A 230686-nucleotide genomic window follows, 5' to 3' on the forward strand; every position below is an offset into this window, starting at 1 on the left:
AATGTTAGCTTTATTCGAACCAAAATTAGTCCCTTTTATTACCATCTTAGTTCTAATCCCTCCCGAGTCGGGGGTAAAAGAGCTTATTTGAATTGGTTTATTTGGGTCATATTCAGCTACTGTTTCGCTGTTTGTTTTTTTACAAGCGAAAAATAAGGTAATAGTTGCAAGACATGCGAAGATAAGGCGCATGTAAATCCTTGTAAATGGGCGTCCCATTTTTAAGTAATTTTTCATCATACTTTTTGGTTAGAAATTAATTTAGACTGTTCTATATAGCCTAACTGAACAGACAAGGTTAGTTTGTTTTAAAGCATTATCTTACTTTCAGGCTTACCAGGTTTTATTAAAACCCAGCCATCTACAATGTGTAGTTAATACATTGTTCTTCTCTTAATCCGGCAGCTTCCCGGACTGTAGGAATTTATAGTAATGACTGATAAGTGTTGACAAACTGAAACGTCTTAGATCTGCTTACAGTAGTGGAATTAATAGTAGTAGTTGTTTCTTCATATTCAATTATCTTATTTGATTTTAACAAATTAACTATAAAAAAAGCGGTCGTAGTGAGGGGTAATACGGTAATAAATAGGGGTTAAATTGTTATTTTTAGGCCTTTTATGTTGTTTTTCTGTTTTTAGTCAGAAATTAAACTTTGATTTAAAGTTTAATTTCAGAAAAGAAAGATTCAATAATCCATTTTCTTAAAAGGATATTGATTTAACAAATTAACCAGATTGCCTTGCTTTAAAACCCGCTGTAAACAAAAACTCTCCGAACTTTTCTTTACAGAAAGGTTCGGAGAGTGAATTAATTAAGTAAACTGAAGGGTTAATAACCTGGGTTTTGAGTCAACACAGCATCTTTGTTTAGCTGTATTTCACCTAAAGGAATTGGCAATAATAAATTTTTTGTCGTTAAGCCGGTAATTGGTTTTGAAGCATCGTTCGAATTTAAACGAAGTGCACGTTCTACCAAAGTTCCGGTTCTCATTAGGGTCATTCTTCTGTTTTCTTCACCAATTAACTCTCTGGCTCTTTCATCAAGAATAAAATCCTTTGTCATTTCTGAAGCACTAACCTGTGCAGCATTTGCTCTGGTTCTTAACACGTTAATTGTTGTTGCTGCATCTCCTGTTTTACCTTGTGCAACCTGTGCTTCTGCGAGAAGCAAATAAGTTTCACCTAAACGCATCAAGATAAAATCTTTAATCATGGCATAACCAAAAGTATCATTGGGATCAAAAGCGCCCCATTTGGTTGTACTTGGGCAAATATTGATTAACGTATCGGGACCGGTAAAAGGAACTTGTTTTCCAAATTTTGCTGCGTATTTAGGATCGGGGTCGTTGTAATAATATTTTCTACGGATATTGTATTGCGAATTCCGAATATCATTTCCTTTATACAAGCCATAAAGTACCCAATTACTTAGGCGCAACCTGCCAATCGAACGCCCACCTAATGAATCGGCCAAAGCCATTCCCGCGATGTTGTAATAAGCAGCACCCCAAACCCTTCTTTGCTGCGGACTATCGGTAATACCGCCAACAACCGCAGTCGGATTTTCCTGCTCTAACACCCAAATAGCCTCTGTATTGCCCTGAACCCTTCTTTCATTTCCATATTGAAACATGTCTGAATAGTAATCCCCTGGCTGGCCAGTTTTAACACCATAACGGCTTCTGATCAAGCTAAACTTTCCGCTACTGATAATGGCCTGTGCCTGTTGTTCAGCTAAATCAGGTTTCCCGATTCGAAGATAAACTTCAGCCAGAAGCTGCATGGCCATAAACTTATTAGCTCTGCCGTACATTTTCCCCTTGGTGTTTGTTTTTACCGCTTCAATATCAGGAAGATTTGCTGCAGCAAAAAGCAAATCTGCTACGATTAGATTGTTTACATCAGCTATAGGTGCTCTCACAAAATCTGTTTTTGGGCCTGCTAATGCATGTGTAATCAATGGCACGCCACCAAACAAAGTTGCTAAGTTGTTGTAAGCATACGCCCTGAAAAATTTAGCTTCGGCACTTACCAGGCTTTTACCTTTTGCACTTAAACTAGTTACACTTGGATTTTCAATTCCATCTACAATAATGTTAGTTAAGTTTACCATGATGTAGTCTCTATTCCACATGCGGGCTGCACCACCATCAGTAGAAGTTAGCGTAGCGTAATTATAGTATGGAATTTCTACACCTTGCTGGTTATTGGTTGCATTTGCAACATCAGTTCCAACCTGCCAAACGCTTGGCCAGCCCTGCTGATCGGACCAGGAAAAAATTGTACTTGTGTGGTTATATAAACCGATTAACGATGCTTCGAATCCAAGTGAATCCGTAAGCGTTAATGGTGTATATGATGAAAACGGTTTCTCATCTAAAAATGCTTTTTTGCAGGACGAAAACACAACAAAAAGCAATGATAATGAAGCAATTATGGTTATATATTTTTTCATGATGATTGTAAATTAACGTAATGAAACATTTAAACCCAATACGAAAGTTCTTGTTAAAGGATAATTATTTGTCCAATCTGCCGCGAATGCCTGCTGATTAGCTCTGGAATCCCCGGATCCTCTACCATAAGTAGTTTGTTCAGGATCCCAACCTACCCATTTTGTAAAAGTATGCAGGTTACGGCCACTAGCATAAATTGTTAGACCACCTAAATGAAGTTTATCCAATAGATTTTGTGAAAACACATAACTTAAAGTTACATCCTTGATTCTGGTGTAACTTGCGTCTGATGCATAGCCATAACCCAAAGTGTTGTTGTAAGATAATGCTGGCCTGGTTTGGCTCCTATTTTCAGGCGTCCAGTAACCAATTTCAGCAGGCGTATTTCTTCTTCCGGTTTCATCACCATAACCCAGATCAGTATTGTTTCTAGTCATCCCTTGAGCAGTTTGAATGAAAATGCTCAGGTTGATGTTTTTGTAGTGGAAAGTATTGGTTATACCACCGGTCCATTTTGGATCAATTTGACCTAGAATCGTTCTGTCATCAGCAGTAATTTTACCGTCGTTGGTTAAATCAGCAAATTTCAGGCTTCCTGGTTTTGCTGTTGGGTCTTGTTTAGAAACGTCCTCTCCCGTTTGCCAAACGCCAGTCATTTGATAATCATACACTACTCTGATTGGCTTACCTATAAACCATCTGTTCCCTAAATCGTCTTTTCCATCGCCATATAAATCGGTAATTTTATTTTTGTTAGTCGCAAAAACAAACATGGTTTCCCAACGGAAATCTTTACCAGCAATATTTTGTGTATTTAAAGTTAACTCTAAGCCTTTATTTGTTGTCTTACCTATATTTTCTGAAACTTTTGAGTATCCTGTAATAATAGGCAAACTTCTGTCAAGCAATAAACCACTTGTTTTATTTTGGTAAGCTTCAATACTACCATTAATTCTGTTGTTAAGAATTCCGAAATCCAATCCGATATTGGCCGTTTTTGTAGTTTCCCACTGTAATGATATATTTCCTAAGTTATTTGGAATAACACCAATTGTACTTATGCCGTTAAAAGGAGAACGCGAGGATCCTTCAGTTGTAATCGTATTGTAAACACCAACAGCCTCATTACCTGTTTTACCATAAGATATTCTTAATTTCAGATTGCTGAAAACTTTAACGTTTTTCATAAAGTCTTCGTTAATAATGTTCCATCCAATTGCTGCAGAAGGGAAAACCCCATATTTAGTTGTGTTTGCACCAAAAACAGAAGAACCATCTCTACGTGCAGTCAAAGTAAGTAAGTATTTGCTATCGTATGAGTAGAATAACCGGCCCATTTGAGAGTTCAGCCCATATCTATCACGGTTAGATCCACTGGTTTGCGTAGCACCTGCACCAATATTATTTAAACCTAATTCATCATTAATGAAGCCAACCGCACCAGCTGTGGTAGAATTATAGTTACGCTCCTGAGCACTATACAAGGCAGTAAAATCAAAATGGTGTTTTTTAATGTCTTTAGAGTAAGTTAAGATATTTTCGATGGTATAGCTATTTGTAGATGCATTGAAACTACTTGCCGTACCATTTAAATCATTGGCTAAACGGCCGATATAACTTCCTCTTTTTTCAGGGAAGTAAGTGTAACCTGCATTTAAACGAAATTTTAAACCGGTTAAAGCACCGGGAAACTTAACTTCAGCATAACCGTTTCCATTAATATTGGTTGTTCTTCTGATTTGAGTAGTTGTTAAACCTAACAGTGGATTCGTATACAATTGCTCCGGACTCATCGGGTAAATTGTATATGTTCCATTTGTATTATATTCCTGACCATAAGGACTCATCGCTGTTGCTAACAACAAGTTCGCCCTTCCACCGTCGAAGTTATTACTGGTTAAGAATAATGATGTACCTATAGTTAAAAAACTGGTTACATTAACATCCAAGTTAGAACGCAAACCTATACGTTTAAAATCATAACCTTTAATTACACCTTTCTGATTAAGATAATCGCCTGAAATGAAATATTTAACATCCTGTGATCCGCCCGAAATACTAACATTATGATCCTGAATTACACCTTGTTGAGTTGCTTCCTTAACCCAATCGGTTGTGGTACCTGCATTATAAGCAGGAAGCTCTCCGATATTTGGAACAGGTCTTTGTTGTACCTGTCCGGTCTGTTTAAGCATATCAGCATATTTCTGAACGTAATCAGCACCGCTTCCTGGCTGCAAAATATGTGCAATATTATCGATACCTGCATAACCGCTGTAACGAATAACCGGTTTACCGGTTGTACCTCTTTTCGTTGTGATTAAGATAACACCATTTGAGCCATTGGTACCATAAATTGCAGTTGCACTCGCATCTTTTAAAACTTCAACAGATGCGATATCATTCGGATTGATGTCATTTAATGAACCACCGGTTTTGGTCAAAGGTACTCCATCCACAACAACATAAGGCCCGGTACCTGCGCTTATTGAATTCTGACCTCTGATTAATGCATTCGGCTGGCTTCCGGGAACAGATGATGTAGTGCTAACATTTACCCCTGCTACTGCACCTTCAATTGATTGAAGAACATTCGTTACAGGTAGTTGCGACAACCTTGCTTTAGGTACAGAAACAATTGAACCGGTAACATCAGAACGCTTTTGCGTACCATAACCTACTACAATTACATCTTGTAAGTTTTTATCCTTATCCTCTGCAAGGACGATGCTCAGTTGTGTGTCATTAGCTACCAATACTGTATTGGTTACGTAACCTATAAAACTAATTACCAGACTTTGTCCTTTCTGGGCTGATATTTTGAAATTTCCATTGGCATCGCTGGCCACCACCTGAGTAGTTCCCTTAACACTAATAGATGCACCTGGAACGGGATTACCTTTATTATCTTTTACTTTTCCGGAAATTGAGATTTGAGCGATTGTTTGTGCAATTGAATTGTTTGATTTACCTAAGGATAGGATTAAAACAAACAAAAACATTACAGCACACTTAGATGTGTCTAGTAGTTTTCTTTTCATTTTTTAAGATTATTTGGTTAGTTAATAATTGAACCGCGAGAGGAATTCAAAAGTGTAGTCTATCAAAAATATTTCAGTAAATATTTAATCTGACCGGATGTAGAAATTGTGCATGAATAATGAAGGATTGATTGCAACAAAGTAAACATAAAATCCCAGTACAGTGAGGGGTAATACGGTAATAAGTAGGGGCTAAATCGTTACTTTTTGTTAAAATTTAGCTTTTTAACCCCTATTTGGAAAATTTTAAACGTTTAATCAACATTTAATTTCTTAATCGTGTTTAAGATTGGCTGGCCAATTGCCTTTAAAATATTCTGATCTGGTTTAATCAGTTCTAAAACGGAGATATCATTTTTACCTTTTTTTAGCCACTCTTGAGGAATATAAAGTGTTTGCTGTGGACCTATTGCCCAGTATTTACCTAAGTTGTGTCCGTTAACCCATACTACTCCTTTTCCCCAATCGGTCATATCTAAATAAGTATCGGCAACGGTTGATAGCTGAAAGGAACCTTTCTGCAATGTTGGCCCGTTTCCATTAGCTTTTGATGAACCCGTAATGTTAAGACGATCGTTGCCAAAAGGGAAGCCATACATCGACCAGTTTTTAACTTCGGCACCATCAAAAGTAACCTGTTCGGTAATTCCTTTTTTGTTTTCGAGTAAATACTTTCCAAAATTTATCCGGCCCATATTCTCCACAAAAATATCAAGCTGTACCTCTCCTGCCGGAAGATCTAATGCTAATGTATTCTGGTTTAGTCTGCGGTCTAAAATACCTACCCTTTTTTGATTAACAAAAATGAGCGCATAGTCGCGCAATTGTTTAAGCTGCAGTTCGCCTTTTTTACCTCCCTGAATGGTGGTGCGGTATAATACGCAACCATAATCCTGACTAAGATCCTCGAAAGTTAAAGGTGTACTATTTTTTACTGCTTTAGGCAGGGCATTAAATAATGCTATTTTAGTACCCAATTTAAAAGGTGCAATGGCCATGCTGGGCTTTGCAGTTGGAATTGGTGGTAAACTTTGTCCTGCAGGAAGGTATTTTTCGATCACACTTCTGAATGCCCTGAATTTTTCAGTCACATTTCCTGCCTCGTTTAAAGGTGCATCATAATCATAGCTGCTGGTTTGTGGCTCGTAGGGCGAAATATCCTTGTAGTTTGCACCATTCATAAAATCGCGGGTGGTCCCTCCATGAAACATATACATATTAATCGAAATACCTGCTGTTAAAACAGAGTCTAACTTTTGGGTATATTCTGCCGCCGGAATAGTGTGATGAGGGGTTCCCCACCAATCGAACCACGCAGGGTACCACTCTGCAATAAAATATGGCCCTTTGCCATTGTGATTTTCATTTACCAATTGCCTGATTTTTGCTGGATTATCAATGCCGTTTAGTGCTGGTAGCAATCCATCTAAATGTCCATCCTTTACATCTGCTGCAGGGTCGCAGGTATAAAGCAATCCATCAAAACCCGCTTCTGTAAACATTTTCCGGTTGATATCTAAATAGTTTTTATCGGCGGCATAAGAACCATATTCATTCTCCACCTGTACCATAATGATGTTACCACCATGGTTGATCTGCAATGGCGCCAACTGTTTACCAACTTCAATAATATACTTTTTATACTCCTCTAAATATTGCTGTTCGGTACTTCTTACCACCAGACCTTTTTCGGTTTGCAACCAATAAGGATAGCCACCAAACTCCCACTCCGCACAAACGTAAGGGCTTGGTCTTAAAATAACCCATAAACCTTCCTGTTGGGCAATTTTTACAAATTCGGCAATGTTGTTATTACCAGAAAAATCGAATTTTCCTTTTTGCGGTTCGTGCAAATTCCAGAAAACGTAGGTACCAATGGTATTTAAGCCCATTGCTTTGGCCATTTTCATACGGGCTCTCCAGGCTTCTTTTGGTACACGTGGATAGTGCATCTCACCAGAGATAATCTGAAAAGGTTTTCCATCTAATAAAAAGTCTGTTTCTCCCAGCTTGAATGTATGTTTAGCTTGCTGGCTAAAAGCCGATAAGGAGAAACATATCGCCACGAACCATAGTAATTTTGCTTTCATTTTTTTAAAAGTTGTTTTTAAGATGACCCGAATTTTGGGCAAAACGGTTCCCTTTGCATGGTTTTACGCAATCTAATCATCAAGGTTTATATCAAAATTTTGTTTGTTGTTTATTTTTTAAACACGCTCAGATCCCATTCATCTGCCCAGTTTATCGAAATTTTATCCTGCTCAAATTTGATCGGCAACCATAAATAACGGCCATCAATTGCATTTTTTGGCGCCCATTTATCGGCCATAAAAATAAAATCTCCCTTTTTACCTGGTGCTGGCAATACATGGGTACTTTGCCCACCGTAAGTTAGTTTAGCACCTTCGCCCTGGCAAGGATTCCCCATATAAGTCCAGGGTCCCCAGATATTGCTTGCTTTGAACCATCTTGCCGGATTTGGCGCCCAGCCTGTACAGCCTGAACCGACCATATAATAAGTTCCATTTTTCTTGAACAAAGCTGGTGCTTCGGTTTGCTGCCCTACATAAATTCTGATAAATTTCCCGGTATGCCCTAAATAATCTGGGGTTAATTCTGCTAAATGCAAGGTAAAATTCTCTTCAGACGAAAATACATGATAGGCTTTTCCATCATCGTCTACGAAAACGGTCATGTCTCTTGCCATTTGTCCGCCAGGTAAATCCCTGCAGAAAAAGCCATCACTTTTATTGGCTGGTTGCTGGCAGTTTACCATATCTTTTTCGGCTGTGCCTGATGCATAAAAAGGCATTTTACCAGGATTTGGGCGATAACTTTTGATAAAAGTATATGGCCCGGTTGCCCGATCGGCAACAGCTACACCTGACCTGGCTGCTGCATAACCTTTACCCAAAAGTTCTAAGTGAAACCACATTACAAACTTCTTGGTTTTCTTGTTGTACACTACTTTAGGTCTTTCGAGGATACAGCCTTTGGCAATATCACTGGTTAAATCGTTGGAAACTGGCAAGGCAATGCCTTCATCTTTCCAATTGTATAAATCTTTCGATGAATAGCAATGTACACCTACCTGTGCCGTATTTCCTATCTCTCCTTCAATTTTATGTTCTCCAAACCAATAATAAACACCTTTATGCTCTACAATACCGCCGCCATGTGCATTGATATGAACACCCTTATCATCTTTCCAAATTTTACCCGGGGTAAAAGAGGTATAGGTTTGCTGCGCAGAAACAAAACTACTTAAGCCCAAACTAAAGGCGATAAATCCTAAAACAAAACTGATTCTCTTATTCATCATTTTAATTAACTAATTTTTTAATATTATATAGAAGTAATTACCTACATCTTTTTGACTGTATATCAACGTTTTATTTATTTTAAACTGGCACTATGGTCGTTCTCAAAATTCTCGCCGCTCCAGATCTTTTGTGCGCTCCATTTTTCTGCCGGGTTAGCCCAAAAAGGATCTGATGCCGGCAAACCTAAAGGCAAGAAGATATTTGAAGCGATATATGGGCTGCCCTGGTTGTTATAGAAATCACCGAGATTGGGCTGATCGCCATATAAACCTATTGTTAACCATCCATTTTTATAAGTTGATGGGCTCTCTAAAGTTTTTCTGATTACCGCTGTTAAAGCGCAACGTACCTGTGCCGGACTTAACTGTTTAGGCAATGCTTTTCTCCAGGCCATATCAGCCAAATGATGAAATGCAGCTCCACGATAAATGATAGAGCGACCAGTTGCAGGATAAGTGCCATCGGCATTGATTAATCTTTCCTGAATAATGGCATATCGTTCATTACGCTTTTTAATCTTCTCGAACATTTCTTTATAACTGCTCGTTTTAGTACCAATGATATTGGCCAAAGTAGCCAGATAAGGATGAATTACATAACTATTGTAATAATCGAAGGCGAATGATGTTCCATCGGTGTACATTCCATCACCTGTGTACCATTGCTCCATTTGTTGCAGGGCATAATCAACACGCATAGGATCCCAACTGTAACCAAATCTCGCTAAAAAGGCCTCATTCATTGCTGAGAACAGTAACCAGTTAGAAAAAACGGGCTTAAATCTTCTGGTCGTTACAATAGATTGCATCATCAATTCCTGGTTTTTCTTATCCAGGTTTTCCCACAACCAAGGTGCACGTACCAAAGCCAGGGCTACGTAAGAAGCATCTACCAATTGTTGCCCACCGATATCGAAATTCATAAAATCTTTGGCGTTAGAATCTAAGGCATTTTTTAAGCCCTGAATGGCCCACTCCCGGTACTGTTTCCTTAAATCTACTTCTTCAGTCGAACCACCTTCTAACTGCAACCATGGCGCAATACCACTTAACACCCTACCCAAAACCTCTACATATTGTACTTTAATGCGGTGTTCTTTATTATCGATATGAACAGACGTAACTTTTGGCATTGCAATACGCAAACTGTCTTTAGCCAAATTATATAAAACAGGTTTCACCATCTTATCCATTTGCTGCAACCAAAACTGCCTGTCAGTTAGCGCCGCACCTTTGGTATTTTTGGCTTTCTTTTGTGCAAAAACAGATCCACCAGCCAAAATGATCAATAAGGCCGGAATCAAAATATTTTTAAGTCTCATTTTCTCTTTAAAATTTAGTGTTCGTTTGATAAATAGCGGTACATTTCGGTTCCTGCCAATAAAAATGCACCTACACCAAAATTCGCTGTAGAATTTACATCAACCACCTGACCTGGAATGGCTTTCTCTCCGATAGGCTGTACGTACCCCAGTTTACCATTAGGCTGTAATGCAGTTTTAGTTAAATATGACCATGCTTTTTGCGCTGCAGGTAAATAGTTTTTTTCTTTTAAATAACCATTGTTTATCCCCCACAACAAACCATAAGTAAAAAATGCTGTCCCACTGGTTTCAGGTCCTGGCGCGTGTTGCGGATCAAGGATACTCCTGGTCCAATAGCCTTCTGCTTGCTGGCTTTTAACAATTGCTTTGGCCATGTTGCGGTATTTGGTTAGGTATTCATTCCGGTGTGGATCTGTAAGGGGCAGGTCTTTTAGCACTTTCGCCAAACCTGCAAACACCCAGCCATCGCCCCTTGCCCAAAAATCTTTTTTACCATTGGCACTTTTATGTTTTGGATAAACATATTTGGCATCACGGTAATAAAGCTTTGCCTTTTTATCGTACATGATGCTGTTGGCGTACATAAAATATTCGTAGAGTTTATCCAGGTATTTTTGATCGCCAGTTACTTTATAAAGTTTGGTCATTACTGGCATTACCATGTACAAGCCATCTGCCCACCACCAATAATCGCTATTGGATGTACTCATTTCATATTGCATTACCTCTTTTGCCCTGGCAATTTTATATTCTTCGGGTTTTAAGTGGTATAGATCAATATAGGTTTGGAAGCAGATTTGCCAATCGCCAAACAGTACATGTTCATCTGTTTCGCCATACTTATATTTCCAATTGGATTTATCGGTCGATTTTGCGCCCATCCATTTGTTGTATTCGGCCCAATCTTCTGAATATTTTCGGTATGCTTCGTTTTTGGTAACCTCATAAGCCTCCATGTTCCCGGTATGATAAGCTGCATGATCCCAAAAGGCACGCGTTTCGGGTTTATTGTTGCTTTGCCAGTAAATATTTGCCCGGTTAATCATTTCCAGCACTTCTTCTTTTGACAGCTGGCTCTGGGCATTTACCGCTCCGCTGGTTAAGAAAAAGAGTAAGAAAAGCACTTTATATAATTTTGAATTCATTAGTGTATTGGTTTAATGCCGTTTACAGTTGGTTTTACAGGTTTAATGGTTCCATCAGTATTAAATTCCATCTTGTCAATACAAACTTCGCGATTGAAGCCTGCAGCGTCTCCCATTGAAATTCCTTTTGGCCGGGTAAAACGGTGGTAAACCATGTACCATTCGTCTCTGCCATTTACTTTAATCACACTGTTGTGGCCTGTACCATAAATACCCTGAGTTGCATCTTTTGCCAAAATCAGATTGTTTTCAGGGATGGTTATTTTTCCCGTAGGTGAGTCAGAAAAACCATATCTTACCCTGTAGTTCTCGCTTCTGGTATCATCTTCCGACCATAAAAAATAATATTTCCCATTTCTATAAAACACTTCTGTGCCTTCTCTGAAATCATTATTTGGGGTAATAATTTTAATCGCACTGGTATCAATCGAAATCATATCGTCATTTAATGGTGCAACAGCCATGTAGCCATTTCCCCAGTACAAATAACTTTTATTGGTTTTAGGATCGTTAAACACATCCGGATCAATCTCCTGACCACCTTTAATTCCTTTTGGCTTGCTCGCAATTAAAGCCTTTCCACTATCTTTAAATGGTCCTGCCGGATCATCAGCAACAGCAACACCGATCTTCTGTGCCGCTGTGAAATAATAGAAATATTTATACATTCCATTTACTTTCTTTTCGATAATAGTAGGTGCCCAGGCATTCCTTTTTGCCCATGAAACGTCTTTTTCAAGATCTAATATTTTGCCTTCATCTTTCCAGTTAACCAGATCTGTTGATGAAAAAGTTTTAAAATAAGTACCGCTCCAATTGTTAAATCCATCACTGGTTGGATAGATATAATATTTAGAAGTTTTATTGGAATATAAAATCTCAGGATCGGCATAATAGCCTTTTAGCACAGGGTTATTCGCTACTGCAACACTTACCTCGTAGGTTTTAGCTTGCTGACCAGGAATGCTCACCTTAATTTTTACAGGGCCTTTAGAAAAATCCAGTTTTCCTTTTGGCAGGATGCTGATTTGGTTAAAGCTATTAAACTGCGGGTCAAAAGCCTTTAGATTTGTGCCATAATTTACAGGGAGATAAAGTTTTTTGTTCATACTATCCAGCACAATATTATTTGGGTTGATTGCCTTGTTTTTTGCGGTATGTAGCACAGACTCGACTGTATACCACTGTTTAAGCAAACGGCTTAACTCTTGTTGATTAATCGGTAAAATAGTTCCATGCCTTGGATGAAAATCCATTGTAATATCCTGATCTACCACACTAAAATTTGCTAAATCTTTACTTTTAGTAAACTGATAACGGCCTTTCATATATACATCATACATCAGGATATACTCATCACCATGGTTCAGCTTAAAAACACCGGCTCCTTCCACCGCTTCTTTGGTTTGCTGCAGGTATTTATCCTGTAATACATAACCTTCTGTTAATTTATCAGAAACTGCTTTTTTAATGCCATTGCCATTACCTTCTGTTTTAAAAAACAGGTTGTATTTTCCCTTATCGTAAATAATATCTCCATCAATACAAGAGCCATTGGTTGGACTGAAAAAGAGCTGCTTTGGAGTGCTTTCCAGGTCGGTAAAATCCGCATTGGCATAAGCGTAATAAATTTTATCAGGGTCATCGCCATTTTTCATCGACCAATAAACCATATACTTTTTTGCAGTCTTATCGTAAATGGTCTGCGGTGCCCAAACGCGTAGCAGATTTTCGTTGTTCGGGAAACGTTTTTGAATATTAACAACTGCTGATGTCCAATGGATCAGATCATTTGATTTCAACAATACCATGGCCCTGTTCGAGTTCCAGCCATTGGCCGAAACCATATCAGTAGCCACCATGTAAAAGGTTTTGCCATCTTCACCGCGCAAAATATGTGGATCGCGAACGCCACCAGTGCTGCTGATCTTTTCTGAAGAAACGATTGCGTTATTGTTATTTAATGCGCTGTAATGATAACCATCGGTACTTACTGCAAAACGAATGGCTTCTTCTGCTTTCGAATTTCCGGTGAAATAGGTAAATAAGTAAGCTACATTTTCTTTTGATCCGGTTTTTTGATCAAAAGATTTTTTGGGTTGTGCGATTATCTTACCTGATAAACATATCAGTAATAAAAGAATGCCATATTTTATAGGTGAATACTTCATTTTTCGGGTAGTTGTTTTATTTTTTTGATTTCCAATCCAATACCTGGATCTTTGTTGGCGCCTGGTCTGCTTTTCCTTCGCCATCTATTTGGGTAACATTTTGTAAAAATAGGCTCAATATACCTTTAGTTTTCCAAAGTTCAGTATCATACGTAGGTTCCCAATCGCCCATGCTTGTTTTGGTAAGGTCTTTAATTATCCAGTTTTCTGATCCAAGATGATCGTTTAAAGCAATAGATGCCTTGTTTCCGCGTTCGGCATCCCTGAACAATAAACCTGCGGCATAATGTTTTCCATTTGGCCAAACGATAATCTGTGGTCGCGAAATTGGAATCCGCTTGGTCCCCGTGCCACTTAAGCTAAACGTTGTTTTTCTAAAATTCAGGTTACTTACTTTCCAGCTGCTATCTGTTTTAAAGACAAGGTGATACTGAGGCCCGGTTTCATTCGCTCCGCGCCAATAACCAGCAATAAATACTTTACCTTTTGCATCAGCAAACATCGATGTTTGATTAATCAACTCACTTTTCTGTGGAATTTTTACGGTATACTCTGCATTTGTTGCAGTAATGGGAAGCTGATATTTTTCGCCGGTAGATTTTAACCAGGTGATGCCTCCATCGGTTGATTTTGCATAACATAAATCATGATTACTGGCTACATCAGGGCTTTCGCGCCAAACCCACGATAAATGGATGGTTCCAACCTGGTCTACTGCAACCTGCCAATAGGCATTACGCTGTCCTTCACCATCAATCATCCCATCCTGTACCCTTGTCCACTTTTTGGTTTTTAAACTATAATGATTAATCATCAGGTTTCCGTTTCCAGAGCCCCCATCGCGGTAAAAAAACAAAAGATCGCCATTAGCAAGCTTATAAAACTCGGGGTAACTGACTTTATTTTCCTTTGCGGAAAGCATAACTTCTTTATTGCCTAAATTTAATGAACCTGCTGAAACTGATCTGGCATAGTTTAGATTATTGTTATGCTGGCTCCAGGCAATGTGAAGAAAACCATCCCCATCTATCATAATACTGATTGATTTATGGGCATCGGTAGCATCACCTTTATAAGCTGTAATAACTGATGCCCAGCGAGGAGAACCGATTTTTCGTTTGGCCAATACCACATTTTGTTCGTGATCATAATATGCAGCATACTGGCTATCTTTAAAACTAATTAAAGCGTTTTTGCGAAAAATAACTGTATTTACTGAATTGTTCGCCCAACCATTGCTGGCAATAGTACTCAGTTGTGTTTCTTGCGCAACACTTATCAGACTGATGCTGACGAACAGGCAAATTAGAAATATTCTTTTATTGAGGTATTGATACATTATACGGTTATACTGATCGGCATTACATTTGGCAAAGCCGAAGTACCGAAATTTTTAAGCTTTACACAGGGGGTTAAATCATACTTTGCAGGGGGTGTTTTAAGCTAAATGCCTTAAAAACGTAAAATAGCGTAACTTTTATGTTGTAGCATTAACATTATAGTATTTATGAAAACTTTTCCGGTGTTTCTTTATAAACTCTGATGGCGTTAACTTAAACAGCTTTTGAAACTGCTCTCTAAAATATTTACTATCATTTATGCCAACTCTAAATGCAGCTTCATTAATATTTAAATTGGTATTGATTAATAATTCGGCAGCTTTTCTTAACCTGATAAAACGGATAAAACCATTTATCGATTGGCCTGAAGTAGCTTTGATCCTTTTATAGAGATTAGAGTGACTCATTCCAAGATCAGATGCCAGGGTTTTTACATTAAAGCTGTCCTCCATCAAATTTTCTTCGATAATCGTAATGCATTTTTGAAGGAAGCCCTTATCCTCTTGCGAGACTTTATGGGCATCACTCTTCAAGGTTATTTCATTGTAGAAATAAGACTGAAGATTGGTCCTGTTTTTAATAATGCTATTAATCTTGGCTGTAAAAAGCTCTTTATCGAAAGGTTTACCTATAAAATCGTAAGCACCAACTTCAATTCCTTTAAGTTTTACTTCCGGACCAGGGTCACCGGTTAGCAGAATTACCGGAATATGGCTTAGGGCAGAATCGTCTTTAATCGCCTTACAGAGTTCGATACCGTTGAGGCCATCCATGTTTACATCAGATATCACAATATCAGGCAAATATTCTTTACAAAGTTTTAGTCCATCAATACCGTTTTCGGCCTTGTAAATTTTGAAGTTATCCTGAAAAATCTGCTTGATGTAATCTATAATTTCGAGATTATCATCAACAACCAAAATCGAATGTAAATCTGAAATGAGCAATTCGAGGTTGCCTACATTCTCGGTATCATTATTTTCAGCTTCTTCCTCTTGTGCAATAAGCTCATTTACATAGGTTAATTCGTTTTGAAAAACACCGCCCTGTTGCAAATTTGGTTCTCCAACCGGAATATCGATCAAAAATATCGTACCTATTCCCTGGTTGGAGCGGAACGAAATTTTACCCTGATGCAATTCTACAAAATTTTTGGCCAGGTATAGACCAATACCGAAACCCATTTTCAGCGATTCGTTCGACATGACCTTATAAAATTTATCGAATAACTTTTCACCCACATGCGCCGGTATACCCGGACCACTATCGCTCACTTCAATGTGCACACGCATACCAAGGCTTTTAACACTAAATTTTACAAATCCGCCCTTTGGGGTAAATTTTAGCGCATTAGAGAGCAGGTTAAAAAAAACAATTTCGAGTTTGTCTTTATCTGCATAAATATCCAGGTCCTCTTCTTCGCATTCAAATATATACTCGATGTGATTCTGCTTTGCCAAATAATTAAAGCAGAGGAAAATCTCGTTTGTAAATTTGTATAGGTTGATCCTTACAATTTTCAAGGTATCATTTTCACTTTCCGTTTTTCTAAATAGCAATAACTGATCTACCAAGCTTAATAAACGCCTCGAATTTCGGTAAACTACACTTAAATCGTTCTTTTCTTGCCCAGGGTCTTTTTTATGGATAATATCTTTAATCGGATTAACGATGAGGGTTAACGGTGTTCTCAGCTCGTGCGAAATATTGGTAAAGAAATTTAACTTTTTCTCATTCAGGTCCTTTTCACGCTCCATTTTAACATTGGTAAGCTCCACTTCGTGTTTTAATCTTCTCTGACGGTTACGATAGGTTTGAAAAAGATAAAATAAGGAAGATCCTATGATGAGGTAAATGGTATAGGCCCACCAGGTACGGTACCAAGGGGGTAAAATCCGAATGAGGACGATCTTTTCGTTGTTGCTCCAGGCACCTTCGGTATCGGTACTTTTAATGTGCAGTTTATATTCGCCCTCACTTAATCTGGAATAATAAGCTGTACTCAATTTGTTTACATAATTCCAGCCTCTGTCCCAACCCTCCAGGTAATAAGCATACGAAATCTGATCCTGAAAAGAGAATTCTATGGCTGCATAATCGACAGAAATTACCGCAGCACTATATGGGATTTCTATGCGCGCTAAATTAACGATAGAGATATCGTTATAACCTGAATCCTGGTCGAGCGGAATATTATTGATCCTGAAATCTGTCAGCACCATTTTAGGTATCCTTCTGTTTTTCTTTATGCTATCGGGCGAGAACATGTTGAAGCCGCCAATTCCACCAAATAAAAAATCACCATTAGCTAGCTTTAATGCTGCATTATAATTAAACTGATTGCTCTGTAAACCATCAGTAGCATAATAGTTTTTAAAGTTATGGTGTATAACATCAAATTTCGACAGACCGTTATAGGTACTGCACCATAAATTGCCTTGTTTATCCTGAAGGATATTGAGTACCGAATTACCCGGCAATCCATCACTCTGGATATATCGTTTTATTTTTTTGGTTTCGGGATCAAAAAGCAATAAACCTCCACCTTCTGTACCGATCCATATTTGATGATTTAAACCCTCCTGAATGGCCCTGATGGCAAAGTTAATTTTTGTATAATGATGTCTTTTATTGATGGGGTCTATTTCAATCAGATCGGTATAATTCCCAGCCCAAAGCCTGCCTTTCGAATCCTGGAGCAAGCTGTGAATATCCTTTAATTTATGGTCAAAAAGTTCAAATTTATCAGCACTCTTATTGTACCGGTATAATGCGCCACCTTTAGTAGTGCCTACCCAAATATTTTGTTGTTTGTCTTGATAAAGCTTCCAAATATTAATATCATCAATACCTTTAAAAGTATTATAACAGTTATAATGGACAAATTTTCCTGTTGTTTTATTAAAACGGTCTATCCCTCCGCTAAAACTGGCCACCCAAACATTGTGCTCTGAATCATTTAAAATACTGGTAACAAAATTACTGGTTAAGGAGTTTGGATCGCTGGTTTTAGCATAATTAGTAAACATATTTTGCTTTCGGTTCCAAACACTTAAACCACCACCATCAGTTCCGATCCAAATGTTTTTGTGCTCATCTTCACTAAAGGAGAGCACAAAATTGTTAATTAATGAATTTCTATTTAATGGATCATGTTTAATCGTGGTAAACTGCTCACTTTCCGGATCAACGATATTAACCCCGCCACGTAAGGTTGCTATCCACTTTCTAGATTCTCGGTCTTCGTAAACCTGTGCAACAGAATTACTGCTCAGTAAACCTTTTTCTTTTCCTGCAGACAGGTAATTCGTTTTTTGATTTTTTGTGTCGTAAACGGTAATTCCTCCGCCATCGGTCGAAATCCAAAGTTTTTGTTTCCGATCAAACAACAAATTCATAATATTCTCATTACTTAAATGCTGGTTGAACCTGGTCAGGCTACCTTTGGTTTTATCAAACTGAAAAAGTCCGCGTTCTGTTCCAACCCAAAGCATTTGGTTAGTACCTTTGGTAATGCAAGTTATTGAGCGTACTGCAGGAGTTACTAAACGAAGTGTGTTTTTATCATGATCATACCTGCAAAGCCCAACATCTTTTATAAAAAGCCAGAGGGTTTGATTTTCATCAACATATAAAGCTTTTACCGTGAAATCGAAATTTTTACCAAACGGTATCCGTTCTGCTAAACCACTATTCTTTTTAAGCATGAACAGCCCTTTTTCTTCAGTAGCCACATAAACAACTGAAGCTTTACTAATTGCAATTGAATTAATCGCATCACTTACTTCATTTTTTATGCCTTTATCCAGATAAATCAATTGATGAAACTTGGAATCTGCATAATCATAATATGAAATTCCTTTTTGCGTACCTACCCAAACCCTGTTATTCTCATCTCCATTCAATACTGTAATGTGGTTATTCACCAATGAATATTCATCTCCCCACCCATTTCTGAAAACCTTGAAATGATAACCATCGTAACGGTTTAATCCGTCATAAGTACCCATCCACATAAAGCCATAATGATCCAGATACAAGGAATTTACCACATTGTTAGACAGACCACTTTCTACCCCAAGGTATTTAAGTGGAACAGTTAAAGACTGGGCAAAACCAATACCTGCACCCATCCATAAAAATAGCATGAAGCAGGCAGTTTTTTTTTGTATAAGAAACATAGAGAAAACAGTACTGACGTATTATTTGGTATGGAACGAATATACATATTTTCTTAAACTCCATTAGCGGCTATGGTTTAGGATTAAATAGCTAAAAGTGCAATATTTCTACTACATTAACAAAGTATATTAACTTATCTAAATTGAGCATTTTTTAACAAAAAAATCACTTCACATCAGAATGTCCGAGGTGTTTTGTGGGATTTACTTCATCACGAATAAGCTGTTTTAGTTGTTTAATTTCAGGAAAACTTTGCATCTGCTTTCTATCGAAAATTAGTTTCCCGCCAACATGAACCGTAAAAACGCCAGATGTTTCACTCGGCAATAAAGTTACCCCCTTTACCTCGTCTACAAAAGTGGTTAAAATTTCTTGTGCCATGTAAGCTGAACGTAACATCCAGCCACATTTAGGGCAATACGTGATATTAACAAATGGTTTTTCCATAGATCTTTTTTTACAAGGGTACAAAAAATTTGGAGTGATGGAAAATGGAGATATTAGATGAAAACAGATACAATTGAGCATGTATTGATGCATCATTATGTTGAGAATACATTATAAGATGGCAGAAAAAGCCTGATTACCTTCTAAGGAACTAATCCTATTAACTTGAGTTCCATTAATAATGTGGCTTTAGAGCTATTCTTTAAGCATTTTAGCATTAGTGTCGTCACCCTGAATTCATTTCAGGGTCTTAATAACAGAAAAGATGCTGAAATAAATTCAGCATGACGATCGCGTGAGGTAAACGGCTATAAACACTCACTACGATTTAAATATTAATCGAACTCAGGTTATTACGCTTACCTAAATTTTCAAACCTGTCACTAACCTTGATTTGGCCATCCAACAGGAGTTTTGCCAATCGGTTCTGAATCAGCTTAAAGCCTATGCGGAATCAGCATGATAAATTTCATGATTTCTTTTTGTGCTTTTTCCTTTTCTTCCACCAGATGATAAAACCTGTAACCGGTAAACTTGCTGCTACCAAAGCTGCCACAAGAGAAAGAATTTTATTCGGAAGGCCCAAAAGCCTGCCCGTATGCAGATCATAATTGGTGGCTTCTATTAAATCGGCACCGTTAAAATCTTTATACAGTTTGGCCCTGGTCATGCTACCAGTAGCTTCCTCATAAAAAAAGGTATTCTGGTTACGTGCCCAACGGTAAGGATAAATCATTCGTAGTCGCAGTTCGCCTTTACCACGCAACGAAAAACTAGTGGAAATAGCACCAGGGTATTTCTTTTTGGCTTCGGTATAAATTTTATTGTAGCGCATAGGTACCGAATCGAGATGCGTAGGTTTGGCCGAAACGATAGTTTTGCCCTGCCCTAATTTACTCCCTGTAAAAAAGCTGGCCGCATTTTTCACCTCTTTAAATGCAAAATACAAACCGCTCAAAGCGGTAATTAATAGCACAACCGACGCATAAAACCCCAGTACATTATGCAAATCGTAATTCAGTCGTTTAAATGATGCTTTTCGTTTAATGGTTAACGATTGTTTTAATAGGCGCATTTGGCCCGGAAACCAGAGTATCAGTCCCGTTATCAGCATCAGTACAAAAATAACTACCGACCACTCTATGATGAACTTCCCAGTTTTACCTAGCAATAGCGAGGTATGAAGATGCTCTACAACTTCGAGCCAATCTTCGCCTCCTTTTTTAACTAAAGTGGCATCGTAAGGGTTAAAATAGTAAACCTTACCCTTTTTACTACTCAATTCTACCGTTGCATTGGGCAAGGCATCTTCAATTCTGATCAGCCTTAATTCATCTTTCGGCGAAAGTTTTTCGAATCCTGAAATAACTTTATCTAAACCAATAAAAGGCTTCGCCTGATGCTCTACATAGCGGAAATCTTTTTGTGTAAACTCCCTGATTTCTTCCTCAAAGATATACAGCGCACCGGTTACACTAATAATAAATACCACCAGGCCAGTTGCCAGGCCAAGCCAGAGATGAATGTTCCTGATGGTATTTTTAAATTTCCTATTCTTCATTGCCTAAAAAGCGTAGCCTAGTGAGAGGTTAAATCTGCGTCCATTCCCTCTCACATAATTTACATTGCTGCCATAAAACTGGGAAATAGCAGGGTAATAAACTTTATTCAATAAATTTTCTATTCCTAAAGATAGTTTTAATGGTTGTGTAACCTGATATACTGCTGCAACATTAAATAAGTTGAAGGCTTTTACCGGGCCTTCGCCGATTAAATATTTACCGGCAGCATTGGTTTTAAAACGGTCGCGATTTCCTACACGCATCCAGTTTACATCCAAACTTAAGTTTTTAATGCCCGAATACTTAAGATAAACAGTAGTTTTTGAAGGTGGGATCCGCGTTGTGTTTAAATATACATCTTTCTCTCCGTTAAAATTACCGTCATCATCCACATCGCCTTTTCCTTCTACCTGTGCATAATTACCACCGATACTCAACTCCTTTAGTAACTGATAATCAGCCTGGATTTCAAATCCATATACACGCTCGGGAATACGTTGCGAAATATAGGTACCATTCACCTCTAAAAGATTGGCACCAAGTTTAGAAGTGCTGTAATAGTAAGCAGCACTGAAATTCAGTTTACCTACGCTGCTGCTAAAACCCGCTTCGTAATTATTTACGATAATTGGTTTAGTTTCTAACTGAGATAAGGTATTACTTTTTGCTGCCCTTAACACCCTACCCAACTCAAATACCGAGAACGACTGCGCATAACTGATAAAAGGATTAAAAAATTTGAATTTTGAGTAACGCGCTCCGGCATTAAATACCAAAGCGTTGTAGTTTAATTTTCCACCCTGTACCGCTATACTTCCGGCACCGTTCGCACCGGTAGCCAGGGTATTAAAATCGTCTACATCAATGTTAATATTTTCGACCCTTAAACCTCCTTTTATGGTTAAATCATTGATTAAAGTTGCAGAAGCCTGTAAGTAGGGTGCAAAGTTGACCATATTCATATTTGGCACCCATAAACGACCATCAGTTAAACTTTGAGCAGTTTTATCGTTCATTAAATCCAAACCATAGTTCAATTGCATGGGTACCTGTTCGGTAACGTTAAAAGGTGTATTCAGGTTTACCCTTGCACCTTTTTTGGTAGAGGTAATAGCCGATTGGCCGCTGCCGAAAAATGATGCTGAATTAGAATAAATGGTGTAAAAGTCCTGGTAATATACGTTGGCCGTTAAATCAGTTTTACCAAAAATCTGTTGATTGGTATATTGTAAATTAGCATTGTGGTTAAATCTTGTTCCCTCATCTTCACCCAGTCTTGTGCCGTAAATACCAATAGCCGGCGATTGACCGTAGACCCCTTCTTTGGTTAGGTACTTAGAATGTTGCCTGGAGCTGAAATAATTATACATCACCTGCAAGCGCTGTTTAGGCGTAAAGTTATAACCCAATTTTATAAATCCGTTATAAGATCTAGTTTCGCCCAAACCATATTCCGGTGAGATAACCAAGCCCTTAGCATCGCGGAAAACGCCGGTTTTTTCGAACATCCCACTTACCAGGTAATCGAATTTACCTGTTTTACCATAAAGTTGTTGCGAAAAACGGTAGCCAATGGTACTATCGCCTTTCAGGTTCCCTGTAATTCCAGCCTGTGAATAACCTCCGAATGATTTTCCCTGGTCAGCCTTTTTAGTAATATAATTAATTAAACCGCCTTCTGCACCATTACCATAAATAGCGGTGGCACCTTTAATCACTTCAACACGCTCAATCACTGATGGATCTATACTACGGATATCCCTTCCTCCTGCCCTTAAGGGCGTAGATTGTGGAATACCATCGATTAACACCAAAACATTTCTACCACGCAAAGTCTGGCCAGAATTACCCGTTTGATTGGTAGAAAAGCCCAATCCGGGTACACTGTATGAAAGGATATTGGCCAAATTTGGACTGATTGCAGATTGTGTATTCAATTCTTTTGCGGTAAGCACCGTTACTGAAGACGGTGTTTGAGATAGTGATTCTGGCCTTCTGCTTGCCGAAATAATTACATCATTTAGCTCTGAACGCTGCTCTTTTAAAACAAAAGTTACCTGAGTGGTGTCGTTTGCAGTAACCGATACCACTTGTTCGAGTTGATCGTAACCTGTAATCGAAACCTTTATCTGTTGGTTTCCGGCAGGAACAGCTGTTAACTTAAATGCACCTGATTTATCAGAAGTGGTTTTAAGATTCTGTTTTCTAACCTGTATATTGGCAAAAGATATACTATTCCCTAGCGAATCGACAACTTTTCCACTAATTGTTCCCTTTCCTGTTTGTGCAAAGAGGGTGGTTGTGAATAGGAGTATAATAAGAGCAGTGGCAAAAAATTTTAAGTATGGGTATCTCATGAAATTTCTAAGTTTCGGCAAAGCTAACATTATTTAGACTCGTTAAAAATAATAAATCAAAAAAGACAGCTTTTGGATGAAGTACAGCCAGATTACTCAGCCAGACTAAATCAATCTTTGTCGATGTACATATTCAGTAAATTGATTTGATTTAAATAAAATTTCCTTTGATTATCGCCATTATGAAGGCTTTTTAATATCAAAAGCAATTTTACAACGATTGCCAATAGCGTGCCGTTAAGCTTGCTTCGTTATTCGGAATGTGCGACAGCAGGGTATAAATTGATCAGAAAATTTGAGCAAAGGTCTGTCTGTTAATTATTATTATCCTCTCTAATAAACAAACAAGTACAAGATTAGCGCAACTTAAGGCAATTTGCAGAATGATTCCAGGCTTATTAAAAAAATAATTGGACTTATGCGCGACACCAATCGCGTATAATTAAATCGCTGATTAAATTGTAGCATCCTTAAGATTCCAAAAATAACATACAGAAGTTTTGCCAGACTAAATTTCAAAAAAGGAATTATGATGAATCAGATATATAAGTAGCTCAAGTCAAGCGAATTGAGGTTTGCCACCAGAGCGCTATCTTTTTACAAACCTAAGGCAGCCTTCAATTTCACATAGCCCGTTTTACTCACCGGCAACCAAATATCAGACTTTAACAACACCACATAACTATCCTTCTCTTTTAGCTCTATTTTAGTTACCTGAGCCAGATTAATGATGTACGATCGGTGTATGCGGATAAACTGACTCACATCAAGCGTTTGTTCAAAATAAGCCATGGTTTTGTTCTTGTAGAAAGCGCCATCAACTGTACTTAATTTCACATAATCATCATCAGCTTCTAAATAGTTGATATCGGCAACAGGAATAATCTTAATTACACCGTCTTTTTTAACCACTACCCTATTGTTTTGGGCGGGACTTAAAGCTGCAGCATCCAAAACAGCCTCTGTATTTTCTGTTTGATTTAATTTGCCTGGTACCTTTTTAAGAGCAGCATCGAAGCGCGACTTATCAATCGGCTTAAGCAAATAATCTACTGCATTAACTTCAAAAGCTTTAATGGCATATTCATCAAAAGCTGTGGTAAAAATTACCGCAGGTTTGTCTTCCACCAGTTCGAGCATTTCGAAACCACTAATTTTTGGCATCTGTATATCAAGAAAAATTAAATCAGGTTTATGTAAGGTAATGGCTTTTAAACCTTCAAACCCATCACCACATTCTGCTACAATCTCTATTTCTGCATGATCTGAAAGGTAATATTTTACAATATCTCTCGCTAAAGGCTCATCATCAATTAGTATTGTTCTGATCATTTTTTTGTGGAATTTTTAGGGTGGTAATATATAAATTATTTGCCTCAATATCGGTTTGTAATAAATGGGTATTTGCAAATAACAGATATAACCTGCGTTTAATGGCACTTAAACCAAATCCTGTACCGCCGGCAGCTTTCATCTCCGGATCGAAAGGATTTTGTACGCGCAACTGTAATATATTGTATTCTACAGTAACATCAACTTTAATGGTAATGCCTGCAGATGTATTATACAATCCGAATTTAATGGCGTTTTCTACGATAGGTTGCAATAATGTACCGGGCAAACAAAGATTTAAAGTATCTTCAGCAACGTTAACTTCAATGTTTAACCGATGGCTAAACCTTACTTTTTCGATATCGAGATACAGCTGAATATACTCCATTTCTTCCTCCACAGAAACCCATAATTCATCATCGCGTTTTAGGGTACCACGTAAAAAAGAAGCTAATTTTGTAATCATTACCCCCGCCTCTTTTGGATTAACCATGGTAAGTGCAAATACCGAATTTAAACTATTGAAAAGAAAATGCGGCTGTAACTGGTGTCTTAACTTATTTAGCTCAGCCTCTTTGGCTAAACTCTTAGCTGCCGATAGTCTTTCATGTGTTTCTGATTGTTCTTCTAACCTGTACCATAAAATATTAGCTAAGGCACACCAGGCTAAACACATAAAAGAAATTAAGCCCCTAAAGGCAAAAGAGAAATTGTAAAAATCTTTGTATTCTTTATAATCCGCAAAAATATAAAGCACGCTGTATTTAGCGGCATAAATAATTACAAATGTAAGGGCCAGCGTAATAATCAGTACATAAAGAATCCGTTCATTCTTTGGCTGATAATAACCCAGCATATTGCTTAGCCCTATACAAGCCAAGGCCAGCAAAAAGTTATTGGTTAAGCTATCGGTTATTGCTATCCACCAGGAAAAATTAACTACATAATGCAATCCGGCACCACACAATACAGTCCACACGATTGCAATGGTTAACGATACTTTCTGTATTTGCGGAACGGATAAAGGTCTAGTTGTCAAAATGATTTTGATTAGTTAATGATTTATTACGGTGCGCCAGCTTTTCCAGGTATTGTGCAACTGACTTAGGCTCAACAATCCTGGAACTTACTTCTACACCATCGGTAAGTTTTGCAACTTCCGATATTCCACCTACACCTAAAAACTTCCATGTTACTTTATCACCCTGGCAATTATTAAAAGAGGGATTAAAGTGTATGGCATTCAAATTAGCTTTGCTTAAGACTTGCTTTATACCTTCTGCCCGGATTAAACGCGTTTGTTCATTAAATTGGGGCATATGCTTGCCCTCACCACAAATTACCTGATAGATACAATTTACTGCAAACCATTTCATAGGCGATGTTTTATACTAATGTTTAGAAACTTTTAATTTCAATCCCGCCAAATAAAGCCGTCCCATCTAAGATCAATGTTTTTTTCAGCTCTGTAACCGGCATTACATGTGATCTTTTATCTTCAACGCTCCCAAAAAGTGCCGTTACGTTCGATTTTATTGCCCAGTTTTGTGGTACAATTAATTTAATTCCTCCAAAAACTGCCGTTACATCAAGCGATACTGTTTCAGGAAAATCGGCCTGGGTCATTACAATATCGGCACCGCCAAAAACGGCCGTAATATCGCCGCCCTGAAAGTTTTTGGTGTAAACCGTTTGATGGCTACCGCCAAAAATGGCCATTACATCAATAACATCATTATTATTTGCGGTCTTCTGATCGCTGGCCGCATCAAAATCAAAATCGGCTTTGTTTTTATCTTGACGTTTTTTCTTAAAACCAAAAGTATCCTTTGGTCTGATGATTAAAAAACCGCCTACTATCACTAAACCAATACCTAATGCATATTTAGATAGGTCGAGATCTAATCCAGGAATATTACATAAAGTATTGTAAGCACCGATTAAAATCAAAATCAGCCAGGCTATTCCTTTAAAGTTACGACGAACGCCAAGAAATATACCAAGTAAAATTAAAAAATTAGACCAACTGAATATCCACCTCGGAATCGCTAATCCCATATTGTTCAATAAAAATGCAAATCCGATGATGACTATGATGAAACCGCTCCAAACCCTCCCTGAGTTTTTAAGCGGGCTGTTATCGTTATTATTAATATTTTCCATTTGTGCTCGTATTTAATAATTCAAAAATATTGATAAGCACCCGATCATAATATAGGCAACATGCAAGAACTCGGTAAAAGGCGGTAAGTGCCCTTATTTTATCGGTGAAAATTATTTTGTTATTTTGATGGCATGAAATTTCTCCTATTAATGTTTGTTCTTGTTACTTCTACCTGCTTACATGCACAGGAAATGAGTAGCCATTATCAGATCTACGATATAAAAAAACAAAAATTGATATCGATAGACGATATTATTACTGATACGGAGCAGGCAGATGTTTTATTCTTTGGCGAAGACCATAACGATTCTATAGGTCATTATCTGGAAGCGGAGCTTTTTAGAAAACTCCATTCAAAATATCCATTAAAAACGGCGCTATCTTTAGAAATGTTTCATACTGATGTACAACCTGAGTTAGACGAATACCTGGCAGGATTAATATCAGAAAAAAATTTTATTAAAGAAAGCAGGGCCTGGGGAAATTATAAAGATTACAGACCTTTAATTGAGTATGCCAAACAGAACGGGTTAAAAGTTATTGCCGCAAATGCGGCAATACGTTACAGCAATGCTGTTACACTAGGCGGACTTAAGGTTTTAGAAAATTTCCCAAAAAAATCATTCAATTTTTTACCTCCCTTGCCTATTGATACGGCTCAGGGTAGATATTATGAAAAATTTACAGAAACTTTGGGTGGACACAGTATGGGCTCGATGAAAATTTATCAGACCCAAAATTTATGGGATGCAACCATGGCCTGGTCTATTAATAAGTTTATTAAGGCAAACAGGGGCATAAAGGTTTTTCAACTAAACGGGCGTTTCCATAGCGATGAAAAACTGGGGACTTTAGCAAAACTCCAACAATTAAATCCAAAATTAAAAATCCTGAATATTTCATCGTTTTCTGATGAAAGCTTTATCAACCCCAATTGGGAGAAATTTAAAAATCTCGGAGATTATATTATAATAACAGATCCAACGGTAAAAAGGAGTTATTAATCTGAATCAGTTAAAGGATGTTCAGCAGATATTTATCACTTGAGTCCTCACCCCGACGAAAGTACCTAAAAATAAGTTCTTAAAAATAAAAAAGCTCCGCAACCGGGACAAGTCTGCGGAACTTTATTTTTATGCTTTTGCTTTTAGTAAATCCCTGATTTCGGTTAAAAGCACTTCTTCTTTTGTAGGCACAGGTGGTGCGGCAACTGCTACGGCTTCTTCTTTCTTTTTCATTCTGTTAATTGCTTTAACCATAATAAAAACAATTAATGCCAATAGTAAGAAGTTGATCGCAACCGTAATAAAATTACCATATGCAAATATAGCAGCATCTGGAGCAGCTTTTTTGGCATCTGCCAACGATGCTCCCTCCGGGATAAGTTCTGATCCCTTACCCATTGCAAAGTAAATGCTGCTGAAATCTGGTTTACCCACCATAGCAGCAACTACAGGCATTATTAGGTCTTCAATTACACTGGTCACTATCTTACCGAAAGCTCCACCAATAATAACTCCGACTGCTAAATCAAAAGCATTGCCCTTAATGGCAAACTCTTTAAATTCTTTTACGAACCCCATACTTATTTTCGTTTAGTTTTATTTATTTACTAAAGTAGCAAACATTAAACTCAATACAAACGTTTAGCAAATTAATTTTAAAACCAAACATATCGATAGCATTTAGATCAAATCAGCATAATATCTGAAATCTATTGTTTATTTTTGCCGTATTCTTTTCTATTTAATATGCTAAAACAACACCTACAACAAAAATTATTACAAAAGTTATCACCACAACAAATACAGTTTATTAAATTGTTGCAGGTACCAACCGTTGCTTTAGATACCCGTGTAAAAGAAGAACTCGAAGAAAACCCAGCGCTTGAGGATCCAAGCTTAATGACTCAGGATGAGCCAAAGAGCGAATATGATGATCTAAATGATGGACCTGAAGATTACGAACAACCTTCAGAAGATACCAGCATGGATGAATTTAATGTAGATGATTATTTACAGGATGATTCGACCAACGATTACAGCACCAATTACAATAATGGCGACGACGATGAGGAGAAAAAAGAAACGCCAATAGCTATAGAAAGTACATTTTTTGAAAGTTTACAAGAGCAATTAGACCTTATTCCCCTATCCGATCAGGATTTTATTATCGGCAAACAGATTATTGGCAGTTTAGATGATGATGGTTATTTACGCCGTCCTTTGGGCTCCATGATCGATGACCTTGCTTTTTCTCAGAATGTTATTGTTGAGGAAGAGGATGTATTGGAAATGTTAAAACTGATCCAAAGCTTCGATCCTCCGGGCATTGGCGCAAGAGACCTGAAAGAATGTTTACTGATCCAGTTAAAAAGAAAAGATCCGAACAATCCCATTATAGTTAAAGCAATGAATGTTGTAGAAAACTATCTGGATGAGTTTACCCGTAAACACTACGATAAATTAGAAAAAAGTTTAGGTTTAGATAGCGAAGAGCTTAAAGAGGTGGTAAATGAAATTTTACGCTTAAACCCAAAACCAGGTGATGCCAACCAAGTTACGACTAAACAAATGCAGATTATTCCTGATTTCCACATCAGCAATAACGATGGCATATTAATTTTGACTTTAAATTCAAAAAATGCTCCTGAATTAAAAGTAAGCAGGTCTTACCAGGAAATGTTTGAGCATTATGACAAAGCTGCATCGAAAGATAAAAAGCTAAAAGAAGCCGTTCAGTTTGTTAAACAAAAATTAGATTCCGCCCGGTGGTTTATAGATGCGATTAAACAGAGACAACAAACTTTGTTAAAAACGATGAATGCCATTATGCACTATCAATATGAATATTTTTTAACGGCCGATGAGCGTAAAATGCGCCCGATGATCTTAAAAGATATTGCAGATAAAATCGATATGGATATCTCAACCGTATCCAGGGTGGCAAACTCTAAATATGTACAAACCGAATTTGGCACGTTCCTGTTAAAATCTTTCTTCTCAGAAGCTATACAGACCGAAAACGGCGAAGAGGTTTCGAATAAAGAGGTTAAAAAAATATTAGAAGACTGTATTGGCAACGAAGATAAACGCAAACCTTTGGCGGATGAAAAATTAACCGAAATTTTAAAAGAAAGAGGTTATAACATTGCCAGAAGAACGGTTGCAAAATATCGTGAACAAATGAATATTCCGGTAGCAAGGTTAAGGAAAGAACTTTAGTTCAGTTGGCAGTTTTCAATTGTTAGTTTCCAATATAAAGTTTACAGTTACTTATCTAAAGTATAGAATTTTAAATTGCCAACTGACAGTGTTGCGCTCCAAATATAAGTCCACGTTTGCAACGAGGATTAGTGAGATTCGCATTTGTAATGCGATTCAATGATAAATGGCGATAAAATCGCCCTTCTCGTACATCCTCGTTATAACCGAGGACGATGATGAACTACCACATTTTAATATAAGAAGGTACTTTATAGATATTATTCAGTAATAAACCCAACACGATTTCATGGCTGCCGTTGCTTACCTGGTTTAACTGCGAAGTGGTAAAATCGTAAGAATAAGTCAGGTTAACCATTTTCCCTATATTGAAACCTGCCATTGCAGCAAAAGAATCGTCTTTACGATAGCTCCCACCTAACCACATTTTATCTTTAAAAGCCATTTTCAGGTTTACATCAACAGACACAGGTGCTGGCGATACATATTTTACCATTATCGAAGGTATAGCTGAAATCTCATTATCTACAAAGAATTTATATCCTGCAGTAGCAAAATAATGCGGCACTTCTTTACCCAGATTATAGTTATTATCGCCTGTGAAACTTAATTTCTGAGGTAAAATTTGCTGTACAGAAACACCTGCGAACATCCTGGCACCATACAACCATAAACCAATACTCAAATCTGGCTTTACCTGATTAATCAATGCCCTATTCATAATCGGATCTATTGGCGTATCGAAAGTAAGCGCGTTTACATCTAACGAAATACTCGAAATACCTGCTGCCACACCTGCCGAAAGATTAAAATTATTACTTAGCTGTAAATGATAAGCATAGGTAACATTGGCATCCAATCTTTTTATCGGGCCAGTTTTATCTAAAACAGCGGTTACCCCCATTCCATGGTGTGATGGCGAAGACATGTAGTTTTGCATGTAATTCCGGTCCATCGGATTCCCTGTTTGCTCCGGAAAAGAAGTTAGTGCATTACTCCATAGCTGATTATCGCCCAGTGCCCAATTTGCCGATACAAACGAAGTTTGAGGCGCATCGGTAATACCCGACCATTGTTTACGGTAACCGGCTTTAAAATCGAGGTAATTTTCAATTCCTGAGAGCGCCGGATTTAGCAGATACTGATTAAAAATGTATTGCGTATACTGTGGCTTTTGCTGTGCAAATGCGTTAAATGTTGCAAAAAGTGCAAATACAATGATGAGCTTCTTCAATTTATCTGATTATAGTGAGCGGTCCTGTTATTGTTTTTCGTCCGTTACGCGGGTTGATGATATAATAATAAACACCTACGGGAAGCGGTTGATTTTGGTAATTCCCATCAAAAGGAATTTTATATCCAGTGCTAAAAAACACCCTATTTCCACTTCTGTTAAAAATTTCAACAGTAGCATTTGGATAAGATTCTAAATATTTAATAATCCAGGTATCGTTTACATTATCGCCATTTGGCGTAAAGGTATTAGAAGGATTTAAAACCTGCAATACTTTCACCAATACTTTTGAGGTGGTGGCACAACCATCAGGCTCTGTGGTTGCTGTAAGCGTATACTCTGTATCGTTATCTGGTGATGCAATCGGGTTTAATACATCCGTTTTATTCAGGCCTGTAGCAGGCGACCAGTTATATTTCAAATTAATGCCCTTAGCAGTTGCCGGAATTTCAATCTGTCCACCAGCCAAAATGTATATTAATGCACCTGCATCGGCCACGGGAGATGCATACACTTCAATGGTTTTACTGATTGAAGAAGAACAACCATTATCTCCTGTAAATGTATAAGTGATGGTATGTGGGCCAAGTCCGGCGATTTTAGGATTAAAAGTTCCGTCGGCCTTTATACCATCTCCAGCATATTCACCACCACCTCCAGTCACTTCTTCCCCGGCTTTCTGCTTTCCCTGTGTAATAAGCACCGTTCCATCACCTTCGCACACAGCTGACATATCTTCAAATATCAATTGTGGAACTGGTTTTAAGGTAACTGGTTTCTCTACTTTTTCAAAACAGCTTTCACCCGAATAAGCCACCAGTCTGATATTAAAATTTCGATTTGTAGTACCGCCAAAAGTATTATACTGAATCTCTATATCGCTATCATCAGGATAAGGAATGGTTTTATAAATACTGGTTTCATTCGGATAATCCCTATAAATCTCAATTTTTGTAATCTTACCAGCAAAAGTAGTAGATGTATTTTTTATGATTACCTTATCGCTCACACAAACATTATCTTTTATGGTATCAAAATCAGCAGTTTTAACCGCCCCGTTAACAGTGAAGGTGAGTGTTTTTGACATTTCGCAATCATCTCCATTTTTAACAATTAAAGCCACGGTATAATCACCAGTAACAGCAGGCGAAAAAGAACCATCAAAATCAGTTGAGGTTCCTACTAAATTATTATCAAAAGTAAATGTCCAATGAGCGGTTAAACCTGTTGTACTTCCATCTGCATTTTTTGATTTATTTGTAAATTTTGCCACACCATCATCCAAACAAAAATCAGGCAGTTCAAAATCTGCAGATTGTGGATTAATTATGCTTACTATTTTGCTTTTTTCACTAACACATCCTTTATCGCTTTCAGTAGTTAGTGTGATGGTATAAGCACCAGTGGCATTGAACTGGTGGACGGGATGCTGCTCAGTTGAAGGAGTGCTTCCGTCGCCAAAATTCCAGGCCCACTTTACGATAGTTCCAGAATTTTCTATTGTCGATTTTTCAGTTAAAAGAATCGGTTTGCCTACACATAAACCTTTTACATCAAAATCGGATAAAGGTTGAGGGTTAATCACAATTGGAAAGGCCGAGGATGTTTCAGAACATTTTGAATCTGTTGTAGCCGTTAGAACTACGTTATAAGTGCCTGGGCGATCATAAATATGAACAGGATTCTGTTCAGGAGATGTTTTTCCATCTCCAAAATCCCATAACCACTGTGTGATGCTCCTCGAATTTGAATTGGATTTACTTTTATCGGTAAATTGAACACCACTGGATTGGCAACCGGCAGCAGGTAATTCGAATGCGGCAGTAGGCTGATTATCGACCGAAAAATCGATAATCAATTCTTCAGTATTACCACAATTATCAGCATTGGGCTTAGTTGCAACCACTTTAAACTGATAATCGCCTGGATTCGGATAATTCAGGTCGTTTGGATATCGATAGGTATAATAAGTATTAATATCATTAGGCCTGGTAAAAGTCTTTATCGCTACGGGATTTTCATCTATAAAGCGCGCTGCGCCCTGAATTTCCCAATCCAATTTAGTGGCCTGATAGGGCAAATTAATGGTTAAGCTAATTGGCTCTCCTAAACATCCGCTGGTTATAGATTGACCGGTAACACTACTGGTAGGCTGGAAAGTAAAGTTCTGAATATTAGCTCCAGCGAGATAAGCATACGATTCGACAGCACCGTAGCCATACGAAATTGCAGAGAAACCGCCAGCAGCTGATAACCTGTGTTGGGGCTGTGTATTAGTCACGTCAATTATAGCATAGCTAAATACATTATCAATAGCAGTAAAATTATTCACCGGATTACCATCAAGTCTAAATGAGGCTATATCCACTGTTTTAATAATTACATTCAGAAAATACCTGGTGATCTGGGTAGGGACTCCTACAGATCCCAAATCAGAAAAAACCGTAATATTATTTAATGTTTGCTCTACAGGATTAAGAACGGTTATTTCAGGATCTCCCAAATATGGGCCTCCCTGCCTCGTATCGGGTGAATTGTTTGGATTGCAGGTTTGCGAAGTTTGATATTGCGCAACAGAAATGGATTTTGAACCTGAAATTACATTTGCCGTGGAGGAAAAAAATGTAACCACCGCACCCTTGCTGTAAGGATTAGAAAGAGGAGTTCCGTTGGCATTGGTAGTACTCCCATTAACCGTTAATATGGTATTATCATCAGCAACAATTATCCTTATAATATCGGTATTACCATGAAGAGTATTGTAAAAAGGTGCTGTAACAAAATTTTTTCCCCATGCAGCAACCGGAAAAACCTGCTGATACAAGTTATCGCCTCCACTTGGATTACGTCCATTACCTTCATTACAAAATGCAGCCCAGGTATTTCCCGTAAATACCGCTACAGGATTACAGTTTAGGGCTTTAATGTGGCTTCCTGTTAAATCACCAACAGATTGATACTGATAGATATCACCTTTATTTAATTTGATGGTAAATGTGTTATTGGCGGTTCTTCTTCCAGATCTTTCGTTTTGTTTAGGCGTAATTTCTATATCTGTATTGTTAGCTGTTCCTACAATTGTAAATTGCGAAAATCCCTGTTGATTTCCATGGTTTTCATAGCTAAAAGTATAGTATTCTTGTCCAAGTGTGTTTGTTGGCAATACCAAAGTACCGCCCGTACGGGCATTATTAGAAATAATACTATACAATGATATCGCTTTAGTGGTAACTACGTTAATGGCTTTATTGGGTTCTATTAAATTGGAGCTCCCAATTAATATATCATATGTATTTGGATCAATTACGAATGGTAAACAGGTATTTGCCGGAATAGTGGCGCCAACTGGAGATACCAGGATCCCCCCGATATAAACTTTATAGTCAGTAGCTTGATCTGCAGATAAAAACAAGGTTAATCTGGAGTTATTGCCATCAATATGCCCTGCATAAGGGATATAAAAATCTTTCCCCTTATTTGATGTGTTTTGGGCAAAAGAAAAAAACTTTGTAAAAAGCAAAAAAAACAAGACCAATAACCAATGCCTATTCATTACCTATCAGCCTAGTACGAAAACGTTATACATGTTATTTGATATAGACATGCAATATAGCATTAATCAAATCACAAGAAAAAACAATTATTGGAATTTTAACAATTTAAAATTGAAAAGTACCTTTCGTGTAATAAACCCTAAGCGTAGTGTGAAAAAATTTCGCACAAAAACACAAGTGCTCTGAAAAATTCGAAATAAAAAGAATATAAAACCAAAAAGCCACCTTATTACGGTGGCTATATGATAAAAATTCAGTTATTTCCCTGGTCAGACTGGTCGCCGCTACCATATTTCTCTGAAAAATCTTTGGCCTTTTCATCTGCCTCATGATCACTATGCGCTTCAGGTTCCAGATTCTCATCTAAACGATCGTTCCAGTTATCGAGTCCCTTATCAGGATTTTCAGCATTTTCTTTGGTAAAATCTGATTTTGATTTGGCCAGGTCTTGTTTTTGATTTTCCATATTGGTATTTATTTATGGTAAAACAGCGACTATAAAGGAAAGTTTCATTTACAAAAATTATTTAACTGGTGGCTCATTTTTGGCATCCTTAAATTCTTTTACACTCTTCCCTATCCCCCTCATTAATTCGGGTAGTTTCTTGCCACCAAAAATAAGGAGGATAACCACGCCGATTAAAATAATTTCTATTGCAGACATATCGTTATATTTTTCCCAATATACGTGATTTCTTTTAAACCGGATTGTTTGATTACTGGTTTATTGGCCATTAGCAAATTGGTCATTGGTTCGCTAGTCCCCGGCATAGACTCCAAATTGAATTGATTACTTATTCCGGAAAGATCCTGAAACAAGTTCAGGATGACGAAACGAGAGAGAAAGAGAAACAAATTGCACAATATGTAATTTAGAGGACGAAACGAAGAAAATAATCGACGATTAACGCCTAGCCCTAAAACTAAACGAGCAACGCGTTTAAAGTTCTTGTTTTGATTTTTGGTACCGCACCATGGCGCATAAATTCAGCAAAACCTTTTAACTGTTTGATCGACTTGATGGCTTCATAGCCTTCATATGATGTTCTGATTTTGTTCAGCAGCATGGTATCTGTTTTAAACAGGTCACTTTCAACCAATATTCCTTTATTCAAAAATTTCTTGATCAGTTCGGCCATCTTGCCATTGGCATATAAATGAAGCGGTAATTTAAACACCTCATTATTCAACTTCTCAAAAGCTTCATTAATCCAGGCTACTTCAGTTTCTGCATTTACCGCTATTTTCCCATCATTCAAAACAATAGAAGTCAAAAATTCACGTGCACGCTGGCGGGAAATTACCCCACCATGAACACCATCGCGTAAAGTATAATCCAACCGATCGGCGCAGAGCGCTGGCAAGGGCTGTTCTAAAATATCAAAGGTGCCATACAGAATCTGGTTAACATTATATCCATATTTCAACAGCACATCAGGCACTTCCGATTTACATAACACTTCGGCAAAAACCTTTTCATGATAATCTTCGTCTAGATTGTCGAAAACATAATCGCCCACATGAGAAAAAGCAGTATGTGAAATATCGTGTAGCAAGCCTGCAATTTGCTCCAGTTCCGAACCACCAAGCATCCTGATCAACATGGTTACTCCGATGGCATGCTCTAACCGTGAATGGCAGATATCCGGATTGACCAAAAATATAGCACCGCTTTGATGAACCCCACCTAACCTTTTTAAAGCGTCAGTATTTAACAGATCAGAAAACACCATTGGCAGTTCCATTTTGCCATACAAAAAATCGTTCACCTGAATCATATTGCCTTGCATTTATTTAAAAGAATAATCAACAACAAAAATACTAAATAAATTAGCTTTTTGATAAAAAATTACCAACATTAAAACCATTAAAAAACTAAATTAATTAGTCACAAAACCAACTTTCAAATATTTTGAAAGCTATTATTACAATTTCGTGATCAACAAAAAACCAGCAGTAAAAACAACCCGATTAATTAAACGTTATACTTGTAAAAAATAGCGATATGGCAACTGCTGAACAAATTAGAAAAGGGTATTTAGATTATGTTTTAACGAACAATGAAAAACCTAAATCGGTTTATATTTTTGCAAAAAAGATTAAAATTACCGAAGCCGATTTTTATCAGTTTTTCTCTTCTTTCGAAAGCATTGAAAAAACAACCTGGTTCGAACTTACGTTCGAAACGATTACAAAAATCAAAGAGCAGGAAGTTTGGCTCCAGTATACGGCCAGGGAAAAAATGCTTTCTTTCTTTTACAGTTATCTTGAAAATCTGAAGAATGAGCGCAGTTTTGTGATTTATAGCTTAAAAAATCACCGGGGTAAATTTTCTACCCCCGATGTACTTGCTGGCGTAAAACCTATTTTTGAGAACTTTGCACAGGAAATTATTGAAGAGGGTTTAGATAGCGGAGAACTTGCTGAGCGCCGCTTTTTAAGCAAAAGATATAAAGATGCCTTATGGATCCAGTTTGCCTTTATTCTTAATTTCTGGATCAATGATGATAGTGAAGGTTTCGAAAAAAGCGACGAAGCCATAGAAAAAGGTATCAATGTTACTTTCGATCTCTTTCAGCATTCGCCAATTGATAATTTATTGGAATACGGGAAGTTTTTATCCAGAAATGGAAAATTTGCAGAAAAGATGAGGTTTTAAACATTAAATGAAGACACAAAAAAGTATTCCAACTACAAAGGTAGAGCGTTCGGCAAAATTTGTTAAAACAGGCATTCAGATCGGCGGTAATTACATTAAACATTATTCCAAAAAACTGTTTAACCCTGAAATGGACCGGGAACAGCTTAACGAGGATAATGCTACTGACATTTATAAATCACTGAGCGAACTTAAGGGAAGCGCCTTAAAAATTGCACAAATGCTGAGCATGGATAAAAATATCCTGCCAAAATCGTATGTCGATAAGTTTAGCCAGTCGCAATACAATGCTCCCCCGCTTTCAGGCCCATTAATTGTGCGGACTTTCACTAAAAATTTCGGTAAAACACCTGAAAACATTTTCGATAGTTTTAACTTAAATTCAAGCAATGCAGCTTCTATCGGGCAGGTACACCAGGCCATGCTCAATGGCAAAAAATTAGCCATCAAAATTCAATATCCAGGTGTGGGCGATAGTATTTCGTCTGATTTAAAACTGGTAAAACCTTTCGCATTCCGTTTATTGGGCATGTCTGAAAGAGAATTAAATATCTACATAAAAGAAGTTGAGGAACGTTTGCTTGAAGAAACGGATTATGAACTGGAAGTTAAACGTTCTATAGAATTTTCTGAAGCCTGTAAAAACCTTGATCATGTGGTTTTTCCGACATATTATCCTGAATTATCTGGCAAGCGTGTTATTACCATGGATTGGATTGATGGCCAGCACCTAAAGGAATTTTTGCAGACCAATCCTTCTCAGCAACTTCGGAACAAAATCGGCCAGGCCTTGTGGGATTTCTATAACTTTCAGCAACACGAACTGAGGGCTGTGCATGCAGATCCACATCCGGGAAATTTTATGATCACTCCTGATGAAAATTTAGGGGTAATTGATTTTGGCTGTATTAAAGAAATGCCAGATGACTTTTATTACCCGTTTTTCTCCTTAATTTCTACTGATGTCATCAATGATAAAAATAAAACCATAGATGCTTTTAGAAAACTGGATATGATCCATGCAGACGATTCTGCTGAACAGGTTGAGTTTTATTATAAATCATATAGGGAAATGATCAGTCTGTTTGCCAAACCTTATACCAGTAAATCTTTTGATTTTAGTAAACCTGATTTTTTTGAGCAGCTGTATGCTTACGGTGAAAAGATTTCTAAAATGCCAGAATTTAAACAGGCCCGTGGCGTAAAACATTTTATTTATATTAACCGGACTAACTTTGGATTGTACCAGATTTTGCACGAATTAAATGCCACTGTACATACGGATACCTATAAACCCACTCTGGAAAGGTAAAAATATTAGTGGTTATAGGCTGAGAGGCATCGTCATTGCGAGAAGGCTTTTTCAGCCGACGAAGCAATCTTAAAACGATCGCTATTAGCGTAATGGTTTGCTTTTATTAATGCGTTGAAATGGTCTTCGACTACGCTCAGACTGACATAGTAAATGATTTTTATTTAATTTTTAACAGGCGCAGGCTAACTATTTTTCTTTACCACATTAACCATGTGATCGATATCAAATGGTTTTTCGATATAATCGTCGGCTTTGCAATCTTCTGCCTGCTGTGGTAAGTTATTGGATGTTGAGGTGAGTACCGCAGGTACATCTTGCGTTTCAGGGTCAGATTTAAGTTCTTTAATTACCTGCGAACCCTTCTTTTTACCTTTGATGTGATCATCAACAATCACTACATCTGGCTCAATTTCATCTATTTTATCTATAGGATCGGTTGTTAAAGATGCGGTAACATCAAATCCCTCTTCTTCTAATACCTGGTCCATTATATCAAGGATATCTTTATTATCCTGAACAAGTACAACCTTTTTCTTCATAAATAAACAGACTAAATTCTCACTAAAGATAAAAAAAAAGAGCAATCCAAAAATGGATCTTAAAAGATTTTACAAATGCTTGGTAAAGTTTCAGGCTTTCGTCTTGAATTAATGTCTGTTCGTCGAGTATTAACCATCGATTGTATAAAAATGCAACATGGCCTGCAACGTTTTTCATTTCACGGCGTCTTATCATCAAACAAAAACAAAAAAGACTTAAACAGTTAAATAACAATTAATTAACATTTAATTATTAAATAAAAATATTATGAAAACGGCTATCAAAACCCTCATCGCAACTTCATTAACCGCAATTGTTTTATCATCTGCTGTATTTACTACAAGTGTTTATGCTATAGAAAAAGAACCAGATGCCATTATAAAAATATCAGCCTTTAAAAGAATTTCCGTGGCAGGGAATGTAGAAGTAACCATTATCCAGCGAGGTAATGCTGGTATTTCTTATAGCGAAGATAACACAGGCACAGCAAAAGTGATGCAAAATGGGTATAATTTAACAATTACTTCAACCAGTGCCGAAAAAACAAAATTAATCGTTTATGTAAATGATTTTTACAGGATCGAAGCATCTGGAAACGCCATTGTTAAAACCGAAGGAAAACTAACCACCAAATATCTTCAAATCTTTTTAAAAGGAAATGCTCATGCAGATATCAATACTAGCTCAGAAGGTTTATATACTGTAATTTCAGATCATGCAGATTTAAAATTAAGTGGCTCTACCGATATCCATACATTGGTTATGGGTAAATCACAAAAGTTAACCATCGATAGATTTGCTGCTTTAAAAACCAACATCAGTTCGATAGAAACTGATGCTGTTGAAAGAGAAATTGCTGCCATCAACTAATTATAAAAGACACAAATGAAAAAAGGCTTTCTGATTGGAATCGGAAAGCCTTTTTTGTATGGAAATGGACGATGGAATGCACAAAATTAGTGATAGCTAAACCTTAAGCAGCAAATCCGTCCTTCGATCCGATAGCTATCAGATGGAACGCAGTGGAATGGAGAGATCTATCTAAATAAATTTAGCTTCGCTTAGCAATCGTGGTTCTCGACTACATTTCAATTAGTGTTGCAATACCTTTTCAATTTCCTCCTCAATAGATTTAATCTCTTTAGCTTTAAGTTTTTTAGCAGTATCTGTTCTGGTTGTTACTTTATTTTCTGGATACTTTATACCTACCCTTAGAGCTTTTAAGCCTGATACCCCCTGAAGTTCATCCAATTCCAATTGCTCTAAATCGTCGTTTAAATAACCTTGAACCTGCATGTATTTGATATATTCTACATACTCTTTGGCCTCTTCAGGATTAAAGTAAACCATAGAAATTTTATGCGGTTGTGTTAAACGTTCAGTAGTTCCTTTTATCAGCACTTTATCAATCCGTTTTTTAACTACCTCGTAACGGATATTGTAAGCTCCCTCTACATCGAAACGGCGTTCATCGTTCCTGAAACTAATATCAATAGCATTTGAGTGGATAAAAATTAATTGCGTTGTTTCTAATGCACGTGGCATTTCGGCAATTAAACTATTTGATAAACGGGCAATATCAACCATAGAAGTAAGCTGCCACAAGCGGATATTTTTCAGGTAAAGTAAATCAAACGGCTTTTCGGGTGCAATGTCCTGACCAATGTAAATATCGTACTCTACGCCATCTGTTCTAAATTTGGCAAAATAGCAAGGATAAGAAGCCTGCAGCTTTGATTGCGATTTTTCCAGGTATTGGCTTACTTCGGTATTGATCAGCTGCATAGAAACTTCCAGCTGCCTGCGGTTTTCGAATGCAGCTCCGGTTTCGGGCACCACCACTTCGAAATATTTATCAATTACCTCGGCTGTTTTAGGATGATTTCCTTTAATGATAGACAAAAAAGGATAAACTTCAACTTCCAAAAATTCGTTCAGCTGGCTTTCTTCGTTTGATGAAGCAAAATCGCCAATTCGTTTAATCCAGTCTTTACAATTAAAAATCAGCTTATCAATCAGCGCTAAAGAAACATGTTTGCAGATCAGTTTTAAAGTATCAATTAAAGTATTTAACTGTACTCCCATATCATCTTTCAGCGCTCTGTTGCGCTCGATGGTGGAGTTACGGATATCAATAGCACCAAACAGCGGATATAAATGCTTAAAGGTAACGGTCTCAATTTCTTTTAACTTGTGATAACCATTATTCTGCTGAAGGAAATGCCAAACGGCCTCGTTAAATTTCCACTGAACGGAAGGTTGCAAGGCCGTAAATTTATCCATTAAAATTTCGTCCATTTTGGCATTAAACTCTTCAATGCTGTATTGGAAAAGCTGACCGATTAAAGGCATGGCCGGACGTAACCTGGATAATAATTTGTCATCAACTGCTACTTTATCGTTAGAATATACTTCCAGTACGCCTGCTAACTCTTTATTATAGTAAATAGGCAGCACAGAATAAGAACTAACGCCAGCAGCTTTTAAGACCTTTAAAAAGGGATCTTTATCTATCTGATCATCATTAATGGCGCTCACGAAAATAGCCCTTGGGTTTTCCTTGTATTTATCAACCAGCGAATAAAAAACTTCTTCTTCTAAATTGGAAGCTTTTGCCGAATTGATGAGTTTACTTTGCGAAAACTCTTGGTTATCGAATACCAGCTTATTGTTAACCGTTAAAAAAGGCATTAAGCCAAATTCAAGCTTACTGTTACCACTAAGTGTTTTTAGCGCATGTATTACGTGACTATAAGCTTCAGTTTGATAGTTATGATCAGCCAATGCACTACGAATACCTTCTATGGAGTGTTGTAAAGTAACATCGGTAATGGAAATGATGCTAAAGCCTTCAAAATGGAAATTTTTCAAAGGCAGATTTTCGACCAGGAATTCTAATTCTGTTTCTTCCTGAAAATGTTTACCCAGCGCCTCAAAATTCAGCTCAGGCAAATCACCCTTATGCATAATTTCTACAAATTTGGTATCTGTTTGGATATTGTAGTATTGCGTAAGCTTGGTTTCGGGATTGATATGGGCATAAATGATCTCGTTTTTCAGTACCGGGGTAAAATTATAAAAACGGCCTAAAATTACGTTGTAGATAAACTTAAGCTGTTTTTTCTCAACCGGCTCGTTATCTTTCGTTACTTTATTTTTAGGATCGTGATCCTTAAAAAATTTATAAAATGCATTGGTGCTAAAAAAAATCTGATCCGGAATCGGGGTACTTAAAGCCCAAAACAAATCGTCTTCGTTATCCATTAAAGGCGTTAGAATGGTAAAAATTAATTCTAAAGTATCTTTATATTTGGATAATTCTTCTGCACTGATGTTGCCAAGAAGCACATCGTCTTTTTCAATTTTTTGAAGTAAAAACCTGTAAAATTCAGATTTTACCGATTTTTCTGTTTTCAACCTGCCCTTTAGGTATTCCACAAGGGGGCGGAAAGACAGAGATGATTCTACCTGGCAATGTATACATTCGTTTTTATGTATCTGTATTACATTGGTATTCATTGTATAAGTTCTGCTATATGGTAAAAATTATAGTTATCTAATGTGTTACTAATCAATTGCAAAGATAGCTACTACCCTATACAATGTTAGTCTGCTGAACGTAATACTTAGATAAAACATCCATAGTGATGTTACACAAATTTAGTACCTAAAATTCAGTGACACGTACGGATACCAGCCATCGCTGGAGTGTCCCATCACAAATCGCACAACTGTGAGTGATGCCGGAGCGAAATAAACCCCTCCACCAACGCCATGATGCCATATTGTTGAGGTTTCGTCACGTTTCCAAACCCTGCCAACATCATAAAAACCAAGCAAGCCAACTTGTCCGGGTAAAACGTAACTTACCAGATCGCCAAGCTTTGCCCTGAGCTCCAGGTTATTGTAAAACATATGCTCGCCGGCAAACCTGAATTGACGGTAGCCTAACAGATTCCCTTGTCCACCTAAAAATAAAGCCTGGTAAAATGCAGGTTTACCAATGGTTACTCCTCCGCCGAATCGATCGGCCAAAATGAAGTTTTTTCTGCCATCCAGGTTTTTATATAATGCTATACTCGCTGTAAACTGCCCATAAGAGTTAGAATATTTGTTAACGCCTTTGTAGCCCAATAGTTTAAAATCTACGTAACTACCTAAAGTCGGCAATAAATCATTATCGCGGGTATTGTTGGTAAAATTTACGAATGCACCGGCAAACATCTTTTCGTTGCGTACGGTTAAACTATCTGATGAGTGGAGCTGGGAAGCATTTTCGATAAAGCGGCCATCGTTATCTTCCTGATTATATTTATAATACTGAAATGCCGGGCCAACGCTAAAAGTAGATTTAGGACGGCGCCAGCGAATGGCAGCATCTACCTGGTACAGGTTAAAACGTGCGCGGTAATACCTGATATCATCGCCATGTTCATCGAAATGGGTTTCGTTACCAAAACCAAAGAAATTCTGTGTGTTATTTGGTGCGAAGGCATCGGCTTTCAAAACAAAATCGCCTTTACCTAAAGCTTTTAACCACTCACCTTTATAATTAAACCTGAAAGCTTTAGTCGAAAATGAATGCAAAAAGGAAATAGTCTGCGAATTGCCATAAGGTTGCTTTCTAAAACCAGGATTGGTTTGTTTATAGATTAAACCCAATAAAATCCCATCATCCTGATTATAACCAGCATTTAATAACCATGAATTCCGGCGGTACATATCTTTTGGGATATAGCTAAAGTTGGCAGTATCGTTTGAGATAATTTTCCTGATCTTATTGGCATCCTCCCCATTATAAGTTGCCTTATCAGTTCTGCCGTATAATTTAACAGATCCGTTACTGTTTGCAAAATCATAAACTTTAGTGCCCTTTCCACCAATAATCCGCAGCTTAATATTCGAATTTTTGTTGTTTAGGATCAGGCTATCGTTACCGTTGTGCATGTACACCCTGATCTCTTTGGTTACTTTAGGATCAAATTTCCGGTCGAAAAGCTCATCTTTAATATTACCTTCTTTAGAAATTTTATTGATTTTTACACGTAGCCCATCTTTTTCAGCATCGGTAATCTGAATCAGTTCATTCTTATTGGTCACTTCAATATCTACAATGCGGTTAAAGAAATGATAATACTGGTTCATTAATTTTGGCAACGTTGCTATGCGGTTACGCATCTGTGCCAAAAAGGCATCGTGATGTAATGAATAACTAGGTTCAGGAAGTTTTTTCAATGCTTTTTCAAAAACCGCATCGTTATAATTTGCGCAGAAATCTTTTACAATTTTATCAAATTCCTCCTCGTCGATATTGGCTGTCCAGCGGCTGCTGATTTCCCTTCCTTCCCATAAAAACCAATTGATATCTTTTATACCACGCTCATAGCCCTGCATCATCGGTAATAATGACGAAGATTGGGTATAACGTTGCAACAGGCCATCAGATCTGAAAAATACCTGATCGCGATCTCTTGGCACCGGCGAATAAAGCGAACCATCTTTAGTCTTCGTTTCTTTCCAGCGCCACTGGTCTTCATGTCTGTCCCAATCGCCCAACAATACATCAAATGCCCTTGCTTTAACCCAGGCAGGTCCATCTAATTTATTGTCGTTATCTTCGGTTAGTTTTTTATCCATTTTCGGCGAACTGTCTGATTCTCCGGTTGGTTCTCTTTCTTCGAACAAACACAAAGTATTGGCAAATGCCGATTCAAATTCGCCCAAATTATCATCAGGAGAAACCCAGCCAATAATCGGGTTGCTATGTGCAATGCCACCAGCTTTAGCAAGTTCAGGAACTACCAGTGCAGAAAACGGATGCTGTGCAGACATATTATCCTTTATAATATCTTTAGCAAAAGTTTCACGCAATGCTGCAGGCAACAGCACTTCGGGGTATTTCTCTACACTCCGCAGCACATATTCTTTACCATTTTTATCTTCTAAGCGCAAAGACCTCGATTGGTTACCTCCACCACGTTGTGTTGCTTTTAAGCCACCCATCATTTGCGAAACCCGAAGCACAGGTACTTTGGTTTTTGCAGCATATTCTTTACGGTAGTTTTCGCCAAAAATAAAACGATGAAAACGACCAACGCTATCATACTCAGGCTTAATGCGTACAAAAATACTGTCGGCAGTAATTGGTTTGTCTCTATTTCTTGTTTTTTGAGGAATGGTTTCGAACTTTTTAACGTAACTATAAACTTTTTTAACGCTCGTATCCGAATAAATATAATATTCGTAGCGCATATCATTGTTTTTTAACTGATCGGCTACTACATATCCCTGTTGCATTTCATGGAACAAAGAAGTTTTACCTTCCTTATTGGGCGATACTTTTGATCCCGAACCACTGATAATCTGCAATTGTTTTCCTTTAATTAACTGTAAACCATGTTCATGCCCGGCCACATAGGTTACATTCGGATAATCGCCAAATACACCTGTAACCGACTTAATCATATCCTTATAAGCCGGATGGTTTAAATCTTCAGGACTCAACAAGGTAGAACGTAATAACGGATAAACAGAACCTAAACCAGGCAAAGGGATATATAGATTTTTGTTTAAAGATGTTAACGGAAACAGATGGTTCCGTAAGTTAAAATAACCACCATGTGGCCCGTAACTTTGAAAGGGATGGTGCGATGCCAGAAGAATTACTTTATCCTTATTTTCTTCTAATAACTGTTCCATTTTTACCAGCACCTCATCTTTGGTACGGCAGTCGCAATCGCCATCAGGATTAGCTTTATTGTAGGGGAACAGCCACCATTCACTATCGTAAGCAATGATGGTAAGTTTATCGGTTAATTTAATGGCTACGGGATCGGGACAACCGTTATCGGGAATCAGTTTCAGTAAAGGATCGTTCTGTTCCCTAAGGTAATCGCCCTGGGCTTTTATTTTGGCAAGTCCTTTAGGACCGGATTTATCCCAATCGTGGTTGCCGGGAATAAAATAAACCGCAGCGCCCATATTACGCATCGGTTCGAACTGCGAACGCAGAATCTTTTTGGTTTCCTCTTCGTCTATACTTCCCGGCAAGCCCATTCCGGTTGGGTAAATATTATCGCCCAGATATACAACGGTTGTTTTTTTTGGAAGGATCTGCTTTGCAGCGTTTTTTAAATCCTGCATTTGGGCAGGGTTCATTTCGCCTGCGTCGCCAAAAAGAATTACACGGTATTTTACATCATCCTGCGCAAAGGCAATGAAGTTGATTAAAAATAAGATGTTAAAAAGGGTAAATCTTTTAATCATAGACTAAGCGTTTGTATAAAGGTAGTTATTTTAAAATTTATTTTATTTCTCATTAGCATCGTTCCAAAAAAGATCGTCATTGCGAGGAGGAACGACGAAGCAATCTATCATGCTAGTGATCCTTGCTATAAAGATTGCTTCGTCGGCTGAAAAAGCCTTCTCGCAATGACGATCCCTCGGGGAAATTATTTCCATTAAATTCTACTGCCGTTTATATTGATTTTTTATAAATAAATTATCCCCCAGGATGACGACGGCCTAATGATACCAGAATTTACTTCTTCAATTTAAACAGTAAAATATTACCAGCGGCCAGCGTTCCGCCTTCGTTAGAAATGTACAGGTTATTGTCGCGGTCGAAGGCGATACCTTCTGGTTGGTTAAATAACTTCGGATCTAAGGGATATGTTGTTTTAACCTTGAAATCAGCATCGGTAATAACAAGTACCTTGTTTACTGAAGAAAGTATATACCACTCGTTGGTTTTTGGATTTTTTGCCAGTGCAGATGGTCGGAACTTTGATTTTGAGCTTCCGGATGCTTTTTCAATCGCTTTATGCGAGAGGCTAAATTCTCCTGCTGCTGTTAGCGAAGCATCATCAGCAACTTTAAAACCATAAATACTGGAAGCTTTTGCTTTAGAATCGGGTTTGCTATCTTTAGTCAGCACATAAATCATGTTGTTTTTTTCATCTGCCGCCAATCCTTCGTACTCTGCTTTGGGTACAAGATCTTTGGTTTTGGTTACATTAGCGGCTTCTGGCTTGCCTAATTCAGCAATTGGAAAAGTATGCAGTTCGCCATTGCTTTTTAACACAACGAAATAATTTTTGATGATGGTTACATCTTCATAATCGCCTTTGCCGCCAAATTTCGTAAATTTTGACTCTTTATCGCCCAAACCTAAATGAAAGAGGTCGCCATCTTCATCCTGAATGGCAAATACTTCTTTTGGATCGCCATTATGAAATACAATGCCTGAAATTTCGAAAAGATTATGTGGCATGTTGTATTTTACCGGATTGGCCAGATCATAAGGAAAATCTGATTTTGCTGCCCCGCTGGTTGAAGCTGTTGTACTGGTTGAATCGTTTTGTTTATCATCGCGGTTACCGTTTACACACGATACGCTAAAAAAAGCTGAAACGACTAAAAGACCTGAAGCCAAAAAAGTTTTATTGTATTTCATAAGGGTAAAAATTTAATGTTTATGTGCCATGGTCTGTGTCCTCACAGACCACTAGTAAATAAAATCATGTTTAACTAAAGCCATGTGGTCTGTGAGGACACAGACCACGGCGCGTTTTATTCCCTACCGTTTAATCGTCATCTCGACCGTAGCGGAGAGATCTATTGAACACTACTTCTATAGATTTCTCCATTCCGCTGTGCTTCAGTCGAAATGACGACCTATGGTGAGGACACAGACCACGGCCTTATTTATTTTTCAATAATTCGTAAATATCATGTTGCGAGGAAACAAGAACCCCGCCAGTTTTAACAGGAATATTATTCATGTTTTCATCTATACAAACCGCCTGCACGTTATCTTGTTTTTGGATTTCGATAATCGCTCTTATTTCCTGCTTAATCTGCTCGTTATAAATTGGAAAGCAAACTTCAATTCTTCGATAAATATTCCGGTTCATCCAATCGGCAGAACCCAAATAAACGTCATATTTACCTAAGTTGTTAAAAATAAAAACACGTCCGTGCTCTAAATAACGATCTACAATACGGGTAACTTTAATGTTTTCGCTCATCCCCGCTACACCTGGAATCAGGCGGCAAATGCTCCGCACAATCATTTCGATCTTTACCCCTGCTGATGATGCCTCGTACAGTTTATTGATTAAAACCTTCTCTTCCAGGTTGTTCATTTTAATGGTAATACCTGCTGGTTTACCTTGTTTGGCGTGTTCAATTTCCCTGTCGATCAGGTTGAGAAAAACCTGCTGTAAATTAAACTGAGCCACCAATAAGTGATCAAATTTAACTTGGTCTGAGGAAGTAGGTTTAACCCTTTTGGCCAGAAAAATAAACAGTAGCTCTACCTCACGCAGCATTTCTTTATTGGCCGTCATTAAAATATGATCGGTATAAAAAGCAGCTGTGCTTTCATTAAAGTTTCCGGTAGCAAACAAACCAGAATAACGCATTCTGTTACCCACCTGGCGTTTCACTAAAGCTACCTTGGCATGAACTTTTAAAGCGGTAACACTGTAAATAATATCAACGCCAACTTCTTTCATTTTTTTTGCCCACTTAATGTTATTGGCCTCATCAAAACGGGCTTTAAGTTCAACCAAAACGGTAACTTTTTTGCCGTTTTTTGCCGCGCTGATTAAAGCATTTACAATCTTCGAATCGCTGGCTACGCGATATAACGTAACGTAGATTTCCCTAACTTCCGCATCAATAGCGGCTTCGTTAAAAAAGCGCAACACACTATCGTAACTCTGGTAAGGCGTATGTACAATAATATCGTTTTTGTAAATGGCCTCGGTTAACGATCCATCTATCAAATCGGTATTGCAGATTTTTGGCCAGTTTTGGTTGGATAACTTTGGCGAATTTACCGGAAAACCCATAAAATCTTTCAGGTTATGGTACTGCCCGCCTTCCATCCTATTGGCATTTTTTAAATTGAAAAGTTTTTTAAGCAGTTCAAATACATTGGCTGGTATGCCGGGCTGGTGGAGAAAACGGGTAGCCAAACCCGAATCGCGTTTTAGCAATTGTTTTTCCAGCTGTTCTGATAAACTGCCGGAATATTCATCTTTCAGGTCTATTTCAGCATCTCTGGTGATTTTGAAACTATAACATCCCGTCACTTCACCTTGCGGAAAAATACGGTCTAAATGAAAACGCACAATATCATCCAGAAACACCACAAAAGTTTCGTCACCTGATTCGACCTTATAAAAGCGCGGTAACTGGTTGGAAGGGATATTTAAAATAATTACTTCTGCATCTTCTTTATTTTTTAGTGTAATCAGAAAATACAGTTCATTATTGGAAGGAAAAAAATCAGCATCTGCATTAAGGTAAACAGGCTGCAAAAAGGCCATTACCTGGCTTAAAAAATACCGGGTTGTGCTTTTCTGAATCTCTGCAGGGAATGGCTCTCCGTAAATTAAGTTGATCTTATTTTCTTTGAGCAAGGGGATAAGTTGTGATTTAAGTACCTTACCGTAACGCTGCTGCTGACCGGAAATGAGCTGATTGGCAGTATCCAATAAATTATCATCGATCCTGATATCATTATCTTCCTTACTACTCAGTTTCTCTAACGCGAGCAACACAGGCATCCTTACACGATAAAACTCATCAAGGTTAGAGGAAAATATCGACAGAAATTTAATGCGTTCTAAAAGCGGAACGGTACTTCGCTCTGCTTCCATTAAAATACGTTCGTTAAACTTTAACCAACTTAAATCCCTGTTAAAAAAAGAGCTTTCTAAAATCTGTTCCATTAAAGTTTACCGTAAGCTGCGTAAGCAATTACAAATGCCAATACTGCTGCAATTAAACCGAACATAAAAATATTATAGGCCAGGCGGATCAGTTTATACTTTCTGCCCAAAACTACGCCCTGCGAGTATACATCGGTAATTAACGTACCATATAAAAAGTCCTTATCGTTCATCACCTTAATCATCCCGTCGGTATAACTGGGCAAACTCATTTTATAAAAGTTACCGAAAAACAACAGGTTTACCTTTTTCTTATCCATATCTTCCTGGGTAAACTCTCCTTTTGGAATAGATGGACGGGTTGATAAAATAGAAACAACTACGCAGGTTAAACTTACCAGTAGTAAAATAAATGTGGGGATGATCAGGTTGCCATGATCTTCCAACCGCCTTAACAATAAACTCACGATCAGGGAAAGCATAATCGAATTTACGGTGATGAGGATGTGCGCCTTATTGTCGGCCATATCACTCAGTCGCTGGTTATTGGCCGAAGTAATCCTGAACATGGTTTCGATCCCTTTATCTGGCCTGCTGTCTTTATCCTTCTTTTTATCTTTAACAATAACCGGTGCAAAGCTTTTAGGTTCTTCGAGTTCGGTACTGATTACTTCCTGTGCAGTGAGTTTACTTTTCAGTTTTTCGATATTTTTCTGTTTCTGGTCGCTTAACAGCAGATTGGCATAATCGGTATGGTAATGGTGCGATTCCATAAACTGGATATCCTTTTTGCGCCAATCAGATTTACTGATCTCTTTTTTATAAATCAGTTCATTTTCTTTGTGCATTAATTTCCCTTTTGCACGGAAATCGGCCAGTCCTAAATGGAACAAATCTGCGTCGCAAAGGATTTTATCAATTTCACTTTTAGGTTTCTGAGGAATTTTAGTGGCCAATATTGCACTTTTCACCTGATCACGGATTTCCTGGTTTACTTTGTGTTTTGCTAAAAAGTCATCAGCCAGCACTGCTCCTTTTGCTTCGTGGTTTAATGCATCTTCAAAATATCCTGTATCGTGAAACCAGGCTGCAACGGTTACCGTAAAAAAATCCTGTTCGTTTAACTGGTAATGATTGGCAATTTGCTGCGCAGCATTTACTACTTTTTCCGTGTGTTCGAGGTTATGATAAACCAGGCGTGGATCGCTATGGGTATGGAAGTAATCGCCAACATGCTTTTCTACATCTTCCTGCAATTGTTTATAGTTCATGAGCTTATTGATGTTGCGATAATTTGATATGATGAAGGAAATGCATTTTCTTAAAAATCTTTAAAGCTGAAAAATCGGTTTATTTTTATAGTGATAAAATTACGCTATTTTTTTAAAAACAACACTGATCTCCGCTCAACAATAATAATGCCCCGTTTATTTTACAATTAGATTTAAAAATGTGAGGGTTTAGCACTATAACCTCATGAAATCAGGTTTATTCTTGTTAAAAAAAGATTACAATTTGATATAAATAGCGAATTCATTGGCACTGGAAAGCACTACTTTCAATTTACTTTATGGTCGGATATCAGTAGAATTTCAGTTTGATGCCAATAACATCAGTTTGATTAATATTTATTCACACTGACTAATTTTAGGCCGTTAAGTTAGCGCGATCGTCATGCTGAATTTATTTCAGCATCTTTCCTGCTAAATAGACCCTGAAATAAATTTATGGTGCAGCAAATATGACCTGAACTTTTTCCCAGAATAAATAATGAAAAGAAAAAACACCTACTTTTTTTTACTGTCAATGGCAATAGCGCTGAATGGCTTTGCGCAAAAAACGATAGAAATTGCAACAAAAAACAATGTATTAATTTTAGAAACAGATCGTGACAACACTTTATTATCAACCTACCTTGGCAAAAAACTAGACAACGCGGGCGAATACCCAAACATACAGGCATTAGATAAATATAAGCCCGGCTCTGATGATCTTTTAAACAAACGTGAAGCTTACATTGCCTCCGGCTCGCTTAATTTATTAGAACCGGCATTAACCGTAACCCATAACGATGGAAACAAATCGACGGTATTAACATTTTTTGATGTAAAAACCGAACAGCTGGATCAGAACAGAAAATTGACCAGCATTATCCTTAAAGATCTAAAATACAATTTTCAGGTAACCTTAAAATACCTGGCTTATTTTAATGAAAACGTAATTGAGCAGTGGACTGAAATCAGGCATCAGGAGAAAGGCTCAGTAGTGCTCAACAAATATGCTTCAGCAAATCTTACCCTGAGCGGAAAAAAATTCTTCCTTAAAAACCAATATAGCGGTGCTACACGCGAAATGCGATCGGAAGAGCAGCAATTACTGCATGGCATAAAAACCATCGATTCGAAATTGGGAACCAGGACAAACCTGCTTCATTCTTCTTCTTTTATGGTTTCGATAGATCAGCCTGCAACCGAAGACATGGGTGAAGTAATTGCCGGATCGCTGGCATGGACCGGAAACTTTAAGCTGAATTTTGAAACTTTTGACGAGTATTACCTCCGGGTAACTGCCGGGATCAATAATTTTTCGTCGAATTATACTTTAAAGGCTGGCGAAAATTTCGTAACTCCCCGCTTTATTTATACTTACTCGTCGGCAGGAAAGGGTTTAGCCAGCAGGAATTTGCATAATTGGGCCAGAAATTATCAGCTATTAGATGGCAAAGGCGAAAGGTCTACCATTCTAAACAACTGGGAAACCACTTATTTCGATTTTAATGATGAAAAACTAAATGAATTGACAAAGGATACCAAAAAATTAGGTGTTGATGTTTTTTTATTGGATGATGGCTGGTTTGGCAATAAATATCCACGTAATGGCTCTACTGCTGGTTTGGGCGATTGGCAATATAACAGACAAAAATTGAAGAATGGCATTAGTGCTTTAGGTAAAGAGGCCACCGCTAGCGGTGTAAAATTTGGCATCTGGATAGAACCTGAAATGGTAAACCCTAAAAGTGAGCTGTATGAAAACCATCCCGATTGGATGATCAGACAGCCTGAAAGAAAAGAATATTACATGCGCAACCAGTTGGTGCTGGATTTAACCAACCCCAGGGTTCAGGATTTTATTTACAAAACAGTTGATGATATTTTTAAGGAAGTACCGGAAGTTGCCTTCATTAAATGGGATTGTAATTCCCTGATATACAACGCCAACTCCCCTACGTTAAAAAACCAGGATCATTTTTATCTTGAATATATCAGGGGATTAAACAGCGTACTGGATAGGATTAGAAAAAAATACCCTAAAACACCGATGATGCTTTGTGCCGGAGGTGGTTCGAGAGTTGATTATGCTGCACTACAATATTTCACCGAATTTTGGCCCAGCGACAATACCAACCCATACGACCGGATTTTTATTCAGTGGGAATATTCGTATTATTTCCCTGCTATTGCAATAGATAACCACATCACAGATATGGGTAAACAGCCTATTAAATTTAAAACTGATGTGGCCATGATGGGAAAACTCGGTTATGATGTACGTGTAAATGAGTTAAGTAAAGATGATTTGCTTTTTAGCCAGAATGCCGTTAAAACCTATAATAGCTTTAAAGATATTATCTGGCATGGCCAGCAATACCGTCTGCAGGATCCATACGAAAATAAAATAGCTTCAATTGCTTATGTTAATGAGTCAAAAGATCAGGCCATTGTTTTTAATTATTATGTGGCCACCCTTTTTACAAACGGTGTGATATTGCCGATTAAACTAAAAGGATTAGACTCAGTTAAAAGGTATAAAATAGAAGAAATTAATCTATACCCTGGCGTTAAATCGCCGATTGACAGCACCAAAGTTTACTCTGGCGACTTTTTAATGAAAGTAGGTTTTAATCCGGAAGCAAATGCTAACAGAACCAGCGTGGTTTTAAAGATCCAGGCTATATAAATTAGAGATAAATCGCAAAAGATGTCACCCTGGAGGGGTAATTTATTGTATAAATCAATATAAGTGACATGAGGATTTAGTGCATTTGAGATCGTGTGGAATCGTCATTGTGAGAAGGCTTTTTCAGCCAACGAAGCAATCTTTATAGCAAGGCTCACTAGTATGATAGATTGCTTCGTCGTTCCTCCTCGCAATGACGACCTTTCTTTTGAAATCCTGTCAATGGTAGATTTAGAATTTTTCAAATACATCAGAAGGTTGATGACAGATACAAAGGGCGTCATTTCGACCGCAGTGAAGAACCCGAAGGCTCTGTGAAGCAAAATCTTTTAACATAGTTCAAAGATTTCTCCATTTCGCTGCGCTTCAGTCGAAATGACGGCGATTTTTAAATCTGTTAATAGCAGCGTAATTGAAGGGTATTTATTTCGATTTATCAATCTCAAGAAGTCTTCGACTACGCTACCATTCACGTTGTTTTACAAATTATTATTAATCAGGACTTTAATTACTTTAGTATTTCCGCCCAGCTAGGCCATAGCACTATATCCCCGTTCTGCTTAAATCCGGCCTAACAAATTTTTCGGGCTCCATTGACAAAGCCACCCTACTGCCTTCAAAAGAAAACGGCGAAGCCCTCATGAATGCAGCTGAAAGTTATAACCAACAAATGAATAAATTTTCAGCCGGCATTTTTTGTTTTTTCATGTGTGTTTATATTTTTAATGGCATTCAAGCTAGCTTCGCTGGTCTTTTTGATGCCAAAAAGAAAGAGCCCTTCGGCGGCGGCGAGCCGAGGCAAGGCTTTGTCCTGGGACAAAAAAATGTATACGTCATTCATATTGATTTTTATACAATAAATTAACCCTCAGACTGACAACCGCGGCGCTTAAATTCAAGACATTGAGGTAATGCCAGGCAAACTTTGAATCAGGTAATATTCCATACTAAAAAGCAGAGCGCAATTATTGCATTAGCCTGTAATCTTCTTCAGCCTTTTTTACCTGGTCATAAATTGTGGGTTCGTGTTTTTTAATTTTAATTTTCACATATTTGGATGCGGGCATATTACTTTCCGCTACCACATTATTTACTGAAACCAACACATTGGTTTCGGGGAAATAGGTAACGGTATTCTTCTCCGGAATTTCGTAAGCAACAATTACAAACAATGGTGCAATTCGTGTTATTCCATCATCATAATTAAACAGATCAACCTTATCCCCTGCTTTCAGTCCGAGTTTTTCAATATCCTTTTGATTCATAAAAATTACCCGCCGCTCATTTTTGATTCCCCTGTAGCGGTCATCCAACCCATAAATAGTCGTGTTGAACTGATCATGCGTCCTGGTGGTGGCCATCATATACTCGTCTTCCTCAAGCCGATTTGTTGGAATTTCGGTTAGTGTAAAGGGAGCTCTGTCACCAAATTTTTTGGTTATGAATTTCCCTTCCCTGGCAGCGTTTGGCAAATAAAAGCCGCCTTTTTGCCTTACTTTAATATTATAGTTTTCAAAGCCGGGAATGCATTGTGCTATCGCGTCACGAACCGCATCGTAACTATCATGGTAAAGGGGCCAGTTCACAACAGATTTTTCGCCTAGTGTTGCCATCGCCATCTTGCATACAATCTGGGTTTCATTTATCAGGTTTTTAGATACGGCATCCAGCATTCCCTTAGAAGCCTGTACCACACCCATCGAATTTTCAGTGGATATCATCTGTACTTCATCATTCACGATATCCTTATCACTACGGCCGTATGTAGGTAAAATCAATGCTTCATTTCCATGAATTAAATGGCTACGGTTGAGCTTGGTAGATACACATACCAGCAGGTCAAGTTTTCTTACGGCATTGGCGGTATAAGTGGTATCAGGGGTTGCAGATAAAAAATTACCTCCCATGCAGAACAAAAATTTCACCTTGCCCTCTTGCATTGCTTTTATTGTACCTACCACATCATAACCATGCGCTCGCGGCATTTTAAATCCATAGAGATCCTCCAAACGGTCTAATTGCTCATCAGTAGGTTTCTCATCAATCAGCATGGTCCTGTTTCCCTGTACATTACTGTGCCCCCGCACCGGGCAAACACCTGCACCAGGTTTCCCAATACTACCTTTAAGCAGCAGGATATTCACAATTTCCCTAATCATGGCCACGCCGTTGGGTTGTTGTGTTAAGCCCATTCCCCAACAGAAAATAATTCTGTTTTTAAATGCAATCATTTCGGCGGCTTTATGCAAGTCCTCCGTAGATACGCCTGATAAATGGGCTAAATGATCCAGGTTGTAATCTTCCTGTTTAAATTGTTCCAAAAAAGCTTCATAACCGGTAGTCTTATCCTTTATAAACGCCTGATCAAAAACTTTTCCCGGGTGTTGTTTTTCAAACTCCATTAAAAGAATTTCGAGAGCCTTTAACAGAGCCATATCGCCGTTAATCTTTACCGGAAGATACAAATCAGCCAGCTTAACACCTCCGCCTATCATTCCCTTAATAGATTGAGGATCCTCAAAGCCCATCAGGCCAGCTTCGGGCAGCGGATTAATGGCAATAATTTTTGCACCGTTTTTCTTCGCCTTAGCCAGGGCGCTCATCATCCTCGGGGCGTTTGTTCCGGGATTGTGGCCAATTTCAATAATCAGATCCGTTTCATAAAAATCCTCAAGGGTTACCGTTCCTTTACCTATACCAATAGTAGGCCGAAGTGCCGAACCTGAAGTTTCATGGCACATATTGGAGCAATCAGGCATATTGTTCGTTCCAAATTCTTTGGCAAAAAGCTGGTATACAAAAGAAGCTTCATTGCTTGTTCTACCTGAAGTATAAAAGGCAGCCTGATGCGGAGATTGAAGCGCATTGAGGTGCTCGGCAATTTTATTAAAAGCATGATCCCAGCTAATCGGTTCGTAATGGGTTCCGCCCTTTGGCATGTACATGGGTTCGGTAAGCCTGCCAAATTTCCCAATCTGGTAATCATCCAGTTTAGCCAGCTCATATACGGAATGTTGTTTAAAAAAATCTGCTGTTACCCTTTTTGTCGTCGCTTCTTCTGCCAGGGCCTTGGCGCCATTTTCACAATATTCGCCAACCGGCGACCGTTCATCATCAGGATCTGGCCAGGCGCAACTCGGACAATCGAAACCTTTAAACTGGTTCATACTCAGCAGGGCTAAATTTCCCCTAAAAAATGTTTTTTCTTCAACCAGATTTCCCATCGCAGCCATTACCGCATGCATACCTGCTGCCGATTGTGCTACCGTGCTAAGTTTAAGATTTAGGAGTTGGTAAGGGTTTTCTGCTGAAGGTTTTTTTTCACTATTTTCCATGGCTTAGCAATTGAGGTTGGGGTTCGGAAAATTGTCGCTCTGGTCTTCTTCCACGTTGTCCAGGCAGGCAAAGTCTTTTTCTATGAGTATGCTAACGGTACCAGAGGCATCACTAAACCCAACTTTTTCGGTATTTACCAGTTCATTTATCATTTCCAAAGGCATATTCAGCACAATTTTATGATTAGCAAAATCAGCGGTGAGTTTCTCCTCGTTTGTTCTTCTGATGGCGTATTCCAGAGAATGGCTTGCAAATTGGGTAAACTCAGAAAGAAAACCCACCGTACCCAATGTGCTAACGTCTGATTTGGTTAAACGGTATCTGATTGAATTGCCTTTGATTCTAATTTTCATGTGATATAGGGATTAATATGCACTCATTTGTAGTATAAATATTGAACCTGTCTTCCCGAAGAAAGCCCAGAAGGGTTATTCCAAATTCCGAAGCCAGCTCTACAGCGAGGCTGGAGGGTGCACCAATGGCGGCCACTATGGAAATACCTGCCATTGCTGCTTTTTGAATCAGTTCAAAACTAGCCCTGCCGCTTAAAAGTAATATACGTTGGTTTAAAGGGAGCAGATCAACAGCCAGTGCTGCACCGATCAATTTATCTAAAGCATTATGCCGACCAACATCCTCACGGAGCAATAACAGCTCGCCTTCCATCGTAAAAAGGCCTGACGCATGAATGCCCCCTGTTGCTGCAAAATTCTGTTGTGCAGCCCTGAGTTGGTCGGGCAGTGTATACAATACCTCCGGCAGCAAAGTCATTTCCTGCTCATCAGCACACTTAGAATAAGGGCTTACTGTTCTGATAGCTGCTATAGATCCTTTGCCACAAACCCCGCAGCTCGAGGTGGTGTAAAAGTTACGGTCAGATTGTAAAAGATCAGGAATAAAACCTTCGCTTAATTCCACGCCAACGATATTTTCTTTATTAAGTTCGCATGGCATGGTCAAATGGCTTATATTTTTCACCTGATCCTTACCGGGGATAATGCCTTCAGTAAATAAAAAACCAAGTGCGAGTTCTAAATCCTGACCAGGGGTACGCATCGTTACAGAAATATTCTTTTGCACCCTGTCATTTTCCGCACCATATATGATCCTGATTTCCAATGGTTCTTCAACCGAAAGCGTATCAAGTGCCGGCGCGGCAATAACACCTGAAACTTTTCTCACAGGTATTTGCCTGATCGATAACGATGGGACATCTATCATAATGTTAGTAAATCAGAATAAATTAAGAGACTGTCTAAAATTAAATAAAATTTATTTCATATGTCAGTTTGAGCGTAGTCGAATACCATTTCAACGCATTAATAAAACAATCGACTACGCTAGCAATGACAGATCTTATAAGAAAGGTCGTTATTGCGAGGCACGAAGATAACCGAACGATTGAGCTCATGAATACCTTTAAAAACAACTGCAAAAATGAATAATCTTAAAGCACACGCCGGTAGCGATCGTTGTAAGATTGCTTCGTCGGCTGAAAAAGCCTTCTCGCAATGACGATTCCTCGCCGGAACATAGCAATAAAAACGGAGCGGTCATCCAACCAGCTCCGTCTGTCGTCATCCTAAACAAATAGCAAATGCTACCGTTTACTTTTTATTATGTGAACTGTCTTGTTCGATAAAATATTTTGCAAAATACTTTCTCAACCGTCGTTGAAAATAGGTTTTATAAGGCTCTTCATAGGTGTGGCTTTGTCCGGGTAAAACCAGCAGATCAAAATCTTTATTGGCTTTGATTAAAGCATCAACCATTCGGTAAGTATTTGCAGGGTTTACATTCTGGTCAGACTCTCCTGTAACCAGCAACAAATGCCCCTTCAGGTTTTTAGCAAGACTCTGGTTCAGGGCAACAGGCTTGTCAAAACCCTGGTAAGTTTCGCCCCAGGTGCGGTTGTAAATGTTATTGTCATGATTCCCTGAAGAAGAAACCGCAACCTTATAAAAGTCAGGAAAAGTACAGATTGCCGCAGTAGACATCATTCCACCACCGGAATGACCAAAAATGCCCACTTTATTCGAATCTATAAATGAATAACGTGCCGCAAGCTGCTCCAATCCAAATTTATCATCTTCCAGCGCATAATCACGCAAGTTACCATGCCCGAATTTATAATATTGAGCGTTCCGGTAAGGCGAACTTCCGCGATGTCCCATTACTACAACAATAAATCCGACCTGCGCCAGCGAGGTATTGTTGTAACGGTCTGTTACCGTAAATTCATTCCATACGGTTTCGGTAAAAGGGCCGGGATAAACCTGGGAGATAATGGGATATTTTTTATTAGGATCGAAATTAAAAGGTTTCCACATCAGGCCATAAAGATCAGTAATCCCGTCTTTGGCCTTAACAGTAAACATTTCAGGGTGTTTCCAACCGTATGCATAAAGTTTACTGAAATCAGGCTTAAATACCTCCTGAACGTATTTACCTTCCGTGTTTCTTACAATGGTAAGCGGCTCCAGATCTATCCTGGAATAGTAATCTACAAAATAGTTCTTATTTGGCGACATGAAGACTGCATGGGTGGCGTCTTCAGGTGTTAACAGTTGCTGTTTTCCACCATTAAAACCAACTTTATATAAAAAAGCATAATTGGGGTTACGTGCTTTTTCTTTTCCATATCCATAAAAATAAAGCATCCGTTTGGCTGTATCTATGCAAGCAATTTTACCCGCCGTCCAGTTTCCCTGCGTAAGGGCATTCAGTAAATCTCCTTTACGGTTATAATGGTAATACTGCCCCCATCCGCTCCGGTCACTCCACCATATAATATCCTTTCCCTGATTAAGGATCGATACATTGAACAAGTCCGTATTGATAAAAGGTTTACTCACTTCATGAATCACTATACGCAATGCTCCGGTTTTTACATTCACCGCACAAAGTTCCATTTCATCACGGGTTCTCTTCTTCCTTAGTAAAAACACCTCGTCATTGCTATTCTGGTTCCGCAGCACTTCCACTTCCTGATCCGGCCAGCGGTCTATGTTTACTTTTTTCAAAGAAGCTGTAGCGGCATTGCCAATGAAGAACTCAAATTGAGTGACGTACTTGTCGCCAGGTAATTCATAGCTATAGGTATTTAAATAAGGCCTCACTGCGCTACTTATAGAATTAATCACCGTTAAGGTTTGTACCTTCCTGGTATCTTTTCTCAACACGTAGAACGCCTTAGAATCAGGTGTCCAAACCGCGTCTGTTGTTGAATTTACCTTGGAAAACTCGTCTTTATCGTTGATGGAAAAAGAATAGTGTTCCGCACCATCTGTAGACAATGCTTGCGCTACCGTGTCTGCAGATTTTTTAAGGAACAAATTATGGTTTTTAGCATAGAGGAGCCATTGGTTATCCGGCGATAAATTACCTTGCAAATAAACCCGCGGTTTCTGAGCTGCTTTTGGTTCACGTTTAACCAATTTTTTGTTGCTGTAATTATAGTCGTAAACCACACCGTTATAACCTACTTCTACCGTTTGCTCATCTTCAGAAAAAGTAGGCCTGTAGCTTACGGAGGTTTTGCTGGCTTCTCCTTTTGTTAATACCTGTAGCTGATTCGTTATAGACACTTTATCAAACAGTTCGATCTTTGTCTTATGATCCGGATCAACCAGGAAATAGTTGTCTTTTGTCAAGTCAAAACTATTTACCGAGGGCACGTTCTTACCTTCTCCATAAACCGTTTCCACCAGTTCTTCTTCATTGTTTAGCACGTCGTTTTTTTGGACCGTTACCGCACGATAAGGCGTATTAGCTCGTGCTGATGGTCTGTTAGCTATGAACCAGAACTTATTGCTTTTTTTCAGAAAAAAAGGAACAATCTGCACCGACCCGATCTGCTTTTGCAGATTTGGTGCATTAAACCGTTCTGCTGCAGCATAGTCTGGCACCTGGGCCAGCGTAGCCAGTGGAAAAAGTAAAACTAAAAAAAAGACTGACCTATTCATGTTGAGAAGATGTCTGTGTAGAACGGGAAGCATAATCTGCGCAATGTTTGATCAAAAATGGGTTTGTAGAAGTCTTAGCCACTTCAATGGAGATCTCCTTCATATAAGGATAACTGCGATCTTTAGTTGCACAAAAGTTGGTGTAATCGAATACCACTTTTTTATTTTTCTCGGTAAACTTGCCTACATAATCTGCAAGCAATTTGCCTGCTGCCTTTGCATTTTGTTCGCCGGCAGCTATAGCGATATCTGTTAAAATAAGCAATTGCACTTTATCAGGATACCTGCTTTTGCTCACCAGTGTTTTATAACCTTCAAATTCTTCTTTACGGTAAGGATGGTTTTTAAAATAGTAGCCAGCCAAACAATTGCTCGCTAGTCCTTTAAAAACGGCATTGATTTTATCGTCAACGAGTTCTTTTCCGTTAGCAGCTACAAATTCCCGGTAATTGGCAAGCAGGTAATTAAAATTCAGGCTTCCAATATCCGACATATACCTTGCATCGTAGCTTTCGCCAAACAAAAACCAGTTTTCAGGACGTAACCGCTCCTGAGGAGTCATTAATTTAAAATATTCTGCGGCAATGGCAGTGCCCGCCGCTGCTTCTTTTTGCTTAAATTTCTGTTTAATGAGCTCCCGTAACATGGCATGATCGCGGTCGCCCGCTGCATACCTGGCCTCTCTTGTGGCAATTTCATTTTTCGGATTAATACCCACACGGATCTTGGCCATAAACTCGGTCGCAGACATGCCCCCAACAAATTTGTAAATCTGCTTTCCATTCTCATCAAACAACAGGTAGGTCGGAAATGCGCCTACTTCATAGGTTTTGATTGCTGCAGGCCCCTCTCCTTTTTCCATATCCATTTTTACGCTGATGAAGTGACTATTGAAAAAATCGGCTACACTATCTACTGTAAATACTTGCTGATCCATGCCCTTACACGGCCCGCACCATACGGTATAACAATCCACAAAAATCATTCTATGCTGTTCTTTCGTGATATTAAAGGCTTCCTTTAACGAAGCCGTTTTAAAATCAATCGCCCTGTTCTGCCCGTATGTTGAGGTTCCCAAAAGGAGCATCACGCCTAATATTATCCTTTTCATTACTAGCTTGCTTTCTGGTTGATGTTACGTTCAATTTTTTGTTTAATCATTCTATAGCGCTCACGTGTAGCAGCATCCTGGTGTTTTTCTGATAGCTCGCCCAGGTGCTGCAAGGTTCTGATAAAGTACAGATGCAACACTTCGCTGGAATCACTCAAACCACTTGTAATGTTATTTTTTGCGACCGCTGCAGAAAGATCGTACACGAAGTTTGTCTGCATCAGCATCCTGTAATCGTCCACACTTTGCGCAGGGTTAAAATCTTTAAAAACATAGTGGTCCAGGTCGTTGAACAAATCACTCACCGTATATGCCTCCTTACCCAGATCGTACTCCGCCTGCATCAGGTTGTTGAGCACTTCGGGCGTAATAAATTTTCTGAGTGCATCTTGTGTGCTTTTACCCATCTTTATGGTTTCAGACTCTTCGCTGATCTGGTTCATGCGTTTGCTTTGCATCCAGGCTGGCGGGCCATTAAAAAACCAGGAATCCAACAGCGCCATTGCCCGTTGCTGGTCTTTTTTAGTCGGATACACAACACCTACGTCATTGTAGTTTTTAAGTACCGGACGCACAGATTTGCCACCAATGTAGCTCACTACATTATCGGTATACAATTGATAACTGATCTGGAAAGCTTTAGACAACAGTTTAAAGTTCTTCCAGTCCTCGTCCTTATCTTTCATCGCCGATGTGAGTTTTTCTACCTGTGGGTAGAAGGTCTGCACGTTTTTCATTCCGAGGATGGCGGCTTCGAGCTGATCAGAAGAAACATCACCCCTGCGGGTGTACGGATCACTTTTATTTTCTTCAAGAAACAACAATTCCGGATCGGAAATCTTTACAGACGATAGTGCCTTTTTCTCTTCAGCGGTATTTTTGAACGAGCGATAAGCCCAGCCAATCGCCAGTTTGTCGTACGCCGACACCCGGGGCATCAAGTCGGCAACGCTCACCTGATCTTCCGGTTGCACCACAAAGTTAAACTGCGTATCGTCCGTAACAGATGAGGTAAAACCATGCTCCTTAAGCCATGCATCAGACCGAAGTTGCGTAGTGTTGTAGGCCGCACTGCCATGCAGGTTAGGCAGCATACCCAGCAGTTCGCCCAATCCCTGGGCGGCTTTCCACTCCATCATCTCGCCACGTACTTCAGGATTGTAGAGATCCTTCATGATCCGTGGATCTTTAAAGCCACATTTCGCAAAATAAGAAGGGAGCAAATCATTGCTGACATTCACATCAATATTCATTTTTCCGGCAAGAATTTCTCCTGTTCGTGGATCGGTAACCGTGTTTATGACCAGCCCTTTTACAGCATTTCCCCAACGTAACAGTATTTTACCTGCAGATAGCCAATTGTCTTTATCATCTGTGGATACGACCAATGGATTTTTTAATCCTGCCTCACGAAAGGCACCATTCCATTGTTCAACCGCTTTTTTTAAGTAAGGAACAAACAGCGAAGGTGTTGTAGGGTCAATAATGACCATAATTTTTTTTGCCTCCAGGTTCCATTTGGTAATTACTTTTACATTTTCAACACCATAAGGGCTTTTGCCAAAATCGTTGTAATTTACCGTTTTAAAGCCAATCCGTGGATCTGCTTCCCTTACTTTCATAACGGCGTCAGGCAGGCGCTGAATAACCAGGGTAAGTACAAAAGCCGTAGCTTTATCTATTGCTTTACTACCATTATAGCTTGTACCCGGTATGGTTTGTGTTCGCAATACACTAAATACAACTGCATCGTTTGTGGTTTTCACTTCCTGTACACCTGAGCGTGCTGCGTCAGGACTGGTTAAGCCATTTACATCCTTGAACGAGAAAAAATCACCGCCCTCCATCAGCTGCCTGCTGATGTCGATGAGGTAACTCCCTTTTGCCTTTCCAAGGGCAGCAATGGGCATCACAAAACTCACAGGAACCAGGCTTGATTTCTGTACAAGCTCTTCAATACCCTGATTAAAATCTGGCGATACCGCTTCTTTATAAACCTCTCTTGTTACGTTCAGGTTATTGCCTGTGCCTTCGCTAAAGCGGATAACGCCTGAAGATTGAGAAATATTATTTGCATAACCACGGGCCACATCTCCGATGATCAGGATATCTTTATTTAAGTTCGCAGGCGAAATTTCCAGGTAGTATTTAGTCCCATCCTGGTAAACCGGAAATGCACCGGGTGTGATCTTCATGGTATTTTTAAAGAACTTATCAAATGGTTTCGGATCGCCCGAAGGAGCAGTATCTTTTATTTGTGCCTGTGAAGTGCCGGCCGCTAAAAATGCGCAAAGACCAAGCAGAATTGAATATATATATTTCATTGTGGTGATTATTTAGTGAGGTAGGCATCATTTTTTCCGGTGTTCCAGATTTTAATTATATTGGCTATTGAAACAAGATGACTTTTAGAAATAAAGTCCGTTTGTTTTGCAGCACCAGCTTCTGCCTGTTTTGCCGTGAGGTACATGAGCTTTGTCATCGTAAAATCTACATCATTAGGAAAGGTTGCAGGCTTATCTACATGTGCCAAAATCGCATTTAAAAAGGAACGCTGCAGCATCCTGGTGTAGCGGGAAATGGGCTTACCAGTTTCCAGATCCTTAAAGATGTAACGCTGCAGATCGGTAAGAAACTCAGTAGGCGGATACGCTGGATTGGTGGATATGTTGTCCGCATTTCCCAGCTGGAAATACTTTGCCAATATCCTGTTCAACAAGTCGGTATAACCAAGCTCTACCTCTGTTTCAAAGCTTGCATTCGTTTTAGCCATTATATCTTCAGGATACAACCACTTTGGCTCGGTAAACATATAATCATTCAGATAGGCCATGGCCTCTTTTTGTTGCGCGCGACTAACAGGCACATAGCTGTCTTTATTTTCGGTACGCAGTGGATTATCAACTGAAACCCCACCTATGTTTCTCACTACATGTTGCAGGTATTGGTAATAGCGGCCTTTAACTGCGCGGTACATCGACCTTAGGGTAGCATAGTCATCATCGTCGCCCTGTACAGAAGTATTTAAACCAGCCATGATTCTCTTCAGATTTTCGACACCCAGTGCACTTGCCTTCATACTGTTGTCGCCGATATCTTCACTTTGTACCCTGGGGTCATTTTTTTCCTCTTCATCATAATAGAAGAAACGTGGATCTTTTCTTTTTTCCGACACCCAGGCACTGAGGTAATCTGCTACTTGTACGGGTGTTTTGTCTGGCATGTATTTATAACCCCATTCAATGGCATAATCATCATATACGCCAATGAACGGCAGCAGGTCTTTAGGCGTCATATTATCCTGAGGCTGTGCCGCATAATTGTAGCGCATATAGTCCATTATGGATGGGCCAAAACTATTTTTACGTACAAAATCCCTTTTTCGGATACTGTCTACCGCGTAGGAAGAACTGCCGGCAAAATTGTGCCTCAGGCCTAAGGTATGCCCCACTTCATGAGCGATCACATTTTTCATTAACGAGCCCATCAGCTCCTGGCTCATCGGAATCTTAGTTGCCCTGGCATCTGTTGCAGCGCACATAGAGAAATACCAGCGTTGCAGGAGGTCCATAATGTTGTGAAAAACAGCCACATGGGAAGACAAAATCTCACCGGAACGCGGATCTACCACCTGCGGGCCATAGGCATTGGCCATTTCGGAAGGCTTATAAGAAATATAGGAATACCTTGCATCTTCCATGCTGTAATCCTTATCTTCTTCAGGTGTAGGGGCCAACTTGCCGGTGATTGCATTTTTGAAGCCAATTTTTTCAAAGCTTTTACGCCAGGCATTTACACCTTCAATAAAGTAAGGAATGAGATAGGCAGGCGTATTTCGATCAATGTAAAACACGATCGGCTTTGCAGGTTCTACCAGTTCGCCATTTTTGAATTTTTGCAGGTCCTCTGGTTTAGGCTCTATGCGCCACCTGTTGGCAACTGTTAGAAATTCATCTCTTTCCGGGTTAAGGTCATAATTTTTTAATCCTGTTAAAAAATACCCTATCCGTTTATCACCGTAACGGTGTGCCATCGGAACTTCTGGCAGTAAAAACCAGGAGGCGCCAACTTCCCACATGGTGGGATTTGACTCTTGCTTTTTTGGTGCAGTACCCGGGGCGCCTGCTGCTTCCGGCGCTGCCGCACCTTCCGAATAACTTTTGATAGAACGGAAAACAATGTTGTTTTCAAATGCGCTTACACCGAGGATTTTAGACTTCTGCGCTTCGAAACCACCAAGTTTTAAATCTGTAGCGGCTCCTTTTAAGGAGAAAAAATCATTGTCGCCGGCAAACATTGAGGTGATATCGATCACGGAACTCGACTTTCCCGCAGCCACCACATCAAAGGCGAGCAGACTGGGTACCAATCTTGATTTAACGACATTAAAATATAAACCAACAGTATCATTGGCCTGTACAAATTCAGGAATGATCAGATTTAACTTGCCATTAGTTCCTTTGGTAAACCGGATCACTCTGTCGTTTACGGCATCGCCGGCAAAGCCAAAACGCATTGCCGGGTTCCTTTTACGTTGTGCCGAACCACGGATAATGGTGATGCTGGTAAGGATATCCCTACCCAACAGCTGATCGGGAATTTCGATGTAATATTTATCGTCCTGTGCGTAAACATTGAACATCCCTTTATAGGCCTTGGCAGCAGGTTTAATAAAGGTACCGATATCCGGCACCTTTATTTCTGATTGCGCATATGTGCACACTACGGTGCTAAACAATAACACAAGGCCAAGGAACAATTTTCTTATAATAGATTTCATTCGTGTGTTTTTTAAATCTTTTAGAGGCCTCTGGTGGCATTACCAATAAGTTGAAGGTCTACCCCATATTCATTTATAAAGTAATTTCTGACCATGTTATAACGCCTTTTGATCTGACCAGCGGTATCCTTGATTGGGTTTAAAATTCCCGCAGCACTACTATCCGTTATGGCTACCGAGGCGTTAAGCTGAACCGTGGAATAGGTCACCATTGCGGTAATGTAGGCGTTCCAATCGGCCTGGACCGCTGGACCGGAAGGATTTACAATGATCCCTCTACCATAAGCCTGCGTAGTGGTGGTCATGGCTGTATTATAATCGGCACTGTTTGCAAATTCATTTGTAGGTGCGATCAGGCCTCTTGCAAAAATGCTTTGCATAAAAATAAGGTTCGTCTTGTAGATAAAAAGCCTTAGATCTGCTGCAGTCATGGAATTTACGGTAGCATCCCCATAGTTAATTTGGATGTTATCGTAGTTGTAAAAAGCAGGCATCTTCTTTGTCGACTTTACTGAGCTGAATACTGGTGTAAAAATAAAGGCATTCCCTACCGAATCTACCCTTTTGCAAAGCAGTATTTTAACCGGCAGGAATTTTTTAAGAAATTTGTCGGAGTAAAAATTAAACCACTTGGTTTTTATGAGATTGAGTTGAGCTGCAATGTAGACAGGATCTGAAGCTTCCACCTCTGCACCAGCGGTCCAACTTCCTTTTACCTCCAGGGGTTTCTTCCAGCCTGTTGGCGTCCAATAAGCATCTTTTTCGGTAAACTTATACAGCATATAAGTTCCGTATTTTTTATAGTAATCCACAATGGTCTCATCGAACGCGTTGTTTCCCTGCGGCACCTTGTATGTATACGTCTCATCAGCACCAGACGGTGTTAGCGGCTCTTCCGATTTTTTGCATGCATTTAAGGTAAGTATTGTACTAAGCACAAACAGGCTTAAAATATATCGTTTCATTGTATTCAGGTTTAAATAAATGTTCTTTTATCTCGGATTTTGAACAAGGTCAGGATTGTTGGTTATCGCATTGAATGGGATCGGCAAGGCGTATAACAGACTATTTGCCGGAAGTGTATACGCCGTACTCACCCCATCTGCCCCGATATAGTTATGCGTCACCGGAATCGCCCATCTGCGGATATCCTGCCACCTGAAACCATCTTCCAGGGCGAGTTCCCTTCTCCGCTCTTGCTGATAAAAAATAAACAAGGCATTTCCATCCGTGATACTAACCGGAACATAGGCCGTATTCCTGGTATCATAACGATTGATCCTCAAATAATTAATATCAGAAAGTGCCTGAGTACGATCAGCGGTATTGCCTGTTTTGATGAAGCGCCTGATCAGTGCTTCTGCACGGTTCAGGTAAACTTCTGACAATCGAAAACCTTTAGATCCTGAGCCTGCTGTATTAGCAGTTGATTTTGCACTTGCATATGGAAAAGTTCCATTGTTAGAATACTTGGTAAAGTACATCTGATAACGCAAATCCCCATAGTTTGAGGTACCAGGCCCTTGTTCATAAGTAGAAGTCAAATTTGAAGTCACAGCAAATGGCGGTACCGCACCGCCTGTCAGCGACGCAAAGTAGGTAAAGTCTGTTCTTGAATTGCCACCATATGCCCAAAGTACTTCTGTATTGCCGCCATCGTAAATTCCAGTCGATGAAATCGCATTTGTTGCGGTAAAAAATGTACTTAAGGATGTTAAAGTGTTTCGATCTTCAAATGTTTTATTTGCATACTCAATCACTTTATCCAAATCTGTTTCCAAACCCCGCAACAGATAAAACCGTGTTAAACAGGCATTCACAGCTGGGGCTCCAACCCGAAAATTACTCGTTTGAGTGTAATTAGCCTTCAGGAGTTCAGCAGCTTTCAACAGGTCCGTTTCAATTTGATCATAGGTTTGTTTAAGACTTGGGCGCAAGAGCCCGCCATCGCGCACCTGGCTTGATAAGATCAGAGGGATTCCCAGGCTACTCTCCGGATTTACTCCAGGGGCAGTATAAGGCAGGCTATAAAGTGTAACCAATTTGAAATGATAGTAAGCCCTGAGAAACAGGCATTGACCAAGGATAGCATTTTTTGCCTGTTGCGAACCAGAAACTTTGTCGAGGTTATCTATAACAACATTACATCCCTTTATCTTTGAATAATATGTTTCGTACAGATTTGTGCCCTTGGGAATGGTATTGTTGGAATCGAACATTGTTGGGTTAAACGTAAACTGTGGTGTACCGTTAGCGAGAGCAGTTATGTAAGCAGCCACAGGTGTACCATTCGAACTTGACAGTCCATTGCTTTGCACATCATCAGTAAGCATATCCAGGTTATCAAAACTTCCGGCATAGGGATAGGCTTCACTATACATCAAAGCGGCCAGATCGTCGGTAGTCGAGGGTCTCATTTCATCCTGGCTATATTCTGAAAGAAATTTTTTGCAGCTCCCAAATAATGTGGTCAACAAAACCAGGGAAAATATCATAAGTCTTTTCATATCTATTATTATAAACTTAGGTTTAAATTGAGGGTATAGGTTCTTGTTCTGGGCTGCTGTCCAACGGCAACTTCAGGATCTAATCCTTTAAAATCTTTACTGTTAATGGCAAAAACATTACTAACTCCTGCTCCGATAAAAATATTCTTCGATTTCAATCGCTTCACAAGCGATGCTGGCAGTGTGTAACTTAGGTTAATGTTATTGCATCGTAATGTTGATGCACTAACCAGGCGTTCTGTGCTGAAATTATACATATCAAACACCGTAGGTGAAACTCCACCCGCTCCTGCTCTTCCCGGTAAAGTAACAAACGGAACTGAACTGTCGGGTAACGTAGGAACAGTACCCCCGGGATTAGTCGGTGTCCAGCGATCCAGCAACTGACGGGATAAATTTTGATATTCTGTAGGCAGATTGTTAGTCAGGGAGTATAATGGAGTTAGAAATTTTTTACCCCCTACCTGCAGGTAAAAGCTCGAACTTAAGGTCAACATTTTATACCTGAAATTCATGCCTAATCCTGAGATGAAATCGGGATCAAACTTACCTGCATAAGTCATATAAGAGGTAGGATCTTTAGGATCCGCACCCGGATCAACAGACAAGTCGAATTTAGGGTATCCGTTTGTAGGATCTATACCCAGGTACCTGAATGCATAAAATCCCGAGGTAGGTCGGTCGATAACATTTAACGATCCGCTTACAGCTGTTCTCCAATTGACAAGTTGCGGGCTGATTTTGGTGATGGTATTTATATTTTTTGAAGTATTAAACGTTACGTTCCAGGTGAAATTTCTGGTACGTACAGGAACGAAACTTGCTGATATTTCATAACCTTCGTTTTGCATAGCGCCGCCGTTAACAAGCATATTGGTTATTCCATATTCGAGCGGTACCGTGAGGCTAGTGATCAGTTCTCTTCCGCGTTTCTGGTAATATTGGAATGATCCGACTATTTTATTGTTGAAAAGGCTAAAATCTAATCCCAGATTCATACTTGCATTCTGTTCCCAACGCAAATCGCCATAAGGCAAATTGCTAATGGTTAAGAGATTATCGCCTGTATTTGAATCTACGCTGGTTGACAATGAACCGGTTGGGATTTTGACAATTAAATCAGGGCTTACATTTGAAGCCACGTTTCTCTGGTAGCCAAAAGTTCCACTAAGGCTTAGGTTTGAAAGCCAATAAGATTTAACAAACCATTTTTCGTTGGCCATGTTCCACCTTAAACCACCCGCCCAAACCGGGTTAAACTTCTCATTGGTAAACTGACCGAAACGATTGGAACGGTCGTTACGAATACTAAAGTTCATAACGTACCGGTTGTCGTAGCTATAACTTGAGGTAAAATAGAGTCCCATGGTATTGGCAAGGCGATCAGTCACTTTCGGCGTAAACTTATTCGTATAATCACTGATCAAGACGGTATTACCTGCCTGTATGGTGGTTGTTGGCAGCGTAGCGAATGATTTGCCACGATCTCTGAGGTACCCCAGCGTAGTATTGCTATAGCCGACATATTTGGTACTGTTAAGCTCGTGACCAAACATAAGGGCCATGGAATGCTTTTTACCAAACAATTTGCTATAGGACAAACTGTTTCTCAAGCTCCATACATCGCTATTGGCCTGGTTTATATTGTATTCTCCACCAACAGGCAATTTACTTTGTTTATATCCTGCTTCATTAGGTTTAAATGAGCCATAGTTGTTGTAGCGGTATTCGCGTGCAATGTACTCCGATTGTTCCGTAGCGTAAGATTCTCCGACCGTTGCAGTGTTATTGTAGCTGAACAAAGTCTGCACATTCAGTCCTTCAATAACTTTATAGTTTAAATTTATGCTGGTATTGGCAGACAGTACTTTATTGGAATTGCCTGTATTATTGAGTTCGTTAATCATATTGAAGTTGTAACCAGAGGCATTTGGATAAAAACTCAAATCACCATTGGGGTTATATGCCCGTATAGCCCGATTTGTATTTTTAGCATAGTTATAGGTATCAACAATATAAAAGCCATTGGTTAGATTTTTTGATGCTGATAACCTGGCACTGATGCTGAATCTCTCTGATAGCTGAGAGGTAATTGAAAAATTACCGGTAATACCGGTAGCGTCATTTCCCCTTGCTGTACCAACGGACTTGTTGTAACCCAGGGAAGAATAATAGCGCGTATTTGGATTTCCACCAGAGACGCTCACATTTTGACTGGTACTGAATGGAACGCGATAGAGCAAGTCAAACCAATCTGTATTTGCCGTTTCCAAATCTGCTACACGCGCATTAAATTCATCAGCAGTTATGGTTTTCTTATATAGGTACTCATTTAATGCTCCTGCATAGCCAATTGTGCTGTTTACAAAAGTTGAAGTAAGTCCATTGGTAAAAATGTCACGTGAGACCGCTACCCGCTCCTTAGAGCTCATCAGGTTGAGTTTATCAGCGGTTACTTTATCTGTTGCACTAAAATTAGTAGAATAGCTGATGGACATTGGCCCCACTCTCCCTTTTTTTGTAGTAATCACAATTACACCGTTACCTGCCCTGATGCCATATATAGCAGTTGCAGCAGCATCTTTCAATACGGTTATGTCTTCAATGTCCATAGGGTTTAACCAACGGATAGAGTTGCCGACAAAGTTTCTGATCACATCAAAATTGTCAGAAGTGATATCACCGTTCACATTAAGTTCCTGTGCTTTAAAAGGTAGTGGCTCTTCCTGGATCACGCCATCAACCACCCAGATCGGCTCCTGCGAACCGGCTAAAGTTGATGTTCCCCTCACGCGTACGGTTTGTTTTGTACCGATTAAACCGCTGGTATTTGTAACCGCTAAACCAGCAATTTTACCCTGCAAAGCCTGCTCCAACGTACTTACCCCGTTTAAGTACAACTCTTTTGCATTGAGCGTTGCACTTGAGCCCACCATATCACTTCTTTTAAGAACCTGGTAACCAGTATTTACCATTACTTCATCCAGTTCTTTCGCGGCTTCTGTAAGGGTTACATTTAAGTTCTGAAGGGTGTTTACAGCGATCTGTCTGGACTGCATACCGATATAAGAAAAAATCAGCGTGGCTCCTTTTTCATCCGATACTTCAATCCAGTAACGCCCCTCTTTGTCAGTTACTGCCCTTACATTTGTTTCCTTAGATAATACGGTTACGCCTGGCATCGGCCGACCATCCGTGCTGCTTACCTGCCCGGCTATTGAACGGGTTTTCATGGACACTGAAACTGAACTCTGGAGATTTTCCAAAGCTTCCTTCTGCTTCACAACAATAGTCTTATTTTGAATAGAATAACTCAGGGGCTGATCTTTAAAACAAGCTGCCAGGGCATTTTCTAATGGTGCATTTTTTAAATTGATGGTTACAGGTTTTGCTTCGCTGATATGCCTGGAGGTGTATACGAAATCGTATCCCGTTTGTTTTCTGATTTCCTTGAAAACATCAACAATTTTGGCATTACTTTTTGAAATAGTAACAGTTTGTGCTTTACTGCTACCTAACTGAAAGACAAAAATGGCAAACAAAAGCATTGCTGCCTTCATTATAAAGCCCATATTTTGCCCGGAACGACAAGCACGTGGCTTATCGTCCATTGAAATGGATTTTTTCATACATTTGAATGGAATACCATTTGCGGGCGCAATGGTATCCTGGTTGGTTTGGTTGTTTGGTTTAGTTGAATATCAATCTTCATTTATACCGCTCCAAATTTACTTCCGGGGGTGCTTCGTACCACCTCCGGTTCTTTTCAGAACGTGTTTGGGTACAATTTATGGCATTACGATTACCCTCCTTCCTTCAATTTTGAAATGTACTCCACCGGTTTCTTCAAGCGATGAAAGTACATCATGCAAGGGTTTATTTCTGGAGAAGGCCCCACCGAAACTTTCTTTGGTAACCGGCCCATTGTAAACTACTTCTACATTATACCACCTGGCAATATCCTGCATAATCGGTTCTATCCCCATATTGGTAAACTGAAAATTTCCGTTCTTCCAGGCAATGGCCTCTTCTACGTCAACCTTATTCACGTTTATAAGGCCATTTAGGGCAGTTGCCTGCTCGCCGGGAACTAACTTTTTGGTAGTATTGCCATCAACAACCCTTACGCTGCCCTCAAGCAATGTTGTTTTAAGTGATGCTTCGTTGGTGTATGCCCTTACATTAAAATGGGTGCCCAGCACCTCGATAGATTTATTGTTAACGGTGATGATAAAAGGCTTCCGTTGTTTAACACCATGAACAGATGTGTTTACTTTTGCAACCTCAAAGTAAGCCTCGCCCTGTAGCTTCAAACGCCGCTCCGGGTTTGATGAAAAGTTTGCAGCCAGCAAAATACTACTTGATGCATTAAGCCAAACCTTTGTACCATCTGGCAGTTCTACCTGGTAAGTACCTCCGTTTGGTGTTCTAATCTCCATTTCTTTAGTTACCGCACTGGTTTTGTCTAAAGCGATGCCACTTCCATCGATATATTCCAGGTCAGCAGAATCGATCTTTAAACCAAGTTTACTACTACTTAACTGCAAAATTTTACCGTTCGACAGCTTCAAAGTGGCCATATTCGTTCCCGGCAAAATCTCGGTCTTAGTTTTTCCAGGTGCAATGAGCATGCTAAACCAACCAGACTGGTAGGCCAGATAGCCAAAAACCACCATAAGGATGGCTGCTGCGCTTGTAAACCAGATGGGGAAAAGTTTAGATTTTAAAGGTTTTATTTTTTCATCTTCAAGCCCAGCGCTTATTTTGGAATAAAGGCTTTTTTCCAGCTCATCAAAACCGGTATAACCGGTTTCCCGAAGATCGAGCTCTTCATCATTAAAAGAAGAATACCATTGCTCGTAGAAGGCTTTTTCTTCCTGCGTAGCTGTTCCTTTTTGCCACTTATAGGCAATTTCGGATATCGAGTAGGTTTTGTCGCGTTGATTCAATGTTAGCTGGTTTAGCATATAGTCACACCAACAAGGCCTTACCCTACATTGAATTTAAAATAAATTTTAGCCTGTGTTTAAATTTTAAGTAAAATTATCCTGTATGTCCGTCTGAGCATAGTCGAAAACCATTTAAACGCATTAATAAAGCAATCGACTACGCTACCATAAACAGAATCCATTAGTACGGTCGTGGAGTTGCAACTCCAATCGTCATTCCCGCGCAGGCGGGAATCTTAAAGCGCTTGCATTACGATTCCAAAAAAAGGTCGTCATTGCGAGGAGGAACGACGAAGCAATCTATCATGCTAGTGATCCTTGCTATAAAGATTGCTTCGTCGGCTGAAAAAGCCTTCTCGCAATGACGATCCCTCGGGGAAATTTATTTCCATTAAATTCTACTGTCTTTTATATTGATTTTTATGAAATCAATTATTCCTACCATTGACAGGACACCAATAGAAAGGTCGTCATCTCGACTGTAGCGCAGCGAAATGGAGAGATCTATTTAGTTAGATTTTGCTTCGCAGAGCCTTCGGGTTCTCGACTGCGTTGCACTCCGCTCGAAACGATACCTCGAGGGATTTTTACGCGTAGATTAATACTGTCTTTTATATTGATTTTATGAAATAAATTAACCCTCAGGATAACACCAAAAGGCCATTTAACATTTGTTGTAAAAATTTAAACAGACTCTTATTTTGACAGCAGATACAAAATTAATGGCAATCCCGCGCCTAATTTATCCTTCAAAATTTTGAGCGCCCTGGTAATATGCGCTTCAACTGTTTTTTCAGATATATCCAATTCTTCGGCTATTGCTGTATTTGATTTGTAGCCTTCCCTGCTCATTTTGAAAATCAGGCGGCATTTAACCGGAAGCTCATTAATATGTTTATCTAATTCCTGCCTCAGTTCACGTTCCGAAAACCACAGTTCCGTCGTGTCGATCCCCTGTTCCGGAATATCCTCCAGCGAATTTCTTTTCTCTGCATTAAAATATCCCCTGCTTTGTTTGTTAATCACCTGATATTTTGTTGCCGCACTAAAGTAGGTATGGAGGCTATACCTGATCTGCAGATTGGAACGCCGTTTCCAAAGACTTAAAAACACTTCCTGCACCACTTCTTCCGCTTCAGCCTGGTTAGCCAGGCGATGATACGCTACCGAGAATACTTTATCCCAAAACCTACGGTACACTTCGGTAAATGCGCCTTGATCACCATTTTGTAAATGGGAAATTAGCTGGGTATCCGTAAAAGATTCATAGCTACTCATGGCCTTAGGGAAAGTTTTGCCAAATTAAGTTATAAAAGATCAAAAACCAACATCGCTACCTGTTATTTAGGCAAATTAGGATACAGGCAATGGAAAATTTCATCAAATGGTAAAGATATTATATTGATAAATACGAAAATGAGCAAATGCCAGTCCTAAAAAGACTTTTTTTTGATACAATTCCTGCTATTCAATAATTCAATCAATGCTCATGTAAATTTATTTGATAAGGGACTGTTTAAAATCAGATAAAATTAATTCGTATATCAATCTTAGCGCAGTCGAAGACCATTTCAACGCATTAATAAAGCATTTCGACTACGCTATCATTGACGGATCTTATAAGAAAGGTCGTCATTGCGAGAAGGCTTTTTCAGCCGACGAAGCAATCTTACAACGATCGCTACCAGCGTGCGCTTTAAGATTGCTTCGTTCCTCGCAATGACGATTCCTCACCGGAACATAGCAATAGAACCCTCAGTCACTCACATTGATTTTTATACAATAAATTACTCTTCAGCGTGAAAGAAAAATGCCAGGTAACATTTACTGTAAAAATTTAAACAGGCGCTAAACTCACCCAAGCTTAAATAAACCAAACCAACTATTCCCCTAACAAATTTTTATGTTTTACGCCCCAGCTTTCGAGTGCATTAATAATCGGCCTCAATTCCAGGCCAATTTCGGTTAGTTCATATTCCACCCGTGGCGGAACTTCAGCGTAAACGGTTCGCTTAACAATTTTAGCTGCTTCTAATTTACGGAGCTGTAAGGTGAGCATGCGCTCGGTAATGTTTGGTAAATTTTTTCTTAACTCCCCAAATCTGAGTTTACCGTTCATTAACCACGAACAGATCACCAAAGCCCATTGCCCGCCGATAATGTTGGCCGTATAAACTTCTAAACACTCATCAGCTAAAGCTTGTTTGTTAGCGTAGTTGGTTGAGGTTTCCTTGATTTTAGACATACTTACATTTTTTATAGTACCTAACAATTGGTGGCTAATGTACAAATTAAGCGGTTATGCATCTATTTTTGTGCTTTATAATCATCAAAATCTGTAAAAATGAAAACATTAATCGTTGTAACCCATCCCGATATTAAAAGCTCCGTAATCAACAAACGGTGGATTGAAGAATTAAGTAAATACCCCGAGAAATATCTAATCCATCAACTGCATGAGGCCTATCCTGATGGAAAAATTGATGTATTAGCAGAGCAAAAACTGGTTGAACAGCATGATAAAATTGTATTCCAGTTTCCTTATTATTGGTTCAATTGTCCTGCACTTTTAAAAAAATGGATGGATGAAGTTCTCACCCATGGCTGGGCTTATGGTAGCAAAAGCGGTTATAAATTGGCTGACAAGAAAATCGCCCTGGCCATTTCATTGGGCGTTGATGAACACGAACTGCGTCCATCAGAAAAGTATAAATATACCTTAGCAGAATTAACCCGTCCGTTCGAACTTTCCTTCCAATATGTAAAAGCCGATTACCAACCCCTGTTTGCTTATTATGGAATAGACAATAACCCATCGGAAGAGTGGATAGAAGCAAGCGTTCCTTTGTATTTAGATTTTTTAGATTCGTTGTAGCGTAAAAGCCCAGGAGCGCCAATTTTTTACCACCGAGCGCACTGAGTTTTACACAGAGGAACACAGAGCGTAATGGCCTTTAAATACCGAGCTCTGCGTACTTCGTGCCCTTCCTTTGTGACCTTTGTGGTAAAAAGATGTTATTTATTTTTGTTTAACCGCGAAGAGCGCCATTTTTTTTACCACGGAGTGCATTGAGTTATACACAGAGGAACACAGAGAGCAGTATAGCCTTTTTCGCCAAAAAATACCGAAATCTGTGCCCCCACTTTCTTACTCGCAAAATCCAGGCAGCATCAAACCAATTGTCATTCTGAACGCAGTGAAGAATCTTTCAATCAAAAGATCCTTCGTACCTCAGGATGACAAATTCTAAAATAAAATGGCGTACAATTCCTAGCGAGTGCCTTAAACCCCTATCTGCCTATTGGCACCTTTCCCCTGAAAGGGAAAGGACTAAAAAACAAATTATCGCATCCTGCAATAGGCCCCTCGCTATCTGCGCCCTGCTATCCGGCCTAGGAAATGATGGAAGGAGAAAACGTTAAAGCTTTTGCACCTACTCCCAACCTACCACTACCCCGAGGCAGCACGCCCTCCCCGATTTTTCATCGGGGCTTGTGCTGACGACCTCAAAGCTTTGACGAATTTATCCGACATCAGGTCCAAGCCTTGATTTTTTGTTACTTTTGGATCAAGCCAAAAGTAAGAGCCCCTTCGGCGGCGGTGAGCCGAGGCAAGCCCGAGCCTGAGGTAAAAAATAGCGACCGCTTTAAGATTCCCGCATGCGCGAGAATGACGACCGTACTATAGCGAGCGCCTTAAACCCCTATCCGCCTATCGGCACCTTTCCCCTTAAAGGGAAAGGGCTGAAAAACAAATTACTGCACACTGCAATATGCCCCTGCAATACGCTCCTTGCAATCTGCACCTCGCTATCCGGCCTCGCAGATTTTCGTAGGAAAAAGCACGGAAATCTTTGCAGTCCCCCTCATAACCCCACAGCCCAAGGCAGGATCAAAGCGGGAGCGTTGGGAATAAGCAAGGGTGAGAGCCTCGATGCTGCCGCTATCAAGATTTCCGTAGGTTTTTACAAGAATTGCGTAGCAATCTTTTATACCTATAAAAACCAATATAATCACATAAAAAACGGATGCAAGCCTTTCAGTTATGCCTTTTCGTTGTTATTTTTTAATGGCAGGCATGCTTTCGCGGCGCTCAGGTTTGTTACTTTTTCATCAAGGAAAAAGTAAAAGCCCCTCGGTGGCTAACCGAGGCAAGCCCGAGCTAGGGCAAGAAATAGCGAGCGCATTAAGATTCCCGCATGCGCGAGAATGACGACCGTACTATAGCGAGCGCCTTAAACCCCTATCCGCCTATCGGCACCTTTCCCCTGAAAGGGAAAGGACTATAAAACAAATTACCGCACCCTGCAATATGCACTTCGCTATCTGCTCCCTGCTATCCGGCCTAGGAGATGATGGAAGGAGAAAACGTTAAAGCTTTTGCACCTCCTTTCAACCTACCACAGCACAGAGGCAGCACGCCCTCCCCGATCCTTCATCGGGGCTTGTGCTGACGACCTCAAAGCTTTGACGAATTTATCCGACATCAGATCCAAGCCTTGATCTTTTGTTTCTTTTCTATCAAGAGAAAAGAAAGAGCCCCTCGGCGGCGGTGAGCCGAGGAAAGACTGCGCGAAGGGCAAAACCTGCAAATCGTACCCCGCAATAACGACCGTATTGAGTGATACTGCAAACAAAACATCCCCCCTTACCCCCTCTTCACCTCATACCACCTTTCAATCCCCTCAACAAACCCCTCAAAAAAATCCTTATAATACCCTTTTGGCACCTGAACCCTAAAATTTACCCTACTAAAAAACCAAACCAGTTTATAATCCATTTCCGCCTCAAGCAAATACCATAAATACGGTTTAACCCTATCGCAAACTAAAAATAACCCAGGCTTATCGGTATTAAAATGCAGGCTTTTCCCTTTCACTTTAAGCTTCAGCTGCAGTTCGTAATAATCGCCCTCATCTTTTAACAAAAAGCTTAAAACAGGTACCTCCATAGAGAATTCAACCAGTTTCATATCACGCATTACTGGTTTGCCGGTAACATTGCGCATGCCATAAGAGTAGAAGTAATGTGTAAAACGCTGCTGCATCAATAATGGCAAAGCCTTGTTCCATAACTTAAAAAGGGTGAGCTGGTTCGCGTCATTAATCGCATTAGTTTCGGGCAGGTGGCCGTTTGCGCTAAAGCGTATTGCAGCTATCTGTTTCATGGCGAAGCAAATGCTGTTCAGCTCCTCCTGTTGTGGCGAGAGGCTTATACCATCCACATCGTGCGGATTCAACACGAAACGTTTAAAAGATTTTACCGTTTTTAGGTAAGCCGTGGCCGCAAAAACATAAGGAATTAAAAAAGGATAATGATTGGTGTGGAAATTCTGCAGATCGGTATTGGCGAAACAATAGCCAATGCTAACCGGTGCCAACCGTGCCATCTCGTGTTTACCCGACAGCCTTTCACGCGGTACTACCGCCCGTTCCGTAACATCAGGGAAATCATCACCAGGCCTAAACAAACCGCTAAACTTTTTCTTCAATGTAATGGTAAAACTGCCCGGTTTTTTAACCACATCTACATATCCCGAACGCTTGTTATCCAAAGCAAAACATGCCGGCCAGTAATATTCCTTAAAATCGCAGTAACCACTCCGCATCATAGCCCGCAAAGTAAGGTAAGCATAACGCCCAAGGTAGGTTTCATCAGTATCAACACTACAGCTCACCAATAAATGATCGTATTCCACCGCGATGTAAACCCTTGCTTCTTCCCCTCCCAATTTAACATGAACGGTTAACAAACCCTGATCAAAAGAAAGCGATTCTATGGCCAACGGCTCAGGTTTTTTGCCTACACTAAAGGTGCTGTGCAATCCGATAACTATCGGATCGCTAGCGATCTGATCTAGCACCGCTAACTTTAACACCCTGCTCCCCTTTTCAAAAGGCAATTGATAAAACTGCGAAAGCGGTTTCCCTACAATTGTAATTGGTTTAGTCATCATACTCGTATGGTTTTACGAGTCTTGTGGTATAAAGAGACACTATAGCGGGCTCTAAACACCATCTACCGGGCTTCTCACGGCCTTGCCAACGGAATTACAATAGAGCCCATGATGCTATAGTGCGCACTAAATTACGCAAAATATCACCATAGGCATTAATCTATTGTCTCGTTGGCTGTTTATTGTGAGAATTTGGTAGCCGAGACTCTTTATTAATACCTAATTTATGTACGAATATAATAATAAAAGTTTAGATAATCTAAAGTATTCTTTAAATAATCAAATGAAAAATTTAAAAATTGCCAATTAAAATTTCCACTTGGTATGTTTATCAAAAAACGATTAGCGTGAAAAAGAAATCGGAGCTTACAGAACTTGGCAAATACTTAATTTTGAAATCTGCTAACAAAGCAGAAATTTATAGGAAGACGGGTATTACTGAGTCGCGCTTAAGTCTACTAAGCAATGACGCGAGCACTAAGCTTTCTGGAGAAGAACTATACCTGATAGCGCTTGCACTGGATGTTGAGCCTGGCGATATGGCCAAGACGATTTATAAAGGAGTTAAGCTAAATACTATTGCAGAGCAAGAAGCATTAGCAGCTAAAAGCAGGAAACAAAAAAAATAGTTCTTTTCAAAGAAGAACGATCCCGGCTTTGGGTAAATAAGCAAGGAAATACTTTCTCATAATACAATTTTATCTGTTAATTAGTTAATTATAACTCTAATGATTTTAATTGTATCCCCTCTGCTGTTTTCCATTCCAAAGGGCCGCTTGCAGATCTAGCTAATGTTGCTGAAGCCGCGCGAGACGAGGAAGTAAAAACATAGTCTTTAGTAAGTTGGTAAAAAGCACCTACAATTTTTAAAATCCCTTCATTTATCATTTTTTGTCTTTCAAGACGGATACCATCTGCTAAAGACGCCTGCTCTTGAATTATAAATAGCGAATCCTTAAATACAATAAAACCTTCTGTAGAAGGACTACCAATACTATCTGCCCCAGCACCATTGCGACAATAAAACAATTGATTTTTAATTTCCTTACTTTCTATAGTCTCCTCTAGTTCTTCAAATATTTTATGCCCCAAAGAGGAAGTTAACACTTTTATATGGGCTAGAAATTCCTCCAGTTCTGCTTGCTCTGCTTCGGATAATTCTGAACGGGTAGGGATGTTTTGATTGATTGAATATCGACCAGCTTTTAAAGCCAGTTCATGTAAACGGTTCTCCAAATATTTTACACTTGCTTTATTAAGGTATTTATCTTTACTACCAAAGAAGATTACCTCGTTCCAGAAGTCTTTATTTGCAATTTGTTGGATCAAACGATCTACAACTATTTCTGCCTCGCCAATATAAGCGGCATCTTCGTTATTATCTCCTTTACCTATAAGTATATATACGCCTGGTTTTTGAAATTCCAGCCGACTACCATATTCTTTGATCTTAATACGTGGAACTTTTACACCTATACCTGTCCAATTACTCAGTTCCGCTGTAGTTAAGCCATTTGTAGTACCGTTCACTAAAAATAATCTTATGGTTTTTCCGAAAGTATTCATTTAACTAACTTTATTCATCACTTACCCAAACTTATCATTCTCTTCATCGTATCAAAAAATGCCTGATAAAATGCATCATCTTTTGCATACAAACGGTATAAATCCAATTCCTTTTTACGTTGTTGAGACATCACCTCATCTAATATTTTCCTTAACGCTAAATCTTGATTTTGTGAGTCCGTATTGTCTTTCACTTTCATTTCAAAATCTGGATGTGCCATGATGTTCTTACTCAGATTAACAAATTTAATACGCTGATCTTCTGGCGTAGCATCCCAACCCTGGTACCATTTTTCATTAAAACTTTGAATAATTAAATCTAAAGGGTCTTGCTCTTCCTCCTGGCCATGAGCACCTCTCGGATTTGGATTTTGCGGGTCTAATTCTGTTTTACTATCATCTAAACCAATTGCAGTATTAAGCTTAACTCTTTCTAAGCCATAAGTCGATAAATCTACTGAGTTTAAAAGTTCATCATAAGCATCAATATACGGGTCAACAATAATCAGCTTCGGGATTAAGAACTTCAAAAACCAAAACAGTTTTTCCCACTTAATAACCTCATAAGGTAAAATAGCGGCCATTTGTCCATATATTTTCACAAACTGCTTAGCCTTAATCTTAAAATCCGCCTTAGCTTCATCTCCAAGTGCCAAAGTATTATTGAAACGTTCTGCAGCAAAGTCTATAATCGGACTTAATAGCTCCGCATTTACATTCCTAAAATATTTTTCCACAAAATCTTCAACTTCAAACCATTCGTAAACGCCCACTTCATCTAACGATGCTTTTATTTCATGCAGAACATTTACATCTGTTGCCTTACTCAAAGAGGTTGCTGTGTAAAAAGGATCAAATGCTGTTTTTATGTCTTCGGTAGAATTGAAGAAGTCCAGGACAAATAAATCTTCAGTTTTCTTGCCCAGCTTATCTGCCGCCCGGTTTAAACGCGAAAGTGCTTGCACCGCTAAAACGCCCTGCAGTTTTTTATCGACATACATGGCAGTCAACTTTGGCTGATCGAAACCAGTCAGGTATTTATTGGCTACCACTAAGATCTTATATTCATCTTCATCAAACTTATCCCTGGTATCTTTTTCAGGGAAGCCATTAATACCTTCTTCTGTATATTCAATCCCATCTACCGTTTTCTTTCCTGAAAATGCAATGGCTATTTTAAAAGGATTTCCTTTAGCGTTCAGTAGCCGCTTAAGGGAATGATAATAACGGATGGCTGATTCTATACTTTGAGTAATCACCATGCTTTTCGCTTTACCTTTAAGTTTCTTTTGGTTTACAATTTTACTGATAAAATGATCCAGCATCACTTCGGCCTTAACATCAACAGTTTGCTGATGCCGTTCTACAAATGCACGTAATTTTTTCTGCGCTTTAGAAGTATCAAACAAGGGATTGTCTTCAATAGACTTCTCTATTTCATAATAACTTTTATAAGTGGTGTAATTTGCCAATACATCTAAAATAAACCCTTCTTCTATAGCCTGTTTCATAGAATATAGGTGAAAAGGCTCAAAAGTTCCATCAGCTTGTTTTACGCCAAACTTCTCGAGGGTATTATTTTTTGGAGTAGCTGTAAAAGCCAGGTAAGATGCATTTCCACGCATTTTTCTCGACCGCATTACCTCTTCCAGAATTTTATCCTGGGTTTCCTCGATATTCTCTTCTTTGTTATTCCCCATCGCCTGGTTCATGTTGTCAGCAGCAGACCCACTTTGGCTGCTATGTGCTTCATCAATAATCACGGCGAAACGTTTATCGCTTAAATCAGCTATGCCATTAACAATGAAAGGGAATTTCTGGATGGTTGTAATGATAATTTTTTTTCCCTGCTCTAAGCTTTCGCGTAATTCTTTTGAAGAATAAGCTGGTGCAACAATGTTTTTTACTTCCGAGAATTCCTTAATGTTTTCCCGAAGTTGTTTATCCAATAACCTTCTATCTGTAACGACGATTACGGAATCGAACAAAGGATTAGAGATGCCTTTGCTTCCGGGTAAATCTGCACTTTCAGGGTAAACCTCAATCAATTGATAAGCAAGCCATGTAATGGAATTTGACTTACCTGAACCTGCTGAATGCTGTATTAAATAAGTTTGCTTAACTCCCTTTTTACTTGCGTCTGCCAATATCTCTCTTACCACCTTCATTTGGTGGTATCTAGGGAAAAACAGTGTTTTCTTGCTTAAAGCATCAGTATCTTTTCCATCAAATCGAACAAAGTGCTGGAGTATGTTCGCAACACTTTGCCTGGTTAAAACTTCATCCCATAAATAAGAGGTCTTATGACCAAATGGATTTGGTGGATTGCCCTTACCAAAATCATTGCCCAGATTAAAAGGAAGAAAGAAGGTATTGGCACCATCTAATTTAGTGGTCATATACACTTCATCGGTATCTACCACAAAATGCACTACACAGCGCCCAAAGTTTAATAAAGGTTGAGTGATATCTCTTTTAAATTTGTATTGATTCTGCCCATGTACTTTTGCATTCTGCCCTGTCCAATGATTTTTGAGTTCCATTGTTGCGAATGGCAAACCATTAAGAAACAGCACCATGTCTATTTCTTCCCTTGGATTACTCTGAGAATAACGGATTTGACGACTAACGCTAAACTCATTGCTTTCGAAATTATCTTTCACCGCCTGGCTGCTACTGGCCAATGGCAAAACATAAAACAGCGTGAAATGTGCATCATCTACTTCTAAGCCTTTACGTATTAACCTCAGGATGCCATACTTTTTGATCATCCGATCTAAACGCTCCAGGATTTTTAACTTCCAATCACTTTGTTTTTGCAGTTTGGCCAACTCCTCCTGTTGAGTGGTTTCTAAGAAATGCCAGAAACGATTTTCATCTATAGCATACTTTGCATTAAAATCTGAAGCTGAACCTATATAATATTTATTCCCGCCACGATATAACTCCGCTCGCTCCTCAATAGGATTAGCGCCATATTTAGCCCTGATTTCTTCTAAAGTATCGCCAGTTAGCTTTTTTTCTATAGCGGCTTCTAAGGCTTGTTCGTTAGTTTGTGATGGCATTGAAAGATTTAATTAGTTAAGATAAGTTTATAAAGAGCAATATGTGCATATTTTATATCTTGATCTTGCTGGTTATTATTTTTAAAACCTATACTAGCAAAATACATGTTGTTCCCGGATTCATTAAAATAAACTCGCAATTCTTTATCTTTACGAACTCGTAATTCAAAAACATTACATTTTTTCTTATCAGGACTAACATCTTTTATCAAATCTCCATCTGACGAAAAATGTGTAGGTAATTTTCTAAGTTTAGCCTCTTCAAAATGACTAATAATCATTTCTTTTGAGTTCTGAGATAAATTATTAAAATCTTTATGGAACTGGTTTGTGTATTTAGGTTGCTCAAATAATGACAGAAACAGTTCAAATATATTTAAGTTAACTTGATTTCTTTTTGTAATGACTTCGACAATTGCAGTAGTATTAATTTCAGAACCATAAAGATTTGGAACTTTTAAGCTATCATTAGTCGCATTAACTGATATTTCTATAATATCAGTCGCTAATTGTTCAGAAATAGCTGGCGACATTATAAAACCACCATTTTTCCAAACAATTGCTAGATTTAAAGCATCGAATCTTTCACCTTTAATTGTATATCCAAAAGAGGATGTCATTAGTTCTTCAAAATCATCGTCAAAATGAGGTCTTCCTATTGGAAATCTTAAAAATAAAGAATAAGCTAGATTTTTAGTTGATCTATCTTCAATTGAATCAATAGCATCGTGTAAATTGTAACCACCATTGTATTCGCATAAAGATGGTTGTTTATGCGTTACAATGCCTCTTGCTACTTTAATATCCTTTTCCAAGAGTTTATTAAACTCTATAATTGTTGCAGATAGTTTTTCAATGAAAATATGCTTATCAACTGTAGAAGGAATGCAATCATTTAAAAAAAAAGAATGTTCTACGTTCATAAGAGTTTGCTAGAATTCACAGAAAATTGATCAAACATACCTAAAGGCCAGTTCTCAACCCTACCATAATTATCAATACTAACTCTTGATGTTTCTGAATTCTTATCCTTATCTAATTCAAACCAATAAATCTTTACATCAGAATTAAATGATTTTTGGCTATTTTTACAATAGAGTCTTATTCCATCAAACAAATGATCACTATGTGTTTCTACCAATACTTGAACTCCAGCTTCCACACAAAGCGATATTAATTTTGCAATTTCCGTTTGACCTCTTGGGTGCAAATGTGCTTCAGGATTTTCGAGTATTACAATACTATTAGGCGTTAAAGCGCCCAAAAGCAATGCTGTAATCACGGGTAATGAGTAACTTAAGCCGAATCCAACATTTTTTGCCCTATAGCTATTGAAAGTACTATAAGAGCTATCACTTTTTTCTTGTATAAAACTTTCAAAAGTTACATTAGGAGAAATTATACCTAACCATGCTCTTAAATTAAAAAGAAACGTTGATCCTTCAGAATCGGGGTGGATTAAAATGTCTGGAATGATCCTATCCGAAACAATGTCTATGCATTTTAAAATATTTTCACCTCTTTTACCAATTTTACCGTAATTGTTATTAATTGGAAGAGAAGTTTCAGGACCAAATCTGTCAGCACTCACGTGAATAATTTCTGGAAATTTGGCTTTATTCTCATTATTCAATAAAGATTTATTATTGATTATTTCAATGCTGTTACCATCGGTTAAAATACATTTTAAACCTACTCCGTCACGCACAAAAGGATTTTGGCTTTCAGAAATATTGCCATGCCCTTCAAGATAGATTTCATCACCGTTATTAGCTTTTTCTAAAAGTAAAATAGATTGGATAATACTACTTTTCCCACTGCTATTAAGTCCAGTGAGTATTGTTAATTTCCCAAATTCAATCTCCTCTTCTATGAAAGACTTGAAACCAGAAAGTTGAATTGTTTTTATCATGATATGTATTTACTGATAAGGGAAGAGAATTCTTCAAATCTGTTTTTCACAGATGGTGTTTTCATACTATCTCTTGATATAGATAATTGAAAATTATAGTCAGAAATTATTGGTGCATAATCGTTTTGAAAATTTTCTTTATTTTCTAACAAAGAGTTAAATTCATTCTCATTAAGATTTGCTAGTGTTACACCCCAAGTTTCAAAAAGTGCCTTATTAATTGCAGTTCTACGATTCTCTCCATAGCTTTTTCGAAAACTATGTTTATTAAAAAGCTTAAAAGATCTTTTCATTGCAAAATCAAACTTCAATTTAATGTCCTCAAAAGAAAGTATATTAATATCTGAAGCTATAATATTTCCATTTCTAATACTCTTTTGTAATTCTCTAGTATTCAGATTAGGTAAAGAGTTTAGAATAATCATTGTGTCACTCAAATAAGTGTCAATTGACACGGCTCTACGGTATGTTGTAAAGTCTCTTAGTAGGAAAGATAAAAAACGTAAAATGAGTTCTTTATCTTCCATTCGTGTACTCTTTATCGAATATGCTGTAGCTTCTTTAAAAGATTCAAATGAAGATAATTCATTCAACAGTATTGTAGAGGGTCCTAAATAAAGTGCATTTCTAATTTCTTGACTACTGAGGGGCATTCCTCCTGTGTTTAGTCTCTTGAAAATATTACGCCTTACTTCTTCCGGTGTTCCTGGATTTATAACAGTAAATCTAAATTCACTTTCAATTAATCTATTTTGTAAGTTCGTGGGTAATTCATTAAAATTTCTGCCGTTATAAACTTTCCAAAACTCCAAATCTTGTAGTTTAAATCCTCTGCCTCTTTCTGCATCATTACTAGTTTCGAGGTATTTATCTCCCAAAATAAAACTTCTTATTGTGCTAAGTCTTTGTAAGCCATCTACAACGGTGTAGGTGTTTTTTTCATCAGCAGAAACATAAAACATTGGTAAAGGGATCTTAAGTAATAATGACTCAATAAGTTGAGACTTTTTTTCCATTGTCCAAACCTCATTTCTTTGAAAATCTGGATTAAGTATAATCGTACCCTGAGTTAACCTACGCAAAAAAGTTTCCATAGGAACCACTTTCGAATCGATAGAAATTTCCTCCGGATCGAACGGATCCATTTCTTTATAAAATTCCTCTTCATATTCAATTCCCGACTCGGAATTTAGATACTGTTGCTCCTGAGTGTCGTTAGTTGTTTGTTCCATAATGCTAAAATAATAAAATATTATCTAACTAATCCTCACCTTACCCGTTACCACACTATTTATTAAACTTGTCTTATAGTCTTTTAATTTTTCTATCTCTTTTTCTTTTAGGGAAATGACTGTAGAGATTTTGGAATTTGTTTTATTAATATACCCTAAAATTGATTCTCTTTCAATTTTATTATTAGGGAAAGCTACCTTTATATTTATTACATTATCATTACTTAAATTGGCTTGCTTTGTTCCTGAAGGCAACATATACAACTGATTTAAGTACATATCACTATGTAAAATATTTAAAATATAAGAAGCCTCAAACCCATCTTTAACTTCAATTTTTGCAACGCGTTGATTTAAAAGAAAATGTTCTTCTGTATCAATAAGAATTGCAAAACCATAATCCTTTTTACCAAGTGTTCCTGTTAATGACATAAGTATATCATTTTTAGAAACTATCCAATCTTTATGGCTATCCAAACATGATGAATCTACAAATGTTGGCTGTCTATCAAGACACAACTTATTCATATAAGTATTAGCAATCTTTATTATTTGAACACCTTCATCTTTAAACTTCGAGGAATCAAAGGCAAATCCACCTTTTATTCTTACAAAATTCTTCAACTTTTTCACTTCCCAATGCTCAGGTATTTCTCCAATCCATTCTACCCCGCTATCTTTTAATTTAACATTTGGGTTAATACCTTGGGTAACTGCTTTATGAATTAAAATTTGCCTGCGTTCTTTTAATAATTGGATTTGTTTTTGTTTAATGGATATGGCCTGGTCTATTTTGGCTGTTTTGTTATCAAGAAATTTGGCAATTGAGTTTTGCTCAGGAAGCGAAGGAACACCTATTAAAATAGCCTTCATTTCATCGTATCTAGTAGTCCAAAGGTCTGCAACGATTCCATGCCCCATTCGATAATATTCTTCAACAAACATTTGACTTTTTAAGAGGTAGTTACAGTATGCTGGATTAAAATTCTTTGGTTCTATCACTATATTTATTAATGAGACAGAACCATCTCTATCCGAAATACCACTGGATCCTTTTCTATCCGAACGACTATTTATTACAAAATCACCTTTTTTAACTAATTTTCTATTATCTCCATCATTAGATTTGGCTGCATTATCCAATTGTGGCAAAATCCCATTTTTAGTAACTGATAATGGTTCATAATCTTTATCTGAAACTTTTGTGCGTCGTTCTTCAAATCTAGTTCCTAATCTAGTCAATTCCCAACCTTCTGGTATCTCTCCCAACCATTCTACACCAGAATCTTTGTAGGCATCGTATTTCTTCAGCTTAATTTCCATTGTTTTTCTTTTTAAGCTGTTTAGTGCTTTGTTCTAAATGTTGCACAAAATCTTGCTCTACTTTAGAGAGTTCGTTTTTCAGGCTTTCTTTATAGCTGGTGTATTCTTCTTTGGCTTTGTTTAAAGCTTGTTGGTGGCTAACAGTTCCTGAATGAGTTAAAATATCATTACCCGTCATTTGTAAAAAGTCATCAACACGTTGCAGCCAATCTTGCATGTACATGGGTTTGCGGTTTAAGGCCTGTAATTCGGCTACCTCCAAATAGGCCGTTACCATTCGGTTAAGCACATTGAGTTCTTGCTCGTTTAAATAATTTTTAGCTATGGCAATTTCTTGCTGGGTAGGTTGTAAGCCTTTAAAATGGGTTAAGCCTAAAAAAGGTTTGGCTGCGTCAATTCTACTATAAACCACTTCTGCAGCGGTTTGTCCATGTGCTGCCCAATGCATTTTGTTTTGTATGGTTTTAAAAAAGGTTTGCGAGGTTTCGGTATTAGGGTCGTAATCTATACTGGTGGCATACACATCCAATACCTTGCGCCAAAATACCTTTTCAGAAGAACGAATGTCTCTAATGCGCGCCAATAACTCTTCAAAGTAATCGCCACCACCTGCTTGTTTCAGCAGTTCATCGTTCATGGTAAAGCCCTGTACCAAATATTCCCGTAACCGGGCTGTTGCCCATTGCCTAAACTTAGTACCTTGTAAGCTTTTTACCCGATAACCTACCGAGATGATTACATCGAGGTTGTAATAAGTTGTTTCAACTTCCTGGGTTTTATCTGCAATTGCACCATGTAGAGTGGTATGTCGGAATTTCCGACATACCACTTCCTTATCTAGTTCACCTTCTTTAAAAACATTATTAATGTGCTCAGTTATAGTGGTTCTACCCTTGCCAAATAATTCAGCCATTTGTGCTTGAGTAAGCCAAACGGTCTCATTCTCTAAACGGGTTTGTATTTTGGTTTGCCCGTCTTCAGATTGGTATAAGATTAACTCTGAATTCATACTAGGCCAGGTTTAAAATTTCACGAATTAAACCATCACTCTCATTTTCTAGTGCTAAAATATCGGCTGTTACTTCTTCAATGCTACGTAAAGGTTTATGGCGATAGAAATATTTGTTAAAGCTAATTTCGTAACCAATTTTTGTGGCATCAAGGTTAATCCAGGCTTCGCTAACATGAGGTTTAACTTCTCTTAAAAAGTAGCTATTGATATTTTCTTTAAGGGATACGTTTTCGGTATCACGTAAATCGCTTTCGGTTTCATAGGTTTGATACTCGCCTTTTTTATCCGTAGTAAAATAACCGTAATCCTCCAGTTGCCCGGCTGTGCATCCTAAATGGGTTAACAAATCGCTCATTTTGTCGCCACTCAGTTTTACGATGCTTTTCTTTACTTTTTCCGCTTCATCATCGTACCAGCTCACCGCATTTAAAATGGCATTTTTCTCACTTGCAGAAAGTTTAATTTTTTGAGCTTTTAAAACTTCATCAACTTCGTTTACAAAAACATTAAAATCCTGATAAATTTTATCTCCAAATGCCTTCAGTAAAACTTGCGCCGTTTTAAGAATAGCCAATTGCTTTTGCCAGGTAGCTACATTTATTAAGGTTTTTTCTTGCTTCGAATTTAAGTTTAACTCTTGCTTTTCTGCCCAATCCTTAATATCTTTCTCATATTTACTCAAATCCTGGTAAACTTCTTCTCCATAAGTTTCATATACATAAACCATGGCGTCGTTTAAGTTTTTATCGAACCTTAAACCTGCAATCCGCTCTGCGGTGAATTGAGCTTTTAACCGTTTCGGCCTTTCAATGGTTACTTTGTGGAAACCGAAATCGCTGTTATCAAAAACTTGTGCAGCAATACCTTTATCTTCAGCCTTCTCAACTGCTAACATTTCAGTATATACCTTTACAATCTCATTGATGTGTGCTGGTGCAAACTCACAGTTTTTTTGTCCAAGGTTTTTACGTAATTTCTGGTAAAGCTGGCTGGCATCAATCAGTTGCACTTTACCCTTACGTTTTGCTGATTTGTTATTGCTTAAAATCCAGATATACGTGGTTATGCCGGTATTGTAAAACAGGTTGTTTGGCATCTGTACAATGGCTTCTAACCAATCGTTTTCAATGATATACCTGCGGATGTTACTTTCGCCACCACCTGCATCGCCTGTAAATAAACTACTTCCATTATGTACAGAGGCAATCCGGGTTCCGTATTTACTTTTATCTAACGGTTTCATTTTACTTACCATTTCCATTAAGAAAAGCAGTTGCCCGTCTGATGAACGTGGTATCGCGTCGGCATCTTCTTCTTCACCCCAGTAGTTTTTAAGTTTTATACTGAAACGGGAATCAATTACATCTTTACCATCCTTAATATATTTCTGCTCACTTGCCCAACTTTTACCATAAGGTGGATTCGACAACATAAAATCGAACGTTGTTCCTGCAAATTCATCTGTTGATAGCGTTGAGCCTACACGGATGTTTTCAGGATCATTTCCCTTAATCATCATATCTGATTTACAGATGGCATAAGTTTCGTCGTTTATTTCCTTTCCATATAAATAAACGTCACCTTTAGCTTTAATCTCCCCTTCTTCGTCTTTAATAAAGTTTTGAGATTCTGTAAGCATACCACCAGAACCACAAGCAGGATCATAAATGGTCATTACAGGTGGCAGGTTATTTTTAATCGGATCGAAAATAATGTGTGTCATTAAATCAATTACTTCACGCGGGGTGAAGTGTTCTCCTGCTTCTTCGTTATTTTCTTCGTTGAATTTTCTGATTAATTCTTCAAATACATAGCCCATACCTAAGTTAGATAATGGCGGCAACTTCCTGCCATCGGGATCTAGTTTTTGGAATGGTGTTAAATTGATATAAGAAGACGTAAATTTTTCCAACACATCCAGCAATACATCTTTAGTTGCCATGTGCCGTACCTGGCTTTTCAACTTAAACTTCTCTATAATTTCCTTAACGTTATCGCTAAAGCCATTTAAGTAATCTTCAAAGTTAGCTTGTAAAATTTGCTGACTATTTGTTGCGGTGTCGTGCAAACGTTGCAATGTCCACTCACTGGTATTATAAAAAACATAGCCAGATGCTTGACGCAGACCACCTTCATCCCATTCAGTAAAGCCGGCTTCATCTCTTTGAAAGGCTAATTCCTCCAATACTGCTTCTTTTGTTGGCTCCAGTAAAGCATCTAATCTTCGTAAAACCACCATGGGAAGAATTACATCACGGTACTTTCCACGAACGTAAACGTCTCGTAAACAATCGTCTGCAATTGACCAGATAAAAGAAACTAATTTATTATGTACTGCGGTATTCATTATATGATTTTAAGGCTACAAAGTAGCGTTTTTTTAACGATTAAACTGAATATCATCGATAAAACAAGAGTCAAATTTGATAATTTTAGTTGAATAGTCTATACGGTTTCCCCTACCTCTACAAAAATAAATTAACCTATTTTTAATTAAAACCCAAGACTAAAATAACAACAACTCAACCTTCCTCTACCACCCAGCTTAACTTATCCCCTTGCTCCACTACTTCTCTTTCCACTTTAGGCTTCGCCACAAAATCGACAATTACACCATCCTTTACATGCAGGGCGTGAATAATTTTACACGCATAATAACGCCGGTCGGCAAAGCGGGCGGTGCCAGAAAAAAATGAAATGCCCATGGCGAAGATCAAAGCTTTATCGCCCTGGTGGTTCAGGCTTAAGGTTAAGGTTGTTTTCGGAAATTGGCTGTTGTTTAAAGGGATCACCAGGTCATTTACTTCCATAATTTCGTAGCCGCCATGATCATTCAGTTCAAAATGAAAACCCATCACCTGCAACCGGGCTTCGGTAGCCTTAGGATGTGGTTTCAGGAGAGATTTAAGTTCGCACTTAGGCAGAATAAGTTTTACTAATCCATCGGGTTCTATGTGCAAATCGGTTTCGCTAAGCCATAAAGTTCCGAGGGGTTTGTTGCTGTTAAAATCGAAACCCTTAAGCAAAGTGATGTCACTATCAATCAACCTTTTCTCACCTGCCTGTTCGGTTGGGATGGTTTTAAAGATTTCGATAAAACGTTTGTTCAGGCGATTCAGGAGATCGCCATAAGCATAAAGTTTTACGAGCGGTGCAAATGCTTTCCGGATGTAGGCCGCATTTCTGCTGGCCGTGCCAAAATCGCGACTGCTTTTTTTGCTCGCTTCGGTTTGCTGTTTGTGGGCAGCTTTTTGTCTGACAACATCCGTATTTCCGCGTTTGTAAAAAACAAGATCGCCGAGTTGTCCGTTAATTTTGATAATTCCATTCTGGCTAGCCATAATTTTAGTATATTAGGTTAAACAAAAGGGATGATCACTCAATTTAATCAATCTGATTTAAAAATCCCAAAAAAAAATATTCCAAACCCCACCTTCACGCCACATTTACCCCACGTTTAAGCCACCTTCCGGCCGGGCTTGCTTATCCCCAACTGTACACCAACTTAACTATAACTTCGGCTTTGCTTCGGTTGAAATGGAGCTACGGTGAAGGTCGGCGTTATCAAAGGTTTGCATCGATTTCGGTTGGCGGGTTAACATGAGGTAAATAAAAGGTAAAGAGAAACATAGCTAAGGGTTACTTTGGTATATAGCTGTGTGGGAGAAGTCTGGGTAAGGGGCAAAACTTAAAATTATGCATTAACCATTTGTAAGATTGCTTTACCGACAAATCGGTACAGGCTGATTCGCTCTGCCCCCAGCCTCACATCTCAGACCTATCGGATGATGGATTGACCATATAGACGGCTATTTAAAGATCCTTCGCTGCGCTCAGGATGACAAATGTATTCTTACAAAAAGTACCACACCAACATGCCAATACCTGGTGCCTTGGTGGTCATTAAAATCAAGCGATGGTAAGCATTCAAAGCACTGCCCTGATTAAACTAAACCCGATGGAAGTGAGCATCCTGATTCTTCATCAGGATAAAACGGACAGCGGGACTACCGGAACCGACTAGCACAAAACCTGCTTTCCAAAAAATCAACCATATAAGAAATAAAGGGCCATATAAGCTAAGTGCCTAAAATGTTCTTACATTTCTTATATGGTTCAAAAATCAGCTCTGCGCATAACAACCCGTCATCCGACAGCCATTCGATGAAGAATTGATCTTGATTGAAATAACGCTCAGGTTTATTTCTTTTGGGCTAAGCCAACAGAAAGAGCCCCTCGACGGCGGTGAGCCGAGGCAAGCCCGAGTGATGGGAAAAACCTTTAATTGTCATTCTGAACGCAGTGAAGAATCTTTAAATCAAAAGATCCTTCGTACCTCAGGATGACAGAAAACAACAAGGCAAGCCTGGAAAAAGGGCAAGAACAATATTATTTCCTAACCACCCCCAACCCCTCCTAAATTAGGAGGGGAGTGTACCTCATAGTTTCAGAGGAATAATTCTACGGATGCCTGTCTCTGCAATATGCTCCATGCTATCTGCTCCCTGCTATACGGACTGGGAAATGATGGAAGGATCCTTCGACTACGCTCAGGATGACAAAAAACCGAAGGAAAATAAAAGTAGGATGAATTAATCGCGATTGAAATAACGCGATAAATCTGCTGCACTATGCTATCTGCTCCCTGCTATCCGGCCTAGCAGATTTTCGCCGGAAAAAGCACGGAAATCTTTGCAGTTCGCCCTCATGCCCCCACAACCCAAGGCAGGATCAAAGCGGGAGCGGTGGGATAAGTAAGGGTAAGAGCCTCGATGCTGCCGCTATCAAGATTTCCGTAGGTTTTTACAAGGAATTGCGCAGCAATCTTTTATACCGATAAAAACAACATTATCAGATAAAAAACGATGCAAGCCTTGGGTTTTTGTTTCTTTTGGGCCAAGCCAACCTGCGAAGCAAGCTTGAAGGCCTATAAAAACATATACACTACTGAAAAAAGAAAGAGCCCCTCGGCGGCGGTGAGCCGAGGCAAGACAGTGCCTAGGGCAAACATATGGTAAACATTTAAAGATCCTTCGTACCTCAGGATGACAGAAAACAATAAGGCAAGGCAGAGCGATGGCAAGAGTAATATTATCTCATAACAACCCCCAACCCCTCCTAAATTAGGAGGGGAGTGTCCCTCATAGTTTCAGAGGAATAAATCTACGGATGCCTGTTTCTGCTCCGCGCTATCTGCTCCCTGCTATCCGGCCTAGGATATGATGGAAGGAGAAAACGTTAAAGCTTTTGCACCTCCTTTCAACCTACCACAGCCCAGAGGCAGCACGCCCTCCCCGATTTTTCATCGGGGCTTGTGCTGACGACCTCAAAGCTTTGACGAATTTATCCGACATCAGATCCAAGCCTTGATTTTTTGTTACTTTTTCATCAAGGAAAAAGTAAAAGCCCTTCGGTGGCTAACCGAGGCAAGACTGCGCGAAGGAAAAACTTTTTAGGTAGTGAGTAAACACAAATAAGTGCGAAGCACTTACAGATCCTTCGTACCTCAGGATGACAGAAAACAATAAGGCAAGGCAGAGCGATGGCAAGAGTAATATTATCTCATAACCACCCCCAACCCCTCCTAAATCAGGAGGGGAGTTCCCCTCATAGTTTCAGAGGAATAATTCTACGGATGCCTGTCTCTGCACCATGCTATCTGCTCCCTGCTATCCGGCCTAGGATATGATGGAAGGAGAAAACGTTAAAGCTTTAGCACCTCCTTTCAACATACCACAGCCCAGAGGCAGCACGCCCTCCCCGATCCTTCATCGGGGCTTGTGCTGACGACCTCAAAGCTTTGACGAATTTATCCGACATCAGATCCAAGCCTTGATTTTTTGTTACTTTTTCATCAAGGAAAAAGAAAAAGCCCTTCGGTGGCTAACCGAGGCAAGACCGAGCGAAGTGGAAAAACCTTTTAATTGTCATTCTGAACGAAGTGAAGAATCTTTAGATCAAAAGATCCTTCGCTGCGCTCAGGATGACAGCATCAAATAAAAAAGCACCAAGAACCTCGCGTCCTTAGTGCCTAAATTTATACACAAACTTATAAAGTCTTTAAGACCTTATAGGTTTGTGCAAATTAATTCCAGCCGCCACCTAACGAGCGGTACAAACCTACCACAGCATTTAACTGCTCTGTTTTAATGGTGGTTAACTCCAGTTCGCTCTGCAATAAATTGCCTTGCGCCGTAATTACCTCCAGGTAGTTGGCCATACCGCTTTTAAACAACAAACTTGCATTTCTTGAAGCCTGTTGTAAAGTCTGCGCTCTTTTTTCAGCGATACTGTATTGTGCTTTTAACTTCTCTACTTTCGTTAACTCATCAGACACTTCTCCAACCGCATTTAATACCAACTGACGGAACTGGATCACCGATTTCTCGCGGTCGATTTTAGCCAGTTCTAAGGAAGTTTTTAACTGACCTCTCTGAAAAATCGGTTGCGTGATCCCTGCCCCAACCAAACCAAACAACGATGCCGGTACATTAAACCAGTTGCTGGCTTTAAAAGAGTTGATGCCTCCGCTTGCGGTAATCACCAGCGAGGGATATAAACTTGCCTTTGCCACCCCAACCTTTGCATTGGCAATGGTTAAAGCCAGTTCAGCACTTTTAATATCAGGCCTGCGGCTTAACATCGATGAAGGGAAACCTGCGTTTAAATCCTGCGGGATAATCATTTTATCTAAACGGCTTTCGCGGTTAATGGCTTTAGGCAAAGTACCGATCAATACACTTAAAGCATTTTCCTGTAAGGTTACATTCTGCTCTAAACGAGGGATTAACTGTGCCGCATTTAACTGTTGTGCCTGCGCCTGCTGTATCGCTAATGAAGTTACCTGACCAGCATCAAACTGTAAATTGATAATCCTTAAGGTACTGTCGTTCAGTTTTAAATTCTTTTTAGCGATTTCCAATTGTGCATCCAACATTAGCAAATTGTAATAACCTTGCGCCACATTGGCTACTAAACGCGTTTGAACTGCTTTACGTGCCTCTTCTGTCTGCAAAAAACTGGCTAAAGCGCCAGCTTTTTGATTACGGATCTTTCCCCAGATATCAGCTTCCCAAACCACACCCAGATTCGCATTGTAATCTTCGATGTGTGTTGAGCCTGTAAACTGGTTCAGGCTTAAACCATTTAAACTGTTATCAGACGGGCGGCTCGAACTCGCTGCCACCTGCAATTTCAATTCAGGTAAATAACCCAATTTCGATTGTTTAAACAATACTTCAGCGGCATCGATATTTTTCAATGCAATCTGCATATCGTAATTTTTAACCAAAGCTGTATCGATTAAATGCTGAACAGTAAGGTCGTTGATGAAACTCTTCAGGGGCATCGTACCAATGCTTGAAGAATCTTTTGGCAATCCGTTTCTGAACAAGCCTGGTGCTACATTTGGCAAGGCTGTATCTTTCGAAACCGAACATCCGCTCCAGATTAAAGCCAGGAGCAGGATGGTAATAATATTAAACCGTTTCATAAACTACATGATTATTATTTACAGGTTCTCCATGGTGCTGAACAACCTCATTTTTTGATTTTTTTGATATTTTTTCCTGTAAAGCCTGGAAGATGACAAAAAGTACCGGAATGATGAACAAACCTAAAACTACACCCGATACCATCCCTCCTGCTGCACCGATACTGATGGAGTGGTTACCTTGTGCCGATGGACCTGTTGCAATACTCATCGGGAATAAACCGAACACAAAGGCCAGTGAAGTCATAATGATCGGTCTGATCCTTAATCGGGCGGCTTCAATAGCCGAATCAACCAAACTGAGTCCTGCCTTTCGTCGCTGCACGGCAAACTCCACAATCAGGATGGCATTTTTAGCCAGCAACCCGATCAGCATAATCAGTGCTACCTGTACATAAATGTTGTTTTCGATACCAGTTAAACCCAATACCACAAACACACCGAATACACCTGTAGGGATGGAAAGGATTACCGCCAATGGCAGGATATAACTCTCATACTGTGCAGATAACAGGAAGTACACAAATACCAAACAAAGCAGGAAGATCACTGTCGACTGTCCGCCTGAAGAAATTTCCTCACGTGTTTGTCCGGAGAATTCGTAGGCATATCCGGTTGGCAATTGTTCTTTAGCCGTTTCTTCTATCGCTTTAATCGCATCACCAGAACTAAAACCTGGTTTAGGGATCGCATTTACCTCGATAGAGTTGAACAGGTTATAACGCGAAGCCGTTTCAGAGCCATATACACGGGTTAATTTAACCAACGTACTGATGGGCACACTTTCACCTGCCTTGTTTTTAACAAATACACGATCAATACTCGCAGGATCTGTTCTGTCGGCAACATCGGCCTGAACCACTACTCTATAATATTTACCAAAGCGGTTAAAATCTGAGGCCTGCGCCGTACCGAAATACGTCTGCATGGTTTGTAAGATATCTTTTTTGCTTACCCCCAGCTGATCGGCTTTTTCGTCGTTCACATCCAGTTGTAACTGTGGATAATCTGCTTTATAAGAAGTAAAAGCATAAGCAATAGCTGGTTTCGCCATTAACTTAGCGATAAAGTTATTCGCCACACCACTAAATTTATCCAGCCTGCCATTCGTTTTATCCTGTAACATCACGTTCATGGCTTCCACGTTACTAAAACCCGGAACCGTAGGGAAACTGAATACAAAGAAGGTACCGGCAGATATGGCCGCCATTTTGGCCCTTACAATATTCTGGATCTCATCAATATTTTTAACTTCTCCTCTTTCGTCGTTTGGTTTTAACAATAAGAAAATCTGTCCGGCCGATGGACTGTTGGATGCGGTTAAAAAGTTATAACCCGCCAACGACATCACAAATCTTGCTGATGGCATCGCCCTCAACTCTGCTTCAGCCTGTTTTAACATTTTATTGGTATTAGCTAATGATGTTCCCGATGGACTGGCCACAGCGATCGCCACAAAACCCTGATCTTCTGTCGGGATAAAGCCTGTTTTAGTTCGGCTTACCAGGAAAACGGTAACCAGAACAATTAAGGCAAGCCCACCCATACTGATCCATTTATTGCGGATAAGCACTTTCAAACCGCCAACATACCGGTTGGTCATGTAATTAAACCCACCGTTAAAACCTGCATAAAACTTTTCTACAAAACCTTTTTTAGGTGCTTTGTGCCCGCCCTCTGCATGTTTATTCTTTAAAAATAAGGCCGCAAGAGCAGGACTTAAAGTTAAGGCGTTAACAGCCGAGATAATGATGGCGATAGCCATGGTTAAAGCGAACTGTTTGTAGAAGATCCCTGTTGAGCCGGTCATAAAACCAACCGGTAAAAATACTGCCGCCATCACCAGTGTGATTGATATAATGGCCCCGGTAATTTCGCTCATCGCCTGGGTGGTTGCCTCTTTCGGACTAAGTGAAGGGTTTTCTTCCATTTTGGCATGCACCGCTTCTACCACCACAATCGCATCATCTACCACAATACCAATGGCCAGCACCAGTGCGAACAACGTTAAAAGATTAACAGAGAAGCCGAACAGCTGCATGAAAAAGAAGGTACCGATAATCGCCACCGGAACCGCAATAGCCGGAATTAAAGTAGACCTGAAATCCTGAAGGAAGATAAATACCACGATAAATACCAGTAAAAAGGCTTCGATCAAAGTGTGTTCCACCTGATTGATGGATTCGTCCAGATCGGTTTTGGTACGGTAAAACTGGTTGTATTTAATACCTGCAGGGAAATCTTTCGATAGTTTCGCCAACAGTTTATCAATAGCAATCTGGATTTCGTTGGCATTAGAACCTGATAACTGGATTACCCCAATGGTAATCCCATCGTGTCCGTTTAAACGATTTACACTACCATAACTGTATGCACCCAATTCAACACGGGCCACATCTTTTAAACGTAATATAGAACCATCTGAATTAGAACGGATCGCAATATTTTGATATTCCTCTGGTTTGGTCAGTTTACCTTTATATTTAATGATATATTCAAAGGCCTCACTACTTCTTTCCCCAAACCGACCAGGTGCTGCTTCCAGGTTTTTATCCTGAATGGCAGTAATCACTTCGTTAGGTGTAATTTTGTAAGTAGCCAATTGACTTGGGTTTAGCCAGATACGCATGGAATAATCTTTAATCCCACCAAATACACTGGCCGAACCTACCCCCGGAATCCTTTTAAGTTCGGGAATGATATTGATCTGTGCATAGTTATTTACAAAAACGGCATCGTATTTTTTGGGATCTTCTGAGTAAACACCGATAGCCCCAATAAAACTGTTTTGCTGTTTGGTAGTGGTGATACCATATTGTACAACCTCTGCTGGCAATTGACTGGTGGCCTGCGAAACCCGGTTCTGCACATTAACAGCCGCCTGATCGGGATTGGTACCTTGTTGAAAGTAAACCGTAATGGCCAGGGTACCATCGTTACTGGCACTGGAGGTCATGTAGGTCATGTTCTCCACACCGTTAATTGCTTCCTCCAATGATGGCGTTACCGAACGTAAAATGGTTTCGGCATTAGCCCCAGGGTACACCGCAGTTACCAATACCGACGGAGGTGCGATATTTGGAAAGCGCTCTAAGGGCAACTTTGTTAGGCCAAGTATACCAACTATTACCAATAAGATGGAAATAACAGTCGAAAGTACAGGCCTGTCTATAAATTTCTGAAACATGATTGCTTAAACTTTAATGGTTTGTTAATTTTTTGTTTTTGCAACAGCTACTTTATCTGCTGCTTTTTGAGGCTGGATCACCATGCCCTCCTGTAACTTATCAACCCCGCTTAACACGATCTGGTCGCCAGCTTTTACCCCGTCTTTAACCAGGTAATTTTCGCCGGCTTTACCCACAATGGTAATGGCTTGTTTTTTCACCTTACTGCTGTCGCCTACGGTAAATACAAATACTTTATCCTGCATTTCTACCGTTGAGGACTGCGGCACCAGAATGGCGTTATCGTGCTGTAAACCTAAACGGATTTTACCGGTATTACCCGAGCGAAGGGTTCCGCTGGCATTAGGGAAACTGGCCCTTAAAGTAATGGCACCAGTATTTTTATCAAACTGACCATCGATCATATCGATCTTACCTTTAATTGGGTAAGCAGAATTATCGGCCAATAAAAGTTCTACCGCGGGTAAATGTTTAATCCTGTCGGCAGGAGTTTTACCCGGATAGTTTGCATTAAAATTGTTGAAGTCGTTTTCGGCAAGGGAAAAATAAACATGTACTTCGTGGATATCTGATAACTGCGTTAAAGCCACCTGATCAGTCGGAGAAACTAAACTTCCTTGTTTCTTAGGAATACGACCGATGTACCCGCTCACTGTAGCCTTAACATTGGTATAACCTAAGTTAATCTGCGCGGAAGCCACGCTGGCTCTGGCTTGTTCGGCATTTGCCTGTGCGATTTTGTAAGCCGTTTTAGCTGTTTTTAACTGGAAATCAGAAACTACCTTATTCTGAACAAGTGGTGTTAATTTATCAACCTCCAATTGTGCATTTAAAATAGCCGCTTCTGCAGCATGTAAACTTGCTTTGGCATTGTTTAAAGCCTCGCGGTAAGGGTTTTCGTTAATTTTGAACAGGGTTTGTCCGGCAGTTACATAAGCGCCTTCGTTAACCAAAACACGTTGTAAGTAACCACTTACCTGCGGACGGACATCAATATCAACAGCGCCCTGAATAGAAGCCGGATATTCGATATACGTAGTTTCTGTGCTCGCACTAATGGCGCTTACCGGCAATGCTGGTGGCGGTGGTGCCGCTGCCGATTGCTCCGGTGATGATTTACAGCTTGCAAGAATTAATGAGAGTGTTAGAATAATTAACATTGACTTAACCTGATTAAACCGTTTAACAGTGTTAAGTGAAATAAACAAGTAATGGATAGCATTCATAATATATAATTTATTGTGGATTTAAAGTGTTTAAATAATCTAACGGTGTTAGATTATGATTTAAAAAAAAATTAGCTGTTAATGGATAGTGTAATGCCTTTAATAGCGTCTTTTAAAATTTGCTGGTTTAGTTCGTCTGTTGTTCTTCCATTCGGACGCACCAGGTTAATGGAAATCAGGCCGTGAATGATAGACCAATAGGTATAATATTTCCTGCAGATGTCATCCTCAGAAACTGGTTTCTTCTCGAATAAAGATTCAATTACTTCGCCTAACATATTCGAAACCGTTTCAGCTTCAGTTAATGAGTTTTTCACGGTGCAACAAACCATATCCACACCGTACATTAATTGATAAAATTCTGTATGGGAAAAGGCAAAATTCCAATAGGCAACCCACATGGCTTCCATTTTATCTTCTGCGGTTTCATGTTTGTCGCGGGCGGCTCGGATGTCCTTCGCTAAAATCTGGTAACCTCTCCTGGTTAATTCAAGCAGGATGCCCTCTTTGTTAGAAAAATATTCGTAAATTATTGGGGCGGTATATTCAATCTGGTCGGCAATTTTACGCATACTCAATGCCTGCCAGCCCTCTGTTTGAACAATGTTCAAGGCAGCATCCAGAATTTTTGTTCTGGTTTCATCTTTTAAACGTAGAATTCTTTCTTTACTTCCCATGACTGGAATATTAGGTGTAAATAATCTAACACCGTTAAGCAAATGTAGAACCAATTCCAGAATTCACAATCATTCATTTGTCATAAACATTTTATTGATTAGTTTTACGAGTGATAATCAACGATTAAAGCATTTAAAAGGCTTTTTCAATAAATTAATTTTCTCAATAACTTATAAAAAATGATTTTCCGCGAAGCAAAAACAACTGACATCCCTGCGATCCAAATTGTCAGGCATACCGTAAAAGAGAACATTTTGTCCGATCCGGCGCTGGTTACTGACCAGGATTGTGAAGAATTTATTACCGAGCTTGGCAAAGGCTGGGTTTGCGAAGTAGATGGAGAAGTAGTTGGTTTCTCCATCGTAGATTTAGAGGAGCATAACATTTGGGCGCTCTTTCTGCGTCCGGAGTTCGAAGGTAAAGGTATCGGCAAAGAACTGCACCGCTTAATGATGGATTGGTATTTTAATCAAACTCAAGAAATGGTTTGGTTGGGTACATCTCCCAATACCCGTGCAGAAGAATTTTATACCCGGCAAGGCTGGAAAAAGGTTGGCGTGGTAAATAAAGGTGAAGTGAAATTTGAGATGGGTTATGAGGATTGGGTGAATAGGTAAATCCATTCAAAATATCGTCATTTTAAGGCATTGCTAAGAACGGTCGTCTTTCCCGCGCAGGCGGGAATCTTAATGAAATCAACAAACCCCTAACATGGCATTAGGATTCCCAATCAAGTTGGGAATGACGATGCAGAAAAGAAAATATTAACCACTAAGTCACAAAGAACACAAAGTATTGTGCCTTAGTAATAGTCGTCAAAAGACTGAACCATATAAGGCATATAAGTTACATATAAGCTCAATGCCTAATATGTTCTTACACGTCTTATATGGCAAAAAGAAACTAGTAAAGTTTTAAGCACTTATACCCTGAAACAAATCCGAAAATTAATGCGTCTGCTAGTAGCGATAGTTGTAAGATTGCTTCGTTCCTCGCAATAAAGATGCAGTAAAGAAAAGATTAACCACCAAGTTACAAAGAACACAAAGTATTGTGCCTTAGTAATAGCCGCCAAAAACTGAACCATATAAGGCATATAAGTTACAATATAAGCTCAATGCCTAATATGTTCTTACATGTCTTATATGGTAAAAAACTATAATAAAAGTATTAACCACTAATATCCTGAAACAAATCCGAAAGCTATCGGATCAGGTTGAAGGGCTGAAAGAGCAATCTTAATGCGCCCGCTAATCGCGATAGTTGGTAAGATTGCTTCGTTGCTAACAATGACGATTCAGAAAAGAAAAGATTAACCACTAAGTCACAAAGAACACAAAGTATCGTATCTTAATAATAACAGATAAAAACTGAACCATATCAGGCATATAAGTTACATATAAGCTCAATGCCTAATATGTCCTTAAATGTCTTATATGGTAAAAAGAAACTAGTAAAGTTTTAACCGCTAAGACCCTGAAACAAATCCGAAAATTAATGCGTTCGCTGGTAGCGATAGTTGTAAGATTGCTTCGTTCCTCGCAATGAAGATGCAGTAAAGAAAAGATTAACCACCAAGCCACAAAGAACACAAAGTATTGTGCCTTAGTAATAGCCGCCAAAAACTGAACCATATCAGGCATATAAGTTACATATAAGCTCAATGCCTAATATGTCCTTAAATGTCTTATATGGTAAAAAGAAACTAGTAAAGTTTTAACCACTTATACCCTGGAACAAATCCAAAAATTAATGCGTTCGCTAGTAGCAATAGTTGTAAGATTGCTTCCTTCCTCGCAATAAAGATGCAATAAAGAAAAGATTAACCACCAAGTCACAAAGAACACAAAGTATTGTATCTTAATAATAACAGATAAAAACTGAACCATATCAGGCATATAAGTTACATATAAGCTCAATGCCTAATATGTCCTTAAATGTCTTATATGGTAAAAAGAAACTAGTAAAGTTTTAACCGTTAAGACCCTGAAACAAATCCGAAAGTTATCGGATCAGGGTGACGGACTGCAATAGTAATCTTAATGCGCTCGCTAATCGCGATAGTTGTAAGATTGCTTCGTTCCTCGCAATGAGATGCAGAAAAGAAAAGATTAACCACCAAGTCACAAAGAACACAAAGTATCGTATCTTAATAATAACAGATAAAAACTGAACCATATCAGGCATATAAGTTACATATAAGCTCAATGCATAATATGTCCTTAAATGTCTTATATGGTAAAAAGAAACTAGTAAAGTTTTAACCGTTAAGACCCTGAAACAAATCCGAAAGCTATCGGATCAGGTTGAAGGGCTGAAAGAGCAATCTTAATGCGCCCGCTAATCGCGATAGTTGGTAAGATTGCTTCGTTGCTAGCAATGACGACGCAGAAAAGAAAAGATTCACCACTAAGTCACAAAGAACACAAAGCAAGTTCCTTATTAGTGACTTCGCGCCTTAGTGGTAAAAAAATCTAACTATTCCAGATAAAAGGTGCCTGTTTTACAAAGGCCTTCTCCCCGAACTGCTCAATGATAAACTGAGCCAAATTAGAAGCATTAATCTGTTCGCCATCACAATTAACCAAACTTGTGCCTATAGCACTTTGTTCGTCGGTTTGAATGATTAAGGGTAAACGGATTAAAGTCCAATCGAGATCAATTTCAGTTAACAGATCATATTCTTTTTGCCTGTCTGCGGTAGAAACAGGATAATTATCATACATCCATTTGGTTGCAAATTGGGTCTTCGCATCCTTTTCATCAGCAGGCGTATTCACATTGATCCCTGTAATCAGGATGTACCGCTTCAGATCAAAAGCCTTCATTGCTTTTAAAATATTACCTGTCGATTGGGTAAAGATTGTTTTTTCACTGGCGGGTTGTCCCGTTCCTAATGCACTGACAACGATATCGCAGCCTTGTAAAAAAGCATTTACCGTTTCCACATCTTTTACATCGCCTGTAATGATTTCCAGCGAAGGATGATTGATCTGAAGTTTTTCTGGATTCCTGACAAGGGCTTTTACCCTGAATTGTTGCGCCAATAGCGCTTTTAAAATATAAGTACCAGCTTTACCTGTGGCACCAATTAAAGCAATTTTTAAATCTTGCATGATGTTCTTTATAAAATTTTAGAAAATAATAGTTTATCCGTTATCAGAGTGATAAGGGAATGTCAGAATTGAATTCTGTTTGAGTTATATTTTATAAAGAGATTTTAATGGGACTAATGTACAAAAAAAATCGTTATTTCGATCCGATAGTTATCGATGAAGTGTAACGAAACGGAGATCCTTCGACTCCGCTCAGGATGACAATTAACAATAAACATCGTCATCTCGACCGGAACGCAGTGAAGCGGAGAGATCTACAGTAACCTCCAATTAAAGTGCAAAGATTTCTCCATTCCGCTGCGCTTCAGTCGAAATGACGACGCATCTATCCCAGCATTTGCTACATAAATCTTAACCACATAAGTACACATAAACTCCATATCTAATGTGTTCTTACATGGCTTATATGGTGAAAAGAAAATAGTGAAAAATTTTAACCATTAAGACACTGAAACAAATCCGATAGCTATTGGATCAGGGTGATGGCCTTAGTAATAACAACCGTCAAAAGACTGAACCATATAAGGCATATAAGTTAAATATAAGCGCAATACCTAATATGTTCTTACATGTCTTATATGGTGAAAAGAAACTAGTAAAGTTTTAACCATTAAGACCCTGAAACAAGTTCAGGGAAAGACTTAGTAATAACAGCCGTCAAAAAGACTGAACCATATAAGGCATATAAGTTAAACGCAACACCTAATATGTTCTTACATGTCTTATATGATGAAAAGAAACTAGTAAAGTTTTAACCACCAAGACACAAAGAACACAAACTGAATGATATCCTGTTGTCTTCGTACCTTTGTGGTAAAACACTAACCCTTAAACTTCTTCATAAACGTACTCACACTTTCCTCCAAATTCCCATCAGCAATGGCTTTAACGAAAGCAGTACCAATAATGGCTCCGTTGGCATACGAACAAGCCTTATCAAAAGTCTGTTTATCGCTGATCCCGAAGCCTATCATCGTTGGGTTCTTCAGGCTCAGGTTTTTAATTCTGCTGAAATAAGCTTCTGTGGTATCGCCAACTTCGAGGTTTTTACCCGTAGTAGCCGATGATGATAACAAATAGATAAAGCCATTGGTTAAACCATCAATTTTATGAATGCGTTCTTCAGCGGTTTGAGGCGTAATTAAGAACACATTGCTCAGGTTATGTTTTTCGAAACAATCTTTATAAAATTCCTCGTACTCTACCATGGGCAGATCGGGAACGATACAACCATCTACCCCTACTTCAGCACAGGCTTCGCAGAATTTTTCTACGCCAAACTGCAAAACAGGGTTTACATAACCCATTAACAAAACAGGAATGGTAACGGTCTTACGCAAGTCTTTCAACTGTTCGAAAAGCAGGTTAAGCGTCATACCCTGATCAAGCGATTGTTTACTACTGGCCTGGATTACCGGTCCATCGGCAACAGGATCGGAATAAGGAAAACCGATTTCGAGCATATCAGCACCTGATTTCTCCAATGCCTCTGCAATTTTAATGGTATCGCCAGTATTTGGATAACCAGCGGTATAATAAATTGATAATATATTTTTCTTCTCTTGGAAGAGTTGTTTAATTCGATTCATTTTATGAGATGTGAGATGTGAGATGTGAGATGTGAGAACCAGACAGGAAGTCTAATATCTCAAATCTATTGTCTCAAATCTACCTTAAAGATTAAAATATTTAATATAAGTGTCCAGATCCTTGTCGCCACGACCTGAAAGGCAAACCACTACGTTTTCGCCACCTTTAAATTTCATTTTTTCTAAGTAAGCCAGGGCGTGTGCACTTTCAATGGCTGGAATAATCCCTTCCAATTGTGTACAAAGCAAACCGGCTTCTAAACTTTCTTCGTCAGTAATGGACACGTATTGGCCACGGCCGGTTTTAAACAAATGTGCATGTTGTGGACCAATGCCCGGATAATCCAATCCTGCCGAAACCGAATGCGGTTCTACCACCTGACCATCTGGCGTTTGCATTAAAATACTTCTGCTACCGTGTAAAACACCCTCTTTACCTAAATAAGTGGTTGCGGCAGAAAATCCGCTTGAGACCCCTTTTCCGGCTGCTTCAACAGCGATGAGTTTAACATTTTCATCGTCCATAAAGTGGTAGAACATACCCATGGCATTACTTCCACCACCTACACAGGCCAAAACATAATCAGGCTGGTCGCTTCCCGTCTGCTCTAATAATTGTTTTTTGGTTTCTTCAGAAATGATCGATTGAAAAATCGCCACCATATCAGGGTAAGGGTGCGGACCTACTACCGAACCGATGATGTAATGTGTATCAACCGGGTTATTGATCCAGTCGCGCATCGCCTCATTAGTCGCATCTTTTAAAGTTTTACTTCCAGAGCTTGCGGGAACAACCTTTGCACCCAACATTTTCATACGAGCAACATTCGGCGCCTGGCGCTCAATGTCGACCTCCCCCATGTAAATCACACACTCGAGGTTACGCAAAGCACATACTGTTGCCGTGGCCACGCCGTGCTGACCAGCGCCTGTTTCAGCGATAATCCTTTTTTTACCCAGTTTTTCAGCCAATAAAATCTGTCCGATGGTGTTGTTGATCTTATGGGCACCGGTATGGTTTAAATCTTCCCTTTTCAAGAAAATATTGGCACCAAATCTTTCCGAATACCTTTTAGCAAGGTATAATGGCGAAGGACGGCCAACGTAATCTTTTAATAACTGATGAAATTCCTTTTGAAAATCGGCATCATCAATAATCTTTAAATAGTTTTGACGCAATTCTTCTACGTTTGGATAAAGCATTTCGGGGATGTACGCACCTCCAAAATCTCCATAATATCCTTTTTCGTTTACTTTGTATTTCATAATATCTATCAACTAATCTGTCACATTGAGCTTGTCGAAATGCTATACTAAATTCCTTCGACAGGCTCAGGATGACACTATTTTGTGTTCATTTCTTTTATAAATTCTTTAATCTTCTCCGCATCTTTCAGGCCCGGTTCAATTTCGAACCTGCTATTGATATCCAAAGCATATAAACGTTCATCGCTTATTTTTTTTATGGCCGGGGCATGTTCTAAATCAACTCCACCACTTAAAAAGTAAGGTTTTGTGTAAGTATATCGGTCTAAAACAGACCAATTGAACGTTTTTCCCGATCCACCATGTGTTTTGGTTTTGGTATCGAACAGAAAATAATCTACCACAGCTAAATAAGGTTCCAGATCAGAAAAATCAAAATCTTCATCTATTCCAAAAGCTTTGATTACTTCCAAAGTAGGGAAAGTCGATTTTAATGCTGCACAGTATTCAGGCGATTCACTGCCGTGTAACTGAACAGCTTTTAGCTTCAATGTGTTTACCTTATCTTTTACTTTTTCAAGATCTTCATTGACGAAAACACCAACAGTCTTAATTTCTGAGGGAATGTATTTAATCAATTCAGCAGAAACATCACTGATCAACCTTGGCGATTTCTCATAAAAAATAAAACCCAGATAATCTGGTTGCAATTCTGCCACCGCAGCAATATTGGCGGCCAAACGCGTTCCACAAACTTTTAACTTTAACATGCCAATAGGTTTTTGAAACTGTTTAACGCTTTTTTGCTTGTTAAAGATTCTTCGGCTTCATAAAAGCAGTCGGCAAAAGACAGTTCAGGTTTGATCGTTTTAATCGCTAGTGCCGAATTACACAGTACCACATTGTTCTGCACATCAGTGGCTTCGCCGTTTAACACATCCATAAATATTTTGGCTGATGATTCCACGGTATCGCCACCTTTAATCGCGTTTACATCAACCCTGCCGAAGCCCATATCCTGAAGCGTTAAAATCTGCTCGCCCTTGTTCGAAAAGGTTTTCACATCGCAGGTTAACGAAACTTCATCATAGCCTTCTAATGCATGTACAATGGTGTAATTTTTATCGGTATCCTGGTATAAATAAGCATATAAACGCGCCAGTTCCAAGCTAAATACCCCTACCATCTGGTATTTCGGCTGTCCGGGGTTAACCATCGGGCCGAGCATATTAAAAAATGTTTTCACCCCCAGTTCCTTGCGGATTGGTGCTACAATTTTCATCGCAGGATTAAACAATGGCGCATGCAGGAAACAGATCCCTGCTTTATCGAGATTGCGTTTTAAAGTGTCTTCATCATTGGTAAAAGTATAACCTAAATATTCCATTACGTTAGAAGAGCCGCAGCCCGACGAAACGCCATAATTACCATGTTTGGCCACCGGATGACCAGCACCCGCCACAACAAATGAGGATAAGGTAGAGATATTAAAAGTGTCTTTACCATCGCCACCGGTACCACAAAGATCAATCAGGTCATAACCCGATAAGTTTACTTTAACACACATATCCAACATGGCATCACGGAAGCCCTGTAACTCCTGCACCGTGATGTTGCGCATGGCATATGCGGTAATAAAAGCGGCAATTTGCGAAGAATTAAAAGCTCCTTCCGAAATGGAGATTAGAATATTCTTAGCTTCTTCCCTGCTAAAACTCTTGTTCTCGAATAAATGGTTTAATATTTTTTTCATGTTTTGTATACCTCTTATCGTCATTCTGAACTTGTTTCAGAATCTTTCACGTAGATGCTGAACTAAATCCGATAGCTATCGGATCAGCATGACGATCATTCAAAAATTCATTTTTTGCGCCATGATTTGTGTCTCCACAAACCAATTTATATTTATTCCGGTTCGTGAAGACACGAACCGTGGCGATGGTTTATTGCAATGTTATTTAACCACAGATGAAAAGGATGAACAAGGATAAAAATCTGTGTGTATCTGTGTACATCTGTGGTTCATTTTCATTTATCTCTTTATTTTGCGCCATGGTTTGTGTCTCCACAAACCAATTTATATTTATTCCGGTTCGTGAAGACACGAACCGTGGCGATGGTTTATTGCAATGTTATTTAACCACAGATGAAAAGGATGAACAAGGATAAAAATCTGTGTGTATCTGTGTACATCTGTGGTTCATTTTCATTTATCTCTTTATTTTGCGCCATGGTTTGTGTCTCCACAAACCAATTTATATTTATTCCGGTTCGTGAAGACACGAACCGTGGCGATGGTTTATTGCAATGTTATTTAACCACAGATGAAAAGGATGAACAAGGATAAAAATCTGTGTGTATCTGTGTACATCTGTGGTTCATTTTCATTTATCTCTTTATTTTGCGCCATGGTTTGTGTCTCCACAAACCAATTTATATTTATTCCGGTTCGTGAAGACACGAACCGTGGCGATGGTTTATTGCAATGTTATTTAACCACAGATGAAAAGGATGAACACGGATAAAAATCTGTGTGTATCTGTGTACATCTGTGGTTCATTTTCATTTATCTCTTTATTTTGCGCCATGGTTTGTGTCTCCACAAACCATTATGTTTATTCCGGTTCGTGTCTCCACGAACCGTGGCGATGGTTAAAAAAAAACTGCATAAAAAAAGGATTGCTTTTTGGGCAATCCTCTTCGTTGTGTTTAAAATATTTTAAAATATATAACAATAGAATTTGCCTAACGAATTTCGTTATGCCACCACCAATTGTTATTTAAGTTTTTAATTATCATGTTTGTATAAAGCAAATATTGACATTGTTTTTTAATATTCCAAAATCTTTCTAAAAATATATGGCTTTCTTTAAAAGAAAAGTACAGTTTAATGATGATTTAGGTTTCGGATCCAATCCCGTAACCAAAAACCAACGCATGCTTAACCCCGATGGTTCAGCAAATATCGAGCGTACCGGATTGCCCTGGTTCAAATTTGATGATACCTACACCCGTTTGGTAACCATGAGCTGGACACGGTTTTTCTTTGTGATTCTTCTTGCCTACCTCGTGGTAAATACCATTTTTGCAGTTTTATATAATGTTGTTGGGATTGAAAATTTAGATGGCGCCAAAGGTGTAACCCTGCGCGATCAGTTTTTTGATGCCTTTTTCTTTTCTGCACAAACCATTTCTACGGTGGGTTATGGCCACATTTCGCCACAGGGTTTTGTTACTAGTGTGCTAGCCGCTTTCGAAAGCATGCTGGGTTTATTGGCTTTTGCACTGGCTACAGGTTTATTGTACGGCCGTTTTAGCCGACCTACTTCTAAAGTGAGTTTCAGTAAAAAAATGGTGATTGCTCCTTATGAGAAAGGCCATGGCTTGATGTGCCGTTTGGTTAACCTGCGTCGTAATCAGCTTATCGAAGTAGAAGTGCAGATGGTGATGTCGTATAATGAAACCGTTGATGGCAAACATGTTAGAAAGTTTTATCCTTTGCCCTTAGAGCGCAGTAAAATTGGTATCCTATCGTTAAACTGGACGCTGGTACACCCCATTACCGAAGATAGTCCGTTTTTCGAAAAATCGCTAACGGAGTTGCAACTGGCAGAAGTAGAGGTTTTTGTAATTCTTAAAGCTTTTGACGACACCTTTTCGCAGACGATCCATACCAGAACGAGTTATCAGGATGAAGAAATAGAAATGGATGCCCGGTTTGAGAAAATGTATTACCATAATGACGAAGGCAAAATGGTGATGGATTATAGTAAACTGGATAAGGTTACTAGGACGGTGTAAGCATTTCTTGCTTTAAAAGTTTTTTTGGAAAGCAGGCTTCGGTGCTAATCGGTTGCGATAGTCCCGCCATCCACTACAATCTTTTTGTGGTGCTGTCATCTTGAGGCACGAAGGATCTGTTCCATAGGCGGCAGATGCTTTGTACCTCAGCATGACATGAAATTGAGGGTTGCTGCAAGCAAAAAGGATTTCCGCTGCTATCGGGTTTATGTGGGTTTGGGTAAGTGCAATAAATAGACCATCCCACCTTACAGGCATCCCTCCAGAAGAGAGGAACCAAAAACTGATTCAGAGTTGTCAACTTTAATAGCAAGAGGCAAGAAAGTTGACAACTCTTACGAAGATGTCTTTTGTATAAAATCCAAGATATCCTGATACAATTGATTCCCGCCAAAAATCATCTGACTGATCATAGGTACATAGCTTTTGCCTTTAATCTCCTTTATTTCAACGGGAATATTGTTTGCTTTAAGCTTTTCGTATAACCTCGGCGTTTGTAATTTAATGGCGCTAACCTATAAGCCTTACAGTTTAAACCCTTTATCTATAACCACCAACCCTTCTACCCATGATTCGTCACCTTGATCCAATATCGGATTTATTTCAGGTTCTGTTCTATCTAAAATATATAAGGTTAGGCGCTAAACAATTGTACTGGGTCTTAGACTCCGTTCAGACTGACAATTAATCTAGCTTAAACCGCCAACATAAATGTGCCACCGAAACGCCAAACCCTAACCGCAATACGCTATTCTATTTACCTTACTTCTTAAACCTTAAACACTCTACCTTAAGCCTTAATCAGCGGATTCTTCTCTTTCGCAAACAAATCAAAGACCTTTTTATCTACAAATGCAGGGAAAAGTTTGTTCATCCATACCGCTAATTTCCCTTGTCCCGTCATGATTAATGTACGTTTGCGTTGTTCAATGCCATCGGCAATAATGCCCGCTACCTCTTCTGATGTCATCATTTTACCTTCATCCATGCTGGTTTCGCCATGAGCAGCGCCATCTTTTGATAGAGCAGTTACGCGGATGTTAGAAGCCGTAAAACCAGGGCAAGCCACCATTACGTTTACACCTGTCTTCAATAATTCGGTACGCAAAGATTCCATAAATCCGTTCATCGCAAATTTAGATGCAGAATAACCCGTACGGCCTGGCAAGCCACGATAGCCGGCAATTGATGAAACGCCAACCACTGTTCCTTTGGTTTTTAAAATCTCTGGCAAAGCATATTTGGTACAGTAAACCGTTCCCCAAAAGTTTACATCCATCAGGTTTTTAAGTACCGATAAATCCAGATCGTTAAATAGGGCACGCATCGATAAACCGGCATTGTTCACCAGGATATCAATCTTTTGAAAGGATACTAAAGCTTGTTTAATAATCAGTTCGCAGTCGGCTTCTTTACTTACATCGGCCTGAACCGCCACCGCCCTGATGCTATATTTTTTCTCCAGTTCTGCAGTGATTTCGCAAAGGGTTACATATTGGCGGGCAGCTAAAACCAGATTGGCACCACGTTTTGCAAATTCTTCGGCGCAGGCTTTCCCGATTCCGCTTGATGCCCCGGTGATGATGATAACTTTATCTTTCATTAAAAAATGATTTTCTTTTTGAATGTTGAATGCTTTATTCCTGTAATCCTAAAATCCTGTAAATCTTAATCCTATTTCATCATCGCGGTTTCGTAAGGGACGCGGGTAATAATCGATCGGCCTAGTGTAATTTCATCTGTGTATTCGAGTTCGCCGCCAAATGCAATTCCACGAGCAATGGTGGTTACCGGAACATTGAACTCTTTTAGTCTTTTATAGAGATAGAACAAGGTGGTATCGCCTTCCATATTCGGACTGAGCGCTAAAATTACTTCTTTAATGCCTCCTAATGCCATTCTGGCCACCAAGCCATCAATAAACAGATCAGACGGACCCACCCCATCCATTGGGGAAATTAATCCACCCAAAACATGGTAAACCCCAAAATATTGCCCTGTATTTTCAATCGCCATTACATCGCGGGTATCTTCTACCACACAAATGGTTTCTTTATCGCGTTTTATCGAAGTACAGATTTCGCATACGGTATAATCAGAAATATTATGACAGGTAGTACAATGTTTAATCTGCTGTTTTAACTTGATAAATGTATTGCCAAACTGGTTTACCTCCTCCTGCTCTTTGTTTAAAAGATGTAAAACCAAACGTAAAGCCGTTTTTTGACCTACACCCGGAAGTTTCGAGAATTCGTTTACCGCATCTTCGAGCAGCTTGGATGAAAAATTCATGGTGCAAAAATAGGTAAAAAGGTTTGTTAGTTCAATAGTTCAATAGTCATTGGTTCAATGGTAACTGCAAATTGCCAACTAAAAACTGGATATTGGTTCATTGGTCAATAGTTTAATGGTTGATAGTTCATAGCCAATAGTAACTGCAAATTGCCAACTGAAAATTGGATATTGATTGATAGTTCATGGCCAATAGTAACTGCAAATTACCAACTGAAAACTGATTAGCGTTTATTAATCATTTGTATATTTGATTTTAGGTGTCTGATAATTGCATATTGGTTATTGGACGTTTTAACTTCGGACTTCCGACTTCGGACTCCCTAACACGGACTTCCGACTAACAACAATATTGCTTGATTTGATAGTTTTCTTTACATTTATCAGCTTAATACGAAACTATGTCTCCAACCATTCTATTGTGTTTCCTGATCGGTTACTTTTTATTGCTGATCATTATTTCCTTTGTAACCTCAAAAAACTCATCCGATAATTCGACCTTCTTTGTTGCCAACCGGAACTCTAAATGGTACCTGGTTGCCTTTGGAATGATCGGCACTGCCCTTTCTGGTGTTACCTTTATATCCGTACCTGGTGAAGTTGGCGCACCCAGCGGAAACCAGTTTCAATATTTCCAGTTTGTGCTCGGCAATGCGGTTGGCTTTATCATCATCGCTACAGTTCTGCTTCCGCTTTACTACCGGATGAACTTAACCTCGATTTATAGCTATATTGAAAAGAGATTAGGCCATTATAGCTACAAAACCGCAGCATCGATCTTTTTATTGAGCCGTACATTGGGTTCCGCGACAAGATTGTATTTGGTAGTGATTGTTTTACAACGTTTTATCTTCGATAATTATGGGATCCCCTTCTGGTTAACGGTATTGATTTCACTGGCATTGATATGGTCGTACACTTTTAAAGGTGGATTAAAAACAATTATTATTACCGATACTTTACAAACGTTTTTCCTCGTTTTATCCGTTTTCTTAACTATTTATTTTATCTGCAACAGTTTAAATTTCAATATTCCGCAGGCATTTGAGACGGTAAAAAACAGTAGTTATTCCAAGATATTCTTTTTAGATGATTTCCTGACCAATAAGTTCTATTTCAGTAAACAGTTTATCGGCGGTATTTTTGTGACCATTGCCATGACGGGCTTAGACCAGGATCTGATGCAGAAAAACCTGAGCATGGGCACCATAAAAGAGGCACAAAAAAACATGTTCACTTTTACGGGTGTATTTGTGATTCTGAATGTTTTCTTTTTAAGCGTGGGCGCCTTGTTATACATTTTCGCGGCAAAAAACGGCATCGATATACCATTGGATCATATTACCGGAAAACCCCGAACAGATTTACTATTTCCCGAAATTGCGTTGAACAACCTGGGCGCTATACCGGCCATTATCTTTATGCTGGGTTTAACCGCAGCCACCTTCGCCACTACAGATTCGGCTTTAACGGCTTTAACCACCTCGTTTTGTGTCGACTTTTTAGGCATGGATAAAGCAGAAAATGTAAATGCAAAAGACGCGGTAAAAAAACGCCATACCGTACACATCGCCTTTTCAATTTTGATGTTTTTAGTGATTCTCGTCATCAATGCATTTAACAGTTCATCCGTGGTGAGTTTAATTTTCACCATTGCCTCCTACACCTACGGACCGCTTTTAGGCTTATATAGTTTTGGATTATTTGTAAAAAAACGCGGACTTCATGATAAATTAGTGCCGATAGTTTGCTTATTATCACCTTTTTTATGTTACTTGCTTGCAACGAATTCGACCAGATTATTGGGCGGTTACGTTTTTAGTGTTGAACTGATTTTGATTAACGGTTTAATCACGTTTATAGGCTTGTTGTTCATCAGCAAAAAAACTGATGCGCAAACCAAATTTTAATATTAGAATAACAGTATATGACGAGTGAAGAAAAAATTAGAAGCGCTTTCGAAAACAAAGACTGGCAGGAAATTAAAGTAACCGATTCCTGGCAAATTTTTAAAATCATGGCCGAATTTGTAGACGGCTTTGAAAAACTGGCTAAAATTGGCCCATGTGTTACCATTTACGGTTCAGCGCGTACCGCTCAAACGCATAGATATTATCAATTGGCAGAACAATGTGGTAAATTATTAACCGATCGCGGTTACGGTGTTATTACAGGCGGTGGCCCGGGCATTATGGAAGCCGGTAACAAAGGCGCCCACACGAACGGCGGAAAATCGGTAGGTTTAAACATTGAGTTGCCTTTTGAGCAGTTCCACAATAAATACATTGATCATAATAAATTACTGGAATTTGATTATTTCTTTGTACGTAAGGTGATGTTCATGAAATACAGTCAGGGTTTTGTGGTTTTACCAGGTGGTTTTGGTACCATGGATGAGCTATTTGAAGCCTTAACCCTTATCCAGACCGGCAAAATTGCACGTTTCCCAATCGTATTGGTTGGTGTTGATTATTGGGGTGGATTAATTGACTGGATTAAAGGTACGATGCTTCAAAAAGAACATAACATCCACGAAGAAGATTTAAACCTTTTCAGGTTGGTAGATACCGCAGAAGAAGCTGCAGAGCATATTTTCCGTTTCTACGATAAATATGTACTTAAACCGAATTTTTAGAAAGGTTCAATGGTTCATTTGCCATTGGTTCATTAGTCTGTTCCAGACGACAACCGATTAGTTGTTGGCACTGGTTAACTAAAAACAGTTAACTGCCAATTGAAAACTAGTATTAACTGAAAAAGTGCTTACAAACAATAAGCACTTTTTTTATGTAACAACTTTAACCAACTGCCATCTAAAATAAAACGCAATTAAAATGTCGAAATTTATCAATTGGAAAAGTAATTGGCTTAACGGAAACTTTCAGCTTTTTGCAGATGGTGTTCAAAAAGGTATGATTTCTTTTAGCAGCTGGAGAAGCGATGCAGAAAGCATGTTTGAAGATAAAAACTATCAATTCGCTAATGACGGTTTTTGGAAATCGAGGACTAAAGTAATTGATAGAAAAACGCTTGAGGTTATTGCAATCATTAATTACGATAGCTGGAAATCGATGGCTGTGATTAGTTTAAACACTGGCGAACAGTACGAATGGAAATCAACCGGTATCTGGAAATCGCAATGGACGGTAAGCAACTATAAGGATGAGCATATTATTTACACTTCGAGTAGCAACAGTGGCACAATATCTTCCAATACAGATAATAAATTATTAATAATAACCGGTTTATTTATTAAACAGGTTTACAACAAACGGACAGCCCTCATGATTGCCTGCATCGTTCCGGTTATTACCACATCGACACTTCGTCATCATTAATTATAATTTAACCTTTTTGTGAGATGGAACAGGTATTAAGTTGGAGAAAAGGTTTATTTGATAGTAATTATCAGGTAATAAACAATGGCTATTTAAAATTTTCCATCAATTTTGGTTCGTGGAAAAATACGGCAATAGCCACTACTCAGGCAGGTATTTACCTGCTAAAAAGTGAAGGGTTTTCTAAACCGGAAACTAAAATCCTAGACAACCAGAATACGGTTTTGGCCGTAATTACTTACGACTGGCTGGGTTTTAAAGCCAGGATTGTATTTGCCTCTGGCGAAACTTTCGATTGGAGTTATCAAAACAGCTTGTTAAGCCGTTGGTCTTTAAATAACCATAAAGACAAACAGATTCTTTTTAATGCTTCAGCAGGAAGTGGATTGATCCATACCAATGTTGATGATGATATGCTGGTACTATGTGGCCTTTTTATAAGGGAATATTATTCGAGACTGATTTTCGGCCTGATTATTTTTATATTCTGCGTGCTTACTTTTAAAAGTATTTTTTAGTTGTCATTCTGAGCGTAGCGAAGAATCTGTAAGCGACAATCTGAACAATCTAGTCTTAGCGTCTCCAATGCTATTAAGTTAAGCTATTTATATGTCTGGTGCAACCTGCTTTTATTTTGCCGAACTTTAATTCTGGGAAAGCTTCTTGTTGGCTTTACCGCAACTACAGTTTTAGAAATTTGCTCTATTAGCCGTTTAATTATTGTTTTCAGTTTTGATCCCATGACTAACTCAATTAGGCTGTTCCTAACAAATCTGAATGCATTTTGCCAGTTGAAGATATAATCGTATCTTCTTTTATCCGTGTTTTTTTCAATCGTGTCCTGTGCGGTAATCCCCAGTAAAGCAACGAGATTCATCATGAAAATATGGGCCTCAAATTCCTGGTGTATGCCTTCTGGCTTACGGCTACCAAACTGCTCGAGTTTCATTTTGGGCTTGAGCTTTTTAAAACCCTCTTCAATCCCCCACCTGAAAGTATAAAGCTGGTTAATATCTGCTAAGCTGATATTCTTAGGCTCAAGTGAGGATATCAATAGTTCGATCTCACCTGTTGTTAGTTTGATTTTCGAAACTCTTACTTTTATGGGTTCGCAATCTTGCCCATGCTCGGCACAGGTCCTTTTTTCCCTTAAACTTGGTTGCCACTCCGTAATAAAATCCTCAGATGGATTATTCATTACCTGTTTGGCAAAGGTAGAATTCGATGAGCTAACCCTGATACAAAAGTCACTTTTCTGTTCGATAAGCCTCTTGAATATATTGAAGTAACCAAATCCCCTGTCTAAGATAAAAATAGCCTTATCGACCGCCAGGTTGTTTAGGCAATCCTTGAAAAGAGTTCTCTCTGAGTTCTTCATCTCGCTTATCCGACTCGCCAATACTGTCTTTGTGTTGATGTCAAAAAGCATAAACAATTGGGCAAGACAACTTTTGGCACCATTTTCATTTTCAGAATAAACGCCAAAGTGTTTTTTTATACCCGGTGATGCAGGCAGCGAGACCGTTGAGCCATCGCCGGCGATCAACTGAAAGCCTTTCCAACGTCTAACATAGTGTCGTTGATGAAAATCCACAAGTATGCTGTTCAGATCCTTAAAAAATGAAATTTCGACCTTATAACGAGCCAGTGAGAAAGCTGCCCCAGTAACTGTTTTGACTTTGAATTTGGGCAATAGAGTTGAAATATTGTATTCAACAGATTCCTTGAATAGATTCAAAATTGAGGTAACTACGATAGGAAAGGTAAGTGAGCGCTTTCTGATGAAAAACTTTGCTTTGGTAATATACTTCTCAGGGGTCGGATTTTTTTGAATAAAATCACATGTTTTTTTTAGGAGAAACGATATGTTTCTCCTTGGAAATATTGCTGGAAATTAAACTCATGTATCTTTTTTGATTGTATATAAATATACAAAAAAACTATCTGAAAATCCCAAAACCCTTAACTTAATAGCATTGTTAGCGTCTCGCTAAGACACTAAAAAATATTAATCTCACCTTTATAGAATTATTCAGTCTCGTAGCGAGACACTAAGACTAAAGTCGTTTCTTTTTGAAGCGCTAATACCCGTAATCAATAGGGCGGTTCCGGTCCTGCTGTACATTCCAATCCTTTTGGGAATTATTCTATACTAACAATTACCGGTACCCAAAAGGGATTTCCATTTCCATCAGGGCTATTGTGCGCGGGCAGTTATCAGATATAATTACAAAACGATCCTAATCTGGTCTTAGCGTCTCGCTAAGACAATAAAAATTATTAATCTCAACTTTATAGAATTATTCAATCTCGTAAAGAGAGGCTAAGACTAGATTAGTGGTCAGCATCTATCCTGCAATAAAGGAAGCTGTATCATAAATTGTAATTGAATTTGTCACGTTGAGCCTGTCGAAACGCCTTGTAAAATATTTGAATAGGTCCTTCGACAAGCTCAGGGATGACAATTCTATATTTATGAGAAAGCCTTGACGTACCTCAGGAAAAACTTCCTAAGCCCTCCCCTCTCGCTTACCCCCTCAGACCCAATCTGGTCTTAGCGTCTCGCTAAGACAATAAAAAGTATTAATCTCAACTTTATAGAATTATTCAGTCTCGTATCGGGACACTAGGGCTAAAGTCGTTTCTTTTTGAAGCGCTAATATCCGTAATCAATAGGGCGGTTCCGGTCCTGCTGTACATTCCAATCCTTTTGGGAATTATTCTATACCAACAATTACCGGTACCCAAAAGGGATTTCCATTTCCATCAGGGCTATTGTGCGCGGGCAGTCATCAGATATAACGACGAAACGATGTGGTTTTAGCATCTCACTAGGGCAATAGAAATATTAATATCGCCTTTAAAGCACTATTTCATCACGTAGCGAGACGCTACGACTAGATTAGAGCTCTACCAAAGCACAACGGCTTTTGGTGCACCTGTTATTATGATATATCGTAATCATATGGAAATGGTTAAAGTCCGCTTACACCACCACTTACCACCAGTTTCATGGCATCAGCGGCTGTCATCTGCAAATCCGTCACCTTATCTCTTCTTACAATACAAAGCTGACCTGCAAAAGAATAAGAAAGTGGAAAATAGACTGCTACTTCATCAGGCAGATCGAGTTTATGCAGATCGTTCTGCGTTAAAAAGCCGATCTTTTTTAAGCCTCCCTCTACTTCCACCAGCACCGGGTGGTTAAATTTTTTCTCATCGCCAACAAAAGCCTCTGTTAAATCTTTTATGGATGAATAAATAAAATTAAGCAAAGGTAACCGTTGCATCATCCGCTGGAACCAGTTATACATAGGTTCGGTTACCAAATTGGTTACAAAAATACCGGCCAGCAAAATAAGGGCTAAAACCGTCAGCAAACCTAAACCAGGGATATTCCGGCTTTCGCCTGTATTGGGATTTACGCCTAAAATATTGTTTACATTTAACCAGCTATCAACAGTTGTAACCGCCCAAACCACAATAAAAATACTCACGGCAATGGGTACAACAATTAATAAACCTTTAATCAAATAGTTTAAAATAGCTTTCCCGACTTTATTCATGGTGCAAAATTAGGAAAAATATGGTTAGAATTGTTTAATTGCTCAATTGTTAACGCTGTACAGCCAACAATATATCAATTAAACAATTTAGCATAGCTCTTACTCATAAAAATAAACCCTTTTTACTCTTTGCGAGATATTCGTCAGAATTTCATACGGAATGGTACCGATATCTTTGGCCAACTGCATAATGGTTTGTTCTTTATTAAAAACAATAGCTTCATCGCCAGGTTTCACATCAATCCCCGAAACATCTAACATCGTCATATCCATACAGATCGAGCCAATTGTAGGCACCAGATGTCCATTGATGAGCATTTTACCAACCCCATTGCCAAAATACCTGGTGTATCCGTCTGCGTAGCCAATTTTCACCGTTGCTATTTTTCCACCGTTTGGCATCACCCCTTTCCTGCTGTATCCTACAGTTTCTCCGGGAGCTAAAGTCTTCACCTGCGTAACAGTAGTTTTAAGCACCATTACCGTCTGTAAACCACGGTTATTGGCCAAAGCAGAATCGAAACCATATAAACCAATCCCCAAACGAACCATATCCATCTGCGCTTCGGGCCAGCGTGAAATGCCAGAAGTATTGGATATATGAAGCAGCGGTTTATAACTTAAAACATTTAACAACTGATTAGCGATGATTTTAAACCTTTCGATCTGTTGTTGTGTAAATCTATCGTGTTCTGCAGCATCACTTGCCACCAAATGGGAGAAAATACTTTGAACCTTTACCCTGGCCGAATCCTTTAGCAGATCAGATAAGGCATCCATTTCAGCTTGATCGAAACCTAAGCGGTGCATGCCGCTATCTATCTTAATATGGATCGGATAATCGAAATCATAATCCGATAGTGCATTTAAAAAGCTGTTCAGAATCTCTACACTATAAATTTCAGGTTCGAGTTTATGTTTAATGATGGCTTCAAAAGCAGATTCTTCAGGGCTCATCACCATAATGGGCAGCGTAATTCCGGCTTTCCTCAAAGCAATACCTTCATCGGCATAGGCTACAGCCAGATAATCTACCTTATGGAACTGCAATAAATTTGCGATTTCGAAACTTCCGCTTCCATACGAAAAGGCCTTCACCATCGCCATTATTTTAACGCCAGGCTTAATTTTGGAACGGTAAAATTGTAGGTTGCCTACCATGGCATTCAGGTCGATTTCTAAAACAGTGTCATGTATCTTTTGGGTGAGCAGTTTACTGATGCGTCCAAATTCAAACCGCCTGGCTCCTTTTACCAATATGGTTTCGTGGTTAAACTGCAAACCCGGAAAAGCCTCTACAAAAGCATTGGTATCCTCAAAAAACTGAGTTTCGAAATTAAAAAGATCGGCATAACGCGAAATATGTGTTCCGATACCAATTAACCTATTTACCTTTTTCTGTGAGAGCAATCCGGCTATTTCGGTATATAAATCAAGATCATCTCTCCCGGTTTCGAATAATTCGGAAAGGATAACGGTTTTCTTAGGGTGTTGGTTCTGTTGATTTAAAAAATCCAGCGCTATAGCCAATGAAGAAATATCAGCACTGTAAGAATCATCAATAATGGAGCACTGATTTATCCCGTTCTTTAGTTCAAGACGCATGCTTACATGGCTCAGCTTTTCCAAGCGCTGATCGGCCTGTTCAGGTGTGTAATCCAAAGCCAATAAAGTTGCCCAGCAGATCATGCCATTTTCTATCGAGGCTTTATCTTTAAAAGGCAGCATACACTCTATTTCGGTATGCTGATAAATGGCCCTTAAATAGCAATTCCCTTCAATGGGTTCAACAGTAGTAATCTGCAGGTCAGCAAGCTGCTTGCTGCTCCAGCTAAACTTTTTCTTACCGGGCAAATCTTTTGCACTTACTTCGGTTACATATTCTGGCGAGTAAATAAATAGTTCAGACGTTGCAAAGAGTTTCAGTTTCTCCGTGAGTTTTTCTTTTTTAGAACCGAATCCTTCCGCATGTGCTTCGCCGATATTGGTTAAGATTCCGATTTCAGGAAGAATAATTCCGGCCAAATGCTGCATCTCATTAACCGCTGAAATACCAGCTTCAAAAATGCCTAAGGTATCATCAGCCTCAATCTGCCATACTGAAAGCGGCACTCCTATTTGCGAATTATAACTTTTCGGACTTTTAACAATATTAAAGTCGGTTGCCAAAAGCTGATATAACCATTCTTTAACAATAGTTTTGCCGTTGCTCCCCGTAATACCTATTGTTTTTAAATCAAATTGATTCCGATGATAAGCGCTTAATTGTTGTAGCGCTTCCAAGGCATCATGTACCAATAAAAAATTGCAGTCTGGATATTCGTGAATGTATTTCGCTTCGGTAATTACAAAATTTCTGATTTCTTTTGCATAGGCATCTTTAATAAATTCATGTCCATCGCGATGTGAGGAAAGCGCAAAAAACATAGAATTTTCCGGCACTAAAACGGAACGGCTATCAATTATCAGGTAACGAATAATCGCCTCGCTATCAAATAATTTGGGAGCGGCATTTAAAATTTCGGCTATTCTGGCAACGGTATATATTGGATTTTGCATGCTATTATATTAAGAAAAATACGGTAATCGCTTTTATTTTTACGAATTTCAGTAATTAATTATGAAAAGCGGTAAACAAGAAGCAGTATTATTAGATAAAAAGCAAGCTTTGGCGAAAGCCGAAAGTTTTTGCGTTTACCAGGAACGTTCACAAAAAGAGGTACGGTACAAATTGGTAGAATGGGGAATGCGGGGAGATGAACTGGAAGAAATTATTACAGACCTGATCATCAACAATTTTTTGAATGAAGAAAGGTTTGCCAAAAGTTATGCATCGGGCAAATTCAACATCAAACATTGGGGCCGGGTTAAAATTAAACAGGGCTTAAAATTAAAAGGCGTTCCTGATAAAATTTTACAAAAAGCAATTTACAGTATCGATGAAGATGATTATTTGCAAACGATAGAAAAATTAGCGGTTAAAAAAGCAGAAAGTCTGGGTGAAAATGATGCGTTCAAACGGAAAAATAAGCTGATGAGCTACCTTCAGGCAAAAGGTTTTGAAACTGATTTAATTTTACTGGTACTGAAAGCCAGCAATTTAAATTAAATATTAAATTTTTAACAAGAAATCTCTTGACAGAAATATAAATCTACCTATATTTGCATCACCAAAACGAAACAACAACATCAGTTTTGTAAATGCGAAAGTAGCTCAGTTGGTAGAGCACGACCTTGCCAAGGTCGGGGTCGCGAGTTCGAATCTCGTCTTTCGCTCCAAAATGCCTTCCTACCAGAAGGCATTTATTTTAAAGTTAACCAAGCCGATGGAGATCGGCAGCGGCTAATGCTCGGGTGGTGGAACTGGTAGACACGCAGGACTTAAAATCCTGTGCTTTCAAAGGCGTGCGGGTTCGATTCCCGCCCCGAGTACACGACGGGAAGTCCGATCTAAATGATCAGACTTCCCTTTTTTATTTCCGCTCAATTCTTTAGCAATCAAGTAAAGACGGATCAAGCGTAAAAGTTGGGGGCTTTAAGCATATATTTTCGATAATCTAAATAAGAAGAACTTCTCTTGACTTAGTGAGACGCAAAGATTAGGCAAGAAAAATATCACCCTTTTTAATGGGTACCTTCTCGGTTATCCCTCCCTTTTTAGTTTGGAGAACAATGTGGTTTTTAGATACTCTGACCCTGTAACGAAATTGGGTAGATTGTCCGTAAAGGGACATGCTCACAAATATTAGGAGCAAAATTGTTAAGAGCTGTTTCATTTTCAATTTGTCGGTTTATTTCGACGAAAGATAGAACGTATAAAAGAGATTCGCAATACCATATTATGGGTATTTTCTCTTAAAGCATTTGTGTTCCAACAACTTTAGAATTTATTCAGGTCATTGCCATGCCCTTTATCAACTTTAGTTTTGTGTCACTTTCAAAAAGATAAAGTGATATGGAACAAGTGAGAAAGAGGCTATCCTGCGCGGAGGCCAACAAAATGGACATGGTGGATTACCTTACCACCCTCGGTCAAGAACCGAAAAAAATTAGAGGAAATGATTACTGGTACCTCAGTCCTTTTAGGTGAAAGACACTGATCGCCTCATTTTAGCTGATGGTTTAGGCCTGATTCTCCGGAGGCCACACGATCGGTCTGCCGTTCGGGTATTCAAAGAGCGTGAACCATGACATATTGGTCACGTGGCCTCCCCCGAAACCGTAACCAATCGCTTCCATGGCATGATTTCCACTGATCAGCCGTTTGTAGCCGTGGTCAAGCAGATAAACATGGGCTCCGCCAGGCTGGTCATTTGCTCTCACGAGCCCAGTTGTTTTGTTACTGAGCTCCGGACCGTTTGGAATATCATCGAGGTTCTGAACAAACTGTACTTGGTCATTGCTCCCAAAGAGGCTGGTATAGGTATTGGGGTCAAGTATATGACGTTTCTGCCCCCTGTCGATAAGATATATAGCGGGATCATTCGGCGTTTTCACCCGGTTCCCATTATGCTTGGGTATCCATTGGATGGGTCTCCCCAACATGTCCGGGAAGTCCAGGGGGTTGGTGGGACTCCTCTTTGCGCTGCCGTTGAAGTTGCAGCGGTACATGGTCGCCGGATCAACGATATGGCGATTTTTGTTTTCATCCCACATATAGTAATTTTTGTCATATTGAAAAAAGATTGAGCCAACCATAGTGGTTCCAATATCGATAGTGTCTTTATGCTCGAACGTAAAATCAAACACCCGTGCATTCTGGTTGAACATGGCGTCAAACTTATCGCCGGGCATGATTTGGCGAGCCTTGCCCTCGTCTACAAAGTAAATCTCCTGGCCGTTACTATTGCTGTTGAATATCCGGATCAGCAGTCCGTTCAATTCTGGTAGTAGCATGTTTTTTATAGTAGTGAAGTGTTTATAAAGTGATTTACAGGTTGATGAAAAGATGTAAATCCGCAACAAAGTACAAATATCTGCTGACGCGGCCAAAAAAAATTAATTGAGGTAAATTGCCGGGCAATGCGTATCCTCACCGGGAAATAGCTATTATGGTTTCAAAATACTTTGCATTAGATATTGGCCGAGATAGTCAATCTCAATTCGCCATATTCAAAGGCCAGCGAAATCACGGTGATGATGATATTCAAAAAGCACAACATCACATTGAAAAAATTATAGTAATGGAATATTAACGAACAATTTAGCGGCTTTAATTAATTCAAGCCGTAGAACTTTTGAAAGAAGGTTTAAAGATGCTACTAATAATACCGTCACAGAGTATCTACAAAGAGTTCGGATCGAAGCAGCTAAAACTTTTTTTGAGGCCGCAAGAAAAAATGTTACTGAAATTATCTACGAGGTAGGTTATACAGATATGAGAGCGTTTAGAAACACTTTTAAAAATTACAGGACTTAGTCTAATTGAATATAGGGCCAATTTTGCAAGGACATCTTATGAGGTGTAAAAAACGATGTGATAAAAATTTTTTTGCCCTGTCTATCAGTTTTTTTTTAATATCACATTGATTAATAATTGCAAATCACTTGTAAAATGTTCCGAAATTCGTACTTTTGGCCGTACACGAAGGGAAGTCCGATCTAAATGATTAGACTTCCCTTTTTTATTTCCGCTCAATTCTTTAGTAATCAAATCAAAAGGGGGATCAAGTGGGAAATTCGGATCAATCGTAAAAGTTGGGGATTAATTCCAGACATAAATTTTAGCTAATCTGAATAAGAAGAAATTTACATTTCTCACTCTCCTGAACTGTGCGCTAAATGCTTTATTTAGCGTTGAAAGTACCTCAGTCGTTCCCAACCAGATAACCATGCGGTTGGATGGGAATCGTTGTACCTTTACAGGTTATTCAAGATGCCGGCCTACGTGGGAAAGATGACTGAATAACGTTTAACCTCGTACTTTCTCTTGACTTAGCGAAACGGCAGATTAGGCAAGAAAAAACCGTCATTCCGAGAAGGCTTTTTTCAGCCAATGAAGCAATAATGATAGCTCACACTTTATCTTCAGTAACAAATTGCCCTAAACTAAAACATAGGTTGGGTATCCACCGCAACCTATGTTTTCACCAAACTAAAATCAGCATATAAAAAGATCAAATCTTATTACAACTGAATTATGACCGGTCCTCACCGGATATCTTATCCACCTGGGTTTTGTTTAAGTCCTGACTTAACAATGCCTCAGAAGGAATATTTTAAATGACAACATGCACCTTATCTGCTGCTACCTTTAGTCTCATAGTTTAATTTCGGAAAATCCTTCTGGGCCTGTTTAAACTGAAGATCATATTCGATCGGCCAACCAAAAGCTTTTTCTGCAACATCTTGCAGGTTTACTCCAGATGCACCACTCCAGAAATGAATAAATTCTCCAAAATTCAGATCTCTTTTGTACCGCCCGCTTTTGTTTTTGGGAAAGTTTAATGCCAAGAGTTCAAAATACCTGTTGAGTACTTTTCCTTCACCATACTTACTGTAAATAGGGAAAAACCAGTTTTTGAACCACTGCGTTCCCTGTCTCGGAAAGTCGTCGTACTGAGTCTGCATTTGTGTAAATACTTTATTGGCCTCATTGGTCATACCTATGTTTTTGAGCACATCATAATTGAAAATCTCCATAAACTTACTGTCGCCCCAAAGTACATCAGAAGGCGAGCCTTTTGTGCCGTGACTGGCACTGGTTACGATATGTCCCATCTCGTGTATGGGCATGCCAATTTGCTCGCCGGTAGGATTATTCCATTGCGCTAAACCACAATCGATCACGTTCCGGTAATCGTGGCTTGCATCAAAAAAAGGTGATGGGTGTCCTCCTCCATAATCCTTACCCATCGCGCGATGTAAGATCACATACAGTTTTGGATCCGGTCCGAAATCGCCATAGTTGTGTTTAACATAGGCCCAGCAATTTGCCATTACGGCGATAGGCCATTTAATATTGGTCGGCATATTTTTATCATAAAAAACAGCCACATATACATTACTTTCTATTAGTTTCAGTTCTTCCTGATGTTCAAACCAGTGCTCTTTCCATACAGAATCAGGGGTGATTATCGATTTGTTAAACTGATCTTGAGCCTGAGCTTCGGATTTTGAAACCAGTCCCAATAAAAATACCGGGACTAGTAAATAAATGATTGCTTTATTATTCATAATTGTATTATTCCTCCATTATACAGAAGAGATCCCTACTTATTCCAAAACGATATTTCACTAATATTGCTGTAATAGGCATCGCCACTGGCCACTTCAATTACCCGGATCCGAATGTATCGCATTGCTGGCAGGCCATCAGGTAAGGTAACTTTAAATGGTGCCGATCCATCATCCGAACGTTCCACTGTTTTAAGCAGCGTCCATCCTCTTCCTTTTGATTCAGCTGTCCAACCTGCTGAATTGCCTGGTGACTGCGTTTCTGCTCCGGTAAGGTCTGCGATTCCCCAGATCTCAAATTTGGTGGGATTATTACAACAGTCGCGCCCGATGATTTCGAATTGAGCAAGATTAGCTATCGCTTTCCCCATATCAAAAGTGAAGTGATGTGGAAGCGGTGACTTATCATCGCTATGGAAAATGTCCGGATATCCTGTTGGAGCCTTGTTGCCATTCCAGAGTTTAGATAAAGAGGTTTCACCTGAATAAGTACCTACATCATTCGCTAGCTTTAGCGGACGGAACAGTGATTTATCAACTGGTACCATAATATTACTCAAAGAATCGTAATCTGCTGTATAAAAGGTATCAATAGCCGATTTTACCGGCACATAGGCCGACCTGAAATAAATCTTTGTTCCGGTTTTATAATCAGCAAGCCTGATTGAATTTTCATCAGGACTTAATGCGCTTTTACGAATGGTACCATCTTTATAGGTATAGCGTATTTCGGTTGTAATATTAATAGTATCTGGTTTTTCAAAATTGAGTGTAATGCCGGTATCATCCAGCTGATAAGGATTTGTTGAAACTAAGAACCTGTTGGTAAGGCTCGATTTGTAGCTATCGCCATAAATTTTTACGTTGCTGATTTGTACCGGTACTGATTTATTGCCAGCCTTATCGTAAGAGTAAATGGTAAAGGAATAATTATATTCTACCAGTTTGGGAATAATTACTGATACATCAGTGACGCTACGGTCTGGCGCTTTCATTTCCAATGAATCTGCCGAATTGTTCCAGAATATCCGATAATGGGTTACACTCGGATCGGGACTTGCCTTCCAGTTGAGCTTTACCCTGTAATTTCCTGGTGCGGCACCAACCTTGCCGGCAAAGCCTGGATATATGCGTTCTTTTCCGTCAAGGTATTTTCTGTAATCTAGCGCATCCTTGCTACAGCCACAAAGAACCACAATGGCCATAAAAACCATTAAAATGCTGTTGATATGTTTAGTTGTCATCTGCTTTAATTTTTAATTGGTATTTCCCCAAAAAGATAATTCCATCACGTGGGCAAAATCTGCATTTCCCCAGGTTGAATTAACGGCCAGCCTGATAAACCTCACTTTGGGAATATCAAGTGCAATGTTAAATTCAAAGCCGGCTTTTACAGCGGCAAGATCCACAGGTGTGGTTTGTCCGGGTGCGTTACCAGATGGAGGCGGCGGACAGGTAAAATTCCCCAGGTTAATCCAATCGCCTACAACAGTTCCTTTTGCCGAACTTACCGGTAATTCGATATCTGCGGGTGCAGTTTTGGCTGATCCCCATAATGTCCAGGCCTTAGGATTACCATGATTATAAGAATAATCGTTACCATAGGCTTCTCCTCTTTCCCACAATTTATAGCGACTGAGCTTTGCAAGTACCCCCATATCAAATGTGCAGAGCTGAAGAGGCTTGCTATAACCGGCCTCTGTATGCCATCCAGGATCGGAAGTATTGTTATCCCATAACCTCGAAGTATTCCATCCAAGACCTGTTGCACCCAGTGGAGAATCTGATGGTAGCCGATATTCGCTGAACTGCGCTTTTGGCACCATAATCTCAAATATGGGACTGATTGATTTATATAAAGTGTCGGATATATTTCCCCATCTATCGGTTACGTATACGCCAAAATCCCTTTTTAGGGTATCAAATCCCCTTACACTAAAATTGATGTTTTCTGCTTCGGTGTAAAACTGTTCTACAGGAAGCATTTTCCCTGTCGTTTTATCATTGGAAATCACAATCACCCCGATAGGTTTCTTAGTCGGATTACTGGCGATTACATTTACTCCGCCAAAATCGGCCTGAAGATGAACTGTTGGATAAACGGACAGGTAAGATGGGGTTGCAGGGTGAACACGTATCTGTACGGGATCACTTTTCACATTTGCACGCGATACTGCATAAAGCGTAACATCGTAATCGCCGCTTTTTTCGAAGCCTTCTACCTTGATCGTGTCGCTATAATAAGAAGATTTACTCTGCCTTACAGTCCGCGAATTGATCCGGTATTCTGCCTGTACATACAGCAGATTTTCGGAATTGGGCAGCACATAAGAAATTACTGCAGCTCCAGCCAGGTTTTCTACTTTTACTCCGGTAAGTGCTCCGGGTTTTGTCATATCTGTAGATACTACCTCATTAAAACCTTCGCTTTCTTTACAGGAGTAAAACGAGCAGGCCACAAGTAACATGGCAATAAATTGCAATGCGAAAGGTCTGTTATATATTTTTGATCTAATTTTCATCGTCTTCTATTTAATTACCAATAAGGATTTTGAACCAGGTTTGGGTTAACGATCAGGTCGTTGTATTTAAGTGGCCACAAATAGTCTTTCAGGCCAAATACAGGTATTACGAGATTACGCTGACGGTAATAACCTTCAGGTGTGGTATCCTGGATATTCCAGCCCTGAAGTGGTTTACTGAGTACATCCTGCATCACTTTCCAGCGCCTTAAGTCCCACCCTATTCTGCCTTCAAAACAAAGTTCAATGCGCCGTTCCTGCTGGATGATCGACCGGAGGCCATCTTTACTTGAAGCTTTACCAGGGTTAGTTGAATAAGAAGACCAGGACTCTTTAACACCTTTTAAACCTGCACGTGTGCGCACTTTATCGATATACGTATAAACATCTGCCGTTGGGCCATTTACCTCGTTAAGCGTTTCTGCATACAGCAGATAAAGTCCGGCGAGCCTGATTAGCGGCATTCTAAAACTTGCCTGGGTAACTTCAGTACCGAAAACGGATTGGTAATTTACCAGTTTGCTTGGCCAGTAGCCCGATACGTTAACCCTGATATTGTCTTTGGGGCCAGCCAGCGAAGTTCCGCCACGGGCCTGCACATAGAGCATATTTTCTGGATCAGTTTGCCCGTTACCAAAAAAACAGCTTCCATCAAAAGATAAATCGGCATAAAAGCGAGGCTCCCGATCCATGTGCATTTTTATGGTCTGGTAACCGCTTTTTAAATAGTATTTATTTTCCGTACCTACCGCAGCAACGGTATAACGGCCTCTGTAATCGTAACCGGTATCTTCAGCCATTGGCACACCGTTTTTCGAATAAAACAGTTCAGCCATCCCGATGGGCACAGCAAAATTTCCCGGTGTGCCGCCCATATTCTGTACCATGGCATTGGTGAGCCTTGGCATAGCCATCGATTGTAGTCCAAATTCAGGATTCAGCGCCCAAATTACCTCAGGATTTTTCTCCCAGTTTTCAGTAATGCTTTGCCTGAGGTCCATTACGGTTTTTAATGGTGCCGGTATAGTTGGAAGATTGCCCGGAGAGGTAAAATGGTAAAGGGAAAGGTTGCTTTCTTCGCATGATTTTACTGCAGCCTGGCAGGCCAGCATGGCTTTGTTCCATTTTTCTGCACTAAAAGCTGCAGGGAATAGATTTAAACCATCTTTATCCTTAAAACCAGTATAATCAGGATTACCGTTAAAAAAAGGGCTCGCCTGTGTAGTAAGCACCTCAGCTTTAACCGAAAGGGCAATATTCTGTGTAATTCGGCCTAAACTCCTGGCTGGATCCTGTATGGTACGTGGAAGATCTGGTGTTGCCTCATCCAATAACGATACGATATAAGCAAATGCTTCATCAATGGGCGCACGTTTTATTCTTACTTCATCTGTGCCGGCATCTATAGGCAGGTTCTGTTTAATCAAAGGAATGGGACCATACATCCTTAACAGATAAAAGTGATAATAGGCCTTTAAAAACTTTACCTCTGCAATCCAGCGGTTGCGTTCAAATTGAGCCAGATCCTTCGGCCGGTCGATATTCTCCAGAAAGATATTACATCTCCTGATTGCTTTAAAAATAGGCTGGCCAAGCTGTTCCCCGTCCCAATAATTCAGTGAGGGATTATCAGTGGACTGTACGCCCCTGATCAGGTGAAAACCCTGCTCCGCATCCCTGCTCCCAAATGTTGCCTCTGTTAAGGTGTTGGGAAAATAAATCTCTCCGGAAGTAGTAAAAGCAGCATCGCTATTGGATGGCCCCATGTTCTGCAGGGTCGAATAACAGGTAAAAAGGTAGTTTTCGGCCTCATTTCTGTTTCTGAAAGCATAATCGATTGTGGCCACATTATCTGGCGTTACATCCAGGTATTTCTTGCAGGAAAGGGTCATTCCCGAAATCACTGCAATGAGTATGAGAAGTTTTGTGTTGAATTTCATTACAAGCGTGCTTATAGGTTTACGTTGATTCCGATATTATATACCTTCTGGATCGGATAGCTGAAGCCATTTGAGGCCAGTTCCGGATCCCAGTCTTTGAACCTGCTCCAGGTGAGCGGATTTAAAGCATTGAAATAGATCCTGCAATTAGACAGAAATGCTTTTTTTGATAATTTATCAGGGAAAGTATAGCCGATTTCTACAGACTTAAGCCTGATAAAAGCACCATCCCGCATCCACCACGAACTGGTTTGGAGGTTATTACTGATCTCGGAAGAGGTAGTTCCCAAACGTGGATATTTGGCATATAAATCCTGATTTTCTTCTGTCCAGTGGCTATCGGCAAAGGGCTGAAGCACCTGCCTGTTGGATAGGAATGGACTAACCTGAGACGGATCAATAAAGAAACTCGTGCGGCCTACACCTTGAAAGAAAAGCGAAAGGTCGATCTTCTTGAATCCCATTGACAGCCCTGCACCATAAACAATTTCAGGTGTGGAAGGAAGGCCGATAAATACCTGATCGGCTTCGGTAATCTTTCCATCGTTGTTTACATCGGTATATTTGATATCTCCCCCCTTAGGTGCCGAAGCCCCAGCGCCAAAAAGCTGCGTAGGCGAAGCGGCGGCTTCCTGGTCATCGACAAAAAGACGCTCTGCGATATAACCCCATCTTACGCCAATTTTCTGACCGGAAAGTATCCTCCATGGCTCTTTATAGGCTGGCTGCTCATATTGTCCGTATTTATTCTGCGAAAAAGTAAAGTTCATCCTACCCGACATCCAAAATCCACCCCTAAAAGTTTTACTATAATCAGCAGAAAAATCTATCCCTCTCGAATCAGCAGTACCCAGGTTGGCACTTACGCCAGATTCTAATCCCATGGTAGAAGGAATTGAAGCCCGCTCCATTAAAATATTGTAACGGTGCTGTTTGTAAACTTCTGCAATGATATTCAGGCTTTTGAAAAGACTAATTTCCAATCCAATATTCGTTTGTCTGGAGGTTTCCCATGTCACTGCATCGTTTGCATAATTGGTAATGCTTACCCCTGGTCTGACCACACCGTTTGCCTGACCAAAATAAGCAGGGTTACCGCCATCCAGGTTTACGTTAGAAAGATAGAAGAAACGCTGTGCACCAATAGCATCGTTACCTACAAGGCCATAGCTTGCGCGTAGTTTAAGCTTACTCACAGCTTGTTTTAACCCTCCATCCCAGAAAGCTTCATTGGAAATTACCCATGAACCGCCGATAGTTGGAAAGAAACCAAACCTGTTCTTTTCAGCAAAACGCTCTGATCCGTTGTAGCCAAAGTTAAATTCGGCAAAATAACGGCTATCGTACCCATAACCCAACCTGCCCGATAGGCCAACATTGCGGTAAGGAAGCGAATACTGAAGGCTGGATAGATTGGTTGCCGGATCTATTGCATTGGCGTATAAACGCTGTTGCCTTGTGGCAATCAATGTACCGCTGATGTTGTGTTTACTGCCGAGCTGCCTTGAGTAATCCAAAACCGCTTGCATGTACACAAATGTATTGATATCCTTAAACCCTGGCTCAAAACTCAGGTACTCTGAGGCCTGGCCCGGCTGATTATTGATCCAGTTGAGGCTATATTGATTACTGATCCTATCATAGGATGCTACATTGTAAAAAAACGGTGAATATTTTCTGGTCAGGTCGAAATAAGAATACCGATTGGTGTTAAACATTCCTTTAAAAGACAGGCCTTTGGTCAGGAAATTAAGATCCTGGTTCAGCTCGAGCTGCGCCGACATTCTTGACCTCGAGAAAGATTTATAGCCCTTCATCATATCTGCATAAGGATTAGAAAAACCAACTGTATTTCCGGTTCCCTCTGTTGAGCTATTGCCAAAAAGAATATGCGTATCAATACCTAATGATGGATCTGCAGGATAAAATGCCGGAAACAATACCGGGCTGGTATGAAGTGCTTTTTTATAAAGGTCGGAAGAAAAAGAACCGTCATCAGTAATCGGCCCATTGTATTCATCAAAAGTTCCCGACAACCTAAGCACCACTTCTGTGGTAGGTGTAACATTGATGTTGACATTAGAACGGAGCTGGTAATTTTCGAGTTTAACGTTATTGTTGAAGTTATTTACAGGGCTTACCTTTAATATTCCGTTATCGCGGTTATAAGAAGTACCAATATAATATCTTGCAACTTTTCCGCCACCGCTCACACTCCCGTTCAGTCGCTGGTTATTGGTGCTGGTTTTAAACAATTCATCAATCCAATTAACAGCAGGGTAAACATACTTATTGCTCCCTGGCGCACCACTTAAAGTCTGCTCACGGTTGTAAATATCGTTCTGGCTAAACCTTGGTACACCTAGTGGGTTCCGTGTAGTAATGGCTTCATTGTACATCTTCATAAAAGTGATGGGATCAGCAATTTTGAGGTTTTGCGTAGCCTGCGAAATGGAGTTTTCGAAACGTACATTTACTTTCGCATTACCTTCAACACCTTCTTTGGTGGTCACCAAAATTACACCGTTGGCTCCCCTGGCACCATACAAAGCCGTGGCACTTGCATCTTTTAAGATGGAGAAGCTCGCAATATCATCAACTTGCAACCGTGCCAGGTCCGTTGGCGTAAGCTCTACGTTATCTACCAGGATCAATGGATCTTGCTTGTAACCGAAGGTAGTTACCCCACGGATAAAAAAGGTAGAATTATCCAATCCGGGCTGGCCGCTCCGCTGGTAGGCCACTACCCCGGCAATTTGCCCGGCCAAGGCATTGGTTAAATTGCTGGACGGGATCTTTAGCTTGGCAGGTGTAATACTGGTAACAGATCCCACCATGGCTTCTCTTCGCTCCTTCTTTCCAAAGGCGGTAACCACTACATCCGAAAGATTGTTGTCATCCGAATGCAGTACCAGGTCTACCTTTAACTTTAGCTGATCGGCTATAAAAGTGATCTGTCTGAAACCCACTGATGATACGACAATTGTAGATTTGACTGTGGCGTTCATCGAGAATCTACCATCGCCATCGGTAATGGTGCCCATCCCGCTCTGGCCTTTAACCTGAAGGCTTACACCTGGAATTCCCAGGCCAAGCGAATCTTTAACGGTACCGGTAATTTTAATTGTTGCACCCTGTTGTGCATAAGTGGGACTGCCGAAAAGCAATAAACAGGCGCTAAATACTGCAAACAGCACCCAGAGGTTTCCCAGATAAGGCAGATGCCTTACCTTAATAGTAAAATTTTGGTTCATAAAGTTTGGTTGGTTTTTATGTTTAGATTATTTCAAAAAATGTTTGTCGGTATTACCTGGAGTAGTCAATTTCCATCGGTATCTGCCAAACAAGCACAATTAATAAATTAGCCGGGCCAAAAATGACCCAGCTAACAAATCTTATTTTCTTTCGTTAAATACGCCTAGCTCAGCAATAGCAGGCGAGCTGTCGAAATTGGTAATGTTTACCTTTATTTTTTCGCACCAGATGCGCTCGAACCTAAAAATACTCACCTTTTTCTCGCCCTCATTTTTTGTAGCTAAATCATTCCACTTACCATTTGCATAGTACTGTAAACTGTAGGTAGCTTTTCTGTTATTACCCGCTGTAAGTACCACCATGTTACAGGGAACAGCCTTTTCAAAATTCAGTTCATACCATGGCGATTTTACGGTGTGATTGGATGACCAGCTTGAACCGAAATCATCATCATTGGCAAAATCCATAATGTTCATATCATCACTCCAGCTGCTATTACTTTTTACATGCTTGGCAATGTTGCTCGAAATAATTGGCGCAGCGTATGCCGGAATACGTGGAAGATCTGCAGTTTTTTTATAAATCTGTCCCATTTCCTTAAGTGCTGCTAAAGCGTTATCATCGATCAGACCATTTTTTCCCGGCGCCACATTGAGAATAAAATTGCAATAGGCACCGTTGTAAGGAATGATGAATTTGTTTACCAGTTCAGGTACATTCTTTACTGGTGTGGTAGGAAAAGAGGTTTTCCAGAACCAGTTGGCCTGCAAGGGCAGGCAAGCAAGTGCCGGAAGCTTATTGCTTTCTTTAGAAATAAACTGCCCTGCACCCTGTTCGTAAGATTTGATATCGGTATAAAATAGCGCCTGTGTAGGATATTTTGCGGCATTTAAATCCATTACCAAACAGTTTGGCTGTAATGATTTAATCAGGTAATAGATATCTTCAAAAGGTACCTGATCATAAGAAATCCTCGACCACGGGGCGTCCCATCCATCAATAATCAGCGCGGTAATCTCGCCATAATTGGTGAGCAATTCGGTAATCTGATCTTTGATCATCTTAACGTTGGCTGGTGTAATCTGGTTTGGGCGGATGCCATGGTGGGTATCTAAAATAGAATAATATAACATTACCTTTAATCCGTTTTTACGGAAAGCATCTGCATATTCCTTAACCACATCGCGTTTTAGCGGCGTATTCATTACGTTATACGCTGTGGTTTTGGTATTCCAGATCGGGAAACCACTATGGTGTTTAGTAGTAAGGCAACCATAGGTCATATTAGCAGATTTTGCGGCTTTTGCCCATTGGTCTGCATCTAATTTTGGTGATTGGAACAATGAAAGGTCGGCATCAGGATCAGACCAGTCCTGATCCATAAAAGTTGGCATCCCATAATGGATAAACATGCCCAGCCCAAGGTCAACAAAATCCTGTTGAAGTTCGGGCAGTGGCTTATTCGCCGATTTTTGCTGGGCCATTGCCGGGTAAACAGATATCGTTCCCGAAACGATAAGCAGTAATGATAAAATCCTTTTAAAGGTCATTTCTCTTTTTTTTGTTAGGTGATTGGTATTATTTGTTTGAAAGCACTACTGAATTACTGACACTTATTAATCCCAATTGATTAACATTGATCTGCTTTTCATTATTCAAAGCTACACCCGACATTGAAAGAATTTGTCGAACGAAAGCGTAACAGAAACCTAACAAAAGCTTAACGTTATGGTATTTATGAAATAATACGGCTATTTTTAAAGGATAAAATGAAAGATCGTATATATAAGTCAGTAGTGTTGGTCAGTTTTCTGATTTTGCTTCTGGTACAGCTCAGATTAACCTATAATTCTTACGTTCTGAGGGACAGGGATTATAGTTTAAAGGAAAAAACGCTGATTAACGACGAATATGGGCGCAGTATTTCCGAAGATAAAGTTTTTAAAGGCGGTGGAAAAATCATCGATTCGATCCTCTCCAGAAATATGCCCGCACTCAAACAAGCATATTTAAGCAACAAAAAAGAATTTGTTAAACGCTCGCAAAGCGTTAGCAATACACTGTTAAACGACCTGCAAAAAGAAAGCACGATGGACAGTGTTTTCCGCTCGATCGTTAAAAGGAATGGGTTAGATTCCAATCTGCAGTATCTGCTCACTTTCCAATCAATAGAAATTAACTTCGATACCAATATCGGCAACATCCCCATATTTGACACCAGTACCGATACATTGTTCACAGCATCACAAAAAACACCATTTGGAGTCATCATTGATGGTACATTAACCGATCCTAACGTTCAGAACAGGGTAACTAACCTTTCTGTTAGTGGCAAACTGGTGTATGATTACAGAGTTACCTTTAATCTTTTTGTCGATCCTCCGGGCCGTACCTTAAAAGTAGCCTATCAAATGTTGCCAACATTTTTATTAGTTGCACTTTGTATCATTATTATCGTAGGAATTAATTACTACACCTATATCAGCTGGATGCGGCAGAAAAAGGAAACAGATATTAAATCTGATTTCCTGAACAGCATTAAACATGAATTTAACACCCCAATTACTACTATTTTAGTGGCAAGCAAAAGCCTGCATGAAGATGAGGTGCTCAATGACAGGACACGCGTAAGTGCACTCGTAAATATTGTAGAAAGACAGGCCAGGCGACTTCACTCCCACATTAACCAGATGCTGGAAATTTCGGACATCAACAACAACATCCACCTGGAAGAAACAGACCTTAACTATGCAATTCTTACTTTGGTTAACGACTATAAAATAAAAATCCAGGCTCCAGACAGTCTTACTTTTGATCCTCATGGCTCGGAAATACTGATTATGATGGATCCTTTCGTGTTTACCACCATGTTACAGAATATTCTCGACAACTCCTTTAAGCACAATCATAGCGATATAAAAATGACTGTACTTTTTATCACTGCTAATAAAGATGGTTATACACTTCACATTAAAGATAATGGGAAAGGAATTGAAGACGCAATGAAAGAAAAAATATTCGATAAGTTCTTCCGTGCGGGCAAAGATCATACGGTTTCGGGTCTGGGGCTTGGCTTATATTACGTTAAACAATGTATTGATATTCATGGCTGGGCAATCAGCGTGAGAACAGAACTGGGAAAAGGCACCGAATTTCTGGTGCAGATCCCTAAGGAGCAGACCATAATTAGTACAAATCATTAATCAAATAATTTATGAGTTATGATATCGTAATAATTGAAGATGAAATAGACTTGGGCAATGTAATTTCAGAATACCTGAAATTGAGGGGATTTAGTGTCCTGTGGTTCCAAACTGCTTCAGAAGCGTTGGCGCATTATAGCGCAAACCAGCTTGATAACAAATTGGTTATTGTGGATGTACAACTTCCAGATATGAATGGCTTTGACCTCGCCTCAGAGATGGTAAAAATCAACTCCAACCAACCTTTTTTCTTTCTAACGGCACATAACGAAAAACAGGACCGTCTTCGTGGCCTCAAAATTGGTGCAATAGATTATATTTCAAAGCCATTCGAAATTGAGGAACTGGTACTTAGAATAGGAAATATCATCAATAAGTTTTCCAGCGCTCCAAATGTACCGGTCGCATCCGGTTCAGGATTTATCAACATAGGCGACATCAGGTACCAAAAGGATCAGCTGTTTTTGCGGATGCCCGATAGCAAAGAAGTTTCCTTAACAGTTAGAGAATCGGAAGTATTAGACCATTTGGCTGGCAATATTAATCAGGTAGTTAAAAAGAAAGATATTCTAATGGCTTTATGGGGAAACGATGATTACTTTAATGGAAAAAGTCTTGAAGTTTTCATTTCCAGGCTAAGACGGCTCTTTAAGGCCTCAGAGCAGGTTAGCATAGAAAACGTATATGGCCTCGGCTATATTTTAAAAGTTAAATAATGGCATATTTATTACTTGCAAAATTGGGTATCTTTACAAAGAAGCTCATTATTCTATGTAAAAATAAAGAGGTTATGCCAAGTTATGCCTGAAAAAAGCTAACTCCAAGACCATAGCGACCATATAGATTACTGGTGTTTTTTTTACACCGAACAATTGGTTAGATTGTAAATAATGCAATCTCTTATCGTTTGCACCGACCCAAACACCATTTTTTCAGAAGAGTTCCAGAGACGGTTTGGTTGTAAAAAGAGCAATGAACAGCCATCTATTTATATTCGATGGTTAAAACTCACCTCTAAAATTAGTTAGTGATCAAATTCTTGATCCGTCCACCACTCCATTTAAGAATAATTTATTAAATTGCCTTTACCTAATCAAATCTATCTTAATGAAAAATTCTATATCCTGCATCATCATTGATGATGATCCTACCGCAATTAATATTTTGCAAGACTATATTGCGGAAATGCCAAGGCTAAAAGTCCACCGGATTTTCACTAAACCAATAGAAGCCCTAAGTGAAATCAGTACAGAAAGCAATAAACAGCTAATCTTTTTGGATATTGATATGCCAGCAATGTCTGGCCTGCGACTTGCTGATAACCTCAAGCATAAAGCACATAACATTATTTTTACTACATCCTATCCAGAATTTGCACTGGATGCTTTTAAAGTTAGGGCAAAACATTACCTGTTAAAACCTTTCAACATGGGAGATTTTGCAGAAGTAGTTAATGAGGTACTTTCAGAATGTTATGATACGCAGCGTCTTGTACAAGAAAATGAAGAAGCATTTTTCTTACGCACAAATGGCGAACGCGGCAAACTTACCAAAGTACTCAAAAAAGATATCATCTATCTCCAAGGCTCAAATAACCATGTACACATTTATACACCAACAAATGATTATTCAGTATACATGACAATAAAGGAGATGGAGGAAAAACTCCAGGACAATGAGCACTTCTACCGCGTTCACAAATCTTACATGATTAATACCCTCTTTGTAAAGGAAATCAATGGGCACAAAATCGACCTTGGAAAGTACGAAGTACTTATGACCCCACAATACAAAGAGGCCTTCATGGATTACATTGAAAACCAAACCCTTGTCTCAAAACGTTTAAGGGATTGACATTTGCAAATTTGATTGAGTCGTAAATGTTGTAATCGCTGTGATTGTACTATTTGTTGGATCACTCTTTTGAAAGCGCATACTAGCTGCTTTTTGTGAACGGAAAACAAACGCAGTTTTCCGGGTCGATTTTAAGTCTGTAATTCTTTTCATAAACGAAAATTACCCCCATCAAAACCCCTAAAAGACTACATTACGCAAAGCAATTGTTGACTGTTGTGAAACCAAATTTTAACTTAAAAACAAAATGAAAAACTTGCTGAAAAATTATCGCTGGCATATTATTTCATGGGCTACCTTCATTATTTATGAATATGTACTGGTCTCATTGATCCTTAAAATAAATGCTCCAGTATTAGACTATGGCATTCACTATATTATCAATATAACACTCTTCTACATTCATACCGAATTGGTTTTAGGAAAAGGTTTGAAACCACAAAAACCTGTTTATTTAAGCATAATTCTATTAACAGTACTTGAAGTATTTTTGCACACTGTTTTCGCATACCTTGCAGACCGTTCTCTTTCAAAAACAGCAACTTTCTCTGTTGGTAAATTGACAATTACAGACTGGAAATATATGTTTGTAACAGTATGGCGAGGCATCTATTTTCTACTATTCTCAACAGCGTATTATTTTATCAAAAGTTATATCCATCAGAAACAGCGAACGGTAGAGCTGGAAAAAGAAGCAATTGAAGAAGTGTTAAAGCAAAAGCAAATAACGCTTGAACTGGCTAATGCTAAAAATGCCTACCTCAAAGCTCAAATTAACCCGCATTTCTTGTTCAATACCTTAACCTATATATATAACAGTACGCATAAGAGTGAGCCCCGGGCTGCAGAAGCGGTGCGATATCTTTCAAAGCTGATGCGTTATGCATTAGAATGCGAGCATGGTCCTGAAATTATGCCACTGGAAGCAGAGATCCGTCAAGTCGAAAACCTTCTTCTGCTTAGTAGAATAAAGCAGCCTGACTTATTTATAGATTTTAATTATGATCAGAAAACCGAATCGACAGAGGTAATTCCACTACTTTTACTTAGTTTAACCGAAAACATGGTTAAACACGGTAACCTCAGCCAACCTGAAGATCCGGGAAAAATTATAGTAAAACTGCAGCAAGGACTGTTTAGCATTCAAACAAGTAACCTGCTTAACACGGGTCTTAATGATACTGGTTTTCATACAGGTTTTGAAAACATCCGGCAAAGGTTGCTTCATACCTATGCAGAAAAGGCAGAGCTCTCCGCTGGCAAGAAAGGCAAGTATTTTGAAGTGTTAATCACAATCAACCTCGCAGATACGCAATAATTTCATATAGATTATTGTATATTTTTCTTTCTTTTGATGCAATAAGTATATGAAACAGGTATTAAGTATTCATCAATAACCGAAATTCTCCTTTCATACGCTCCACTTTTTTGTAGTCTAGAGATTATTTACTTCAAAACCACGATAACTAAGCATCTCGGCATTATGAGAAACGATTAAGCGAAGTTTTAATCTTTCTATAATTTCTCTGGCTTGGACAACATTTCTATGTATATCGTTTATTCCCCTGATTTCGATCCCACCCGACATTAGTTTAAATTTGCTAGGTTCAAACTTATCAATAAACTGCTGTAAATCTGGACTTACCTTTATCTGATTGTTTTGCATAATTAACTTTAGTTCTATAGCAGCAAAGCAACACAAAGCATTTTAACTTATCAGTAGTTTCATATTAACTTATTAAGAAATGTTAACTAAGGTTTTTTCAATACAATCATCCCTTTGCCCCCGATATTGATGCTATTCCAATCGACACACAGATCGGTAATAAATTCTTTAATCAGATGACATGACACAAACATGACGTTCACTTAACTTTCAGATGATATTCAGCTAATAGTTTTGTATTAAAACTGGACATGCGTACGATAAAAAGATTGACCAAACTCAATTACTATTTCTTTACAACAATATCAATACTGCTGTTGGCACTCATTTTTAATTTTAGTTTTTCTAAAACAGATGGATTCCTCATTTTTAACCGGTTTCATTCAGCATGGCTAGATATTTTTTTTAAGTATATCACTAATCTTGGAGATGGTTTAATCAGCATTATGGCCGCAACTGTCCTACTTGCAATTCGAAAAAAGAAAAAAGCAATGACCGTGGCTCTTGCTTATATTTATTCAGGACTGCTTATTCAAATCGCAAAAAGGATATTCCACATGCCAAGGCCTAAATATTATTTTGAGCAGACTTTATTTCATTATACTCATTTTGTTGAAGGAATAAGTATGCATAATCATAATTCTTTTCCCTCTGGCCATACTGCATCTGCTTTTGCCTTGGCCACAGTATTGGTATTGGTTTTCAAAAAAAATAAAATCTCCTCTTATTGTTTATTTTTCGCCTTTTTAATCGGCTATTCACGTATATACCTGGCACAACATTTTCTGATTGATGTAATTTTTGGAGCTATAGCCGGTATAATCTGTGCAATAGTTAGTTATCATCAGGTATACGATCTTAAACTTTTCAGATCGGCCAAGCTAAGCAAAAGGTATAAACAGCTTAAAATCGCCAGTCAGGCCAACCCCATTTAAGTGAAAGAAATTCCGGTTAAACTTTGGCTTTTTATAATGGCAATGACTGTGATCAAACTGATCATTGCCTCAACAATAGCGCTCGGAAACGATGAGGTATATTACTGGACATACGCTTTAAATCTGCAATGGAACTATTTTGATCATCCCCCTTTTGTGGCATGGTTAATAAGAGCAACCACAATAAATTTATACATTCACAACGAATTAGCTGTTCGGTTCGGCGCAATAATATCATCAACAATTGGTACAATAATCGTTTATAAAACAGGCAAATTACTCCTTAATGCCCGAGTAGGTTGGCTTGCCGTTTTACTTTATTCTTCGTCTTTTTATTGCAGTATTATCGCTGGGACATTTATTTTGCCAGATAGCCCTCAAATGGTTTTCTGGCTTTGGAGCATCTTTTTGTTACTTAAAATCGCCAGATCTATTCAGCTGGGTTTACCCACATTAAGTCTATGGTGCTGGTTCGGTGTGGCAACAGGTCTTTGTATGATGTGTAAGATTCATGGCATCTACTTATGGGTAGCCGTTGTACTATTCGCCCTGTTTAGCAATAGGAAATTGATGGTGCAAAAAGGCATGTATGTTTCTGCCTTAATTAGTTTGATTATTGTATCTCCTTTTATCATCTGGAACATCCAACATCATTTCATTACCTACACCTATCACAGTAATCGGGTTAACCTGTTCCACGCTGGTATAAATCCACTGGCTTTTGTCAGAGAAATTAGCGGGCAAATATTTTACAACAATCCAATTATTTTTTTTCTGGCGTGGATTGCAGTTTTTAGTTTGATCAAAACCAAAGATCATCATCTTAAAGGCGAAATACGACTGCTATTATATTGTGCACTCCCACTTATTGCAACGCTGATTATTCTTTCGATTTTTAGAGATACACTGCCCCATTGGTCTGGCCCGGCATATAGCTGTTTAATATTTCTTTCTGCATTAAAACTGGAATCTTTTAGCCTTTCAAAAGTAAAAGCAATTATTGGTGCAAGTATGCTGTTCTTCTTGTTCGTGGTAAGTGCTGGTCTCATCACAATTAACTTTTACAAGGGCACGTTTTCGCCACAAAAAGGCTCCATGAATTTGGGCGCTGGCGATCCTACTTTAGATTTATACGGCTGGAAAGAAACAGCAAGAATAATTGATTCTATTTACCGCTTAGATAAATCATCAATAAAGAATAAACCAGTTCATACCATTGCGATTACAAAGTGGTTCCCTGCAGCTCATTTAGATTTTTATGTTTGCGCTAAAACTGGTTTGCATACCTATGGCATAGGAGAAATATTCGATCTTCACCAGTATTATTGGTCGAATCAAACCAAACAAAAATTAATTACTGGCGACAATGCATATTATATTGTACCTTCTAACCTTTACGATGAAAACAGTATAAACTTTATCAAATCTCAATTTAGAAATTGTACACCACCTATTATTGCACCCATTTTTAGAAACGGTGTTATTTGTAAAAACATTTTAATATTTAGATTAAATGGTTATAAAAAATTAGTACAATCGAAATTATATATAAACGATTAGATTAATGTTTAAATCGAAGTTAAATTTTTGGTAGAATACTGTGATATAATTGCACTTGAGTTAAAAAAGCAATAAATTAGCTTAAAAAAGCCGATCCAATTGCTGACAGCTAACCTTCCTTAAAAAATAGATGATGCCCAATAATAAAGTATATCCGCTAAGCATACTGTTCCTAACGCTTTTATTCTGTTCTCTATCCTCAATGGGGCAGATTATACTCAAGGATAAAAAATATCACGTAGATACTAAAATATTTTCGCAAACAGATTCAGGTACACTAAAGTTAGATATTTATTATAGTGGTAAAATAACAGAAACTAAACCCACAGTGCTTTTTATATTTGGCGGTGGCTTTGTAATGGGCCACAGAGATAGCAAATTATTTGATCCATATTTTAACACTTTATTAGCACATCACTATAAGGTAGTTTCAGTTGACTATCGACTTGGTCTAAAGGGAAAGAAATTTCCAAGTCCATTTAATACTTCAAATTTAAAAGCAGCTATTGATACCGCTACGACTGATGTTTTCGATGCAACAGCCTATCTGATCAAAAATGCGAAAGAACTTGGTATCGATACGGCTATGATTATCTTATCAGGATCAAGCGCAGGCGCTATTACCGCGCTACATGCCGACTATAACAAGCGGAATGCCACCGCATTATCGGCTAAATTACCACAGCATTTTCAATACAAGGGCGTAATTTCTTTTGCCGGGGCAATATTAAGTTATCATGGCGCGCCAAAATATGCCATACCACCAGCACCTACCATGCTTTTCCATGGTACAGCCGATAACCTTGTACCCTATAACAAAGTGAGGTTACTGAACAGGGGATTTTTTGGTTCCAAATATCTTGCACGCACTTTCAAAAAAAACGGATATCCGTATTACTTTCAGTATGTGCAAAATATGGGGCACGAAATAGCTGGTTCACCAATGGTTGAAAATCTGCCTGATATTTTATGGTTTATAGATAATTACATCATTAAACAAAAACACTATTTTATGGAAGTAGATTTTAAAGATGCCGACAAAAAACCAACCTTTAGCATACCTCCTGCTTTAAAAAAGAGGTAGCCTAAATCGTATGGTTTCCATTATTTTTTCAATTCGGGCAAATTACGATTGAAATTGGGGCACGCATGTATGACAGTTCCAGATTAATGATATAGTGCTTCTTTACCTTAAAGTTATATCAAAAATTATCTCTTTATCTTGACTAATTAGTTTTCATGTTCTCAAGACTCACCGCTCAGGATCCTTTCCATTTCTATCATCATCTGCTCGGCCAGGCGTTGTTTAGCTTGTAATTTAGAAAGGTAAGCATCTGCAAATGTTACTTCCAGTTCATCCATAATAAAAGCATATTTTGCCTTAAGTTCTATAAGATCAATCTGAAGCTTCTTGGAAAGATTTTGCATAATACAAAGCTAAAAAAAGCGAGACTAATTTCGGATAAATGGTCTTATTTTCTTTTTTCTAAAAAAAACAACAAATAAACACATCCATTAAAACAATCTCCCGGTTCTTTCGTTTATAAATTGATTCCGGCGTGGTTTCCGGAATAGTTTGTTTGGTTAGTTGATTAGGGATCACTCCCAAAGTGAATCCCTTTTCTTTTTTACAAAGCTTTCTATCAATTGAGCAATTTTCCAGACAATATTTTCTAAATTCATCTTTTCAAATCGATTATACAATGCAAGAAATCAGATGGGGCATTATTGGCTGTGGCGATGTGACTGAAGTAAAAAGTGGGCCAGCTTTTAATAAGGTGAACAACTCCAAACTTGTTGCCGTAATGCGTCGCGACGGTGCTAAAGCTGCCGATTATGCCAAACGGCATCAGGTCCCTAAATGGTATGATAATGCCACTCAACTGATCAACGATCCGGAGGTTAATGCCATTTACATTGCTACTCCACCTCTACAGCACGAAGCTTATACCATTGAAGCCTTAAAAGCCAGCAAGCCGGTATATGTAGAAAAACCCATGACTTTAGATGCCAATGCTGCTCAGCGCATGACTGATGCAGCCAACAAATTAAAGGTTAAACTCTGCGTGGCCCATTATCGCCGTGCCCAACCCATGTTCTTAAAAGTTAAAGAACTATTGGCTGCACATACCATTGGCGATGTTCGTTTAGTCCGGCTAAAAATGCTCCAGTCACCCAACCCTGCACTAATTGCCAAAACAGCAGACAATTGGCGGATCAATCCAGCTATTTCTGGTGGTGGTTTATTTCATGATCTGGCTCCGCATCAATTAGACTTGATGACTTATTATTTCGGTGCTGTAAAAAACGCCATGGGTATTGCCGCCAGACAACAGGAAAATACAGAAGTTGATGATTTGGTTGCAGGAAATATCCTTTTCGAAAATGGCATTGTTTTCAGCGGTACCTGGTGTTTTTCTGTAGCCCCACAGGATCAAGCTGATAATTGCGTAATATATGGCTCAAAAGGTCACATCAATTTTCCCATGTTTGGCAATAAAATTACGGTTACAACCGATCAATCAACTGAAGAATATGTATTTGAGCCTTTACAGCATGTTCAACAACCTATGATCGAAAGAGTAGTCGATTACTTTTTAGGCAAAGGACAAAATCCATGTAGTGGCGAAGATGCCTTGATTACCATGAAATTAATGGATGATTTTACAGGGAAGTAAGATGAGAAGCTTAAACTGGAAGTATTGTCATTTCCTGAATCGCAGTCAAATGGAGAGATCCAAAGAAAAGTTGTCAGCAATGACGACCCTTCTAGACTTATCATCATCTTAAAAATCCAAGATCGTTCATAACTATTTTGTTCCTATATCATTACCACTAAACGTTTACCGTCTGCAACCTCAAGGTTCCAAAGGCCAGAAATATCTGTTAGCTTAACCTCGATAGTTTCCACCTTCAATTTACCATCTGCTGCTAGCTGAAACATTTGAGGCAATATTTCAGTAAATAACAGTCCAACCTGTTCTTTGCTCCAGCTGCCCAGGCCAGAGCCTGTGAGCTGCAGATCTACACTTCTTAAGTTAGCAGCCGACAGCTGGATCAGATCGCCGGCCATACTACCTACGGAAACAAACCTCACCTTATTAGTAAATGCCCCCTGCCCCATTAAACTGGATAACAACAGTTCAGCGGTACAGCCCCAGAGGTAATCAATAATCACGTCTATTGGTTTTTCTTGATGGCGCTGTTTCACCTGAGATAAAAATACTGAATTATCAGGGGTAATCCCGATGATTTCGTCTGCACCAAGTTTTAATAAATTTTGAAGCGACTGTACATTCCTGCCTGTTGCAATTACTTTTGCAGCGCCATAATGTTTCGCAATCTGCACGGCTACCATTCCTGTAAAACCAGTAGCGCCATTAATCAACACCACATCTCCATGTTGGATAGCCGCTTTAAACCTTAAGGCCATGGCCGAGCCAATAACGGCATTGGCCAATGCAGCGGCCGTTGCGTCACTTAAGCCTTCAGGCAATTTCACCATCGTGCGCTTTTCTATAGTTGCTTTTTCTGCCAGCATTCCACTTACGCCCATCCCATAAACCCGTGTGCCATCTTCGAGCAGGCATACGCCATCTCCACCGATTACACGGCCTGTTGCTTTTGGTGCATCGCTGGAATAATGCGTACCTGATGCTTTGCCTCTATCGAAATGTTTAATGGCAACGGCCTTTACGCGCACCAATATTTCCTGATCGTTTTGGGCTACTGGTTCTTCAAAATCTACATATTGGGGTAATTCCCCTTTATACATTACTGCTGCTTTCATCTTTTTTGTATTTTGTTGATACAAAGTTAGATTCTGCTACAGTGCCGAACGATAACATATGTTACCGATTGCCTTTTTTAAGCAGCGCGCTTTTTATGCGGCTTAAGTGTACACGTGTTACCCCCAGATAAGAGGCAATATAGTGTTGAGGAACGCGCTGTACAATATGAGGCCTTTCCTGTAAGAGCTTTTGATAACGTTCTTCGGGCGTATCTCTGATGAAGGATACAAATTCATTCATATAATGCATCTGCCTCCCGGCCAGAATATTTAAGATAATATCCGCAAATCCTGGCACTTCATGCAGTTCAGTCATTAAAGCTTTTATTTTTGTTTTATGCAGCAAATAAATAACCGAAGGCTCGATCGTTTCGATGGTGAACAGACTGGGTGTATTTTTCAGAAAACTTTCCAAAGAAGTTAAGCCTTCTTTTTCAAAGAAAAACTGAACAGTTTTATCATCTCCCTGTTTATTTAATGCGGCACGTACACAACCTTTTTCTACATAAAAATAATGATGGGATATTTTACCCTCTTCCAATAAAATGGTTTTCGCCGGAACCTCCATGCGCTCCTGAAATTCCAGATATTTATCCCAATAAGGGTTTAACTGAGGAAATTTATCTTTAAAATGGAAAAGCATCTGTTGGGTATTCTTACAAATTTAATTTATTCTGGAGAGAAAACAGTATCCTAAAGCCGATCTTATTGAAACTATTGTAAGCCATTAACGTTTATTAATTGCCCAACCCTATCTGTATTCCTGCAAAAGATGAAAATACTTTTAAAATACCTGAGACCGCACCGGAATCTCATTATACTATCGCTGTTACTAGCCGCTGCAGCACAGCTTTTAAGCCTGCTCGATCCCATTATTTTTGGAAAGATTATAGACGATTATTCTACCAACAAACATCATTTAAGCGAACACCAACTTATTAGTGAAGTTTTCTACTGGCTGCTCATTGCGCTAGCCATTGCACTGGTGGCCAGGCTTTGCCGCTCCATACAGGAATTTACGACCAGGAAGGCTGTGGCTCGTTTTGGCATGAATATTTTTAATGATGGCCTCAAACAAACGCTCCGCCTCTCGTTTCAGGAATTTGAAGAAAGCCGCAGCGGAACAACGTTGTCGGTGCTTCAAAAAGTAAAAACAGATGCAGAACGTTTTATCAATGCATTTATCAATATCCTTTTTTCATCGCTAGTGGGAATTGGTTTCTTATTGTGGTACAGCCTGAACAAGAACTGGCTTTTGGTACCTGTATTTTTTATTGGGGTATTGGTACTGGGCTCTCTAACCGGCCTGCTCTCTAAAAAAATAAAAGCTATCCAAAGGTCTATTAACCGACAGGCTGATAAACAAGCCGGCGTAATTACCGAAAGCCTGCGCAACATCGAATTGGTAAAAAGCTTGGGCTTAACCTTTGCCGAGATCAGAAGGTTGAATGTACAGACCCTGAAAATTTTTGATCTCGAAATGCTAAAAGCCCGGAAAGTGAGCACGCTCTCTTTTTTACAGGGCAATCTGCTCAACTTGTTAAAGCAATCGGTGCTTTTTATCCTGTTATGGCTGATTTTCAGAAAAATATTGAGTACAGGAGAGCTGATTGCAATGCAATTTATTTCCACGGCAATCTTTACGCCGCTTCAGGACCTGGGCAACATGATCATTCTGTACCGGGAAGCAGATGCCTCGCTTAAAACATTCGACAACCTGATGCAAAAACCGATAGAAACCCGTCCGGACAATGCCGTAGAGCTTGATGCACCTAACAGGCTCGAATTCAAAAATGTAGTTTTCAGACATAAAACTGCTGGTTACAATGCTATTGATGATATTTCCTTCGAAATCCAAAATGGTGAGACTGTGGCATTTGTAGGCCCTTCGGGTTCTGGTAAATCTACCCTTGTTAAATTATTAGTAGGACTCTACCTTCCAGTTGATGGTGAAATACTCTTCAACGAAACCAGTTCCAAACGCATACGTTACAATCCATTAAGGAGACAGATCGGTTTCGTTACACAGGATACCCAGCTTTATGCAGGTTCAATTAGGGAAAACATGCGTTTTGTTAATCCTACAGCCAGCGAAGAAGAGATTATGGAAGCATTACGAAAGGCCTCAGCTACAGCACTTATTGCTAAAGCTGCACAGGGAATTGATACCGTATTGGGTGAAAATGGGATGAAATTATCCGGGGGCGAAAAACAGCGGATCTCTATCGCAAGGGCCTTATTGAGAAAACCAAGGTTGTTGATCTTTGATGAGGCTACCTCGGCACTAGATTCGCTTACCGAAGAAGAAATATCGGCAACCATTCGCGAAATCTCTGATAGAAGAGAACAAATGACCATCCTCATTGCCCACAGACTATCGACCATTATGCATGCCGATAAAATCTATGTGCTCGAAAAAGGAAAGGTATCTGAAACGGGCAGCCATTTAGAACTTCTCGAAAAGAAAGGCTTGTATTATTCTATGTGGCGGCAGCAGATTGGGGAACGGAGGTAACTTGATGAGATTATTATACATTCATTAAAACCATGTCGTTCAACTAATTAAACAAACAAATAGCCATTTTTTGGATCGCAATATCTGTGCAGTTAAGCAGATTGGTTACCGTGTTACTTTCTTAGGCTTCGGCCTCATGCCTCAGCCTGTAGGGGTAACGCTCAATGTCATTAAGTTAATGGATAAATTGCAAAAAGATGTCACCATGAGGGATAATTTATTGGATAAAAACCAATATGAGTGACGGTAGAATTTAATGAAAAATCTCCCTGAAGGATCGTCATTGCGAGAAGGCTTTTTCAGCCGACGAAGCAATCTTTATAGCAAGGATTACTAGCATGATAGATTGCTTCGTCGTTCCTCCTCGCAATGACGGCCTTTTTTTGGAATCAGTCAATGGTACTATACGCTACCTAAAGTTTCGAAAGCAAAAGTTTTACCGAAGCTCTTTTTTGATAGTTGGGATCGAAATGAACATATTTAATTTTACCAGAACGATCTATAATATAGGTTGCAGGAACGGGTAAAGTATGGCGCGTATTACCATTATTATCCTCTAAATTTATCCCATAGCCCTTGTATTTCGTAAAGGTAGCATCGTCCATCACGAAGTTAACGTTATAGGCTTTCATAATCGCATCATCTTTATCCTGGAGAATAGAAAAGCCTGCGCTGGTTTTTTTGATGGTTTTATCAATATTTTCTTTCGTTTCAGGTGTAACACCGATCACATAAGCATCTTTCCCACTTAACAAGCTTAAAGAATCCTGAAGCTCTTGAATGTGTTTGTTACAATAAGGACACCATTGACCACGATAAAAAAAAAGTACCACAGAACGATGCGCTTTAAGTGCACTTTTCAAACTCACAGTTTTACCGTTCTGATCCATTCCACTAAACATAGGTGCTTTATCACCTTCTCTTAAACCCTTTTGTGCTTTTGTTTGCAGCGATAATACAACAGCTAACGCTGTAAATAAGATAATTCTTTTCATTTTGTATTTATGTTTTTCCTCTTAGTCGAACCAGCAGCATTAACCTTACAGCGAAAATTAATTTTTATTGATTTCTTTTTCAATCTTATCTTGTAATGCTTTTTTAAAGGTTTGACCAAGTTTAAAATCGCTGTTTTCAAAGCCTACAAACACCTTATTAATCAATATACTCTGCTGCTGATAAATTTTGCATACCGAACAACCTCTCAAATGTACATGCAATTGTAGTTTTTCGGCAGCCGTAATTTTTCCGGCGATTCTTTTTTCGATCAGAAAAGTAGCCTGTTTACAGTTATAGATTATATTTTTTAGCGCGCTTGTCATATCAGTTCCAGTTTTTTTGAAGGCATGCCCTCAGGTTAAGTTTTGTGCGGTGCATAATTACCCAGAAATTAGCCGCAGTAAGTTTAAGTTCGGTACAGATCAGTTCTGATGCAAGATCGTCCATATGTTTCATTGAGAATACAGAAAACCATAATCCGGGGAGTTTAGCTAAACATTCATTTAATATACTGCCTATTTCTTTCATCATCAAAGGATTGTCTGTTTCCAAACCAAATGCCCTTGGATAATCTTTTTCTGTCCAATGCCCTGATTTCGCATCAAAAAAACTCTGCAATTCGTCTCCCGAGACCGTTACATTAAAACTGTTGGCAGATCGTTTTCGGTAAAAATCCGCAATCTTATTTTTAAGGATGGCTGTTAACCAGGTTTTCTCTTTACTATTCCCCTCAAAACCATCTAGTCTTTGCAATCCTGCCAAAAAGGTATCTTGCACCAAATCTTTGGCCACATCTTCATCTCTTAATCTAGACATTGCAAAACCATAGAGATAATCGGCATATTTTTCTACCCAGCTAATCGGATCTGAGTAAAGACTTTTGGCTGTAAGGCCTTTGTCCGTTTCGTTTTGCATGTTTGGTAATATCTTAATATAAATATAATGTTTAAACTGTTAGTCGTACGAGATGAAAGATCCTTACAAATTATTTAATGTTTTTAGAAATGCTTGTTTAGTTAATTGAGCTAAATAAAAAAATTAAAAAAATCACTCCTACTTAAAGTAATTTCTAAAGTTGTACGTCTACAGTTCCAACAAACCTAAAAACTTTTCTATATGATAGCCGTTTTCAAAACAAATGTATCCTCGGATAACGAGTTAAACGTAATCAGCCCATTGCTGAACAGCCAGTTCAAAGAAATTAAATGGAATATTGATTTATGGGATTCTGATAAAATTCTTAGGGTAGATTCGCCAAGAGATTGGACAAAAGAAATTACCGAACTCTTTAACAGTATTGGTTTGCGCTGTATTAATCTTGAAATCTTTCATTCAGAGCCTTTTTAAGCCTAACATTGAAATTTCCTGTAATTATTATGGATACCATATTCTTGTGGTGTCAGATATTATTATCTGATACTTAATCTCGTTCCCAGAGATAATAACTTTATCAGTTAGTGGCAACATCTGACTGCACAAATAACTAGGAACTGCTGCATTAAAGCATATCTTACCACTTTCGTGTGGCCATTTTTAAATAGATTATACTTAAATTGCATCATCTATTGCATTAATCCCTAGTGAAAGAAATTACTGGTATCATAAAGGTAACGAAGGAAAAGTATCCACAGGATACGGAAACAGTAGTTTTCGAATACAGAGGGTTGATATTTATACAGAAACAAATTAAAATAATTTAATTAACCAGCAATGATAGCAGATTCTTTTGGAAGAATACACGATTACCTGCGGATATCGCTTACCGATAACTGCAACTTTCGCTGCTTTTATTGCATGCCAGAAGAAGAATACGACTTTACTCCTGCCTCCCGGCTCATGCAGACTGATGAAATTATTAAACTGGCAAAAATTTTTGTGGCCAATGGCGTAAAAAAGATCAGGCTTACCGGTGGAGAGCCTTTGGTGAGAAAAGATGCAGCACAAATTATTGCTGCACTGGGCAAACTTCCGGTCGAGCTCGTCATTACCACAAACGGAACGCGTATTGCTGAAATGCTCCCGGTGTTAAAAGAAGCAGGTATTAAAACCATCAACATCAGCTTAGATACCCTTCAGCCAGAAAAATTCTTTATGATCACCCGAAGGGATGTTTTCCATCAGGTACGAAGTAATATCGAATTGCTTTTGCAGCATAAAATAAAAGTGAAAATAAATATGGTGGTGATGAAAGGGCTTAACGACGATGAGATCTGCGATTTCATCAGTTGGACCAAACACAATCCCATTCAGATCAGGTTTATTGAATTCATGCCTTTTAGTGGTAACAAATGGACGAGCAATAAGATGTTTTCTTTAGATGAAATCCTATCGGTGGTCGAAAAAGATTTCACAATACTATCTGTTAAAGGAGAACCACACGATACGGCTAAAAGTTTCATGATTCCTGGTCATGAAGGTTCGTTTGCCATTATCAGCACCATGACCAATCCTTTTTGCGATACTTGTAACCGCATGCGCTTAACTGCAGATGGCAAACTCAAAAACTGCCTTTTTTCGGATAGTGAAACCGATCTGCTTACCGCATTGCGGAAAAATGAAGACGTGCTTCCACTCATTCAATCGGCGATATGGAGCAAAAAGAAAGCATTGGGTGGGCAATTGGTAAGCGATTTTGAAAAAATTGATGCCACGACCATTCAAAACAGAAGTATGATTACCATTGGAGGATAAAATTTTCATGATCAGCGTTAAAGAAGCAAAACACCTCATTTCTCAACACATAATAGCATTAAATCCCATTTTAATTGACTTGGTAAAAGCATCCGGACACATTCTTGCAGCCGATATTTATGCAAAATATGATATTCCTGCATTCAGCCAGTCATCCATGGATGGCTATGCCATTAAGTTCTCAGATCACGAAAAAGAACTCATCTTAATCGGCGAAATGGCCGCAGGAACGGCAAATAAGATTGCCATACAAAACGGCGAAACCAGTAGAATATTTACAGGAGCTCCGCTACCTAAAGGTGCCGATACTGTGGTGATGCAGGAAAAAATCACACGTACAGATGGGAAAATCACTTTGCAAGATCCCAATTTAAAAATTGGCTTAAACGTACGGGATAAAGGTTCAGAAATTACGGTTGGCGCATTGGCGATGGAACATGGAAATCTGCTTAGTCCTGCTGCTATTGGCTTTCTGGCCGGGATTGGTGTTAACGAAGTTAGTGTTTACCCCATGCCAAAGATTTCGGTTATTGTAACGGGGAAAGAATTACAGCAACCGGGAAAAGCCCTCGAATTTGGACAGGTGTACGAATCGAATTCCTATTCTCTATCTGCTGCTTTAAAATATGAAGGCATTGAACAAATTGCTGTTTACGAAGCCGACGATGATCTCGAGATCCTAAAAAAAGTATTACAAACTGCAGTAGAAAACAGTGATGTTATCCTGCTAACGGGAGGTGTAAGTGTAGGTGATTATGATTTCGTAATTGAAGCAGCCTCACATTGTGGCATCAGACAGGTTTTCCATAAGGTGAAACAGAAACCGGGTAAACCTTTATTTTTTGGCACAAAAGATCAAAAATTAATATTCGGACTTCCGGGTAACCCTTCCTCTGTATTGAGTTGTTACTATAATTATGTGTTACCAGCTGTTAAAGCATTATCTCATAAAAGTAATAGTGTAATTGAGGTTCAGGCCGAGCTTACACATGGCTATTCAAAAGCTGAGGGGCTAACACATTTCCTTAAAGGCAAATATGAAAATGGAAAAGTTACTCCACTCAGCTCACAAGAATCTTACCGGTTAAGTTCCTTTGCACAGGCCAATTGCCTGATCTGCCTCGATGAAAGAAAAGAAAACTTTAAACAAGGCGACATTCTAACTGTAATGATTTTACCTAGCTAAACCATGCAAGAAAGCTTCATCCTCTTTTACTGTTTACTTTTTATTGTTGCTTTTTTATATGCTTCGGTTGGGCATGGCGGGGCAAGTGGCTATCTTGCACTCATGGCTATTTTTGCCATCTCGCCAGCCATTATGAAGCCAACAGCATTATTATTAAATCTGTTTGTTTCCTCCACTTCCTTTATCCAGTTTTACTGCGGGGGGCATTTTAAGTGGAAAACCTTTTGGCCTTTTGCACTTGCCTCTATCCCGCTCTCTTTTGTAGGTGGTATGATGATGATCGAAAGTTCCATTTATAAAAGGATTTTAGGATTGCTTTTACTCATCCCGGTCATCCGTTTTTTCTTCTTTAAAAATACCGATTCAAAAGATTTCAAACCATCAAATATCCCACTATCGCTTGCCATTGGCGGTATTATAGGCTTACTTTCGGGCATGATCGGTATCGGGGGTGGGATTATCCTTTCTCCTATCCTATTGCTTTTAAAATGGACAGATCAAAAACAAACCGCAGCCATTAGCGCAGCATTCATCTTTGTTAATTCGGTTGCTGGCTTAGGTGGTCAACTCATTAAAGGCTTCGAATTTAATAGCCACATGCTCACTTATGTTGGCGTGGCTTTCGTTGGTGGCCTTTGCGGGGCTTATTTTGGTGCGCTAAAATTCCCGCAAACTGTTTTAAAAAATGTCCTGGCCTGTGTATTGGCACTGGCCGCCTATAAATTACTCTTTACACATGCATAATATGAAATTCCTGATCATCGGCTTATTATTTTTAAGTTTTGCTGTAAATGCACAAGAGAGCAAGCAATTTACAATCGAAGGAAAGATTAAAGCTCCATTAACAGTTACTTTAGACAATTTAAGTACTTATAAATCCGTTAATCTGGATAGTATGACGATTTTTAACCACTTGATGCAGCGAAAAAGCAGTATAAAAAACATTAAAGGTGTACTTTTGAAAGATATTTTGGCCAAAGTAGAAATAGATGCTGCTTCACCAAAAACACTGAGCGAATATTATCTCGTTTTTACTGCAACTGATAACTATAAAGTGGTCTACTCGTGGAATGAAATTTTTAATTCGCCAATTGGAAACCAACTCATGGTTCTAAGTAGTTATGATACCGAGCCAACCAAGGCTGAAAAAGGAAATATAGCCGTTATTACACCCAGTGATTTTGCTACGGGAAGAAGATTTGTAAAAGGATTAAGTAAAATCAGCATCTTACAGGTAAATTAGCAGCATGGAAATTGAAATCATCAGTTTTGGACAAATTACCGAATTCATCAATCATCAAAAAATTGAAATTGATGGCATTGCTGATACCGATACCTTGAAACAATACCTCGAAGATCGGTTTCCAGCCTTGAAAGGCACAAAATACAAACTTGCCCTAAACAAAAATATTGTTCAACAGAATACCGAAATTACAAACCAGGCTACAATAGCCATAATGCCACCTTTTTCTGGTGGTTAAGCAATATGAGTGCAGAGCGATATAACAGGCAGATTATCCTTAAAGGATTTGGGGAGGAAGCACAGCAAAAGCTTTTAAGGGCAAAAATTCTTGTTATTGGCGCCGGTGGCTTAGGCTGTCCTGCGTTGCAATACCTGGCTGCTGCCGGCATTGGCCATATTGGTATTGTTGATGATGATACCATTTCATTATCTAATTTACATAGACAGATTCTTTTTACGACGGCTGATATCGGAAAGTTGAAAGTAGAAATTGCGGCAAAACGCCTGCAGGAAATGAATACTCAGATCGGGATCATCCGTCACCCCATCCGTTTACAGAAAAATAATATCCTTGATATTCTATCCAGATACGATTACATACTAGATGGTACAGACAATTTCGAATCCAGATACCTGATTAATGATGCCTGTGCGTTATTGAACAAACCACTTATATTTGCGGCGGTTTCGGGTTTTGAGGGACAATTGGCCATATTTAACACCCCCGATCATTTAACGCCCAGCACCAATTACCGTGATCTTTTCCCCGTTCCACCCGATAAAGGAGAAGTAGCCAATTGTGCCGAAAATGGCGTTTTAGGTGTATTACCAGGCATATTGGGTACCATGGCAGCCGCAGAAACCATTAAATTGATTGCCAAAATCGGGCAGTCGCTCACCAATAAAATTTTAAGTTACAACTTACTTACACAAGAACAATATACCATCAACATCAGTCACGGAGGCGGTTATACCCTGCCTAAAACAGTTGATGAATTTTTAAATATGGATTATCAGGACACCAGTGAAGGACCACAGGGATATATAGAAATTGATGCCAGCGAACTGGTTAAACTTCAGCAACAGGAATCGACAATTTTAATCGATGTACGCGAAAGACACGAAGTACCGATACTGGATAAACAGATCTTTACGCAGGTACCAATGTCGGAGTTTGGCGCTTTTATGAGCAAAGAATTTTATCAAAAGCATGTGGTTTTAATCTGCCAGCATGGCATTAGAAGTGTAGCTGCAGCAGAGGCCATGCAGGAAAAATATGGAGATGCAAAAAAAATATACAGTTTAAAAGGTGGTATTGTAAAATGGAGAGATCATTTTCTCAAACCCTGACATGAGCGAAAAAAAGATAAAGAACATATTTATAGATGGCCCAATCGAACCTGCTTTTATAGCCGATAGCATTGCTAAACACAACAGCAAAACAGCTATTGGTGGCCATAGTATTTTTATGGGCCAGGTTAGAAAAGATGAAATTGAAGGTAAATGTGTTACCGCAATAGCCTATACCGCATACGAGGACCTTGCCCTCGAAAAAATGCATCAGATCAGGGAGGAAATCTTCGAAAAATATCCACTCCATTGCATGCATATTTATCATAGTCTGGGTACTGTTAAAACGGGCGAAATCTGCCTTTTTGTTTTCACTTCGTCGGCACACCGTAAACCGGCAATGGCCGCCTGTAGTGAAGTGGTAGACCGGTTAAAAGCAGAATTACCGATCTGGGGAAAAGAAATATTCGAAGACGAAACCCATCAGTGGAAAGAAAATATTTAACATGGTAAACATCACAAAAAAATCCAACACTTTAAGGATTGCTATTGCAACCGCTACAGTAAAAGTATCGAAGCAGGAAACCATCGATGCCATTGAACAGCGCAAAATCCCCAAAGGCGATGTATTTGAATTCGCCCGTGCAGCCGGCTTATTCGGCGTAAAAAAAACGAGTGATGTAATTCCTGATTGTCACCCTCTGCCGATTGAATATACTGCCATTACCTACGAAATTGTGGGTTTAACCATTATTATTACGGTAGAAGTACATACTATTTACAAAACAGGTGTTGAAGTTGAAGCCATGCATGGGGCTTCGGTTACGGCATTAACCATGTACGATATGTTAAAACCGATTGATAAAGGTGTGGAAATAGAGAACATCAGGCTTTTAAAAAAATCGGGAGGAAAATCTGACCTTAAAAATGCCAGATTCCCTGAAATAAAAGCTGCAGTTGTAGTTTGTTCGGATTCTGTTTTCGAAAATAAAGCGCAGGATAGCTCTGGCAAAGCCATTATTTCGAGACTCACTCAATGGGATATCAATGCAGAGAAATATGAAATCGTCCCGGATGAAATGGATGCGATTAGAAATAAGGCTATCGAATTAAATAAAGCGGGTTTTCAATTGCTCATTTTTACCGGCGGTACCGGACTTTCGCCACGTGATGTAACACCAGAAGCCATTGCACCTTTAATCGACAGGAATATCGAAGGGATCATGGAAACTGCCCGACGTTACGGCCAGGAGCGCATGCCTTATGCCATGCTTTCGCGTGGTGTGGCAGGCTTTATAGGAGAAACACTGGTACTTACCTTCCCAGGTTCAAGAAGTGGCGTAGAAGAAAGCATGGATGCCCTATTCCCACAGGTTTTGCATTTATTTAAGGTGATTAAAGGCGAGAAACACTAATATTTATACCTATTTTTAGTGGGGATTTGTAATCCTCTACCGATAGGTCATTCTGAACGCAGTGAAGAATCTTTAAGCTGAACAGGATTTCAAATTCTTGTAGGAATGCTTACTATACACTGATTATAAATCCGGAAATCAATGGTCAAGATCACAGATCCTGACCAACGAGCAGAGTTAATCTGGATTTGCAATCCTCTACTGATCTGTCATTCTGAACGCAGTGAAGAATCTTTAAGCTGAACAGGATTTCAAATTCTTGCAACAATGCTTTGGACCTATATACCGGATTACAAATCCGGAGGTCAAAGGTCAAGATCATAGATCCTGACCAACGAGCCAGCTAGCATGATGCCCAAACCATTCGTAAAAAAGATGTGTCCACACGATAGACCTTGCGCGGGAAAGACCAATTCGTTTAAACCAACAATATTAAATTTAAACAGCAAAATCTTTTTTGTGATAAAAAATTAAGTTCTATTTTTGCCGCATGTCGTCTAAATATAAGATTTTATACTTTTTCCAAAATTCTGATACTACAATCCTGGAAATTCAGCGTCTTGGCCTGCCAGATAATGCAGATGCAGAGGCGACTTACCACTGGCTTTACTTTGATAAAATTACAGGATCATTAATTAAATTATGGTTCAGATCGATGGATTCTTCTACCGAAATTGAAGAACGTTATTTTGAACAGGGTTATCTTAAATTTAATAAAACTGAGGCTACCTATATTGAAAAACACAATTCTTCTCAACAAAAACTCAATAATATGGGCAATAGAGCTCTTGGAGAAGAGATAAGTGCTTTATTAGAAAATTATCTAAAATAATTAAAACATCTCCGGCAACTCCGATGCTAAGCCAGCTTTACTTAAAGGATAACGTGAGGCTCGGAAATTCTGAAGCGACAGATAAAAATCTGGATACCATTTTTCGTTTTGCATATTTTCTAATAATTGTGCGCAGGCAAGTACATCGGCATCAGCCTGGTGAAGCTCTTGGGCAACAAAATAAACCACATCCCAAATGCCTTCAATCATAAAAAACCGAAAGGTAGTGAGGATTGCAGACCATTGCACTTTTTTAGCCTGCAACAAAAAAAATCGCGATATAGGGCTGCATAAACGTTTAAAAGCCATATAATCCTCTTCTCCACCCTCTAGGTTTAAAAGGCCATCACTGTAAGGAAGGTTTACAATTTCTGACGCAATTTTATCACGGCCATGGAAATAAATACTTCCTGCACAGATAGAAGAGATCGATATCAGCGCTAAATGATCATAAATTTCCGGATGCATTTTAAGTTTGCCATTGCGTACAAATACCAGCCCGCCTTTTTTGGCATTGCCAGGCTGAGTGTTCATAACCGATAAACTTAGAAGTTCAAATTCGTCAGCAAAGTTTAGTGCCGTTACAAATTGTGCTGCGGCCATAAAAGTGCCTCGATCAAGAGGTTTGTTGCTGGTAACAGGTTCCTGAATTGAAAAAATTGAGAGTTGCAAAAAATTTAATTTGTTTGGTTCGGGCCGGATAGATCGACAATAGCAAAAATAAAAATCCAATCTACAAAACAACTATGTAAAATATGGTTAAAATACTTTAAAAATGTAATCGACTAGAAATGAGTAAGATTTTTTTTTTAAAAACATTTTGTGCAATAAATAAATCATTCGATTAAATAGGTGAATACCGAATTTTGGAGCAAAAAAAAGCAGGAATAAATCCTGCTCAAAATCTTTTGGGGAAAGAATTAAACAACTCTTACTTTCACTGCATTAAGTCCTTTTTTGCCTTCTTGAACTTCATACTCAACTGTATCATTTTCTCTGATTTCGTCAATCAGGCCTGATGCATGCACAAAAATCTCAGATCCGCTTTCTTCTTTGATAAAGCCAAAGCCTTTTTCTGAGTTAAAAAATTTTACTGTTCCGTTTTTCATTATACTGGATGTTTTTAAATTAAAAACCAAAAATAGGATTAAAACCCAAAAACCAAAATTACTGACCAACAAAATTGTTAATTATGCACAAAAAGATTTACAACGGTAAAGATTATGGCTACCATTTTACAGTTTAAGGTATTAACCGAACAGGTTTGCACGTATTAAAAAGATTTTCTCTGCGTAATGGAAGAGTACCAATTTATCGGATGCGACCTTAAATTCATGCCATCGCTTTCAATATGATACAAGATAATAGGCATGCTGAAATCTACAAAACGTTCTACCTGTCTGGAAAGTTTACCGAGAAAATCCATGCTTGATATACCCTCCTTTAAATGAACATAAATTACACTACCTGTTTTAAACTCAAAGCGTTCTACCACTCCTGGCCACTCTGTTTTTATCCTGGTGAGGAAAGCTTTGATTTTGGTTTCTTCTTTTAGATTTTCCATAAGCTTATCAGGTTTTTTTGATATATGCTAATTTAAAAAATTATTCCGAATTAGATTAATTGTAACAGGACCTATACAATTTAGGAATGAAAATGATCAGTCTTAATGATCTGTGCCTCCGAAGGATAATTTGTTTTATAAAATCAATATGAATGGACAGTAGAATTTAATGGAAATAAATCTCTCCGAAAGGTCTGTCAATGGTAACAAAATCGAAGGTTCTATAACAAGGGTTACTAAATGGCGATTTATTATTACGGACTATGTAAAGGCGTAATAAAGATTCTTCACTACGTTCAGAATGACAATTGTATGGATTGTAAAAAGTAAAAAAGCCCTTCAATCCTGAGAGGGCTTTTTCATAGTCGTCTATCCCTATAAGTAGGAATCTCAAAACTAATTAATGCGATTTATATTTTTAAGGGTTGAATAAACTGAACAGATTTTTTTTCAGCTCGGTTCATCTGTATTATTTGGGCTTTATACTAATTAAACGGTCTTAATGAAATATTACTCCACTCCTCTTACACTAGTTGGAATAACATACAACGATTTTGAGGCCGTAATAAATAGCAGGTTTTTATCTTTTCCTCCGAAACAAATGTTACCACACCACTCTTCAGGTACATCAATATGTCCTATTTTTTCACCTGTAGGTTTGTAAATATCCACTCCTTTTCCGGTTAAATAGATATTTCCTTTGTTATCTAAAGTCATCCCGTCAGAATGCTGGTTAACGATCAGCTGCCTGTCAGATAATCTGGCATCTACGCCAATGGCATAACGGTAGGTCTTATTATTCCCCATATCGGCAATGTACAAGAATTTACCATCTGGCGTACCCACAATACCGTTTGGCTTAATTACATCATCAGCGACAATCATTGCTTCTTTTTTTCCTTTCGGCAGATAATACACCTTTTGACCCTGAATTTCGGGTGATTTTCTTGTCCAGTAATCACGTTGGTAATAAGGGTCGGTAAAATATATCCCGCCTTTAGCATCCAACCAGATATCGTTTGGACCATTTACTTTTTTGCCTTTATAATCACTGAAGAGCACTTTTATTTTCTTGTTTTTATCGATAGACCAGATCTGGTTATTTTCGTCGGCACATACAATTAAGTTCCCTTTCTTATCAAAATAAGTTCCATTTGCCCTACCTGATTTATCCATGTATAGGCTCAGTTTGCCCTCAATATCATATTTCCAAATCTTATCATTGGGCTGATCGGTAAAAAAAACGTTTCCTTGTTTATCAACCGAAGCACCCTCGGTAAACTTAAACTGCGCAGAAATCAATTTTAAACTATCCTGGACAAAAATATTTTGTTCTGCACTTTGTGCAAAAGAAGCTAAGCTTAAGCCCGAAAAGGCCAGAGATAAGAAGTAATTTTTCATTTGTATTTTTTAAAAAAAAACCTATCAGGTTTCAAAAACCTGATAGGTTTATACAGTAAAGATATTAACTTACCCGCTTGCCTTTTAGTAACATATTTAATGCATCGTTCAGCGTTCCGGCCTTTTGCACCTCCCCTTCATTTACGAAATAAATTTCATCAGCATTTTCGATCGTATTTAAACGGTGGGCTATAATTACCAATGTTGTTTCTTTCGAAAGTTTATTTAAAATACTGCTCAAAAGTTGTTCGGTTATCGTATCGATATTTGCTGTAGCTTCATCAAGAATCAATAATTCAGGATTTCTTAGTACCGCACGCATAAAAGCAATCAGCTGTTTCTGGCCCAAACTGATACTGTCTGATCCTGAAGTAATCTGCGTATTTAACCCTTCATCAAATATGGCTAAAAGTGCATTCAGGTTGGCATTTTCAATTATTTTCTCCAGCTTTTCATCACTCACCTCTTTATATTGACTATTACCATACAAAATGTTCTCTTTTACAGTTCCCGTAAATAAAAATGGCTCTTGCAATATAAAACCGATTTTTCGTGTTCGTTCTTCTGCAGAAAATGACCTGATATCCTTACCATTTAATAAAATGGTACCTTTTGTAGCATCATATAAACGTGAAATTAATGAAGCAGTTGTTGTTTTTCCACCTCCGGTTGGTCCAATTAAAGCATAAGTTTTACCCTTTTCGAATCTTAAATTGATATTATGCAGGATTTCTTTGCTATCATCATAAGAAAAATGAACATTTTTAAACTCAAGCAAAGCATCAGAAGTAATATTTTCGTCGGTTTTAACCTGTTGTAAGTCGCTCTCTAACGACAGGATTTGCGATATCCTGTCCCAACCAGCCATAGCGACCTGGAAACTGGTCCAAAGAGCCGCCAGCTGCCTCAGCGGATTATAAAAATTGGTGGTGTAAGAAATATAACTCACCAATAAACCCAGGGTAAAATTGCCCTTAGAAATTAAATAAATACCAAATAGTAAGGTAATTAATTGCGCAATACTTGATAATAGCCCGTAAATAGGGACAAAAATATTATTGGCTAAACCAGCACCAATCGCTGTTTTATAGTTTTCGGTATTGGCTTCGTTAAAACGTTTCCTAAAATAATCCCTGCGGTTAAAGGCGATAATTACTTTAAAGTTGTTCAGGCTTTCCTGTATTTCAGCGCTCATTCCGCCAACACTTTTTAAATTTTTAGCATTTTTTCCTTTTACCCAGGGCGATAAAGCCACTGTAAAAAGAACGATTACCACCGCTGGCGAAAGTGTTGCCGCGCCAAGTTCAGGGTTAATCGAAAGCAGGAAAATACCGGCACCAATCATGGTTACGATACTACCGATAAACTGCATTAGCGATTGCGAAAAAAACTGGTTCAGTTTATCTGTATCATTATTCACCCTAGAAATCAGATCACCCGCTTTGTTCTGGTTAAAAAACGAAACGGGTAATTCCTGTAATTTATTAAAAATGGAATTGCGTAAAGTGTATAACATCCGCTGGCCTATTCCGCCCATTAACCTGGTTTGGATGTAACCAGTAACCATGGCCATCATGTACATTACCAGCAAGATGCCGCCAAAAACAAGTACACCATGAAATTGTTTGGTGCGAATATAAGTATCAACCGTATGGCCAACCAGTAATGGCCCCAAAAGCAATAAACCCGAATTCACCAAAATGGCAATCAGTGCCAACCACAGGTTTTTACGTTCGGCTGAAATGAGTTTAAGCAGGCTTTTCAGCGCTTTATAAGTCGATTGCTTTTCCTGCCTGGCACTAAGCTGGTTAAGATTGTAGTTCATAATTACTGGTGCTCTGTTGTGAATTGTAAATCTGAACATACTCAGGACTGCTTTTCAACAATTCCTGATGGGTTCCTTCTGCAATGATTTCGCCCTGCATCAGCAAGATCACTTTGTCGTAATGTTCAACAGAAGCTATTTTTTGGGTAATAGAAAGTAAAGTTAAACCCGGATAATTCTGCTGGATATTCGCCAAAATTCTTTTCTCGGTATTGGTATCAACACGGGCAGTAAAATCATCCAGTAATAAAATCTTCGGATTTACAGCCAAGGCCCTTGCTAACATAATCCGCTGTTTTTGTCCACCCGAAAGACTGTTCCCCCGTTCCGAAACAATCGTATTTAACTGGTCGGGCAAAGCATCTACAAAATCCTTAAGTTCAGCAGTAGCAATGGCCTTCGCCAACGATTCGTCTGTAACAGTATCGCTAAAGGCAATATTTTCCCGAATGCTCATGTTAAACATGATGCTATCCTGAAATACAAAACCAACCTGTTGGTGAAAATTCTCTTGCTTGTATTGTTTAATCTCTTCTCCATCAAACAATACCACTCCCGAATCAGCATCAATCAAACCTGTTAAAATATAAAGCAATTGCGTTTTTCCCGCAGCTGTAGGCCCAATAATGGCCGTTTTAGAACCCGCTTTGGCAGAAAATGAAACTGATTTTAAAATTGGTTTCTGGCCAAAATTCATGTTTATATCTTTCACTTCCACATCGCCCTTTAACTGTGAAGTTAATGTACCCGGATGATTGATCTCTGCCGCATTGAGCACACTTTCTATTCTTTGATAAGATGCTGTAGCCTGTGCAATAACATTGCTCATAAAACCGATTACCAAAATGGGAAATATAATGAGTGTGAGGTAACTGCTAAAAGCAGTAAACTCTCCCAGGGTCATCGAATTGGTAATTACAAAATGACCACCCAGCACTAAAATGCACAAACCAGATAAATTGGCTGTAAAAACAATAACCGGAATTAAGGCTGCAAACATTCGCAGGATGGATATCCCTAAATCTCTCGCTTTGGCATTTGCATCTAAAAATTTATGGTATTCTAAAGTTTGAGAATTGATTACCCGTATCAGAGCCGAACCTAAAATACTTTCGCTGATTACTTTGTTTAACCAATCGATCACTTCCCTGCTCTTTTTGAAAAGCACTTTTACCTTGCTTAATACATAAAAAAACGCGCCGCCAATAATTGGTACAATCGCAATTACACAAAGTGCCAGTTTCCAGTTAATCATTAAGAGCAGGATGCTTGCGCCAACAATTAAAAATATAGATGAGCAGATAGATACGATAGCCTGCGAAACAAACATTTTAATCGAATCGGCATCGGCAGTAAGGTTGGTTAACAGTTTTGAGGGATTAGCCTGAATAATGTAGGCATGGCTTTGTCTCGAAATCTGATCAGATAGCCTGGTTCTTAAATCTCTTGCCACACGTTCAGAAGCATAGGTTTGCACAATACTCTGCAAATAAGTAAAAATGAAAACCAGAACAATGGCCAGCGAAAACTGAAGCAGTATGGATTGAAGATTAAAAGTTTTGTTCGTATAAGAATCGATACCACTGGCAATAATCTTTGGTAAAAGTAAGTTGATACCGTTACTGAGCAGCGCAAACAGGATTAACATAAAAATTAAGCCCCTGTAGTTTCCAAGTAAACTGAAAATACTTGGCTTTTTGGCTTCTTTGGTTTTTTCCATATCAATGAGAAGATACCTTAAATTGTAGATCCCAAATTTAGCCCAAAGAAATGATTAAATGACAAAATAATTAATTGGAGAATGATTGAATTTTGAGTGAGTGATTGTTTGGGGATTTTTATTAAATCATTCCTTTCTTACATTCAATCATCCACTTATTTTATCATTCAATCATTCTCTCATTCAACCGTTAACCGTTTAAACAATTAACCCATTTATTTACTCTCCTTCAAAACCATATCGATGGTGATGGCAGTGGCCACAATCGCGACTTTTTGATTGCTTTCTGCATAACTGGGATCGATAGAAACATTGTATTTATCGGCTGTTGTAAAAACCTCTTTCAACGCACCAGCCCATTTTTTGCTTATTTTGCCCATTTCGGCACCCGCATTATTGGTGATGGTAAAATTCCAGGCTTTCCAATCGCCAGATATTTTTGCAATCTCCTCTCCCGAAGTTGGGCTCGAAATGGTAAAAGTTGGTTTAAATAATTTAAATTTTTGTTTAATAATCCCCACTTCAACACCAAGCGGATCGGTAACAAGAATTTTCGACATCCAGAATGTCCAGCCTCTGGTAATGGTTGCCTGTAACTGATCGTTTATATCAGTAATTTCTAATTTAAAAGGCATCATTCGCTTATCAACCAATAAGGTTAGAACCTTGTGCCAGCCAGAAATACGCTGTTTAATAATCCCGATCTGAGTGCCCTGATCGTTATAAACTTTATACTCGTTCGCAAACTTTAAAAAGTTTACTTTCTCATCAATAAAATATTCGTCGCTTAAAAAAAATGGAGGGATCTGCTTGTTCATATTGTAGATTTAATGTTAGATAAGCTGCTAAAATATATATTTTTTTTCATTCCTATTTGAAGTAGCTACATTCCATAGCGCGTGGGCCACGAAGGATCGTCATTGCGAGAAGGCTTTTTCAGCAGACGAAGCAATCTTACAACGATCGCTACCTGCGTACGCTTTAAGATTGCTTCGTGCCTCGCAATGACGACCCTCAACAGATAAACGCGGGTAGCAGCGAAAATCTTCCAAGGTTTGTCACCCTGGGCGGAGTCCAACGGCTTATAAAAGATGATTTACTAAAACTAAAATTATCTCCAGTCATTTAAAACCAATTTGCAACTAAACATTGCTACCTTTGCAGTAAAAGCCATTGAAGAAAATGGTTAAACCCCAATAAAATGATTGAAATAGGAAAATACAACGAGTTAAGGATTTTAAGCAAAACAGAAGCTGGATTAAACTTAACTGACGGCGATAAACTAGTCATCCTGCCTTACCAATACGTTCCGAATGGTGTAGAAATTGGCGATAACATTAATGTTTTTGTATTTGTACAGAAAGATGGCCGCTTAACCGGAACTACCCAGAAAGCTTATGCAGAAGTAGGCGATTTTGCCTTTTTAAAAGTGGTTTCCGATGGTGATGATGGCGTTTTTATGGACCTTGGTATTGATAAAGATGTATATGTTCCGGATCGCGAGCAAAAAAGGCCAATGCAAAAAGGCTATAAATATGTGGTTTACCTGTATTTAGACGAAAGCAACGACCGCTTGTTAGCTTCTTCAAAACTATATGATTTTGTTGAGGAAGACGGCTTCGATTTTGAAGAGGGCGATGAAGTAAGCTTATTGATTACCGAAGAAACCGATCTTGGCTTCAACGCCATTATCAACAATACTTATATCGGTTTGCTTTACAACAATGAAGTTTTCGATAATATCCAACCAGGCGAAATGCGTAAAGGCTGGATCAAGAAAATCCGAGTAGAAGGCAAGATCGATTTAACCTTACAACCAAGCGGTTACGGACATATCCTTGATTCCAAAGAGATGATGTTAAGGGAGCTAAAAAAGAGTGGTGGTGTAATTGAACTGGGCGATAAAAGTTCTCCTGAAGATATTTATCACCGTTTTCAGATCAGTAAAAGTGCTTTCAAAAAAATCATTGGCTCATTGTATAAAGAACGTTTAATCGTACTTTCTGACGATTCGATCAGGTTACTAACAGACGAAGACGCTGAATAGTAATAAAATCAACCCTACATAAATCGTCCTTTCGAGCGTAGTGCAACGAAGCCGAGAAATCTGTCTCGAGGTAGATCTCTCCACTTCGTTGCGTTGAGGTCATTTGATAAAAAGGAGATGACGAAACTTGTTACTAGTCACGGAAACACAAATTAACACTGGATAGATCTCCAATCAGTTCCTTTACTCGCTTTGTCATCCTGAGCGTTAATTTATTTCATAAAAATCAATATAAATGACAGTATTAATCTACGCGTAAAAATTCCTTGAGTTACCGTCATTTCGAGCGGAGTGCAACGCAGTCGAGAAATCTAACTAAATAGATCTCTCCATTTCGCTGCGCTACAGTCGAGATGACGACCTTTCTATTGGTGTCCTGTCAATGGTAGCGGAGTCGAAGGACCTACGCGCTCCAGTTGAAATAAAAAGAGTTGCTTTGTGTCTTCGTGCCTTTGTGGTAAATCTAATTCAAATTAAATTTCTCGCTCTGAATTTTCACCGCATTAGAAGCCGAAACAATAGCCACGATCATAATTCCGATTACTATCGCCAAAATAACCTGTAAAGTAGAGTAAACCTTGGTTCCTGAAACAAAGATTTCTGATCCTTTAATCAGCTCATTTCCAACTTTAGATTGTATTTTAATGAGCGCAGAAAGTTTAGCTAAAGTATGTTTTGCTGCATTCCTACCCATCGACTCGTAAATTGCCTTACCCTCTGTGCCAGCCATGTTCAAAATTTTAGCCTCCAATCCTTGCTGAACAGTTATTGCCTTTTTAAGGTCGTTTAAATAACTTTTCTCCTGCTTTACCAATAAAGTAAGTTCGTATTTATTAATTACCGAATCTATTTTACGGTTGTGTTTATTCATTTTCACCATACCAGTTGAGGGATGAACAGCACCATTGCCCAATAATACTTCCTGAAGAATCTCATTTTTATAATGCAGATTTTCAGCAATAAAATATAAGTCTGTTGCCGGTACCAGACGATCATTGTACATTGAAATAAAAGATTCGTTAATCTTCTCTACACTTTTATCTTCAAAAAAACGGATCAGCAAAGTGCAGCACATGATGCAAAAAAGCAGGAAAGCTATTTTTAACTTATTTTTAAGACTAAAGGCAAATTTCATCATATAATTGGTTAGTATGTTCGATCATAATGATTATCTCATTTTGCTTATGCACCACAAAGGCACGAAAACACAAAGAAATAACTTTATGGCTAACTTATTTAAGTTGTAAAACACGAGAACAAAAAAAATTGTGTCTTAATGTCTTCGTGGTTATCTATTCATAAATCTGTGTAATCTTCCAATCTGTGTAATCATCTTCTCTAAAAGTAATCCTCCTGCGCTGTCTTCGCGAAAAGCTGGGGAGCAAAATTGACTAAATATAACTCTTTTTTTGCTCGCGTTACAGCGGTATACAGCCATCGTAGAAAATCCAGATCGATCATTTCTTCTGTAAGATAACCCTGGTCCGCAAAAACAGCATCCCACTGTCCACCCTGCGCTTTATGACAGGTAACTGCATAAGCAAACTTAATTTGCAGGGCGTTATAAAAAGGATCGGCTTTGATGGCCAGCATCCGTTGCCGTTTATTGGCAATATGCTCATAATCTTCATTAAGCCCATCAAAAAGCTTCTTATTTTGTTCGTATGGAAGATTCGCACTTTCTAAATTGAGTGTATCCAGCATTACTTTACAGCTAATCTGCCCTGCAGCAGGGAAATCCATAAACTCCAATGTAGCATCAGCAAAACGGAATCCATAACGTTCTTCTTCTCCCCTCACACGAATTACTTTCGCCATATCTCCATTGGCAATAAAAGCAGTATCCTCGTTCTCAGGCAGCCAGAAATAATTATTGCGTACCACCATAATCTGATCTCCGCCCGTTAACTCTTCCTCGCGGTACAGCAACCTTGCTCTGATCTGCTGGTTATACACATTGGCCGATTTATTGGAACGGCAAACCACCAGGGTATTCTCCATCCCGAATTTTCGGTAAGCATACTCCAGTCCTTCTACCAAACGTGCCCCGGCCATGTTGTAAATATCAGTGTAGTTTTTAGTCAGGAACTTAGGCATCGGATTTTCAGGATTTTTGGCAATCTGGTTCCGCAGCATCGTAGCATTGGCCAAAATACCCGATTTTTTCCCCTGCCTAACCACTTCTTTGAGTTCTACAGACGAAACCGTCAAGGCAAATTTATCTTTTAGGTACTGTTCGTTCAACGCCGGACTATCTAAACTTCCAACCGGAGGTAATTGCGCCGTATCGCCCACAAAAAGTAAAAAGCAGTTTTTGGTATTGTATACAAACTCCAGCAAATCTCTTAATATGGAAGAGCCTGTTTCATTAAATTCATCGGCAATCATCGAGGCCTCATCAATGATAAACAGCGTATTTTCCGAAAGATTAGGTGCCAGTTGAAACTGCATTTCGGGCGATGCGGCAGAACGCTTCCGGTAAATCCGTTTATGTATGGTTAAAGCTTTCCGGTACGAATACTGGCTCATAACTTTCGCTGCCCTTCCTGTTGGTGCCAGCAACTCACTGCGCAGGTTAAATTGTTTCAAAACCTTTACCAAAGCTGCTACGGAAGTAGTTTTACCCGTACCGGCATAACCTTTTAGTACAAAACAGCGGTACTCGTCATCCTGTTGCAAAAACACCGACATCCGCTCGCAAAAAAGCAATTGTTCTTTGGTAGGTGTATGTTCGTATGCTGAGGCAATAAGCTGGCTTTTATCGGTTAACATGTATTGTTAAATGGTTTTATTGATAAATTGTTTTTGAAAAGCAGTTGCTATGCTAATTTGTTCCGGTTTCCGTCTTTCCGCTATATCCCCGATGAAAAAATCGGGGGATGCCGCTGCAATACGGTTTAGGTGGCAAAGGTAATGCTCTTTTCTAAGTGCTCCTTACCTCAACAATAAAACAATGTAACAATTAAGCAATTTAAATTATAGAAGTAGTGTTTCAATGCGATGTGCCATCACCATATTTTGTTTTTTACTATAGCTGAAAATGGTAAAATGGCCATCTTGAGAGGCTACCAAACCAATAGACTGAGGCTGGTCGTTTACAAACTGGGCCACAGAAAAATGGCGGGTACCACCAAGTTGTCCGGGATAAAGAATTTTGTCTTCTCCACCAACAATCGGCTCTGAAAAAGCAATCTGCTCTACCGTAGGTTTCCCCTTTGCGCGACCGATTTTGGCACCAAATGCAATCAGGTCAAATTCTTCGTTGATGATCGTTGCACCATCAACCGCGGTTAAACCCGCCAAATGCTCAACCTCACGGCGAACAGCGCCCTGCGAGAAAATTTCACTCTGATTTCCGTTCTGTTTCGCCAGGTTAGACAGACCACAGAATGGAGGTTCTACCAAATACTGTATCGGGTGAATAATAGATTCTTCCCATTTTGTATCTCCTTTTGGTACAATTAATAAGGCCCCACCCCTGCCATGCGCACGCATAGAAACCGAAAACTGGATCAAAATATTAATCGGATCATTCCAGCTGGCCAAAACAGTCAGATCTAGTAATGCCTGCAAAATAGGAGGACAATCTCTATTTGTACAGCTTCTATCGTCAACAATACGGATCTGCTCCCCTTTTAACACAGCAACATTGGTAAATTTACCAATGCCATAAATCCGGCGGTGTTTAATCACAATTAAACCAGGTTCAGAAACATCAACTACAAAACAAAAGTTCGGAATATTAAGGGTTGTACCCCAGATATAAAGTTCACCATCCTCTTCCCATACCCCTAAGTGAATCCCTGAACGTTCAATCCCAGGTGCTATTTTGGTTAAGGTATTTGCATTTAACGCAAGTTTTTTCGCAAACCGTAATGGTTTCGAGGTTTGCTCCGGTGGTAAAAAAGCAATCGAAATCCGTGGCGAATGCCCCTCCTCCTTACGCAGACTGCTCCAAAAAGCAACATCAATTATCGCTTCAATTATTTTTTGATCTGGTTGAGTAGCCAAATCTATCTCACCCTGTGCAATTGCATTTTTATGCAGTTTAACAAAATGTTGTTCTATCGTTGCTGCAATCGTGTTTGCCGCTTTATAGGTAGGCTTGTAACTCATGTTCCGAATTTAAGCCGAATATTTCGATTTTTGAATAGCCGAAAGGTTTGATTTTGGTAAAAAAACCACAGACATTTTCACCACAGATCTTCACAGATCTTTTCGATTTAATTTTAACCGCAAATCACACAGAGAAAGGGATTATCCACAAAGGCGCAAAGAGCACAAAGTTAATTGTATATTTTTGGGCGAATATAAATTCACTAAGGTGTCTTAGGTGGTAAAAAGATTCATTGGAAAATTAGAATGCAAAATAATTAGGAATTATTTCCGTGAACTCCGTGTTTTCGTGGCTAATGATATATCAGTTCACTTCTTAAATTAAGAATTTACACAAATGATCTGTGTTTATCCTTTTTATCTGTGGTAAAAAAACAAAGAAGCAAACTTCCTTTTAAGCTTATCAGCCAATAATTCTGTGGTAAAATCAAAAATTTAACCTCATCTTACCGTTAATCCTTAAAAAACTCTATTTTTGTTTCAATGAGTAACAATAGTCTCTTATTGGTCGACCCAAACTTTAACACAAATGCATCTGCAAACTGCCATTTATTGTTAAAAATAACGAATGACAGCTTTTCTTATGCCGTAGTAAATAAGGATACTGAGGAGATTAACCTAATTTTTGATAAACAGGGCTGTGAAGATGTTGAGAAAGACCTCAAATTGGCTTTTGAAACAGATCACTACCTTTCTTTAAGTTACGGAGCGGTTAAAGCAGCAATGCATACCTCCAATTTCATTTTTATTCCTGATGAGTGGTTTGATGATGAAAATTTAGCTGTTTATGCCCAATACCTCGGTTCGGATGCTAAAGTTTATACCAAACATAACAAAGAACTTGGTTTTAACACTATTTTTTGTTTAAATGATGAAGTAAAAGCAAATTTACCACAGAAAACCGATTTATTTCCACAATCAGAACCGCTTGTAGCTTTATTTAGCCATTTAGCCGACGAATCTTTACTGATCGATTTTACTGCAGTATCATTCAACGTATTGTATACCAAAGATAAAAAGGTTGTTTTTCAGAACCATTATGAATCAGAAACTGCTGAAGAGTTTAATTACTTCTTGTTGCTGATGATCGAACAACTGGACTTAAATGATGCCATTCCTGTTTATATTCAGGGCATTATTAACGAAGACGACGAACATTACAACTGTTTGTTAAAATATTTCAATCAACTTTATTTCTTCTTCCCTGCCGGAAAACAAAATAGCGAGTTATTGGCCGATATGCCTAAACACTATTTCAGCGGCCTGCTTGCTTTAGATTTATGCGAATAATTGGTGGCAAATTAAAGGGCATCCGTTTGCAGCCCCCTGCAAATTTACCGGTACGCCCAACAACGGATATGGCCAAAGAAGCACTCTTTAATATCCTGAATAACAAATATGATTTCGAAACCTGCACCGTATTGGATTTATTTTGCGGCACCGGAAATTTAACCTTCGAATTTGCCTCGCGCGGAGCGGAAAGTATTTTAGCAGTAGACATGAATTACGGCTGTGTAAACTGGGTGAAAAATACAGCTAAGCAATACCAGTTCGATCAGGTTGATGTCCGTAAAGGCGATGTTTTCAAGTTATTAAAACAAATGACCGGCGCTTACGATCTCATTTTTGCGGATCCGCCCTACAATATGCCAAACATTCCGCAGATTCCGGTGATGGTTAAAGAGCAACAATTGCTTAAACCCGATGGCTTACTCGTTGTAGAGCACCAAAGTAATATGAAACTAAACAGTCAGCCGGGTTATACCGAAACAAGGAAATATGGAAATTCTTCTTTTAGTTTTTTCGAATTTAGTTAAATTGTTCATTGGTGATTGACTCGTCTGTTCATTAGATTGATCCACGCTATACGCCAAACGCTCGACCACAAACTATTCCTGTTTTAACTAGAATAATCTATATTTGAATCATGAAGATAGCGCTATTTCCAGGCTCATTTGATCCGATCACTATTGCGCACGTAAACATATTACAACGTGCTACCCCACTTTTCGATAAAATTGTAGTGGGTATCGGACTTAACAGTTCTAAACAGAATTTTTTAAGTGCCGAACAGCGCCTTCTGATTTTACAGACTGTTTTTAAAGGCTATCAAAACATCGAAATCCAAACTTACGAAGGCTTAACCGTAGATTTCTGCAGAAAAATAGGTGCTACTTATATGGTACGCGGGATCCGTTCAGCTGCTGATTTTGAATATGAAAGAGCTATTGCGCAAATCAATCAGACCATGATGCCTGAAGTAGAAACCATCCTGCTTTTAAGCAAACCCGAATATTCTGCCATCAGCTCTACCATTGTCCGCGATATTTTGAGAAACCACGGTGATGTGAGCCCATTTGTACCCAAAGAGGCACTTGACTTTCTATAGCTTTTGTTAACCACAGATGCGTACTATTATGAATAATATGCGAGTCTATTATAAATATAAATTGTCATCCTGAGCCTGTCGAAGGACTTAGTTAAATGTCTTGAAGGGCGTTTCGACAAGCTCAACGTGACATACTCATTGGGATTTTGTACAGTCAGACAGAAATATCCGGCACCAAAAGAAAGAGTCTTTACCACAGATAAACATCGATTCCAGATATGCATTCATCCCATTTATCTGTGGCTAAAATTTAGATGGCTTTGGTGCTGTCAGGTGTTACCATCTGACAGCTAGCTATATTAACCGCCGATTTTTTATTTTAATCTGTGTCAGATAGTAATATCTGACACCACGGCAAAAAACGATCTGTGGTTAAAATTTCTGATCCCAGCTACAATATTCCTCCGAACCTCAACACATCCATAATAGATGGAAATGTATTTTTAACTACCGGCGAAATATGGTTTTTATCCAGCCAAACTGCTTCATCAATGCCTTCTTCTTTTTGAGGAATCAATTTTGGTTCACCTTTAACCTTCATTTTGTACCAGTTGGTTTTCTTGATCACCATTTTATTGCCCATCGGATAAACATGATAGGTTTTACAAAGCTTTTCTTCACGTTTAAAAACCCTGATTCCACATTCCTCTTCTACCTCACGAACAGCCGCTTCCTTCATTTTTTCGCCTTCTTCAAGCTTTCCTTTTGGCAGATCCCATTTTTTATTTCTAAAAATAAACAAAAAATTACCGTTTGCACTCTCTACCAAACCACCGGCAGCCTTTATAATAGTACAATCTTTCTTTAACTTTTTAAAGGTTTCCTGAGGATTTTTCGTTAAAAAAATATAACTCTTTCTGGAACCATTTTTTAGTTTTTTGTAGAATGTTTCGAGATTAAAATCCTGAAATTCCAGTTGTTGAATTTTTTCTTTTTGCTCAGGCAAAAAATCGGAGATAAACAAAGTGTTATCGTTGATGTAAATTCTATAATTTCTTGGCATATATTTTTAACACACTTTAAACTAACTAAGCTGCTTTTTTAAGATTTCTTTTTTGCGAAACCTAATATATTTTGCAATGCGCTAAAAGTAGAAAAATTGTTGGGTTATTTATAGGATATAAAAAAAGGTTACAACAATTAATGTTGTAACCTTATCTAAATTAACGCTCTCAATCAAAGATTGATGCAAGGCTCTCACCCCTTGCTTGCTGCAAATATAGAATAATTTATTAAAGAGTAAAAAAAATTAAATATTTATTTCAACAATAATCCTAAACAGCTAAGACCATACACACTAGAATGTAAAAAAAATGGTTAGGTAACATATATTCGAACATTCAGTTAGAAAACAAGGGTGAATAATTCCCTTAACGATAATATTTTTTCATAATTTTAACGTTTTAATCTGCCATGCCTATACCCTCATTATCCGAAACAGATCTGGAAGCATACCGAAACGATCTTTCTAACCCAGAAAAATCAACGGGAGAACTCTTTATCACATTAACAGGGCTTTATCAGCGTTTTGCCGGTAATGAGCAGCTGTTGGCTAGTTTCGAGTACGCAGCTGAACTGCAAAGTCTGGAAAACAGTTACGCCTCAAAAAAAGAACATTATAATAAAGAAATTACTGAACTTAAAAGGCAGTTTAAACAATTGGATAACCGTATTGTTGCAGCAGAGCAAAAGTTACGTCATGGTATCCCCGACGATTTGATGGTAATGGATAAAATTATAGCGGAGCAAGAATCTATCGTTGAAGATCAGGAAAAGCTTAATAATGCCGAATCATCGATCATGGAGCAAATTAGAAAAATCGATATCGCACATGGAAAAGACCTTCAAAAGCTAGAGCAGCAACAAAATAATAGAAATACGCCACTTAACAGCAAGCTTTCGGCTTTAAATGAACAGATAAAACAGGCTGAAAAAAGCATTACGCTGAAAGCAAGTGCCATATCAATTGTTGCCATTATCGGCATTCCATTAATAATAGATATTGTCTTTGTATCATTAGGATTGCCGCCTTTGAGCAAAAATACCAATAACCTGATCTTCACGCATTATATCTTTTTGATCACACTGATCCTGGTTGAATTGTTTCTCGCAGAAAAGATCAGAAGCAGGATTTCACGCACGTTGTCTATCTCTTATCTTCAAGATTCATTAAGTACGCTTCAAAATTTGCTTTTAACCAACAAAAAACAGATTTCCAAAGTAGAATCTGATCATAACAGCTCTATATCAGCGTTTGTAAAACAAAATTACACTGCCTAGGAACTGACTGATTTATCTGGATAAACAAATAGGGATTAAAGACCTTTATTTCCAGTCTCTAACCCCTATTATTAAGTATTATCTGATATTTAGTCTACAACGTAGCCATATCAATTACGAAACGATAGCGTACATCACCTTTTTGCATTCTATCGTAGGCAGTTTGAATATCTTTCATATCAATCATTTCAATATCCGATACGATGTTGTTCTCCGCACAGAAATCTAACATTTCCTGAGTTTCAGCAATACCGCCAATACCTGATCCTGCCAGACTTTTTCTGCCACCCAATAAGCTGAAAGCTGCAATTTCTGCTGGTTTAGGTGGAACGCCTACACAAATGTGTACACCGTTTGTTCTTAGTAAAGACAGGTACATGTTAAAATCATGTTCTGCAGATACGGTATCTAATATAAAATCGAATGTACCCTTTGCTGCCTTAACCTGCGCAGGATCAGTAGTTACCACAAAATGGTGGGCACCTAATTTTTTAGCATCTTCTTCTTTCTTTGGCGACGTACTTAATACAGTTACCTCAGCGCCAAAAGCTACACCGAATTTCACTGCCATGTGGCCCAGACCACCTAAACCAAGTACGGCCAGTTTATGGCCTTTTCCTACTTTCCAGTGTTTTAATGGAGAATAAGTGGTAATACCTGCACATAAAAGTGGGGCTACCGCAGCAAGGTTTAATTTGTCTGATACATGAAGTACAAATTCTTCTCTTACTACAATCGTATCCGAATATCCACCATAAGTTGGTGTTTTACCATCTCTTTCTAAACCATTGTATGTTTGGGTATTTCCTTCTAAACAATATTGTTCTAAATCCTGCTTACAGTTTTCGCAAACCTGACAGGAATCTACCATACATCCTGTTCCGGCAAGATCACCTACCTTAAATTTCTTCACGTGATCTCCAACCTTTACCACCCTGCCTACAATTTCGTGACCAGGAACCATTGGGAATATTCCCGGGAACCAATCGTTTTTAATCTGGTGCAGATCTGAGTGACAAACCCCGCAGAAAAGTATTTCGAACTGAACATCATGAGGCCCTACTTCCCGGCGCTCAAAATTCCAGGGTGCAAGATCAGTTTCGGCATTTTGTGCCGCATATCCTTTTGTTGCTATCATAAAAATTTAAAATTAATTAGTACCATAACAAAGGTAAAGCATGCTTTGTTACGAACAATTACGCAATTCAAATAATTCATTGCAAAATTCAAACAATGAACTATAAGAATAGTCCTTTTAACTGCGCATGCTGCAAAAGCATGATGGTTTTTCCATCTTTTATTTCACCGGATGTAATCATTTCCAATGCTTTTTCGAAGGGCATTTCTAAAACTTCTATGTCTTCATTTTCTTCTTTCAGCCCACCTCCATCATGCATTTTCATATCATCTGAATATGCTGCCACAAAAAAGTATAAGAGCTCGGTAACCGAGCCTGGCGACATATAAGCTTCGAAAACTTTTTCTACCTGACTAATTCTAAATCCGGTTTCTTCTTCCGTTTCTCTTCTGATGCAATCTTCTGCATTATCCTGGTCCAACAATCCGGCACAGCACTCAATCAGGTAACCGGTCTCATTACCATTAATAAATGTGGGCATCCTAAACTGACGGGTAAGTACAACCGTTTTGGCTTCTTTATTATACAATAAGATTGTGGCGCCATTACCCCTATCATAAGTTTCACGTTCTAAAACAGATTTAGCACCATCCATCCCACTCATCTCAAAAGTTACTTTTTTGAGTGTGTACCAATTATCGGATAATATTTGGGTATTTAGGATATTTATATTTTTCATAATGATTATTTTTGACTGATTATGATTAAATTTGATCGAATTAAATCATTATATATGACATTTCAAAAAAGAGCGCACAAAATTCTTGAACTTTTAGAAGCGTTTGGCGAAGTTGAGATCCGGCAGTTAAGCACTAAAATTGGTGTTTCTGAAGTTACCGTAAGAAGAGACCTGACCACTATGGCTGCCAACGGACTCCTCTACCGTACACATGGTGGTGCTATGAAAATAAGTGAAGTGATTAAGCCGGTTTCATTTGCGAATAAAGCGGCAGTAAATTTAAAAGCCAAAGATGCGATCTGCAAAAAGGCTGCAGCAGACATTATTGATGGCGATGTTATATTTATCGATTGCGGAAGCACGGCCTTTAGGTTATGCCAGTTTATCAAAAACAAAAAGATAAAGGTAATTACCAATTCGCTACCGGTAGTAAATGAGTTGCAGCACAGCGCAGTAACCGTAAATCTTATTGGAGGTGAGGTTGATGCAGCAAGACAAGCCGTTCATGGAACTATGGCACAGGAACATATTGCCAGATACCATGCTTCTAAAGCCTTTTTAGGTGTAGATGGAATTACTGCTGAAGGATTGTATGCAGGTAGTGAGCACGAAGCTTCGAATACTTTGGCTATGGCATCGCAAAGCGATTGCGTTTACATGCTCTGTGATGCCAGCAAAATAGGGAAAACATCGTATTTAAAATTTAATGATTTATCGCTAGTAAATATTTTAGTTACCGACTACAATGGGCCTGAAGTAAACGAATTCGGGGTTAAAGGGATATCAGTATTTTCGGTAAACGCTTAGGATTTTTATTAGGAGAACATTCCGTGCGTAATTTCTTCAACAGCATCATCAGCATAAAAAAAGATGGTAAAGAAACTTGGAGCCTGCGTAATTGCTAAGATATCTTCGCGTTTAATGTGGTTTTCGTTGATAAAAAGGGTAAGGCGCTCGTGCGAGGAGAAATAATCGGATTTTAAAACTATCATAAATTAGGATATATAAATTAGGACGGCCAACTTTATCAATTGTTACACGCCACACAGCTTTAAACTAATCACTTATTTATAGTCTATTTTAAAACCCAGCTATTCTTTATCGTACTGATTTACAGGAAGTGGCGAAAAATCGCTTTTAGCATCCATCAAAATTTCAGATATTTGAAGTATTGAAATGTCGGAATCAAATCCAGATTTCTACATTTTTCTTTCCCGGATGCAAAACAAAGGGACTTAATAAACGTTATGACAAACACAAATAAATCTGTAATTTTGAGCCATGTATAATAAAAGTGATATTGAATTAAAGGTAGCGGAATTTTTATTACAGATAAAAGCAATCAAATTACAACCAAATAATCCATTTACCTGGGCATCTGGTTGGAAATCGCCGATTTATTGCGACAACAGAATTACCCTTTCCCATCCTCAGGTTAGAACTTACATCCGTCAGAAACTTGCACAGGCCATACAAGAAGAATTTGGTTCGGTAGATGTTATTGCAGGTGTTGCAACAGCTGGAATTCCTCAAGGTGTTTTAGTGGCTCAAGAACTGGGTTTACCATTTATCTATGTGAGAGCAAAAGCTAAAGAACATGGCACCGGAAGTTTAATTGAAGGAGAAGTGGTAGAAGGTCAACGTGTGGTGGTTATCGAAGATTTAATTTCAACCGGAAAAAGTAGTTTACAGGCTGTTGAAGCACTGAGAGCTGCAGGTTTATCGGTTGCTGGTTTAGCAGCAATTTTCACTTACGGCTTCGAAAAAGCAGATGAAAATTTCGCAGCAGCAAAATGTCGTTACCTCACCTTATCAAGCTATGGCGCTTTAATCGATTATGCTGCAGAACACAGCATTATTGCCAAGAGTGATATGGAATTATTAAGCAAATGGCGTTTAAATCCTTCAGAATGGGGACAAGGCCGAGTTTTGAGTTCAGAGTCCTAAGTTTGGAGCAAAAAACAAAATCTATACAAATATATAATGACTGTTATCGAAAGCACAGTAGAAGTTAATAAACCAGTTGCTGAGGTTTATACTTTTCTATCCAATATGAACAATCATCAGCAATTGATGCCGGAAAACATTTACAACTGGGAATCTACTGAAGATGATGCACGGTTTACTATCCAGAATATGGCAAAATTGGCCATCAAAATTTCGAGCCGGATCGAAAACCAGGAAATAACAGCAATTCCGAGTGAAAAAGCACCTTTTGATGTAGAGTTAAAATGGACAGTAGTGGATAACGGAAACGGAACAACGACAGCAAAACACATTATTTCAGCTGATTTAAACATGATGATGAAAATGCTGGCATCTGGTCCACTACAAAAACTGGCCGATCACCAAACGGAAAAATTGAAAGAAATCTTAGGATAGTATTTGATTACCACAGTTTTACGTGTTTACACAGATAAATGAGACGAGTTGAACCTCGTCTTTTTTTATGCGTAAAAATTCCATTGCGTTCTCCTATCAGCACATTATTTTAATACCTTAGTTTTTGAATAACCTTTAAACTATGAACCTCAGATTTCTCCAGGTAACTGCTTTATTTTTTGCCCTTACCCCTTTTTCCAAAACATTTGCTCAATCGCTTACCGCTTTAAAAACCGAATATCTGGTTAACCCGATAGGCTTAGATAATCCAAATCCGCGTTTTACCTGGCAAATGAACGATGCCAGCCAGGGAGCTAAACAAACAGCCTACCGGATTTTATTGGATACCGATTCAACTTCGCTTGTTAATGCCAGTGCAAAATTATGGAACACAGGCTGGGTTAAATCAGATGATAATCTGGTTATTTATTCGGGCCAGATACTAAAACCTTTTACTAAATATTATTGGAGGATTGATATTGCGGATGCAAGTCAAAGAAAATCAAACAAAGTATATATCGCCAGTTTTGAAACGGGCATGATGAAAATGGAAAACTGGCGTGGCGCGTGGATTTCGGATAACGAAAATATAAAACTTAAGCCCGCACCCTATTTCCGGAACACCTTTACCACAATTAAAAAAATCAAGTCAGCCAGAGCTTACATTGCTGCTGCTGGCTTATACGAGCTTTCTATAAACGGCAAAAAAATAGGCAATCACCGTATGGACCCCATGTATACCCGTTTTGATAGGCGTACATTATATGTTACCTACGATGTAACGAATGCCATTACTTTAGGCAAAAATGCGATTGGCGTACTGCTGGGCAATGGATGGTACAATCATCAGTCAACTGCAGTATGGGATTTCGACCGCGCCCCCTGGCGCAACAGGCCAGCTTTTTGTCTTGATGTACGTATTACTTACGAAGATGGCACAACGGAAATCATTAAATCGGGTAAAGAATGGAAAACAACTTTAAGTCCGATTATTTTTAATAGTATTTATACCGCCGAGCATTACGACGCGCGTTTAGAAAAACCAGGATGGAACACCGCCGATTTTGATGATACAGATTGGAAAAATGTGATCTATCGTTCAGCACCATCTAAAAACGTTGTTGCACAGGCCATGCACCCTATCCGCAATGTTGAAGAAATAGCCAGCAAAAGTCTAAGAAAGTTTAATGATACCACTTATCTGTTCGATCTGGGGAGGAATATTTCGGGCGTAAGTAAAATAACAGTAAGCGGACCGTTAGGAACTGTTATAAAATTAAAACATGGGGAACGTTTATATGCCAACGGACATGTAGATATTTCCAATATTGATGCGCATTACCGTCCGACTGATAATACTGATCCTTTCCAAACAGATATCCTGATTTTAAACGGAAAAGGTGCACAAAGTTTTATGCCGCATTTTAACTATAAGGGTTTTCAATATGTAGAAGTAAGCAGCTCTGCTCCCATTGAATTGAAAAAAGAAAATCTCACAGGTTATTTTATGCACAGTGATGTACCGGTTGTTGGTGATGTTAAATCTTCAGAGCCGATCATTAATAAAATCTACTATGCCACCAATAATTCTTACTTATCTAATCTCTTTGGCTACCCCACAGACTGTCCGCAGAGAGAAAAAAATGGATGGACGGGCGATGCCCAGATTGCGATAGAAACTGGGCTTTACGGCTTTGATGGCATTACCATTTACGAAAAATGGCTCGCCGATCACAGGGATGAACAACAACCAAATGGTGTACTACCATCCATAATCCCTACAGATGGCTGGGGTTATGAATGGGGTAATGGACCAGACTGGACCAGTACAATTGCCATTATTCCATGGAATGTTTACCTGTTTTATGGTGACAAAAAACTACTTGCCGATTGTTACGAAAATATCAGAAAATACGTCAACCATATTGATGAAACCTACCCAACAGGTTTAACCACCTGGGGTTTGGGCGATTGGATACCGGTAAAATCTAAATCTCCTGTAGAACTTACTTCCACCTGTTATTATTATGCCGATGTAGTGATTTTGGCTAAAGCCGCCAAAATTCTAGGTAAAAATGATGATTACCTTAGATATACATTACTTGCAAAAAAAATAAAGGATGCTTTTAATGCAAAGTACCTGAATAAAGGAAAAGGGATTTACAACACTGGTATCCAAACAGAAATGAGTGTTCCGTTATATTGGAAAATTGTTCCGGAAGAATCTGTTGCTTTGGTTGCCGAAAATTTAGCCAAGCGAGTAGAAGCTGATGGTTTCCACCTAGATGTGGGATTATTGGGTACCAAAGCTATTTTAAATGCACTGAGCGAAAATGGTTACAGCGATATTGCCTATAAAGTTGCGGCACAAAAAACCTATCCAAGCTGGGGCTGGTGGATGGAAAATGGAGCCACCACTCTATACGAGAATTGGCCTATAGATGCAAAATCAGACATTTCTATGAACCACATTATGTTTGGCGAAATCGGTGCCTGGTTATATAAATCACCGGGTGGTATCAAACCTGATGAAAAACAGCCTGGTTTTAAACATATCATTTTAGATCCACATATCATGGAAGGCCTGGATAATTTCGAAGCCAGTCATATTGGTCCTTATGGAAAGATTATAAGCGCCTGGAAAAGAACGAAGGATGGAATTAGATATGATATCACCATTCCGGCCAACTCTACTGCAACCATTAACATACCGCTTACGCGTGGCATGGATATTTATGTAAATGGTAAGATAAACAACATTGGAAAAATAGATTTAGCGGCTGGTAAATATGTCATTGAGAACAAAGCCAAGCATTAACCTGGTTTAGTGCAAGAATAAAATCATTGCATCAACATTAAAATCTTTAACTAAGAGACTGTTTAAAAATTAAATAAAATTTATTTCGTATATCAGTCTGAGCGTAGTCGAAGACCATTTCATCACGTTAATAAAACACTTCGACTACGCTACCATTGACGTTATTTTACAAATCATTATTAATCAACACTTTAATCACTTTAGTATTTCCACCCAGCTAGGCCATAGTACGATATCCCCGTTCTGCTTAAATCCGGCCTAACAAATTTTTCGGGCTGCATTGTCCAAGCCAACCTACTAGCTTCGAAAGAAAAATTTTCAGCCGGCAGTTTTTGTTTTTTCATGTGTGTTTATATTTTTAATGGCATTCAAGCTAGCTTCGCTGGTCTTTTTGATGCCAAAAAGAAAGAGCCCTTCGGCGGCGGCGAGCCGAGGCAAGACCGTGGTGTATGGCAAAAGAAATCAATTGTACGTCACTCATATTGATTTTAAACAATTAATTACTCCTCAGTGCGACACCAAAAGGTCATTTATATTTGTTATAAAAATTTAAACAGGCGCTAAGAATTGTAATTATTGAATATCTTGTGAGATAATTATGGCCACAATTAAATTTAAACTCGTAGAAAACTCACCTGCACATTTTATTGCTTTAGCAAATCTAACGATTGAAGATCTGGGCTGGGAAGTTTCTGTCTACAATGAACAACGTCTTACTGCTTCCATAAATCATTCTGAGTACCATTCATCTTATAGCGTATTTACGATAGTAATAAAAAATAACGAGGTGACATTAACGTGCATTGATGATCTGATAATTGCCGAAAATTCCAGGAATAAAGTATATCTGAATAAATTCCTATCACATTACGAATATACAAAGCAACTGATAAGTGAAAAAGAACTGAAGAAAATGGCAAATAAAATTTTAGATGCGAATATTCCTATTCCAATATTAAATCTCTATAAGATAGATAGTTTTAAAAGCTTTTTAAAGATATTTATTCCTTCCAGGCTATTTTTTGTCACTACAATAATATTGGATATCAACATATTAATTTATGTCGTTATGCTAACCTCTTCGGGCTTTTTCTTTAAAAATTTTGATCAGGAAACACTAATTGCTGCCGGCGCGTACTTTAAACCTGCAATTATAAGTGGAGAATGGTGGAGACTCCTAACCGCTATCTTTTTACATAGTAATTTCCCTCACATCTTAATGAACATGATTATGCTATTTTATATAGGTTCAATTCTAGAACCGGCGATAGGGCATGTAAAGTTTGCGATTATCTATATGCTCACAGGCTTTTTTGCAAATTTGATAAGTTTTTATTTAACGGATTACACCCTAACTGTAGGGGCATCAGGTGCTATATTTGGGCTTTTAGGCGTTTTTTCAGGCATGCTAACCAACAGAAAAATAGCTATTGAACTACGTAAATTTATAATCATTAATATAGCGGCTATTACAATAATGACTACAGTTAATGGATTTTTGAAAGGAAGTGTAAATCATGTTGCGCATTTTGCTGGTTTATTTTGCGGAGCTATGTTAACTATCATATATCTTCAAATCAACAATATAAAATCAGACAAATTTTCAGCACAAACCATTAAAAATCAGTAATTTAGTCACTTAAAGCAAAAACTTACCGACAAAATTTCCGATTGTAAAATCAAAATTGTTGTGGCATTTGTTTTGACTTAAAAGAGCTATGAACTTCAACAATTTTACAATAAAAGCCCAGGAAGCAATTCAACAGGCTTCTGAAATAGCCCAGGGCAATCAGCAACAGGCTATTGAAACGGCACACCTGCTTAAAGGTCTGCTTACTGTTGATGAAAACGTAGTTTCTTATGTTTTAAAGAAACTGAACGTTAACCTTAATTCACTAAATCAAAACTTGGATGCAGAGATTGCTAAATTCCCGAAAGTGAGTGGAAGTAATGTCTATCTGTCATCTAATGCAAATAGCGTTTTACAGAAAGCGCAAACATTTTTAAAAGAGTTTAAAGACGAATTTGTATCTGTAGAACATTTATTATTAGGCATTTTAGCCGTTAGCGATAGCACATCAAAATTATTAAAAGAGCAAGGCGTTAACGAAAAAGACCTTAAAAAAGCCATTGTAGAATTACGTGGTGATAACCGGGTAACCGATCAAAATGCCGAAGCTACTTATCAGGCCTTAAGTAAATATGCAAGGAATTTAAACGAGTATGCCGAAAGCGGAAAATTGGATCCGGTAATTGGCCGCGATGAAGAAATCCGTCGGGTAATCCAGATTTTATCACGCAGAACCAAAAACAACCCGATTTTAATCGGTGAACCTGGTGTGGGTAAAACTGCCATTGCCGAAGGAATTGCCTTCAGGATTATTAAAGGTGATGTGCCTGAAAACTTAAAAAGCAAAGTGGTGTATTCGCTTGATATGGGTTCGCTTATTGCTGGTGCAAAATATAAAGGCGAGTTTGAAGAACGTTTAAAAGCTGTAGTTAAAGAAGTTACGCAAAGCGACGGTGAAATCGTACTGTTTATTGATGAGATCCACACCTTAGTGGGTGCTGGTGGCGGTGAGGGTGCAATGGATGCAGCGAATATTTTGAAACCTGCTCTTGCCCGTGGAGAGCTGCGTGCCATTGGTGCCACAACTTTAGATGAATACCAGAAATATTTAGAAAAAGATAAAGCATTGGAGCGCCGTTTTCAAAAGGTGATGGTGGAAGAACCTGATACCCAGGATGCCATTTCTATCCTTCGCGGCTTAAAAGAACGTTACGAAACCCACCATAAAGTAAGGATTAAAGATGAAGCCATTATTGCGGCTGTAGAAATGAGTCAGCGGTATATCTCTGATCGTTTCTTGCCAGATAAGGCCATCGATTTAATGGATGAGGCTGCATCTAAATTGCGCATGGAGATGGACAGCGTACCAGAACATGTGGATGCTTTAGACCGTGAAATTATGCGTTTAGAAATTGAACGCGAAGCGATTAAACGCGAAAAAGACGATAGGAAGGTTAAAGAACTTTCAGAAGAAATTGCCAATCTATCAGCAGAGCGCGATGAATTTAAAGCCAAATGGCAAGGTGAAAAAGACCTGGTAGATGCGGTAAATAACGAACTGGAGCAAATTGAGCATTACAAATTAGAAGCTGAACAGGCAGAACGTGCCGGTGATTATGGCAAAGTGGCCGAAATCCGTTATGGAAAAATTAAAGAGGCCCAGGATAAAGTTGAAAAACTTAAAGCCGATTTAGAAAGCCAGCAAAGCGATAGCCGCATGCTGAAAGAAGAAGTTACGGCTGATGATATTGCAGGTGTGGTTGGCCGCTGGACAGGTATTCCGGTTACGAAACTGATTGCCAGTGAGCGCGAAAAGTTGCTTCACTTAGAAGAAGAGTTACACCAGCGCGTAGCTGGTCAGGATGAAGCAATTGAAGCCATTTCTGATGCCATCCGCCGTTCACGTGCGGGTTTGCAGGATAAACGCAAACCAATAGGCTCTTTCATTTTTTTAGGTACTACCGGTGTTGGTAAAACGGAACTTGCAAAAGCCCTTGCCGAATTTTTATTCAACGATGAAAATGCACTCACCCGTATTGATATGAGTGAATACCAGGAGCGCCATGCCGTGTCACGTTTAATCGGAGCGCCTCCAGGCTATGTTGGTTACGATGAAGGCGGACAGTTAACCGAGGCCGTTCGGCGTAAACCTTACTCGGTGGTATTGCTTGATGAGATCGAAAAAGCACACCCCGATGTATTTAATATCCTGTTACAGGTATTGGATGACGGCCGTTTAACCGATAATAAAGGAAGGACGGTGAATTTTAAAAATACCATCATCATCATGACCTCTAACATTGGTGCACATTTAATTCAGGATAACTTCAAAAACTTAAGCGACGAAAACCGCGATGAGGTAATTGCCAAAACCAAAAACGAATTGTTTGAGGTATTAAAACAGACTATTCGTCCGGAGTTTTTGAACAGGATTGATGAGCTGATTATGTTTACCCCGTTAAACCGCAGCGAAATCAGAAATATTGTAAGCTTACAGTTTAAACAGGTACAGCAAACATTGGCCGAAATGGGTATAGAGATGGACGCCAGTGATGAAGCTTTAGATTGGCTGGCACAGTTGGGTTACGATCCGCAGTTTGGAGCCAGACCGTTAAAAAGGGTCATTCAAAAAAGAATCTTAAATGAGTTGTCGAAAGAGATATTAGCGGGTAAGATAGATAAAGACAGCAAAATTAAGTTAGATATGTTCGATCATAATTTTGTGTTCCTGAACCAAAACGTTGATTAATACATTCCGATCAAATCCCGTCTCAATAAAATTGGGGCGGGATTTTTTGTTTTAAACTTTAAGGACTTAGGGAAAACAATTGGCATATTTTAGCTTTTTTTAACATAAGCTATATTGTTATAGCAATTTTAGATGCTTAAAATTGTAATATACAAGCTCTTGAAAATGAATCTAAAAACCTATCTACTCTTAAATCTGATATTCCTCACCAGTTATGCCTTCGCACAAAATTTTCAAAAATCATCACTTTTAAAAGACGTCAAGTCTTTACCCATGCCCGATACAGGCAAATTTGTTTCGACATTTTATACCACGAATGAAGAACCTGATATTGTAGCAACACACAGGCTTGCCCCACAGGTAGAAGTTTCAAGTACAATAATCATGACCAGTACCTTAGGTAAAGGAAAGATTTTTGCCATCGGCTCATCAGAATATTTTGAAAGCAAATTATTGAGCGATCAAAATGTTCAAAAACTATTAAAAAATATACTCGAAAATGCAGGCACTCACCCTAAAAAACTTAAAGTAGCTGTAACCAAATCTGCGGATCCTGCCTTAATTAGTTTCTTAAAAGCCAATAAAGCGAGAGTCTATATTGCTGAAAACGCCAAATTTCAGCCCAATACCAGTTTATATTTTTTAACACAAGATGTTAAGGATACAACTGCACAACAAAAAATCGAAAAATATATACGGGATGGCGGTCAACTCATTTATGGCTCCCCCTATCCAGGTATTTTTAAACATCGAGACCACACTAAATCCTACCTCAACGACCTGGTTAAAATAAACAGTTTACTCAGCAAGGCAGGGATATTTAATGCTTATACTTTAATTCAGGCAAATCACATTAACGATACCTTGAATTTAAAAGATGTTCCTTTTTATCTTAGTGTGAAAGCTATCTTTAAACAGTTGGCAAACCCTGCTTTTACATCCATTGATCCTACAGAATATGCTTATGGAATAGAGCCAAATCTTGAACTTACCTTTTCAAACAATGCTGATACCAGTCAAATTATTAAAAAGTTAAAATCCATTTTAGTGATTAGTGATACATTAGCTGTTCCAACGCTCAAAAATCCACTTGATATTTCCACACCAGCAAAAAAAGCAGGTTATAAATTTTCAAAATATCTATTTGACAAAAGCCATAATGTAGATAAAGCAACAGATTTTGTTTATCCAGAAAGTAAGGTTTTTCCAGGCAGAGTGCCTCAAAACGCAAAACGGAATGTTGAGCAAATCGATATAGATGTAAGAGTTGGCTCACAGGGGTTAGCTGATCCCTATCCGGATTATTTCAGGCTGCATAGTACCGGAGTTTACGTACCAGCAGGTGAGAAAGTCAGTATTGTGGTCGATCCTAAATACAGGAACCAATATTTAAAAGCTCAGATCGGGATCCATAACGACGATTTAAAACACATGGATAATCTGGTAAGGGCCGGTTTTGATTTAACCAGATCATTCGAACTTGATAAAGATACCACAACGGTTTTTTCGCCTTATGGCGGATTGTTATACATCAAGATTTCGGATAGTTCCACACTTAAATCTATTAATATTACCGCAAGTGGTGTGGTTAAAGCACCTTATTACAAGTTAGGAAAGAATACCCTTGCCGAATGGGAAACGATCAAAAATAACCCTGCACCATGGGCAGAACTTGCTACCAATAACATTATTCTTACCGTTCCTTCCTACCGAATTAAAAACTTAGAAAATCCTGAGTCGTTACTAAAATTATGGGATCAAATAATGGATGCAGACGCCGATTTAGCCATTATTAGTCAAACCAGAACACATCCCGAAAGAATAATCATTGATAATCAGGTTGCTTATGGTTATATGTTTACGGTTTGGGATAAAATTGTGTCCCCTGATGATGAAAGTTGCGAATGGATGCTAAACGAAAAAATACTAAAAGAAAAAGGAAGCTGGGGCCATTTCCACGAGTTAGGCCATCGCCATCAGTTTTGGGGTCTTGATATGGATGAAGTTAGTGAAGTAACCACTAACCTTTATACAATATATGTATATGATAAAGTATTAAAAAAGGGCTTATATAATCACGATGGAATTGCAAGCAGAGATAAAGTAAAGGAGAAAATCCATAATTATCTTCAAAACCAACCTACTTTTGAAAAATGGGGAAAGAGCCCCTTTACCGCTTTATGCATGTACATCCAAATTATTGAACATTTTGGATGGGAGTCTATTATCAAAGCCAATAAAATATACCGCGAAATGGATCCTAGAAAATACTACGACCATCCGCTGAGTAACCAACAACGGATAGATCTCTGGTATACAACCATCTGCAAAACTACCAATGCTAATTTATCGTCGTTTTTCGAAATATGGAAAATACCGGTTAGCGAAAAAGCAAAAGCAGAAATGCATCACTATAAAACCTGGATCCCACAAGAATTCGTTACTTATTTACCACATTAAGTTGGGGTGTGAAATTAAATCCGCAGGTTAATTTTCTGCGGATTTTTTAATTGATCAACAGTAAACCGCTGATAAACGGAAAACAACCATAGAAGCTAGCTATAAGGTTTAAAATGCACCCGTATGATACTACCTTGCTTCTCAGCTATGTTTTATCAATCTTTACTTTTGTTTTTTGCATTTCAACCTACCAGCGAAATGTGCAAAAATCACCTTTCTGCCATTCATGCACAGAATAAGGATGATGATATTCAGTTTTCCTTTCTCCCTCATAAAAGCCTGGAAATACTAAACTTACGTACACAAGGTAACGATCAAAACTTATCTTTTTATCATTGCCAGAAGCCTTTTTAAATCTACTTATTTCTTTTTTGGAGGCTGCGTTGGCAGGATTTTTGAAGCTTGCCGTAAAAGCAAATATGAAATATAAATTAACGCTCACTGTATTTGTCATAGGTTTATTCCTGAGTTCATGCGGTGGCCAAAACCCTGAAAAATCAAAGCCGGTAAGAGAGTATGTAGCACATCTGCAAGCCATGAAGCTAGGTGATCTCAAACAACAGTTAGAAAGAGACACCGCAGTTTTAAACAAATTAATTAAGACCGCTAGTTTCAGCATTCAGCTGACCTCACATTTTTCGTCGGGTGAAAAAAGTGCAGTGCAAAAATCTGCACCACTGTTTTCACTAACCAACAATACTTCGAAGCTGGTCGAAATCTTCAAGATCTATTGTAAGCAGTTATATTTTAATCAAAACTTTAATAAAAACTACAAAGAAGACAAGAATGTTTTGTATAGACCAAGGAGGTTTGACTTTGAAAGCAGATACAGTTTGACCGATAATAACTCAATTATTGAGGAAAGGGATAGTTTATTTAAGCCCTTTGAACAGGACATAGAAATCGTTGAAAAAAACTATTTCTTTAAGGGTAATAAACTGGCAAAAAATCAGATCGGGCTGAAACGGATTGACAGTATTGAGACCGAAATTAAGTTAAGGCTTCCTTTGGATTTTGAGAAATTCATTATTGGAAAATCAGCGAAACAAGTACTATATAAAAATCAGTTCATTAATATAGAAAAGATCAAAGATAATGTAGCCAGGCTTGAAATACCCATTTCGATCTACAAGGACATTATTGGTTATCAAGCTTATAACGGCCAGAATTTAAGAATGAACACTATTGCACTAAGTTCCATACCAATACTCTCGATCAGGAAAGATATAACAAATCATTTGAAAGAACTGCGTGATACTTTTTTAGCCATACTTAAAACTGATAACGAAAACGAAGCCAAGCAAGCGCTTAGCAAAATCACCCAGAAGCAGTTAACAGCTAAGGATCTGATGGTGAAATTTCAGTCTTACGTTTCCAGCTTAACCAAGGAACGGATCAAAGAACTTGGCGACATCCCTTTTTATAATGAAGTAGCGGATAAAGGGAAAGAAGTAATTGCAGCCGAAAATCAATTCGTCATTGTAGAATTTCCAGATAATATTCAAACGATTGATGTGATTGTTGCCACGAAGTTCGATCTGCTTCAGCAAAACAGCATCGTAAAGTTCAATAACCATCGTTCGGGTATGAAGTTCTTTGACCTAAACAATCCCAATATCATTTATAATACTTACGAAAACGGAAAGGGGCTAAAATATGGGATTTCTAATAAAGAGGGCGATAAAATTATAGCAGCACAGTTTAAGGAACTTAAACAGGTTGGCAACGATTATTTTATTGTTGATAACAAACTACATTGGTTAGATGGGGCAAATAAAAAGATGGTGCCCATACCGCAGTTCCAAAGTTATATGCAAACATTAAAGCCTGGGTATGATGTTTTTGAGAAAACAACCGGAGATAAATCTGCAGTTGGAGTGGTATTCAACAGGAACAAAGTTGTCCTACCTTTTGAGTATTACAGCGTTGATAAATATGATAAATTCGTAATAGGCCATAAAAATAATGATGTAGATGAAGTATATGACCTGAACTTTAAGCGGCTTCCTGATCAAGGAATCAAAACAATCCGGACCATTAATGAATTTATATCATCCGATATAAAGTATCCCTTGCTTTTTATTGTTGAAAATGATAAAAAGAAGAAAGCCTTAGCGGATCATACCCTAAACCTTTTAACACCATTCAAATATGAATTCATCGATCCATTTTTTGAAATCAGCGACTATTTTATCGCCGGAATTCGTACACCCGATGGCAGTAGTTATTACTATGGACTCCTGGATAAAAATGGCAAAGAAGTTGTTCCTTTCATTTTTGACAATATTAGTAACGAACTCGATAAATCTGGAAGATTGAAGTATATCCTGAAAAACAAACATCTGGCTACTCAGTTAAAAACCTTCTTAAAAACCTATTGAAATCATGCTACCGAAACTAGACAACATTTAAAAGGAAATCTGAGAAAGAATAGTCAAATATGAAGAAGTTATCATTTTATTGATATTACTTGCGGCATGTACCCAAGATGAGCAGAAAGACTTCCAGTTGGCCGTTTTAGCACCGGTTACTTACAAGTTTAGCACCGGAGTAGATCGAAATAGAATCGACTGTTTTTATGTATCAGGAAATTTTTCGTATAAAAAAGAGGCCTAAGAAAAGCTAAAAAAGAAAATTCAGAAAGAGATAACTAACTTACAATTTTGATCATACCAAATCAATTGCAGCAATGATCAGAGATTAAAGACTTGATTTTTTCTAAACAAAACGCATTACCTTTCTTTTGAACAGTCAAAAGGCTTTAACAAATTGGTTTTGGATTTTCTTAAAGGACAGTAATGCCATAACAATAAGAGAGAATAACTTTCAATTACATGACCTGGATAACCGAAATAAATGATCAGAATGAAACATAGAATTTTAATAAGTTTGATTTTAATCTCTTTTGGTCCGATCTCATGCCAAGAAAAAAAGGTGGGCGAAAATACAAAAACCACTGAGGTAAAAAGATGTAATAAAAGCATACAAGTTCATCAAGAACTTGAGGCAGTATTAAAAAAACAATTGGAATATGGAAAACCATCATTTGACAATCCATATACTTATACTGAACGCGATCTCGAAGTAACTGTTCCAATATTGTGGCATTTTCTCATTAAAAATGGCTATAAAGCGCCAAATAACCAGGAGTTTAATACTAGGATACAAGAGATTTTTAATAGAAAAACCGATAGTAGCCCTAACCGCCATTTTGTGTATGCGAATTTTATTGATAAATGTAGCAAATCTCCTATTTACATCCCTAATGATGCAGAAAACAATGGGATTTTTGTTGTCAACGAACTGAATTTCATCACCGAACTTTATCCGATCCCCAGCATTATTGATTATCAAAAATCATACTTGGCTACCGCTCATATAGAGAATAGTACCTCGAAAACATTCAAGAATGGGAGTGGCAATGAGGTTAAAAAATATTTGTGGAAAGATATTTCAAATTTGAGCGAGCGGCGTAAAAGAAATTTACAGATTTTGACGGCCAGAAATATGTATTTATTCAACGCAGATAAGTCGCAATACAATTGGCTGATTGCTAACGACCAGTACTTTATGGAGGGATTAGTTAAGACCTTTGGTTTTACCGAAGACAATGAACTACTAAGATGGGTGGTACAAAGGACGAGATTTAATAAAAAAGACCCTTTAGATTATGGCAAACTTTTCTGGATCAGAGAATGTGATGAAAAGGCCAGGTTACACGCCAACACATTCAAGCTGCTGCAAAATTTATATATCCCCGATGATAGATCAGAAAATAGGTTTATATTGAATGATATAAAAGAATATCTAGAATACTTGGGCGCTAATAAAGACGGTAAAAATTTATCAAAAGCTGAGAACTTGAAACTAATGGCTAATCTTGCCTATTTCGGTGAACAATATAAGTACGATCCGGCCTACAAGGACGGATCGCGAATAATGGGCAGACTAAGGTTCTTTTTGGATCAGGAAGACGTTAAACTCTTGGAAAAGAACAATTACTTTAACCTTCCAAAGTTCAGTCTGTGGTGGGACAATGCAGACTATGATGAATACCTTGTTGAAGAATGTGAATACAATGGTTCATGTGGAAAAGACAATCAACCTTTGAGTATGGCGGAATGGCGGAAACAAAATAAAACCAAACACTAGATAGTAGTGAGCCTAGCCATCAGATATTAACTAGTTGTTATGTTAAAATTAAAACATCTGCAATCGAAATAACCAAGTTGACCCTCACCCTTATGAAGAAAGATAAAATGAACAACTAATTTGGTCAAGAGTTAATGATGCGTGACCTATTTAGGATTAAACTGGTGAAAGAAAATGATCGTAAGGGGTTTAATTTTATTATATTAGATTACACAAGGCTGTAATGGCTTTGGGTTAAAGAATTTCAGTTTCCCAAACTCCGGTTAAAACATTTAATCATAAACATGATCAGCCCTCCTGCCACGCCACCAATAAGCATATAAATCATAGTTTTTACAACCACTGACCATGAAATGATCTCAAGACCTGGTTCAACATCTATTGGCGCACTATCTGAATAACTTAACAACGTATCCCAAATGGAGAAAAGAATACCAGCTATTGCACCAATTAAAATTGCTTTTTTCATACGCCCTTATTCAATAAATACTTTAATTAAAACGCGCTCCATCTCTTATCTCACTTTACAAATTGCTAAGCGCTAACACCCAAAATTATTTACAATTACGAACAACGGTGTCCTCTGGCAAATCATATAGATACAGCTTTTCTATAAAACCTCCGGTACATTTGGTCACGTAATAATTAGCTATATAATCTTCTTTATAATGAGCTATTTCTTCATTCGATAATCCACCAGGAGATTCTTCGTTTTTAATGAAATACGAGGTGTTGCCTGTTTTTTTATAAAATACAAAGTTGAGTGATGCAAGATCCTTCGTTTTCAAGGATTTATCGTTACGCAACCTACCTCTTATATATTGAATAATCGCAGTTTTTAGCTTTTCATTGTTAGCTTCTGGGTTGTCGATCAATATATAATATGAAATCTTAACCGCATTTTTATCATATAAATTTGTAAAGGTCATGTGGTCCAGAAAAATAAATTCGTTCACTGTGCCACCACACCCTATCAGCGTTGATAAAAGAAAAAAAAAGGATATGGTTTTTATGTGATGAAAATACTTCATTATCTATTCCAATTTTATTAACAACAACATTACCGGACATTAAACTTTCAAGCCTCAAATTTATCGCTTAATATATGATTCTATTGCCCAGGAAGATACAACGATTTTTTCTTCTCACTCAAGACTTCTAATCTTCAACTTTCAAGCCTCAATTCAGTTTTAGGCTATGCAAAAACAGCACCAAGAATCTTATTTATCTTGAAGCTACTAAAATCACTTTAAAAATTAAAAGTAACTAACATGATAGTTCATTTTCTTGCATTTTGTCTCAATAATGATTATTATTGATTACACACAAAAACACAAATTAAATGAAACCTAAATTAATCATCATGGCGCTGTTATGCGCCGTCAGTTGGCGCAGCTATGCCCAAACTGAAAAAGGAAAAGGCTTTGTTGGCGGAAGCCTTAGCTTTGGAACTTCCAAACAAAACAGCTCATCACCCAGCTTAAACACTTTTACCTTAACGCCAAGGGGAGGATATTTTTTAGCCAATAATCTTGCCATAGGCTTGGAAATCCCGTTAAATCTTTCAAAACTCAGGAGTGAAAATTATCTCGCATGGAATGAAGAATACGGATATTACGAAGAACAGCTTGGAGTAAAGGAATTTAGCTTTGGTTTTTCTCCTTTCGTACGCAAATACATCGACATTAAAGATCGTTTTAAGTTTTTCATGCAGGCAAACCTACTCCTACAGGTAAACACTTTTAACCGCATTGATGATGAAGGTTACCTGATCCGAACAGATGCTAAAATAAAGGGATGGGGCGCAAGTATAAGTCCTGGCTTTAGTTATTTTCTATCAAAACATGCTGCATTGGAGTTTTCATTGCCCGTTGTAGCTTTCTTCCATCAAAATTACTATGCTGAAGAATCGCTTTACAACTATGATAAAACCAATAACCTAAGGCTTGCCCTGCAGAATTTCACACCAACATTTACTTTCAATTATCACTTTTAACATTTAATAAAATGAAAAATATATTTAGACGGCTAAACTTAAAGGTTTTAAGCTTAACCCTACTTTTAACTTATGCATTTTGTGTAAAAGCACAAACTACAGCAAACACAGAATTAAAATATTATAAAAGCATTTTCCCTGAAGAAAACGGAAAGATCAAATCAATTGGTAATACCAATTTTGAATACTACAAAAGCATTTTCCCCGAAGAAAATGGAAAGATTAAATCCATTGGAGATAAGAAATTTGAATATTACAAAAGTATTTTTCCAGAGGAAAATGGTAAAATTAAATCTATAGGTGATAAAAAAATTGAATATTCCAGAAGCATCTTTCCTGAAGAAAATGGAAAAGTCAAATCAATCGGAGATATGCCTATCGAATATTACAGAAGCATTTTCCCTGAGGAAGATGGAAAAATCAAATCAATTGGTAATGTTACCGTCGAATATTACAGAAGTATTTTCGCTGAAGAAAACGGGAAGATCAAATCAATAGGCAATGCCCAGATCGAATATTACAGAAGCATTTTTCCAGAAGAAAATGGAAAGCTCAAATCAATTACAGGCGAAATAGGTAGCGATTTCAATTTTTCTCCTACTGAACTGTATTATTTTATACTGAATGCAAATTCGAAGTAAAATACAATTCCATTTATTCTTAATATCTAACACCAATCTAAGAAATCAGATTGGTGTTTTTTTTTGTCATTGATAATCAATAGTTTAAATAAAAACAAACTAAAAAAACAGTTAATTTCATTTTTTTATTTTATTATTGAATACACAAAAAACACAAATGAAATGAAAAAACAATTATTAGTTACAGCTATGGCTGTGGGTATCTCCCTATGCGGTTTCGCGCAAACAAAAGGCACAAACGCTTTAAGCTTTGGCGTTAATTCAACTACCAACAAAGTCTCAGGAAACAACTACGAAAACAAAGTAAAAAACAACTCATTCACATTAGGGTATGGCTATTTTTTTAAAGACAACAATAAAATTGGGTTGGATTTGACTTATGGACTAAATAAAAATACTTATGGGAACGACAATATGAATAACCAAGAGCAAAAAAGCTATGGTGGTAACCTAAGTTATCAGCACTATTTCCCTCTTGTAAAAACCTTATTTGCTTATGCAGGTGGGAGAGCCAGCTATACACACAGTAAAAATAACAGCGAATCTACTAACACTTCCCCACAAGTAACCAATTATACTTCCGATCAATACGCTGTAGGCGCATATGGAGGTATCACCTGGTTTGTTTCTAAAAGATTTGCATTAGAAACAAGTTTGTTATCGGCAGATATTGCCTACAGCAAAACAGAACAAAATGAGGTTAGCGCCAATAACTCTTTTTACAAAAGCGAATATACTTCATTCAATTTAAATAGCCAGGGTTTTATCAATAACCTGGGCTTTAAGATCTATATCCTATTTTAAACTCTTCAACTATCAAAGCTTTGGCCCGTCCCCTTAAAAATGGATGGGCTTTTTTATTTCTTCTTCGTTTCAATATTCGGCAAAAATCCGGTTAATAAACCGATTAAAGGCAGAAACGCACAAATATTAAATACATATTCGATACTGGTAGAATCTGCTAATTTACCCAACAAGGCCGATCCGATACCTCCCATACCAAAGGCAAAGCCAAAAAACAAACCGGCAACTAAACCTACCTTTCCGGGAATTAATTCTTGTGCATAAACCAGGATTGCAGAGAAAGCTGATGCCAAAATCATTCCAATAGGGACAATAAGTATTCCTACCCAAAACAAACTGGCATGTGGAAGCAGCAATGCAAATGGAGCGGTACCCAATATGGATGCCCAGATTACGTATTTCCGTCCTATTTTATCACCTATTGGCCCACCCAATAATGTTCCGGCAGCTACCGAGAATAAGAATACAAATAGATAAATCTGTGAGGTTTGTACTGAGACATGAAATTTATCGATGAGATAAAAGGTGAAATAATTGGTTAAACTCGCCATATAGAAATATTTCGAGAAAATTAACAAGAGTAAAATGCATACCGAAAAAATCACCTTCCCCCTCGAAAATTGGTTAACAACAGTTTGAATATTGATCTTTTTACTTCTCGAAAGCATAAATCCTTTGTACCAATTGCCAACATAGGTTAGAATAACAATAGCTAAAAGTGCAATTACCGAAAACCAGATCACGCTGAACTGCCCGTATGGTACAATAATCCAGGCCGCCAATAGTGGACCTAAAGAACTACCGGCATTACCTCCCAACTGGAAAACAGATTGTGCCAATCCCCTCTTTCCTCCTGATGCAGCGTGCGCCATCCTTGAGGCTTCCGGATGGAATATAGAAGAACCTATCCCAATAAAACAAACTGAAATTAATATGGTATAAAAATGAGTTGATTGGGAAAGTGAAACTAAACCGATCAGGGTAAATCCCATCCCTATTGCAAGAGAATACGGTTGAGGCTTTTTATCCGTATATAAACCTACAAAAGGCTGTAATAGCGATGCGGCTAACTGAAAAGTTAAAGTAATTAGCCCGATCTGCGAAAAACTTAAACGATAACTGGTTTTGATGATCGGGTAAATTGCAGGAATTAATGATTGTATGGTATCATTTAATAAATGCGAAAAACTTAAAGCAAAAAGAATCGGAAAAACGGTTTTTTCAATAATGGAAGTGGTAGATGTATTTTCAGTCATAACGAATAGCTTACATGCCAAAAATAGTGATTATAAATTTTTAAACTACACCGATTGTCCTTGCAAAAACCAAACATTTTGATAATGTTCTGGTTTAATAGCTATGGAAAAGAACAGAAAAATTGTTGGTTTATGCGGAAGCTTAAGAAAAGGATCTTACAATGCGATGTTACTTAAAGTGGCAGGCGGATTGATCCCCGATGGTATAGAATTTGAAATTGTGGCTTATGATGACATCCCCGTTTATAATGCCGACCATGATTTGCCAGAAGTTGAAGAAAGACCGGCAAGCGTGGAGAAATTCAGAGATGCTTTAGCTGCTGCCGATGCTTTTATCATTGTTTCTCCAGAATATAATTATTCTATTCCAGGTGGTTTGAAAAATGCCATTGATTGGGCCAGCCGCGGAAAAGATTCGCCTTTGATGCATAAACCTGTTGCGGTAATGGGTGCTACCCAAGGTATGTGGGGAACCGTTAGAATGCAAATGGCATTTTTGCCTGTTTTTACATTCCTGAATATGAATCCGGTTTTACAGCCAGAAGTTTTAGTTGCCCAGGCGCAAAATAAATTCGATGCGGATGGAAATTTAAACGACGAAAAAACAATCTCTATTATCCAAAAGAAAATAGAAAATTTAATTTCTGCTTGTAAGGTTTAGCCAAAATAGTGCTAAGGTTGTCCAAAAAACCTGCCATTTCTGCTACCCTAAAATCTGACATTTATACAAAAAAAGTCAGATTGTCAATTTGTCATACCTAAAAAATTAATCAATCGATTGATTTTTCGTCACGCGAAAATAATATTGAATTAACATTAAATTTACATCTGTTTATCAATTAGGCAGTTGGTCAAAAACTGATTTTTTGATGACGCAGACAGAGTTTTATGGCACAGGTATTGACTTTTATTCAAATATAGTCAGAAATTAAAAAAGTAAAACTGGCTATATTTTAATCACAAATAAATAATAGAAAAGATGAAAAAATTATTATTATCTTTAGTAGCAGTAGCAGGTTTAGTTTATGGTGCACAAGCACAAACTGAAAAAGGAAATTTTATGTTAGGTGGTAATGTAGGTGTAAACTCTACAAAAGTTGACGGCGCTCCAAAAGCAGATTTCAACTTTAGCGTATTACCAAGTGTTGGTTATTTTATCAGCAATAATTTTGCAATCGGTACGGGTGTTGGTTACGCATACGATAAAAAAGTAAGCAGCAAAACCCAAGAAGGTACTTTTAAAGTTGCTCCATTTGGCCGTTACTATGTTGGTTTATCTGATCAATTTAAATTCTTCGGACAATTATCAGTACCATTGGCATTTGGCGAGTTAAAAGCAACTGATGCTAACGGCGATAACGCTGTTAAATTAGGTACTACTACTAAAATCGGTGTAGAACTTGCTCCAGGTTTTGCTTTCTTCCCAACTAAGAAAATCGGTATCGAATTTTCAGTTAAAGGTTTAAGCTACGACAATTACACTGTTAAAGCTGAAGGAACTGGTGCTAAAGTTAAAACCAATACTTTTGGCTTAAACGCTGATACTTTTTCACCAAGATTAGGTGTACAGTTCTACTTTTAATTAATTCTCCCTTAAGGGAAATTTAATAAATGACTTTTTTTTCGAAGAGCGTCCCGGTTTACCACCGGGACGCTTTTTGTTTACTTCTTTTCTCTGATCGTTTTAAATTCCGATCCTTCCTTCCATTTGGGATACGAAGCTTCATTACTGATGCGATATCCCATATCGAAAAGCATTCGAACATCTGCTACAATACCTGATAAATCCCAGGTTTTGGCATCAAAATTATCCTGTGGCGAATGGTAACGGAATTTGGTAAAATCGGCCACCTGCTTTAATCCCCATGTTCTGCCGTTTTTGATGTTATCTACACCCGAACCTGTAAATAATGAAGGTACACCAACCTTTGCCAAATTAAAATGATCGGAACGGTAGTACAAACCAGATGATGGAACAGGATCTGGCACGATTACCCGCTCTTGTTTTTTAGCGGCTTCAGCAGCATAATCTTCCAATTCTGACTGACCAAAGCCGTACACGACAATATCTTTCGTTTTACCCGCTATGCCCATCATATCCATATTAATGTTGGCAACAGTTTTATCCAATGGAAAAACAGGATGTTTGGCATAATACTCAGACCCTAAAAGACCTTGCTCTTCTGCTGTATAAGAAATAAACAAAATGGTACGCCCAGGTACTTTAGGCAACTTTTTAAACGCCGAAGCAATTTCGAATAAAGCTGCTACACCTGTTGCATTATCAACCGCTCCATTATAAATAGAATCTCCTTTTACTTTCTCTCCTACACCCAGATGATCCCAGTGTGCCGAATAAATAATAGCTTCATCTTTACGTTTATCGCCTGGTATTTTAGCCAGAACATTATAAGTAACCGATTTCTTGATGGTATTTTTAACTTTTAGTGAGGTCGTAATATTTAAATCAACAGCCTTAAAACCTCTTTTCCGGGCACTTAATGCCAATTGATCGAATGATTTCCCATCCAATGCAAATAGCTGTTTAGCCTTATCTAAGGTAATCCAGCCTTCTACCACAGCCCTGCTCATTCCATTATCTTTACTTTGCAGGGTAAGTTTAGATTTCGACCAACCACTTCGAACAACTGTCCACGGATAAGCCGCTGGCTCTGTATCGTGTACGATGATGATCCCTGTGGCTCCCTGACGGGCAGCTTCTTCAAATTTATAGGTCCATCTGCCGTAGTAAGTCATATTTTTACCTTTAAACAAAGTAGAATCTGCAAAACCAGGATCATTAATCAACACCACCACCGTTTTTCCTTTTACATCAAGGTTCGCATAATCGTTCCAGCCATATTCCGGAGCTACGATGCCATAGCCTGCAAAAACAAGTTGCGAATTACTCATGCTCACTTCATCTTGCACACGGCGGGTACCAGCAACAAAATCAGTTAAATAACTTAATGTTAGCGAAGCAGTTTTTCCTTTCAATACCATTTTATCTTCAGGCACAGATTTAATCTCTACCATCGGCACCTCCTGAAAGAAACTATCTCCATTGCCTGCCTGCAGACCTAGTTTTTCGAACTGAGTTTTGAGGTAATTAATGGTTTTGGTTTCTCCATTGGTAAAGGGTTTTCTTCCCTCCAAACTATCAGCAGCAATAACAGATAAATATTGGGTTAAACTCGAATCATTAATGGCTTTTATGGCTAAAGAATCGGCATTACCATCAGTGCTTTTTGCGCTTTGCTTGCATGAACCAAAGAACAGAAGTGCACAGCTAGAAAATATCAGGAGTTTTTTCATTTTAAAGGTTGTTTTCTGAATGATTAATCACATTTGCTGAAAAATACGAAGAAATTAGGAGTTTCTGTACTTATAACCCCAAATTTGCGGGTCTCCCGCTGATCTAGCAGATTTACGCAGACTAAGCTTTAAGCATCCTTAATTCTAAATTTCAGCGTTTATTATCTTAAATCTGCGGGAAAAAACATATGCCTCCGCTAAACACAAAGATTTACGCAAACGTGTATAGTTAGAGTTATTTCTTAATCAGCTTAAATTTCTTTAACTGTTGCCCATTTTTATTAATCACCCCTACATAAACCCCTGTTGATAAAGCATTGAGTGCAAATTTATTCGAACTTGTGGCTTTCTCTTCGAAAACTTTCTGCCCTAATATGTTAAAAATAGACAGGCTATAATCTTCAAATGATCCGCTCAGAATGGTTAAATAATCAGCTACAGGATTAGGAAAAAAAGAAAATTCATCCTCCTTCAGGATAACCACCGATACCAGGTCGCTTTGTACCTGACCGTTAGCTGTTTCGAAAGTAACACGATAAAACTGGATTCCGGCTTTCGGTTTATCATCAAAAGTGGTATAATTAAGCTGATTTGAAATGGGTTTCGTCTGCGCTAAAACACTAAAAGTATTTGGACCTGTCAGTTTTTCCCAGATGATGTTCTTTAAATCCAAAGTAGTGCCTATGCTCAGGTCAATTCTTATCCGCTGATCATCGGCCACTGATGCAAATAAATTTCTCACATAACAGGCAATTCCCTGCTGTGTATAATCGATCGTATAACTTTTCAGCCCCGTAAAATCTGTACCGTTCGCCGCCACAGCAAAATATTTGCTAGTAATCTTGCTTGCATCAAGCTTAACCAGGGTATCAGGAAGGGTTAACACCGGAGAAAGGATATTATCTACGATATTGTACAAAGTGTAGTCTTTTGCACCTGGTTGTGGATTCCAGTTAAGCACCAAACCATCTTTACAAAAATAGCCAACGCTCAATATCCTCGGACTGGAAATAACAAACGGCTGGCTCAATATTACATTTCCTTCCACTTCCATTTTTATCATTGCTTTAACAAACAAATCTGGTGGATTCCAATGGTAAAAGCCTGTACTTAAATCGACGCCCGAAGCAATTGATTTCCATGTAGTACCTCGATCATAACTCACCAACAAGTTTCCCGTTTGGCTTGTATAGGTATTCTCCCAACGGATGTAGTTATCTTCATTGGCAAAAAAGTATTCATTTTTTCCAGGACTAATAAAGGAAAAAGTGTTTTTGAATGTGTAACGATAAGCCAGTGCGAAGGACTGGTTATTACCTTGTTCGATCCTATTGCCTTTGACATGAATACTATAAGCACCGGTGGATGGATTATCAAGGGTAATTTGCTGAACATTATTGATAATATCTGCCTTACGCACTGCCGGTTTTGAGAGGGAATCTAAATGAGGAAAACTGCTTAATACCCAAGGCAGGATTTGGCTCCCTGTAGGGGTTTCGAGACTTAAATCTAATCCATTAACCAAACTTTGTGCTGCATTTACAACAGCAGGAGGATCGTTCCAGGCAATAGTCAGTTTCACTTCGGCTACATTCGCCGGAATAGTTAAGGGAATAAGCAAATCCTGATTTTTGGCCACTTCGTATAATGATGCCCTGTTTTCATCTAAAGTTTTTAACGATTGAGCTACATTGAGTTTTCCATAGCCGTACACAAAATCAACCTGAGGTGTGCCTAAATCATCGGCAGAATTAATCACTGTTGCCCTGATGAGTGATGCAGAAGGTGCTTTTTTATATTTCTGGTGATAAAATTGTTCGAGCAAAGTAATAGACCCGCTTGTAATTGCTGCAGCGCCTGATGTCCCATCTTCGCCTAGAGCAACAAGTTCAGGTTTTACACGACCATCGTATGCAGGCCCCTTGCTGCTTAGATTTTCAGAAATATTTTCTCTGTTGATCCCTCCTATCACCAATAGATTTTTCGCCTGCTTAAAATTACCCGTTAAATTGGCACGGGCAGTCATCCCCTGATAAAACCCTACTGAAGGTGTGCTTGTTCCTTTATTTCCCGCAGAAAAAACATGGATCAAAGTATCGGTTTCGAAGATTTGTTTATCGTATGCTGCAGTCTCTATTCCGTAATCGTTATCAATATCGGTACCATAAGAATGATTTTGAACGCTAACCTGAAGTTTATTTAAATCGGTAATCAGGTCGGGCATCAGATTAGTAAAATCAGAATAGGCAAGTTTGGCCTTTGGTGCTGCGCCTAAACCCCTGATAAAGGAATTGCCGTTTCCTAAAGCTAAAGTTGCCATAATGGTAGCATGAGTGGTAGGCGTTTTACCAATGGTAGCTCCGGTTACCGTTTTGCCCAATAAATCAAGATCGGTAGCATCGTACATCCCTTCTTTAAAAGAAACATTTATACCTGCACCATCAATGCCCGGGAAAAGATTTCTGGCATTAGAAATTTGATTTAAAGTCAGGTCGAGTCCATTTATAACCTCCTCCTCTTTGGCAACAGGTAAAATGTCGGCATATAAGATATCGTTAAGCTCCAACAACAACATTAAATCGCTTGATGATAGGTAAATAGTACAAATGTGATTTACAGTATCGGTTGATTTTATATTTAAACTCGCAATAGCCTTTGGCAGCGCATTTATATTTTTGAAGGCTAGTCGGACCAAGATAGAATCGTTCCTTTTATTGCTTTTACTCAGCACCTTCATCAATCTATCACTAACCTTCCAAAGTCCGTTGGCTTGTTCCTGGTAAATTATATGGTTTGAAAAGTTAGAAATATTCGATTTTTCGACGATAAAATAGTCGCCTGAAAGACTTTTTTGGGGTTTCAATAACTGAATTTCGGCTGCTGTTAAAGTATGGTTGAATCTGACCAGAACAGGCTGATCAGCGCCCAATTTTACAGAATTTCCAGTTTTTGAAATATATTTTTCATTTTTTTTCTCTATTCCGCCAGGTTGTACCTGTGCCTTTAAACTAAGAACAGACAGACAAAAGACTAAAACTAAATATACATTAATGACTTTCAAATATTATTTTATTATAAATTTTTGTTTACATGATTTATCTTCCCTAAATTAGGATTTATAAGGTAATCCGCAAACATTATTAACTAACTAATTCAACCTAAACTAATTTAATTCTAACTAAGATGAAAACAACTAATTTTTTATCGATTGCAGCAGCATGCCTTCTTCTCACGAACCTATACTCTTGTAAGAGTAATAATACGGAAAATGCAGTAGAAAGCAAGACTGAAATTTCAGCAGACAAGTTATCACAGATCAAATCCTTAGGCTTCAGTACCGACAATATCCGTAAGATAGACGAAGGTTACTTGGTGGAAGGCGATATTCTTTTAACTGACGACAATTTAGCCGAACCTTCTACTGATGCAAATTTAAATATTGCCGAAACTGAACAGTACCGAACCACAAACCTTGTTAAATCGTTGCCACGTGTAATTACAGTATCGGTAACCAATTTACCTCAGGTATATAGCGATGCTGTAAACACCATGATTTCGAGATACAACTCGTTGGGTTTACGTATCACTTTCCAAAGGGCTAGCGCCGGAACAACAGGAAACATTAATGTAGTAGGTTTTAACGAAGGGCCGAGCGGTGGTTTTATTACCTTAGGTTCTGCTGGTTTCCCTACCTCATCAGGTCAGCCTTTTAACCAGATCAGAATGAACACCAATTCAGCTGCATATGGCTCCAACCCTAATTTGCTGTACCTGGCTTCAGTAATCCAGCATGAAGTTGGCCATTGCATTGGTTTCCGTCATACAGATTATATGAACCGTGCTTTTAGCTGTGGTGCAAGTGGTGCAGGCAATGAAGGCGCATCGAATGTTGGCGCGGTGAGAATACCAGGAACACCTTCTAATCCTGATGCAGCTTCATTCATGTTAGCCTGTTCTAACGGTGGCAACCGCACTTTCAATGCAAATGATGTAATTGCTGTAAATTACCTTTACAAATAAAAGCCATTAACGGATTACCTTAACAGATCAGAAGCCCCGAAAATTTCGGGGCTTTTTTGTTTGACTCTTATGAAACAAGTTACTATTAACCATAGATGCACACAGATCAACACGGATTGATCTGTGTGCATCCTTTTTATCTGTGGTTAAATAACAACAAAATGGTTTGTGGGGAAACAAGCCATCACAATCATGTTAAAATTTAATCAGCTACCTCTTTGATAAACTTCCCACTGGCGTCGTACCAAACATTTACATCGGGAGTACCTTCAATATCGATTTTGTAGGTTATTTTTCCGGCAGTATTAATCCAGTCAACATCATCAATCCTGCCTTTTGGATATTTTGCTTTAATATTTTTAGCAATTACTGCTGGTAATTTGCCATTTGGGATATCCTTTTCAAAAGAAAGTGATTTGCCTGAAACGGAGTAAGTAGCCTTATGATCAACGCTTCCTATATTAAAATCGACTTCATAATTTGCGCCTTTCTTTTCCCAGTCTACATCCGTTGCTTTCGGATAAGCTTTATTAAATGCCGATTTAATAACAGATGGAACATCTTTTTGATTTATATCTTGAGCGCTGCTACTGGTAATCCCTCCAACCAAGAGAAATGCTGCCAAAATTGTGCTTTTATAATTCATAATAAAACAACAGTCATGTCCTTTAATTGTTTCGCCCGTAGATCGTCTAAAAAATGGTTTGTGAGGACACAAACCATGGCGAAAAGGGAAAACTTTGCAATCGAAAGGTTTAGATTTGAAACACAACCCTAAAATAATTAAACCTGATAGCGCCAAATAGCTCCCGATTTAAGAGAATATAGTATTTAAGAAAATTCAAATCGGGACTATAGGCAATAGCAGGGCTGAAATAACCGAAGAACTACCTGGCCCTGCTTTCCAAAAAACTATCTAACAGTAAAACAAACACTAACCGGGTAAATTGCCACGACTAATGAAGGTTAGTCTTATAAGACGACCCATATTAAAAAGACCCTGAAATAAATTCAGGGTGACGCAGCGATTAAATTAGCTTCGCAATGATGACTTATCGTTATAAAAAATAGTTTTTGAGGACACAACCATGGCAAGGGAAAATTGTTTCCAAAAAACAGATGGCTTGAAGTAAAAATATTTAACCACAGATAGACACTGATAAACACGGGTTGAATCTGTGTGTATCAGTGTCTATCTGTGGTTAAATGAAATTATTTTCCGTTCTGCTCAATATCTCTGTCTATTTCTACCAGGTCAACATCACTTGGTTCAGAAAAATCGCCGATTAAATATTTGTTAAAATGATCGGCCAGTTTCCAGAAAGCATACTCTGTCATATCTCCAAAACCATGGCGCTGACCTGGAATAATCAGGAAATCGAAACGTTTACCCGCTTTCATTAGCGCATTGGCTACACGGATTGAGTTCGCCGGATGCACATTGTTATCTACATCACCGTGCATCAATAACAAATGACCTTTTAGGTTTTTGGCCAGATCAGGATTTTTATCAATGCTATATTTAAATGAGGTATCGCCCTTTAAAGAGATTGTTTCTTTTACGCCATGGTGTTTTTCGCTCCACCAACGGTTGTAAATGCTATTATCATGGTTTCCTGCATTTGAAACCGCAGCTTTAAAGAAATCCGGATAAACCAACATGGCTGCTGTAGACATAAAACCACCACCAGAGTGACCGGTAATACCCACCTTAGACTCGTCTATGTATGAATATTTGGCGGCCAATTGCTCAATAGCAGTTTTTTTGTCAGCTAAACCATAATCCCGCAGATTGCCGTAACCATAAGTATGGTACCATTTAGAACGCGAAGGGTTTCCGCCTCTATTGCCTACGGTAATTACGATGTAGCCAAATTGAGCTAAACGTTCTGTTCGGTCCATGCTTTTGCTGAAAGCTTTGTTTACAGCCTCGGTTTGTGGCCCTGGGTAAACATACTCGATAATCGGATACTTTTTATTGGGATCGAAATCAAAAGGTTTATACATCACACCGTACAAATCAGTTATTCCATCATCTGCTTTTACTTTGAAAGGCTCAGGAAATTTGTAACCCGCTGCCACCAGCAATGAAAGATCTGTAGTTTCAAGATCCATTACTTTTTTGCCTGTTCCATCGTAAAGCGTCGCTTTTGGTGCAGTGTTTACCCTCGAATAATTATCAACAAAGAAGGTATTGTTATCATTCATATTTGCCAGATGGTCAAAATCGCCGGCATTTAACAATTTCATGTTCGAGCCATCGAAATTAATACTGTATAAATGTAAATAATAAGGATCTTCTTTGCCTTCCCTGCCATTAGCGGTAAAATAAAGAATGCGTTTTTTCTCGTCGATATTTACGATGCTCTCACAATGGAAAGCACCTTTGGTAATTTGGTTTTTCAGCTTCCCGTTTCCATCAAAAAGATAAAAATGTGCCCAGCCATCGCGCTCACTCCAATGAATCAACTCTTTACCATCGTTAACTAAACCCGGACGGTTAACTTCAACATAAGTATTAAAGCGTTCATCGATTAATGGAGTAACCTTACCTGTGGCAATATCAACAGTACCAATATCAATCCGTTTTAAATCGCGGCTGGTACGCGAAAAATAAAACCTGCTATCGTTACCTAACCAAATAGATGGGCGGAACTCGTTATCACGGTCTTTATTTAATGAAGGTTTGCTCCATACGGAAACACTTTGATCTTTAAATGCAGCAACACTCATTTTTTTATAAGATTTTGCAGCAAAATCGAACAGTAAAATTTCATCCTGAGGAGCTTCGGCTTCTCCGGGCATCTGGTATTTATAAGTTTCTAAAGTTGGCCGACCAGGCGTAACACTATTAATTACCCAAAGATCTTTAACCTTGCGCGAATCGGTTCTGTCTAACACAAAATATTTCGAATTCGGCGACCAAAGCACATAAGCGCCGCGACGTTTTTTATTGTTTTTTTCGTTCTCCACATTGTTCTCGCCATCGCCATCACTTCCGTACGAATAGAATTTAATGCCATCTTTAGTGAGTTGGTGCTCTACAATGGTGCTGTCATCTTCATTTTTAACCGCTTTTTTGTAGTTGTCTTTATCCATCCAAAACAGGTTGTAATTACGGGAGAAGATAATGGCCGAAGAATCGGGTGCTACAGATCCCCATGATGGTTTAGGCTTTGGTTTACTGAAATTTGGTACCTCAGTTAATTTTGCACTGGCCAATTCGTATTTGAAAGAAAATATTTTTTTCTGCATAGAATCTGCAGCTTTTTTATCTTTTCTATCTTGTTTTAGCTCATCAACCGTGCTTTTGATTTCGAAAGAAATACTTTTTTCGTCGGCAGCAAATTTTAAGTTTTCGAGCGGTAAATGTTCTGCATCGAATGGATCACGAACAATCAGGGTAATATCTGCTGCCAGCTTAGCATTATCAAACATTAGTTTTTTACTTTTTGATGCAGGATCTACCAGGTACCAGAATTTCCCTTTTGGACTTTCGAAAGTGTACCAGAATCGGTTGCTCAATTTTAGCCAATGCGGATCTACAGCGGTAGAATAAACCATCTTCTTCAACTTGTTTGGCGAAAAACGCGATGCAAGCTGATAATTTGCTTTAGGCTGTGGCTGAATATTTTCGGTTATGGTAAAGGTTTTATTTTGTGCGGCTACACTTAAAGATAAAAACTGCGCGCCTAGCATGAGTTTGTAAAGTTTATTCATCAAAATTTTGTTTGAGCCGCTAAATTATTTAATTAAAGGATATTAAGCAGGTTCTAACGTGTAATAAATGCGATAGTTAATATAATTTCCTGCAACTGAAATTAATTATTAACACAATTTATTTTGATAGATAAATAATTGATGGATTTTATAGTTTTGTAGTTATATATCCTAATAATGAAATACAGCTTTTTAACCTTAATAACAGCCGGAGCAATCTTATTTGCCAGCTGCCAATCTAAATCTCAAACAGAAAATTCTGCCAATAAAGATTCTGCTGCACAAAGTACCAAAACTGAAGCAAGTACCGGAACACCAGTTGATGTTTCGAAAATTAAAGTTGCTGATGCTAAAACCATTTTAGCCAGAAAACAAGTGCCAATTTTGTGTTACCACCAGGTAAGAAACTGGAAACCAACTGATGGTAAAGTAGGTAAAGACTATATTGTGGAAATCCAGAACTTTAAAGACCAGATGAAAATGCTGGCCGATAGCGGTTACCACACTATCTTACCAGATCAGCTTTATGCGTACTTAAACACCGGTGCTGCCCTACCGAGCAAACCGATTATGTTAACTTTTGATGATACCGATATGGATCAGTTTACCATTGTACGCCCAACTTTAGAAAAACTGGGCTATAAAGCGGTTTATTTTATCATGACCGTTTCGATAGGTAGAAAAGGCAAATTTGTGGATTATATGACTAAAGAGCAGATTAAACAACTTTCAGACGAAGGAAATGTTATCGGCAGCCATACGTACGACCATAAAAACTTTAAAAAATATACCGGTAAGGATTGGGAAGAGCAATTAGATAAACCAACCAAAAAACTGGAAGAAATTACTGGTAAAAAAATGACCGAATTTGCCTATCCTTTTGGCTTATGGAATGCAGAAGGCATCCCTGAGCTTAAAAAACGTGGTTTTAGAATGGCTTATCAACTATCAACCAAACGTGATGAAAAAGACCCATTGTTCACCATCCGTAGAATTATAGCCAGTGGTTATTGGTCGCCAAAAACATTGAGCAACAGCATTAAAAATAGCTTTTAATTAAGCGTACAACGTTATTAAACGAATATGAGGAATTTTCTGCTCGTAGGTGCTGCTGCTACATTATTTTTAGCCTCTTGCCAGTCATCTAATGCTAAAAAAGTAAAAACTGATACGAAAGTTGCTACTGAAGAAATCAAAATAGATTCGGTAAATACCAAACCTGCCGATAACAAAACCATCCTGGCTCGCAGAGAAGTACCCGTTTTGTGTTACCACCAGATCAGGAACAATATTGCCAGTGATAGTAAAAGAGCACATGACGATATTATTGCCCCTGATAAATTTAAGCTGCACATGAAAATGCTTGCTGATAGCGGCTACCACTCTATTTTACCAGACCAGTTGTACAATTACCTGGTTTACGGTGCTAAATTACCTGAAAAGCCTATTATGATCACCTTTGATGATACGGATGAAGACCAATTCACCATTGGGAACACCGCATTGAAAAAGTACGGTTTTAAAGGTGTTTATTTTATCATGACGGTTTCCATCGGCAAAAAAGGCCGCATTAGTTACATGACTAAAGAGCAGATTAAACAATTAGCTAACGAAGGAAATACCATCGCTAGCCATACCTACGACCATAAAAACTTTGCACAATTTACCGATGCCGACTGGACGACTCAAATTGATGAACCCACAAAAAAACTGGAGCAGATTACTGGAAAAAAAATAGAATATTTTGCTTTTCCTTACGGAGTTTTCAAATCATCAACCTTATATAAGTTAAAAGAACATGGCTTTAAAGCTTCATTTATTCTGTCTACTTCAAGAGATGAAAATTTCCCGCTTTATACCATCAGAAGAATAATCGATCCGGGAAGATACACAGCAAAAAACTTATATTACAGCATAAACAAGAGTTTTAACAAAACAAAATCTTAGTAAAGAGGTTTAAATCTGGAAGGTTGGCGCAATCGGATGATAAAACATCCCAATGTTACAATCTTCCAAATTAGTTAATTTGTCTGCCTTATGAAGTATTCTTTTCTTTTTTGCCTTTTTGGATTAGCGATAATATCAGCCTGTAATAGTCCTAAAAACGGAACCAATACCAGCGAAACTACAGATAGTACGGTTAATGTAAAAGCCGGGCTTACCGAGAGTTTCTATAAGCGGTTAGAAGGCACCATTGCAGGCAAAAAGGTAGTCATGCATTTGCAAAAAGTTGATGATGATGTAAGCGGTTCTTATTATTACGATGGCTCATGGCTTAACCTCTCAACCGATACGCTAATCGGAAAAGATAGTATGGTACTTACCGAGTATAGTTTTTATGAATCATACTTTACGCAGGATTCAAAATCACCACATTTAAAATTAAAATGGAATAGAAATGGTTTTGACGGCACATGGGAAAGTGGCGATGAAACAAAAAAATACCCGATTGCCCTAAAAGAAAAATATCCTGAAGGAAGTTATCAGTTCAATGCAGGCATATACGAAGATTCGGTTAAAGCTTTTGCCAACCAGGCCAAATCGCCAGCTGCGCAGATCAGCTTTGAATACCTGGAAAGTAAAAATTCAGATGAATATGGCAATTGGTTAAATACTGAACTTAAAAAGATATTAGGGATAAAGTCACAAGTTGAACGGTCAATTGGTTTTAAAAACATTGCTGCAGACTATTTTAAAGATTATAAATTGCAGGTTGCCGAACAATCAAAAAATAGCAAAGGTGATGATTATGAGGCCTGGATGAACTACACCAATAACAGTCAGCAATCGGTTAATTATAATGATAATGGTTATGTGGTAATCGATTTCCTGGCCGATGCTTATACCGGCGGGGCACATGGTAATTATAGCAGTGTAATGTATTGTTTGGACGTGAAGAACAAAAAACAAATGGTGCTGAACGACATTGTTCAAATCGATTCGAATACTTTACAGGGTATTTTAGAACGCAATCTTCGCAAAGAATATAATATTAAAGCCAAAGATGCTTTAAGCACTGTGCTTTTTGATGACTTTATAAAGCCAAATAATAACTTTTATTTCAATGCGAACGGCATCGCTTTTATGTATAACCCATACGAAGTAGCCAGTTATGCCCAGGGACAGATTGTGGTTTTTGTACCTTATGCAGATATAAAGGCTTATCTGGTGCCGGTTTTTGTGCAGCGAATGGGAATTAAATAGTTACCAATTGGCTGTGATCAGTTTACAGTTGATATTTAGATACTGGTTAATCAGTTAACTGTAAATTGTAAAGTACAACCCGAAATTTGCTTCTGCGATAATCACCTTAAATCAGCGGGAATAAATATGAAAAAAGGTTTCCCGCAGATGACACAAATTTAAACGCAGATTTTCCGCGCCAGCGATAAATATAGAATAGCCTAATACTGCAATGTTGAACTGTTAACTAAAAACTTTACAGTATTTCTTTTACAATATAATCTTTGCCATTAAACTTAAAGCTTTCATTGATAGCTTTTCCAATCAAAAACCTCCCTATCGGCGAAGCCTGAGATACCGCAAAGAATTTTTGTCCATCGGTATTTAATTCGCCTGCACTAATGCTGATATAAAAATTACCTTCGGTAGTGAGCACCAAACTTCCGTTTTTAACCAATCGATCTGATTCTACATTTTCAATCTGCTGTAAAGCAATTTTTTGTTGCCCTGCTTCGTACAGTAATTTACTATTGCGATCCATTTCTTGCTGCATCATTTCGCGTGTGGTTTCATATTTATCACCTGCACTACTTTTCGTATCGTCATTAGAAGCTTGCCTGGCTTGTTGTAGCGAATATTCAATGTTTTCTATCCTGTTTTGGATAAAAGTTAAGCAAAGCTGATAAAGTTTAGATTTTAATGCAGACATATATGATAATGGAAGATGGATAATGGTTGATGGATGATGTAGCTATTTGCGAAGGTCAAAGGCCTGTTTTAAAACGGATTCTATTTTCTTTTTGGGAATATCTTCGAGGTGATTGATCAATAAAATTTTCATTCTGGCCCTTTTCTCTTGCAATAGATCTTCGTTTTCAATTTTATATCCGTCAACCAAACCAATGTAAGGCTGATGGAGTTTTTTGTGTGTCCAAAGATAACAGAACATTTTCCCTTTGTGGTAATAAAATGGCATTCCGTATTTCCAATGTTCAGTAATATCTTCATACCCCATTAAAAGTGACCTTAAATATTGCAGGCAGCTTTTTACAGGTTCATCTTTTTGTTCGAAATAATGATCAAGAGGATTTAGCATAACATTAAATAATGAGAATTTAGATGGATCGTTTCTACCGAGCTGGAGATGATGAAGGCTTTTGACTTAAGACTATGGACTTAAGACTCTAAACTCCTGTCTCCCAACTCAAAACTACCCCTCTATCCACCTTACTTTCTCTTCCATAGAAGTCCGGTTCGGCGCCCAGGGTTTTTCGTTATGATAACCCATGTAAAATAAGCCGATGCACTTTTCATTTTCATCCAAACCTAAGAAATCGCCTAAATTATCAATCAATGGAGGAGAACTCCAGTATGCCCCAACCTGCAAACTTTCTGCAGTTAAAGCCATGTTCTGAACCGCGCAGGAAACCGCAGCCAACTCTTCCCACTCAGGTATTTTACCACTAACCTGCATGTTAATGGCAATAATACAATCAGCCTGACTAGTTTTCTCACCAAAGCTGTCGTACTTTTTCTGAAGAAATTGTTGAGGGGAAACCAACTCTTTATATAGTTTACCAAGTTCCTCACCAAGTTTTGCCAATCCAGCTTTTCTGATGACCACAAAACGCCATGGCTGCGTTAATTTATGTGTCGGTGCATAATTGGCCGTTTCTAAAATCTGGTTAATTACCTCAACCGGAATTTCTTTTTTGATATAGCTGGCAGGAAAAATACTGCGACGTTCTTTTATAACTTTTGAAACGATATCGTATGTTGTACTCATTTGGTAAAAATAGCTAAAAGCTCAAAGACTAAAGCTGAAAGAGAAAAACAATTTGAAATCAATTAAAATATTTGACGCTATGTTAACTGAAAATAAGATAGAAGCTGGAAGGATATATGAGGTGGAAGGCTGAAGGTAGAAAGGTTTAAGGTTAAAATTCCAAAGATTTGACTTTACGTTAACTGAAGCTTAAAACAATTAACTGCAAATTGATATCTGTCAACTGCGAACTGATAACTGCTTCCTGATCTGTTTTACTTTCGAAAAGAAGCCTATGCTTTCTTTAGCTACCAGAAAATCCATGGTTTGTAACAACTCTTCCTTAATCCAATTATGCTTGGTATTTAGATTGGCCAAAATGTTTAAACAATGTGATTTAACAGCTACCGGAATCTTTTCGTCAATTAACCATGCAAAAACGACCTCTACCAGATGATCGGTATCATAACCGGCAAGGATTTTCTTGATTTCCATAGAAGCATTTTTCCTGGTCATAAAGGCCAGTATTTTAACATAATGCCTCAATGCCGATAAATTATTTTGTTGAGGAAATTTCTCCAAAAAATAAAGGGCATAGGGTAAAAACCTTTGCTGATGCTTAGTAAATACATTTTCTAAAATCCACGCAGCCCTGAAACCGATCTGTTCGTCATGATAAAAACTTAAATCGATCAGATCTTTTACCGAAAAGGTGTCTTCTGAAGCGATGGCCGCTAATTTTTCTACTTTGCTTTTCTGAAGGGTGGTTTTTATGGTTTCGAGCAAGAGATCGTTTTGCATAGGGCTAAAATAAGCCTTTTGCTGGAGATAAACAGATCAAAGTCATTTAATAAATTCTATTTTTTGCTGCAAATTACCTTAAGATAGGTCGTCATTCCCAACTTGATTGGGAATCTTAATACAATATGTTACGTGCATTAAGATTCCCGCATGCGCGAGAATGACGTACCCCCACTTTGAAACAGTTTACTAAAATCAATATACTAATGTTCCGTAATAAAAGATTTATTTCCATTAGCCAAAAGCTTCTCCCCTTTGTAAAATAAACCCGGTAGTAGCGAACACGGAGTGCAACGGAGTAAAGCGGATAACGGGACTGCATCTGCCACAATGAACCAGCCCCTCCATTTCCAAATCCTTAAAACTTTTCAAACTTAAACATTCAATCACCTTCCAACTTTTGAACTTTCCAACCGCCAAACCTTTCAACAATAAAACAATCAAACCATTAAACACTTTCCTACCCTCAACCTTTTTCCCTATCTTTGCGGCTTATTTCAATTATAGCATGATTTCAGTTTCTAATTTATCATTACGGTACGGCAAACGCACATTATTTGAAGATGTTAACCTCAAATTTACCCAGGGCAACTGCTATGGTGTAATTGGGGCTAATGGCGCAGGTAAATCTACTTTTCTTAAAATTTTATCAGGAGAAGTGAATCAAACCTCTGGTAGCGTGGCTTTTACTCCAGGCGAAAGAATGGCCGTTTTAAAGCAAAACCATTACGAATTTGATGAGTTTTCGGTATTAGAAACCGTAATGATTGGCCATAAAGAACTTTATGCCATCATGAAAGAGAAAGATGCCATTTATATGAAAGAAGATTTCTCTGAGAAGGATGGCGAACGCGCCGGAGAGCTTGAAAATCTTTTTGCAGAAATGGATGGCTGGAACATGGAAAGCAACGCGGCAACGATGTTGAGCAACTTGGGCATAACCGAAGATAATCACTACAAATTGTTAAAGGAACTGGATAACACACAAAAAGTACGTGTGTTATTGGCCCAGGCCCTGTTTGGCAATCCGGATATTTTATTACTGGATGAGCCTACCAACGATTTGGATATCGAAACCATTGCCTGGCTGGAAAACTTCCTGGCCGATTATCAGAACATCGTTTTGGTTGTATCTCACGACAGGCACTTTTTAGATGCGGTTTGTACGCATATCGTAGATATCGATTTTGCCAAAATGAGCATTTACACCGGTAACTATACTTTCTGGTACGAATCTAGTCAGCTGGCCTTAAAACAACGCAGCGATCAGAATAAGAAAATGGAAGATAAGGTGAAGGAGCTGCAGGAATTTATCCGCAGGTTCAGTGCAAATGCTTCTAAATCAAAACAGGCTACTTCCCGTAAAAAAGCTTTAGATAAAATAGATATCACCGAAATTAAAGCATCGAGCAGAAAATATCCAGCCATTATATTCAATAATACCGGTCGCGAGGCTGGAGACCAGATTTTACAGGTTGATGCTTTAGGCAAAAGTGGAAATGATGGCATTTTATTCGACAAAGTAACCTTTATGGTAAATAAAGGAGATAAAATTGCAGTTATATCTCAAAACAGTTTAGCTACCGCAGCATTTTATGATGTTTTAACGGGCAGAGACACAGACCATAGAGGCGAATTTAAATGGGGGGTTACCATTAGTACCGCAGATATCCCGAATGATAACTCTGAATATTTTGCTGGTAAAGATGAAAACCTGGTAGATTGGTTACGTGAGTATTCTGGTACCGATGCCGATGAACAATTTGTACGCAGCTTTTTAGGCCGAATGTTATTCTCAGGCGAAGAAGTGCTTAAAAACGTAAAAGTGCTTTCAGGAGGTGAGAAAATGCGTTGTATGTTCTCTAGAATGATGTTACAACAGGCTAACTTATTAATGTTTGATGAGCCAACCAATCACCTGGACCTTGAATCTATTGAGGCACTGAATAACGGCATGAAAGATTTTAAGGGTGCCATATTATTTACCTCACGAGATCACCAGTTAACAGAAACAGTTGCTAACCGCATTATCGAAATTACGCCAAAAGGTACTATTGATAAGTTGATGACTTATGATGAATACATCAACAGCAGCGATGTTGCAAAATTAAGAGAAGAAATGTACGCTTAATTTTACGCTTAAAACATTGTTTAAAGCCGCATGAACACCATGCGGCTTTTCTTTTGTAAAAAAAATCAGCACAGGTGTAGCGTTTTCATTCCGTTAATCGTTTTACAAGAAAAAAGCGTTAATGGCCATTAACCAATTTTGTTCAAAGATTGATTTAAAACATTAAAATGAAAACGGATTTGAAAAATTTTAGCACTACGACAAAAATTATACTCTCTCTCCTTGCTATAACTTTAACCATAACTGCCTGCAAAAAGGATTTTAACAATGATCCGATAGAAGCTGCCGGTATTGGCTTTATTCATGCATCACCAGGAACGGCTGCGCTTGATTTTATATTGGATAACCAAAAAATAAACAGCTTTACTTATACTAAAGATCTTGGCTATTATGCTGCTTATCCGGGAATAAGATTGGTAGGTGTTGCAAAAAAGGATACTTTAAAATATTTAACCACTGCTAACGCTACCTTAAAATCGGGATCATTTTATTCGGTTTTCGTAGTAGATACCTTAAAATCTACAAAGCTTCTGATCCTTGAGGATGATTTAAAAGCTCCTGAAACTGATAAGGCTAAAGTTCGTTTTGTAAACTTAAGTCCGGGTTCTGCACCATTTGATTTGGGCATTGCAGGTACAGATGCACCATTATTTACGGCAAAAGCATTTAAAGAGTTCACTACTTTTAGCAATATTGCACCAAATGACAGCTACACTTTTGAATTAAAACAAGGTGGAACAGTTAAAGCCAGCTTGCCAGCGGTTAAAATAGAAAAAGGTAAAATTTATACCATCTGGGCTAAAGGCTTATCAAGCAAAACCGATAGTACCGGAGTTGGCTTATCAGTGATGACAAACAAATAAAATATTCACTCTACCTGTGAAAACGAAAATTGACACTGCCCAAAAACTGGGTGGTGTTATTTTTCTTAAATTTGCAATAATTAATCATGATAAACCTTTAATAAATAGTCCTTTACGGGGGTGATAAAAAAAATACTCAGTTTTGAGGAAATTTTAAAAGGCTGTGTAAAAAACGACAATAGCTGTAAAGAAATGATGTATAAATCATTTTATGGCTATTTAATGGGCATAATTTTAAGGTATACCAAGAATACTTCGGATAGTGAAGAGCTTGTAAATGATAGCTTTATCAAGATTTTCAAACATGTTGGTGGCTTCAAAGCACCAAAGAATCCGGAAGAATTACAAAGATCGTTTAAAGGCTGGATTGCTCAAATTGCTTCGAGGACGGCGATAGACAAGATCAGGAGTGCTAAAGTTCAGTTCTATGTTGATGATTTAGCAGAAAGCGAACATCCGGCTACCCAGGTTTCGATTGCTTCGGAACTACACGTTAATGATATTTTGAATTTACTAAATCATTTACCAGATACGCAGAGACTGGTATTTAACTTATATGAAATTGAGGGTTTTGCCCACGATGAAATTTCGAAGATGTTAAACATTCCTGAAAGTTCCAGTCGTGTTTACCTCACACGTTCTAAAAATAAGTTACGTACCCTTTACCTAAATACCATGGTTAATTCATACGAAAAAAATGGATAAGGAATTAATTGAGCATATTACTGCGCAACTCCAAAACCATGAGGAAGCTTATTCTAATGGTGCATGGGAGCGCTTTTCGGAGAAAAAAAACAAGAGACGAGGCATTGCTTACTGGCCTTTGTGGGCTGCTGCTGCCTTAATTTTAATCTTCGGAGGCATATTTTTGGCACAAAACAATATAGATCAGAAAAAAGAGCTAGCGACAAGTAAACCTAAAGCCCAGCAAAATCCTGCGGCCAGTGGGAATACAAATGCGATTATTGAAACTAAAACCAATCCTACATCATTAAATAACGACACTAATGCTTTAAATAAGCTAGCTGCCAATCGTGCAACAAAAATTACGGAAAACCTAAAACCATTATTATCGCAAGAGAGTAGTTATCCTCTTATTAATACAGTAGAAGAATTAACTCCTGTAAATAATAATCTTTTGGATAGTAAACTTGCAGGTGTTAATCTTTCCAACCTGAAATCCAAACAGTTCGATATTTCAGCAGAAAAGAAGAAATCGCAGTACATTGGGCAAACAAGTTTCGAAAAGTTGCTTGCTCAGGATAGTTATGCAAACCAACAAAAACCAGCCGATAAAGCGAGCGGGAACTCTAAATGGCAGCCTGATGTATACGTTGCCCCTGCTATGGGTAATGACAATAAAGTAACCATGAATTATGGATTTTCTTTGTCATATGCCATCGCCAACAAATTATCAATAAGTTCTGGCATATCATATGCCTCTATTAGTACAACAGAGTCTTTAGATGCTTCTGCACCACAAACCTTATCAGGCAAAAACCTGGCATCAGTTGATGCCAAAGTGCGTGGAATTAATGTTCCATTAGAATTAAAATACAATATCAGTGATAAACTTTATACCAATATTGGGGTTTCTGCACTTGCTGTTTTAAATAATTCGCAGCAAAACAGCTATATTATAAACCAGGTTCAGAGTTTCTCTTCTCCGGCAGTAAATGGTTATGCTGATTCGAAGACATTAATTGTGAAAGAAAAAACTGTTGAGCCTCAACCCGAAGCTAATTTAGATCCTGATAAATATATCGGATTCTACAATTTTTCTTTGGGCTACAAGCAAAAAATATCCAAAAAGAATAACATTGCTATCGAGCCTTTTTTAAGGTTGCCCATGAAAACTTTCTCTAAAGAAAACCTTAACCTTACCAATGGTGGATTGCGGTTGAAAATTGATTTTTAAAAAACTAAGATATTTAGTATATTTGGTTAAATGCCTCATATGAAAAATATCAAGCCATACCCTACCGAAGATGAGCTACCTCCAATTAAAACCCTTAATGAGGTAGATTTTTCTGCTATTTACAGTTATGCAGATTATATGCGCTTTGAATTTGAAGAGCGCTTAGAGATTATTAAAGGCTACATTTTTGAAATGAGCCCTGCGCCTTCCAGGATCCACCAAAAAATATCAGGAAGAATCTTTAGCCCTATCTATAATGCATTAAATGGCCATCAATGCGAAGTGTATTCTGCCCCTTTTGATGTGCGTTTAGCCAAGAAAAGTGTAAATGATAAAGAAGTTTTTACCGTTGTGCAACCCGATATTGTAGTCGTTTGCGATCCGACTAAACTGGATAAGCGTGGCTGCATTGGCGCGCCGGATATCGTTGTCGAAATTTTATCCCCAGGGAATAATAAAAAAGAGCTGATCAATAAATATGAAGTATACGAAGAGGCAGGCGTTAAAGAATACTGGATTGTGAGTTCTTCGGATAAAACATTTTTCAGGTATATCCTTGATGATAAGGGCAAGTTTCAGCCCACAAAGCTGCTTACTGAGGGCGAAGAGGTTACCACAACGATTATACCAGGCTTAAAACTTATCTTAGAAGAGGTATTTCAGGATTAAAATAAAAAAAATGAAGCCATATCCTACTGAAGATGAACTACCTCCGTTCAAGACGCTTAACGAGGTCGATTTTTCTGCTACTTACAGTTATGCAGATTATATGCGCTTCGAATTTGAGGAACGCTTAGAAATTATTAAAGGACACTTATTCAAAATGAGTCCTGCTCCTTCTCGAATTCACCAGGGAATTTCAGCCAACATTTTTGTCCCTATATACAATATACTCAAAGGAAAACCATGTCGTGTCTATTCTGCTCCTTTTGATGTACGTTTAGCCAAGAAAAGTGTAAATGATAAAGAAGTTTTTACCGTAGTGCAACCCGATATTGTAGTCGTTTGCGATCAGACTAAGCTTGATAAGCGCGGCTGCATTGGCGCACCAGATATCCTTGTCGAAATTTTATCCCCAGGCAACAACAAAAAAGAGCTGATCAATAAATATGAAGTTTACGAAGAAGCGGGCGTTAAAGAATACTGGATCGTTAGCCCTTCGGATAAAACATTTTTCAGGTACATTCTTGATGATAATGGCAAGTTTCAGCCTACCAAACTGCTTACTGAGGGCGAAGAGGTAACCACAACGATTATACCGGGCTTTAAACTTATCTTAGAAGAGGTATTTCAGGATTAGAACAATGCTATTTAAACGAAAGAAGTCAAGTTTAAATAGCCACTTTGCTATTTAAAACTTGACTTCTTTAAAATCGTTTATATTAACTAGTGACCTGAATGACCATCAGCTCCGTGAGCATGACCATGAGCCAACTCATCTTGTGTAGCTTCGCGTACATTTAAAATTACACCGCTAAACACTAAATTTTTACCAGCCATTGGGTGATTTAAATCTACTGAAATGGTTTCGTCGTGAACAGCGGTAACACCAGCTCTAAACTGGTTACCATTGTTATCTTGCAATGGAATCACATCACCAACGTTTGGCAATTCGCCACCAGCTTCGGTAAACATTGTTTTTGGAAGATCGGCGAAAGCTCCCGGATCGATATCACCGTAACCATCTGCAGCAGATAGTTCGAAGCCATATTCATCACCAGTTTTTAAACCGGTTAAGTGTTCTTCAAATTTAGGCAACATCATGCCAACGCCATATAAAAATACTAAAGGATTTTCTTCATCAGCTTTTTCTACAAAAACTTGTTGTCCTTCTTCGTTAGTAGTATGCAATTCGTAAGTTAACGCTACTACAGAGTTTGGTGAAATATTCATTTAAATTAATTTATTGTAAATACTCTAATGCGTCCTCAACAGTGTTAACCGGCAACTGGCATACTTTATTTCGGCAAATATAAACTTTTGTTTCATTGCTTTGCTTACCTTTTAACAGCGGTAAGTTACTTTTTGTTCCACCCAATGTAATTTTGTTCGGAATATAATGCCCGCTTAATTCTAATTTAACAACATCCGTTTCTAAACCGGTAATGGCAATTTCATTTATGCCATAAATTTCATTCAGTAATTGAATGGCCCAATTTGAATAGGCAGAGCCATAACTTTTAATCTTCGGATGAACCGCAGCAAGCATTTCAGAAGCTTTTTCATTATATTTTTCAAGATCAAAAAGCAAACCCAGTTTTTTTAAGTTTTGCGCCATTACGGAGTTCGAAGCCGAGATTACATTATCCATCACTTCATGTTTGCGGGCAATTAAATCTTCACTTTCGGCAGAGGTATAAAAAAACATGGGCGAATCTATATCCGTAAAATTAGCAATCACATAATCGGTCAATGATTTTGCCTCTTCTAACCATTTTTCATCAAAATCAGCTTCGTATAATGCAATTAAAGCTTCGATAAAAAACGCGTAATCATCTAAAAAACCTGTAATAGATGCTTTTCCGTTTTTATAGTTCCGGTATAAACCTCCTTTTTCCGATTTTAGGTTATTTAAGATAAAATTAGCTGCAGCAGAGGCCTTTTCATAATATTGATTGTGACTTAAAACCTGAGCCGCATCGGCCAGTGCTTTAATCATCATACCGTTCCAGGCAGTTAAACATTTATCATCTAAACCTGGCCTGATCCTTTTGCTCCGCACAGCCATTAATTTTGTTTTAGCCGCGTTTACTTTATCATAAAGTACCTCCGCCGTAATATCAAATTTTGCAAGTAAATCGTCATCGCTGATGGTTTTGCGCAGGATATTGGTTTGTTCTTCTTCCCAATTACCATCTTCGGTAATGTTGTAATAAGCGCCGATCAGTTGGGCATCTTCTCCCAAAACCTGATCGAATTCTGCTTTATCCCAAACATAGAACTTGCCCTCTATCCCCTCGCTATCCGCATCTAATGCCGAATAAAACAATCCATCCGAAGAGGTCATTTCATCAGAAACCCAATTTACCGTTTCTACCACCGTCTGTTTAAAAGAATTGAACCTGGTACACTGGTAAGCTTCTGCATACAAACTAATCAATTGTGCATTATCGTAAAGCATCTTCTCAAAATGCGGCACATGCCATTTATCATCAACTGAATAACGGGCGAAACCTCCTCCAATCTGATCGTAAATACCTCCCCTGCTCATTTCTTCAAGGGTATGACAAACAGCTGTAAAAACCGATTCATCATCTTTTAAAAAGCCATATCGCAATAAAAAGACCCAATTATTAGGTAAAGGAAATTTCGGTGCACGGTTATAACCTCCATAACCAATATCGAAATGGCGTTTCCAGGGATCGATAATTTCGGTCAGGTGATCATTAGTGTATTCTTCTGTTTCAAGCGCTGGGATTATTTTTTCGCTGTCTTTAATGCCTGAAGTTAGGCGCTCCGCATATTGAATAGCTTTATCAGGTTCGTTTGCCCAAAGTGCAGCAACATTTTCCAGAATATTGATCCAATCGTTTTTTCGGAAATAAGTGCCACCATAAATCGGACGCTGATCTGGCAAACAGATACAGTTTAAAGGCCAGCCGCCACTACCTGTCATAAGCTGAATGGCATACATATAAATCTGATCAATATCCGGACGTTCTTCCCTATCGACTTTAATGCATACAAAATGCCGGTTCATCACTTCGGCTACTTCATGGTTTTCGAAACTTTCGCGCTCCATTACATGGCACCAATGGCAGGCCGAGTAACCAATGCTCACCAATATCAGTTTATTCTCCGATTTTGCCTTTTCTAATGCTTCTGCCCCCCATTCATACCAATTAACAGGATTGTGGGCATGCTGTAATAAATATGGTGATGAAGCGTATATTAAGTTATTGGTTTCAGACATGACGGGTTATGTAAAAGGAAAATGGAATTTTAATTTCGAGGCGTAAATCTATTAATATTCTACAAACCTGTTTCTATTTAGTTTTTGTTTTTATACTTTAGTTGGAAATCTATCTGATGAATGGAATTAGTTGCAAAACGAGTTATTTAATCGAAAAATTGACGCAAAGCGTCAAGAATTGAACCGGACAAACTGTACTACCCTTGATTAACAAAGCTAACACCTTTTACCTTCAACCCTAAAAAAATGAAAATTACCCACACCGAAATATACCGCTTCAGCATACCGATGGAACCTTTTGTAATTGCCACGGGAACCATGCATTTTGCACAGAATGTGTTGATCAGGATTTATACGGATACAGGTATCCACGGCATTGGAGAATGTTCTGCTTTCCCGATGATTGTTGGTGAAACACAGGAAACCTGCGTTGCCATGGCCAAAGATTTTGCCGCGATTTTAAAAGGTAAAGATCCTTTAGAAATTCCGGAGCGGATGAACGATTTATTGGGTTATGCAGATCACAACAATACCATTAAAAGTGCTTTCGATATGGCTTTATTTGATATTGCGGCTAAAAATGCGAACCTGCCACTATATCAATTTCTTGGCGGAACTAAACGAACCATAGAAACCGATATGACCATTGGTATTGATACACCAGAGGGAATGGCCACTACAGCTTTGAAATATAAAAGCCAGGGTTGCCGTATCTTAAAAATTAAGCTGGGTAAAAAAGTTCATGATGATATAGAAAGGGTAAAACACATCCGCGAAGCGGTAGGTGAAGATTTAACCTTACGACTGGATGCCAATCAGGGCTGGAGTTTTGATGACGCCTTATTTGCATTGGGCGAATTGGAAAAATACAATATTGAATTTTGCGAACAACCCATGCGCACCTGGTATGATGATAAATTACCTGAACTGAATGTAAATTCGCCAATTAAATTAATGGCCGATGAAAGCTGTTACAACCACCACGATGCCCGAAAACTGATTAACAGCCAGTCTACAACCTATTTAAACATTAAATTTTCAAAATCCGGGGGAATTTTAGAAGCGCAAAAAATCCATGAAGAAGCCTTAAAACATGGTGTGAAATGTATGATTGGGAGCATGCTCGAAACCAGGATTGCTTTAAGTGCCAACCTGCATTTTGCCTTGGCCAGCCCTAATGTTGAGTTTTTTGACTTAGATACGGCGCTATTGGGGCATTTAGTTGATCCAGTGGTTGGTGGCTTAACTTATAACGGTTATTTTCTTGATGTTCCCGAAGAAATCGGTATCGGCGCCGAAGCAGATGAGTTTTTCTTAGAGAAATGTGAAAGCTGGACGGTTTAGCATAATAGTTTGGAGTTGGGCGTTTGGAGTTTGGAGTCGATTAACCGATTAAAAAAATTAAACTCCGAAATCAATATCTATTCATTATTTATTAACGACGTACTGAACCTCTTAAACAGATCGCTTATCCTAAAGCTCCCAGCGTGTGTACATATCTCCGGCATTTGTTTTTAGGCATTATGCTAGCTTGCTCTAAAAATACCCAGGTTTTACCGAAGTACGCCGGTCAATCCCTAGGGCCAGCGAAATCAAAAAAACAGGTGCAGACCAGAACAACTAGCACTACCAAACCTCAAACGCAGTGAGTTTTGTGTCGCGAGGTACCTGCTAACGCTCACTTACCACAGCCCGACGCAAAACAAAGTGCCGCTGTTTTTTTGATGTGCATCGGCTATGTGCAAAAGGCCCATTGCTGGATTGACGAAGCATTTATTTATAGTTCTTAGTGGTGTCAATGGTATAAATGAGCTGCGCGATCGCTCCGGTTTTGCATACTTTTGATGCGTCAAAAGTTTGATGCCCCGCGGCATAGAGCGAAAAAAAAATCAGGCTTGTTATTAATAAATAATGAACCAATAACTAATGAACCAATAACCTATCCAACGCCAAACTATCACCATTAAAAGCATTAAAATCGACTACGTGACCGATACCATTAATTTTAGCTTTATCAGAATGCTGCCAAAATTTCCAGCGGCTTTTATCCATTCTCAACTTTGGTTGATAATAATGCGCAATCCACAAAGGATAATCATCAAAATGATCGGCTAAATAATCTTCGTAAAATTTAAGCCCGGTATAAACAATTGGTCTTACCTTGGTTTTCATTTCTACATAATTGAGAAAATCAGAAAGTTCTGCTCTCATTTTTAGCGGTGAAACACCATCTAAAGATTCAATATCCACAACTGGCGGCAAATCACCCTTCTCAATATTTACCACCTGTAAGAAAAATTTAGCCTGTGTTTTACCGTCCTTTTTTGGTCTGAAAAAGTGGTAGGCACCACAAATAATTCCTGCTTTTGGTGCTTCACGCCAATTGCGTTGAAAATACGGATCAACCAGCATTAACCCTTCTGTGGCTTTGATAAAGGCAAAACGGATGCTCACCTCATCTTCCTTCATTTCCTTTACCTTTTGCCAGTTTATTTTACCCTGATAGTAAGAAACATCAATTCCGTGAACCGTATATTTTTTAGGGATTTTGATGTTAAAACTTTCGTAAGTTCTGTAATTGGGGTCTTGCCCCCAATCTTTAACCCAACGCCAGGTAGCCACAAAACTTCTTAATACATAGCCATAATAAAATGGAGAGAGCAAAATCAATAATAAACCTGCAATAACCAGTTTAAGCTGAACGGAAAGCACAGCTTTCTTTTTTCTGCCTGTTGCGGGTTTTCTGGTTCCAGGTTTCCTAACTGCAGGTTTTCTGGCGACCGG

Annotated in this window: 178 protein-coding genes and 2 tRNA genes (2 of these 180 running past the window's edge); 72 read left to right on the forward strand and 108 right to left on the reverse strand. The window is 38.6% G+C overall.

The annotated features are described in order from the left end of the window. The 17 genes from ACUN24_RS21630 to ACUN24_RS21710 form a co-directional block, all read right to left on the reverse strand. On the reverse strand, window positions 1-240 hold the beginning of the coding sequence (locus ACUN24_RS21630) for an IPT/TIG domain-containing protein (RefSeq protein ID WP_445564402.1). 1080 nt of this gene lie to the left of the window's left edge; 240 of the gene's 1320 nt are visible here — the first part of the coding sequence; the start codon lies at window positions 238-240; its stop codon lies beyond the left edge, outside the window. A 591-nt stretch (window positions 241-831) separates the two neighbouring features. Then, entirely contained in the window at window positions 832-2457 is a 1626-nt protein-coding gene (locus tag ACUN24_RS21635; RefSeq protein ID WP_445564403.1) for a RagB/SusD family nutrient uptake outer membrane protein, read from the reverse strand. 12 nt (window positions 2458-2469) lie between these two features. Continuing rightward, on the reverse strand, window positions 2470-5499 hold the full coding sequence (locus ACUN24_RS21640) for a SusC/RagA family TonB-linked outer membrane protein (protein ID WP_445564404.1): 3030 nt from the start codon (window positions 5497-5499) through the stop codon (window positions 2470-2472). Window positions 5500-5753: 254 nt separating this feature from the next. Then, window positions 5754-7589: a glycoside hydrolase family 35 protein gene (locus ACUN24_RS21645; protein ID WP_445564405.1), complete on the reverse strand. Its 1836-nt coding sequence runs from the start codon at window positions 7587-7589 to the stop codon at window positions 5754-5756. 110 nt (window positions 7590-7699) lie between these two features. Next, complete coding sequence (locus ACUN24_RS21650; protein ID WP_445564406.1) at window positions 7700-8821, reverse strand: glycoside hydrolase family 43 protein; 1122 nt, start codon at window positions 8819-8821, stop codon at window positions 7700-7702. Window positions 8822-8895: 74 nt separating this feature from the next. Continuing rightward, on the reverse strand, window positions 8896-10143 hold the full coding sequence (locus ACUN24_RS21655) for a DUF2264 domain-containing protein (RefSeq protein ID WP_445564407.1): 1248 nt from the start codon (window positions 10141-10143) through the stop codon (window positions 8896-8898). A gap of 14 nt (window positions 10144-10157) precedes the next feature. Next, window positions 10158-11291: a glycoside hydrolase family 88/105 protein gene (locus tag ACUN24_RS21660; RefSeq protein WP_445564408.1), complete on the reverse strand. Its 1134-nt coding sequence runs from the start codon at window positions 11289-11291 to the stop codon at window positions 10158-10160. Continuing rightward, a complete protein-coding gene (locus ACUN24_RS21665; protein WP_445564409.1) occupies window positions 11291-13462 on the reverse strand; it encodes a family 43 glycosylhydrolase in 2172 nt (723 codons plus the stop codon). Before ACUN24_RS21665 ends, ACUN24_RS21660 begins: the two co-directional genes overlap by 1 nt. 16 nt (window positions 13463-13478) lie before the next feature. Next, window positions 13479-14801, reverse strand: coding sequence for a BNR repeat-containing protein (locus ACUN24_RS21670; RefSeq protein ID WP_445564410.1), 1323 nt, complete (start codon window positions 14799-14801; stop codon window positions 13479-13481). A 138-nt stretch (window positions 14802-14939) separates the two neighbouring features. Beyond that, complete coding sequence (locus ACUN24_RS21675; protein WP_445564411.1) at window positions 14940-18950, reverse strand: two-component regulator propeller domain-containing protein; 4011 nt, start codon at window positions 18948-18950, stop codon at window positions 14940-14942. Window positions 18951-19149: 199 nt separating this feature from the next. Then, window positions 19150-19431, reverse strand: a complete 282-nt coding sequence (locus tag ACUN24_RS21680) for a SelT/SelW/SelH family protein (protein WP_445564412.1) — start codon at window positions 19429-19431, stop codon at window positions 19150-19152. A gap of 469 nt (window positions 19432-19900) precedes the next feature. After that, entirely contained in the window at window positions 19901-20992 is a 1092-nt protein-coding gene (locus ACUN24_RS21685; protein WP_445564413.1) for a PepSY-associated TM helix domain-containing protein, read from the reverse strand. A gap of 3 nt (window positions 20993-20995) precedes the next feature. Beyond that, window positions 20996-23350 (reverse strand): TonB-dependent receptor, encoded by a 2355-nt coding sequence (locus ACUN24_RS21690; RefSeq protein ID WP_445564414.1) that lies wholly within the window; start codon window positions 23348-23350, stop codon window positions 20996-20998. A gap of 597 nt (window positions 23351-23947) precedes the next feature. Next, window positions 23948-24682 carry a LytR/AlgR family response regulator transcription factor gene (locus tag ACUN24_RS21695; RefSeq protein ID WP_445564415.1) on the reverse strand — a complete coding sequence of 245 codons (735 nt, stop codon included), beginning with the start codon at window positions 24680-24682 and terminating at the stop codon, window positions 23948-23950. Next, window positions 24660-25721 carry a sensor histidine kinase gene (locus ACUN24_RS21700; RefSeq protein ID WP_244095085.1) on the reverse strand — a complete coding sequence of 354 codons (1062 nt, stop codon included), beginning with the start codon at window positions 25719-25721 and terminating at the stop codon, window positions 24660-24662. The genes ACUN24_RS21695 and ACUN24_RS21700 overlap by 23 nt, the downstream gene beginning before the upstream one ends. After that, complete coding sequence (locus ACUN24_RS21705) at window positions 25711-26058, reverse strand: DUF4288 domain-containing protein (RefSeq protein ID WP_445564416.1); 348 nt, start codon at window positions 26056-26058, stop codon at window positions 25711-25713. Before ACUN24_RS21705 ends, ACUN24_RS21700 begins: the two co-directional genes overlap by 11 nt. A 22-nt stretch (window positions 26059-26080) precedes the next feature. After that, window positions 26081-26845: a LiaF transmembrane domain-containing protein gene (locus ACUN24_RS21710; RefSeq protein WP_445564417.1), complete on the reverse strand. Its 765-nt coding sequence runs from the start codon at window positions 26843-26845 to the stop codon at window positions 26081-26083. Between the two features lie 132 nt (window positions 26846-26977). Here ACUN24_RS21710 and ACUN24_RS21715 point away from each other — a divergent pair, with 132 nt between their 5' ends. Beyond that, window positions 26978-27850 (forward strand): ChaN family lipoprotein, encoded by an 873-nt coding sequence (locus ACUN24_RS21715; RefSeq protein WP_445564418.1) that lies wholly within the window; start codon window positions 26978-26980, stop codon window positions 27848-27850. A 129-nt stretch (window positions 27851-27979) separates the two neighbouring features. Here ACUN24_RS21715 and mscL read toward each other — a convergent pair whose 3' ends face one another. Then, a complete protein-coding gene (mscL, locus tag ACUN24_RS21720) occupies window positions 27980-28429 on the reverse strand; it encodes a large conductance mechanosensitive channel protein MscL (protein ID WP_193420285.1) in 450 nt (149 codons plus the stop codon). A gap of 168 nt (window positions 28430-28597) precedes the next feature. Between mscL and rpoN the strand changes: the two genes are divergently transcribed. Beyond that, window positions 28598-30070, forward strand: a complete 1473-nt coding sequence (rpoN, locus tag ACUN24_RS21725) for an RNA polymerase factor sigma-54 (RefSeq protein ID WP_121284696.1) — start codon at window positions 28598-28600, stop codon at window positions 30068-30070. A gap of 223 nt (window positions 30071-30293) precedes the next feature. On the opposite strand, the gene ACUN24_RS21730 is transcribed toward rpoN, so the two are convergent. From ACUN24_RS21730 to ACUN24_RS21750, 5 genes are all read right to left on the reverse strand, one after another. Further along, a complete protein-coding gene (locus ACUN24_RS21730; RefSeq protein ID WP_445564419.1) occupies window positions 30294-31304 on the reverse strand; it encodes a PorP/SprF family type IX secretion system membrane protein in 1011 nt (336 codons plus the stop codon). Window position 31305: 1 nt separating this feature from the next. Further along, window positions 31306-34857 carry a PKD domain-containing protein gene (locus ACUN24_RS21735; RefSeq protein ID WP_445564420.1) on the reverse strand — a complete coding sequence of 1184 codons (3552 nt, stop codon included), beginning with the start codon at window positions 34855-34857 and terminating at the stop codon, window positions 31306-31308. Between the two features lie 254 nt (window positions 34858-35111). Then, entirely contained in the window at window positions 35112-35324 is a 213-nt protein-coding gene (locus ACUN24_RS21740; RefSeq protein ID WP_445564421.1) for a hypothetical protein, read from the reverse strand. A gap of 57 nt (window positions 35325-35381) precedes the next feature. After that, on the reverse strand, window positions 35382-35522 hold the full coding sequence (locus ACUN24_RS21745; RefSeq protein ID WP_084153034.1) for a Sec-independent protein translocase subunit TatA/TatB: 141 nt from the start codon (window positions 35520-35522) through the stop codon (window positions 35382-35384). Window positions 35523-35781: 259 nt separating this feature from the next. Further along, on the reverse strand, window positions 35782-36648 hold the full coding sequence (locus tag ACUN24_RS21750) for an HD domain-containing protein (protein ID WP_445564422.1): 867 nt from the start codon (window positions 36646-36648) through the stop codon (window positions 35782-35784). Between the two features lie 215 nt (window positions 36649-36863). Between ACUN24_RS21750 and ACUN24_RS21755 the strand changes: the two genes are divergently transcribed. After that, window positions 36864-37517 (forward strand): TetR family transcriptional regulator C-terminal domain-containing protein, encoded by a 654-nt coding sequence (locus ACUN24_RS21755; RefSeq protein ID WP_132396869.1) that lies wholly within the window; start codon window positions 36864-36866, stop codon window positions 37515-37517. 7 nt (window positions 37518-37524) lie between these two features. Then, entirely contained in the window at window positions 37525-38829 is a 1305-nt protein-coding gene (locus ACUN24_RS21760; RefSeq protein ID WP_445564423.1) for an ABC1 kinase family protein, read from the forward strand. A 185-nt stretch (window positions 38830-39014) separates the two neighbouring features. Here the strand turns inward: ACUN24_RS21760 and ACUN24_RS21765 are convergent, their stop codons facing one another. Next, window positions 39015-39371, reverse strand: a complete 357-nt coding sequence (locus ACUN24_RS21765; RefSeq protein WP_445564424.1) for a response regulator — start codon at window positions 39369-39371, stop codon at window positions 39015-39017. Between the two features lie 268 nt (window positions 39372-39639). Here ACUN24_RS21765 and ACUN24_RS21770 point away from each other — a divergent pair, with 268 nt between their 5' ends. Then, window positions 39640-40242, forward strand: a complete 603-nt coding sequence (locus ACUN24_RS21770) for a GIN domain-containing protein (protein ID WP_445564425.1) — start codon at window positions 39640-39642, stop codon at window positions 40240-40242. Window positions 40243-40464: 222 nt separating this feature from the next. On the opposite strand, the gene ACUN24_RS21775 is transcribed toward ACUN24_RS21770, so the two are convergent. The 5 genes from ACUN24_RS21775 to ACUN24_RS21795 all read right to left on the reverse strand — a co-directional run bounded on the left by ACUN24_RS21775 (window position 40465) and on the right by ACUN24_RS21795 (window position 51325). Then, window positions 40465-42891, reverse strand: a complete 2427-nt coding sequence (locus ACUN24_RS21775; protein ID WP_445564426.1) for a GAF domain-containing protein — start codon at window positions 42889-42891, stop codon at window positions 40465-40467. A 141-nt stretch (window positions 42892-43032) separates the two neighbouring features. Further along, window positions 43033-46638 (reverse strand): BamA/TamA family outer membrane protein, encoded by a 3606-nt coding sequence (locus ACUN24_RS21780; RefSeq protein WP_445564427.1) that lies wholly within the window; start codon window positions 46636-46638, stop codon window positions 43033-43035. A gap of 274 nt (window positions 46639-46912) precedes the next feature. After that, a complete protein-coding gene (locus tag ACUN24_RS21785) occupies window positions 46913-47827 on the reverse strand; it encodes an SdiA-regulated domain-containing protein (RefSeq protein WP_445564428.1) in 915 nt (304 codons plus the stop codon). 247 nt (window positions 47828-48074) lie between these two features. Then, window positions 48075-50114: a polyphosphate kinase 1 gene (gene ppk1 / locus ACUN24_RS21790; protein WP_445564429.1), complete on the reverse strand. Its 2040-nt coding sequence runs from the start codon at window positions 50112-50114 to the stop codon at window positions 48075-48077. Then, window positions 50114-51325, reverse strand: coding sequence for a Pycsar system effector family protein (locus tag ACUN24_RS21795; RefSeq protein WP_445564430.1), 1212 nt, complete (start codon window positions 51323-51325; stop codon window positions 50114-50116). Before ACUN24_RS21795 ends, ppk1 begins: the two co-directional genes overlap by 1 nt. A gap of 499 nt (window positions 51326-51824) precedes the next feature. Between ACUN24_RS21795 and ACUN24_RS21800 the strand changes: the two genes are divergently transcribed. Beyond that, the gene (locus tag ACUN24_RS21800) at window positions 51825-54011 is read left to right on the forward strand and encodes an alpha-galactosidase (protein ID WP_445564431.1); all 2187 of its coding nucleotides are present in this window, start codon (window positions 51825-51827) and stop codon (window positions 54009-54011) included. A 640-nt stretch (window positions 54012-54651) separates the two neighbouring features. Continuing rightward, window positions 54652-54876, forward strand: coding sequence for a hypothetical protein (locus ACUN24_RS21805; RefSeq protein ID WP_445564432.1), 225 nt, complete (start codon window positions 54652-54654; stop codon window positions 54874-54876). 100 nt (window positions 54877-54976) lie between these two features. Here ACUN24_RS21805 and ACUN24_RS21810 read toward each other — a convergent pair whose 3' ends face one another. The 13 genes from ACUN24_RS21810 to ACUN24_RS21870 form a co-directional block, all read right to left on the reverse strand. Beyond that, window positions 54977-57346 (reverse strand): FdhF/YdeP family oxidoreductase, encoded by a 2370-nt coding sequence (locus tag ACUN24_RS21810; protein WP_445564433.1) that lies wholly within the window; start codon window positions 57344-57346, stop codon window positions 54977-54979. A gap of 3 nt (window positions 57347-57349) precedes the next feature. Beyond that, window positions 57350-57700, reverse strand: a complete 351-nt coding sequence (locus tag ACUN24_RS21815) for a DUF7009 family protein (protein ID WP_445564434.1) — start codon at window positions 57698-57700, stop codon at window positions 57350-57352. Then, window positions 57690-58568, reverse strand: a complete 879-nt coding sequence (fdhD, locus tag ACUN24_RS21820) for a formate dehydrogenase accessory sulfurtransferase FdhD (protein WP_445564435.1) — start codon at window positions 58566-58568, stop codon at window positions 57690-57692. Before fdhD ends, ACUN24_RS21815 begins: the two co-directional genes overlap by 11 nt. Window positions 58569-58954: 386 nt before the next feature. Then, window positions 58955-61312 (reverse strand): DPP IV N-terminal domain-containing protein, encoded by a 2358-nt coding sequence (locus tag ACUN24_RS21825; RefSeq protein ID WP_445564436.1) that lies wholly within the window; start codon window positions 61310-61312, stop codon window positions 58955-58957. Beyond that, entirely contained in the window at window positions 61305-62423 is a 1119-nt protein-coding gene (locus ACUN24_RS21830; RefSeq protein WP_445564437.1) for a thioredoxin family protein, read from the reverse strand. Before ACUN24_RS21830 ends, ACUN24_RS21825 begins: the two co-directional genes overlap by 8 nt. A gap of 2 nt (window positions 62424-62425) precedes the next feature. After that, the gene (locus ACUN24_RS21835) at window positions 62426-64747 is read right to left on the reverse strand and encodes a zinc-dependent metalloprotease (protein ID WP_445564438.1); all 2322 of its coding nucleotides are present in this window, start codon (window positions 64745-64747) and stop codon (window positions 62426-62428) included. An 8-nt stretch (window positions 64748-64755) separates the two neighbouring features. Further along, window positions 64756-67203 carry a zinc-dependent metalloprotease gene (locus ACUN24_RS21840; RefSeq protein ID WP_445564439.1) on the reverse strand — a complete coding sequence of 816 codons (2448 nt, stop codon included), beginning with the start codon at window positions 67201-67203 and terminating at the stop codon, window positions 64756-64758. A gap of 20 nt (window positions 67204-67223) precedes the next feature. Further along, window positions 67224-68168, reverse strand: coding sequence for a hypothetical protein (locus tag ACUN24_RS21845; RefSeq protein ID WP_445564440.1), 945 nt, complete (start codon window positions 68166-68168; stop codon window positions 67224-67226). A gap of 27 nt (window positions 68169-68195) precedes the next feature. Next, a complete protein-coding gene (locus ACUN24_RS21850) occupies window positions 68196-69710 on the reverse strand; it encodes a RagB/SusD family nutrient uptake outer membrane protein (RefSeq protein ID WP_445564441.1) in 1515 nt (504 codons plus the stop codon). A gap of 8 nt (window positions 69711-69718) precedes the next feature. After that, window positions 69719-73339: a SusC/RagA family TonB-linked outer membrane protein gene (locus tag ACUN24_RS21855; RefSeq protein WP_445564442.1), complete on the reverse strand. Its 3621-nt coding sequence runs from the start codon at window positions 73337-73339 to the stop codon at window positions 69719-69721. 159 nt (window positions 73340-73498) lie between these two features. Next, the gene (locus tag ACUN24_RS21860; protein WP_445564443.1) at window positions 73499-74659 is read right to left on the reverse strand and encodes a FecR family protein; all 1161 of its coding nucleotides are present in this window, start codon (window positions 74657-74659) and stop codon (window positions 73499-73501) included. A gap of 696 nt (window positions 74660-75355) precedes the next feature. Then, window positions 75356-75937: an RNA polymerase sigma factor gene (locus ACUN24_RS21865; RefSeq protein ID WP_445564444.1), complete on the reverse strand. Its 582-nt coding sequence runs from the start codon at window positions 75935-75937 to the stop codon at window positions 75356-75358. A 604-nt stretch (window positions 75938-76541) separates the two neighbouring features. Continuing rightward, complete coding sequence (locus tag ACUN24_RS21870) at window positions 76542-76904, reverse strand: winged helix-turn-helix transcriptional regulator (RefSeq protein WP_445564445.1); 363 nt, start codon at window positions 76902-76904, stop codon at window positions 76542-76544. A gap of 99 nt (window positions 76905-77003) precedes the next feature. Between ACUN24_RS21870 and ACUN24_RS21875 the strand changes: the two genes are divergently transcribed. Together ACUN24_RS21875 and ACUN24_RS21880 are read left to right on the forward strand one after the other, a co-directional pair. Further along, a complete protein-coding gene (locus ACUN24_RS21875) occupies window positions 77004-77534 on the forward strand; it encodes an NAD(P)H-dependent oxidoreductase (RefSeq protein ID WP_445564446.1) in 531 nt (176 codons plus the stop codon). Between the two features lie 785 nt (window positions 77535-78319). Next, complete coding sequence (locus tag ACUN24_RS21880; protein ID WP_445564447.1) at window positions 78320-78787, forward strand: hypothetical protein; 468 nt, start codon at window positions 78320-78322, stop codon at window positions 78785-78787. 520 nt (window positions 78788-79307) lie between these two features. On the opposite strand, the gene ACUN24_RS21885 is transcribed toward ACUN24_RS21880, so the two are convergent. Further along, complete coding sequence (locus ACUN24_RS21885; RefSeq protein ID WP_445564448.1) at window positions 79308-80615, reverse strand: hypothetical protein; 1308 nt, start codon at window positions 80613-80615, stop codon at window positions 79308-79310. A gap of 299 nt (window positions 80616-80914) precedes the next feature. On the opposite strand from ACUN24_RS21885, the gene ACUN24_RS21890 reads away from it, so the two are divergent. Next, window positions 80915-81244 carry a helix-turn-helix domain-containing protein gene (locus ACUN24_RS21890; protein WP_445564449.1) on the forward strand — a complete coding sequence of 110 codons (330 nt, stop codon included), beginning with the start codon at window positions 80915-80917 and terminating at the stop codon, window positions 81242-81244. An 88-nt stretch (window positions 81245-81332) separates the two neighbouring features. On the opposite strand, the gene ACUN24_RS21895 is transcribed toward ACUN24_RS21890, so the two are convergent. The 13 genes from ACUN24_RS21895 to ACUN24_RS21955 all read right to left on the reverse strand — a co-directional run bounded on the left by ACUN24_RS21895 (window position 81333) and on the right by ACUN24_RS21955 (window position 103308). Next, a complete protein-coding gene (locus ACUN24_RS21895) occupies window positions 81333-82181 on the reverse strand; it encodes a GIY-YIG nuclease family protein (RefSeq protein WP_445564450.1) in 849 nt (282 codons plus the stop codon). Window positions 82182-82198: 17 nt separating this feature from the next. Then, the gene (locus ACUN24_RS21900; protein WP_445564451.1) at window positions 82199-85246 is read right to left on the reverse strand and encodes a type I restriction endonuclease subunit R; all 3048 of its coding nucleotides are present in this window, start codon (window positions 85244-85246) and stop codon (window positions 82199-82201) included. A gap of 8 nt (window positions 85247-85254) precedes the next feature. After that, window positions 85255-86169 (reverse strand): hypothetical protein, encoded by a 915-nt coding sequence (locus ACUN24_RS21905; RefSeq protein WP_445564452.1) that lies wholly within the window; start codon window positions 86167-86169, stop codon window positions 85255-85257. Beyond that, entirely contained in the window at window positions 86166-87158 is a 993-nt protein-coding gene (locus tag ACUN24_RS21910) for an AAA family ATPase (RefSeq protein WP_445564453.1), read from the reverse strand. Before ACUN24_RS21910 ends, ACUN24_RS21905 begins: the two co-directional genes overlap by 4 nt. Beyond that, window positions 87155-88390, reverse strand: a complete 1236-nt coding sequence (locus tag ACUN24_RS21915) for a DUF262 domain-containing protein (RefSeq protein ID WP_445564454.1) — start codon at window positions 88388-88390, stop codon at window positions 87155-87157. The genes ACUN24_RS21910 and ACUN24_RS21915 overlap by 4 nt, the downstream gene beginning before the upstream one ends. Before the next feature lie 24 nt (window positions 88391-88414). Then, a complete protein-coding gene (locus tag ACUN24_RS21920) occupies window positions 88415-89713 on the reverse strand; it encodes a restriction endonuclease subunit S (protein WP_445564455.1) in 1299 nt (432 codons plus the stop codon). After that, the gene (locus ACUN24_RS21925; protein ID WP_445564456.1) at window positions 89703-90722 is read right to left on the reverse strand and encodes a virulence RhuM family protein; all 1020 of its coding nucleotides are present in this window, start codon (window positions 90720-90722) and stop codon (window positions 89703-89705) included. Before ACUN24_RS21925 ends, ACUN24_RS21920 begins: the two co-directional genes overlap by 11 nt. Before the next feature lies 1 nt (window position 90723). Further along, window positions 90724-93072, reverse strand: coding sequence for a type I restriction-modification system subunit M (locus ACUN24_RS21930; RefSeq protein WP_445564457.1), 2349 nt, complete (start codon window positions 93070-93072; stop codon window positions 90724-90726). A gap of 175 nt (window positions 93073-93247) precedes the next feature. Beyond that, complete coding sequence (locus ACUN24_RS21935; RefSeq protein WP_445564458.1) at window positions 93248-94066, reverse strand: hypothetical protein; 819 nt, start codon at window positions 94064-94066, stop codon at window positions 93248-93250. A 2744-nt stretch (window positions 94067-96810) separates the two neighbouring features. Continuing rightward, window positions 96811-98217, reverse strand: coding sequence for a TolC family protein (locus ACUN24_RS21940; protein ID WP_445564459.1), 1407 nt, complete (start codon window positions 98215-98217; stop codon window positions 96811-96813). Beyond that, on the reverse strand, window positions 98204-101404 hold the full coding sequence (locus ACUN24_RS21945) for an efflux RND transporter permease subunit (protein ID WP_445564460.1): 3201 nt from the start codon (window positions 101402-101404) through the stop codon (window positions 98204-98206). The genes ACUN24_RS21940 and ACUN24_RS21945 overlap by 14 nt, the downstream gene beginning before the upstream one ends. Window positions 101405-101428: 24 nt before the next feature. Continuing rightward, the gene (locus ACUN24_RS21950; protein ID WP_445564461.1) at window positions 101429-102565 is read right to left on the reverse strand and encodes an efflux RND transporter periplasmic adaptor subunit; all 1137 of its coding nucleotides are present in this window, start codon (window positions 102563-102565) and stop codon (window positions 101429-101431) included. A gap of 137 nt (window positions 102566-102702) precedes the next feature. Continuing rightward, window positions 102703-103308: a TetR/AcrR family transcriptional regulator gene (locus tag ACUN24_RS21955; protein ID WP_445564462.1), complete on the reverse strand. Its 606-nt coding sequence runs from the start codon at window positions 103306-103308 to the stop codon at window positions 102703-102705. 180 nt (window positions 103309-103488) lie between these two features. Between ACUN24_RS21955 and ACUN24_RS21960 the strand changes: the two genes are divergently transcribed. Continuing rightward, window positions 103489-103926, forward strand: a complete 438-nt coding sequence (locus ACUN24_RS21960; protein WP_445564463.1) for a GNAT family N-acetyltransferase — start codon at window positions 103489-103491, stop codon at window positions 103924-103926. Between the two features lie 1857 nt (window positions 103927-105783). On the opposite strand, the gene ACUN24_RS21965 is transcribed toward ACUN24_RS21960, so the two are convergent. The 5 genes from ACUN24_RS21965 to trpD all read right to left on the reverse strand — a co-directional run bounded on the left by ACUN24_RS21965 (window position 105784) and on the right by trpD (window position 110973). Then, entirely contained in the window at window positions 105784-106425 is a 642-nt protein-coding gene (locus ACUN24_RS21965) for an NAD(P)-dependent oxidoreductase (protein WP_445564464.1), read from the reverse strand. A gap of 821 nt (window positions 106426-107246) precedes the next feature. Then, entirely contained in the window at window positions 107247-108014 is a 768-nt protein-coding gene (trpA, locus tag ACUN24_RS21970) for a tryptophan synthase subunit alpha (RefSeq protein ID WP_445564465.1), read from the reverse strand. Between the two features lie 84 nt (window positions 108015-108098). Then, window positions 108099-109280 carry a tryptophan synthase subunit beta gene (gene trpB / locus ACUN24_RS21975; RefSeq protein WP_445564466.1) on the reverse strand — a complete coding sequence of 394 codons (1182 nt, stop codon included), beginning with the start codon at window positions 109278-109280 and terminating at the stop codon, window positions 108099-108101. Window positions 109281-109357: 77 nt separating this feature from the next. After that, window positions 109358-109990: a phosphoribosylanthranilate isomerase gene (locus ACUN24_RS21980; protein ID WP_445564467.1), complete on the reverse strand. Its 633-nt coding sequence runs from the start codon at window positions 109988-109990 to the stop codon at window positions 109358-109360. After that, the gene (trpD, locus tag ACUN24_RS21985; RefSeq protein WP_445564468.1) at window positions 109984-110973 is read right to left on the reverse strand and encodes an anthranilate phosphoribosyltransferase; all 990 of its coding nucleotides are present in this window, start codon (window positions 110971-110973) and stop codon (window positions 109984-109986) included. The genes ACUN24_RS21980 and trpD overlap by 7 nt, the downstream gene beginning before the upstream one ends. 224 nt (window positions 110974-111197) lie before the next feature. Between trpD and ACUN24_RS21990 the strand changes: the two genes are divergently transcribed. The 3 genes from ACUN24_RS21990 (at window position 111198) to ACUN24_RS22000 (ending at window position 113021) form a co-directional block, all read left to right on the forward strand. Next, window positions 111198-111389, forward strand: a complete 192-nt coding sequence (locus ACUN24_RS21990; protein WP_445564469.1) for a hypothetical protein — start codon at window positions 111198-111200, stop codon at window positions 111387-111389. 164 nt (window positions 111390-111553) lie between these two features. Continuing rightward, window positions 111554-111745, forward strand: coding sequence for a hypothetical protein (locus tag ACUN24_RS21995; RefSeq protein ID WP_445564470.1), 192 nt, complete (start codon window positions 111554-111556; stop codon window positions 111743-111745). A 334-nt stretch (window positions 111746-112079) separates the two neighbouring features. Continuing rightward, complete coding sequence (locus tag ACUN24_RS22000; RefSeq protein ID WP_445564471.1) at window positions 112080-113021, forward strand: ion channel; 942 nt, start codon at window positions 112080-112082, stop codon at window positions 113019-113021. Window positions 113022-113811: 790 nt separating this feature from the next. Here the strand turns inward: ACUN24_RS22000 and ACUN24_RS22005 are convergent. Together ACUN24_RS22005 and recR are read right to left on the reverse strand one after the other, a co-directional pair. After that, window positions 113812-114624, reverse strand: coding sequence for an SDR family oxidoreductase (locus tag ACUN24_RS22005; RefSeq protein ID WP_445564472.1), 813 nt, complete (start codon window positions 114622-114624; stop codon window positions 113812-113814). Window positions 114625-114695: 71 nt separating this feature from the next. After that, on the reverse strand, window positions 114696-115313 hold the full coding sequence (gene recR / locus ACUN24_RS22010) for a recombination mediator RecR (RefSeq protein WP_445564473.1): 618 nt from the start codon (window positions 115311-115313) through the stop codon (window positions 114696-114698). A gap of 401 nt (window positions 115314-115714) precedes the next feature. Between recR and ACUN24_RS22015 the strand changes: the two genes are divergently transcribed. From ACUN24_RS22015 to ACUN24_RS22030, 4 genes are all read left to right on the forward strand, one after another. Continuing rightward, the gene (locus ACUN24_RS22015; protein ID WP_445564474.1) at window positions 115715-117223 is read left to right on the forward strand and encodes a sodium:solute symporter; all 1509 of its coding nucleotides are present in this window, start codon (window positions 115715-115717) and stop codon (window positions 117221-117223) included. Between the two features lie 17 nt (window positions 117224-117240). Beyond that, window positions 117241-117948: an LOG family protein gene (locus ACUN24_RS22020; protein WP_029278019.1), complete on the forward strand. Its 708-nt coding sequence runs from the start codon at window positions 117241-117243 to the stop codon at window positions 117946-117948. Between the two features lie 199 nt (window positions 117949-118147). After that, window positions 118148-118651 (forward strand): hypothetical protein, encoded by a 504-nt coding sequence (locus ACUN24_RS22025; protein WP_445564475.1) that lies wholly within the window; start codon window positions 118148-118150, stop codon window positions 118649-118651. 23 nt (window positions 118652-118674) lie between these two features. After that, a complete protein-coding gene (locus ACUN24_RS22030; RefSeq protein WP_445564476.1) occupies window positions 118675-119169 on the forward strand; it encodes a hypothetical protein in 495 nt (164 codons plus the stop codon). Between the two features lie 83 nt (window positions 119170-119252). Here the strand turns inward: ACUN24_RS22030 and ACUN24_RS22035 are convergent, their stop codons facing one another. From ACUN24_RS22035 to ACUN24_RS22045, 3 genes are all read right to left on the reverse strand, one after another. Next, window positions 119253-120536: an IS4 family transposase gene (locus ACUN24_RS22035; RefSeq protein ID WP_445565140.1), complete on the reverse strand. Its 1284-nt coding sequence runs from the start codon at window positions 120534-120536 to the stop codon at window positions 119253-119255. 1090 nt (window positions 120537-121626) lie between these two features. Next, the gene (locus ACUN24_RS22040) at window positions 121627-122217 is read right to left on the reverse strand and encodes a DUF502 domain-containing protein (protein WP_445564477.1); all 591 of its coding nucleotides are present in this window, start codon (window positions 122215-122217) and stop codon (window positions 121627-121629) included. A gap of 99 nt (window positions 122218-122316) precedes the next feature. Further along, complete coding sequence (locus ACUN24_RS22045) at window positions 122317-124776, reverse strand: bifunctional UDP-N-acetylmuramoyl-tripeptide:D-alanyl-D-alanine ligase/alanine racemase (RefSeq protein WP_445564478.1); 2460 nt, start codon at window positions 124774-124776, stop codon at window positions 122317-122319. Between the two features lie 61 nt (window positions 124777-124837). Here ACUN24_RS22045 and ACUN24_RS22050 point away from each other — a divergent pair, with 61 nt between their 5' ends. The 3 genes from ACUN24_RS22050 (at window position 124838) to ACUN24_RS22060 (ending at window position 125649) form a co-directional block, all read left to right on the forward strand. Next, entirely contained in the window at window positions 124838-125326 is a 489-nt protein-coding gene (locus ACUN24_RS22050; RefSeq protein WP_315423217.1) for a regulatory protein RecX, read from the forward strand. Window positions 125327-125420: 94 nt separating this feature from the next. Beyond that, a tRNA-Gly gene (locus ACUN24_RS22055) sits at window positions 125421-125496 on the forward strand. 69 nt (window positions 125497-125565) lie between these two features. Then, a tRNA-Leu gene (locus ACUN24_RS22060) sits at window positions 125566-125649 on the forward strand. Window positions 125650-126339: 690 nt separating this feature from the next. Here the strand turns inward: ACUN24_RS22060 and ACUN24_RS22065 are convergent. Then, on the reverse strand, window positions 126340-127113 hold the full coding sequence (locus tag ACUN24_RS22065; RefSeq protein ID WP_445564479.1) for a hypothetical protein: 774 nt from the start codon (window positions 127111-127113) through the stop codon (window positions 126340-126342). Window positions 127114-127432: 319 nt separating this feature from the next. On the opposite strand from ACUN24_RS22065, the gene ACUN24_RS22070 reads away from it, so the two are divergent. After that, the gene (locus tag ACUN24_RS22070; protein ID WP_445565154.1) at window positions 127433-127636 is read left to right on the forward strand and encodes a helix-turn-helix domain-containing protein; all 204 of its coding nucleotides are present in this window, start codon (window positions 127433-127435) and stop codon (window positions 127634-127636) included. Between the two features lie 818 nt (window positions 127637-128454). Here ACUN24_RS22070 and ACUN24_RS22075 read toward each other — a convergent pair. From ACUN24_RS22075 to ACUN24_RS22100, 6 genes are all read right to left on the reverse strand, one after another. After that, entirely contained in the window at window positions 128455-129393 is a 939-nt protein-coding gene (locus tag ACUN24_RS22075; protein ID WP_445564480.1) for a hypothetical protein, read from the reverse strand. 35 nt (window positions 129394-129428) lie between these two features. After that, window positions 129429-130637 (reverse strand): DUF4998 domain-containing protein, encoded by a 1209-nt coding sequence (locus ACUN24_RS22080; RefSeq protein WP_445564481.1) that lies wholly within the window; start codon window positions 130635-130637, stop codon window positions 129429-129431. A gap of 12 nt (window positions 130638-130649) precedes the next feature. Beyond that, window positions 130650-131915 (reverse strand): DUF5000 domain-containing lipoprotein, encoded by a 1266-nt coding sequence (locus ACUN24_RS22085; RefSeq protein ID WP_445564482.1) that lies wholly within the window; start codon window positions 131913-131915, stop codon window positions 130650-130652. A 14-nt stretch (window positions 131916-131929) separates the two neighbouring features. Continuing rightward, window positions 131930-133855 carry a RagB/SusD family nutrient uptake outer membrane protein gene (locus ACUN24_RS22090; RefSeq protein ID WP_445564483.1) on the reverse strand — a complete coding sequence of 642 codons (1926 nt, stop codon included), beginning with the start codon at window positions 133853-133855 and terminating at the stop codon, window positions 131930-131932. 11 nt (window positions 133856-133866) lie between these two features. After that, on the reverse strand, window positions 133867-137109 hold the full coding sequence (locus ACUN24_RS22095; protein WP_445564484.1) for a SusC/RagA family TonB-linked outer membrane protein: 3243 nt from the start codon (window positions 137107-137109) through the stop codon (window positions 133867-133869). 141 nt (window positions 137110-137250) lie between these two features. Beyond that, the gene (locus ACUN24_RS22100; protein WP_445564485.1) at window positions 137251-138660 is read right to left on the reverse strand and encodes an alpha-L-fucosidase; all 1410 of its coding nucleotides are present in this window, start codon (window positions 138658-138660) and stop codon (window positions 137251-137253) included. A 219-nt stretch (window positions 138661-138879) separates the two neighbouring features. On the opposite strand from ACUN24_RS22100, the gene ACUN24_RS22105 reads away from it, so the two are divergent. From ACUN24_RS22105 to ACUN24_RS22120, 4 genes are all read left to right on the forward strand, one after another. After that, window positions 138880-140313, forward strand: a complete 1434-nt coding sequence (locus tag ACUN24_RS22105) for a sensor histidine kinase (RefSeq protein ID WP_445564486.1) — start codon at window positions 138880-138882, stop codon at window positions 140311-140313. An 11-nt stretch (window positions 140314-140324) separates the two neighbouring features. Then, window positions 140325-141029 carry a response regulator transcription factor gene (locus tag ACUN24_RS22110; protein ID WP_445564487.1) on the forward strand — a complete coding sequence of 235 codons (705 nt, stop codon included), beginning with the start codon at window positions 140325-140327 and terminating at the stop codon, window positions 141027-141029. Window positions 141030-141420: 391 nt separating this feature from the next. After that, complete coding sequence (locus ACUN24_RS22115; protein ID WP_445564488.1) at window positions 141421-142167, forward strand: LytR/AlgR family response regulator transcription factor; 747 nt, start codon at window positions 141421-141423, stop codon at window positions 142165-142167. Between the two features lie 247 nt (window positions 142168-142414). Next, the gene (locus ACUN24_RS22120; protein ID WP_445564489.1) at window positions 142415-143485 is read left to right on the forward strand and encodes a sensor histidine kinase; all 1071 of its coding nucleotides are present in this window, start codon (window positions 142415-142417) and stop codon (window positions 143483-143485) included. 117 nt (window positions 143486-143602) lie between these two features. Here the strand turns inward: ACUN24_RS22120 and ACUN24_RS22125 are convergent, their stop codons facing one another. Continuing rightward, window positions 143603-143833, reverse strand: a complete 231-nt coding sequence (locus tag ACUN24_RS22125) for a hypothetical protein (RefSeq protein WP_445564490.1) — start codon at window positions 143831-143833, stop codon at window positions 143603-143605. A gap of 251 nt (window positions 143834-144084) precedes the next feature. Between ACUN24_RS22125 and ACUN24_RS22130 the strand changes: the two genes are divergently transcribed. The 3 genes from ACUN24_RS22130 to ACUN24_RS22140 all read left to right on the forward strand — a co-directional run bounded on the left by ACUN24_RS22130 (window position 144085) and on the right by ACUN24_RS22140 (window position 147412). Then, window positions 144085-144768 carry a phosphatase PAP2 family protein gene (locus ACUN24_RS22130; RefSeq protein WP_445564491.1) on the forward strand — a complete coding sequence of 228 codons (684 nt, stop codon included), beginning with the start codon at window positions 144085-144087 and terminating at the stop codon, window positions 144766-144768. After that, complete coding sequence (locus ACUN24_RS22135; protein WP_445564492.1) at window positions 144769-146328, forward strand: ArnT family glycosyltransferase; 1560 nt, start codon at window positions 144769-144771, stop codon at window positions 146326-146328. 130 nt (window positions 146329-146458) lie between these two features. After that, window positions 146459-147412: an alpha/beta hydrolase gene (locus ACUN24_RS22140; protein ID WP_445564493.1), complete on the forward strand. Its 954-nt coding sequence runs from the start codon at window positions 146459-146461 to the stop codon at window positions 147410-147412. A gap of 161 nt (window positions 147413-147573) precedes the next feature. Here ACUN24_RS22140 and ACUN24_RS22145 read toward each other — a convergent pair whose 3' ends face one another. Next, complete coding sequence (locus ACUN24_RS22145; protein WP_445564494.1) at window positions 147574-147756, reverse strand: hypothetical protein; 183 nt, start codon at window positions 147754-147756, stop codon at window positions 147574-147576. A 275-nt stretch (window positions 147757-148031) separates the two neighbouring features. Between ACUN24_RS22145 and ACUN24_RS22150 the strand changes: the two genes are divergently transcribed. Then, window positions 148032-149006: a Gfo/Idh/MocA family protein gene (locus ACUN24_RS22150; protein WP_445564495.1), complete on the forward strand. Its 975-nt coding sequence runs from the start codon at window positions 148032-148034 to the stop codon at window positions 149004-149006. A gap of 143 nt (window positions 149007-149149) precedes the next feature. Here ACUN24_RS22150 and ACUN24_RS22155 read toward each other — a convergent pair whose 3' ends face one another. Both ACUN24_RS22155 and ACUN24_RS22160 read right to left on the reverse strand, forming a co-directional pair. Further along, window positions 149150-150118 (reverse strand): quinone oxidoreductase family protein, encoded by a 969-nt coding sequence (locus ACUN24_RS22155; protein ID WP_445564496.1) that lies wholly within the window; start codon window positions 150116-150118, stop codon window positions 149150-149152. A 61-nt stretch (window positions 150119-150179) separates the two neighbouring features. Further along, window positions 150180-150761 carry a Crp/Fnr family transcriptional regulator gene (locus ACUN24_RS22160; RefSeq protein WP_193420080.1) on the reverse strand — a complete coding sequence of 194 codons (582 nt, stop codon included), beginning with the start codon at window positions 150759-150761 and terminating at the stop codon, window positions 150180-150182. 129 nt (window positions 150762-150890) lie between these two features. On the opposite strand from ACUN24_RS22160, the gene ACUN24_RS22165 reads away from it, so the two are divergent. Beyond that, window positions 150891-152633 (forward strand): ABC transporter ATP-binding protein, encoded by a 1743-nt coding sequence (locus ACUN24_RS22165; protein WP_445564497.1) that lies wholly within the window; start codon window positions 150891-150893, stop codon window positions 152631-152633. Between the two features lie 70 nt (window positions 152634-152703). Then, a complete protein-coding gene (locus ACUN24_RS22170; RefSeq protein WP_445564498.1) occupies window positions 152704-152877 on the forward strand; it encodes a hypothetical protein in 174 nt (57 codons plus the stop codon). 169 nt (window positions 152878-153046) lie between these two features. Here the strand turns inward: ACUN24_RS22170 and ACUN24_RS22175 are convergent, their stop codons facing one another. Genes ACUN24_RS22175 through ACUN24_RS22185 form a run of 3 tightly spaced genes read right to left on the reverse strand, consistent with a single transcriptional unit; the run spans window position 153047 to window position 154544 of the window. After that, complete coding sequence (locus tag ACUN24_RS22175) at window positions 153047-153628, reverse strand: peroxiredoxin family protein (protein ID WP_445564499.1); 582 nt, start codon at window positions 153626-153628, stop codon at window positions 153047-153049. A gap of 57 nt (window positions 153629-153685) precedes the next feature. Then, window positions 153686-153952, reverse strand: a complete 267-nt coding sequence (locus ACUN24_RS22180) for a zf-HC2 domain-containing protein (protein ID WP_445564500.1) — start codon at window positions 153950-153952, stop codon at window positions 153686-153688. 1 nt (window position 153953) lies between these two features. Beyond that, window positions 153954-154544, reverse strand: coding sequence for a sigma-70 family RNA polymerase sigma factor (locus tag ACUN24_RS22185; RefSeq protein WP_445564501.1), 591 nt, complete (start codon window positions 154542-154544; stop codon window positions 153954-153956). A gap of 201 nt (window positions 154545-154745) precedes the next feature. On the opposite strand from ACUN24_RS22185, the gene ACUN24_RS22190 reads away from it, so the two are divergent. From ACUN24_RS22190 to ACUN24_RS22235, 10 genes are all read left to right on the forward strand, one after another. Then, the gene (locus ACUN24_RS22190; protein ID WP_193420074.1) at window positions 154746-154976 is read left to right on the forward strand and encodes a hypothetical protein; all 231 of its coding nucleotides are present in this window, start codon (window positions 154746-154748) and stop codon (window positions 154974-154976) included. 363 nt (window positions 154977-155339) lie between these two features. Next, complete coding sequence (gene moaA / locus ACUN24_RS22195) at window positions 155340-156320, forward strand: GTP 3',8-cyclase MoaA (protein WP_445564502.1); 981 nt, start codon at window positions 155340-155342, stop codon at window positions 156318-156320. Window positions 156321-156327: 7 nt separating this feature from the next. Continuing rightward, window positions 156328-157506, forward strand: coding sequence for a molybdopterin molybdotransferase MoeA (locus ACUN24_RS22200; RefSeq protein WP_445564503.1), 1179 nt, complete (start codon window positions 156328-156330; stop codon window positions 157504-157506). A 3-nt stretch (window positions 157507-157509) separates the two neighbouring features. Beyond that, window positions 157510-158250: a sulfite exporter TauE/SafE family protein gene (locus ACUN24_RS22205; RefSeq protein WP_445564504.1), complete on the forward strand. Its 741-nt coding sequence runs from the start codon at window positions 157510-157512 to the stop codon at window positions 158248-158250. Between the two features lies 1 nt (window position 158251). Continuing rightward, a complete protein-coding gene (locus tag ACUN24_RS22210; protein ID WP_445564505.1) occupies window positions 158252-158749 on the forward strand; it encodes a molybdopterin-binding protein in 498 nt (165 codons plus the stop codon). 4 nt (window positions 158750-158753) lie between these two features. Continuing rightward, window positions 158754-158987 (forward strand): MoaD/ThiS family protein, encoded by a 234-nt coding sequence (locus ACUN24_RS22215; protein ID WP_445564506.1) that lies wholly within the window; start codon window positions 158754-158756, stop codon window positions 158985-158987. Window positions 158988-158992: 5 nt separating this feature from the next. After that, window positions 158993-160099, forward strand: a complete 1107-nt coding sequence (locus ACUN24_RS22220; protein ID WP_445564507.1) for a ThiF family adenylyltransferase — start codon at window positions 158993-158995, stop codon at window positions 160097-160099. Window position 160100: 1 nt separating this feature from the next. Further along, window positions 160101-160544 carry a molybdenum cofactor biosynthesis protein MoaE gene (locus ACUN24_RS22225; RefSeq protein WP_445564508.1) on the forward strand — a complete coding sequence of 148 codons (444 nt, stop codon included), beginning with the start codon at window positions 160101-160103 and terminating at the stop codon, window positions 160542-160544. A gap of 1 nt (window position 160545) precedes the next feature. Continuing rightward, window positions 160546-161454 (forward strand): bifunctional molybdenum cofactor biosynthesis protein MoaC/MoaB, encoded by a 909-nt coding sequence (gene moaCB, locus ACUN24_RS22230; RefSeq protein ID WP_445564509.1) that lies wholly within the window; start codon window positions 160546-160548, stop codon window positions 161452-161454. A gap of 490 nt (window positions 161455-161944) precedes the next feature. Next, the gene (locus tag ACUN24_RS22235; protein ID WP_445564510.1) at window positions 161945-162286 is read left to right on the forward strand and encodes a hypothetical protein; all 342 of its coding nucleotides are present in this window, start codon (window positions 161945-161947) and stop codon (window positions 162284-162286) included. Here ACUN24_RS22235 and ACUN24_RS22240 read toward each other — a convergent pair whose 3' ends face one another. The 7 genes from ACUN24_RS22240 to ACUN24_RS22270 form a co-directional block, all read right to left on the reverse strand. After that, window positions 162287-162958, reverse strand: coding sequence for a hypothetical protein (locus tag ACUN24_RS22240; protein WP_445564511.1), 672 nt, complete (start codon window positions 162956-162958; stop codon window positions 162287-162289). A gap of 248 nt (window positions 162959-163206) precedes the next feature. Beyond that, entirely contained in the window at window positions 163207-163395 is a 189-nt protein-coding gene (locus ACUN24_RS22245) for a cold-shock protein (protein ID WP_025142821.1), read from the reverse strand. A 164-nt stretch (window positions 163396-163559) separates the two neighbouring features. Next, window positions 163560-163850 (reverse strand): hypothetical protein, encoded by a 291-nt coding sequence (locus ACUN24_RS22250; protein ID WP_445564512.1) that lies wholly within the window; start codon window positions 163848-163850, stop codon window positions 163560-163562. A gap of 510 nt (window positions 163851-164360) precedes the next feature. After that, window positions 164361-165251: an SMP-30/gluconolactonase/LRE family protein gene (locus ACUN24_RS22255; protein ID WP_445564513.1), complete on the reverse strand. Its 891-nt coding sequence runs from the start codon at window positions 165249-165251 to the stop codon at window positions 164361-164363. Between the two features lie 64 nt (window positions 165252-165315). Then, window positions 165316-167076 (reverse strand): ABC transporter ATP-binding protein, encoded by a 1761-nt coding sequence (locus ACUN24_RS22260; protein WP_445564514.1) that lies wholly within the window; start codon window positions 167074-167076, stop codon window positions 165316-165318. Next, window positions 167060-168796: an ABC transporter ATP-binding protein gene (locus ACUN24_RS22265; RefSeq protein ID WP_445564515.1), complete on the reverse strand. Its 1737-nt coding sequence runs from the start codon at window positions 168794-168796 to the stop codon at window positions 167060-167062. The genes ACUN24_RS22260 and ACUN24_RS22265 overlap by 17 nt, the downstream gene beginning before the upstream one ends. A 215-nt stretch (window positions 168797-169011) precedes the next feature. Beyond that, a complete protein-coding gene (locus ACUN24_RS22270) occupies window positions 169012-169614 on the reverse strand; it encodes an LURP-one-related/scramblase family protein (RefSeq protein ID WP_445564516.1) in 603 nt (200 codons plus the stop codon). A 383-nt stretch (window positions 169615-169997) separates the two neighbouring features. On the opposite strand from ACUN24_RS22270, the gene ACUN24_RS22275 reads away from it, so the two are divergent. Beyond that, the gene (locus ACUN24_RS22275; protein WP_445564517.1) at window positions 169998-170843 is read left to right on the forward strand and encodes a CvfB family protein; all 846 of its coding nucleotides are present in this window, start codon (window positions 169998-170000) and stop codon (window positions 170841-170843) included. A 463-nt stretch (window positions 170844-171306) separates the two neighbouring features. Here the strand turns inward: ACUN24_RS22275 and ACUN24_RS22280 are convergent, their stop codons facing one another. The 3 genes from ACUN24_RS22280 to ACUN24_RS22290 form a co-directional block, all read right to left on the reverse strand. Then, window positions 171307-171981: an MCP four helix bundle domain-containing protein gene (locus ACUN24_RS22280; protein WP_445564518.1), complete on the reverse strand. Its 675-nt coding sequence runs from the start codon at window positions 171979-171981 to the stop codon at window positions 171307-171309. Window positions 171982-172181: 200 nt separating this feature from the next. Next, a complete protein-coding gene (locus tag ACUN24_RS22285) occupies window positions 172182-173615 on the reverse strand; it encodes an ATP-dependent DNA helicase (protein WP_445564519.1) in 1434 nt (477 codons plus the stop codon). 204 nt (window positions 173616-173819) lie between these two features. Then, window positions 173820-174959 (reverse strand): putative sensor domain DACNV-containing protein, encoded by a 1140-nt coding sequence (locus ACUN24_RS22290; protein WP_132401428.1) that lies wholly within the window; start codon window positions 174957-174959, stop codon window positions 173820-173822. Window positions 174960-175442: 483 nt separating this feature from the next. Between ACUN24_RS22290 and ACUN24_RS22295 the strand changes: the two genes are divergently transcribed. The 3 genes from ACUN24_RS22295 to coaD all read left to right on the forward strand — a co-directional run bounded on the left by ACUN24_RS22295 (window position 175443) and on the right by coaD (window position 177348). After that, on the forward strand, window positions 175443-176249 hold the full coding sequence (locus tag ACUN24_RS22295; RefSeq protein ID WP_445564520.1) for a DUF3822 family protein: 807 nt from the start codon (window positions 175443-175445) through the stop codon (window positions 176247-176249). Then, a complete protein-coding gene (gene rsmD / locus ACUN24_RS22300) occupies window positions 176240-176776 on the forward strand; it encodes a 16S rRNA (guanine(966)-N(2))-methyltransferase RsmD (RefSeq protein WP_445564521.1) in 537 nt (178 codons plus the stop codon). Before ACUN24_RS22295 ends, rsmD begins: the two co-directional genes overlap by 10 nt. 110 nt (window positions 176777-176886) lie before the next feature. After that, window positions 176887-177348, forward strand: a complete 462-nt coding sequence (gene coaD, locus ACUN24_RS22305) for a pantetheine-phosphate adenylyltransferase (protein WP_445564522.1) — start codon at window positions 176887-176889, stop codon at window positions 177346-177348. Between the two features lie 391 nt (window positions 177349-177739). Here the strand turns inward: coaD and ACUN24_RS22310 are convergent, their stop codons facing one another. Next, complete coding sequence (locus tag ACUN24_RS22310) at window positions 177740-178351, reverse strand: NUDIX hydrolase (RefSeq protein ID WP_445564523.1); 612 nt, start codon at window positions 178349-178351, stop codon at window positions 177740-177742. Window positions 178352-178761: 410 nt separating this feature from the next. Between ACUN24_RS22310 and ACUN24_RS22315 the strand changes: the two genes are divergently transcribed. Then, the gene (locus ACUN24_RS22315; RefSeq protein ID WP_445564524.1) at window positions 178762-179628 is read left to right on the forward strand and encodes a hypothetical protein; all 867 of its coding nucleotides are present in this window, start codon (window positions 178762-178764) and stop codon (window positions 179626-179628) included. A 94-nt stretch (window positions 179629-179722) separates the two neighbouring features. Here the strand turns inward: ACUN24_RS22315 and ACUN24_RS22320 are convergent, their stop codons facing one another. Together ACUN24_RS22320 and nudK are read right to left on the reverse strand one after the other, a co-directional pair. Further along, on the reverse strand, window positions 179723-180766 hold the full coding sequence (locus ACUN24_RS22320) for an NAD(P)-dependent alcohol dehydrogenase (RefSeq protein ID WP_445564525.1): 1044 nt from the start codon (window positions 180764-180766) through the stop codon (window positions 179723-179725). 100 nt (window positions 180767-180866) lie between these two features. After that, window positions 180867-181445, reverse strand: a complete 579-nt coding sequence (gene nudK / locus ACUN24_RS22325; RefSeq protein ID WP_445564526.1) for a GDP-mannose pyrophosphatase NudK — start codon at window positions 181443-181445, stop codon at window positions 180867-180869. Window positions 181446-181499: 54 nt separating this feature from the next. On the opposite strand from nudK, the gene ACUN24_RS22330 reads away from it, so the two are divergent. After that, window positions 181500-182252, forward strand: a complete 753-nt coding sequence (locus tag ACUN24_RS22330; RefSeq protein WP_445564527.1) for a DeoR/GlpR family DNA-binding transcription regulator — start codon at window positions 181500-181502, stop codon at window positions 182250-182252. Between the two features lie 8 nt (window positions 182253-182260). Here ACUN24_RS22330 and ACUN24_RS22335 read toward each other — a convergent pair whose 3' ends face one another. Beyond that, window positions 182261-182437, reverse strand: coding sequence for a hypothetical protein (locus ACUN24_RS22335; RefSeq protein ID WP_445564528.1), 177 nt, complete (start codon window positions 182435-182437; stop codon window positions 182261-182263). Between the two features lie 289 nt (window positions 182438-182726). On the opposite strand from ACUN24_RS22335, the gene pyrE reads away from it, so the two are divergent. From pyrE to ACUN24_RS22375, 8 genes are all read left to right on the forward strand, one after another. Next, window positions 182727-183392, forward strand: a complete 666-nt coding sequence (gene pyrE / locus ACUN24_RS22340) for an orotate phosphoribosyltransferase (protein WP_121282983.1) — start codon at window positions 182727-182729, stop codon at window positions 183390-183392. A gap of 36 nt (window positions 183393-183428) precedes the next feature. Then, window positions 183429-183827 (forward strand): SRPBCC family protein, encoded by a 399-nt coding sequence (locus tag ACUN24_RS22345; RefSeq protein WP_445564529.1) that lies wholly within the window; start codon window positions 183429-183431, stop codon window positions 183825-183827. A 142-nt stretch (window positions 183828-183969) separates the two neighbouring features. Next, window positions 183970-186645 carry a family 78 glycoside hydrolase catalytic domain gene (locus ACUN24_RS22350; RefSeq protein WP_445564530.1) on the forward strand — a complete coding sequence of 892 codons (2676 nt, stop codon included), beginning with the start codon at window positions 183970-183972 and terminating at the stop codon, window positions 186643-186645. A gap of 598 nt (window positions 186646-187243) precedes the next feature. Further along, window positions 187244-188275, forward strand: a complete 1032-nt coding sequence (locus ACUN24_RS22355) for a rhomboid family intramembrane serine protease (RefSeq protein ID WP_445564531.1) — start codon at window positions 187244-187246, stop codon at window positions 188273-188275. Between the two features lie 88 nt (window positions 188276-188363). Continuing rightward, on the forward strand, window positions 188364-190964 hold the full coding sequence (clpB, locus tag ACUN24_RS22360; protein ID WP_445564532.1) for an ATP-dependent chaperone ClpB: 2601 nt from the start codon (window positions 188364-188366) through the stop codon (window positions 190962-190964). Window positions 190965-191129: 165 nt separating this feature from the next. After that, on the forward strand, window positions 191130-193424 hold the full coding sequence (locus tag ACUN24_RS22365) for a M60 family metallopeptidase (protein ID WP_445564533.1): 2295 nt from the start codon (window positions 191130-191132) through the stop codon (window positions 193422-193424). A 419-nt stretch (window positions 193425-193843) separates the two neighbouring features. After that, window positions 193844-195805 (forward strand): WG repeat-containing protein, encoded by a 1962-nt coding sequence (locus ACUN24_RS22370; RefSeq protein WP_445564534.1) that lies wholly within the window; start codon window positions 193844-193846, stop codon window positions 195803-195805. A gap of 484 nt (window positions 195806-196289) precedes the next feature. Next, window positions 196290-197576, forward strand: a complete 1287-nt coding sequence (locus ACUN24_RS22375) for a hypothetical protein (protein ID WP_445564535.1) — start codon at window positions 196290-196292, stop codon at window positions 197574-197576. Window positions 197577-197820: 244 nt separating this feature from the next. Here the strand turns inward: ACUN24_RS22375 and ACUN24_RS22380 are convergent, their stop codons facing one another. Both ACUN24_RS22380 and ACUN24_RS22385 read right to left on the reverse strand, forming a co-directional pair. Further along, a complete protein-coding gene (locus ACUN24_RS22380; RefSeq protein WP_445564536.1) occupies window positions 197821-198045 on the reverse strand; it encodes a hypothetical protein in 225 nt (74 codons plus the stop codon). A gap of 85 nt (window positions 198046-198130) precedes the next feature. Then, window positions 198131-198607: a hypothetical protein gene (locus ACUN24_RS22385; RefSeq protein WP_445564537.1), complete on the reverse strand. Its 477-nt coding sequence runs from the start codon at window positions 198605-198607 to the stop codon at window positions 198131-198133. Between the two features lie 311 nt (window positions 198608-198918). On the opposite strand from ACUN24_RS22385, the gene ACUN24_RS22390 reads away from it, so the two are divergent. The 3 genes from ACUN24_RS22390 (at window position 198919) to ACUN24_RS22400 (ending at window position 201017) form a co-directional block, all read left to right on the forward strand. Beyond that, a complete protein-coding gene (locus tag ACUN24_RS22390; protein ID WP_445564538.1) occupies window positions 198919-199572 on the forward strand; it encodes an outer membrane beta-barrel protein in 654 nt (217 codons plus the stop codon). A gap of 11 nt (window positions 199573-199583) precedes the next feature. Further along, the gene (locus ACUN24_RS22395; RefSeq protein WP_445564539.1) at window positions 199584-200213 is read left to right on the forward strand and encodes a hypothetical protein; all 630 of its coding nucleotides are present in this window, start codon (window positions 199584-199586) and stop codon (window positions 200211-200213) included. Window positions 200214-200375: 162 nt separating this feature from the next. Further along, entirely contained in the window at window positions 200376-201017 is a 642-nt protein-coding gene (locus tag ACUN24_RS22400; protein ID WP_445564540.1) for a hypothetical protein, read from the forward strand. Between the two features lie 53 nt (window positions 201018-201070). Here ACUN24_RS22400 and ACUN24_RS22405 read toward each other — a convergent pair whose 3' ends face one another. After that, window positions 201071-202273, reverse strand: a complete 1203-nt coding sequence (locus ACUN24_RS22405; protein WP_445564541.1) for an MFS transporter — start codon at window positions 202271-202273, stop codon at window positions 201071-201073. 103 nt (window positions 202274-202376) lie between these two features. Here ACUN24_RS22405 and ACUN24_RS22410 point away from each other — a divergent pair, with 103 nt between their 5' ends. Together ACUN24_RS22410 and ACUN24_RS22415 are read left to right on the forward strand one after the other, a co-directional pair. After that, entirely contained in the window at window positions 202377-202934 is a 558-nt protein-coding gene (locus tag ACUN24_RS22410; RefSeq protein ID WP_445564542.1) for an NADPH-dependent FMN reductase, read from the forward strand. 318 nt (window positions 202935-203252) lie between these two features. Next, the gene (locus tag ACUN24_RS22415) at window positions 203253-203855 is read left to right on the forward strand and encodes an outer membrane beta-barrel protein (protein WP_445564543.1); all 603 of its coding nucleotides are present in this window, start codon (window positions 203253-203255) and stop codon (window positions 203853-203855) included. A gap of 80 nt (window positions 203856-203935) precedes the next feature. On the opposite strand, the gene ACUN24_RS22420 is transcribed toward ACUN24_RS22415, so the two are convergent. Together ACUN24_RS22420 and ACUN24_RS22425 are read right to left on the reverse strand one after the other, a co-directional pair. Then, window positions 203936-205588, reverse strand: a complete 1653-nt coding sequence (locus tag ACUN24_RS22420) for a M28 family metallopeptidase (RefSeq protein WP_445564544.1) — start codon at window positions 205586-205588, stop codon at window positions 203936-203938. Between the two features lie 235 nt (window positions 205589-205823). Next, window positions 205824-208649, reverse strand: coding sequence for a S8 family serine peptidase (locus ACUN24_RS22425; protein ID WP_445564545.1), 2826 nt, complete (start codon window positions 208647-208649; stop codon window positions 205824-205826). A gap of 122 nt (window positions 208650-208771) precedes the next feature. Between ACUN24_RS22425 and ACUN24_RS22430 the strand changes: the two genes are divergently transcribed. After that, on the forward strand, window positions 208772-209608 hold the full coding sequence (locus ACUN24_RS22430) for a M57 family metalloprotease (protein WP_445564546.1): 837 nt from the start codon (window positions 208772-208774) through the stop codon (window positions 209606-209608). 202 nt (window positions 209609-209810) lie between these two features. Here the strand turns inward: ACUN24_RS22430 and ACUN24_RS22435 are convergent, their stop codons facing one another. Together ACUN24_RS22435 and ACUN24_RS22440 are read right to left on the reverse strand one after the other, a co-directional pair. Continuing rightward, window positions 209811-210233 carry a PepSY-like domain-containing protein gene (locus ACUN24_RS22435; protein WP_445564547.1) on the reverse strand — a complete coding sequence of 141 codons (423 nt, stop codon included), beginning with the start codon at window positions 210231-210233 and terminating at the stop codon, window positions 209811-209813. Window positions 210234-210820: 587 nt separating this feature from the next. Then, entirely contained in the window at window positions 210821-213328 is a 2508-nt protein-coding gene (locus ACUN24_RS22440; RefSeq protein WP_445564548.1) for a DPP IV N-terminal domain-containing protein, read from the reverse strand. A gap of 177 nt (window positions 213329-213505) precedes the next feature. Between ACUN24_RS22440 and ACUN24_RS22445 the strand changes: the two genes are divergently transcribed. From ACUN24_RS22445 to ACUN24_RS22455, 3 genes are all read left to right on the forward strand, one after another. After that, on the forward strand, window positions 213506-214384 hold the full coding sequence (locus ACUN24_RS22445; protein ID WP_445564549.1) for a polysaccharide deacetylase family protein: 879 nt from the start codon (window positions 213506-213508) through the stop codon (window positions 214382-214384). 27 nt (window positions 214385-214411) lie between these two features. Continuing rightward, window positions 214412-215275: a polysaccharide deacetylase family protein gene (locus ACUN24_RS22450; protein WP_445564550.1), complete on the forward strand. Its 864-nt coding sequence runs from the start codon at window positions 214412-214414 to the stop codon at window positions 215273-215275. A gap of 90 nt (window positions 215276-215365) precedes the next feature. Then, the gene (locus ACUN24_RS22455; protein WP_445564551.1) at window positions 215366-216532 is read left to right on the forward strand and encodes a DUF3298 domain-containing protein; all 1167 of its coding nucleotides are present in this window, start codon (window positions 215366-215368) and stop codon (window positions 216530-216532) included. A 235-nt stretch (window positions 216533-216767) separates the two neighbouring features. Here the strand turns inward: ACUN24_RS22455 and ACUN24_RS22460 are convergent, their stop codons facing one another. The 4 genes from ACUN24_RS22460 to ACUN24_RS22475 form a co-directional block, all read right to left on the reverse strand. After that, a complete protein-coding gene (locus ACUN24_RS22460) occupies window positions 216768-217220 on the reverse strand; it encodes a 3-oxoacyl-ACP synthase (protein WP_121282965.1) in 453 nt (150 codons plus the stop codon). A gap of 42 nt (window positions 217221-217262) precedes the next feature. Beyond that, window positions 217263-217607: a DUF1801 domain-containing protein gene (locus ACUN24_RS22465; RefSeq protein WP_445564552.1), complete on the reverse strand. Its 345-nt coding sequence runs from the start codon at window positions 217605-217607 to the stop codon at window positions 217263-217265. Between the two features lie 114 nt (window positions 217608-217721). Continuing rightward, window positions 217722-218297, reverse strand: coding sequence for a nitroreductase family protein (locus ACUN24_RS22470; protein WP_445564553.1), 576 nt, complete (start codon window positions 218295-218297; stop codon window positions 217722-217724). 219 nt (window positions 218298-218516) lie between these two features. Next, window positions 218517-219077: a hypothetical protein gene (locus ACUN24_RS22475; RefSeq protein ID WP_445564554.1), complete on the reverse strand. Its 561-nt coding sequence runs from the start codon at window positions 219075-219077 to the stop codon at window positions 218517-218519. Window positions 219078-219585: 508 nt separating this feature from the next. Between ACUN24_RS22475 and ACUN24_RS22480 the strand changes: the two genes are divergently transcribed. The 6 genes from ACUN24_RS22480 (at window position 219586) to ACUN24_RS22505 (ending at window position 225289) form a co-directional block, all read left to right on the forward strand. Further along, a complete protein-coding gene (locus ACUN24_RS22480; protein ID WP_121282962.1) occupies window positions 219586-221208 on the forward strand; it encodes an ABC-F family ATP-binding cassette domain-containing protein in 1623 nt (540 codons plus the stop codon). Between the two features lie 167 nt (window positions 221209-221375). Beyond that, the gene (locus tag ACUN24_RS22485) at window positions 221376-222071 is read left to right on the forward strand and encodes a DUF4397 domain-containing protein (RefSeq protein WP_445564555.1); all 696 of its coding nucleotides are present in this window, start codon (window positions 221376-221378) and stop codon (window positions 222069-222071) included. Between the two features lie 120 nt (window positions 222072-222191). Beyond that, a complete protein-coding gene (locus tag ACUN24_RS22490; RefSeq protein ID WP_445564556.1) occupies window positions 222192-222776 on the forward strand; it encodes an RNA polymerase sigma factor in 585 nt (194 codons plus the stop codon). Then, entirely contained in the window at window positions 222769-223989 is a 1221-nt protein-coding gene (locus ACUN24_RS22495) for a hypothetical protein (protein WP_445564557.1), read from the forward strand. The genes ACUN24_RS22490 and ACUN24_RS22495 overlap by 8 nt, the downstream gene beginning before the upstream one ends. 39 nt (window positions 223990-224028) lie before the next feature. Next, window positions 224029-224658: a Uma2 family endonuclease gene (locus tag ACUN24_RS22500; protein WP_445564558.1), complete on the forward strand. Its 630-nt coding sequence runs from the start codon at window positions 224029-224031 to the stop codon at window positions 224656-224658. A gap of 10 nt (window positions 224659-224668) precedes the next feature. Continuing rightward, complete coding sequence (locus ACUN24_RS22505; protein ID WP_445564559.1) at window positions 224669-225289, forward strand: Uma2 family endonuclease; 621 nt, start codon at window positions 224669-224671, stop codon at window positions 225287-225289. Window positions 225290-225375: 86 nt separating this feature from the next. Here the strand turns inward: ACUN24_RS22505 and ACUN24_RS22510 are convergent, their stop codons facing one another. Then, window positions 225376-225882: an FKBP-type peptidyl-prolyl cis-trans isomerase gene (locus tag ACUN24_RS22510; RefSeq protein ID WP_055905862.1), complete on the reverse strand. Its 507-nt coding sequence runs from the start codon at window positions 225880-225882 to the stop codon at window positions 225376-225378. 10 nt (window positions 225883-225892) lie between these two features. Further along, window positions 225893-227902, reverse strand: a complete 2010-nt coding sequence (locus ACUN24_RS22515; RefSeq protein WP_445564560.1) for a thioredoxin domain-containing protein — start codon at window positions 227900-227902, stop codon at window positions 225893-225895. Window positions 227903-228148: 246 nt separating this feature from the next. Between ACUN24_RS22515 and ACUN24_RS22520 the strand changes: the two genes are divergently transcribed. Beyond that, complete coding sequence (locus ACUN24_RS22520) at window positions 228149-229246, forward strand: mandelate racemase/muconate lactonizing enzyme family protein (protein ID WP_445564561.1); 1098 nt, start codon at window positions 228149-228151, stop codon at window positions 229244-229246. 579 nt (window positions 229247-229825) lie between these two features. Here ACUN24_RS22520 and ACUN24_RS22525 read toward each other — a convergent pair. After that, window positions 229826-230686, reverse strand: partial view of a glycoside hydrolase family 25 protein gene (locus ACUN24_RS22525; RefSeq protein WP_445564562.1) — the 3' portion only. The gene runs 36 nt beyond the window's last position; 861 of the gene's 897 nt are visible here — the last part of the coding sequence; the start codon falls outside the window, past its right edge; the stop codon is at window positions 229826-229828.

The sequence above is a fragment of the Pedobacter sp. WC2501 genome, assembly GCF_052682415.1.

Bases quoted from the DNA above. Each gene is read 5' to 3' on its own strand.
- ACUN24_RS21635 (WP_445564403.1), bottom strand. From the start codon at position 2,457: ATGAAAAAATATATAACCATAATTGCTTCATTATCATTGCTTTTTGTT.
- ACUN24_RS21640 (WP_445564404.1), bottom strand. From the start codon at position 5,499: ATGAAAAGAAAACTACTAGACACATCTAAGTGTGCTGTAATGTTTTTG.
- ACUN24_RS21645 (WP_445564405.1), bottom strand. From the start codon at position 7,589: ATGAAAGCAAAATTACTATGGTTCGTGGCGATATGTTTCTCCTTATCG.
- ACUN24_RS21650 (WP_445564406.1), bottom strand. From the start codon at position 8,821: ATGATGAATAAGAGAATCAGTTTTGTTTTAGGATTTATCGCCTTTAGT.
- ACUN24_RS21655 (WP_445564407.1), bottom strand. From the start codon at position 10,143: ATGAGACTTAAAAATATTTTGATTCCGGCCTTATTGATCATTTTGGCT.
- ACUN24_RS21660 (WP_445564408.1), bottom strand. From the start codon at position 11,291: ATGAATTCAAAATTATATAAAGTGCTTTTCTTACTCTTTTTCTTAACC.
- ACUN24_RS21665 (WP_445564409.1), bottom strand. From the start codon at position 13,462: ATGAAGTATTCACCTATAAAATATGGCATTCTTTTATTACTGATATGT.
- ACUN24_RS21670 (WP_445564410.1), bottom strand. From the start codon at position 14,801: ATGTATCAATACCTCAATAAAAGAATATTTCTAATTTGCCTGTTCGTC.
- ACUN24_RS21675 (WP_445564411.1), bottom strand. From the start codon at position 18,950: ATGCTATTTTTATGGATGGGTGCAGGTATTGGTTTTGCCCAGTCTTTA.
- ACUN24_RS21680 (WP_445564412.1), bottom strand. From the start codon at position 19,431: ATGGAAAAACCATTTGTTAATATCACGTATTGCCCTAAATGTGGCTGG.
- ACUN24_RS21685 (WP_445564413.1), bottom strand. From the start codon at position 20,992: ATGAAGAATAGGAAATTTAAAAATACCATCAGGAACATTCATCTCTGG.
- ACUN24_RS21690 (WP_445564414.1), bottom strand. From the start codon at position 23,350: ATGAGATACCCATACTTAAAATTTTTTGCCACTGCTCTTATTATACTC.
- ACUN24_RS21695 (WP_445564415.1), bottom strand. From the start codon at position 24,682: ATGATCAGAACAATACTAATTGATGATGAGCCTTTAGCGAGAGATATT.
- ACUN24_RS21705 (WP_445564416.1), bottom strand. From the start codon at position 26,058: ATGAAATGGTTTGCAGTAAATTGTATCTATCAGGTAATTTGTGGTGAG.
- ACUN24_RS21710 (WP_445564417.1), bottom strand. From the start codon at position 26,845: ATGGAAAATATTAATAATAACGATAACAGCCCGCTTAAAAACTCAGGG.
- ACUN24_RS21715 (WP_445564418.1), top strand. From the start codon at position 26,978: ATGAAATTTCTCCTATTAATGTTTGTTCTTGTTACTTCTACCTGCTTA.
- mscL (WP_193420285.1), bottom strand. From the start codon at position 28,429: ATGGGGTTCGTAAAAGAATTTAAAGAGTTTGCCATTAAGGGCAATGCT.
- rpoN (WP_121284696.1), top strand. From the start codon at position 28,598: ATGCTAAAACAACACCTACAACAAAAATTATTACAAAAGTTATCACCA.
- ACUN24_RS21735 (WP_445564420.1), bottom strand. From the start codon at position 34,857: ATGAATAGGCATTGGTTATTGGTCTTGTTTTTTTTGCTTTTTACAAAG.
- ACUN24_RS21740 (WP_445564421.1), bottom strand. From the start codon at position 35,324: ATGGAAAATCAAAAACAAGACCTGGCCAAATCAAAATCAGATTTTACC.
- ACUN24_RS21745 (WP_084153034.1), bottom strand. From the start codon at position 35,522: ATGTCTGCAATAGAAATTATTTTAATCGGCGTGGTTATCCTCCTTATT.
- ACUN24_RS21750 (WP_445564422.1), bottom strand. From the start codon at position 36,648: ATGCAAGGCAATATGATTCAGGTGAACGATTTTTTGTATGGCAAAATG.
- ACUN24_RS21755 (WP_132396869.1), top strand. From the start codon at position 36,864: ATGGCAACTGCTGAACAAATTAGAAAAGGGTATTTAGATTATGTTTTA.
- ACUN24_RS21760 (WP_445564423.1), top strand. From the start codon at position 37,525: ATGAAGACACAAAAAAGTATTCCAACTACAAAGGTAGAGCGTTCGGCA.
- ACUN24_RS21765 (WP_445564424.1), bottom strand. From the start codon at position 39,371: ATGAAGAAAAAGGTTGTACTTGTTCAGGATAATAAAGATATCCTTGAT.
- ACUN24_RS21770 (WP_445564425.1), top strand. From the start codon at position 39,640: ATGAAAACGGCTATCAAAACCCTCATCGCAACTTCATTAACCGCAATT.
- ACUN24_RS21775 (WP_445564426.1), bottom strand. From the start codon at position 42,891: ATGAATACCAATGTAATACAGATACATAAAAACGAATGTATACATTGC.
- ACUN24_RS21780 (WP_445564427.1), bottom strand. From the start codon at position 46,638: ATGATTAAAAGATTTACCCTTTTTAACATCTTATTTTTAATCAACTTC.
- ACUN24_RS21785 (WP_445564428.1), bottom strand. From the start codon at position 47,827: ATGAAATACAATAAAACTTTTTTGGCTTCAGGTCTTTTAGTCGTTTCA.
- ppk1 (WP_445564429.1), bottom strand. From the start codon at position 50,114: ATGGAACAGATTTTAGAAAGCTCTTTTTTTAACAGGGATTTAAGTTGG.
- ACUN24_RS21795 (WP_445564430.1), bottom strand. From the start codon at position 51,325: ATGAACTATAAACAATTGCAGGAAGATGTAGAAAAGCATGTTGGCGAT.
- ACUN24_RS21800 (WP_445564431.1), top strand. From the start codon at position 51,825: ATGAAAAGAAAAAACACCTACTTTTTTTTACTGTCAATGGCAATAGCG.
- ACUN24_RS21805 (WP_445564432.1), top strand. From the start codon at position 54,652: ATGAATGCAGCTGAAAGTTATAACCAACAAATGAATAAATTTTCAGCC.
- ACUN24_RS21810 (WP_445564433.1), bottom strand. From the start codon at position 57,346: ATGGAAAATAGTGAAAAAAAACCTTCAGCAGAAAACCCTTACCAACTC.
- ACUN24_RS21815 (WP_445564434.1), bottom strand. From the start codon at position 57,700: ATGAAAATTAGAATCAAAGGCAATTCAATCAGATACCGTTTAACCAAA.
- fdhD (WP_445564435.1), bottom strand. From the start codon at position 58,568: ATGATAGATGTCCCATCGTTATCGATCAGGCAAATACCTGTGAGAAAA.
- ACUN24_RS21825 (WP_445564436.1), bottom strand. From the start codon at position 61,312: ATGAATAGGTCAGTCTTTTTTTTAGTTTTACTTTTTCCACTGGCTACG.
- ACUN24_RS21830 (WP_445564437.1), bottom strand. From the start codon at position 62,423: ATGAAAAGGATAATATTAGGCGTGATGCTCCTTTTGGGAACCTCAACA.
- ACUN24_RS21835 (WP_445564438.1), bottom strand. From the start codon at position 64,747: ATGAAATATATATATTCAATTCTGCTTGGTCTTTGCGCATTTTTAGCG.
- ACUN24_RS21840 (WP_445564439.1), bottom strand. From the start codon at position 67,203: ATGAAATCTATTATAAGAAAATTGTTCCTTGGCCTTGTGTTATTGTTT.
- ACUN24_RS21845 (WP_445564440.1), bottom strand. From the start codon at position 68,168: ATGAAACGATATATTTTAAGCCTGTTTGTGCTTAGTACAATACTTACC.
- ACUN24_RS21850 (WP_445564441.1), bottom strand. From the start codon at position 69,710: ATGAAAAGACTTATGATATTTTCCCTGGTTTTGTTGACCACATTATTT.
- ACUN24_RS21855 (WP_445564442.1), bottom strand. From the start codon at position 73,339: ATGAAAAAATCCATTTCAATGGACGATAAGCCACGTGCTTGTCGTTCC.
- ACUN24_RS21865 (WP_445564444.1), bottom strand. From the start codon at position 75,937: ATGAGTAGCTATGAATCTTTTACGGATACCCAGCTAATTTCCCATTTA.
- ACUN24_RS21870 (WP_445564445.1), bottom strand. From the start codon at position 76,904: ATGTCTAAAATCAAGGAAACCTCAACCAACTACGCTAACAAACAAGCT.
- ACUN24_RS21875 (WP_445564446.1), top strand. From the start codon at position 77,004: ATGAAAACATTAATCGTTGTAACCCATCCCGATATTAAAAGCTCCGTA.
- ACUN24_RS21880 (WP_445564447.1), top strand. From the start codon at position 78,320: ATGCGCGAGAATGACGACCGTACTATAGCGAGCGCCTTAAACCCCTAT.
- ACUN24_RS21885 (WP_445564448.1), bottom strand. From the start codon at position 80,615: ATGATGACTAAACCAATTACAATTGTAGGGAAACCGCTTTCGCAGTTT.
- ACUN24_RS21895 (WP_445564450.1), bottom strand. From the start codon at position 82,181: ATGAATACTTTCGGAAAAACCATAAGATTATTTTTAGTGAACGGTACT.
- ACUN24_RS21900 (WP_445564451.1), bottom strand. From the start codon at position 85,246: ATGCCATCACAAACTAACGAACAAGCCTTAGAAGCCGCTATAGAAAAA.
- ACUN24_RS21905 (WP_445564452.1), bottom strand. From the start codon at position 86,169: ATGAACGTAGAACATTCTTTTTTTTTAAATGATTGCATTCCTTCTACA.
- ACUN24_RS21910 (WP_445564453.1), bottom strand. From the start codon at position 87,158: ATGATAAAAACAATTCAACTTTCTGGTTTCAAGTCTTTCATAGAAGAG.
- ACUN24_RS21915 (WP_445564454.1), bottom strand. From the start codon at position 88,390: ATGGAACAAACAACTAACGACACTCAGGAGCAACAGTATCTAAATTCC.
- ACUN24_RS21920 (WP_445564455.1), bottom strand. From the start codon at position 89,713: ATGGAAATTAAGCTGAAGAAATACGATGCCTACAAAGATTCTGGTGTA.
- ACUN24_RS21925 (WP_445564456.1), bottom strand. From the start codon at position 90,722: ATGAATTCAGAGTTAATCTTATACCAATCTGAAGACGGGCAAACCAAA.
- ACUN24_RS21930 (WP_445564457.1), bottom strand. From the start codon at position 93,072: ATGAATACCGCAGTACATAATAAATTAGTTTCTTTTATCTGGTCAATT.
- ACUN24_RS21935 (WP_445564458.1), bottom strand. From the start codon at position 94,066: ATGGCTAGCCAGAATGGAATTATCAAAATTAACGGACAACTCGGCGAT.
- ACUN24_RS21940 (WP_445564459.1), bottom strand. From the start codon at position 98,217: ATGAAACGGTTTAATATTATTACCATCCTGCTCCTGGCTTTAATCTGG.
- ACUN24_RS21945 (WP_445564460.1), bottom strand. From the start codon at position 101,404: ATGTTTCAGAAATTTATAGACAGGCCTGTACTTTCGACTGTTATTTCC.
- ACUN24_RS21950 (WP_445564461.1), bottom strand. From the start codon at position 102,565: ATGTTAATTATTCTAACACTCTCATTAATTCTTGCAAGCTGTAAATCA.
- ACUN24_RS21955 (WP_445564462.1), bottom strand. From the start codon at position 103,308: ATGGGAAGTAAAGAAAGAATTCTACGTTTAAAAGATGAAACCAGAACA.
- ACUN24_RS21960 (WP_445564463.1), top strand. From the start codon at position 103,489: ATGATTTTCCGCGAAGCAAAAACAACTGACATCCCTGCGATCCAAATT.
- ACUN24_RS21965 (WP_445564464.1), bottom strand. From the start codon at position 106,425: ATGCAAGATTTAAAAATTGCTTTAATTGGTGCCACAGGTAAAGCTGGT.
- trpA (WP_445564465.1), bottom strand. From the start codon at position 108,014: ATGAATCGAATTAAACAACTCTTCCAAGAGAAGAAAAATATATTATCA.
- trpB (WP_445564466.1), bottom strand. From the start codon at position 109,280: ATGAAATACAAAGTAAACGAAAAAGGATATTATGGAGATTTTGGAGGT.
- ACUN24_RS21980 (WP_445564467.1), bottom strand. From the start codon at position 109,990: ATGTTAAAGTTAAAAGTTTGTGGAACGCGTTTGGCCGCCAATATTGCT.
- trpD (WP_445564468.1), bottom strand. From the start codon at position 110,973: ATGAAAAAAATATTAAACCATTTATTCGAGAACAAGAGTTTTAGCAGG.
- ACUN24_RS21990 (WP_445564469.1), top strand. From the start codon at position 111,198: ATGAACAAGGATAAAAATCTGTGTGTATCTGTGTACATCTGTGGTTCA.
- ACUN24_RS21995 (WP_445564470.1), top strand. From the start codon at position 111,554: ATGAACAAGGATAAAAATCTGTGTGTATCTGTGTACATCTGTGGTTCA.
- ACUN24_RS22000 (WP_445564471.1), top strand. From the start codon at position 112,080: ATGGCTTTCTTTAAAAGAAAAGTACAGTTTAATGATGATTTAGGTTTC.
- ACUN24_RS22005 (WP_445564472.1), bottom strand. From the start codon at position 114,624: ATGAAAGATAAAGTTATCATCATCACCGGGGCATCAAGCGGAATCGGG.
- recR (WP_445564473.1), bottom strand. From the start codon at position 115,313: ATGAATTTTTCATCCAAGCTGCTCGAAGATGCGGTAAACGAATTCTCG.
- ACUN24_RS22015 (WP_445564474.1), top strand. From the start codon at position 115,715: ATGTCTCCAACCATTCTATTGTGTTTCCTGATCGGTTACTTTTTATTG.
- ACUN24_RS22020 (WP_029278019.1), top strand. From the start codon at position 117,241: ATGACGAGTGAAGAAAAAATTAGAAGCGCTTTCGAAAACAAAGACTGG.
- ACUN24_RS22025 (WP_445564475.1), top strand. From the start codon at position 118,148: ATGTCGAAATTTATCAATTGGAAAAGTAATTGGCTTAACGGAAACTTT.
- ACUN24_RS22030 (WP_445564476.1), top strand. From the start codon at position 118,675: ATGGAACAGGTATTAAGTTGGAGAAAAGGTTTATTTGATAGTAATTAT.
- ACUN24_RS22040 (WP_445564477.1), bottom strand. From the start codon at position 122,217: ATGAATAAAGTCGGGAAAGCTATTTTAAACTATTTGATTAAAGGTTTA.
- ACUN24_RS22045 (WP_445564478.1), bottom strand. From the start codon at position 124,776: ATGCAAAATCCAATATATACCGTTGCCAGAATAGCCGAAATTTTAAAT.
- ACUN24_RS22050 (WP_315423217.1), top strand. From the start codon at position 124,838: ATGAAAAGCGGTAAACAAGAAGCAGTATTATTAGATAAAAAGCAAGCT.
- ACUN24_RS22065 (WP_445564479.1), bottom strand. From the start codon at position 127,113: ATGCTACTACCAGAATTGAACGGACTGCTGATCCGGATATTCAACAGC.
- ACUN24_RS22075 (WP_445564480.1), bottom strand. From the start codon at position 129,393: ATGAATAATAAAGCAATCATTTATTTACTAGTCCCGGTATTTTTATTG.
- ACUN24_RS22080 (WP_445564481.1), bottom strand. From the start codon at position 130,637: ATGACAACTAAACATATCAACAGCATTTTAATGGTTTTTATGGCCATT.
- ACUN24_RS22085 (WP_445564482.1), bottom strand. From the start codon at position 131,915: ATGAAAATTAGATCAAAAATATATAACAGACCTTTCGCATTGCAATTT.
- ACUN24_RS22090 (WP_445564483.1), bottom strand. From the start codon at position 133,855: ATGAAATTCAACACAAAACTTCTCATACTCATTGCAGTGATTTCGGGA.
- ACUN24_RS22095 (WP_445564484.1), bottom strand. From the start codon at position 137,109: ATGAACCAAAATTTTACTATTAAGGTAAGGCATCTGCCTTATCTGGGA.
- ACUN24_RS22100 (WP_445564485.1), bottom strand. From the start codon at position 138,660: ATGACCTTTAAAAGGATTTTATCATTACTGCTTATCGTTTCGGGAACG.
- ACUN24_RS22105 (WP_445564486.1), top strand. From the start codon at position 138,880: ATGAAAGATCGTATATATAAGTCAGTAGTGTTGGTCAGTTTTCTGATT.
- ACUN24_RS22110 (WP_445564487.1), top strand. From the start codon at position 140,325: ATGAGTTATGATATCGTAATAATTGAAGATGAAATAGACTTGGGCAAT.
- ACUN24_RS22115 (WP_445564488.1), top strand. From the start codon at position 141,421: ATGAAAAATTCTATATCCTGCATCATCATTGATGATGATCCTACCGCA.
- ACUN24_RS22120 (WP_445564489.1), top strand. From the start codon at position 142,415: ATGAAAAACTTGCTGAAAAATTATCGCTGGCATATTATTTCATGGGCT.
- ACUN24_RS22125 (WP_445564490.1), bottom strand. From the start codon at position 143,833: ATGCAAAACAATCAGATAAAGGTAAGTCCAGATTTACAGCAGTTTATT.
- ACUN24_RS22130 (WP_445564491.1), top strand. From the start codon at position 144,085: ATGCGTACGATAAAAAGATTGACCAAACTCAATTACTATTTCTTTACA.
- ACUN24_RS22140 (WP_445564493.1), top strand. From the start codon at position 146,459: ATGATGCCCAATAATAAAGTATATCCGCTAAGCATACTGTTCCTAACG.
- ACUN24_RS22145 (WP_445564494.1), bottom strand. From the start codon at position 147,756: ATGCAAAATCTTTCCAAGAAGCTTCAGATTGATCTTATAGAACTTAAG.
- ACUN24_RS22150 (WP_445564495.1), top strand. From the start codon at position 148,032: ATGCAAGAAATCAGATGGGGCATTATTGGCTGTGGCGATGTGACTGAA.
- ACUN24_RS22155 (WP_445564496.1), bottom strand. From the start codon at position 150,118: ATGAAAGCAGCAGTAATGTATAAAGGGGAATTACCCCAATATGTAGAT.
- ACUN24_RS22160 (WP_193420080.1), bottom strand. From the start codon at position 150,761: ATGCTTTTCCATTTTAAAGATAAATTTCCTCAGTTAAACCCTTATTGG.
- ACUN24_RS22165 (WP_445564497.1), top strand. From the start codon at position 150,891: ATGAAAATACTTTTAAAATACCTGAGACCGCACCGGAATCTCATTATA.
- ACUN24_RS22175 (WP_445564499.1), bottom strand. From the start codon at position 153,628: ATGAAAAGAATTATCTTATTTACAGCGTTAGCTGTTGTATTATCGCTG.
- ACUN24_RS22180 (WP_445564500.1), bottom strand. From the start codon at position 153,952: ATGACAAGCGCGCTAAAAAATATAATCTATAACTGTAAACAGGCTACT.
- ACUN24_RS22185 (WP_445564501.1), bottom strand. From the start codon at position 154,544: ATGCAAAACGAAACGGACAAAGGCCTTACAGCCAAAAGTCTTTACTCA.
- ACUN24_RS22190 (WP_193420074.1), top strand. From the start codon at position 154,746: ATGATAGCCGTTTTCAAAACAAATGTATCCTCGGATAACGAGTTAAAC.
- moaA (WP_445564502.1), top strand. From the start codon at position 155,340: ATGATAGCAGATTCTTTTGGAAGAATACACGATTACCTGCGGATATCG.
- ACUN24_RS22200 (WP_445564503.1), top strand. From the start codon at position 156,328: ATGATCAGCGTTAAAGAAGCAAAACACCTCATTTCTCAACACATAATA.
- ACUN24_RS22205 (WP_445564504.1), top strand. From the start codon at position 157,510: ATGCAAGAAAGCTTCATCCTCTTTTACTGTTTACTTTTTATTGTTGCT.
- ACUN24_RS22210 (WP_445564505.1), top strand. From the start codon at position 158,252: ATGAAATTCCTGATCATCGGCTTATTATTTTTAAGTTTTGCTGTAAAT.
- ACUN24_RS22215 (WP_445564506.1), top strand. From the start codon at position 158,754: ATGGAAATTGAAATCATCAGTTTTGGACAAATTACCGAATTCATCAAT.
- ACUN24_RS22220 (WP_445564507.1), top strand. From the start codon at position 158,993: ATGAGTGCAGAGCGATATAACAGGCAGATTATCCTTAAAGGATTTGGG.
- ACUN24_RS22225 (WP_445564508.1), top strand. From the start codon at position 160,101: ATGAGCGAAAAAAAGATAAAGAACATATTTATAGATGGCCCAATCGAA.
- moaCB (WP_445564509.1), top strand. From the start codon at position 160,546: ATGGTAAACATCACAAAAAAATCCAACACTTTAAGGATTGCTATTGCA.
- ACUN24_RS22235 (WP_445564510.1), top strand. From the start codon at position 161,945: ATGTCGTCTAAATATAAGATTTTATACTTTTTCCAAAATTCTGATACT.
- ACUN24_RS22245 (WP_025142821.1), bottom strand. From the start codon at position 163,395: ATGAAAAACGGAACAGTAAAATTTTTTAACTCAGAAAAAGGCTTTGGC.
- ACUN24_RS22250 (WP_445564512.1), bottom strand. From the start codon at position 163,850: ATGGAAAATCTAAAAGAAGAAACCAAAATCAAAGCTTTCCTCACCAGG.
- ACUN24_RS22255 (WP_445564513.1), bottom strand. From the start codon at position 165,251: ATGAAAAATTACTTCTTATCTCTGGCCTTTTCGGGCTTAAGCTTAGCT.
- ACUN24_RS22260 (WP_445564514.1), bottom strand. From the start codon at position 167,076: ATGAACTACAATCTTAACCAGCTTAGTGCCAGGCAGGAAAAGCAATCG.
- ACUN24_RS22265 (WP_445564515.1), bottom strand. From the start codon at position 168,796: ATGGAAAAAACCAAAGAAGCCAAAAAGCCAAGTATTTTCAGTTTACTT.
- ACUN24_RS22270 (WP_445564516.1), bottom strand. From the start codon at position 169,614: ATGAACAAGCAGATCCCTCCATTTTTTTTAAGCGACGAATATTTTATT.
- ACUN24_RS22275 (WP_445564517.1), top strand. From the start codon at position 169,998: ATGATTGAAATAGGAAAATACAACGAGTTAAGGATTTTAAGCAAAACA.
- ACUN24_RS22280 (WP_445564518.1), bottom strand. From the start codon at position 171,981: ATGATGAAATTTGCCTTTAGTCTTAAAAATAAGTTAAAAATAGCTTTC.
- ACUN24_RS22285 (WP_445564519.1), bottom strand. From the start codon at position 173,615: ATGTTAACCGATAAAAGCCAGCTTATTGCCTCAGCATACGAACATACA.
- ACUN24_RS22290 (WP_132401428.1), bottom strand. From the start codon at position 174,959: ATGAGTTACAAGCCTACCTATAAAGCGGCAAACACGATTGCAGCAACG.
- ACUN24_RS22295 (WP_445564520.1), top strand. From the start codon at position 175,443: ATGAGTAACAATAGTCTCTTATTGGTCGACCCAAACTTTAACACAAAT.
- rsmD (WP_445564521.1), top strand. From the start codon at position 176,240: ATGCGAATAATTGGTGGCAAATTAAAGGGCATCCGTTTGCAGCCCCCT.
- coaD (WP_445564522.1), top strand. From the start codon at position 176,887: ATGAAGATAGCGCTATTTCCAGGCTCATTTGATCCGATCACTATTGCG.
- ACUN24_RS22310 (WP_445564523.1), bottom strand. From the start codon at position 178,351: ATGCCAAGAAATTATAGAATTTACATCAACGATAACACTTTGTTTATC.
- ACUN24_RS22315 (WP_445564524.1), top strand. From the start codon at position 178,762: ATGCCTATACCCTCATTATCCGAAACAGATCTGGAAGCATACCGAAAC.
- ACUN24_RS22320 (WP_445564525.1), bottom strand. From the start codon at position 180,766: ATGATAGCAACAAAAGGATATGCGGCACAAAATGCCGAAACTGATCTT.
- nudK (WP_445564526.1), bottom strand. From the start codon at position 181,445: ATGAAAAATATAAATATCCTAAATACCCAAATATTATCCGATAATTGG.
- ACUN24_RS22330 (WP_445564527.1), top strand. From the start codon at position 181,500: ATGACATTTCAAAAAAGAGCGCACAAAATTCTTGAACTTTTAGAAGCG.
- ACUN24_RS22335 (WP_445564528.1), bottom strand. From the start codon at position 182,437: ATGATAGTTTTAAAATCCGATTATTTCTCCTCGCACGAGCGCCTTACC.
- pyrE (WP_121282983.1), top strand. From the start codon at position 182,727: ATGTATAATAAAAGTGATATTGAATTAAAGGTAGCGGAATTTTTATTA.
- ACUN24_RS22345 (WP_445564529.1), top strand. From the start codon at position 183,429: ATGACTGTTATCGAAAGCACAGTAGAAGTTAATAAACCAGTTGCTGAG.
- ACUN24_RS22350 (WP_445564530.1), top strand. From the start codon at position 183,970: ATGAACCTCAGATTTCTCCAGGTAACTGCTTTATTTTTTGCCCTTACC.
- ACUN24_RS22355 (WP_445564531.1), top strand. From the start codon at position 187,244: ATGGCCACAATTAAATTTAAACTCGTAGAAAACTCACCTGCACATTTT.
- clpB (WP_445564532.1), top strand. From the start codon at position 188,364: ATGAACTTCAACAATTTTACAATAAAAGCCCAGGAAGCAATTCAACAG.
- ACUN24_RS22365 (WP_445564533.1), top strand. From the start codon at position 191,130: ATGAATCTAAAAACCTATCTACTCTTAAATCTGATATTCCTCACCAGT.
- ACUN24_RS22370 (WP_445564534.1), top strand. From the start codon at position 193,844: ATGAAATATAAATTAACGCTCACTGTATTTGTCATAGGTTTATTCCTG.
- ACUN24_RS22375 (WP_445564535.1), top strand. From the start codon at position 196,290: ATGAAACATAGAATTTTAATAAGTTTGATTTTAATCTCTTTTGGTCCG.
- ACUN24_RS22380 (WP_445564536.1), bottom strand. From the start codon at position 198,045: ATGAAAAAAGCAATTTTAATTGGTGCAATAGCTGGTATTCTTTTCTCC.
- ACUN24_RS22385 (WP_445564537.1), bottom strand. From the start codon at position 198,607: ATGAAGTATTTTCATCACATAAAAACCATATCCTTTTTTTTTCTTTTA.
- ACUN24_RS22390 (WP_445564538.1), top strand. From the start codon at position 198,919: ATGAAACCTAAATTAATCATCATGGCGCTGTTATGCGCCGTCAGTTGG.
- ACUN24_RS22395 (WP_445564539.1), top strand. From the start codon at position 199,584: ATGAAAAATATATTTAGACGGCTAAACTTAAAGGTTTTAAGCTTAACC.
- ACUN24_RS22400 (WP_445564540.1), top strand. From the start codon at position 200,376: ATGAAAAAACAATTATTAGTTACAGCTATGGCTGTGGGTATCTCCCTA.
- ACUN24_RS22405 (WP_445564541.1), bottom strand. From the start codon at position 202,273: ATGACTGAAAATACATCTACCACTTCCATTATTGAAAAAACCGTTTTT.
- ACUN24_RS22410 (WP_445564542.1), top strand. From the start codon at position 202,377: ATGGAAAAGAACAGAAAAATTGTTGGTTTATGCGGAAGCTTAAGAAAA.
- ACUN24_RS22415 (WP_445564543.1), top strand. From the start codon at position 203,253: ATGAAAAAATTATTATTATCTTTAGTAGCAGTAGCAGGTTTAGTTTAT.
- ACUN24_RS22420 (WP_445564544.1), bottom strand. From the start codon at position 205,588: ATGAAAAAACTCCTGATATTTTCTAGCTGTGCACTTCTGTTCTTTGGT.
- ACUN24_RS22430 (WP_445564546.1), top strand. From the start codon at position 208,772: ATGAAAACAACTAATTTTTTATCGATTGCAGCAGCATGCCTTCTTCTC.
- ACUN24_RS22440 (WP_445564548.1), bottom strand. From the start codon at position 213,328: ATGAATAAACTTTACAAACTCATGCTAGGCGCGCAGTTTTTATCTTTA.
- ACUN24_RS22445 (WP_445564549.1), top strand. From the start codon at position 213,506: ATGAAATACAGCTTTTTAACCTTAATAACAGCCGGAGCAATCTTATTT.
- ACUN24_RS22450 (WP_445564550.1), top strand. From the start codon at position 214,412: ATGAGGAATTTTCTGCTCGTAGGTGCTGCTGCTACATTATTTTTAGCC.
- ACUN24_RS22455 (WP_445564551.1), top strand. From the start codon at position 215,366: ATGAAGTATTCTTTTCTTTTTTGCCTTTTTGGATTAGCGATAATATCA.
- ACUN24_RS22460 (WP_121282965.1), bottom strand. From the start codon at position 217,220: ATGTCTGCATTAAAATCTAAACTTTATCAGCTTTGCTTAACTTTTATC.
- ACUN24_RS22465 (WP_445564552.1), bottom strand. From the start codon at position 217,607: ATGCTAAATCCTCTTGATCATTATTTCGAACAAAAAGATGAACCTGTA.
- ACUN24_RS22470 (WP_445564553.1), bottom strand. From the start codon at position 218,297: ATGAGTACAACATACGATATCGTTTCAAAAGTTATAAAAGAACGTCGC.
- ACUN24_RS22475 (WP_445564554.1), bottom strand. From the start codon at position 219,077: ATGCAAAACGATCTCTTGCTCGAAACCATAAAAACCACCCTTCAGAAA.
- ACUN24_RS22480 (WP_121282962.1), top strand. From the start codon at position 219,586: ATGATTTCAGTTTCTAATTTATCATTACGGTACGGCAAACGCACATTA.
- ACUN24_RS22485 (WP_445564555.1), top strand. From the start codon at position 221,376: ATGAAAACGGATTTGAAAAATTTTAGCACTACGACAAAAATTATACTC.
- ACUN24_RS22495 (WP_445564557.1), top strand. From the start codon at position 222,769: ATGGATAAGGAATTAATTGAGCATATTACTGCGCAACTCCAAAACCAT.
- ACUN24_RS22500 (WP_445564558.1), top strand. From the start codon at position 224,029: ATGAAAAATATCAAGCCATACCCTACCGAAGATGAGCTACCTCCAATT.
- ACUN24_RS22505 (WP_445564559.1), top strand. From the start codon at position 224,669: ATGAAGCCATATCCTACTGAAGATGAACTACCTCCGTTCAAGACGCTT.
- ACUN24_RS22510 (WP_055905862.1), bottom strand. From the start codon at position 225,882: ATGAATATTTCACCAAACTCTGTAGTAGCGTTAACTTACGAATTGCAT.
- ACUN24_RS22515 (WP_445564560.1), bottom strand. From the start codon at position 227,902: ATGTCTGAAACCAATAACTTAATATACGCTTCATCACCATATTTATTA.
- ACUN24_RS22520 (WP_445564561.1), top strand. From the start codon at position 228,149: ATGAAAATTACCCACACCGAAATATACCGCTTCAGCATACCGATGGAA.